The sequence below is a fragment of the Enterobacter cloacae complex sp. genome (genome assembly GCF_900322725.1).
Lineage (GTDB): Bacteria > Pseudomonadota > Gammaproteobacteria > Enterobacterales > Enterobacteriaceae > Enterobacter > Enterobacter quasihormaechei.
Window position 1 is genome coordinate 2,852,219 of record NZ_LT991957.1, and the last position, 230,686, is coordinate 3,082,904.

At 55.1% G+C, this 230,686-nt stretch carries 199 protein-coding genes, 4 tRNA genes, 3 rRNA genes, 1 pseudogene and 1 riboswitch (2 of these 208 cut by a window edge); of the genes and pseudogenes, 127 read left to right on the forward strand and 80 right to left on the reverse strand.

Annotated elements, in window-relative coordinates:
• The 6 genes from carA to folA all read left to right on the forward strand — a co-directional run.
• Positions 1-105, forward strand: the 3' end of a protein-coding gene (carA, locus tag DBR02_RS14185) for a glutamine-hydrolyzing carbamoyl-phosphate synthase small subunit (RefSeq protein WP_107534670.1). It extends 1,044 nt beyond the left edge of the window; 105 of the gene's 1,149 nt are visible here — the last part of the coding sequence; its start codon lies off the left edge, out of view; it ends in the stop codon at positions 103-105.
• An 18-nt stretch (positions 106-123) separates the two neighbouring features.
• The gene (carB, locus tag DBR02_RS14190) at positions 124-3,348 is read left to right on the forward strand and encodes a carbamoyl-phosphate synthase large subunit (protein WP_023315370.1); all 3,225 of its coding nucleotides are present in this window, start codon (positions 124-126) and stop codon (positions 3,346-3,348) included.
• Positions 3,349-3,530: 182 nt separating this feature from the next.
• The gene (locus tag DBR02_RS14195) at positions 3,531-3,764 is read left to right on the forward strand and encodes a YgdI/YgdR family lipoprotein (protein ID WP_003856439.1); all 234 of its coding nucleotides are present in this window, start codon (positions 3,531-3,533) and stop codon (positions 3,762-3,764) included.
• Between the two features lie 105 nt (positions 3,765-3,869).
• Positions 3,870-4,400 (forward strand): glutathione-regulated potassium-efflux system oxidoreductase KefF, encoded by a 531-nt coding sequence (kefF, locus tag DBR02_RS14200; RefSeq protein ID WP_107534671.1) that lies wholly within the window; start codon positions 3,870-3,872, stop codon positions 4,398-4,400.
• A complete protein-coding gene (gene kefC / locus DBR02_RS14205) occupies positions 4,393-6,258 on the forward strand; it encodes a glutathione-regulated potassium-efflux system protein KefC (protein ID WP_107534672.1) in 1,866 nt (621 codons plus the stop codon). Before kefF ends, kefC begins: the two co-directional genes overlap by 8 nt.
• Positions 6,259-6,372: 114 nt before the next feature.
• On the forward strand, positions 6,373-6,852 hold the full coding sequence (gene folA / locus DBR02_RS14215; protein ID WP_003856431.1) for a type 3 dihydrofolate reductase: 480 nt from the start codon (positions 6,373-6,375) through the stop codon (positions 6,850-6,852).
• 38 nt (positions 6,853-6,890) lie between these two features.
• Here the strand turns inward: folA and apaH are convergent, their stop codons facing one another.
• Genes apaH through lptD form a run of 6 tightly spaced genes read right to left on the reverse strand, consistent with a single transcriptional unit; the run spans position 6,891 to position 13,620 of the window.
• The gene (gene apaH, locus DBR02_RS14220) at positions 6,891-7,739 is read right to left on the reverse strand and encodes a bis(5'-nucleosyl)-tetraphosphatase (symmetrical) ApaH (RefSeq protein ID WP_107534673.1); all 849 of its coding nucleotides are present in this window, start codon (positions 7,737-7,739) and stop codon (positions 6,891-6,893) included.
• A gap of 4 nt (positions 7,740-7,743) precedes the next feature.
• A complete protein-coding gene (gene apaG / locus DBR02_RS14225; protein WP_003856425.1) occupies positions 7,744-8,121 on the reverse strand; it encodes a Co2+/Mg2+ efflux protein ApaG in 378 nt (125 codons plus the stop codon).
• A 3-nt stretch (positions 8,122-8,124) separates the two neighbouring features.
• Positions 8,125-8,946 carry a 16S rRNA (adenine(1518)-N(6)/adenine(1519)-N(6))-dimethyltransferase RsmA gene (gene rsmA, locus DBR02_RS14230; RefSeq protein WP_107534674.1) on the reverse strand — a complete coding sequence of 274 codons (822 nt, stop codon included), beginning with the start codon at positions 8,944-8,946 and terminating at the stop codon, positions 8,125-8,127.
• Entirely contained in the window at positions 8,943-9,929 is a 987-nt protein-coding gene (gene pdxA, locus DBR02_RS14235; RefSeq protein ID WP_063450687.1) for a 4-hydroxythreonine-4-phosphate dehydrogenase PdxA, read from the reverse strand. The genes rsmA and pdxA overlap by 4 nt, the downstream gene beginning before the upstream one ends.
• Complete coding sequence (gene surA / locus DBR02_RS14240; protein WP_063867433.1) at positions 9,929-11,215, reverse strand: peptidylprolyl isomerase SurA; 1,287 nt, start codon at positions 11,213-11,215, stop codon at positions 9,929-9,931. The genes pdxA and surA overlap by 1 nt, the downstream gene beginning before the upstream one ends.
• Positions 11,216-11,268: 53 nt before the next feature.
• Positions 11,269-13,620: an LPS assembly protein LptD gene (lptD, locus tag DBR02_RS14245; RefSeq protein ID WP_107534675.1), complete on the reverse strand. Its 2,352-nt coding sequence runs from the start codon at positions 13,618-13,620 to the stop codon at positions 11,269-11,271.
• Between the two features lie 239 nt (positions 13,621-13,859).
• On the opposite strand from lptD, the gene djlA reads away from it, so the two are divergent.
• Positions 13,860-14,675 (forward strand): co-chaperone DjlA, encoded by an 816-nt coding sequence (gene djlA / locus DBR02_RS14250; RefSeq protein WP_102750036.1) that lies wholly within the window; start codon positions 13,860-13,862, stop codon positions 14,673-14,675.
• Between the two features lie 32 nt (positions 14,676-14,707).
• On the opposite strand, the gene rluA is transcribed toward djlA, so the two are convergent.
• From rluA to araB, 8 genes are all read right to left on the reverse strand, one after another.
• Positions 14,708-15,367 carry a bifunctional tRNA pseudouridine(32) synthase/23S rRNA pseudouridine(746) synthase RluA gene (rluA, locus tag DBR02_RS14255; RefSeq protein ID WP_107534676.1) on the reverse strand — a complete coding sequence of 220 codons (660 nt, stop codon included), beginning with the start codon at positions 15,365-15,367 and terminating at the stop codon, positions 14,708-14,710.
• Between the two features lie 12 nt (positions 15,368-15,379).
• Positions 15,380-18,286, reverse strand: coding sequence for an RNA polymerase-associated protein RapA (rapA, locus tag DBR02_RS14260; protein WP_107534677.1), 2,907 nt, complete (start codon positions 18,284-18,286; stop codon positions 15,380-15,382).
• Between the two features lie 128 nt (positions 18,287-18,414).
• The gene (polB, locus tag DBR02_RS14265; RefSeq protein WP_107535651.1) at positions 18,415-20,772 is read right to left on the reverse strand and encodes a DNA polymerase II; all 2,358 of its coding nucleotides are present in this window, start codon (positions 20,770-20,772) and stop codon (positions 18,415-18,417) included.
• 66 nt (positions 20,773-20,838) lie between these two features.
• Complete coding sequence (locus DBR02_RS14270) at positions 20,839-21,249, reverse strand: hypothetical protein (protein ID WP_233157687.1); 411 nt, start codon at positions 21,247-21,249, stop codon at positions 20,839-20,841.
• Positions 21,250-21,264: 15 nt separating this feature from the next.
• A complete protein-coding gene (locus tag DBR02_RS14275; protein WP_107534679.1) occupies positions 21,265-22,116 on the reverse strand; it encodes a hypothetical protein in 852 nt (283 codons plus the stop codon).
• 137 nt (positions 22,117-22,253) lie between these two features.
• Entirely contained in the window at positions 22,254-22,949 is a 696-nt protein-coding gene (gene araD / locus DBR02_RS14280; RefSeq protein WP_107534680.1) for an L-ribulose-5-phosphate 4-epimerase, read from the reverse strand.
• Between the two features lie 47 nt (positions 22,950-22,996).
• The gene (gene araA, locus DBR02_RS14285; RefSeq protein WP_063450678.1) at positions 22,997-24,499 is read right to left on the reverse strand and encodes an L-arabinose isomerase; all 1,503 of its coding nucleotides are present in this window, start codon (positions 24,497-24,499) and stop codon (positions 22,997-22,999) included.
• Between the two features lie 10 nt (positions 24,500-24,509).
• Positions 24,510-26,219 (reverse strand): ribulokinase, encoded by a 1,710-nt coding sequence (araB, locus tag DBR02_RS14290; protein ID WP_107534681.1) that lies wholly within the window; start codon positions 26,217-26,219, stop codon positions 24,510-24,512.
• A 335-nt stretch (positions 26,220-26,554) separates the two neighbouring features.
• Here araB and araC point away from each other — a divergent pair, with 335 nt between their 5' ends.
• The 3 genes from araC (at position 26,555) to DBR02_RS14305 (ending at position 29,553) form a co-directional block, all read left to right on the forward strand.
• Positions 26,555-27,400 (forward strand): arabinose operon transcriptional regulator AraC, encoded by an 846-nt coding sequence (gene araC / locus DBR02_RS14295; RefSeq protein ID WP_107534682.1) that lies wholly within the window; start codon positions 26,555-26,557, stop codon positions 27,398-27,400.
• Between the two features lie 128 nt (positions 27,401-27,528).
• Positions 27,529-28,296, forward strand: a complete 768-nt coding sequence (locus tag DBR02_RS14300) for a DedA family protein (RefSeq protein ID WP_017383796.1) — start codon at positions 27,529-27,531, stop codon at positions 28,294-28,296.
• Between the two features lie 99 nt (positions 28,297-28,395).
• Positions 28,396-29,553 (forward strand): DDE-type integrase/transposase/recombinase, encoded by a 1,158-nt coding sequence (locus DBR02_RS14305; RefSeq protein WP_107533827.1) that lies wholly within the window; start codon positions 28,396-28,398, stop codon positions 29,551-29,553.
• 69 nt (positions 29,554-29,622) lie between these two features.
• Here DBR02_RS14305 and thiQ read toward each other — a convergent pair whose 3' ends face one another.
• From thiQ to sgrR, 4 genes are all read right to left on the reverse strand, one after another.
• Positions 29,623-30,321, reverse strand: a complete 699-nt coding sequence (thiQ, locus tag DBR02_RS14310) for a thiamine ABC transporter ATP-binding protein ThiQ (protein WP_107534683.1) — start codon at positions 30,319-30,321, stop codon at positions 29,623-29,625.
• Positions 30,305-31,915: a thiamine/thiamine pyrophosphate ABC transporter permease ThiP gene (thiP, locus tag DBR02_RS14315; RefSeq protein ID WP_107534684.1), complete on the reverse strand. Its 1,611-nt coding sequence runs from the start codon at positions 31,913-31,915 to the stop codon at positions 30,305-30,307. The genes thiQ and thiP overlap by 17 nt, the downstream gene beginning before the upstream one ends.
• Positions 31,891-32,874: a thiamine ABC transporter substrate binding subunit gene (gene thiB / locus DBR02_RS14320; RefSeq protein ID WP_107534685.1), complete on the reverse strand. Its 984-nt coding sequence runs from the start codon at positions 32,872-32,874 to the stop codon at positions 31,891-31,893. The genes thiP and thiB overlap by 25 nt, the downstream gene beginning before the upstream one ends.
• A gap of 31 nt (positions 32,875-32,905) precedes the next feature.
• A riboswitch (TPP riboswitch) is annotated at positions 32,906-33,006 on the reverse strand.
• A 36-nt stretch (positions 33,007-33,042) separates the two neighbouring features.
• Positions 33,043-34,698, reverse strand: a complete 1,656-nt coding sequence (gene sgrR / locus DBR02_RS14325) for an HTH-type transcriptional regulator SgrR (protein WP_063867445.1) — start codon at positions 34,696-34,698, stop codon at positions 33,043-33,045.
• An 88-nt stretch (positions 34,699-34,786) separates the two neighbouring features.
• Between sgrR and sgrT the strand changes: the two genes are divergently transcribed.
• The 3 genes from sgrT to DBR02_RS14340 all read left to right on the forward strand — a co-directional run bounded on the left by sgrT (position 34,787) and on the right by DBR02_RS14340 (position 36,607).
• Complete coding sequence (gene sgrT / locus DBR02_RS14330) at positions 34,787-34,939, forward strand: glucose uptake inhibitor SgrT (RefSeq protein WP_003856388.1); 153 nt, start codon at positions 34,787-34,789, stop codon at positions 34,937-34,939.
• Positions 34,940-35,059: 120 nt separating this feature from the next.
• Positions 35,060-36,238: a sugar efflux transporter gene (locus DBR02_RS14335; protein WP_107534686.1), complete on the forward strand. Its 1,179-nt coding sequence runs from the start codon at positions 35,060-35,062 to the stop codon at positions 36,236-36,238.
• 216 nt (positions 36,239-36,454) lie between these two features.
• Positions 36,455-36,607, forward strand: a complete 153-nt coding sequence (locus tag DBR02_RS14340) for a Hok/Gef family protein (protein ID WP_063867447.1) — start codon at positions 36,455-36,457, stop codon at positions 36,605-36,607.
• A 93-nt stretch (positions 36,608-36,700) separates the two neighbouring features.
• On the opposite strand, the gene leuD is transcribed toward DBR02_RS14340, so the two are convergent.
• From leuD to leuL, 5 genes are all read right to left on the reverse strand, one after another.
• A complete protein-coding gene (gene leuD, locus DBR02_RS14345) occupies positions 36,701-37,306 on the reverse strand; it encodes a 3-isopropylmalate dehydratase small subunit (protein ID WP_045141617.1) in 606 nt (201 codons plus the stop codon).
• A gap of 10 nt (positions 37,307-37,316) precedes the next feature.
• Positions 37,317-38,717 carry a 3-isopropylmalate dehydratase large subunit gene (leuC, locus tag DBR02_RS14350; protein WP_063450670.1) on the reverse strand — a complete coding sequence of 467 codons (1,401 nt, stop codon included), beginning with the start codon at positions 38,715-38,717 and terminating at the stop codon, positions 37,317-37,319.
• A 2-nt stretch (positions 38,718-38,719) separates the two neighbouring features.
• Positions 38,720-39,811, reverse strand: a complete 1,092-nt coding sequence (gene leuB, locus DBR02_RS14355; protein WP_107534687.1) for a 3-isopropylmalate dehydrogenase — start codon at positions 39,809-39,811, stop codon at positions 38,720-38,722.
• Positions 39,811-41,382, reverse strand: coding sequence for a 2-isopropylmalate synthase (gene leuA / locus DBR02_RS14360; RefSeq protein ID WP_063867449.1), 1,572 nt, complete (start codon positions 41,380-41,382; stop codon positions 39,811-39,813). Before leuA ends, leuB begins: the two co-directional genes overlap by 1 nt.
• Positions 41,383-41,473: 91 nt before the next feature.
• Entirely contained in the window at positions 41,474-41,560 is an 87-nt protein-coding gene (gene leuL, locus DBR02_RS27160) for a leu operon leader peptide (protein ID WP_057979999.1), read from the reverse strand.
• A 627-nt stretch (positions 41,561-42,187) separates the two neighbouring features.
• Between leuL and leuO the strand changes: the two genes are divergently transcribed.
• The 23 genes from leuO to mutT all read left to right on the forward strand — a co-directional run bounded on the left by leuO (position 42,188) and on the right by mutT (position 69,347).
• A complete protein-coding gene (gene leuO / locus DBR02_RS14370) occupies positions 42,188-43,132 on the forward strand; it encodes a transcriptional regulator LeuO (RefSeq protein WP_063867450.1) in 945 nt (314 codons plus the stop codon).
• Between the two features lie 377 nt (positions 43,133-43,509).
• The gene (ilvI, locus tag DBR02_RS14375; protein ID WP_107534688.1) at positions 43,510-45,234 is read left to right on the forward strand and encodes an acetolactate synthase 3 large subunit; all 1,725 of its coding nucleotides are present in this window, start codon (positions 43,510-43,512) and stop codon (positions 45,232-45,234) included.
• Between the two features lies 1 nt (position 45,235).
• A complete protein-coding gene (gene ilvN / locus DBR02_RS14380; RefSeq protein ID WP_001252742.1) occupies positions 45,236-45,730 on the forward strand; it encodes an acetolactate synthase small subunit in 495 nt (164 codons plus the stop codon).
• 175 nt (positions 45,731-45,905) lie between these two features.
• Complete coding sequence (gene cra, locus DBR02_RS14385; RefSeq protein ID WP_003856369.1) at positions 45,906-46,910, forward strand: catabolite repressor/activator; 1,005 nt, start codon at positions 45,906-45,908, stop codon at positions 46,908-46,910.
• A gap of 590 nt (positions 46,911-47,500) precedes the next feature.
• The gene (gene mraZ, locus DBR02_RS14390; RefSeq protein WP_014830641.1) at positions 47,501-47,959 is read left to right on the forward strand and encodes a division/cell wall cluster transcriptional repressor MraZ; all 459 of its coding nucleotides are present in this window, start codon (positions 47,501-47,503) and stop codon (positions 47,957-47,959) included.
• A gap of 2 nt (positions 47,960-47,961) precedes the next feature.
• Positions 47,962-48,903, forward strand: a complete 942-nt coding sequence (gene rsmH, locus DBR02_RS14395) for a 16S rRNA (cytosine(1402)-N(4))-methyltransferase RsmH (protein WP_107534689.1) — start codon at positions 47,962-47,964, stop codon at positions 48,901-48,903.
• Positions 48,900-49,265, forward strand: a complete 366-nt coding sequence (ftsL, locus tag DBR02_RS14400; protein WP_063450662.1) for a cell division protein FtsL — start codon at positions 48,900-48,902, stop codon at positions 49,263-49,265. Before rsmH ends, ftsL begins: the two co-directional genes overlap by 4 nt.
• Before the next feature lie 15 nt (positions 49,266-49,280).
• Positions 49,281-51,047 (forward strand): peptidoglycan glycosyltransferase FtsI, encoded by a 1,767-nt coding sequence (gene ftsI / locus DBR02_RS14405; RefSeq protein ID WP_063450661.1) that lies wholly within the window; start codon positions 49,281-49,283, stop codon positions 51,045-51,047.
• Positions 51,034-52,521: a UDP-N-acetylmuramoyl-L-alanyl-D-glutamate--2,6-diaminopimelate ligase gene (murE, locus tag DBR02_RS14410; RefSeq protein WP_107534690.1), complete on the forward strand. Its 1,488-nt coding sequence runs from the start codon at positions 51,034-51,036 to the stop codon at positions 52,519-52,521. Before ftsI ends, murE begins: the two co-directional genes overlap by 14 nt.
• The gene (gene murF, locus DBR02_RS14415) at positions 52,518-53,876 is read left to right on the forward strand and encodes a UDP-N-acetylmuramoyl-tripeptide--D-alanyl-D-alanine ligase (RefSeq protein ID WP_107534691.1); all 1,359 of its coding nucleotides are present in this window, start codon (positions 52,518-52,520) and stop codon (positions 53,874-53,876) included. Before murE ends, murF begins: the two co-directional genes overlap by 4 nt.
• Positions 53,870-54,952, forward strand: a complete 1,083-nt coding sequence (gene mraY / locus DBR02_RS14420) for a phospho-N-acetylmuramoyl-pentapeptide-transferase (RefSeq protein ID WP_003856353.1) — start codon at positions 53,870-53,872, stop codon at positions 54,950-54,952. Before murF ends, mraY begins: the two co-directional genes overlap by 7 nt.
• 2 nt (positions 54,953-54,954) lie before the next feature.
• Positions 54,955-56,271 (forward strand): UDP-N-acetylmuramoyl-L-alanine--D-glutamate ligase, encoded by a 1,317-nt coding sequence (gene murD, locus DBR02_RS14425; protein WP_107534692.1) that lies wholly within the window; start codon positions 54,955-54,957, stop codon positions 56,269-56,271.
• Entirely contained in the window at positions 56,271-57,515 is a 1,245-nt protein-coding gene (gene ftsW, locus DBR02_RS14430) for a cell division protein FtsW (RefSeq protein ID WP_063450657.1), read from the forward strand. Before murD ends, ftsW begins: the two co-directional genes overlap by 1 nt.
• Positions 57,512-58,576, forward strand: coding sequence for an undecaprenyldiphospho-muramoylpentapeptide beta-N-acetylglucosaminyltransferase (gene murG, locus DBR02_RS14435; protein ID WP_107534693.1), 1,065 nt, complete (start codon positions 57,512-57,514; stop codon positions 58,574-58,576). The genes ftsW and murG overlap by 4 nt, the downstream gene beginning before the upstream one ends.
• 59 nt (positions 58,577-58,635) lie before the next feature.
• Positions 58,636-60,111 carry a UDP-N-acetylmuramate--L-alanine ligase gene (gene murC / locus DBR02_RS14440; protein WP_107534694.1) on the forward strand — a complete coding sequence of 492 codons (1,476 nt, stop codon included), beginning with the start codon at positions 58,636-58,638 and terminating at the stop codon, positions 60,109-60,111.
• Positions 60,104-61,024, forward strand: coding sequence for a D-alanine--D-alanine ligase (locus DBR02_RS14445; RefSeq protein ID WP_107534695.1), 921 nt, complete (start codon positions 60,104-60,106; stop codon positions 61,022-61,024). The genes murC and DBR02_RS14445 overlap by 8 nt, the downstream gene beginning before the upstream one ends.
• 1 nt (position 61,025) lies before the next feature.
• A complete protein-coding gene (gene ftsQ / locus DBR02_RS14450) occupies positions 61,026-61,865 on the forward strand; it encodes a cell division protein FtsQ (RefSeq protein ID WP_063450653.1) in 840 nt (279 codons plus the stop codon).
• Positions 61,862-63,118: a cell division protein FtsA gene (gene ftsA, locus DBR02_RS14455; RefSeq protein WP_003856340.1), complete on the forward strand. Its 1,257-nt coding sequence runs from the start codon at positions 61,862-61,864 to the stop codon at positions 63,116-63,118. The genes ftsQ and ftsA overlap by 4 nt, the downstream gene beginning before the upstream one ends.
• A gap of 60 nt (positions 63,119-63,178) precedes the next feature.
• Positions 63,179-64,330, forward strand: coding sequence for a cell division protein FtsZ (ftsZ, locus tag DBR02_RS14460; RefSeq protein ID WP_003856338.1), 1,152 nt, complete (start codon positions 63,179-63,181; stop codon positions 64,328-64,330).
• A 101-nt stretch (positions 64,331-64,431) separates the two neighbouring features.
• Positions 64,432-65,349: a UDP-3-O-acyl-N-acetylglucosamine deacetylase gene (lpxC, locus tag DBR02_RS14465; RefSeq protein ID WP_006810110.1), complete on the forward strand. Its 918-nt coding sequence runs from the start codon at positions 64,432-64,434 to the stop codon at positions 65,347-65,349.
• Positions 65,350-65,630: 281 nt separating this feature from the next.
• Entirely contained in the window at positions 65,631-66,134 is a 504-nt protein-coding gene (gene secM / locus DBR02_RS14470; protein WP_107535652.1) for a secA translation cis-regulator SecM, read from the forward strand.
• A 58-nt stretch (positions 66,135-66,192) separates the two neighbouring features.
• Positions 66,193-68,898 (forward strand): preprotein translocase subunit SecA, encoded by a 2,706-nt coding sequence (gene secA / locus DBR02_RS14475; RefSeq protein WP_063450652.1) that lies wholly within the window; start codon positions 66,193-66,195, stop codon positions 68,896-68,898.
• Between the two features lie 56 nt (positions 68,899-68,954).
• Complete coding sequence (gene mutT / locus DBR02_RS14480; RefSeq protein WP_063450651.1) at positions 68,955-69,347, forward strand: 8-oxo-dGTP diphosphatase MutT; 393 nt, start codon at positions 68,955-68,957, stop codon at positions 69,345-69,347.
• A 34-nt stretch (positions 69,348-69,381) separates the two neighbouring features.
• Here mutT and yacG read toward each other — a convergent pair whose 3' ends face one another.
• The 3 genes from yacG to coaE are packed head-to-tail and all read right to left on the reverse strand — an operon-like array spanning position 69,382 to position 70,949.
• Positions 69,382-69,576 (reverse strand): DNA gyrase inhibitor YacG, encoded by a 195-nt coding sequence (yacG, locus tag DBR02_RS14485; protein ID WP_003856332.1) that lies wholly within the window; start codon positions 69,574-69,576, stop codon positions 69,382-69,384.
• Positions 69,577-69,585: 9 nt separating this feature from the next.
• Positions 69,586-70,329 carry a cell division protein ZapD gene (gene zapD / locus DBR02_RS14490; RefSeq protein WP_063450650.1) on the reverse strand — a complete coding sequence of 248 codons (744 nt, stop codon included), beginning with the start codon at positions 70,327-70,329 and terminating at the stop codon, positions 69,586-69,588.
• Positions 70,329-70,949, reverse strand: coding sequence for a dephospho-CoA kinase (gene coaE / locus DBR02_RS14495; protein ID WP_107534696.1), 621 nt, complete (start codon positions 70,947-70,949; stop codon positions 70,329-70,331). The genes zapD and coaE overlap by 1 nt, the downstream gene beginning before the upstream one ends.
• Before the next feature lie 228 nt (positions 70,950-71,177).
• Here coaE and DBR02_RS14500 point away from each other — a divergent pair, with 228 nt between their 5' ends.
• A complete protein-coding gene (locus tag DBR02_RS14500) occupies positions 71,178-72,221 on the forward strand; it encodes a GMP reductase (RefSeq protein WP_022647054.1) in 1,044 nt (347 codons plus the stop codon).
• A 33-nt stretch (positions 72,222-72,254) separates the two neighbouring features.
• Here DBR02_RS14500 and hofC read toward each other — a convergent pair whose 3' ends face one another.
• The 4 genes from hofC to nadC form a co-directional block, all read right to left on the reverse strand.
• Complete coding sequence (hofC, locus tag DBR02_RS14505) at positions 72,255-73,439, reverse strand: protein transport protein HofC (RefSeq protein WP_107534697.1); 1,185 nt, start codon at positions 73,437-73,439, stop codon at positions 72,255-72,257.
• Positions 73,429-74,808, reverse strand: coding sequence for a type II secretion system protein GspE (gspE, locus tag DBR02_RS14510; RefSeq protein ID WP_107534698.1), 1,380 nt, complete (start codon positions 74,806-74,808; stop codon positions 73,429-73,431). The genes hofC and gspE overlap by 11 nt, the downstream gene beginning before the upstream one ends.
• Positions 74,809-74,820: 12 nt before the next feature.
• Positions 74,821-75,258, reverse strand: coding sequence for a prepilin peptidase-dependent pilin (gene ppdD, locus DBR02_RS14515; RefSeq protein WP_107534699.1), 438 nt, complete (start codon positions 75,256-75,258; stop codon positions 74,821-74,823).
• A 175-nt stretch (positions 75,259-75,433) separates the two neighbouring features.
• Positions 75,434-76,327, reverse strand: a complete 894-nt coding sequence (gene nadC / locus DBR02_RS14520; protein ID WP_107534700.1) for a carboxylating nicotinate-nucleotide diphosphorylase — start codon at positions 76,325-76,327, stop codon at positions 75,434-75,436.
• Between the two features lie 87 nt (positions 76,328-76,414).
• Here nadC and ampD point away from each other — a divergent pair, with 87 nt between their 5' ends.
• On the forward strand, positions 76,415-76,978 hold the full coding sequence (ampD, locus tag DBR02_RS14525) for a 1,6-anhydro-N-acetylmuramyl-L-alanine amidase AmpD (RefSeq protein ID WP_107534701.1): 564 nt from the start codon (positions 76,415-76,417) through the stop codon (positions 76,976-76,978).
• Positions 76,975-77,829, forward strand: coding sequence for a beta-lactamase regulator AmpE (gene ampE / locus DBR02_RS14530; protein ID WP_064910129.1), 855 nt, complete (start codon positions 76,975-76,977; stop codon positions 77,827-77,829). Before ampD ends, ampE begins: the two co-directional genes overlap by 4 nt.
• Before the next feature lie 18 nt (positions 77,830-77,847).
• Here the strand turns inward: ampE and DBR02_RS14535 are convergent, their stop codons facing one another.
• The 3 genes from DBR02_RS14535 to aroP all read right to left on the reverse strand — a co-directional run bounded on the left by DBR02_RS14535 (position 77,848) and on the right by aroP (position 81,741).
• Positions 77,848-78,798 carry a glycoside hydrolase family 43 protein gene (locus DBR02_RS14535; RefSeq protein WP_107534702.1) on the reverse strand — a complete coding sequence of 317 codons (951 nt, stop codon included), beginning with the start codon at positions 78,796-78,798 and terminating at the stop codon, positions 77,848-77,850.
• Between the two features lie 10 nt (positions 78,799-78,808).
• Positions 78,809-80,206 (reverse strand): glycoside-pentoside-hexuronide (GPH):cation symporter, encoded by a 1,398-nt coding sequence (locus tag DBR02_RS14540; protein ID WP_107534703.1) that lies wholly within the window; start codon positions 80,204-80,206, stop codon positions 78,809-78,811.
• Positions 80,207-80,370: 164 nt separating this feature from the next.
• On the reverse strand, positions 80,371-81,741 hold the full coding sequence (gene aroP, locus DBR02_RS14545) for an aromatic amino acid transporter AroP (protein ID WP_063450640.1): 1,371 nt from the start codon (positions 81,739-81,741) through the stop codon (positions 80,371-80,373).
• A gap of 536 nt (positions 81,742-82,277) precedes the next feature.
• On the opposite strand from aroP, the gene pdhR reads away from it, so the two are divergent.
• The 4 genes from pdhR (at position 82,278) to lpdA (ending at position 89,345) form a co-directional block, all read left to right on the forward strand.
• Positions 82,278-83,042, forward strand: coding sequence for a pyruvate dehydrogenase complex transcriptional repressor PdhR (gene pdhR, locus DBR02_RS14550; protein ID WP_006173806.1), 765 nt, complete (start codon positions 82,278-82,280; stop codon positions 83,040-83,042).
• Positions 83,043-83,165: 123 nt separating this feature from the next.
• Positions 83,166-85,829 carry a pyruvate dehydrogenase (acetyl-transferring), homodimeric type gene (gene aceE / locus DBR02_RS14555; RefSeq protein WP_063867468.1) on the forward strand — a complete coding sequence of 888 codons (2,664 nt, stop codon included), beginning with the start codon at positions 83,166-83,168 and terminating at the stop codon, positions 85,827-85,829.
• A gap of 14 nt (positions 85,830-85,843) precedes the next feature.
• On the forward strand, positions 85,844-87,745 hold the full coding sequence (gene aceF, locus DBR02_RS14560; RefSeq protein ID WP_107534704.1) for a pyruvate dehydrogenase complex dihydrolipoyllysine-residue acetyltransferase: 1,902 nt from the start codon (positions 85,844-85,846) through the stop codon (positions 87,743-87,745).
• A 175-nt stretch (positions 87,746-87,920) separates the two neighbouring features.
• Positions 87,921-89,345 carry a dihydrolipoyl dehydrogenase gene (gene lpdA / locus DBR02_RS14565; RefSeq protein WP_063450636.1) on the forward strand — a complete coding sequence of 475 codons (1,425 nt, stop codon included), beginning with the start codon at positions 87,921-87,923 and terminating at the stop codon, positions 89,343-89,345.
• 51 nt (positions 89,346-89,396) lie between these two features.
• On the opposite strand, the gene DBR02_RS14570 is transcribed toward lpdA, so the two are convergent.
• Together DBR02_RS14570 and DBR02_RS14575 are read right to left on the reverse strand one after the other, a co-directional pair.
• Positions 89,397-90,188 (reverse strand): DUF2950 family protein, encoded by a 792-nt coding sequence (locus DBR02_RS14570; protein ID WP_107534705.1) that lies wholly within the window; start codon positions 90,186-90,188, stop codon positions 89,397-89,399.
• Positions 90,189-90,198: 10 nt separating this feature from the next.
• Entirely contained in the window at positions 90,199-91,692 is a 1,494-nt protein-coding gene (locus tag DBR02_RS14575; protein ID WP_107534706.1) for a DUF3300 domain-containing protein, read from the reverse strand.
• A gap of 388 nt (positions 91,693-92,080) precedes the next feature.
• On the opposite strand from DBR02_RS14575, the gene acnB reads away from it, so the two are divergent.
• Both acnB and yacL read left to right on the forward strand, forming a co-directional pair.
• Positions 92,081-94,678, forward strand: coding sequence for a bifunctional aconitate hydratase 2/2-methylisocitrate dehydratase (gene acnB / locus DBR02_RS14590; protein WP_107534707.1), 2,598 nt, complete (start codon positions 92,081-92,083; stop codon positions 94,676-94,678).
• Positions 94,679-94,885: 207 nt separating this feature from the next.
• Positions 94,886-95,248 carry a protein YacL gene (yacL, locus tag DBR02_RS14595; RefSeq protein ID WP_022647069.1) on the forward strand — a complete coding sequence of 121 codons (363 nt, stop codon included), beginning with the start codon at positions 94,886-94,888 and terminating at the stop codon, positions 95,246-95,248.
• Positions 95,249-95,279: 31 nt separating this feature from the next.
• On the opposite strand, the gene speD is transcribed toward yacL, so the two are convergent.
• The 3 genes from speD to DBR02_RS14610 form a co-directional block, all read right to left on the reverse strand.
• Positions 95,280-96,074, reverse strand: a complete 795-nt coding sequence (gene speD / locus DBR02_RS14600; RefSeq protein WP_107534708.1) for an adenosylmethionine decarboxylase — start codon at positions 96,072-96,074, stop codon at positions 95,280-95,282.
• Positions 96,075-96,944 (reverse strand): polyamine aminopropyltransferase, encoded by an 870-nt coding sequence (gene speE / locus DBR02_RS14605; protein WP_063867472.1) that lies wholly within the window; start codon positions 96,942-96,944, stop codon positions 96,075-96,077. It abuts the gene before it with no gap.
• Positions 96,945-97,045: 101 nt separating this feature from the next.
• Positions 97,046-97,393 carry a YacC family pilotin-like protein gene (locus DBR02_RS14610; protein ID WP_003856306.1) on the reverse strand — a complete coding sequence of 116 codons (348 nt, stop codon included), beginning with the start codon at positions 97,391-97,393 and terminating at the stop codon, positions 97,046-97,048.
• Positions 97,394-97,538: 145 nt separating this feature from the next.
• Here DBR02_RS14610 and cueO point away from each other — a divergent pair, with 145 nt between their 5' ends.
• The gene (gene cueO / locus DBR02_RS14615; RefSeq protein WP_107534709.1) at positions 97,539-99,098 is read left to right on the forward strand and encodes a multicopper oxidase CueO; all 1,560 of its coding nucleotides are present in this window, start codon (positions 97,539-97,541) and stop codon (positions 99,096-99,098) included.
• Between the two features lie 86 nt (positions 99,099-99,184).
• On the opposite strand, the gene DBR02_RS14620 is transcribed toward cueO, so the two are convergent.
• Positions 99,185-101,575 carry a glucose/quinate/shikimate family membrane-bound PQQ-dependent dehydrogenase gene (locus DBR02_RS14620; RefSeq protein WP_063450629.1) on the reverse strand — a complete coding sequence of 797 codons (2,391 nt, stop codon included), beginning with the start codon at positions 101,573-101,575 and terminating at the stop codon, positions 99,185-99,187.
• A gap of 205 nt (positions 101,576-101,780) precedes the next feature.
• Between DBR02_RS14620 and hpt the strand changes: the two genes are divergently transcribed.
• Complete coding sequence (gene hpt, locus DBR02_RS14625) at positions 101,781-102,317, forward strand: hypoxanthine phosphoribosyltransferase (RefSeq protein WP_063450628.1); 537 nt, start codon at positions 101,781-101,783, stop codon at positions 102,315-102,317.
• Positions 102,318-102,407: 90 nt separating this feature from the next.
• On the opposite strand, the gene can is transcribed toward hpt, so the two are convergent.
• Positions 102,408-103,070, reverse strand: a complete 663-nt coding sequence (can, locus tag DBR02_RS14630; protein ID WP_003856301.1) for a carbonate dehydratase — start codon at positions 103,068-103,070, stop codon at positions 102,408-102,410.
• Positions 103,071-103,177: 107 nt separating this feature from the next.
• On the opposite strand from can, the gene DBR02_RS14635 reads away from it, so the two are divergent.
• The 4 genes from DBR02_RS14635 (at position 103,178) to DBR02_RS14650 (ending at position 106,735) form a co-directional block, all read left to right on the forward strand.
• On the forward strand, positions 103,178-104,104 hold the full coding sequence (locus tag DBR02_RS14635; RefSeq protein ID WP_003856300.1) for an ABC transporter ATP-binding protein: 927 nt from the start codon (positions 103,178-103,180) through the stop codon (positions 104,102-104,104).
• On the forward strand, positions 104,101-104,871 hold the full coding sequence (locus DBR02_RS14640; RefSeq protein WP_006810078.1) for an ABC transporter permease: 771 nt from the start codon (positions 104,101-104,103) through the stop codon (positions 104,869-104,871). The genes DBR02_RS14635 and DBR02_RS14640 overlap by 4 nt, the downstream gene beginning before the upstream one ends.
• Before the next feature lie 112 nt (positions 104,872-104,983).
• Positions 104,984-105,424: a PTS sugar transporter subunit IIA gene (locus DBR02_RS14645; RefSeq protein ID WP_063867474.1), complete on the forward strand. Its 441-nt coding sequence runs from the start codon at positions 104,984-104,986 to the stop codon at positions 105,422-105,424.
• Between the two features lie 63 nt (positions 105,425-105,487).
• Complete coding sequence (locus DBR02_RS14650; RefSeq protein ID WP_107534710.1) at positions 105,488-106,735, forward strand: polysaccharide deacetylase family protein; 1,248 nt, start codon at positions 105,488-105,490, stop codon at positions 106,733-106,735.
• 3 nt (positions 106,736-106,738) lie between these two features.
• On the opposite strand, the gene DBR02_RS14655 is transcribed toward DBR02_RS14650, so the two are convergent.
• The 16 genes from DBR02_RS14655 to thpR form a co-directional block, all read right to left on the reverse strand.
• Entirely contained in the window at positions 106,739-107,494 is a 756-nt protein-coding gene (locus DBR02_RS14655) for a fimbrial protein (RefSeq protein WP_107534711.1), read from the reverse strand.
• A gap of 352 nt (positions 107,495-107,846) precedes the next feature.
• Positions 107,847-108,449 (reverse strand): fimbrial-like protein, encoded by a 603-nt coding sequence (locus DBR02_RS14660; RefSeq protein ID WP_107534712.1) that lies wholly within the window; start codon positions 108,447-108,449, stop codon positions 107,847-107,849.
• Positions 108,450-108,463: 14 nt separating this feature from the next.
• Positions 108,464-109,027, reverse strand: a complete 564-nt coding sequence (locus DBR02_RS14665) for a fimbrial protein (protein WP_107534713.1) — start codon at positions 109,025-109,027, stop codon at positions 108,464-108,466.
• Positions 109,028-109,053: 26 nt separating this feature from the next.
• Positions 109,054-109,620, reverse strand: a complete 567-nt coding sequence (locus tag DBR02_RS14670; RefSeq protein ID WP_107535653.1) for a fimbrial protein — start codon at positions 109,618-109,620, stop codon at positions 109,054-109,056.
• A gap of 36 nt (positions 109,621-109,656) precedes the next feature.
• Positions 109,657-112,251, reverse strand: a complete 2,595-nt coding sequence (locus DBR02_RS14675) for an outer membrane usher protein (RefSeq protein ID WP_107534714.1) — start codon at positions 112,249-112,251, stop codon at positions 109,657-109,659.
• 76 nt (positions 112,252-112,327) lie between these two features.
• Entirely contained in the window at positions 112,328-113,071 is a 744-nt protein-coding gene (locus DBR02_RS14680) for a fimbrial chaperone (protein WP_107534715.1), read from the reverse strand.
• Positions 113,072-113,156: 85 nt separating this feature from the next.
• Positions 113,157-113,771, reverse strand: a complete 615-nt coding sequence (locus tag DBR02_RS14685; protein ID WP_107534716.1) for a fimbrial protein — start codon at positions 113,769-113,771, stop codon at positions 113,157-113,159.
• Positions 113,772-114,085: 314 nt separating this feature from the next.
• A complete protein-coding gene (panD, locus tag DBR02_RS14690; protein WP_006810068.1) occupies positions 114,086-114,466 on the reverse strand; it encodes an aspartate 1-decarboxylase in 381 nt (126 codons plus the stop codon).
• Between the two features lie 33 nt (positions 114,467-114,499).
• A complete protein-coding gene (panC, locus tag DBR02_RS14695) occupies positions 114,500-115,351 on the reverse strand; it encodes a pantoate--beta-alanine ligase (RefSeq protein ID WP_107534717.1) in 852 nt (283 codons plus the stop codon).
• An 11-nt stretch (positions 115,352-115,362) separates the two neighbouring features.
• Positions 115,363-116,154 (reverse strand): 3-methyl-2-oxobutanoate hydroxymethyltransferase, encoded by a 792-nt coding sequence (gene panB, locus DBR02_RS14700; RefSeq protein ID WP_107534718.1) that lies wholly within the window; start codon positions 116,152-116,154, stop codon positions 115,363-115,365.
• Between the two features lie 123 nt (positions 116,155-116,277).
• Positions 116,278-116,757 carry a 2-amino-4-hydroxy-6-hydroxymethyldihydropteridine diphosphokinase gene (gene folK, locus DBR02_RS14705; protein WP_107534719.1) on the reverse strand — a complete coding sequence of 160 codons (480 nt, stop codon included), beginning with the start codon at positions 116,755-116,757 and terminating at the stop codon, positions 116,278-116,280.
• Positions 116,754-118,151 carry a polynucleotide adenylyltransferase PcnB gene (gene pcnB / locus DBR02_RS14710; RefSeq protein WP_074177770.1) on the reverse strand — a complete coding sequence of 466 codons (1,398 nt, stop codon included), beginning with the start codon at positions 118,149-118,151 and terminating at the stop codon, positions 116,754-116,756. Before pcnB ends, folK begins: the two co-directional genes overlap by 4 nt.
• 42 nt (positions 118,152-118,193) lie before the next feature.
• The gene (gene gluQRS, locus DBR02_RS14715; RefSeq protein WP_107534720.1) at positions 118,194-119,084 is read right to left on the reverse strand and encodes a tRNA glutamyl-Q(34) synthetase GluQRS; all 891 of its coding nucleotides are present in this window, start codon (positions 119,082-119,084) and stop codon (positions 118,194-118,196) included.
• Between the two features lie 57 nt (positions 119,085-119,141).
• A complete protein-coding gene (gene dksA, locus DBR02_RS14720; protein ID WP_001155232.1) occupies positions 119,142-119,597 on the reverse strand; it encodes an RNA polymerase-binding protein DksA in 456 nt (151 codons plus the stop codon).
• A 176-nt stretch (positions 119,598-119,773) separates the two neighbouring features.
• Entirely contained in the window at positions 119,774-120,478 is a 705-nt protein-coding gene (gene sfsA, locus DBR02_RS14725) for a DNA/RNA nuclease SfsA (protein ID WP_102750376.1), read from the reverse strand.
• Positions 120,468-121,022 (reverse strand): RNA 2',3'-cyclic phosphodiesterase, encoded by a 555-nt coding sequence (gene thpR / locus DBR02_RS14730; RefSeq protein ID WP_107534721.1) that lies wholly within the window; start codon positions 121,020-121,022, stop codon positions 120,468-120,470. Before thpR ends, sfsA begins: the two co-directional genes overlap by 11 nt.
• Positions 121,023-121,095: 73 nt before the next feature.
• Here thpR and hrpB point away from each other — a divergent pair, with 73 nt between their 5' ends.
• The 10 genes from hrpB (at position 121,096) to fhuB (ending at position 137,525) form a co-directional block, all read left to right on the forward strand.
• Complete coding sequence (gene hrpB, locus DBR02_RS14735) at positions 121,096-123,525, forward strand: ATP-dependent helicase HrpB (RefSeq protein WP_107534722.1); 2,430 nt, start codon at positions 121,096-121,098, stop codon at positions 123,523-123,525.
• Between the two features lie 153 nt (positions 123,526-123,678).
• A complete protein-coding gene (mrcB, locus tag DBR02_RS14740; RefSeq protein ID WP_063450612.1) occupies positions 123,679-126,204 on the forward strand; it encodes a bifunctional glycosyl transferase/transpeptidase in 2,526 nt (841 codons plus the stop codon).
• Positions 126,205-126,547: 343 nt separating this feature from the next.
• The gene (locus DBR02_RS14745; protein WP_200447418.1) at positions 126,548-127,120 is read left to right on the forward strand and encodes a fimbrial protein; all 573 of its coding nucleotides are present in this window, start codon (positions 126,548-126,550) and stop codon (positions 127,118-127,120) included.
• Between the two features lie 42 nt (positions 127,121-127,162).
• Entirely contained in the window at positions 127,163-127,876 is a 714-nt protein-coding gene (locus tag DBR02_RS14750; protein WP_107534724.1) for a fimbrial biogenesis chaperone, read from the forward strand.
• A 20-nt stretch (positions 127,877-127,896) separates the two neighbouring features.
• Positions 127,897-130,374, forward strand: coding sequence for a fimbria/pilus outer membrane usher protein (locus DBR02_RS14755; protein WP_107534725.1), 2,478 nt, complete (start codon positions 127,897-127,899; stop codon positions 130,372-130,374).
• Positions 130,375-130,387: 13 nt separating this feature from the next.
• Entirely contained in the window at positions 130,388-131,395 is a 1,008-nt protein-coding gene (locus DBR02_RS14760) for a fimbrial protein (protein WP_107535654.1), read from the forward strand.
• A gap of 202 nt (positions 131,396-131,597) precedes the next feature.
• A complete protein-coding gene (gene fhuA / locus DBR02_RS14765) occupies positions 131,598-133,808 on the forward strand; it encodes a ferrichrome porin FhuA (protein WP_107534726.1) in 2,211 nt (736 codons plus the stop codon).
• A 50-nt stretch (positions 133,809-133,858) separates the two neighbouring features.
• Positions 133,859-134,656: a Fe3+-hydroxamate ABC transporter ATP-binding protein FhuC gene (gene fhuC / locus DBR02_RS14770; RefSeq protein ID WP_064910115.1), complete on the forward strand. Its 798-nt coding sequence runs from the start codon at positions 133,859-133,861 to the stop codon at positions 134,654-134,656.
• A complete protein-coding gene (gene fhuD / locus DBR02_RS14775; RefSeq protein ID WP_107534727.1) occupies positions 134,656-135,546 on the forward strand; it encodes a Fe(3+)-hydroxamate ABC transporter substrate-binding protein FhuD in 891 nt (296 codons plus the stop codon). Before fhuC ends, fhuD begins: the two co-directional genes overlap by 1 nt.
• The gene (gene fhuB, locus DBR02_RS14780; RefSeq protein ID WP_107534728.1) at positions 135,543-137,525 is read left to right on the forward strand and encodes a Fe(3+)-hydroxamate ABC transporter permease FhuB; all 1,983 of its coding nucleotides are present in this window, start codon (positions 135,543-135,545) and stop codon (positions 137,523-137,525) included. The genes fhuD and fhuB overlap by 4 nt, the downstream gene beginning before the upstream one ends.
• Positions 137,526-137,621: 96 nt before the next feature.
• On the opposite strand, the gene hemL is transcribed toward fhuB, so the two are convergent.
• On the reverse strand, positions 137,622-138,902 hold the full coding sequence (gene hemL, locus DBR02_RS14785) for a glutamate-1-semialdehyde 2,1-aminomutase (RefSeq protein ID WP_063450605.1): 1,281 nt from the start codon (positions 138,900-138,902) through the stop codon (positions 137,622-137,624).
• A gap of 177 nt (positions 138,903-139,079) precedes the next feature.
• Between hemL and clcA the strand changes: the two genes are divergently transcribed.
• Together clcA and erpA are read left to right on the forward strand one after the other, a co-directional pair.
• The gene (clcA, locus tag DBR02_RS14790; protein ID WP_063450604.1) at positions 139,080-140,480 is read left to right on the forward strand and encodes a H(+)/Cl(-) exchange transporter ClcA; all 1,401 of its coding nucleotides are present in this window, start codon (positions 139,080-139,082) and stop codon (positions 140,478-140,480) included.
• Positions 140,481-140,565: 85 nt separating this feature from the next.
• The gene (gene erpA / locus DBR02_RS14795) at positions 140,566-140,910 is read left to right on the forward strand and encodes an iron-sulfur cluster insertion protein ErpA (protein ID WP_003856230.1); all 345 of its coding nucleotides are present in this window, start codon (positions 140,566-140,568) and stop codon (positions 140,908-140,910) included.
• Between the two features lie 58 nt (positions 140,911-140,968).
• Here the strand turns inward: erpA and DBR02_RS14800 are convergent, their stop codons facing one another.
• The 3 genes from DBR02_RS14800 to mtnN are packed head-to-tail and all read right to left on the reverse strand — an operon-like array spanning position 140,969 to position 143,116.
• Positions 140,969-141,592, reverse strand: coding sequence for a TRIC cation channel family protein (locus DBR02_RS14800; protein ID WP_063450603.1), 624 nt, complete (start codon positions 141,590-141,592; stop codon positions 140,969-140,971).
• A 23-nt stretch (positions 141,593-141,615) separates the two neighbouring features.
• Entirely contained in the window at positions 141,616-142,425 is an 810-nt protein-coding gene (gene btuF, locus DBR02_RS14805) for a vitamin B12 ABC transporter substrate-binding protein BtuF (protein WP_107534729.1), read from the reverse strand.
• Positions 142,418-143,116: a 5'-methylthioadenosine/S-adenosylhomocysteine nucleosidase gene (gene mtnN, locus DBR02_RS14810; protein WP_107534730.1), complete on the reverse strand. Its 699-nt coding sequence runs from the start codon at positions 143,114-143,116 to the stop codon at positions 142,418-142,420. The genes btuF and mtnN overlap by 8 nt, the downstream gene beginning before the upstream one ends.
• Before the next feature lie 82 nt (positions 143,117-143,198).
• Between mtnN and dgt the strand changes: the two genes are divergently transcribed.
• From dgt to DBR02_RS14825, 3 genes are all read left to right on the forward strand, one after another.
• Positions 143,199-144,713, forward strand: a complete 1,515-nt coding sequence (dgt, locus tag DBR02_RS14815; protein WP_107534731.1) for a dGTPase — start codon at positions 143,199-143,201, stop codon at positions 144,711-144,713.
• Between the two features lie 132 nt (positions 144,714-144,845).
• Positions 144,846-146,282 (forward strand): serine endoprotease DegP, encoded by a 1,437-nt coding sequence (degP, locus tag DBR02_RS14820; RefSeq protein WP_063867496.1) that lies wholly within the window; start codon positions 144,846-144,848, stop codon positions 146,280-146,282.
• A 146-nt stretch (positions 146,283-146,428) separates the two neighbouring features.
• Complete coding sequence (locus DBR02_RS14825) at positions 146,429-147,586, forward strand: CdaR family transcriptional regulator (protein ID WP_003856217.1); 1,158 nt, start codon at positions 146,429-146,431, stop codon at positions 147,584-147,586.
• Positions 147,587-147,675: 89 nt separating this feature from the next.
• On the opposite strand, the gene DBR02_RS14830 is transcribed toward DBR02_RS14825, so the two are convergent.
• The 4 genes from DBR02_RS14830 to map form a co-directional block, all read right to left on the reverse strand.
• Positions 147,676-148,065: a DUF3461 family protein gene (locus DBR02_RS14830; protein WP_063867497.1), complete on the reverse strand. Its 390-nt coding sequence runs from the start codon at positions 148,063-148,065 to the stop codon at positions 147,676-147,678.
• A 111-nt stretch (positions 148,066-148,176) separates the two neighbouring features.
• Positions 148,177-149,001 carry a 2,3,4,5-tetrahydropyridine-2,6-dicarboxylate N-succinyltransferase gene (gene dapD, locus DBR02_RS14835; RefSeq protein WP_003856214.1) on the reverse strand — a complete coding sequence of 275 codons (825 nt, stop codon included), beginning with the start codon at positions 148,999-149,001 and terminating at the stop codon, positions 148,177-148,179.
• 32 nt (positions 149,002-149,033) lie between these two features.
• The gene (glnD, locus tag DBR02_RS14840; protein ID WP_063450597.1) at positions 149,034-151,709 is read right to left on the reverse strand and encodes a bifunctional uridylyltransferase/uridylyl-removing protein GlnD; all 2,676 of its coding nucleotides are present in this window, start codon (positions 151,707-151,709) and stop codon (positions 149,034-149,036) included.
• 62 nt (positions 151,710-151,771) lie between these two features.
• Positions 151,772-152,566: a type I methionyl aminopeptidase gene (gene map / locus DBR02_RS14845; protein WP_022647104.1), complete on the reverse strand. Its 795-nt coding sequence runs from the start codon at positions 152,564-152,566 to the stop codon at positions 151,772-151,774.
• Positions 152,567-152,887: 321 nt separating this feature from the next.
• Here map and rpsB point away from each other — a divergent pair, with 321 nt between their 5' ends.
• The 20 genes from rpsB to tilS all read left to right on the forward strand — a co-directional run bounded on the left by rpsB (position 152,888) and on the right by tilS (position 176,368).
• Positions 152,888-153,613, forward strand: coding sequence for a 30S ribosomal protein S2 (gene rpsB, locus DBR02_RS14850; RefSeq protein WP_003856207.1), 726 nt, complete (start codon positions 152,888-152,890; stop codon positions 153,611-153,613).
• 117 nt (positions 153,614-153,730) lie between these two features.
• Positions 153,731-154,582, forward strand: coding sequence for a translation elongation factor Ts (gene tsf / locus DBR02_RS14855; protein WP_006810044.1), 852 nt, complete (start codon positions 153,731-153,733; stop codon positions 154,580-154,582).
• A gap of 149 nt (positions 154,583-154,731) precedes the next feature.
• Complete coding sequence (gene pyrH, locus DBR02_RS14860; RefSeq protein ID WP_008501910.1) at positions 154,732-155,457, forward strand: UMP kinase; 726 nt, start codon at positions 154,732-154,734, stop codon at positions 155,455-155,457.
• Positions 155,458-155,624: 167 nt separating this feature from the next.
• Positions 155,625-156,182: a ribosome recycling factor gene (frr, locus tag DBR02_RS14865; RefSeq protein ID WP_003856180.1), complete on the forward strand. Its 558-nt coding sequence runs from the start codon at positions 155,625-155,627 to the stop codon at positions 156,180-156,182.
• A gap of 92 nt (positions 156,183-156,274) precedes the next feature.
• Positions 156,275-157,474 carry a 1-deoxy-D-xylulose-5-phosphate reductoisomerase gene (gene ispC / locus DBR02_RS14870; RefSeq protein WP_107534732.1) on the forward strand — a complete coding sequence of 400 codons (1,200 nt, stop codon included), beginning with the start codon at positions 156,275-156,277 and terminating at the stop codon, positions 157,472-157,474.
• 185 nt (positions 157,475-157,659) lie between these two features.
• Entirely contained in the window at positions 157,660-158,418 is a 759-nt protein-coding gene (gene ispU, locus DBR02_RS14875) for a (2E,6E)-farnesyl-diphosphate-specific ditrans,polycis-undecaprenyl-diphosphate synthase (RefSeq protein ID WP_003856176.1), read from the forward strand.
• Positions 158,419-158,430: 12 nt separating this feature from the next.
• A complete protein-coding gene (gene cdsA, locus DBR02_RS14880; protein ID WP_023299368.1) occupies positions 158,431-159,288 on the forward strand; it encodes a phosphatidate cytidylyltransferase in 858 nt (285 codons plus the stop codon).
• Between the two features lie 11 nt (positions 159,289-159,299).
• Complete coding sequence (gene rseP, locus DBR02_RS14885) at positions 159,300-160,652, forward strand: sigma E protease regulator RseP (protein ID WP_063450594.1); 1,353 nt, start codon at positions 159,300-159,302, stop codon at positions 160,650-160,652.
• Between the two features lie 31 nt (positions 160,653-160,683).
• The gene (gene bamA, locus DBR02_RS14890; protein ID WP_063450593.1) at positions 160,684-163,101 is read left to right on the forward strand and encodes an outer membrane protein assembly factor BamA; all 2,418 of its coding nucleotides are present in this window, start codon (positions 160,684-160,686) and stop codon (positions 163,099-163,101) included.
• 123 nt (positions 163,102-163,224) lie between these two features.
• Positions 163,225-163,719: a molecular chaperone Skp gene (gene skp / locus DBR02_RS14895; protein ID WP_006810039.1), complete on the forward strand. Its 495-nt coding sequence runs from the start codon at positions 163,225-163,227 to the stop codon at positions 163,717-163,719.
• Between the two features lie 3 nt (positions 163,720-163,722).
• A complete protein-coding gene (gene lpxD / locus DBR02_RS14900) occupies positions 163,723-164,748 on the forward strand; it encodes a UDP-3-O-(3-hydroxymyristoyl)glucosamine N-acyltransferase (protein WP_107534733.1) in 1,026 nt (341 codons plus the stop codon).
• A gap of 104 nt (positions 164,749-164,852) precedes the next feature.
• On the forward strand, positions 164,853-165,308 hold the full coding sequence (gene fabZ, locus DBR02_RS14905) for a 3-hydroxyacyl-ACP dehydratase FabZ (protein ID WP_003856165.1): 456 nt from the start codon (positions 164,853-164,855) through the stop codon (positions 165,306-165,308).
• Between the two features lie 3 nt (positions 165,309-165,311).
• Entirely contained in the window at positions 165,312-166,100 is a 789-nt protein-coding gene (gene lpxA / locus DBR02_RS14910) for an acyl-ACP--UDP-N-acetylglucosamine O-acyltransferase (RefSeq protein ID WP_102750363.1), read from the forward strand.
• Positions 166,100-167,248 carry a lipid-A-disaccharide synthase gene (gene lpxB / locus DBR02_RS14915; protein WP_063867503.1) on the forward strand — a complete coding sequence of 383 codons (1,149 nt, stop codon included), beginning with the start codon at positions 166,100-166,102 and terminating at the stop codon, positions 167,246-167,248. Before lpxA ends, lpxB begins: the two co-directional genes overlap by 1 nt.
• Positions 167,245-167,841: a ribonuclease HII gene (gene rnhB / locus DBR02_RS14920; RefSeq protein ID WP_006810035.1), complete on the forward strand. Its 597-nt coding sequence runs from the start codon at positions 167,245-167,247 to the stop codon at positions 167,839-167,841. Before lpxB ends, rnhB begins: the two co-directional genes overlap by 4 nt.
• Positions 167,842-167,879: 38 nt before the next feature.
• Positions 167,880-171,362, forward strand: coding sequence for a DNA polymerase III subunit alpha (dnaE, locus tag DBR02_RS14925; RefSeq protein ID WP_107534734.1), 3,483 nt, complete (start codon positions 167,880-167,882; stop codon positions 171,360-171,362).
• 12 nt (positions 171,363-171,374) lie between these two features.
• Entirely contained in the window at positions 171,375-172,334 is a 960-nt protein-coding gene (gene accA, locus DBR02_RS14930; RefSeq protein WP_006810033.1) for an acetyl-CoA carboxylase carboxyl transferase subunit alpha, read from the forward strand.
• A gap of 100 nt (positions 172,335-172,434) precedes the next feature.
• Positions 172,435-174,567, forward strand: a complete 2,133-nt coding sequence (locus tag DBR02_RS14935) for a lysine decarboxylase LdcC (RefSeq protein ID WP_107534735.1) — start codon at positions 172,435-172,437, stop codon at positions 174,565-174,567.
• A 66-nt stretch (positions 174,568-174,633) separates the two neighbouring features.
• The gene (locus tag DBR02_RS14940; protein WP_003856151.1) at positions 174,634-175,023 is read left to right on the forward strand and encodes a VOC family protein; all 390 of its coding nucleotides are present in this window, start codon (positions 174,634-174,636) and stop codon (positions 175,021-175,023) included.
• Positions 175,024-175,081: 58 nt separating this feature from the next.
• Complete coding sequence (gene tilS, locus DBR02_RS14945; RefSeq protein ID WP_107534736.1) at positions 175,082-176,368, forward strand: tRNA lysidine(34) synthetase TilS; 1,287 nt, start codon at positions 175,082-175,084, stop codon at positions 176,366-176,368.
• A gap of 26 nt (positions 176,369-176,394) precedes the next feature.
• On the opposite strand, the gene rof is transcribed toward tilS, so the two are convergent.
• Entirely contained in the window at positions 176,395-176,655 is a 261-nt protein-coding gene (gene rof / locus DBR02_RS14950; protein ID WP_063450586.1) for a Rho-binding antiterminator, read from the reverse strand.
• Entirely contained in the window at positions 176,642-176,842 is a 201-nt protein-coding gene (locus DBR02_RS14955) for a YaeP family protein (protein WP_003856146.1), read from the reverse strand. Before DBR02_RS14955 ends, rof begins: the two co-directional genes overlap by 14 nt.
• A gap of 196 nt (positions 176,843-177,038) precedes the next feature.
• Between DBR02_RS14955 and DBR02_RS14960 the strand changes: the two genes are divergently transcribed.
• From DBR02_RS14960 to nlpE, 3 genes are read left to right on the forward strand one after another with little or no spacing between them, the layout of a single operon-like run.
• Positions 177,039-177,584 (forward strand): YaeQ family protein, encoded by a 546-nt coding sequence (locus DBR02_RS14960; RefSeq protein ID WP_063867507.1) that lies wholly within the window; start codon positions 177,039-177,041, stop codon positions 177,582-177,584.
• Complete coding sequence (arfB, locus tag DBR02_RS14965) at positions 177,581-177,997, forward strand: alternative ribosome rescue aminoacyl-tRNA hydrolase ArfB (RefSeq protein WP_064910107.1); 417 nt, start codon at positions 177,581-177,583, stop codon at positions 177,995-177,997. Before DBR02_RS14960 ends, arfB begins: the two co-directional genes overlap by 4 nt.
• A gap of 39 nt (positions 177,998-178,036) precedes the next feature.
• On the forward strand, positions 178,037-178,735 hold the full coding sequence (gene nlpE, locus DBR02_RS14970) for an envelope stress response activation lipoprotein NlpE (RefSeq protein ID WP_063867509.1): 699 nt from the start codon (positions 178,037-178,039) through the stop codon (positions 178,733-178,735).
• Positions 178,736-178,780: 45 nt separating this feature from the next.
• Here nlpE and proS read toward each other — a convergent pair whose 3' ends face one another.
• From proS to metN, 6 genes are all read right to left on the reverse strand, one after another.
• The gene (gene proS, locus DBR02_RS14975; protein ID WP_107534737.1) at positions 178,781-180,499 is read right to left on the reverse strand and encodes a proline--tRNA ligase; all 1,719 of its coding nucleotides are present in this window, start codon (positions 180,497-180,499) and stop codon (positions 178,781-178,783) included.
• A gap of 112 nt (positions 180,500-180,611) precedes the next feature.
• Entirely contained in the window at positions 180,612-181,319 is a 708-nt protein-coding gene (tsaA, locus tag DBR02_RS14980; protein ID WP_107534738.1) for a tRNA (N6-threonylcarbamoyladenosine(37)-N6)-methyltransferase TrmO, read from the reverse strand.
• Positions 181,316-181,720 (reverse strand): Rcs stress response system protein RcsF, encoded by a 405-nt coding sequence (rcsF, locus tag DBR02_RS14985; RefSeq protein WP_003856133.1) that lies wholly within the window; start codon positions 181,718-181,720, stop codon positions 181,316-181,318. The genes tsaA and rcsF overlap by 4 nt, the downstream gene beginning before the upstream one ends.
• Before the next feature lie 106 nt (positions 181,721-181,826).
• The gene (gene metQ, locus DBR02_RS14990) at positions 181,827-182,642 is read right to left on the reverse strand and encodes a methionine ABC transporter substrate-binding lipoprotein MetQ (protein ID WP_006810023.1); all 816 of its coding nucleotides are present in this window, start codon (positions 182,640-182,642) and stop codon (positions 181,827-181,829) included.
• A gap of 40 nt (positions 182,643-182,682) precedes the next feature.
• Complete coding sequence (locus DBR02_RS14995) at positions 182,683-183,336, reverse strand: methionine ABC transporter permease MetI (RefSeq protein ID WP_003856130.1); 654 nt, start codon at positions 183,334-183,336, stop codon at positions 182,683-182,685.
• Complete coding sequence (gene metN, locus DBR02_RS15000; RefSeq protein ID WP_107534739.1) at positions 183,329-184,360, reverse strand: methionine ABC transporter ATP-binding protein MetN; 1,032 nt, start codon at positions 184,358-184,360, stop codon at positions 183,329-183,331. Before metN ends, DBR02_RS14995 begins: the two co-directional genes overlap by 8 nt.
• A gap of 188 nt (positions 184,361-184,548) precedes the next feature.
• Here metN and gmhB point away from each other — a divergent pair, with 188 nt between their 5' ends.
• From gmhB to dkgB, 8 genes are all read left to right on the forward strand, one after another.
• Entirely contained in the window at positions 184,549-185,115 is a 567-nt protein-coding gene (gmhB, locus tag DBR02_RS15005; RefSeq protein WP_102750352.1) for a D-glycero-beta-D-manno-heptose 1,7-bisphosphate 7-phosphatase, read from the forward strand.
• Positions 185,116-185,486: 371 nt separating this feature from the next.
• Positions 185,487-187,028, forward strand: a 16S ribosomal RNA gene (locus tag DBR02_RS15015).
• A 70-nt stretch (positions 187,029-187,098) separates the two neighbouring features.
• Positions 187,099-187,175 (forward strand) — tRNA-Ile (locus tag DBR02_RS15020).
• Positions 187,176-187,280: 105 nt separating this feature from the next.
• Positions 187,281-187,356 (forward strand) — tRNA-Ala (locus DBR02_RS15025).
• A gap of 170 nt (positions 187,357-187,526) precedes the next feature.
• Positions 187,527-190,430, forward strand: a 23S ribosomal RNA gene (locus DBR02_RS15030).
• A gap of 63 nt (positions 190,431-190,493) precedes the next feature.
• A 5S ribosomal RNA gene (gene rrf, locus DBR02_RS15035) occupies positions 190,494-190,609 on the forward strand.
• Together the 16S, 23S and 5S rRNA genes with 3 tRNA genes alongside form the textbook arrangement of a ribosomal RNA operon.
• Positions 190,610-190,664: 55 nt before the next feature.
• Positions 190,665-190,741: transfer RNA gene (locus DBR02_RS15040), tRNA-Asp, on the forward strand.
• A gap of 160 nt (positions 190,742-190,901) precedes the next feature.
• Entirely contained in the window at positions 190,902-191,705 is an 804-nt protein-coding gene (dkgB, locus tag DBR02_RS15045) for a 2,5-didehydrogluconate reductase DkgB (RefSeq protein WP_107534740.1), read from the forward strand.
• Between the two features lie 28 nt (positions 191,706-191,733).
• Here the strand turns inward: dkgB and yafC are convergent, their stop codons facing one another.
• Positions 191,734-192,639 (reverse strand): DNA-binding transcriptional regulator YafC, encoded by a 906-nt coding sequence (gene yafC, locus DBR02_RS15050; RefSeq protein WP_107534741.1) that lies wholly within the window; start codon positions 192,637-192,639, stop codon positions 191,734-191,736.
• Positions 192,640-192,743: 104 nt separating this feature from the next.
• Between yafC and DBR02_RS15055 the strand changes: the two genes are divergently transcribed.
• The 3 genes from DBR02_RS15055 (at position 192,744) to DBR02_RS15065 (ending at position 195,708) form a co-directional block, all read left to right on the forward strand.
• Complete coding sequence (locus DBR02_RS15055; RefSeq protein WP_107534742.1) at positions 192,744-193,919, forward strand: MFS transporter; 1,176 nt, start codon at positions 192,744-192,746, stop codon at positions 193,917-193,919.
• 137 nt (positions 193,920-194,056) lie between these two features.
• Entirely contained in the window at positions 194,057-194,857 is an 801-nt protein-coding gene (locus DBR02_RS15060; RefSeq protein WP_107534743.1) for an endonuclease/exonuclease/phosphatase family protein, read from the forward strand.
• A 77-nt stretch (positions 194,858-194,934) separates the two neighbouring features.
• Positions 194,935-195,708: a class I SAM-dependent methyltransferase gene (locus DBR02_RS15065; protein WP_107534744.1), complete on the forward strand. Its 774-nt coding sequence runs from the start codon at positions 194,935-194,937 to the stop codon at positions 195,706-195,708.
• A 52-nt stretch (positions 195,709-195,760) separates the two neighbouring features.
• Here the strand turns inward: DBR02_RS15065 and mltD are convergent, their stop codons facing one another.
• The gene (mltD, locus tag DBR02_RS15070) at positions 195,761-197,125 is read right to left on the reverse strand and encodes a murein transglycosylase D (protein WP_107534745.1); all 1,365 of its coding nucleotides are present in this window, start codon (positions 197,123-197,125) and stop codon (positions 195,761-195,763) included.
• Between the two features lie 68 nt (positions 197,126-197,193).
• Positions 197,194-197,952, reverse strand: a complete 759-nt coding sequence (gloB, locus tag DBR02_RS15075; RefSeq protein ID WP_107534746.1) for a hydroxyacylglutathione hydrolase — start codon at positions 197,950-197,952, stop codon at positions 197,194-197,196.
• A 32-nt stretch (positions 197,953-197,984) separates the two neighbouring features.
• Between gloB and DBR02_RS15080 the strand changes: the two genes are divergently transcribed.
• Complete coding sequence (locus DBR02_RS15080; protein ID WP_107534747.1) at positions 197,985-198,701, forward strand: class I SAM-dependent methyltransferase; 717 nt, start codon at positions 197,985-197,987, stop codon at positions 198,699-198,701.
• Here the strand turns inward: DBR02_RS15080 and rnhA are convergent, their stop codons facing one another.
• Positions 198,702-199,280: a ribonuclease HI gene (gene rnhA, locus DBR02_RS15085; protein WP_162196835.1), complete on the reverse strand. Its 579-nt coding sequence runs from the start codon at positions 199,278-199,280 to the stop codon at positions 198,702-198,704.
• Between rnhA and dnaQ the strand changes: the two genes are divergently transcribed.
• The 17 genes and pseudogenes from dnaQ (at position 199,234) to DBR02_RS15170 (ending at position 218,245) form a co-directional block, all read left to right on the forward strand.
• Positions 199,234-199,965: a DNA polymerase III subunit epsilon gene (gene dnaQ, locus DBR02_RS15090; protein WP_197711250.1), complete on the forward strand. Its 732-nt coding sequence runs from the start codon at positions 199,234-199,236 to the stop codon at positions 199,963-199,965. The two genes, rnhA and dnaQ, sit on opposite strands and share 47 nt — an antisense overlap.
• Before the next feature lie 132 nt (positions 199,966-200,097).
• Positions 200,098-200,174, forward strand: a tRNA-Asp gene (locus DBR02_RS15095).
• A 1,339-nt stretch (positions 200,175-201,513) separates the two neighbouring features.
• Positions 201,514-203,529 (forward strand): type VI secretion system tip protein TssI/VgrG, encoded by a 2,016-nt coding sequence (tssI, locus tag DBR02_RS15100; protein ID WP_107534749.1) that lies wholly within the window; start codon positions 201,514-201,516, stop codon positions 203,527-203,529.
• Between the two features lie 11 nt (positions 203,530-203,540).
• Positions 203,541-204,764 (forward strand): DUF2169 family type VI secretion system accessory protein, encoded by a 1,224-nt coding sequence (locus DBR02_RS15105; protein ID WP_107534750.1) that lies wholly within the window; start codon positions 203,541-203,543, stop codon positions 204,762-204,764.
• A gap of 2 nt (positions 204,765-204,766) precedes the next feature.
• On the forward strand, positions 204,767-205,123 hold the full coding sequence (locus DBR02_RS15110) for a DUF4150 domain-containing protein (protein ID WP_107534751.1): 357 nt from the start codon (positions 204,767-204,769) through the stop codon (positions 205,121-205,123).
• A gap of 4 nt (positions 205,124-205,127) precedes the next feature.
• Positions 205,128-206,147: a hypothetical protein gene (locus DBR02_RS15115; RefSeq protein ID WP_107534752.1), complete on the forward strand. Its 1,020-nt coding sequence runs from the start codon at positions 205,128-205,130 to the stop codon at positions 206,145-206,147.
• A 23-nt stretch (positions 206,148-206,170) separates the two neighbouring features.
• Positions 206,171-207,271 (forward strand): hypothetical protein, encoded by a 1,101-nt coding sequence (locus DBR02_RS15120; protein WP_107534753.1) that lies wholly within the window; start codon positions 206,171-206,173, stop codon positions 207,269-207,271.
• Entirely contained in the window at positions 207,261-207,800 is a 540-nt protein-coding gene (locus DBR02_RS15125) for a hypothetical protein (RefSeq protein ID WP_129741687.1), read from the forward strand. Before DBR02_RS15120 ends, DBR02_RS15125 begins: the two co-directional genes overlap by 11 nt.
• Before the next feature lie 49 nt (positions 207,801-207,849).
• Positions 207,850-208,743, forward strand: coding sequence for a hypothetical protein (locus DBR02_RS15130; RefSeq protein ID WP_107534755.1), 894 nt, complete (start codon positions 207,850-207,852; stop codon positions 208,741-208,743).
• An 8-nt stretch (positions 208,744-208,751) separates the two neighbouring features.
• On the forward strand, positions 208,752-209,330 hold the full coding sequence (locus DBR02_RS15135) for a hypothetical protein (protein ID WP_107534756.1): 579 nt from the start codon (positions 208,752-208,754) through the stop codon (positions 209,328-209,330).
• 1,141 nt (positions 209,331-210,471) lie between these two features.
• Positions 210,472-211,191 carry a FadR/GntR family transcriptional regulator gene (locus tag DBR02_RS15140; RefSeq protein WP_063451779.1) on the forward strand — a complete coding sequence of 240 codons (720 nt, stop codon included), beginning with the start codon at positions 210,472-210,474 and terminating at the stop codon, positions 211,189-211,191.
• Positions 211,188-212,201: an ABC transporter ATP-binding protein gene (locus tag DBR02_RS15145; protein WP_107534757.1), complete on the forward strand. Its 1,014-nt coding sequence runs from the start codon at positions 211,188-211,190 to the stop codon at positions 212,199-212,201. The genes DBR02_RS15140 and DBR02_RS15145 overlap by 4 nt, the downstream gene beginning before the upstream one ends.
• Positions 212,198-213,280, forward strand: coding sequence for an ABC transporter ATP-binding protein (locus DBR02_RS15150; RefSeq protein WP_107534758.1), 1,083 nt, complete (start codon positions 212,198-212,200; stop codon positions 213,278-213,280). Before DBR02_RS15145 ends, DBR02_RS15150 begins: the two co-directional genes overlap by 4 nt.
• Positions 213,281-213,282: 2 nt before the next feature.
• Positions 213,283-214,797 carry an ABC transporter substrate-binding protein gene (locus DBR02_RS15155; RefSeq protein WP_173937197.1) on the forward strand — a complete coding sequence of 505 codons (1,515 nt, stop codon included), beginning with the start codon at positions 213,283-213,285 and terminating at the stop codon, positions 214,795-214,797.
• Between the two features lie 18 nt (positions 214,798-214,815).
• Positions 214,816-215,756 (forward strand): annotated as a pseudogene (locus tag DBR02_RS15160) (ABC transporter permease).
• A 2-nt stretch (positions 215,757-215,758) separates the two neighbouring features.
• On the forward strand, positions 215,759-216,634 hold the full coding sequence (locus tag DBR02_RS15165; protein WP_063869176.1) for an ABC transporter permease: 876 nt from the start codon (positions 215,759-215,761) through the stop codon (positions 216,632-216,634).
• Between the two features lie 9 nt (positions 216,635-216,643).
• The gene (locus DBR02_RS15170) at positions 216,644-218,245 is read left to right on the forward strand and encodes a gamma-glutamyltransferase family protein (RefSeq protein ID WP_107534760.1); all 1,602 of its coding nucleotides are present in this window, start codon (positions 216,644-216,646) and stop codon (positions 218,243-218,245) included.
• 41 nt (positions 218,246-218,286) lie between these two features.
• Here the strand turns inward: DBR02_RS15170 and DBR02_RS15175 are convergent, their stop codons facing one another.
• Positions 218,287-219,057 (reverse strand): amidohydrolase, encoded by a 771-nt coding sequence (locus DBR02_RS15175; RefSeq protein ID WP_063869208.1) that lies wholly within the window; start codon positions 219,055-219,057, stop codon positions 218,287-218,289.
• Between the two features lie 107 nt (positions 219,058-219,164).
• Positions 219,165-221,609 carry an acyl-CoA dehydrogenase FadE gene (gene fadE, locus DBR02_RS15180; RefSeq protein WP_107534761.1) on the reverse strand — a complete coding sequence of 815 codons (2,445 nt, stop codon included), beginning with the start codon at positions 221,607-221,609 and terminating at the stop codon, positions 219,165-219,167.
• 239 nt (positions 221,610-221,848) lie between these two features.
• Here fadE and lpcA point away from each other — a divergent pair, with 239 nt between their 5' ends.
• Positions 221,849-222,427: a D-sedoheptulose 7-phosphate isomerase gene (lpcA, locus tag DBR02_RS15185; protein ID WP_063869169.1), complete on the forward strand. Its 579-nt coding sequence runs from the start codon at positions 221,849-221,851 to the stop codon at positions 222,425-222,427.
• A 48-nt stretch (positions 222,428-222,475) separates the two neighbouring features.
• A complete protein-coding gene (locus DBR02_RS15190) occupies positions 222,476-223,243 on the forward strand; it encodes a class II glutamine amidotransferase (protein WP_107534762.1) in 768 nt (255 codons plus the stop codon).
• Here the strand turns inward: DBR02_RS15190 and dpaA are convergent.
• Positions 223,214-223,954 carry a peptidoglycan meso-diaminopimelic acid protein amidase gene (gene dpaA, locus DBR02_RS15195; RefSeq protein ID WP_063869167.1) on the reverse strand — a complete coding sequence of 247 codons (741 nt, stop codon included), beginning with the start codon at positions 223,952-223,954 and terminating at the stop codon, positions 223,214-223,216. The two genes, DBR02_RS15190 and dpaA, sit on opposite strands and share 30 nt — an antisense overlap.
• A gap of 300 nt (positions 223,955-224,254) precedes the next feature.
• On the opposite strand from dpaA, the gene DBR02_RS15200 reads away from it, so the two are divergent.
• The 7 genes from DBR02_RS15200 to nqrM are packed head-to-tail and all read left to right on the forward strand — an operon-like array spanning position 224,255 to position 230,294.
• Complete coding sequence (locus DBR02_RS15200) at positions 224,255-225,598, forward strand: Na(+)-translocating NADH-quinone reductase subunit A (protein WP_107534763.1); 1,344 nt, start codon at positions 224,255-224,257, stop codon at positions 225,596-225,598.
• Positions 225,599-225,600: 2 nt separating this feature from the next.
• The gene (locus tag DBR02_RS15205; protein ID WP_107534764.1) at positions 225,601-226,836 is read left to right on the forward strand and encodes an NADH:ubiquinone reductase (Na(+)-transporting) subunit B; all 1,236 of its coding nucleotides are present in this window, start codon (positions 225,601-225,603) and stop codon (positions 226,834-226,836) included.
• Positions 226,829-227,623: a Na(+)-translocating NADH-quinone reductase subunit C gene (locus DBR02_RS15210; protein ID WP_063869161.1), complete on the forward strand. Its 795-nt coding sequence runs from the start codon at positions 226,829-226,831 to the stop codon at positions 227,621-227,623. Before DBR02_RS15205 ends, DBR02_RS15210 begins: the two co-directional genes overlap by 8 nt.
• A complete protein-coding gene (locus tag DBR02_RS15215) occupies positions 227,616-228,254 on the forward strand; it encodes an NADH:ubiquinone reductase (Na(+)-transporting) subunit D (RefSeq protein WP_003863219.1) in 639 nt (212 codons plus the stop codon). The genes DBR02_RS15210 and DBR02_RS15215 overlap by 8 nt, the downstream gene beginning before the upstream one ends.
• A 6-nt stretch (positions 228,255-228,260) precedes the next feature.
• On the forward strand, positions 228,261-228,857 hold the full coding sequence (gene nqrE / locus DBR02_RS15220) for an NADH:ubiquinone reductase (Na(+)-transporting) subunit E (RefSeq protein ID WP_003863217.1): 597 nt from the start codon (positions 228,261-228,263) through the stop codon (positions 228,855-228,857).
• Positions 228,858-228,867: 10 nt separating this feature from the next.
• Positions 228,868-230,091 carry an NADH:ubiquinone reductase (Na(+)-transporting) subunit F gene (gene nqrF, locus DBR02_RS15225; protein ID WP_063869159.1) on the forward strand — a complete coding sequence of 408 codons (1,224 nt, stop codon included), beginning with the start codon at positions 228,868-228,870 and terminating at the stop codon, positions 230,089-230,091.
• Between the two features lie 2 nt (positions 230,092-230,093).
• Positions 230,094-230,294 carry a (Na+)-NQR maturation NqrM gene (nqrM, locus tag DBR02_RS15230; RefSeq protein WP_107534765.1) on the forward strand — a complete coding sequence of 67 codons (201 nt, stop codon included), beginning with the start codon at positions 230,094-230,096 and terminating at the stop codon, positions 230,292-230,294.
• Positions 230,295-230,324: 30 nt separating this feature from the next.
• Here nqrM and DBR02_RS15235 read toward each other — a convergent pair whose 3' ends face one another.
• Positions 230,325-230,686 carry the end of a glycerophosphodiester phosphodiesterase family protein gene (locus tag DBR02_RS15235; RefSeq protein WP_107534766.1) on the reverse strand. It continues 502 nt past the right edge of the window, so 362 of the gene's 864 nt are visible here — the last part of the coding sequence; its start codon lies off the right edge, out of view; its stop codon occupies positions 230,325-230,327.

Sequence of the window (230,686 nt, forward strand, 5' to 3'; positions counted from 1 at the left end):
AGCTTCCAGGGCCACCCTGAAGCCAGCCCGGGCCCGCACGATGCCGCGCCGCTGTTCGATCACTTCATCGAACTTATCGAGCAATACCGTAAGACCGCTAAATAATCAGGAGCTGAGAAGACCATGCCAAAACGTACAGACATAAAAAGCATCCTGATCCTTGGCGCTGGCCCGATCGTGATCGGCCAGGCCTGTGAATTTGACTACTCCGGCGCGCAGGCGTGTAAAGCCCTGCGCGAAGAGGGTTACCGCGTCATCCTGGTGAACTCTAACCCGGCCACCATCATGACCGACCCGGAAATGGCAGATGCGACCTACATCGAGCCAATTCACTGGGAAGTGGTACGCAAAATCATCGAGAAAGAGCGTCCGGACGCGGTGCTGCCAACCATGGGCGGCCAGACGGCGCTGAACTGCGCGCTGGAGCTGGAGCGTCAGGGTGTGCTGGAAGAGTTCGGCGTGACCATGATCGGTGCAACCGCCGACGCGATTGATAAAGCTGAAGACCGTCGCCGCTTCGACGTGGCGATGAAAAAAATCGGCCTCGACACCGCGCGTTCCGGTATTGCGCATAACATGGAAGAAGCGCTGGCCGTTGCGGCTGAAGTAGGTTATCCGTGCATCATCCGTCCTTCCTTCACCATGGGCGGCACCGGCGGCGGTATTGCCTACAACCGCGAAGAGTTCGAAGAGATTTGCGAGCGCGGCCTGGATCTCTCCCCAACCAAAGAACTGCTGATTGATGAATCGCTGATTGGCTGGAAAGAGTACGAGATGGAAGTGGTGCGTGATAAAAACGACAACTGCATCATCGTCTGCTCCATCGAAAACTTCGATGCGATGGGGATCCACACCGGCGACTCCATCACCGTTGCGCCAGCCCAGACGCTGACCGACAAAGAGTATCAAATCATGCGTAACGCCTCGATGGCGGTACTGCGTGAAATCGGCGTGGAAACCGGCGGCTCTAACGTGCAGTTCTCGGTGAACCCGAAAACCGGTCGTCTGATCGTTATCGAAATGAACCCGCGCGTGTCCCGTTCCTCCGCGCTGGCCTCTAAAGCCACCGGCTTCCCGATTGCGAAAGTGGCGGCGAAGCTGGCGGTGGGTTATACCCTCGACGAGCTGATGAACGACATCACCGGTGGCCGCACGCCAGCCTCCTTCGAGCCGTCTATCGACTACGTTGTGACCAAAATCCCACGCTTCAACTTCGAGAAATTCGCCGGCGCTAACGACCGTCTGACGACCCAGATGAAATCTGTGGGTGAAGTGATGGCGATTGGCCGCACGCAGCAGGAATCCCTGCAAAAAGCGCTGCGCGGCCTGGAAGTGGGCGCGACCGGCTTTGACCCGAAAGTGAGCCTGGACGACCCTGAAGCATTGACCAAAATTCGCCGCGAGCTGAAAGACGCGGGTGCAGAGCGTATCTGGTACATCGCCGATGCCTTCCGCGCGGGCCTGTCCGTTGACGGCGTATTTAACCTGACTAACATCGACCGCTGGTTCCTGGTGCAGATTGAAGAGCTGGTGCGTCTGGAAGAGAAAGTGGCGGAGCTGGGCATCAACGGCCTGGACGCAGACTTCCTGCGCATGCTGAAGCGTAAAGGCTTCGCCGATGCGCGTCTGGCTAAACTGGCGGGCGTGCGTGAAGCGGAAATCCGCAAGCTGCGCGACCAGTATGACCTGCACCCGGTTTACAAGCGCGTGGACACCTGTGCGGCAGAGTTCTCGACCGATACCGCGTACATGTACTCCACTTATGAAGACGAGTGCGAGGCGAACCCGTCCGTCGACCGCGACAAGATCATGGTGCTGGGCGGCGGTCCAAACCGTATCGGCCAGGGCATCGAGTTCGATTACTGCTGCGTACACGCCTCGCTGGCGCTGCGCGAAGACGGGTACGAGACCATCATGGTCAACTGTAACCCGGAAACCGTTTCTACCGACTACGACACCTCCGACCGCCTCTACTTCGAGCCGGTAACCCTGGAAGACGTGCTGGAAATCGTGCGCATCGAGAAGCCAAAAGGCGTGATCGTGCAGTACGGCGGCCAGACTCCGCTGAAGCTGGCGCGCGCGCTGGAAGCCGCAGGCGTGCCGGTTATCGGCACCAGCCCGGACGCGATTGACCGCGCGGAAGACCGTGAACGTTTCCAGCAGGCGGTTGACCGTCTGAAGCTGAAACAGCCGGCGAACGCCACCGTAACCGCCATTGAAATGGCCGTTGAGAAGGCGAAAGAGATTGGCTACCCGCTGGTGGTGCGCCCGTCCTACGTGCTGGGCGGCCGCGCGATGGAAATCGTCTACGACGAAGCCGACCTGCGCCGCTACTTCCAGACGGCGGTGAGCGTTTCCAACGATGCGCCAGTGCTGCTTGACCGCTTCCTCGACGACGCGGTTGAGGTGGACGTGGATGCTATCTGCGACGGCGAAATGGTGCTGATTGGCGGCATCATGGAGCATATCGAGCAGGCAGGCGTGCACTCCGGTGACTCCGCCTGTTCTCTGCCGGCCTACACGCTGAGCCAGGAAATTCAGGACGTGATGCGCCAGCAGGTGCAGAAGCTGGCCTTTGAGTTGCAGGTTCGTGGCCTGATGAACGTTCAGTTCGCGGTGAAAGACAACGAAGTTTACCTGATTGAAGTCAACCCGCGTGCGGCGCGTACCGTACCGTTCGTCTCTAAAGCAACCGGTATTCCGCTGGCGAAAGTGGCGGCGCGCGTGATGGCTGGCCAGACGCTGGCGCAGCAGGGCGTCACCAAAGAAATCATCCCGCCGTATTACTCGGTGAAAGAGGTGGTGCTGCCGTTTAACAAATTCCCAGGCGTTGACCCGCTGTTAGGGCCAGAGATGCGCTCTACCGGGGAAGTGATGGGCGTGGGCCGTACCTTCGCAGAAGCGTTTGCCAAGGCGCAGCTGGGCAGCAGCTCTACCATGAGAAAATCGGGCCGTGCGCTGCTCTCCGTTCGCGAAGGCGATAAAGAGCGCGTGGTTGACCTGGCCGCCAAGCTGCTGAAACAGGGCTTCGAGCTGGACGCAACCCACGGTACGGCGATTGTGCTGGGTGAAGCGGGTATCAACCCGCGTCTGGTGAACAAAGTGCATGAAGGTCGTCCGCACATTCAGGACCGCATCAAGAATGGCGAGTACACCTACATCATTAACACCACCGCAGGTCGCCAGGCGATTGAAGACTCCAAGCTGATTCGCCGCAGCGCGCTCCAGTACAAAGTGCACTACGACACCACCCTGAACGGCGGTTTCGCGACGGCCATGGCGCTGAATGCGGACGCCACCGAGAAGGTGATTTCGGTGCAGGAAATGCACGCTCAGATTAGCAAATAATCTGCGTAGGCCCGGCAAGCGGTAGCGCCGCCGGGCATATGGCGGGTGGCGCTTCGCTTACCCGCCCTACGGTTTTCTTTACCCATCTTAAGAACCTTCTGGTTTTTCATCCGCTTTCAGTCAGTTAGCCTAAAATAGTTAGGTCGATAACGAAAATTCAACTGAGAGCAGGGGAAAACACCATGCAAAATAAACTACTGATCGCTTCCGTTCTGGCTGCCACCGCAATGTTCACCGTAGCGGGCTGTTCGTCCAATCAGGCCGTAAAAACCACCGATGGCAAAACAATTGTCACCGACGGGAAACCGCAGGTGGATGACGATACCGGGCTGGTGTCGTACAAAAACGCCGAAACCGGTCAGACTGAACAAATTAACCGCGACCAGGTGAAATCCATGGGCGAACTGGATAACTAATTCAGTTTTCTGACGTTAGCCCGTCAATAATATTCACTATTAGCCTGTTGAATTACTGTCTACACTCTTCTGGTAAAAGAAGGCAGTAAAACAACAGGCTACTCAATGATTCTGATAATTTATGCGCACCCTTATCCGCAGCACTCGCACGCGAATAAGCGGATGCTTGAGCAGGCAAGGACGCTCGAAAACGTAGAGATACGTTCCCTCTATCAACTCTATCCCGATTTTAATATCGATATCGCCGCCGAACAGGAGGCGCTCTCTCGTGCCGATCTGATCGTCTGGCAGCATCCGATGCAGTGGTACAGTACGCCACCGCTGCTGAAACTGTGGATCGACAAAGTCTTCTCGCACGGTTGGGCATACGGACACAACGGCAAAGCGCTTCAGGGCAAAAGCCTGATGTGGGCCGTAACCACCGGCGGCGGTGAAAGCCACTTTGAAATTGGCGCTTTCCCGGGTTTTGAGGTGCTGGCGCAGCCGCTTCAGGCTACCGCCCTTTACTGTGGCCTGACCTGGCTTCCGCCTTTTGCAATGCACTGTACCTTTATCTGCGACGATGAAACCTTGCAGGCGCAGGCTCGTCACTACAAACAACGTTTACTCGAGTGGCAGGAGGCGCACAATGGATAGCCATACGCTGATACAGGCGCTGATTTACCTCGGCGCGGCGGCATTAATTGTGCCGGTAGCGGTGCGTCTGGGGCTGGGCTCGGTCCTCGGCTATCTGATTGCCGGATGTGTCATTGGCCCCTGGGGCTTCCGCCTGGTGACGGATGCCGAGTCGATCCTGCATTTTGCAGAGATCGGCGTGGTGCTGATGCTGTTTGTGATTGGTCTGGAGCTGGATCCGCAGCGGCTGTGGAAGCTGCGCGCCTCGGTATTTGGCGGAGGCGCTCTGCAAATGCTGGCCTGCGGCCTGCTGTTAGGCGGATTCTGCATTTTGTTAGGCATGGAGTGGAAAGTCGCGGAGCTGATCGGCATGACGCTGGCGCTCTCCTCGACGGCGATTGCCATGCAGGCAATGAACGAGCGTAACCTGACTGTCTCGCAAATGGGTCGCAGCGCCTTTTCCGTTCTGCTGTTCCAGGATATTGCTGCGATCCCGCTGGTGGCGATGATCCCGCTGCTGGCAACCAGCGGTGCGTCAACGACGCTGGGAGCATTTGCCCTCTCGGCGCTGAAGGTTGTCGGCGCGCTGGCGCTGGTGATCCTGCTGGGCCGCTACGTAACGCGTCCGCTGCTGCGCTTTGTTGCGCGCTCTGGCCTGCGCGAAGTGTTCAGCGCCGTTGCGTTATTCCTGGTGTTTGGTTTTGGATTGCTGCTGGAAGAGGCCGGGCTGTCGATGGCGATGGGTGCCTTCCTCGCGGGCGTTTTACTGGCAAGCTCCGAATACCGGCACGCGCTGGAAAGCGATATCGAGCCGTTTAAAGGGCTGCTGCTGGGGCTGTTTTTCATCGGCGTCGGGATGTCTATCGACTTCGGAACGCTGGTCACCCATCCGCTGCGCATCATCATTCTGCTGGTGGGCTTCCTGGTTATTAAAATGACCATGCTGTGGCTGATTGCCCGTCCGTTAAACGTGCCAAAACCGCAGCGCCGCTGGTTTGCCGTGCTGCTGGGGCAGGGGAGTGAGTTTGCATTCGTGGTCTTTGGCGCGGCGCAAATGGCCAACGTGCTCGATCCGGAATGGGCAAAAGCCCTGACGCTGGCGGTCGCGCTGTCGATGGCCGCAACGCCGATCCTGCTGGTGCTGCTGACGCGTCTGGAAAAAGCGGGAAGCGAACAGGAACGAGAAGCCGACGAGATCGACGAAGAGCAGCCGCGCGTAATCATCGCTGGGTTTGGCCGCTTCGGGCAAATCACTGGCCGTTTACTGCTCTCCAGCGGTGTGAAAATGGTTATCCTCGATCACGATCCCGACCATGTCGATACGCTGCGTAAGTTCGATATGAAGGTGTTTTACGGCGATGCGACCCGGGTTGACCTGCTGGAATCCGCCGGCGCGGCGAAGGCCGAGGTGCTGATTAACGCCATCGACGATCCTGAGACCAGCATGCAGATGGTTGAGCTGGTCAAAGAGCACTTCCCGAACCTGACGATTATCTCGCGTGCGCGCGATGTGGATCACTACATCCAGCTGCGTCAGGCGGGAGTGGCGGCACCGGAGCGTGAAACCTTCGAAGGGGCGCTCAAATCGGGCCGTATGGCGCTGGAAAGCCTGGGGCTTGGCGCGTATGAAGCGCGTGAGCGTGCCGATCTGTTCCGCCGTTTTAATCATGAGATGGTGGAAGAGATGGTGGCGATGGCGAGCAGTACGGCAACCGAACGCGCAGCGGTGTTTAAACGCACCAGCACCATGCTGACGGAGATCATTAACGAGGATCGTAATCACCTGTCGCTGGTTCAGCGCCACGGCTGGCAAGGAACGGAAGAGGGCAAGCATACCGGTAATCCGGAAGATGAACCGGAGAGTAAACCCTCCGCGTGAAGTGGAGTTGCCAGCAATATTAAAAAATTTCTAATTCTTTACCCTGCCGCCAGTCGACGAAAGATTAAGCTTTCCGTATAGTGGCGGCAATTTTTTGCATCCGGGAAATTTTCAATGATCAGTCTGATTGCAGCGCTGGCGGTAGACCGCGTTATCGGCATGGAAAACGCCATGCCGTGGAACCTGCCTGCCGATCTCGCATGGTTTAAACGTACGACGTTAAACAAGCCGGTAGTGATGGGCCGCCTGACCTGGGAGTCGATTGGTCGTCCATTGCCAGGGCGTAAGAATATTGTGATCAGTAGCCAGCCGGGCACAGACGATCGCGTTCAGTGGGTTAAGTCCGTTGATGAAGCGATTGCCGCCTGCGGTGATGCCGAAGAGATCATGGTGATCGGCGGCGGTCGTGTTTATGAGCAGTTCCTGCCAAAAGCGCAGAAGCTGTATCTGACCCACATTGATGCGGAAGTGGAAGGGGATACGCATTTCCCGGATTACGATCCGGATGAGTGGGAGTCCGTGTTCAGCGAGTTTCACGATGCGGATGCGCAAAACTCACACAGCTACTGCTTCGAAATTCTGGAACGTCGTTAACGGTTTTATCCTCTCCCGGTGGGAGAGGATAAACGTCCTCAGGAAGCGACCGCTTCACCCTCACCTAAGTCCAGCTGTCGGTTGGATGGCTGCACAAAGTAAGTTTTATCTTCCCAGCGTAAGCAGGTTAAATCCCCACCCCAGCAGCATCCGGTATCCAGCGCATAGATATTTTCCGGCGTACCTTTCCCTTCCAGCGAGGCCCAGTGGCCAAATACCACGCTGTATTCATTCGTCACGGGGCCCGGAATGGCAAACCACGGCTTAAGCGGCGCAGGGGCATTTTCCGGCGTATCTTTGCAATACATATCCAACTGCCCGTTAGGGAAGCAGTAGCGCATCCGCGTAAACGCATTGGTGATAAAACGCAGTCGCGCCAGGCCGCTGAGGTCATCACTCCAGTTGTTCGGCATGTCGCCGTACATCGCATCGAGGAAGAACGGATAGGAATCGCTCGCCAGCACCGCTTCCGCGTCGCGCGCGCAGGTTTTTGCCGTCTCAAGATCCCACTGAGGCGTGATGCCGGCATGGGCCATCACCAGTTTTTTCTCTTCGTCAATCTGGAGCAGCGGCTGGCGACGCAGCCAGTTGAGCAACTCGTCGGCGTCCGGTGCTTCCAGCAGAGGGGTAATACGATCTTTCGGCTTATTACGGCTGATCCCGGCGTATACGGCCAGTAAATGCAGATCGTGGTTGCCCAGCACCAGCCGCACGCTGTCGCCCAGAGATTTGACATAGCGGAGGACGTCCAGCGAGCCTGGACCGCGCGCCACTAAGTCGCCTGTGAGCCAGAGCGTGTCCTGCTCGGGAATAAAGTCGACCTGTTTTAATAATGCGATCAGTTCATCGTAGCAACCGTGAACGTCGCCAATCAGATATGTAGACATTAGATTAATGAATAAGTGTAGGTACGGCGAGACGGAATACGGGAATGGCAATGCGGAAGGCATTACCGTCGGCATCGACCATTTCGTAATGGCCCTGCATGGTGCCCAGCGGCGTTTCAATTACCGCGCCGCTGGTGTACTGATACTCTTCGCCAGGGGCGATATGAGGTTGTTCACCGACCACACCTTCACCCTGGACTTCAATTTCGCGGCCATTGCCGTTGGTGATAAGCCAGTAGCGCCCGAGCAGCTGCACGGGCATCCGCCCCAGATTGCGAATGGTTACGGTATAAGCAAAGACAAAACGTTCTTCATCCGGTGTGGATTGGGACTCAATGTAGACGCTTTGAACCTGAACACAGACGCGGGGCGAATCAATCATGGCTTAGCTCTCCTTCGGCGGCGCATTGTCGCTGATGTAATTAGCCAGCTTGCAGTACTGCTCAACGGAAATATTTTCCGCACGCATTACCGGGTCGATACCCAACTCAGCTAACACGTCAACGGTAAACAGATTGCCAAGGCTGTTACGAATCGTTTTACGACGCTGGTTAAAGGCTTCAGTGGTAATACGGCTCAGCACGCGCAGGTCTTTGACCGGGTACGGCATCGTTTTATGCGGCACCAGGCGTACCACCGCAGAATCCACTTTTGGCGGCGGCGTGAACGCGGTAGGCGGTACTTCTAAAACCGGGATCACGTTGCAATAATATTGCGCCATCACGCTTAAACGACCATACGCCTTACTGTTCGGCCCTGCAACCAGACGGTTAACGACCTCTTTTTGTAGCATGAAGTGCATGTCGGCAATGGCATCAGTATAGCTAAACAGATGGAACATCAGCGGGGTGGAGATGTTGTACGGCAGGTTACCGAACACGCGCAGCGGCTGGCCCATTTTTTCTGACAGTTCGCCGAAGTTCATGGTCATCGCATCTTGCTGATAAATCGTCAGCTTCGGCCCGAGGAACGGATGCGTTTGCAGACGCGCGGCCAGATCGCGGTCAAGTTCGATAACGGTCAGTTCGTCAAGGCGTTCGCCTACCGGCTCGGTCAGCGCGGCAAGACCCGGGCCGATTTCGACCATGGCCTGGCCTTTCTGCGGATTAATGGCAGAGACGATGCTGTCGATCACGAACTGATCGTTGAGAAAGTTTTGCCCGAAGCGTTTACGGGCTAAGTGGCCCTGATGGACTCGATTAGTCATTGAGTATTAACAATCATTTTGATGGCGAGATTAAGCGCCGTAATAAAACTGCCGACATCCGCTTTTCCCTGGCCTGCCAGATCAAGCGCAGTACCGTGGTCAACGGACGTTCGAATAAAGGGTAAACCGAGGGTGATATTCACCCCGCGGCCAAAGCCCTGGTATTTTAGCACGGGCAGACCCTGATCGTGGTACATCGCGAGCACGGCGTCAGCATTATCCAGGTATTTGGGCTGGAAAAGGGTGTCGGCAGGCAATGGCCCGCTGAGGTTCATCCCCTTCGCCCGCATCTCCTCAAGTACCGGAATGATGGTGTCGATCTCTTCGGTGCCCATATGTCCGCCCTCACCCGCGTGCGGATTCAGGCCACAAACCAGCACATGCGGCTGCGGAATGCCGAATTTGGTTTGCAGATCGTGATGCAAAATGCCGATGATCTCACGCAGGAGTTCAGGCGTAATGGCATCCGGAATGGCTTTGATGGGCAGGTGAGTCGTAACCAGCGCAACGCGCATTTCTTCGGTTGCCAGCATCATGACCACTTTCGGGCTGTGCGAACGCTCTTCGAAAAATTCGGTATGCCCGGTAAACGGAATGCCCGCGTCGTTGATGACCCCTTTATGCACCGGACCGGTGATCAGGGCGGCAAATTCGCCCTTCAGACACCCGTCACAGGCGCGCGCCAGCGTCTCGACAACGTAGTGGCCGTTTTCGGTGTGTAACTCACCGGGGACAACAGGTGCACGAAGCGGAACAGAGAGCAGGGTGAGGGTGCCAGCCTGCTGCGGTGCGGGCTGTTGGCCTTCAACGTATGGGATGAGCGTTAAAGGCAGACCGAGCAAGGCTGCCCGGTCTTGTAACAGTGTTGCATCAGCGCAGACAACCAGCTCGACTGGCCAGCTACGCTGGGCGAGCTGAACCACAAGGTCAGGCCCAATCCCGGCGGGTTCGCCGGGAGTGATCGCAACACGATGCGGCTTCATCAGTTGCTCAGGACCTTCACGTAAGCGCTGGCGCGTTGTTCCTGCATCCAGGTTGCGGCTTCTTCAGAGAACTTACGGTTGAACAGCATACGATACGCTCGGTCTTTCTGTGCCGCGTCGGTTTTATCCACGTTGCGGGTGTCCATCAGCTGGATCAGATGCCAGCCGAAGGAGGAGTGCACTGGTGCGCTCATCTGGCCTTTGTTCAGCTTCATTAACGCATCGCGGAAAGCCGGATCGTAAATATCGGCTGCCGCCCAACCCAGGTCGCCGCCCTGGTTAGCAGAGCCAGGATCCTGAGAGAACTCTTTTGCCGCTTTATCAAAGGTGGTTTTACCGCTCTTGATGTCTGCCGCGATCTGTTCCAGCTTCGCACGGGCCTGATCGTCAGTCATGATCGGAGACGGTTTAAGCAGGATATGACGCGCGTGAACTTCGGTGACGGAAATGTTCTGGCTCTGACCGCGCAGATCGTTCACTTTCAGAATGTGGAAGCCCACACCGGAACGGATAGGACCGACGATGTCGCCTTTCTTCGCCGTGCTCAGCGCCTGTGCAAACAGGGATGGCAGCTCCTGAATACGTCCCCAGCCCATCTGGCCGCCTTTCAGCGCCTGCTGATCAGCAGAGTACGTGATGGCCAGCTTGCCGAAGTCATCGCCATTCCGCGCCTGCTCAACGATAGCGCGCGCCTGGCTTTCTGCCTCAGCCGCCTGATCGGAGGTTGGGTTTTCCGGCAGTGGGATCAGGATGTGGCTCAGGTTAAGCTCGGTGCTGGCATCATTCTGATTACCCACCTGTTTTGCCAGAGCTTCCACTTCCTGAGGCAGGATGGTGACGCGGCGACGGACTTCATTATTACGCACTTCTGAAATCAGCATCTCTTTACGGATCTGATTACGGTAGGTGGCATAGCTGATGCCGTCATAGGCCAGGCGGCTACGCATCTGATCCGGGGTAATGTTGTTCTGCTTTGCGATGTTGGCGATCGCCTGATCGAGCTGCTCGTCAGAGATCGTCACGCCCATTTTCTGGCCCATTTGCAGGACAATCTGATCCATGATCAGACGTTCCAGGATCTGGTGGCGCAGCGTGGCGTCATCCGGAAGTTGTTGACCTGCTTCGCCCGAATTGAGCTTTACAGATTTCATCAAACCGTCAACGTCACTTTCAAGCACGACGCCGTTGTTAACCACAGCCGCGACTTTATCGACAACCTGTGGGGCCGCGAAGCTGGTATTCGCAACCATAGCGACACCGAGTAGCAGCGTTTTCCAGTTCTTCATACTTTTTCCATTTCAATTAACCGCAAAGCGGATTACGTTGTAAATCAAGCACATTACAATGAACTACGATACGGCAGAATGTTCGAGCGCAGCATCTGCTGCGTGCCCAGACCGTAGTTAGAACTCAGGCCGCGCAACTCGATATTAAAGCCAATCACGTTATCGTATTTGCCCTGACTGTTTTGCGTATCCCAGCCGTTAAGTTTGCGTTCGTAACCGACACGTATTGCGTAACAGCAGGAGTTATATTGCAGACCTAACATCTGGTCGGCAGGTTTTTGGGCATTCGTGTCATAGTAGTAGGCCCCGACGACTGACCAGCGATCGGCGATCGGCCAGCTCGCGGCAGTACCTACCTGTGAAATACCGTCTTTGTATTGGTCCGTATTCGCATAGTTAGGCAGCGTCGCCTGGATATACTCCGGGCTGGCGTAACGATACGTCAACTGCAACATGCGGTCTTCATCACGACGATACTCAATGGCAGCGCTGCCCGTCGCGATATTGTCCAGTCGTGTATCGTACTGAACGCCACCGCGCAGACCCCAACGATCCGTCATGCGCCAGTAGGTGTCGCCTGCCCATACCAGTGAGCCCGTTTTGTTGTCTTTCTCCCAGTTAATGTCGTCATCACCGGTACGAGACTCGGTGAAATAGTAGATTTGACCAACAGAAACGTTAAAACGTTCAACGGCAGCATCATCATAAACGCGCGTTGTGACGCCGGTCGTTAACTGGTTAGCAGACGCAATACGGTCAAGGCCGCCGTAGGTACGGTCACGGAACAGGCCGCTGTAGTCTGATTGCAGGAAAGACGAGTCGTAGTTTTGAATTTTGCTCTGATCGCGATAAGGCACGTAGAGATACTGCATACGCGGCTCAAGCGTCTGGGTGTATCCATCGGCGAGAAGGCCCATATCACGTTCGAAGATCAGCTTCCCGTCCATTTTGAACTGCGGAAGCGTACGGTTTACCGACTCTTCAAGATCGGTGCCATAGCGTTTGTTATACCAGTCCAGATTCTTCTGCTGGTAGTGGGTGGCCATCAACTTGGCTTCGGTGTTCAGGCTCGCCCAGTCGTTTGACCATGGCAGATTGATCGTCGGCTCGATATGCAGACGCGTTGATTCCGGCATATCAGAGTTGGTGTTGACGAAATGAACCGCCTGAGCATAAACGCGCGTGTCGAAAGGACCCACATCGTTCTGATACCAGTTCACGTCCAGCTGCGGCTCTGCACCGTAGGTACTGCGCGATTGCGTATCAAATACCTGGAACTGCTTGGTCGACACGGTGGCGTCGAAGTTCTCAATGGCGTAGCCCACGCTAAATTTCTGCGTGGCGTAACCGTCGGTACTGGACCCGTATTTAGAGTCAAAGTCGTTGAAGTAATACGGATCGCTGACCTTGGTATAGTCGACGTTGAAGCGCCATACCTGATCCAATACCCCGGCGTGCTTCCAGTAGTACATCCAACGGTGCTTATCGCCTTCGGAAGGATGCTCGTCCTGGAACACTTTATCTGATGGCAGATAATCAAATTCCATCAGACCCGCGCCCGCCTTGGTCAGATAGCGGAACTCGTTCTCCCACATGATGTTACCGCGCTTGTGGATATAGTGCGGCGTGATCGTGGCGTCCATGTTGGGCGCAATGTTCCAGTAGTACGGCAGGTAGAACTCAAAGTAGTTCGACGTGCTGTACTTGGCGTTCGGGATCAGGAAGCCCGAACGACGCTTGTCGCCCACCGGCAGTTGCAGGTAAGGACTATAGAAAATCGGCACCGGGCCAAGCTTGAAGCGGGCGTTCCAGATCTCGGCGACCTGTTCTTCACGGTCGTGGATCACTTCACTGCCCACGACGCTCCAGGTATTTGACCCAGGCAAACAGGACGTAAACGTGCCGTTTTCGAGAATGGTGTAGCGGTTTTCGCCGCGCTGCTTCATCAGGTCTGCGGTTCCGCGACCCTGACGGCCCACCATCTGGTAATCACCTTCCCAGACGTTGGTATCTTTCGTATTCAGATTGGACCAGGCTTTCGGACCTTTCAGGATGACCTGATTGTCGTCATAGTGCACATTACCCAGCGCATCCACCGTACGGACAGGCGCCTGGGCACCTTCCGGTTGCTTCTGGTGCAATTGCACTTCGTCAGCCAGCAGACGGCTGTTTCCCTGGTTAATATCGACATTGCCCGTAAAGGTCGCGTTGTCAGGATAATTACCTTTTGCGCTGTCGGCATTAATGGTGACGGGTAAGTCATTCGTATCGCCTTTCACCAGTGGGCGATTGTAACTTGGGACGCCAAGCATACACTGCGAGGCGAGATCGGCTGCGAGCCCCTGTTGGCTATACAGGGCGGTGCCAATCATTGTGGCCAGAAGGGTGGGGATACGTTTTTTCATACGTTGTATTTTATTGTTCCGTCATCAGTGGCTACGGCTTACAAACGCTCAGAGACTATCTTACTCATCAGCGCAGTACCAGCGTTAATCCTGCCCGTTTGCGCGCCAGAGTGTTAGGCTCGCTATCGAATGACGAGTATGATAATGCAAATTATAGGCGATGTCCCTCAATTGACCGTGGCGCGACCACTGTAATGATGGCGTTGCGTCGGCCAGGAACATGACCATTCGGGGAGTATATGCAGTATTGGGGTAAAATAATCGGCGTTGCGTTCGCAATTATTATGGGTGCCGGATTCTGGGGCGTCGTTCTTGGCCTCATTATCGGCCATATGTTTGATAAGGCACGCAGCCGCAAAATGGCCTGGTTTGCCAACCAGCGCGAGCGCCAGTCACTCTTTTTCTCCACCACCTTCGAGGTGATGGGGCATTTAACCAAATCAAAAGGGCGCGTAACGGAAGCCGACATTCAGGTCGCCAGCGTCTTTATGGATCGCATGAATCTGCACGGTGAATCACGCATCGCGGCGCAGAATGCGTTCCGGATTGGTAAATCAGATAACTACCCGCTGCGAGAAAAAATGCGGCAGTTCCGTAGCATCTGTTTCGGGCGCTTTGATTTAATTCGGATGTTTCTGGAAATTCAAATCCAGGCCGCTTTCGCGGATGGCTCTCTGCATCCGAATGAACGGGACGTCTTATACGTGATTGCCGAAGAGCTGGGCATTTCCCGCATGCAGTTCGACCAGTTCCTGCGCATGATGCAGGGTGGTGCGCACTTTGGCGGCGGTTATCAGCAGCAATCGTCCGGCGGCGGCTGGCAGCAGGCGCAGCGTGGCCCTACGCTTGAAGATGCCTGTAACGTCCTCGGCGTGAAGCCGTCTGACGATGTCACGACCATCAAACGCGCGTATCGTAAGCTGATGAGCGAGCACCATCCGGATAAGCTGGTGGCGAAAGGCCTGCCGCCAGAGATGATGGAGATGGCGAAACAGAAAGCGCAGGAAATCCAGAAAGCCTACGAGCTGATTAAAGAGCAGAAAGGTTTTAAATAAAAAAAGGCCCGACACAGCGTCGGGCTTTTTTTTCAGAAGTCCACCGGGGCTTTAAACGTCATGGTGTTGCCGAAAGCAGGGTGGGTGATGGTGAGCGTCTGCGCATGCAGTTGCAGGCGCGGCGCTAACGCCAGCGCTTCCGGCGGCGCATAAAATCTGTCTCCCAGAATGGGGTGACCCATCGCCAGCATATGCACGCGCAGCTGGTGGGAGCGCCCGGTAATCGGCTTCAGCAGGACGCGGGCGGTGTTATCCGGCGCGTACTCCAGCACTTCATACTCGGTTTGCGCGGCCTTGCCGGTTTCATAACACACCTTCTGCTTTGGCCGGTTCGGCCAGTCGCAAATCAGCGGTAAATCCACCAGCCCTTCCGCCTGCGCCGGATGGCCCCACACGCGGGCGACATACTGCTTCTTCGGCTCGCGCTCGCGGAACTGACGTTTAAGCTCGCGCTCAGCCGCTTTATTCAGCGCCACCACAATCACGCCGCTGGTGGCCATATCCAGACGATGGACAGACTCGGCCTGCGGATAATCGCGCTGAATGCGCGTCATCACGCTGTCCTTGTGCTCATCCAGACGGCCCGGCACGGACAACAAGCCGCTTGGCTTGTTGACCACCATAATGTGCTCATCCTGATACAGAATGACCAGCCACGGTTCCATCGGGGGATTGTAGGGCTCCATTACCATCTTGTGCTCCGCTTACTGATGCGTCACAACGATAAGGCGCAGGGCGTCGAGACGCCATCCCGCCTGATTCAGGCTTTCCAGCACCTGCTGACGGTTGCTCTCAATCGCGGCCAGTTCATCGTCACGAATGTTCGGGTTCACCGCTTTCAACGCTTCCAGACGCGACAGTTCAGCTGACAGCTTCTCGTCAGCTTCGCTGCGGGCCGCATCGATCAGCTCTCTGGCCGCTTTTTCGGCCTGGGCTTCACCCAGTTGCAGGATGGCATGCACGTCCTGCTGCACCGCATTCACCAGCTTGCTGCCGGTATGGCGGTTGACCGCGCTCAGCTGGCGGTTGAAGCTTTCAAACTCCACCTGGCCGGCCAGGTTCGTACCGTTTTTATCCAGCAGCAGACGCACCGGCGTTGGCGGCAGGAAGCGGTTAAGCTGAAGCTGTTTCGGTGCCTGCGCTTCCACAACGTAGATCAGCTCCACCAGCAGCGTGCCCACGGGCAACGCTTTGTTCTTCAACAGGGAGATGGTGCTGCTGCCGGTATCGCCGGAGAGGATCAGATCCAGACCGTTGCGGATCAGCGGGTGCTCCCAGGTGATGAACTGTGCGTCTTCGCGAGACAGCGCCACATCACGCTCAAAGGTGATGGTGCAGCCATCTTCCGGCAGGCCCGGGAAATCCGGCACCAGCATGTGATCGGACGGGGTCAGCACGATCATGTTCTCGCCGCGATCGTCCTGGTTAATGCCGACGATGTCGAACAGGTTCATGGAGAAGCTGATCAGGCTGGTGTCGTCGTCCTGTTCTTCAATACTTTCGGCAAGCTGCTGCGCTTTTTCACCGCCGTTGGAGTGGATCTCCAGCAGGCGGTCGCGCCCCTGCTCCAGCTGGGCTTTCAGCGCGTCGTGCTTCTCGCGGCAGGATTTGATCAGCTCATCAAAGCCGTCGGTATTTTCCGGCGCCGCGAGATAACCGATCAGATCGCTATGCACCTGGTCATAAATGGTGCGGCCCGTCGGGCAGGTATGTTCAAACGCATCCAGCCCTTCGTGATACCAGCGAACCAGAACGGACTGAGCGGTTTTCTCCAGATACGGAACATGGATCTGAATGTCGTGCGCCTGACCGATACGATCCAGACGGCCGATACGCTGCTCCAGCAGATCCGGGTTAAACGGCAGATCAAACATCACCAGATTGCTGGCAAACTGGAAGTTACGGCCTTCAGAACCGATTTCGGAGCACAGCAGAACCTGTGCGCCGCTGTCCTCTTCACCAAACCAGGCCGCAGCGCGGTCGCGCTCAACAATGGACATGCCTTCGTGGAACACGGCGGCGCGAATACCTTCGCGCTCGCGCAGAACCTGTTCCAGCTGAAGCGCGGTGGCGGCTTTGGCGCAGATCACCAGCACCTTCTGGGAACGGTGCGCGGTCAGGTAGCCCATCAGCCACTCCACGCGCGGATCGAAGTTCCACCAGGTGCCGGTGTCGCCTTCAAATTCTTGATAAATCTGCTCCGGGTAGAGCATGTCGCGCGCGCGATCTTCCGCCGATTTACGGGTGCCCATGATGCCGGAGACTTTAATTGCGGTCTGATACTGGGTCGGCAGCGGCAGCTTGATGGTGTGCAGCTCGCGTTTCGGGAACCCCTTCACGCCGTTACGGGTGTTGCGGAACAGCACGCGGCTGGTGCCGTGACGGTCCATCAACATGTCGATCAGCTCTTTGCGCGCGGATCCGGCGTTATCGCTGTCGCTGTTCGCGGCCTGAAGCAGCGGCTCGATGTCCTGCTCGCCAATCAGATCGCTCAGAGTGTTGAGTTCATCATTAGAGAGGCGATTACCTGCCAGCAGCAGCGCGACGGCATCCGCTACCGGACGGTAGTTTTTCTGCTCTTCAACAAACTGCTCGAAATCGTGGAAACGGTTTGGGTCGAGCAGGCGCAGACGGGCGAAGTGGCTCTCAAGACCCAGCTGCTCCGGCGTTGCGGTCAGGAGCAGAACCCCCGGTACGCGCTCCGCAAGCTGCTCGATCGCCATGTATTCACGGCTTGGCGCATCTTCGCTCCAGACGAGGTGGTGGGCTTCGTCGACGACCATCAGATCCCATTCAGCATCGCACAGATGCTCCAGGCGCTGCTTGCTGCGGCGCACGAAGTCCAGGGAGCAAATGACCAGCTGTTCGGTTTCAAACGGGTTGTCCGCGTCGTGCTGGGCTTCGGCATAACGCTCGTCGTCGAACAGGGAGAAGCGCAGGTTAAAGCGGCGCAGCATCTCGACCAGCCACTGGTGTTGCAGCGTTTCCGGCACCACAATCAGCACGCGCTCGGCAGCGCCAGAGAGCAGCTGCTGGTGCAGGATCATGCCGGCTTCGATGGTTTTACCCAGGCCCACTTCGTCAGCCAGCAGCACGCGAGGTGCATGGCGACGGCCCACGTCATGGGCGATGTTCAGCTGATGGGGGATCAGGCTGGTACGCTGACCGCGCAGGCCGCTCCACGGCATGCGGTACTGTTCACTCTGGAACTTACGCGCGCGGTAGCGCTGGGAGAAGCGATCCATTCGGTCGATTTGCCCGGCAAACAGACGGTCCTGCGGCTTGCTGAACACCAGTTTGCTGTCGAGCAGCACTTCACGCAGGATGACGTTCGTCTCGTCGGTATCAAGGCGCGTTCCGATGTAGGCGAGCAGTCCATTCTCTTCTTTTACGTCTTCAACCTTTAGCTGCCAGCCGTCATGGCTGGTCACGGTATCACCCGGATTGAACATTACGCGGGTAACAGGGGAGTCATTGCGAGCGTACAGGCGGTTTTCACCGGTAGCAGGGAAAAGGAGGGTAACCATGCGCGCATCGACGGCAACGACGGTTCCTAATCCAAGTTCGCTTTCTGTATCGCTGATCCAGCGTTGACCAAGTGTAAAAGGCATAGTTGTTCGGCTCTAATCTTTAATTGCAGGCAATAGTTCGACCCCCGTCAAAAAAGACGGTCATCGAAAAATGGGTCCGGGAATGGAAAGGGCGCTATGGTACTGGATGGCAACGGTTTCGTCACGCGTCAAAATAGCCCAAGTTGTCCTGTCACTAGTGTAGCAAAGTCGTCGTCGATGAACGGTAAAATTCCCTCCGCAACCGGCTGAAGCTGGCGGGTGAGGTAGTGATCGTAATCGAGAGGCGACTGTTGATAATCAACGGGTTCCGGTCCGTTCGTCGTCCAGACGTATTTTATCGTCCCCCGGTTCTGATACTGCGGCGCGCGTCCCCGACGAACGTTCTCTTCGTCCGCCAGCCGCGCGGCGCGCACGTGAGGGGGAACGTTACGCTGGTACTCCACCAGCGGGCGGCGCAGGCGTTTGCGATACACCAGCTGGTCATCCAGTTCACCCGCCATCAGGCTGGCGATGGTGTCGCGCACGTAATCCTGATAAGGCTCATTGCGGAATATTCGCAGGTAGAGCGACTGCTGGAACCGCTGCGCCAGCGGCGTCCAGTCAGTGCGCACCGTCTCCAGCCCCTTAAACACCATCCGCTGCGCTTCACCTTCCTGAATCAGCCCGGCGTAGCGCTTCTTGCTGCCCTGGTCGGTTCCGCGAATGGTTGGCATTAGAAAGCGGGTAAAATGGGTTTCAAACTCCAGCTCTAATGCGCTGGTTAACCGCTCTTTTTGCAAACTTTCGCGCCACCAGTCGTTCACAAAGGCGACCAGATCTTTGCCGATTTGCGCGGCGTCGTCTTCCGAATGGGCGGCTTTCAGCCAGACAAAGGTGGAGTCGGTATCGCCATAAATGACGTCATAGCCCCGGGATTCAATCAGCGCTTTGGTCTGGCGCATAATCTCGTGCCCGCGCATGGTGATGGACGACGCCAGACGCGGATCAAAGAAGCGGCAGGCGCTGGTACCCAGCACGCCGTAAAAGGCGTTCATAATGATTTTCAGCGCCTGCGAGAGCGGTTTGTTGCCGTGGCGTTTCGCCTCGTCGCGGCCGTGCCAGATGTTTCCCACGATTTCCGGCAGGCAGTGTTTTTCGCGCGAGAAGCGTGCCCCGAGAAAACCTTCGGTGCTGTGTTCATCATCTGGCTGTGCCATCCCCTCCACCAGCCCTACCGGGTCAATGAGGAAGGTGCGGATAATCGATGGGTACAGGCTTTTGTAGTCCAGCACCAGCACCGAGTCATACAGCCCGGGCCGAGAATCCATCACGTAGCCGCCGGGGCTGGCCTGTGGAGGTACGTCGCCAAGGTTGGGTGCGACGTAGCCCGCGCGGTGCATTCGTGGGAAATAGAGGTGGCTAAAGGCCGCTACCGAGCCGCCGTGCCTGTCGACCGCCAGGCCGTTCACCGTCGCGCGCTCCAGCAGGAACGGCATGATCTCGGTTTTGTGGAAAATCTGCGTCACCAGCTTGCAGTCTTTCAGGTTATAGGTGGCGAGCGCCGGCTTATCCTGGTTAAAGCGCCGGTCAATCTCGTCCATTCTGTCCCAGGGATTGTCGATGGATTTCCCTTCGCCGAGCAGCTCCCGGGCGACCGCTTCGAGGGAGAATGACGAGAAGTTCCAGAAGGCGGATTTTAGCGCCTCGATGCCGTCGAGAATCAGGCGACCATTGGCCTGGGCAAAGAAAACGCCGTTCTTGAAACCGTGCTCACGCCACTCCAGCTCGCTGTTGCCGCGTCCCAGTATTAAGGGAATGCGATAACGTTCGGCATGTTTTTGCAGCACGCGCAGGTCAAACTGGACGACATTCCAGCCTATCAGCACGTCCGGATCGTGCTCGGCAAACCATTGGTTAAGTTTCTCCAGCAGCTGCGGGCGGCTGCTGACGTACTCAAGCTGAAAATCCAGCGCGGACGCATCGCCGTTCGGCGGCCCGAGCATATAGACAACCCGCTGCCCGCAGCCTTCCAGGCCAATGCAGTACAGTTCGCCGTGACGGGTGGTTTCGATGTCCAGCGAGACCCACTTGAGCGGCGGGCGATAATTCGGGTTAGGCTTGAGGCGCGCATTCACGAGACTGCCATTCTGTTCCGCGCCGTCCACCCAGACGGGCGCGGTGATAAACCGCTCCATCAGAAAGCGTTCCGGCGGGCGGATATCCGCTTCGTAGAGCGTCACGCCCGCTTCGCGCAGCAGTTTTTCGTAGCGCATCAGCTGGCGATGGGCGCGGCAGTAAAGGCCATACACCGGCTGAAGGTGGAAATCTTTTAGCTCAAGAGGCGTGAGACGCCAGCCGTTTTCACCGCGCAGCAGCTGCTTTACCTTCTCGACGTGGCCTTCAGGGATAAACGCCACGGACTCCTGAGGCGGCAGGGTAACGTGCAGCGGGCCGTTATCCGTCGCCAGCCAGAACGCGACCTCGGTGCCCTGAGGAGTATCCCGCCAGTGTCGGGTCAGTAAAAAGCCTTCTTGCGCCTGTGCCACGCTGCGATCCCACAAAACAAAACCAGGCCTGATTATAGCCTGGTTTGCTGTGTTTTTATACAGCGTTTATTTTGCGATTTCAAAAAACTCAAGTTCCAGAGTATTGCCTTTTTTATATACACAATAGCGTTGATAATCATTGCTGTAATCGTTATGGTTTTTATAAACCCATGAACAGTTATATTTGCTAATCCCATTGAATTTATTAATGAAGTTAAATATTTTTTGTTCCTGCTTAGTAATGTCTTTTATGTTTTTATATTGGATGCTTACTATTGTTTCTTGATGATCAATATCATAGCTATAGCTAAATATCATATCTGTTGATAATTGTGGCGCGTCTTTTAGCGCATCAGGGGTATAGAGCCACCATGAGAATAAATCATCACGTTTGTAATGATGGTCTCCAGCTTTAAATGCAAAAGCACTAAAGAAAAGCAAAAAAGGAGCCAGGAGCAAGATTGCGAGTATAAACATGTATCTTTTCATAATTCACCAACGACTTACTGGTGTATGAGGATTTAGTAGAAAAAATAATGGCCTTTCAAAAGGGGAGGTTGAGTAAGTTTTACTGTTTTTTATTGATATGGTTCCGTAAAGTTCATGATTTAGTTGATTGTCTTTGCGAAAGTAGCTTTTTATGGGGCTGTTCTTATATTCATTATAGAGTAATCCTGAGTTTGCGTGGTCTAATGGATTTATATAATTCATCCATTTAGGCAGTTCTCTTTTTATAGGCTTGCCATATTTAAAGGGCACCTTTTTTTGAAATAAATAAGGAGAAAATTTTCTGTTCTTAAACTTTCCGGGTGAACCACTTGCATCCCATATCTGAATTGCTGTCTGATATGACACAGGTTTTGCTAGCCAGAGTGGATCGGAGCCTGAACCAAAAACACGGTAAAAACCAACTAAATCTGAAAGTAAGTCTTCCGCACTAAAACCGCTGTCAGTATACCAGCGAAAGAGGAAGGAATTTTGCCATGCTTCGAATCTTTTTGCCGTCCCATACATCAATGTCAAGGCGACTCTTGCTTTCATAAATGGGGAAAGGCATGAGCGAACCATAATTTTTGTAAAGACGCCTGTATGAAAGGATAGATCCATGCCTAAAATAGTTTTACGTGCTATCATTTCCTGATTATAGGAAACCGGGAAATACCAATCATTAAATTCTTTATAGTATGTCGAGTGCCATTCTTGATCTAGTTTGCTTTTTAACCTTCTCGCATCATTCCCTTGGGCATGACCTAAATCTACCCATCCTAATTCTTCGGTGTAAATAAGGCCATTTTTTTTTGTGGTTGCGAATGCCCCGTCAGTAATATCTTTCCTGTTGCTCATCTATCAATCTCCTTTTCGATACGTTGTTGTAACAAAAGAAATGTTGATGAGCAAATATCATGTTTTTATCTTTCAATTATTAATAATTAATTTGATGAATGGTAAAGATGCCTGATGTTCAGACATCTTTACCATAATTACTGCCCGTAGTACGCCTTCGCGCCGTGCTTGCGCAAATAATGCTTATCCAGCAGGGTTTGCTGCATATCCGGCAGTTGCGGCGCCAGCTGGCGGCAGAAGATCCCCATGTAAGCGACTTCCTCCAGCACGATCGCGTTATGCACCGCGTCTTCCGCATTTTTCCCCCAGGCAAACGGGCCGTGGGAGTGCACCAGCACGCCGGGCATCTGCGCCGCGTCGATCCCCTGTTTTTCAAAGGTTTCGACGATGACGTTCGCGGTTTCCCATTCGTACTCACCGTTGATCTCCGCATCGGTCATCAGACGCGTGCAGGGAATGGTGCCGTAAAAGTAGTCCGCGTGGGTGGTGCCGGTGGCCGGAATGGGCTGGCCCGCCTGCGCCCAGATGGTCGCGTGACGCGAATGGGTATGCACGATGCCGCCGATGGTCGGGAAGGACTGATACAGCAGGCGATGAGTCGGCGTATCGGATGAGGGCTTTTTGTTGCCTTCGACCACTTCACCCGTTTCGATGCTGACCACGACCATATCTTCTGCGGTCATCACCGTGTAATCCACGCCCGAAGGCTTGATCACGAATACCCCTTTTTCCCGGTCAACGGCGCTGACGTTGCCCCAGGTCAGGGTCACCAGGTTATGTTTTGGCAGCGCCAGGTTAGCTTCAAGTACCTGACGTTTGAGATCTTCTAACATGGTTGTCTCCCTGCCCGGCGAGCGCAGCGCCACCGGGCATTGCGTACTTAGCGTTTTGAACCGTAATAGACTTCGTTCCAGCGCAGCGCGTCTTTAAAGGCTGGCAGACGGGTGTCGTTATCAATCACGGTCAGCTCGATGTCGTGCAGCTCGGCAAACTGACGCATATCGTTCAGGTCAAGCGCATGGCTGAAGACGGTGTGGTGCGCGCCACCCGCCAGGATCCACGCCTCTGACGCGGTTGGCAGGTCCGGCTGCGCTTTCCACAAGGCATTGGCGACCGGCAGCTTCGGCAGAGAGTGCGGGGTTTCAACCGCATCGACGCAGTTCACCAGCAGGCGGAAGCGGTCGCCGAGGTCGATCAGGCTGGCGTTGATGGCCGGACCGGTACGGGTGTTGAAGATAAGACGGGCCGGATCCGCTTTGCCGCCAATGCCGAGGTACTGCACGTCAAGGATCGGTTTCTCTTCAACCGCGATGGAGGGACACACTTCCAGCATGTGCGAGCCGAGCACCAGATCGTTGCCGTTCTCGAAGTGGTAGGTGTAGTCCTCCATAAAGGAGGTGCCGCCCTGTAGACCGGTCGACATCACCTTCATGATGCGAAGCAGAGCGGCAGTTTTCCAGTCGCCTTCGCCTGCAAAGCCGTAGCCCTGCTGCATCAGACGTTGTACTGCCAGACCCGGCAGCTGTTTCAGGCCGTGCAGGTCTTCAAATGTAGTGGTAAAGGCGTGGAAGCCGCCCTGTTCCAGAAAACGCTTCATGCCCAGCTCAATGCGTGCGGCATCCAGCACGTTCTGGCGCTTGTCGCCGTTAACTTGCGCCGCAGGCGTCAGGCGGTAGCTGCTTTCATATTCATCTACCAGCGCGTTAACATCACCCTCGCTGATGTCATTCACTACCTGCACCAGGTCGCCCACCGCCCAGGTGTTGACGGAGAAACCAAACTTGATCTGCGCGGCCACTTTGTCACCGTCGGTGACCGCCACTTCGCGCATGTTGTCGCCAAAACGCACCACCTTCAGGTGACGGGTGTCCTGCTTAGAGACCGCCTGACGCATCCAGGAGCCAATGCGTTGTTGTGCCTGGCCGTCCTGCCAGTGGCCGGTCACCACGGCATGCTGCTGGCGCATGCGCGCGCCGATGAAGCCGAACTCGCGACCGCCGTGCGCGGTCTGGTTCAGGTTCATGAAGTCCATGTCGATGCTGTCCCACGGCAGGGAGGCATTGAACTGAGTGTGGAATTGCAGCAGCGGTTTGTTGAGGATTGCCAGGCCGTTGATCCACATTTTGGCCGGTGAGAAGGTGTGCAGCCACACCACCAGGCCGGCGCATTTGTCGTCGTAGTTGGCATCGCGGCAGATGTTGGTGATTTCGTCCGGCGTCGTACCCAGGGGCTTCAGTACCAGTTTGCACGGCAGTTTGGCTTCCGCGTTCAGGGCATTCACAACGTGCTCCGCATGTTTCGTCACCTGCTGCAACGCTTCCGGCCCGTACAAATGCTGGCTGCCAATCACAAACCACACTTCATAATTATTAAAAATGGTCATTATCGTGTCCTTAATGTGTCAGGGTTGCCGTAGTGTCCGCGGTACTTTTGGCCGGGGCGGCGACAGGGAGATAGTGAAGTTCGGCGCTTTTTGCCCATTGCTGGTAGCGCTGATAAAGCTGTTCAAAGCGTTGTGCCTGCTGAGGCTGCGGCTGGAGCGTATTTTCGACGGCGCTCGCCATATGCTGTTGCGCGGTCGGGATATCCGCATGCACGCCTGCGGCCACGGCAGCGAAAATCGCGGCGCCCAGCGCACAGCACTGATCGGAGGCCACTATTTGCAGCGGACGGTTCAGCACGTCGCAGCAGGCCTGCATAATCACCGGGTTTTTACGAGCGATACCGCCCAGCGCCATCACGTTGTTCACGTCGATGCCCTGTTCGGTGAAGCACTCCATAATGGCGCGCGCGCCGAACGCGGTGGCAGCAATCAGGCCGCCGAACAGCGCGGGCGCGTCGGTCGCCAGGTTGAGATCGGTAATCACCCCTTTCAGGCGCTGGTTCGCGAACGGCGTGCGGCGTCCGTTGAACCAGTCCAGCACCACCGGAAGGTGGTCGAGAGACGGATTTTTTGCCCAGGCTTCGGTGAGCTGCGGCAGGAGCTGTTTTTTGCTCGCCATAATCTGTGTTTTCAGCTCAGGATGCGCGGCAGCCAGCTGATCCAGCGGCCAGCCGAGCACGCGGCCAAACCAGGCGTAGATATCGCCAAACGCGGACTGACCCGCTTCAAGGCCGATAAAGTCCGGCACCACGCTGCCGTCAACCTGGCCGCAGATGCCTTTTACCGCGCGGTCTCCGACGCTGGCCTTATCTGCCGTCAGAATGTCGCAGGTGGAGGTGCCAATCACTTTCACCAGCGTGTTAGGCTGCGCACCCGCGCCCACGGCGCCCATGTGGCAGTCGAACGCGCCGCCGGAAATGGTCACGTTTTGCGGCAGGCCGAGACGCGTCGCCCACTCTTCGCAGAGCGTGCCGACCGGAATATCGGCGGTGAAGGTGTCGGTAAAGAGCGGGTATGTCAGGTTTTTGTTGATGATCGGGTCAAGCTCATCGAAGAACGCTGCCGGAGGAAGACCGCCCCAGCCTTCATGCCACAGGGATTTATGTCCGGCGCTACAGCGTCCGCGGCGGATATCCTGCGGGCGAGTGGTGCCGGAGAGCAGGGCGGGCACCCAGTCGCACAGCTCAATCCATGATGCCGCGGCCTGGGCGACCGAAGCGTCCGCGCGGGTAACGTGCAGGATTTTGGCCCAGAACCACTCGCTGGAGTAAATTCCGCCGATATAGCGTGAGTAGTCGGTCTTGCCCGGCTGATGGCATAAGCGGGTGATGGCTTCCGCCTCTTCCACGGCGGTATGGTCTTTCCACAGCACAAACATGGCGTTCGGGTTGTCGGCAAACTCCGGGCGCAGCGCCAGCACGCGGCCTTCGGCATCGACAGGGGCCGGCGTTGAGCCAGTGCTGTCGACGCCAATCCCCACGACGTCGGCCCGCTGGGCGTCCGTCAGTTCAGCCAGCACGGTTTTGATCGCCGCTTCCATCGATTCAATGTAATCGCGCGGGTGGTGACGGAACTGGTTGTTTGGCGCATCGCAGTAGCGCCCCTCTTGCCAGCGCGGATACCACTCAACGCTGGTTGCTATCTCCTGGCCAGTCGTACAGTCCACTGCCAGCGCGCGAACCGAGTCGCTGCCAAAATCGAGGCCAATTGCAATTGCCATGGTGTTGCTCCATCCGAAACAGGTATGGAAGAACATTAGAGACTGGGGACAAAAATCGTCAGGCAGGATCCGCTAATCTTATGGACTAAATTGCTGTAGCAACGGAAAGTGTGACGCCGTGCAAATATTCAATGTGGACATTTCTGCCGCACTTATAGACACTTTTGTTACTGCTTCTCTGCCCGTGTCGGCAGAAAAATCAGGGGAAAAGGCTGAAACATGGCGGACGTAAAAGAGGCGTGATGCTTTTTGGATCTTTTCGCAGGCCATTTTTATACTGCTTTTATCGATATGGACAAATGGTTTCCTTCAGGACCCTTTGGAGAACTGAATCTATGGCCGAACCGCAAAACGATCCCCTGCTGCCGGGATACTCATTTAATGCCCATCTGGTGGCGGGGCTGACGCCAATTGAGGCCGAGGGGTATCTCGATTTTTACGTCGACCGACCGCTCGGCATGAAAGGGTATATTCTGAACCTGACCGTACGCGGGGAAGGGGTGATCAAAAACGGCGATCGGCAGTTTGTTTGCCGCCCGGGCGATATGCTGCTGTTCCCGCCGGGGGAGATCCACCACTACGGGCGTCACCCGGATGCCAAAGAGTGGTATCACCAGTGGGTCTATTTCCGCCCGCGCGCCTACTGGCAGGAGTGGCTCTCATGGCCGGCTATTTTCGCGCAAACCGGTTTTTATCGTCCGGATGAGGCGCATCTGACGCAGTTTCGTGAGCTGTTCGCACAAATTATTGAGGCGGGGCAGGCGGGCGGGCGCTATGCCGAGCTGCTGGCGATCAACCTGCTTGAGCAGGTGCTGCTGCGCCGCATGGAGGCGATCAACGAATCGCTTAACCCGCCGCTGGATAACCGCGTCCGTGATGCCTGCCAGTACATTAGCGACCATCTGGCCGACAGCCAGTTTGATATCGCCAGCGTTGCCCAGCACGTCTGTCTTTCGCCGTCTCGCCTGTCACACCTGTTCCGCCAGCAGCTTGGCGTGAGCGTGCTCAGCTGGCGTGAGGATCAGCGCATCAGCCAGGCGAAACTGCTGCTCAGCACCACCCGAATGCCTATCGCCACCGTCGGACGTAACGTGGGCTTTGAAGATCAGCTCTATTTTTCTCGCGTGTTTAAGAAGTGCACCGGTGCCAGCCCCAGTGAATTTCGCGCGGGATGTGAATAATCGGTAAAAAAAGCTAAACATACAGGTGAACTCAGAAAGCACCCTGTAAACTATTCAGACAATTGTTGCCTTGACGCGGTGCAGGGCGCTAAGCAGAATCGCTGATTCGTTTTCTGACCGGAATAGTTATGCAGGCATTGCTGGAACATTTTATTACCCAGTCCGTTATGTATTCGCTCATCGCCGTAGCGCTGGTGGCGTTTCTGGAATCGCTGGCGCTGGTCGGGCTGATCCTGCCCGGCACCGTGATGATGGCGGGGCTTGGGGCGCTTATCGGCAGCGGTGAGGTCAATTTCTGGCAGGCGTGGATGGCCGGTATTATCGGCTGTTTGCTGGGGGACTGGATCTCCTTCTGGCTGGGTTGGCGCTTTAAGAAGCCGCTGCACCGCTGGTCGTTCATGAAGAAGAACAAAGCGCTGCTGGATAAAACCGAGCATGCGCTGCATCAGCACAGCATGTTCACCATCCTCGTGGGGCGCTTCGTTGGCCCAACGCGTCCGCTGGTGCCGATGGTTGCCGGGATGCTGGACCTGCCCGTCGCGAAATTCGTGGTGCCGAACATCATTGGCTGCGTCTTCTGGCCGCCGTTCTACTTCCTGCCGGGTATTCTGGCAGGCGCGGCCATTGATATTCCTGACGGTATGCAAAGCGGTGAGTTCAAATGGCTGCTGCTGGGAACGGCGGTGCTGCTGTGGCTGGCGGTCTGGCTCTGCTGGCGGCTATGGCGCAGCGCGAAAGCCAGCGTCGATCGCCTGACGCGCTATCTCCCGCGCACGCGCCTGCTCTGGCTTGCCCCGCTGACGCTGGGCGTGGCGGTGGTGGCGCTGGTCGCGCTGATTCGTCACCCGCTGATGCCGGTGTATGGCGAGATCCTGCTGAAGGTGGTGAGCCGTTAAACGCCGGGCGGCACTTCGGTATGAACCGGAAACATGGGTAACACTTTAGACCGGATACATGGGTAACAGTTATAACTGGCATAGAAGAGGAGACTCGCTATGCCCTGGACTGAGACCCGACCTATGCAACGCCTTGATTTTATCCGTGCCTGCCATGCAGGTACGGACTCCTTCTCCGCTCTTTGCCGTCTTTTTGGCATCAGCCGTAAAACAGGCTATAAATGGCTTCAGCGGTTTGACCCTTCTGACCTGTCATCTCTCTCTGACCGGTCGCGTGCGCCACGCTCCCACTCCCGGACGGTTCCCGATTATATCGTCGGACACCTGACTGCCCTGCGTCAAAAACACCCTGACTGGGGCCCCAAAAAACTGCGGATGTGGCTCCTCAACCATCATGTCGATTTTACCGTACCTGCTGCCAGCACTGTCGGCGATATCCTCAAGCGTGAAGGCCTGGTTCCGGATAAAAAGCGAAAACGCAGAACCCCGGGCAATCGCCAGCCCCTGACCATCATCAGTGAAAACAATCAGGTCTGGAGCGCTGATTTTAAAGGTAAGTTCAGGCTGCTGAGCAGAGAGTACTGCCATCCCTTCACCCTGACCGACAATCACAGCCGGTATCTTCTGAGCTGCCGGGGAACGGACCGGGAGAGTGAGCCCTTCGTCAGACAGTGCCTGACAGATGCGTTCCTGGAATACGGTCTGCCGGAAGTGCTCAGAACCGATAACGGTCAGCCCTTCGCGGGAACAGGAATAGCCGGATTAAGTCGCCTTGCCGTCTGGCTAATCAAGCTGGGCATCAGGCCGGAGCGTATCAGAAAGGGTCATCCGGAAGAAAATGGCCGCCATGAGCGAATGCACCGTTCCCTGAAAAGTGCAGTGAAACAGGGCAACACCTTCATGACGATGGAAGAACAACAGCGGTGGTTCAGTGATTACCGGGAAGAATTTAACTACGAAAGGCCGCATGAAGCCCTGGCGGGTGCAACGCCCGGAACGGTATGGCATCCCTCGAACCGGCACTGGGATGGCAGTGTTCCTGACTATGCTTATCCGGAAGGAGGTAAGGTCTACAGGGTGAAATCGAGGGGGACACTCTATATGGGGAAAAAGGGGACGGTGTTCCTGAGTGAAGCGCTGACGGATGAGTACATCATGCTGGAAGAACAAGATGATGGCCTTGAGGCCATCATCTTTAACGGAATAACGCTTGCGTACTATGACCGGAAAACCCAGAGTGTGCTCCGGATAGACTAAAATGTGTTACCTATGTTCCCGGTCTGATCTGTCACCTATGTATCCGGTCATACACTTCGTTTGCCCGGCCTACGGTTTTATACCCAGTAATCCTGACGCGATTTCTTTCCCGCTCATTAAGGCGTCGGTCGTGCCATCCCACAAAATCCGTCCCTCCGCGATCACTACCGATCGCGGCGCGATGCGTGCGGCATCTTCAATGCTGTGCGAAACCATCAGCATCGTGATCTGCTGGCGCTGGCAAACCTCCTCAACCAGCGAGAGCATCTCCTGTCGCAGGGCCGGATCAAGGGCCGAGAAGGGTTCGTCGAGCAGCAGCAGCGGCTGTTCGCGCACCAGACAGCGTGCCAGCGCCACGCGCTGACGCTGGCCGCCGGAAAGCTCACCGGGCAGTCTGGTAATCAACGCGGACAGGCCCATTTGTTCGGCAATCGCCGCCAGCTTCTGACGCTGCGCAGCATTGAGCTTTAACCCCGGATCGATTCCCAGCGCGATGTTCTGCCACACCGTAAGGTGATTAAACAGATTGTTTTCCTGAAACAGCATCGACACCGGGCGCTTAGCCGGCGGAGCGTAGGTATACTCGCCATTATCAATGACTATCGACCCGCTGGCAGGCTGCAAAAAACCGGCAATCAAATTGAGCAGGGTACTTTTTCCGGCCCCGCTTGGGCCAAGCACCGCAATTCGCTCTCCCTGACGAACGGAAAGGGTAAAACGCATGGGCAGGTGCTCGTAAAGCCAGGTTACATCAGTCAGTTTTAACATCACGCCCCGGAAGTTTTTCGATAACGGTAAATAAGGCAAAGCACAGCAGTAACAGGAGCAGCGCCGTGACGGCACCGTCCTGGCTGCGGTAGGAGCCAATTTGCTGATAAAGCCAAAACGGCAGCGTGCGGAAATCCTCGTTGCCAAAGAGGGCCACCACGCCAAAATCCCCAATCGACAGCACGCAGGCGAAGGCCATCGCCTGGGCGAGCGGCCGTTTCAGGGCGCGTAGTTCAACCACTTTCAGCCGCCGCCAGCCCATAATGCCAAGGGACTGGCACAGGGCGCTGTACCGGCTGTTAACATCCCGCATCGGGTTTTCCAGCACCTTCAGCGCATACGGGATGGCCATTAAGGCGTTGGTAAAAATGACGATGCCGTCGGCGCTTTCCGGCAGGCCGATGGTGCTGTTAAACAGTAAAAAGAAGCCGGTCGCCAGCACGATGCCCGGCATCGCCAGGATCAGCATACCCGTCAGCTCCAGCGCGTGTCCGGCTTTGCGGGCATGGCGCGCGTAAAGCTCGCGGCTGCTCCAGAGCAGCATCATGGTCAGGATCACGCACAGGAGCCCGGCTGCCAGCGCGATGCGCAACGAGGTCCACGTGGCCTGCCACAGGACCGGCTGTTGCAGTACCGACACCACATTCCTGTTGAGCCCATCGGCGATCACGGCCAGCAGCGGCGGCAGCAGAAGCAGGAGCGCCAGCGCGATCAGCATCACGTCCGCGATGCGGCTGTGCAGGCTGTCCTGCGGATCGCGCCAGCCGGAAAGGGTATTGCTTCCTGCGGGGATCGCTTTGCTCAGCCGCTGGCTGAGTAACACCAGCGCCAGGCAGCACACCATCTGCACGATCGCCAGCAGCGCGGCGCGCCCCGGATCGTAGTCGTAGCTTAAGGCCTGATAGATCGCCAGCTCGATGGTGGTGGCCTGCGGCCCGCCGCCGAGCGAAAGGACGGTGGCAAAGCTGGCGAAGCAGAGCATAAAGATCAGCGCGGCAACCGGGGCGATCTGACGTCGCAGCCACGGCCATTCGACAAAACGGAAGAACGACCAGCCGCGCATGCCAAGCTGGGCGGCAATCTGGCGCTGCTCGCCGGGAATGTTCTCCAGCGCCTGTAAAAAGAGGCGCGTCGCCATCGGCATATTGAAAAAAATATGCGCCAGCAGAATGCCCTTCAGGCCGTAAGGGGAGAAGGTCCATTCCAGACCAAGCAGGTTGAAGAGGGAGGCCAGCCAGCCCTGGCGACCGTATACGCTCAGAATCCCGAACACCGCCACCAGTACGGGCAGGATCAGCGTCATGGCACACAGGCGCAGCAGGGCCAGCCTGCCGGGGAAACGTCTGCGATAGAGGGCGCGGGCGAGGAAAATGGCCGGGATGACTGACAGCAGCGCGGAGAGAAACGCCTGCCAGAAGGAGAACCGGATAACGTGCCAGAGATAGCTGTCGTGCCAGAGCGCGAGCAGATCGCTCTCTGGCGCGTTAAACCACAGCGCGAGAAACGCGCCCAGACTGACGACCACCATCAGTATGGCGGCAATCAGTCCGGGCACTAACCAGCCGGGGATCAGCGGCTGACGGCGCGTTGCCATTCGCTTATCCATGCGGCGCGCTGAGCGGCAACCTGCTGCGGCGTAAATTCCAGCGCGGTCTGCGGTTTGTTCAGCTTCTCAAAGCCTGCCGGCAGCGCCGCGTCGGTAACCGGGTACATCCAGTTGCCCGTCGGAATGGCGTTCTGGAATGCCGGGGAGACCATAAATTTCAGGAATTTTTCGGCCAGTTCTGGCTGCTTGCTGGCAGCGGTCCGCGCCGCCACTTCCACCTGGAGATAATGCCCTTCGGCAAAGTTCGCGGCGGCGTAGTTATCTTTCTTCTCGGCAATAATGTGGTAGGCCGGAGAGGTGGTGTAGCTCAGCACCAGGTCGCTTTCGCCTTTCAGGAACAGGCCATAGGCTTCGCTCCAGCCTTTCGTGACCGTAACGGTTTTCGCAGCCAGCTTCTGCCACGCCTCCGGCGTTTTGTCGCCGTAGACTTTCTGCATCCACAGCAGCAGGCCCAGACCCGGCGTGCTGGTGCGCGGATCTTCATAAATCACGCGCCATTTCTTGTCGCTTTCGACCAGCTCTTTCAGGCTCTTCGGCGGGTTCTTCAGCTTGTTTTTATCGTAGACGAACGCAAAGTAGCCGTAATCGAAGGGAACGAAGGTGTCGTTTTTCCAGCCGCCCGGCACGTTGACGGCATCTGCCGCTACGCCGCTTTTGGCAAACAGTCTGGTTTGCGTGGCGGCGTCCAGCAGGTTGTTATCCAGCCCGAGCACCACGTCGGCCTTGCTGTTTTTGCCTTCCATACGCAGACGGTTGAGCAGCGACACGCCATCTTCCAGCGCCACGAACTTCAGCTCGCAGTTGCAGTCGGCTTCAAAGGCTTTTTTCACCACCGGGCCGGGGCCCCAGTCGGCGGAGAAGGAGTCGTAGGTATAGACCGTCAAAACAGGTTTAGCAAAAACAGGCAGCGCAAACAGCGCCAGCAGAGGAAGAACGTTTTTTAACACTTTGCACCTCAGGGTTGAGTGGCAAAGGATTTTGAGAAACAGCCTCAAATCCCTTCGCCGGCGTTATCCGGATCAGGTTCGACGGGTATTATCTCAGCGCACATCAGTGATGCAGCACCCCGTTGAGAACGGCGCTATTGTAATGATTTGGTGAATATTACGAAAGCGTTATGGCTCCGGCGGCGCAAACCATGCGGATTTAAAATCAAACCAGCCCAGGGTGTTCATCCGCAGGCCGCGCATGCTGCGCTGCCCCTGGATCAGCAGCCAGTGGTGAATTAACGGTACGATCGTCTGCCCGGCCAGCAGCTCCTGGCACCAGGCGGCCAGATCCATCTCTCCTGCCCGCCACCTTGCGGCGTCCTGCTGCCAGTCCCGGCTGATGCAGTGCTGAATAAGAGGCACTTCATACAGGTGTGAAAAGAGCGAGAAATCCAGCGGCAGCGTGAAGTTCGCGCTGTTGAGCCAGATATCGCTGACCACATCCCCACGGTGCCATTCATCATAGTCCACTTCCTGTATCGCCAGCGTCACCCCCTCGGCTGCCAGCAGCTTACTCATGATCCTTGCGATAAACCGGTGCTCAATGTGATCGCGATAGTAGCTGAGGGTGATGGTCTCCAGTCCGGCAGGTTTCTCGCTGCGGACCGGCTGTGCATGGTGCCAGCGCGGAAGCAGGCCATAGGCCGGGAACCACCAGGTCTGGTATTGCTCTTCAGCGTGATAAATCAGGTTAGCGGGGGCCAGAATATGGCTGATCCACTTGCGGACGTCGTGATTCGCCCCGCGATGGCTGCGGCTGTCAAAAAGCAGATAGTAGCAGCCCTCTTCCAGGCGACTCTCGAACGCCTTTTCGCTGGTTGTTGGCCCTTCCAGGGTGAGGCCTGCGCTCAGCTCTTCGTTGAGATCCGGTAACACCCAGACGTTCACTTCGTCGATCAGCGCCCGATAGCCAAAATAGTCATCAAAGGCGCGGATCTTCAACTGATTGCTGTTATTGCGCGTAACGGAGTAGGGGCCTGTACCAATCGGCTGGCTGGAAAAATTGTTCAGGGATCGCCACTCGGCAGGCAGGATCATCGAGGGCACGTAGCCCAGAAGCCACGGAAGCCAGTTGTCCGGCTGCGATAGCTCAATATCCAGCGTCCAGGCCGTTGGGGAGTGGATCCGCGTGATATGCGAATAGAGCGGCAGCGTGCGGGCGCGCTCTAAAGAGGCGATGACGTCACGCATCTCCAGCTCGCGTCCATGGTGGAAATGAATGCCGGGTCGTAAAAAGAAGCGCCAGTGCAGCGGGGAAAGCTGCTGCCAGTGGTGGGCGATATCCGCTTCCAGTTCCCCGTTTTCCTCATTTATTTTCGTCAGGCCGCTGAATATCTGCCGGGCCATGTGGGTTTCAGAGCGACGCAGCGCCGTACCGGGCAGCAGATTTTTCATTGGGCGGTAGTAAAGCACCCGCAGAATGTGGCGCCCCTGACGAAAGCTGCGTCCCAGGTGCGAGACCAGCATTTGGCGCACGGCGGCTTTGTCGCCCACCAACTGGACCAGCTGATCGATGCGGTCCTGCTCCAGCAAGTCCTCCGCCCGCTGCTGCTGCAACGCCAGGCCGGTATAAAGGAACGTCAGGCGCGAGCGCTTGCCGCGTCCCGCCTCCGCTTCCCAGCTGAGCCAGCCGTGCTGCTGCATGGTGTTGAGGAGGGTGCGCATATGACGCCGGGAGCAGTTAAGCAGCTCGGCCAGTTCGTTCAGCGTGGTCTCCTGCGACTGCCCCTCGCAGCACTGCCACAGGCGGATGAATTGTTGTTGCAGACGACCGGAAGGCATAAAAGGGGAACTCCTGACAAAAAACCAGCAATTTATTTATCCCTATATTAGGCCAATAATTCTTCCCGATGAAGCGAGGAGGTAAATTATGAAGAGGTCTACCGCACGTCAGTTTTATCAGCACTATTTTTCAGCGACAAAGGGAGTGTCCTGGCTGGCCCGCCAGTGCGCAGAGCAGCGGCTGAGAATCCTGGAAGATCTGATGCAGTGGGACGTTACGAAACCGACCTCTTCTCGCTAACTCGCCTCGATCATGTGTGACTGAGTATTGGTGCTAATCACCCGCCAGCAAAATGTTTTTGCTGGCTTTTTTCGTTTACTATTTCACCCAAATTCGATTCGCTTTCACAAGGACTTGCGCATGCTCTGGTTGATGACGATGGGGCGACGCCTGAACGGCGTGTACGCCGCTTTTATGCTGGTGGCCTTTATGATGGGCGTGGCCGGTGCGCTACAGGCACCGACGCTGAGCCTGTTTCTCAGCCGTGAGGTGGGGGCGCAGCCGTTTTGGGTGGGTCTGTTCTATACCGTCAACGCCATTGCCGGGATCCTCGTCAGCCTGTGGCTGGCGAAACGATCCGACAGCCAGGGCGATCGCCGCAAACTGATCCTCTTTTGCTGCGCCGTGGCCGTGGGCAACGCGCTGCTGTTTGCCTTCAACCGCCATTACCTGACCCTCATCACCTGCGGCGTGCTGCTGGCTTCTCTGGCAAACACCGCTATGCCGCAGCTGTTCGCTCTGGCCCGGGAGTACGCCGACAACTCGGCGCGGGAAGTGGTGATGTTCAGTTCGGTGATGCGTGCCCAGCTCTCTCTCGCGTGGGTCATCGGCCCTCCGCTGGCGTTCATGCTGGCGCTGAACTACGGTTTCACCGCCATGTTCTCCATCGCTGCGGGGATTTTTGCCATCAGCCTGGCGCTGATTGCCTTTGCGCTGCCGTCGGTGGCGCGCGTGGAGCAGGCCTCGGACAAACCCATCACGCAGGTAAGCGGCTGGCAGGATAAAAACGTCCGCATGTTGTTTATCGCCTCCACGCTGATGTGGACCTGCAACACCATGTACATCATCGACATGCCGCTGTGGATCAGCAGCGATCTGGGGCTGCCGGACAAGCTTGCGGGGCTCTTAATGGGTACCGCTGCCGGGCTGGAAATTCCGGCAATGATTCTGGCGGGATATTACGTCAAGCGCTTCGGAAAACGCAAAATGATGGTGGTGGCGGTTGCCGCCGGGGTGATGTTCTATATCGGGCTGATCTTCTTCCACTCGCACAACGCACTGCTGGCGCTGCAACTGTTTAATGCCGTGTTTATCGGGATTGTCGCCGGGATAGGCATGCTCTGGTTCCAGGATCTCATGCCTGGACGCGCTGGCTCGGCGACCACGCTGTTTACCAACAGTATTTCGACTGGCGTGATCCTGGCGGGTGTAATTCAGGGTGCGCTGGCGCAAAGCTATGGCCATGCATCCGTATACTGGGTGATTGCGGCGATTTCGATTGTCACGCTGGTGTTGACGTGCCGGGTTAAAGACGTTTGATTCTGGAAGGCGGCTTCACGAAATGAAACGATTTTCTGACAGATACAAAGAAGGCGCATAGAGTGCGTGACGGGTGCTTGAGGCTGTTTGCCTCAGGCTTTCGCAAGAGGCAAACAGTGGAGAGTCCCACATCAAAAAACTGATGGGGAGACCAACTTCACAACGATCATTGCGAGGTTAGTCTCTTCATTGCCGAAAAGCAATAAGGAGGCTGGAATGCCAAAACGTACTCTGCTGTTAGGTTTGTTTCTGATCTGTTCGACGCTGTTGATCTTCACCTGGATGGTGCGCGACTCGCTGTGCGAACTGCATTTCAGACAGGAGAAAACAGAGCTGGCGGCAGTGTTGGCTTACGAAGCAAAACGTTAGCGGTATGGGCGGGGAGAGGTTTCCCCGCCACTCAAAAGTGGTTACGCCTCAACGCACCCTTATCAATGGCCCGCGCCCTGCGGGCCATTGCTTCTACCCCATAAACGCAGGCTGTTTTTTCTCGTAGGCGGAGATAGCCTCTTCGTGTTGCAGCGTCAGGCCAATGCTGTCCAGACCGTTCAGCATGCAGTGGCGACGGAACGCGTCAATGCTGAAGCTATAGGTTTTATCCCCGGCTTTCACCACTTCCGCTTCCAGATCCACCTCAAACGAAATCCCCGGATTCGCCTGCACCAGCGCAAACAGTTCATCGACCTGCTCGTCGCTCAGCGTCACCGGTAGCAGCTGGTTGTTGAAGCTGTTGCCGTAGAAGATATCCGCAAAGCTCGGGGCGATAACCACCTTAAAGCCGTAGTCGGTCAGCGCCCAGGGAGCGTGTTCACGCGACGATCCGCAGCCAAAGTTTTCCCGCGCCAGCAGAATCGACGCGCCTTTGTATTCCGGAAAGTTCAGGACGAACTCCGGGTTGGGCACTTCGCCTTTGTCATCGAGGAAACGCCAGTCGTTGAACAGGTGCGCGCCAAAGCCCGTGCGCGTCACTTTCTGCAAAAACTGCTTAGGAATGATCGCATCCGTATCAACGTTCGCGGCGTCCAGCGGGACAACACGGCCCGTATGTTGGGTAAATTTCTCTGCCATGATTGTCTCCTTATTTCAGGCTGCGAATATCGGCGAAATGACCGGTGACTGCCGCGGCGGCGGCCATTGCCGGACTGACCAGGTGGGTGCGTCCACCCCGGCCCTGACGGCCTTCAAAGTTACGGTTGCTGGTGGATGCGCAACGCTCACCCGGATTCAGGCGGTCATTGTTCATCGCCAGACACATGGAGCAGCCCGGCAGGCGCCACTCAAAGCCTGCATCAATAAAAATCTTATCCAGACCTTCCGCTTCCGCCTGGGCTTTCACCGGACCGGAACCCGGCACAACCAGCGCCTGCACACCGGGCGCCACTTTGCGGCCTTTAGCAATCTCAGCCGCCGCGCGTAAATCTTCGATACGGGAGTTAGTGCAGGAGCCGATGAACACCTTATCAATGCTCACGTCAGTCAGCGGTACGCCGGGTTTCAGCCCCATATAGGCCAGCGCTTTTTCCGCACTGGCGCGTTCGACCGGATCGGCGAAGGAAGCCGGGTCAGGAATGCTGTCATTGACGGAGATGACCTGGCCCGGGTTGGTGCCCCAGGTGACCTGGGGGGCGATCTCTTCCGCCTGCAACGTCACCACGGTATCAAAAACTGCCCCCTCATCCGTTTTGAGGGTTTTCCAGTACGCGACCGCGTCGTCAAAATCCTGTGCTTTCGGAGCATGCAGACGCCCCTTCACATAGTTGAAGGTGGTTTCGTCCGGTGCGACCAGCCCTGCCTTGGCACCCATCTCAATGGCCATATTGCACAAGGTCATACGACCTTCCATGCTCAGCGCCTGGATAGCGTCACCGCAGAATTCAACCACGTGACCGGTGCCGCCTGCGCTGCCGGTTTTGCCGATAATCGCCAGCACGATATCTTTCGCGGTGATACCCGGTGCGGCTTTGCCCTTCACCTCAATCTTCATGGTTTTGGCGCGTCCCTGTTTCAGGGTCTGTGTCGCCAGAACGTGTTCAACTTCAGAGGTGCCTATCCCGAACGCCAGCGCGCCAAACGCGCCGTGCGTCGCGGTATGGGAGTCGCCGCAGACGATGGTCATGCCCGGCAGCGTAATACCCTGCTCAGGTCCCATCACGTGGACGATCCCCTGATACGGGTGGTTCAGATCGTACAGCTCCACGCCAAATTCGTTGCAGTTCTTGATCAGCTCCTGCATCTGGATGCGCGCCATCTCGCCGGAAGCATTAATGTCTTTGGTCTGGGTGGAGACGTTGTGATCCATCGTGGCAAAGGTTTTACCCGGCTGACGCACCGGGCGCTTGTGCGCACGCAGTCCGTCGAAGGCCTGAGGGGAGGTCACTTCGTGCACCAGATGGCGGTCAATGTACAGCAGCGGGGTTTCGTCTGGCGCCTCGTGGACAACGTGCGCATCAAACAACTTCTCATATAACGTTTTAGCCATGATTACACCCCTTCAGCGACATAGCGGGCAATGATGTCGCCCATTTCATCGGTACTGACTGCCGCCGTGCCGCGTGCTAAATCACCGGTACGGACGCCTTCTTCTAACGCGCGGTTAATGGCGTTTTCAATTGCGGTTGCTGCATCGCCTGCATCCAGGCTGTAGCGCAGCAGCAGGGCCAGCGAAAGAATTTGCGCAATCGGGTTGGCAATGTTTTTGCCGGCGATATCTGGCGCGGAACCGCCCGCCGGCTCGTACAGGCCAAAGCCTTCTTCGTTCAGGCTGGCAGAGGGCAGCATGCCCATCGAGCCGGTAATCATTGCGCACTCGTCCGAGAGAATATCGCCGAACAGGTTAGAACACAGCAGGACGTCAAACTGTGACGGGTCCTTAATCAGCTGCATCGTCGCGTTGTCGATGTACATGTGCGACAGCTCAACGTCCGGGTACTGCTTAGCCACTTCGCTGACGATTTCGCGCCACAAAATAGACGACTGGAGTACGTTCGCTTTATCGATGGAGGTCACCTTACGGCGGCGTTTGCGCGCCGACTCAAAGGCGATATGGGCGATACGTTCAATTTCAAAACGGTGATAGACCTCGGTGTCAAACGCTTTTTCATGCTGACCGCTGCCTTCGCGGCCTTTTGGCTGACCGAAGTAGATGCCGCCGGTCAGCTCACGCACGCACAGGATGTCGAAACCGTTGGCCGCGATATCCGCACGCAGCGGACAAAACTCTTCCAGCCCCGGGTACAGCTTCGCCGGACGCAGGTTGCTGAACAGCTTGAAATGTTTACGCAGCGGCAGCAGCGCGCCGCGCTCAGGCTGCCCGGCCGGCGGCAGGTGTTCCCACTTCGGGCCGCCCACGGAGCCAAACAGCACGGCATCGGCATTTTCACAGCCTTCCACCGTTGCATTTGGCAGCGGCGTACCGTGGTTATCAATCGCAATACCGCCGACATCGTAGTGGCTGGTGGTAATTTTCATCGCAAAACGCGAGCGAATGGCTTCCAGTACTTTCAGCCCCTGTGCCATCACTTCCGGGCCAATACCGTCACCCGGCAACACGGCAATATGGTAATTCTTCGACATCACACGGTTTCCTTGTTGTTCTCTTTATTCTGAGCTTTGCGTTGCAACTCTTTTTCGACTTCGGCGGCGCGCCAGATGTTGTTCAGGACATGCACCATCGCTTTTGCGGAGGATTCGACAATATCTGTCGCCAGACCCACACCGTGGAAGCGGCGACCGTTGTAGTTGACGACGATATCAACCTGACCCAGGGCGTCTTTGCCGTGCCCTTTCGCCGTCAGGTCGTATTTCACCAGCTCTACGTCGTACTCGGTAACGCGGTTAATCGCCTGGTAAATGGCATCCACAGGGCCGTTACCGTTGGCGGCTTCCGCTTTAATTTCCTCGCCGCAGGCCAGCTTGACGGAGGCGGTAGCGATATCGCTTGAGCCTGACTGCACGTTGAAGTAGTCCAGACGGAAATGCTCTGGCTCTTCCTGCTGCTTGTTGATGAATGCAAGCGCTTCCAGGTCGTAATCGAATACCTGGCCTTTCTTGTCGGCCAGCTTCAGGAAGGCGTCGTACAGCTGATCCATGTTGTAATCACTGTCCTGATAGCCCATCTCTTCCATACGGTGTTTCACCGCCGCGCGGCCAGAGCGTGAGGTCAGGTTCAGCTGAACCTGGTTCAGACCGATGGATTCCGGGGTCATGATTTCGTAGTTTTCACGGTTCTTCAGCACCCCGTCCTGGTGAATACCGGAGGAGTGGGCGAACGCGCCGGTTCCAACAATCGCCTTGTTGGCCGGGATCGGCATGTTGCAAATCTGGCTCACGGTCTGGCTGGTGCGCCAGATTTCGTTGTGATTAATGCGGGTGTGCACGTTCATGATGTCTTTGCGCACCTTGATCGCCATGATCACTTCTTCCAGCGAGCAGTTGCCGGCACGTTCACCAATGCCGTTCATTGCGCCTTCAACCTGACGCGCACCGGCGTGGACGGCGGCGATGGCATTACCCACCGCCAGGCCCAAATCATCGTGGGTGTGCACGGAGATGATGGCTTTATCAATATTTGGAACGCGGTCGTACAGGCCGGTAATGATGTTGGCGAACTCAAATGGCATGGTGTAGCCGACGGTGTCCGGGATGTTGATGGTTCTGGCACCGGCATTGATGGCGGCTTCCACCACGCGGGCCAGATCGTCAATCGGCGTGCGGCCAGCATCTTCACAGGAAAATTCAACGTCATCAGTGTAGTTACGCGCGCGTTTGACCATGTAAACCGCGCGTTCGATCACGTCATCCAGCGTACTGCGTAACTTGGTCGCAATGTGCATAGGTGAGGTGGCAATGAACGTATGAATACGGAAGGCTTCTGCAACTTTCAGGGATTCCGCGGCCACATCGATATCTTTCTCAACGCAGCGCGCCAGACCGCACACGCGGCTGTTTTTGATGGTGCGGGCGATGGTCTGCACTGACTCAAAATCACCCGGCGAGGAGACAGGAAAACCGACCTCCATTACGTCTACACCCATGCGTTCCAGGGCCAGCGCAATTTGCAGTTTCTCTTTAACACTCAGGCTCGCCTGTAACGCCTGTTCACCGTCACGTAAAGTAGTATCGAAAATAACGACTTGCTGGCTCATGGGTTAGGTCCTTGTCAGTCTTAGGGCGCCTTGCTACGAGCATAAAAAAACCCGCGCAGTGGCGCGGGTTTTTAGTTTTACTGAAGACGATTCAACGCTGAATTTCGCCCGCCAGTCTACCGCGCACAGTGGATGCGTTTAGTAGTAGTAGACCGGTGAAACGAAGGGTGCGAATCATGAATCGTGCTCCAGGTGAATGCGTTATGCTTTTAGTGGTACTGGATACGCTGACGCATGTCAACCCCTCACAGGCAAAACGGCTATTCAGTACAAGGTAAGTACGTTAGCTAATTGTGCTGGTTTTGGCATGGCTAACCGACTTTATTGTCTATTATTGGACTGAAGATTCATCTCTGGAATAATTTGAATATAATTGGTAGCAATTGAACACAGTATTTTTACCGACATGCTGTGAAAAGAAATCTGTTTCATCTTGTTGATTTATAAGTGACGTGAATGAGTTGCGGGTGAGTAAATGATCAATATTGATATCAGTTTGTTAATGAAAAAGCGGCCTATGCCATTAATAGTTTAATAATACTTAAGTCGTTATTCACGAGGGCGGTGATTGTGTATTTGTCTGGTTTATGGTTTCATGCCTGCATTAAAGTTTAAGATATCATTTGAACGTTTTTAGCGCTTCGTTTTTGGGCGGCGTAATGCCACGCCAGAAACGAGGGCTCTTTATATATTCCGAATTTTAAATAATTCTCTTTCGCTTGTTGTATATGCATGGTAAATCATATTTTTCGAACTTATTACTGTACTTTGGCAAAGGGAATTTAGCGTGACGGTGGAGTCAGAAATGCCAGAAAATAATATTAACCAACCACAGTCTTATGATGGGGTTAAGCCTCAGTTACGCACAGTGGATCTTAACTTGTTAACGGTATTTGATGCAGTGATGCAGGAGCAGAATATTACACGAGCAGCGCAATCTCTGGGAATGTCTCAACCTGCCGTGAGTAATGCCGTAGCCAGACTTAAGGTGATGTTTAACGACGAGTTATTTGTACGTTATGGACGGGGGATACAGCCCACGGCGCGTGCATTCCAGCTATTCGGTTCCATTCGTCAGGCGCTACAGCTGGTTCAAAATGAGCTTCCCGGTTCGGGCTTTGAACCCTTAAGCAGCGAGCGAGTTTTCCATCTCTGTGTTTGCAGTCCGTTAGACAATTATTTGACGTCTGTTATATATAATAAAGTTGAACAGATCGCCCCAAATATTCACCTCGTTTTTAAATCATCATTAAATCAAAACACTGAACACCAGCTTCGTTATCAGGAAACAGAGTTTGTTCTGGGCTATGAAGAGTTCCGCCGTCCAGAATTTGCCTGCGTTCCATTGTTCAAAGATGAAATGGTATTAGTTGCCAGTAAAAAACATCCCCGTATGAATTCGCCGCTGCGTGAAAGCGATGTTTACAGCGAGCAGCACGCCGTTGTTGCGCTTGACCGATATGCCTCATTCAGTCAGCCGTGGTATGACACCGCCGATAAACAAGCCAGCGTGGCCTATCAGGGGATGGCCATGGTCAGCGTATTAAACGTCGTTTCTCAGACCCATTTAGTCGCCATCGCACCGCGCTGGCTTGCTGAAGAGTTCTCCGATTCGCTGGACCTGCAAATTTTACCTCTGCCGCTCAAGCTTAATAGCCGTACCTGTTACCTTTCATGGCATGAAGCCGCGGGTCGGGATAAAGGGCATCAGTGGATGGAAGAGCTGCTGATCGCTATTTGTCGTCGCTAAATTCGGGTGAATAAACCGCATGGCACCGTGCGGTTTATTCTGTGATTTTTCATGTGGACAAAATTTTGTTCTGCTTTCATTTTTTTCATTCACTCAGACATGCTCAAAAATAGATGATTTCCTGATCCCTCCTCTTTTTAAGAGATGAATTATTATTGTCTCCATGCATTCCAGACGAATACACCATATTCGTATCTGACACCTGTTTATTCTGCTTTTCTTATCCGTTACCGCCACCGGTTTGCTAATTGCCTGCCTCATAACGAGCGGTTAAGGTAGCAATCACTCTGCAAATTATAAGATGGGTTAACCCTGTCAGAAGACGGCGCGGAAATGAATTCTGTAGACCGTCTATAACAAAAGCCTGGAGGCAAAGCATGGAGATGTTGTCTGGCGCGGAAATGGTCGTCCGATCGCTTATCGATCAGGGCGTGAAGCAGGTGTTCGGCTATCCTGGAGGCGCAGTTCTCGATATCTATGACGCGCTGCACACGGTAGGCGGTATCGATCATGTTCTGGTTCGTCATGAGCAGGCCGCTGTGCATATGGCTGACGGTCTGGCCCGCGCCACGGGCGAAGTGGGTGTTGTGCTGGTCACTTCCGGGCCGGGGGCGACCAATGCCATTACCGGCATCGCGACGGCGTATATGGATTCCATTCCGCTGGTCATTCTTTCCGGACAGGTGGCGACGTCACTGATTGGCTATGATGCGTTTCAGGAGTGCGACATGGTGGGGATCTCACGCCCCGTGGTGAAGCACAGCTTTCTGGTTAAGCAAACTGAAGACATCCCGGGCGTACTGAAAAAAGCCTTCTGGCTGGCCGCCAGCGGTCGTCCCGGGCCCGTAGTTGTCGATCTGCCAAAAGATATTCTCAACCCGGCGAACAAACTGCCTTACCTGTGGCCTGAGTCGGTGAGCATGCGTTCGTATAATCCAACGACGCAAGGGCACAAAGGACAGATTAAGCGTGCGCTGCAAACGCTGCTGGCTGCGAAAAAGCCGGTAGTCTATGTGGGCGGCGGCGCCGTCAATGCGGCCTGTGAAACGCAGCTACGCGAACTGATCGAGAAGCTTAATCTTCCTGTCGCGTCATCACTGATGGGGCTGGGGGCATTCCCGGCTACCCACCGTCAGGCGCTGGGCATGCTGGGTATGCATGGCACCTATGAAGCCAATATGACAATGCACAACGCTGACGTGATTTTTGCCGTCAGCGTGCGTTTTGACGATCGCACCACCAATAACCTGGCGAAATACTGTCCGAATGCGACGGTGCTGCATATTGATATCGATCCTACCTCTATTTCTAAAACGGTGCCGGCAGATGTACCGATCGTGGGTGACGCCCGTCAGGTGCTGGAGCAGATGTTAGATCTGCTGGCGCAGGAATCCGCGTCTCAACCGCTGGACGAGATCCGCGACTGGTGGCAGCAAATCGAGCTATGGCGGAGCCGTCAGTGCCTTAAATACGACACGCACAGTGAGAGCATCAAGCCGCAGGCGGTGATCGAAACGATCTGGCGTCTGACGAACGGCGATGCGTATGTGACGTCTGACGTGGGCCAGCATCAGATGTTCGCTGCGCTGTATTACCCGTTTGATAAACCGCGTCGCTGGATCAACTCAGGCGGGCTGGGCACGATGGGCTTTGGCCTGCCCGCCGCGCTGGGGGTAAAGCTGGCGCTGCCGAACGAAACGGTCATCTGCGTGACGGGTGACGGCAGTATTCAGATGAATATTCAGGAGCTTTCTACCGCGCTGCAATATGAACTGCCAGTGCTGGTGCTGAATCTGAATAACGGTTACCTCGGCATGGTAAAGCAGTGGCAGGATATGATTTATTCCGGCCGTCACTCTCAGTCTTATATGAGGTCACTTCCGGATTTTGTCCGTCTGGCTGAAGCCTATGGCCATATTGGCATGCGGGTAACCGATCCGTCAGAGCTGGAAGCGAAGCTCGGCGAAGCGCTTGAGCACGTTAAAAACAATCGCCTCGTCTTCATGGACGTGATCGTTGACGGCTCAGAACACGTTTATCCGATGCATATTCGCGGCGGTGGTATGGATGAAATGTGGTTAAGCAAAACGGAGAGAACCTGATATGCGCCGGATATTATCTGTATTACTGGAAAATGAGTCGGGCGCACTGTCGCGCGTCATTGGGCTTTTTGCGCAGCGTGGCTACAACATTGAAAGCCTGACCGTTGCACCGACCGACGATCCCACGCTCTCCCGCATGACGATCCAGACCGTCGGCGATGCGAAAGTGCTTGAGCAGATCGAAAAGCAGCTGCATAAGCTGGTGGACGTGTTGCGCGTCAGCGAGCTGGGGCAGGGGGCTTACGTTGAACGTGAAGTGATGCTGGTGAAAATCCAGGCCAGCGGTTACGGCCGTGAAGAGGTCAAACGCAACACGGATATCTTCCGTGGGCAGATCATCGACGTCACGCCTTCTATATATACTGTGCAGCTTGCCGGAACGAGCGATAAGCTGGACGCATTCCTGGCGTCTGTCAGGGATGTGGCAAAAATAGTTGAAGTTGCGCGCTCTGGCGTTGTTGGCCTCTCGCGCGGCGATAAAATCATGCGTGAGTAGCGCAAAAGGTTCGCCTCTTTCAGCCCGGTAGCCAAAGCCGGGCTTTTTTTTGCGTAATCCGCCGACAACGCAGACAAAAGCGGTTGCCGTGAAGGCTATTCTGCGTTTAGATGTTAAAATATTTAACCATAACCTTGACAGGGCCATGGACTTTTTTCTTTTTTGAGAGGCAATTGTGAAACTGGATGAAATCGCCCGGCTCGCCGGCGTGTCGAGAACCACGGCCAGCTATGTGATTAACGGTAAAGCAAAGCAGTATCGTGTCAGCGATAAGACCGTTGAGAAAGTGATGGCAGTCGTTCGTGAGCATAATTACCATCCGAATGCTGTCGCCGCAGGTTTACGTGCCGGGCGCACCCGCTCGATTGGCCTGGTGATCCCGGACCTGGAAAACACCAGCTACACCCGCATCGCCAACTATCTGGAACGCCAGGCTCGCCAGCGTGGCTATCAGTTGCTGATTGCCTGCTCCGAGGATCAGCCCGACAACGAAATGCGTTGCATTGAGCATCTGCTGCAACGTCAGGTTGACGCCATCATCGTGTCGACCTCTTTACCACCAGAGCATCCTTTCTATCAGCGCTGGGCGAACGATCCGTTCCCTATTGTGGCGCTGGATCGTGCGCTTGACCGTGAGCATTTCACAAGCGTAGTGGGTGCCGATCAGGACGATGCAGAAATGCTGGCTGCCGAGCTGCGTACCTTCCCGGCTGAAACGGTACTGTATCTTGGCGCGTTGCCTGAACTCTCTGTGAGCTTCCTGCGTGAACAAGGGTTCCGTACCGCATGGAAAGACGATCCGCGTGACGTTCACTATTTGTATGCCAACAGCTATGAGCGCGAAGCGGCTGCTCAGCTGTTCGAAAAATGGCTGGAAACGCACCCCATGCCGCAGGCCCTGTTTACCACCTCGTTTGCCCTGTTGCAGGGGGTCATGGACGTCACATTACGTCGCGATGGCAAGCTGCCATCCGATCTGGCGATTGCGACCTTCGGCGATAACGAACTGCTCGACTTCCTGCAATGTCCGGTGCTGGCCGTGGCCCAGCGTCACCGCGACGTCGCCGAGCGGGTGCTGGAGATCGTTCTGGCAAGCCTGGATGAACCCCGTAAGCCGAAACCCGGGCTGACGCGCATCAAACGTAATCTCTATCGGCGCGGAATTTTGAGCCGTCATTAATATCTCAGCGGGGGGAGTGAAAACTGCCCCTTAGCTGTACATTTATTACGTAAATTAAAATCCCGATAAAAATTAAGATTATTCCTTATGAAAGATAGCCTGCTATTTTTCTGAATCTTTTTTGGCTTATAAAAGACCTTTTATTGCTCTATAAAAGATTTTGTTTGTATTGTTTTGTTACAAACAGGCGCCAGCCGATGAATATTCAGCCATTTTTTAAAACGTCTCCAGGCCTTACGGCACCTGAAGGGCACCTTATCGCCTTATCGCTCATCTGAGGCTGTCATCACCCGCCAATATGCCTTAAAATGCTGCCCGCGTCGCAAACTGACACTTTATATTTCCCTGCGATGATATTGAGTGAGTCTTAACGCTCGTGTGCATATTCGGTTTTTTTCTTACAAATATTCATAACGTTAATTTTGCCTCGCCAGTTGTGTAGTTATTAGCCAGGTCACTCTTGCTCTGTAAATACGGTGCTTTCGCCCCGGTATAGAGAGAGTCCTGGCTTGACAAGCTTTTCCCTCGCTCCGTAAACTCCTTCAGGTGGGAATTTGTGGGTTAAAGTGGTGAGGAGGGGTGAGGCTGGCATGTTCCGTGGAGCAACGTTAGTCAATCTCGACAGCAAGGGGCGTTTATCGGTACCAACCCGATACCGCGACCAGCTGATTGAGAACGCTTCGGGTCAACTGGTTTGCACCATTGACATCAACTCCCCCTGCCTGCTGCTTTACCCTTTGCCTGAATGGGAAATCATTGAGCAAAAGCTGTCGCGACTGTCGAGCATGAACCCGCAGGAACGCCGCGTGCAGCGGCTGTTATTGGGTCATGCCAGTGAATGTCAGATGGATAGCGCCGGGCGATTATTGATTGCGCCGGTGTTGCGGCAACATGCTGGTCTGACAAAAGAAGTGATGCTGGTCGGGCAGTTCAACAAGTTTGAACTGTGGGACGAAACGACCTGGTATCAACAGGTCAAGGAAGATATCGACGCTGAGCAATCTGATTCCGCAACATTGTCGGAACGGTTGCAGGACTTGTCACTATAAATATGATGGAAAATTATAAACATACAACGGTGCTGCTGGACGAGGCCGTTAACGGCCTGAATATTCGTCCGGACGGCATTTATATCGATGGCACTTTTGGTCGCGGTGGTCACTCGCGTTTGATCCTCTCTCAGCTTGGAGCGGAAGGACGCCTGCTGGCAATTGACCGCGATCCGCAGGCGATTGCCGTTGCGCAAACCATCGATGATCCTCGCTTTTCCATCGTGCATGGACCTTTCTCTGCGCTTGCGGATTATGTTGCCGAGCGCGACCTGACCGGCAAAATCGACGGGATCCTCCTCGATCTTGGCGTCTCTTCACCACAGCTTGATGATGCAGAACGCGGCTTCTCCTTTATGCGCGACGGTCCGCTGGATATGCGCATGGATCCCACCCGCGGTCAGTCTGCCGCCGAGTGGTTACAAACCGCCGACGAAGCGGATATCGCCTGGGTGATTAAAACCTTCGGCGAAGAGCGTTTTGGCAAACGTATCGCGCGCGCCATCGTTGAGCGCAACCGTATTGAGCCTATGACTCGCACCAAAGAGCTGGCAGAAGTCATCGCGGCGGCAACGCCGGTGAAGGATAAGCACAAACATCCTGCGACCCGTACCTTCCAGGCGGTTCGCATCTGGGTAAACAGTGAACTGGAGGAAATAGAGCTGGCGCTAAAAAGCTCGCTCGACGTGCTGGCCCCGGGTGGGCGGTTATCCATCATCAGCTTCCATTCGCTGGAAGATCGCATCGTGAAGCGTTTTATGCGTGAACAGAGCCGCGGTCCACAGGTTCCAGCGGGGCTGCCGATGACGGAAGAACAACTCAGGAAACTGGGCGGCCGTCAGTTGCGAGCATTAGGCAAGTTGATGCCGGGCGAAGAAGAGGTGGCAGAGAATCCACGTGCCCGTAGTTCAGTGCTGCGCATTGCAGAGAGGACGAACGCATGATCGGCAGAGTGACAGAGACCCTAAGCAAAGTTAAGGGATCGTTAGGAAGCAACGAGCGCCATGCCTTGCCTGGCGTGATCGGCGACGATCTTTTGCGGTTTGGGAAGCTGCCACTCTGCTTGTTCATTTGCATCATTGTGACGGCAATCATGGTGGTCACTACCGCGCACCATACCCGTTTATTGACTGCGCAGCGCGAGCAGATGGTGCTGGAACGCGATGCGCTGGATATTGAATGGCGAAACCTGATCCTTGAAGAAAATGCGCTCGGCGATCACAGCCGGGTTGAACGGATCGCAACGGAAAAGCTGCAATTGCAGCATGTTGATCCCTCGCAGGAAAATATCGTAGTACAAAAATAAGGGAAAACGCGACGCATGAAAGCAGCGGCAAAAACGCTAAAACCAAAACGTCAGGAAGAACAGGCCAACTTTGTCAGTTGGCGTTTTGCGTTGCTTTGCGGCTGCATTTTACTGGCGCTGGGTTTCCTGCTGGGCCGCGTGGCGTGGCTGCAAATTATCGCCCCCGACATGCTGGTACGTCAGGGTGATATGCGTTCTCTGCGCGTACAGGAAGTCTCTACCTCTCGTGGGATGATCACCGACCGCTCCGGCCGTCCGCTGGCGGTAAGCGTGCCGGTGAAGGCAATCTGGGCCGATCCGAAGGAACTGCACGACGCCGGCGGGATCTCGCTGGATAACCGCTGGAAGGCGCTCGCAGACGCGTTAAAAATGCCGCTGGACCAGCTGGCTTCCCGCGTGAATGCCAACCCGAAAGGGCGCTTTATCTATCTGGCCCGTCAGGTAAACCCTGATATGGCTGACTATATTAAAAAGCTGAAGCTGCCGGGCATTCATCTTCGTGAAGAATCCCGCCGCTACTATCCTTCCGGCGAAGTAACCGCTCACCTCATTGGCTTCACTAACGTCGACAGCCAGGGGATCGAGGGCGTTGAAAAAAGCTTCGATAAATGGCTGACCGGCCAGCCTGGCGAGCGAATTGTACGTAAAGACCGCTATGGCCGCGTCATTGAAGACATTTCCTCGACAGACAGTCAGGCCGCGCACAACCTTGCTCTGAGTATTGATGAGCGCTTGCAGGCGCTGGTCTACCGCGAGCTGAACAACGCCGTCGCGTTTAACAAGGCGGAATCGGGCAGTGCCGTGCTGGTGGATGTGGCGACAGGTGAAGTGCTGGCGATGGCCAGTAGCCCTTCATACAACCCAAATAATTTTGCCGGTACAGCAAAAGATGCGATGCGTAACCGCTCAATCACCGATGTGTTTGAACCCGGCTCGACCGTAAAACCGATGGTGGTGATGACGGCTCTACAGCGAGGCATCGTCAACGAAAATACCGTTCTGAATACCATCCCTTACCGAATTAACGGTCACGAAATCAAAGACGTGGCGCGGTACAGCGAACTGACCCTGACCGGGGTCTTACAGAAGTCGAGTAACGTCGGTGTGTCAAAGCTGGCGTTAGCGATGCCGTCCTCAGCGTTAGTAGATACTTACTCACGTTTTGGGCTGGGAAAGGCGACCAATTTGGGGTTGGTCGGAGAACGCAGTGGCTTATATCCTCAAAAACAACGGTGGTCTGACATAGAGAGGGCCACCTTCTCTTTCGGCTACGGGCTAATGGTAACCCCGTTACAGTTAGCGCGAGTCTACGCAACGATTGGCAGCTATGGCATTTATCGCCCGCTGTCGATCACCAAAGTTGATCCACCGGTTCCGGGTGAGCGTGTTTTCCCTGAATCTATCGTGCGTACCGTTGTGCATATGATGGAAAGCGTTGCGCTGCCTGGCGGTGGCGGCGTGAAGGCCGCGATTAAGGGCTACCGTATCGCCATTAAAACCGGTACGGCTAAAAAAGTGGGGCCGGACGGCCGCTATATCAACAAATACATTGCCTATACCGCAGGCGTAGCGCCTGCAAGCAATCCGCGTTTTGCGCTGGTGGTTGTCATTAACGATCCGCAGGCGGGTAAGTACTACGGCGGCGCCGTCTCCGCGCCTGTATTCGGGGCTATTATGGGCGGCGTGTTGCGCACCATGAACATTGAACCGGATGCGCTGGCGACGGGCGAAAAAAGTGAATTTGTAATTAATCAAGGCGAGGGAACAGGTGGCAGATCGTAATTTGCGCGACCTTCTTGCTCCGTGGGTGCCAATGCTACCTGCGCGAGCACTGCGAGAGATGGTACTGGACAGCCGCGTAGCGGCTGCTGGCGATCTTTTTGTGGCAGTGGTAGGTCATCAGGCGGACGGGCGTCGTTATATCCCGCAGGCGATTGCGCAAGGTGTTGCTGCCGTTATTGCAGAGGCCAAAGATGAGGCAACAGACGGTGAGATCCGTGAAATGCACGGCGTGCCGGTCATCTATCTCAGCCAGCTGAATGAGCGTCTCTCCGCGCTGGCAGGACGTTTTTACCACGAACCCTCCGAGCAGTTAAAGCTGGTTGGCGTGACAGGAACCAACGGAAAAACCACCACAACCCAGCTGATGGCGCAGTGGGCGCAGCTTCTGGGCGAAACCGGCGCCGTCATGGGCACGGTGGGGAACGGTCTTCTGGGCAAAGTTAGCCCGACGGAAAACACCACCGGCTCGGCGGTTGATGTGCAGCGTGTGCTGGCGGGCCTTGCAGAGCAGGGAGCGACCTTTGCCGCGATGGAAGTCTCTTCCCATGGTCTGGTACAACATCGCGTGGCGGCGCTGAAATTTGCCGCCTCCGTCTTTACCAACCTGAGCCGCGATCACCTTGATTATCACGGTGATATGGAACACTACGAAGCGGCGAAATGGCTGCTCTATTCCACTCACCACCACGGACAGGCGATCATTAACGCCGACGACGAAGTCGGTCGCCGTTGGCTGGAAAAACTGCCGGATGCGGTAGCGGTGTCGATGGAAGATCATATTAACCCGAACTGCCATGGCCGCTGGCTGAAGGCGGTCGAGGTGAACTACCACGATAGCGGGGCGACGATCCGCTTTGCTTCCACCTGGGGCGAAGGTGAGATTGAAAGCCGCCTGATGGGGGCCTTCAACGTCAGCAACCTGCTGCTGGCGCTGGCGACGCTGCTGGCGCTGGGGTACCCGATGGCGGATCTGCTTAAAACGGCTGAGCGTCTGCAACCGGTTTGTGGCCGAATGGAAGTGTTCAGCGCGCCGGGCAAGCCGACGGTGGTGGTGGATTACGCCCACACGCCGGATGCGCTGGAAAAAGCGCTGGAAGCGGCGCGTCTGCACTGCGCAGGCAAGCTCTGGTGCGTATTTGGCTGCGGCGGCGATCGCGACAAGGGCAAACGCCCGCTGATGGGCGCGATCGCCGAGCAGTTCGCGGATATTCCGGTGGTGACCGATGACAACCCGCGTACCGAAGAGCCGCGTGCCATTATCAACGACATTCTGGCCGGCATGCTGGATGCGGGCCGCGCGCGCGTGGTCGAAGGCCGTGCGGAGGCCGTGACTAACGCCATTATGCAGGCGCAGGAGAATGATGTGGTTCTGCTGGCCGGTAAGGGTCATGAAGATTATCAGATAGTCGGCAATCGTCGTCTGGATTACTCGGACCGCGTGACGGCAGCGCGTCTGCTGGGAGTGGTGGCATGATTAGCATTACCTTAAGCCAGGCCGCTGCGGTATTGCAGGGGGCATTGCATGGTCAGGATCTGACCATTGAGGCCGTGACCACGGACACCCGTAAAGTGACTGCGGGCTGCCTGTTTGTGGCGCTGAAGGGCGAACGTTTTGACGCCCACGATTTTGCACAGCAGGCCAAAGATAACGGCGCCGGCGCGCTGCTGGTCAGCCGCAAGCTCGATATCGATCTGCCGCAGATTGTGGTGAAAGATACGCGCCTGGCGTTTGGCGAGCTGGCGGCATGGGTTCGCCAGCAGGTGCCGACCCGCGTAGTGGCGCTGACGGGCTCGTCGGGAAAAACCTCCGTTAAGGAGATGACGGCGGCCATCCTCAGCCAGTGCGGTAACACGCTTTATACGGCGGGCAACCTTAATAACGACGTCGGCGTGCCGATGACGCTGCTGCGCCTGAGCAAAGAGCATGAATATGCGGTGATTGAGTTAGGGGCTAACCACCGGGGCGAAATCGCCTGGACCGTGAGCCTGACGCGTCCGGAAGCGGCGCTGGTGAATAACCTGGCGGCGGCACATCTTGAAGGTTTTGGTTCGCTGCAAGGCGTGGCGAAAGCGAAAGGTGAAATCTATACCGGTCTGCCGGATGACGGCATCGCCATCATGAATGCCGATAACAACGACTGGCTGAACTGGCAGAACATCATCGGTTCACGCAAGACCTGGCGCTTCTCGCCAAACGCGGCAAACAGCGATTTTTCGGCGACCAACATTCATGTGACGTCACACGGTACTGAGTTCACCCTCTCTACCCCAACGGGCGACATTGACGTGCTGCTTCCGCTGCCGGGGCGTCATAACATCGCTAACGCGCTTGCTGCGGCAGCGCTGTCGATGGCGGTAGGTGCTTCACACGATGCGATCAAAGCAGGTCTGGCAAACTTAAAAGCCGTGCCGGGACGTCTGTTCCCGATTCAGTTGGCTGAAAACAAACTGCTGCTGGATGACTCCTACAACGCCAACGTCGGCTCCATGACGGCGGCCGTACAGGTGCTGTCTGAGATGCCGGGCTATCGGGTGATGGTTGTGGGCGATATGGCCGAGCTGGGTGATGAAAGCGAAGCCTGCCATATTCAGGTTGGCGAAGCGGCGAAAGCGGCAGGACTTGACCGCGTACTGAGCGCCGGCACGCTGAGCAAGGCTATTTCTGATGCCAGTGAAGTTGGCGAACATTTTGCCGATAAATCTGCACTGATTGAACGCCTGAAGGCGCTGATTGCAGAAAAACAAATTGTGACTGTTTTAGTTAAAGGTTCACGTAGTGCCGCCATGGAAGAGGTTGTGCACGCATTACAGGAGAACGGGACATGTTAGTTTGGCTGGCCGAACATTTGGTCAAATATTATTCAGGCTTTAACGTCTTTTCCTATCTGACGTTTCGCGCCATCGTCAGCCTGCTGACTGCGCTGTTCATCTCGCTGTGGATGGGCCCGCGCATGATTGCCCGTCTGCAAAAACTCTCTTTCGGCCAGGTTGTGCGTAACGACGGTCCGGAATCGCATTTCAGCAAGCGCGGTACGCCGACCATGGGCGGGATTATGATCCTGACCGCGATTGTGGTGTCCGTTCTGCTGTGGGCTTATCCGTCTAACCCGTACGTCTGGTGCGTGCTGACGGTTCTGGTTGGCTACGGGATCATCGGCTTTGTGGATGACTACCGCAAAGTCGTGCGCAAAGACACCAAAGGCCTGATCGCCCGCTGGAAGTATTTCTGGATGTCGGTGATTGCGCTGGGCGTGGCGTTCGCGCTGTACCTGGCGGGTAAAGATACCCCGGCCACCGAGCTGGTGGTGCCGTTCTTCAAAGACGTGATGCCGCAGCTGGGGCTGTTCTACATTCTGCTGGCCTATTTTGTCATCGTCGGCACCGGTAACGCCGTCAACCTGACCGATGGTCTGGATGGCCTGGCCATCATGCCAACCGTTTTTGTCGCCGGCGGTTTCGCGCTGGTAGCGTGGGCGACCGGTAACATGAACTTTGCTAATTACCTGCACATTCCATACCTGCGTCACGCGGGTGAGCTGGTGATCGTCTGTACGGCGATTGTCGGGGCGGGTCTCGGCTTCCTGTGGTTCAACACCTATCCGGCGCAGGTCTTTATGGGCGACGTCGGTTCGCTGGCCCTGGGTGGCGCGCTGGGCATTATCGCCGTGCTGCTGCGTCAGGAGTTCCTGCTGGTGATCATGGGGGGTGTGTTTGTGGTTGAGACCCTGTCGGTGATTTTGCAGGTCGGTTCCTTCAAGCTGCGCGGTCAGCGCATCTTCCGTATGGCACCGATTCACCACCACTATGAACTGAAAGGCTGGCCGGAGCCGCGCGTCATTGTGCGCTTCTGGATTATTTCGCTGATGCTGGTGCTGATTGGCCTGGCAACGCTGAAGGTACGTTAATCATGGCAGATTACCAGGGCAAAAAAGTCGTTATCATCGGGTTGGGCCTGACCGGGCTCTCCTGCGTGGACTTTTTCCTTGCGCGTGGCGTGACACCGCGCGTGATGGATACGCGTGTCTCTCCGCCGGGTCTGGACAAGCTGCCGGAGCAGGTTGAACGCCACCTGGGTGGTCTGAATGATGAGTGGCTGCTGGCCGCGGATCTGATTGTTGCCAGCCCGGGCATGGCGCTGGCGCATCCTTCGCTGAGCGCCGCGGCGGATGCCGGGGTTGAGATCGTTGGCGATATCGAACTGTTCTGCCGGGAGGCGCAGGCCCCGATCGTTGCCATTACCGGTTCAAACGGTAAAAGCACCGTCACCACGCTGGTGGGTGAGATGGCGAAAGCGGCGGGTAAAAATGTCGGCGTGGGCGGTAACATTGGTCTGCCCGCGTTGATGCTGCTCGATAAAGGGTGTGAGCTGTTTGTACTGGAGCTTTCCAGTTTCCAGCTGGAAACTACCTCAAGTCTGCATGCGGCGGCGGCGACGATCCTTAACGTCACCGAAGATCATATGGACCGCTACCCGTTCGGCTTGCAGCAGTACCGCGCGGCCAAGCTGCGCGTCTATGAAAATGCCAACGTTTGCGTGGTGAACGCCGATGATGCGCTCACCATGCCGGTGCGCGGCGCGGACGATCGCTGCATTAGCTTCGGTATTAACATGGGTGACTATCACCTCAACCGTCAGCAGGGCGAAACCTGGCTGCGGGTGAAAGGTGAGAAGGTGCTGAACGTGAAAGAGATGATACTTTCCGGCCAGCATAACTACACCAATGCCCTGGCGGCGCTGGCGCTTGCGGATGCCGTTGGCCTGCCGCGATCGTCCAGCCTGAAAGCGCTGACCACCTTTACCGGCCTGGCGCACCGTTTCCAGCTGGCGCTGGAGCACAACGGCGTGCGCTGGATTAATGATTCAAAAGCCACCAACGTGGGCAGCACTGAGGCCGCGCTGAACGGCCTGCACGTTGACGGCACGCTGCACCTGCTGCTGGGCGGCGACGGTAAATCGGCCGACTTCTCCTCGCTGAAGCCGTATCTCGGCGGCGATAACGTGCGCCTGTACTGCTTTGGCCGCGACGGTGGCGAGCTGGCGGCGCTGCGTCCTGAGGTTGCCGAGCAAACCGAGACCATGGAGCAGGCGATGCGCCTTATTGCCCCGCGCGTGAAGCCCGGCGATATGGTGCTGCTGTCGCCTGCCTGCGCCAGCCTCGACCAATTTAAGAATTTCGAACAGCGGGGCGATCTCTTTACCCGCCTGGCGAAGGAGTTAGGCTGATGCGTTTTTCACTCCCTCGCCTGAGAATGCCGCGCCTGCCAGGATTTGGCATCCTGGTGTGGCTGTTTGAGGCGCTGAAAGGCTGGGTGATGGCTTCCCGGGATAAAGATTCCGACAGCCTGATCATGTATGACCGTATGCTGTTCTGGCTCACGCTGGGTCTGGCAGCAATCGGCTTTATCATGGTCACCTCGGCGTCAATGCCCGTTGGACAACGTCTGGCAAACGATCCGTTCCTGTTTGCCAAGCGTGACGGGCTGTACATCATTCTGGCGTTCTGCCTGGCGATGATCACCTTACGCCTGCCGATGACGTTCTGGCAGCGGCACAGTACGGCCATGCTGATTGCGTCGATTATTATGCTGCTGATTGTACTGGTGGTCGGGAGCTCCGTTAACGGGGCATCGCGCTGGATCGCCTTTGGTCCACTGCGTATTCAGCCTGCGGAGTTCACCAAGCTCTCTCTGTTCTGCTACCTGGCGAACTACCTGGTGCGTAAAGTTGACGAGGTTCGTAACAACCTGCGCGGCTTCTTAAAACCGATGGGCGTGATTCTGGTGCTCGCGATCCTGCTGCTGGCGCAGCCCGACCTCGGTACGGTAGTCGTACTGTTTGTCACAACGCTGGCGATGCTGTTCCTGGCGGGCGCAAAGCTGTGGCAGTTCATCGCCATTATCGGAATGGGGATCTCGGCGGTTGTGCTGCTGATTCTGGCCGAGCCATACCGTATCCGCCGCGTAACCTCGTTCTGGAACCCGTGGGAAGATCCGTTCGGCAGCGGCTATCAGCTGACGCAGTCGCTGATGGCGTTTGGTCGCGGCGAAGTCTGGGGGCAAGGCCTGGGCAACTCGGTGCAAAAACTGGAGTATTTACCGGAGGCGCACACCGACTTCATCTTCTCCATCATTGGGGAAGAACTGGGTTATATCGGTGTGGTATTGGCGCTATTAATGGTATTCTTCGTCGCTTTCCGCGCCATGTCGATTGGCCGTAAAGCGCTGGAGATCGATCACCGCTTCTCCGGTTTTCTGGCCTGCTCAATTGGTATCTGGTTTAGCTTCCAGGCGCTGGTAAACGTTGGGGCCGCAGCGGGTATGCTGCCAACCAAAGGCCTGACGCTGCCGCTGATCAGTTATGGTGGTTCGAGTCTGTTGATCATGTCGACGGCCATCATGTTTTTGTTACGCATAGATTATGAAACGCGTCTGGAGAAAGCCCAGGCGTTTACACGAGGTTCACGATGAATCAACCGAAGCGGTTAATGGTGATGGCAGGCGGTACCGGCGGACACGTGTTCCCGGGGCTGGCGGTTGCGCACCATTTAATGGATCAGGGCTGGCAGGTACGCTGGCTGGGAACCGCAGACCGCATGGAAGCCGACCTGGTACCGAAGCACGGTATCGAGATCGACTTTATTCGTATTTCCGGCCTTCGGGGCAAAGGGATTAAGGCGCTGCTGCTGGCCCCGGTGCGTATTTTCAACGCCTGGCGTCAGGCGCGCGCCATTATGAAGCGTTTTAAGCCTGACGTCGTATTGGGTATGGGCGGTTACGTTTCCGGCCCTGGCGGACTGGCGGCGTGGTCGCTGGGGATCCCCGTTGTTCTGCACGAGCAGAACGGTATTGCCGGTTTGACCAACAAATGGCTGGCGAAAATTGCCACCAAAGTGATGCAGGCCTTCCCTGGGGCATTCCCGAAAGCAGATGTCGTAGGGAACCCGGTGCGCGTAGACGTGCTGGCGCTGGCGCTGCCGGAGGTGCGTCTGGCCGGTCGCGAAGGACCGGTGCGCGTGCTGGTGGTTGGCGGTTCACAGGGCGCACGTATCTTAAACCAGACGATGCCGCAGGTTGCCGCAAAACTGGGTGATACCGTGACCATCTGGCACCAGAGCGGGAAGGGCGCACAGCAGACCGTTGAGCAGGCCTACGCGTCAGAAGGTCAGCCGCAGCATAAGGTCACTGAATTTATTGATGACATGGCCGCAGCCTATGCCTGGGCCGATGTCGTGGTCTGTCGTTCGGGCGCGCTGACGGTGAGCGAAATCGCTGCCGCCGGCCTGCCTGCGCTGTTCGTGCCGTTCCAGCACAAAGACAGACAGCAGTACTGGAATGCGCTGCCGCTGGAGAAAGCGGGCGCGGCGAAAATTTTTGAGCAGCCACAATTTACCGCTGAGGCGGTCGCCACTACCCTGGCGGGCTGGAACCGGGATGTATTACTGGAGATGGCGCAACGCGCGCGCGCGACCGCTATCCCGGATGCAACGGAACGGGTGGCAAAAGAAGTGAGCCTGGCAGCCCAGGCATAATTCTCGCAGCGCGTGTTGCGCTGCACGATTTTTTTGAAGTAGTCGATGGCGTTTAGAGAATGAATACACAACAACTGGCAAAACTGCGTTCTATCGTGCCCGAGATGCGTCGCGTCCGGCACATTCACTTTGTCGGCATCGGTGGTGCTGGCATGGGCGGTATTGCCGAAGTGTTAGCTAACGAAGGCTATCAGATCAGCGGGTCTGACCTGGCGCCAAACCCTGTTACGCAGCAGCTGGCGTCGCTTGGGGCGACTATCTATTTCAATCATCGCCCGGAAAACGTGAGCGATGCGAGCGTGGTGGTGGTATCCAGCGCCATCTCCGCAGATAACCCGGAAATCATTGCGGCGCACGAGGCGCGCATTCCGGTGATCCGTCGCGCGGAAATGCTGGCGGAACTGATGCGTTTTCGTCACGGCATTGCGGTGGCCGGTACGCATGGCAAAACCACTACCACGGCGATGGTTTCCAGCATTTATGCGGAAGCGGGTCTCGATCCGACGTTCGTCAACGGTGGGCTGGTGAAAGCCGCTGGCGTACATGCGCGTCTGGGTCACAGCCGTTATCTGATTGCGGAAGCGGATGAGAGCGACGCGTCTTTCCTGCATCTGCAACCCATGGTGGCGATTGTCACCAATATCGAAGCTGACCATATGGATACCTACCAGGGCGACTTCGAGAACTTAAAGCAAACCTTTATTAATTTCCTGCACAATCTGCCGTTTTATGGCCGTGCGGTAATGTGCGTGGACGATCCGGTGATCCGCGAGCTGCTGCCGCGCGTCGGGCGTCAAATCACCACCTATGGTTTCAGCGAAGACGCTGACGTACGCGTAGAAGATTACAAGCAGATTGGTGCGCAGGGGCATTTCACCCTGGCACGTCAGGACAAAGACCTGCTGCGTGTCACCCTGAACGCGCCGGGACGCCACAACGCCCTGAATGCGGCTGCGGCCGTGGCGGTTGCGACAGAAGAAGGCATTGACGATGAGGCGATCCTGCGCGCGCTGGAAAGCTTCCAGGGAACGGGCCGTCGCTTCGACTTCCTCGGTGAATTCCCACTGGAGCCGGTAAACGGTAAGCCAGGTTCTGCGATGCTGGTAGACGACTACGGTCACCATCCGACCGAAGTGGACGCCACCATCAAAGCGGCACGCGCGGGTTGGCCAGAAAAGAATCTGGTCATGATCTTCCAGCCGCACCGTTACACACGTACCCGCGATCTGTACGACGATTTTGCCAACGTGCTTTCGCAGGTCGATACCCTGTTGATGCTGGACGTTTATGCCGCAGGCGAAAATCCGATTCCAGGTGCGGACAGTCGTTCTTTATGTCGTACCATCCGTGGACGAGGTAAAGTGGATCCTATTCTGGTCCCCGACCCGGCACAGGTAGCAGAAATGCTTGCCCCGGTCCTGACAGGCAACGATCTGATCCTGATTCAGGGTGCGGGAAATATCGGCAAAATCGCCCGTACCTTAGCTGAAATCAAACTGAAGCCGCAAACTCAGGAGGACGAGCGTCATGGCTGATAAGATTGCTGTCCTGTTTGGCGGCACCTCCGCCGAACGCGAGGTTTCTCTGAATTCGGGCGCTGCCGTGCTGGCGGGCCTGCGTGAAGGGGGCGTCGACGCGCACCCGGTTGATCCGAAAGACGTAGACGTTACGCAGCTGAAAGCGATGGGCTTCGATAAAGCCTTCATCGCGTTGCACGGTCGCGGCGGTGAAGACGGCACGTTACAGGGGCTGCTGGAGCTTATCGGTATGCCGTATACCGGCAGCGGCGTGATGGCATCTGCCATCTCTATGGATAAACTGCGCAGCAAACTGCTGTGGCAGGGCGCGGGCCTGCCCGTTGCGCCATGGGTTGCACTGACGCGTCGCGAATATGAATTAGGCCTGTCGGACAACATTAATACACGCATTGCCGCGCTGGGCTTACCGGTTATTGTCAAGCCGAGCCGCGAAGGGTCGAGCGTGGGAATGTCCAAAGTGGATAAAGCTGACGATTTAGCGTCCGCTTTAGCATTGGCATTTCAACATGATGAAGAAGTATTGATTGAAAAATGGCTCAGCGGGCCGGAATTTACCGTCGCGATGCTTGGCGAAGAAATTTTACCGTCAATTCGCATCCAACCTACGGGAGTCTTCTATGATTATGAGGCGAAGTATCTCTCTGATGAGACGCAATATTTCTGTCCTGGTGGCCTTGAAGCAGAACGCGAAGCCGAATTACAGTCTCTGGTGCTTAAAGCCTGGAATGTTCTGGGATGCCGTGGCTGGGGACGCATCGACGTAATGCTCGACGGTGACGGGCAATTTTATCTGCTGGAAGCAAACACGTCTCCGGGTATGACCAGCCATAGCCTTGTGCCAATGGCGGCGCGTCAGGCAGGAATGAGTTTCTCGCAGTTAGTCGTACGTATTCTGGACCAGGCGGGCTGATATGTCTCAGGCTGCATTGAACACGCGCAACCGCGAGGAAGAAGAATACACTTCTTCGCGCCGGAGTAATGGTACGCGTCTTGCAGGTATCATCTTCCTGCTCGGAGTGCTGTGCACCGTGTTTATCAGCGGCTGGATGGTGCTGGGCTGGATGGAAGACGCGCAGCGGTTGCCGCTGTCGAAGCTGGTGGTGACCGGGGAACGTCACTACACGCGTAACGATGACATTCGCCAGTCTATTCTGGCACTGGGGTCGCCTGGCACCTTTATGACGCAGGACGTCAACATTATTCAGAGTCAGATTGAACGTCTGCCCTGGATTAAACAGGCGAGTGTCAGAAAACAATGGCCTGATGAATTGAAGATTCATCTGGTTGAATATGTGCCGATTGCGCGTTGGAATGATCAGCATATGGTTGACGTAGACGGAAATTCGTTCAGCGTCCCGAGCGATCGTGTCAACAAGCAGAATTTACCGATGTTGTATGGCCCGGAAGGCAGCGAAAACGAAGTCTTGCAGGGTTTTCGTGAGATGGGGCAGGTGCTGGCTAAGGATCGTTTTGCGTTAAAAGAAGCTGCGATGACGGCGCGCCGCTCCTGGCAGCTGACGCTTACGAACGGCATTAAGCTTAACCTTGGCCGCGGCGACACAATGAAACGTCTGGCGCGTTTTGTAGAACTTTACCCGGTTTTACAGCAGCAGGCGCAGACGGATGGCAAACGGATAAGCTACGTTGATTTGCGCTATGACTCAGGCGCAGCAGTCGGTTGGGAGCCGGCTCCGGTCGAGGAACCTAATCAGCAACAGAATCAGGCACAGGTACAGGCAGAACAACAATGATCAAGTCGACGGACAGAAAATTGGTAGTAGGACTGGAGATTGGCACCGCGAAGGTTGCCGCTTTAGTAGGGGAAGTTCTGCCCGACGGTATGGTCAATATCATTGGCGTGGGCAGCTGCCCGTCCCGTGGTATGGATAAAGGTGGGGTAAACGACCTTGAGTCGGTGGTGAAATGCGTTCAGCGCGCCATCGACCAGGCTGAATTGATGGCAGATTGCCAGATTTCCTCTGTCTATCTGGCCCTTTCTGGTAAGCACATCAGCTGCCAGAATGAAATCGGTATGGTGCCGATTTCCGAAGAAGAAGTGACGCAGGAAGACGTTGAGAACGTTGTCCACACGGCGAAATCCGTGCGCGTTCGCGACGAGCACCGTGTACTGCATGTGATCCCGCAGGAATACGCGATCGACTACCAGGAAGGCATCAAGAATCCGGTCGGTCTGTCGGGCGTACGTATGCAGGCAAAAGTGCACCTGATCACATGTCACAACGATATGGCGAAGAACATTGTAAAAGCCGTTGAACGTTGTGGCCTGAAAGTTGACCAACTTATTTTCGCCGGTCTTGCCGCGAGCTATTCCGTGCTGACCGAAGACGAACGTGAACTGGGCGTCTGTGTGGTGGATATTGGTGGTGGTACAATGGACATGGCTGTCTATACCGGCGGTGCGTTGCGCCACACCAAAGTGATCCCGTATGCCGGGAATGTGGTGACCAGCGATATCGCTTATGCCTTTGGTACGCCACCGAGCGACGCAGAGGCGATTAAAGTGCGCCATGGTTGCGCGCTGGGCTCTATCGTCGGTAAAGACGAAAGCGTTGAAGTGCCGAGCGTAGGTGGGCGACCGCCGCGCAGCCTGCAACGCCAGACCCTGGCAGAGGTGATTGAGCCGCGCTATACCGAGCTGCTCAACCTGGTCAACGAAGAGATTTTGCAGTTACAGGAACAGCTTCGCCAGCAGGGTGTGAAACATCATCTCGCGGCGGGGATTGTATTAACCGGCGGGGCAGCGCAAATTGAAGGTCTTGCGGCCTGCGCTCAGCGCGTGTTCCATACGCAGGTGCGTATCGGTGCGCCGCTGAATATTACCGGTTTAACGGATTATGCTCAGGAGCCGTACTATTCAACGGCGGTGGGCCTGCTGCACTACGGGAAAGAGTCCCATTTAAGTGGTGAAGCAGAGGTGGAAAAACGCGTCTCGGTGGGGTCGTGGGTCAAACGACTTAACACCTGGTTGCGAAAAGAATTTTAATTTTTTAAGAGACCGGAGAGAATTAGCGGTCTCGGGCGACAGGCACAACGGAGAGAAACTATGTTTGAACCAATGGAATTAACCAACGACGCGGTGATTAAAGTCATCGGCGTCGGTGGCGGCGGCGGTAACGCCGTAGAGCATATGGTGCGCGAGCGCATTGAAGGTGTTGAATTCTTCGCGGTGAACACCGATGCACAGGCACTGCGTAAAACGGCTGTTGGCCAGACCATTCAGATCGGTGGTGGCATCACCAAAGGTCTGGGAGCAGGGGCTAACCCGGAAGTGGGCCGTAACGCGGCTGAAGAAGATCGTGAAGCGCTGCGCGCTGCACTGGATGGTGCTGACATGGTCTTCATCGCAGCGGGTATGGGCGGCGGTACAGGTACCGGTGCAGCACCCGTTGTGGCGGAAGTCGCAAAAGATTTAGGTATTCTGACCGTTGCTGTCGTGACCAAGCCTTTCAACTTTGAAGGCAAGAAACGTATGGCTTTCGCGGAGCAGGGTATCACCGAGCTGTCCAAGCACGTGGACTCTCTGATTACCATCCCGAACGACAAGCTGCTGAAAGTGCTGGGGCGCGGTATTTCTCTGCTGGACGCCTTTGGCGCAGCAAACGACGTGCTGAAAGGCGCGGTTCAGGGTATCGCTGAACTGATTACCCGTCCTGGCCTGATGAACGTTGACTTTGCAGACGTTCGCACCGTGATGTCCGAAATGGGCTACGCGATGATGGGTTCTGGCGTGGCAAGCGGCGAAGACCGTGCGGAAGAAGCGGCTGAAATGGCGATCTCTTCTCCACTGCTGGAAGATATCGACCTGTCCGGTGCGCGCGGCGTGCTGGTCAACATCACCGCTGGCTTTGACCTGCGTCTGGATGAGTTCGAAACCGTGGGTAACACCATCCGTGCGTTCGCCTCTGACAACGCGACCGTGGTAATCGGTACGTCACTTGATCCGGAAATGAACGACGAGCTGCGTGTGACTGTTGTCGCCACCGGTATCGGTATGGACAAGCGTCCTGAGATCACCCTGGTAACCAACAAACAGACTCAGCAGCCGGTGATGGATCGTTACCAGCAGCACGGTATGGCGCCTCTGACTCAGGAGCAAAAACCGGCGGCGAAAGTGGTGAACGACCCGACACCACAAACGGCAAAAGAGCCAGATTATCTGGATATCCCGGCGTTCCTGCGTAAGCAAGCTGACTAAGAATTGGCTGGAATTTGGGGATTTGCGCTCTTTGTGCTAAACTGGCCCACCGTTAGTGATATACACTCTCGGTTGGATAGTTAATTTGGCGAGATTATACGATGATCAAACAAAGGACACTTAAACGTATCGTTCAGGCGACGGGTGTCGGTTTACATACCGGCAAGAAAGTCACACTGACGTTACGCCCTGCGCCGGCCAATACCGGGGTCATCTATCGTCGCACCGACTTGAATCCACCGGTAGATTTTCCGGCCGATGCCAAATCTGTGCGTGATACTATGCTCTGTACTTGTCTGGTGAACGAGCATGACGTGCGGATTTCTACCGTAGAGCACCTGAACGCCGCCCTGGCGGGTCTGGGTATCGACAACATTATTGTTGAAGTCGATGCGCCAGAAATCCCGATCATGGACGGGAGTGCTGCTCCGTTCGTTTATTTGCTGCTGGATGCCGGCATCGAAGAACTGAACTGCGCGAAGAAATTTGTTCGCATTAAAGAGACCGTTCGCGTCGAAGATGGCGACAAATGGGCTGAATTCAAACCGTACAATGGTTTCTCGTTGGACTTCACCATCGATTTTAACCACCCGGCGATTGATTCCAGCACCCAGCGCTACGCGATGAACTTCTCTGCGGATGCGTTTATGCGTCAGATCAGCCGAGCGCGTACTTTCGGCTTCATGCGTGATATCGAATATTTGCAGTCCCGCGGCCTGTGCTTGGGCGGCAGCTTCGATTGTGCCATCGTTGTTGACGATTATCGCGTACTGAACGAAGACGGCCTGCGTTTTGAAGATGAATTTGTTCGTCACAAAATGCTGGATGCGATCGGCGACCTCTTCATGTGTGGTCACAATATCATTGGTGCCTTTACCGCGTTTAAATCCGGTCATGCACTGAACAACAAACTGTTGCAGGCAGTCCTGGCAAAACAGGAAGCCTGGGAATATGTGACCTTCGAAGACGAAGCTGAACTGCCGCTGGCGTTCAAAGCACCGACTATGGTCCTGGCGTAACGGTTAAACCCGTTTCGTAAGAAAAGCGACTGGTTCACCTGGTACTCTCTCCGACCAGGGAAGCCAGTCGTTTTTATTTCTGCCTTTCTTTGATTTGCCCTTCTCACCCCTGGCGCGTGTCAGGTGCCGAATAACGGTGTGTTCGCTGCATTATTGACCGTTTTTACCTGCTGCAAGGTGTCATTCCTGCTGCCGTGTATTGGCTTTAGTGGTAATATCTGGGCGCTAAAAAAAGAATTACTGAATTCAGCCTGCACCGGCGGGCGAACGTGGTGGAGCAAGTGAGCGGAATACTGACGCGCTGGCGACAATTTGGCAGACGTTACTTCTGGCCGCATCTCTTATTAGGGATGGTCGCGGCGAGTCTCGGCTTGCCTGTGCTCAGCAACAGTGCAGACGCGGCAACGCCAGCACGTTCCACGACGACCAAACACGATCTCACCACGCGGGTTAACTTTACTAATCTCGCCTGGCTTGAAGCCAGCCGTCGTCCAAATTTCTCCGTTGATTACTGGCAGCAACACGCCATTCGCACGGTTATCCGCCATCTGTCGTTCGCGATGGCGCCGCAGACGATGCCCGTTGCTGAAGAAACGCTGCCGGTTCAGGCCCAGCATCTTGCCCTGCTCGATACGCTTAATGCGCTGCTGACGCAGGACAATCAGCCGCCTGTGGCCGTAAGCCTGACGGCACAAACCGATTTTGTTCCCCCTTCCTCTTTCTCTGTTTCGACATGGATTAGCCAGGTTCACGGCATCCGTGCCGGGCCTCTGCGCCTCAGCTAAATTAATCTTTTTCAATACCTTAATTTATCTGCCCGTCTGGGGCGTTTGAGAATTTATTATGCTAATCAAATTATTAACCAAAGTTTTTGGTAGTCGTAACGATCGTACCCTGCGCCGTATGCGCAAAGCTGTAAACGTCATCAACGGTATGGAACCGGCGATGGAGAAGCTCTCTGATGATGAGCTGAAGGCGAAAACTGCGGAGTTCCGCGCGCGCCTGGAAAAAGGCGAAACCTTAGAAAGCCTGATCCCGGAAGCCTTTGCCGTCGTTCGTGAGGCGAGTAAGCGTGTGTTTGGCATGCGTCACTTCGACGTACAGCTGCTGGGCGGCATGGTGCTCAACGAGCGCTGCATCGCGGAAATGCGTACCGGTGAAGGTAAAACCCTGACCGCTACGCTGCCGGCCTACCTGAACGCGCTGACCGGGAAAGGCGTTCACGTTGTTACCGTCAACGACTACCTGGCGCAGCGTGACGCCGAAAACAACCGTCCACTGTTCGAATTCCTCGGCATGACCGTCGGCATTAACATGTCCGGCCTGCCGGCACCCGCCAAGCGTGAAGCCTATAACGCGGATATTACTTACGGAACGAACAACGAATACGGCTTCGACTACCTGCGCGACAACATGGCGTTCAGCCCGGAAGAGCGCGTCCAGCGTAAGCTGCACTATGCGCTGGTGGATGAGGTTGACTCCATTCTGATCGATGAAGCGCGTACCCCGCTGATCATCTCCGGCCCGGCCGAAGACAGCTCCGAGATGTACCGTAAAGTCGACAAAATTATTCCACACCTGCTGCGTCAGGAGAAAGAAGACTCCGATACCTTCCAGGGTGAAGGTCACTTCTCCGTGGATGAAAAAGCGCGCCAGGTGAACCTGACCGAACGCGGTCTGGTGAAAATCGAAGAGCTGCTGGTGGCTGAAGGCATTATGGAAGAGGGCGAGTCCCTGTATTCCCCGAGCAACATCATGCTGATGCACCACGTGACCGCCGCACTGCGCGCGCACGCGCTGTTCACCCGCGACGTTGACTATATCGTGAAAGACGGTGAAGTCATCATCGTCGATGAACACACCGGTCGTACCATGCAGGGCCGTCGCTGGTCTGATGGCCTGCACCAGGCCGTGGAAGCGAAAGAAGGCGTGGACATTCAAAACGAAAACCAGACGCTGGCATCCATCACCTTCCAGAACTACTTCCGTCTGTACGAGAAGCTGGCGGGGATGACCGGTACCGCAGATACCGAAGCGTTTGAATTCAGCTCTATCTACAAGCTGGATACCGTGGTGGTGCCAACCAACCGTCCAATGATCCGTAAGGATATGCCGGACCTGGTATACATGACCGAAGCGGAAAAAATTCAGGCGATCATCGAAGATATTCGCGATCGCACTGCGAAGGGGCAGCCAGTACTGGTGGGGACCATCTCCATCGAGAAATCCGAAGTGGTGTCTAACGAGCTGACCAAAGCGGGCATTAAACACAACGTACTGAACGCTAAGTTCCACGCAAAAGAAGCGGATATCGTAGCTCAGGCGGGTTATCCGGCTGCCGTGACCATCGCCACCAACATGGCGGGTCGTGGTACCGATATTATGCTCGGCGGTAGCTGGCAGGCTGAAGTCGCAGAGCTGGAAAACCCAACGCCAGAGCAGATCGCGCAGATCAAAGCCGACTGGCAGGTGCGTCACGACGCGGTGCTGGCATCCGGTGGTCTGCACATCATTGGTACCGAGCGTCACGAATCTCGTCGTATCGATAACCAGCTGCGTGGCCGTGCGGGCCGTCAGGGTGATGCCGGTTCTTCCCGTTTCTACCTGTCTATGGAAGATGCGCTGATGCGTATTTTCGCCTCCGACCGCGTGTCCGGCATGATGCGTAAACTGGGCATGAAGCCTGGTGAAGCCATTGAGCACCCGTGGGTGACTAAAGCGATTGCCAACGCCCAGCGTAAAGTGGAAAGCCGCAACTTCGATATTCGTAAGCAGCTGCTGGAATATGATGACGTGGCCAACGACCAGCGTCGTGCAATCTACACCCAGCGTAACGAACTGCTGGACGTGTCTGACGTGAGCGAAACCATCAACAGCATTCGTGAAGATGTGTTCAAAGCCACTATCGACGCGCACATTCCGCCGCAGTCTCTGGAAGAGATGTGGGATATCGAAGGCTTGCAGGAACGTCTGAAAAATGATTTCGACCTCGAGCTGCCTATCAAAGAGTGGCTGGACAAAGAGCCTGAGCTGCACGAAGAGACGCTGCGCGAGCGTATCTACGAAACCGCGCTGGACGTCTACAAGCGTAAAGAAGAAGTGGTTGGCGCTGAGATGATGCGTCACTTCGAGAAAGGCGTTATGTTGCAGACGCTGGATTCCCTGTGGAAAGAGCACCTGGCGGCAATGGACTACCTGCGTCAGGGTATCCACCTGCGTGGTTATGCGCAGAAAGATCCGAAGCAGGAGTACAAGCGTGAATCCTTCGCCATGTTTGCTGCCATGCTGGAATCGCTGAAGTATGAAGTCATCAGCACCCTGAGCAAGGTTCAGGTGCGTATGCCGGAAGAGGTGGAAGCGATGGAGCAGCAGCGCCGTGAAGAAGCTGAGCGTCTGGCGCAGATGCAGCAGCTGAGCCACCAGACCGATGAAAGCGAAGCCGCAGCGGCAATCGCCGCGCAGACGGGCGATCGTAAGGTCGGTCGTAACGATCCGTGCCCATGCGGTTCCGGCAAAAAATACAAGGCGTGCCACGGCCGCCTGAGCTAAGACATAACCACTCGAAAAGGCGCAGACTTCTGCGCCTTTTTTATGGACGTGACACGATGAAAACACTGCAAATTGCTGTCGGGATCATTCGCAACCCGCAAAATCAGATCTTCATAACCCAACGCGCCGCCGATGCGCACATGGCGAACAAATGGGAATTTCCGGGCGGGAAAATTGAATCCGGTGAAACGCCGGAGCAGGCGCTGGTGCGCGAGCTTCAGGAAGAGGTCGGCATTACTCCGATTGGCGCAACGCTGTTTGATAAGCTGGAATACCAGTTTCCGGACAGGCACATCACGCTGTGGTTCTGGCTGGTGGAAAGCTGGGATGGGGAACCGTGGGGTAAAGAGGGGCAACCGGGTGGCTGGGTTACGCTTCACGCGAGTGATGCCGAAAAATTTCCTCCGGCAAATGCGCCCGTCATATCCCGGCTAACGGGCAACCTGTAGGCCTGCTAAGCGAAGCGCCAGCAGGCTTCAGAGCTTACTGCTGGTTCTCGCTCCAGTCATCGCTATCGGAGAGATCGCCTTCGCTGGGAATGCGTTTCTCTTCCGCCGCCCATTCGCCCAGGTCTATAAGCTGACAGCGCTTGCAGCAGAACGGGCGAAACGGACTCACTTCTCCCCAGACGACAGTTTTCCCACAGGTTGGGCAGTTTACGGTGGTTACGTCAGACATCGGCACTCCTTAACAACAGGCCAGTTCAAAATCGAGGCGTTCCGGCACGGTGCCATGTTCACTGTCCAGCGGCATGAAGCGGATCGCAAAACGGCTTTTATGCCCGGAAATTTGCGGGTAAAGCTGCTCGCCAAGAGCCAGATTCAGACGCAGAAGATCGGCGTCGTCGCCGTTGTCCTGATAGAAACCGTTGAGACTGGTTTGCTTGCGGAACGGGGCAGAGTTACGCACAAGATCGAGGATCAGCGATAACGTCTGATTCATCGGCTCCAGGCTGCCCAGCCAGCTGTTTACCTGACGATCGCGCTGCTCCTGCGGCATGTGCAACCACATATGCAGCGTTGGCAGGTCAAAGCTACAGCACCCGCCCGGTATGCTCAGGCGCTGGCGCACCAGCGCAATGAGACGGTCCTCTCGTAAAAACTGCCCAACGCGCGGCGCAGCCATCAGCGTAGTGCTGCTGTTTTTCAATTGCTGACGTAAGGCGTCAATTCGGCTTTGATCCACGCCCGGCACTTCGGCCCAGGCCTGCAATTTACGCTGCTGGCGCTCCAGCTCTTTCAACAGCTCCGTGCGGACATCGCCGCGTTCAATCACATCCAGCAGATCGCCCACGTTGCGGAAAAAATGCAGCGCGGTAGCGTGATCGTTGACGGGCAGATGTTGTGAAAGCTGTTGAATAAGGAATTCTATGCGTAGCCAGGTACGCATTTTTTCGTTAAGCGGGTGCTCAAAAAGGATATGAGTCGACATTATGGTTTTTCCTGTGCAACGGCCTGCGCGGCGAAGGTCAGATACTGCGCGTGCAGACGAGCAACATCCGATGCAATGGCATCTGGTGCGCCGTTATTATCAATAACATCATCCGCAACGGCGAGGCGCGCTTCGCGCGTGGCCTGTGCGGCAAGAATTTGTTCAGCATGCTCGCGTGAAACGTGGTCACGCGCCATGGTTCTCTGGATTTGCGTTTCGCGGAAAACGTCAATCACCAGCGTTCTGTCTGCTTTATTATGAAGCTGATTTTCAACCAGTAACGGGACCACCCACAACACATAGGGCGAACGGGCTGCGGCAATTTGACGCTGGGTTTCCTGGTGGATAATGGGGTGGAGCAGGGCATTAAGCCAGGCTTTTTCCACTGGATCGGAAAATATGCACTCGCGCAGCTGCCGACGATTCAGGGTGCCGTCAGCCTGTATAACACTGCGACCAAAATGCGCTTCGATGGCGTTTAAGGCGGGTGTATTGGGTTCTACCACCTGACGGGCAATGATGTCGGCGTCGATAATCGTGATGCCGAGACGAGCAAACGCCTGCGCAACGGTGCTTTTACCACTACCGATGCCGCCGGTTAATGCGACGATATACCCCATTAAATCGGATCCTGGGAATTATTCATTTTTAAAATCAGTTGCTTAAAATTCAAACTTATAACAGCCAATGTTTAGCTCTCTTTACCCGCTTTTTACCAGGTAAATTTATAGGATTGTAGCGTAAAAAAAGAGAATTTCGCAGTCTTGCGGAGCAGGTATTAGTGCGTATGATAGTGTCACTGGAGTTGTGCTTTTAATAAATTTGCCTCTAACCCCAGGAATCCGCACATGCGTATCGAAGAAGATCTGAAGTTAGGTTTTAAAGACGTTCTTATCCGCCCTAAACGCTCTACACTGAAAAGTCGCTCAGACGTTGAACTTGAACGTCAATTCACCTTTAAGCATTCCGGTCAGACGTGGTCTGGCGTGCCGATTATCGCGGCCAACATGGACACGGTCGGGACCTTCGAGATGGCGACCGCACTGGCGCAATTCGACATCCTTACTGCGGTACACAAACACTATAGCCCTGAGGAGTGGAATGCGTTTGTCGCCTCCGCCTCCGCTGACGTGGTGAAGCATGTGATGGTCTCGACCGGTACGTCTGATGCCGACTTCGAGAAAACCAAACAGATCCTGAACGCGAATCCTGCGCTGAATTTTGTCTGCATTGACGTGGCAAACGGGTATTCCGAGCATTTCGTCCAGTTCGTCAGCAAGGCGCGTGAAGCCTGGCCAACCAAAACCATCATCGCGGGCAACGTGGTGACCGGGGAAATGTGTGAAGAGCTGATCCTCTCCGGCGCCGACATTGTGAAAGTGGGCATTGGCCCGGGGTCCGTATGCACCACGCGCGTGAAAACCGGTGTGGGTTATCCGCAACTGTCTGCGGTCATTGAATGCGCTGACGCCGCGCACGGTCTGGGCGGCCAAATCATCAGCGACGGTGGCTGCACCATGCCGGGCGATGTCGCGAAAGCCTTTGGCGGCGGCGCAGACTTCGTGATGCTCGGCGGCATGCTGGCAGGCCACGAAGAGAGCGGCGGTACCGTAGTGGAAGAGAACGGCGAGAAATTCATGCTGTTCTACGGCATGAGCTCTGAATCTGCGATGACCCGTCACGTGGGTGGCGTAGCCAAATACCGTGCGGCGGAAGGCAAAACCGTTAAGCTGCCGCTGCGTGGCCCGGTCGAGAACACGGCGCGCGATATTCTCGGCGGTCTGCGCTCCGCCTGTACCTACGTTGGGGCTTCCCGCCTGAAAGAGCTGACTAAACGCACGACGTTTATCCGCGTTCAGGAGCAGGAAAACCGCGTATTTAATAGCCTCTGACGGCTACGGCTGGCGCGCGTCCGTGCGCCAGCGCTACCCCACGCTCATTGCATCCCCCAGATGAAAAATCGGCAGATACATTGCCACCACCAGCGTGCCGATAATCAGTCCCGTCACGACAAGTAACAGAGGCTCAAGCAGCGCCGCCAGATTGTCTGCCTGCTGAAATGTCTGCTCCGTATGGTGACGGGCCAGATTCATCAGCATTACATCAAGCGAACCCGATATTTCGCCTGTGCGAATGAGCTGAATACACAGTGGCGTGAAAACAGAGGCCTTCTGGAAGGAGGACCACACGGGCATGCCCTGTTCGATATCGCTGCGTATCGCGCGGAGTTTTTCCTGCCAGTAGCCACGCTCAACGATCTCCTCCGCGCTTTCCAGCCCTTGTAAAAAGGTAATGCCAGCCTGCTGGGTTAATGACAGCACGGTAAAAATTTGTCCCAGCTTTTGCCCGCGCGTCAGCGTGCCCATTACCGGTACATATAACAAGACATACTGCCAGTGCGGGTGCCGCCGCAGTTTACAGGCGATGATAGCCAATATGATGAGCAGGGCGACAAGGGTAAGAATATGCGTCTGAACAAAGGCCGCCAGCCCCATCACTGCCTGCGTGAGCAAAGGGAGCGGGGTGTTAAACGTTTTGTAGATTGCAGCAAACTCGGGCAACACCAGCGTGACCATGGCCAGCACCACGAAAACGGCCAGCGTCAGAATGATCGTTGGATAGCGCAGCGCTTTCTTCACCTTTGCACTGAGCTGCTGCTGGGATTTCTGCTGCTGCGCAAGCTGACGGCAGCACGCTTCGAGCTTTCCCGTCAGCTCACCCGTTTTCACCATTGAGACATACAGGGGGCTGAACACCTCTGGCCATTTCTTCATGGCCTCTGACAGGGCGCAACCTTCACTGAGGTCATCAGCAAGACTGTGCAGCAGCGCCTGCCACTGTTTCAGAGGATGCTGTTCCGCCAGCATTTGCAGGCTTTGGGACAGCGTGAGTCCGGCCTGTAACAGCGTGGCGAGCTGGCGAAAAATCTCGTAGCAGTGCTGCACCTGCCATCGGTGGCGTCTCTGGCAGCGCTTGAGCGCCAGCGGGTGCAGCTGTTTAAGCACCAGTGCGGTGAAAGCTGCGTCACGGTCGATGGCCCAGAGGGTGCCCGTTTGCACGTCCCCCTCGGGGGTAAGAGCACGCCAGCGCCAGAGCGAATTAGCAGCCATCGGGCATTCCCAGTACGCGCAACAGCTCTTCGAGCGTGGTCAGCCCTTGCTCCACGGCCATGCAGCCATGCTCAAACAAAGAGGCCATTCCCGCCTGTCGTGCGCTGGAGCCAATCACCTCCGTACTTGCTCCGCTGGCAATGGCCTGACGGAGCGCATCGTCGATGACCAGCACTTCAAAAATGGCTACGCGACCGTAAAAACCGTGATAGCAGCGATCGCAGCCGGTGGGTTGCCAGCGAGGAAGCGGACGGGGACACAGCGTGCGCGGCAGTTCGGCGTGGCGGCTGGTTTCCTGCCGGCAGTACGGACATAAACGGCGTACCAGCCGCTGGGCAATTACCATCGAGAGTGCCGAGGAGATCATCCAGCGTGCTACGCCCATCTGTTGCAGCCTGACCAGCGTTTCAGTCGTCGAGTTAGTATGAAGGGTGGACAGCACCAGATGCCCGGTTTGCGCGGCCTTAATCGCAATTTCTGCCGTTTCGCCGTCGCGAATTTCACCCACCATAATGATGTCAGGATCCTGCCTGAGCAGCGCGCGCAGCACGCTCTGAAAGGTCAGCCCCGCGCGCGGATTAATCTGCGTCTGGTTTAAGCCTGCAAGGGGAATTTCCACCGGATCTTCCACGCTGCAAATATTGACGTCAGGGGTATTCCGAGCCTGCAACGCGCTGTACAGCGTCACCGTTTTCCCGCTACCGGTCGGGCCGGTGACCAGAATTAAACCCTGAGGGCTGTTAAGCACTCCGGCAAAACGGGCCTGCTGGTCTGCGCTCATTCCCAGCTGTTCAAGCTCCAGAGCTTGCTGTACCTGATGAAGCAGGCGGAGCACGATTTTTTCTCCACCGCTACAGGGAAGGGTTGCGATACGAAAAGAGACGGGGACGCTTGCCAGCTCCACCGTAAACTGACCGTCCTGCGGCAGCCGACGCTCTGCAATATCCAGCTGGCCCAGCACCTTCAGGCGTGCGGCAAGCGTCGTCCCGAGGGCGGCAGGGATCGGCGGCTGCGGGTAGAGTACGCCGTCAATTCGCAACCGGATCTGGTAGCCGTTGTCCGTCGGTTCAATATGGATATCGGAGGCCCGCTGGTTTACTGCCTGCTGCAACGTTGTGTTGAGCACATCTGCGGCTGAGTTCGGCGCTATGCCCGGCAGATGGGATAATGAGACGGGCTGTAGCCGTTTTTCCATCCGCTCGGCCGTCCAGCACTCGATATCAATACGCTTCTGTGTGGCGAAGCGTAACGCCTCCATCAGCTCAGAGGCAGGGTTACCCACCACCGCAATGCTGATTGTGTCGGTGTCGCTTGCGAGCAGCAGTGCGTGATGGCGCTGACAGAGCGTCATAAGTTGTTCGGTATTCATTGCCCACTCCTGCTAGTTGTTGTCGAAGCGGAAAACATCTTCACAGGCTTGTCTGAGCGCACTGTCGGACGCAATTTTGCAGTCGCGCGTCCAGCCCTTCATACCGTTACCGTCGCTCCAGATCGGCGTCATCAGCACTTCGAGTCCGTTAAGACTTTCCTGCCCTGTTAACGATACGACCCCCTTCGCCACGCTCATCGCCGAAACGTAACGCGTGGTTGTCGGAGAGGGAATTCCATTGGTGCCTGCGTCGCAGCGATCCACACCCCCACGATCCAGGGCGCAAAGCTCAATGGCGGTACGGTAGGGAATGAACGTTTGCAGCATATCGGTGAGCGCCGCTTTTCGCAGGTAGTTCTGGTAGGCCGGGACGCCAATCGCGCTCAGGATGGCAATAATGCCAATGACGACCATTAGCTCAATCAGCGTAAATCCTTGTTGTCTGTTCATGTCTGCTCCTTACGTTAGGTGGCGCTACTCTGGCAGTGCCGGGACGCAGAAACGAGGGGCAAAAGCGTGAACGTGAAGGGGCTTTCAGGGAAATGATTCAGCGTTGCAGAGATGGACAGCGTAATTGCGAGCGGTTTCGTATTTCCCCCCTCCGGGCGGAGAGGGGGAGGGCAAATTATTTGAAGCGCATCGAGAGGTCGAGGGCGCGTACGTGCTTGGTCAGCGCGCCAACGGAGATGTAGTCGACGCCGGTTTCAGCAAATTCGCGGAGGGTGTCGAAGGTCACGTTGCCGGACACCTCCAGCTGCGCCTGGCCGTTTGTGCGTTTGACCGCTTCACGCATCTGCTCCGTGTCGAAGTTATCGAGCATGATGATGTCAGCCCCCGCCTTGATGGCCTCGTCCAGCTCGTCCAGATTTTCCACTTCTACTTCGACCGGCACATCCGGATGCAGCCAGAAGGCTTTTTCTACTGCCTTGCGCACCGAGCCGGAGGCAATAATGTGGTTCTCTTTGATCAGGAAGGCGTCGGATAAGCCCAGACGATGGTTTGCGCCGCCGCCGCAGAGCACGGCGTATTTCAGCGCGGTGCGCAGGCCAGGCAGGGTTTTACGGGTGTCCAGCAGCTGCGTGCGGGTCCCTTCCAGCAGGTCAACGTAGCGGCGCACTTCGCTGGCGACGCCTGAGAGCGTTTGCACAAAGTTGAGCGCGGTGCGTTCGCCGGTCAGCAAGACGCGGGACGGACCGTCCAGCTCGAAAAGGGGCTGATTCGCACTGACCGCATCACCGTCGTCAACGTGCCATGTTACCTGCACCTCGTCGCCCGCCAGCTGGGTAAAGACCTCCTCAACCCAGCGTTTGCCGCAAAATACGCCGTCTTCGCGGGTGATGATGACCGCGTGCGAGCGCGTCTCTTTTGGCAACAATTGGGCGGTAATATCGTTATCGGCGCTGACGTCGCCGCCCAAGTCTTCTTTCAGAGCATGGGCAACGCTTGTCGGAATATCACTATTAATACGTTCCAGAAGCGCGTCACGTCGGTGGTCGGGGTTATAGCGGCGAGGCGGCATGATAAAACTCCAAATTGGTAACGAATCATAATATTGAAACATGCTACTCTGAACCGAGTAACAGCACCATAGATAAGGAGTTCCAGCATGTTGTTAGAAAACGGATGGCTGGTAGACGCGCGACATGTACCGTCGCCGCACCACGATTGCCGCCCGGAGGATGAAAAACCCACACTGCTGGTGGTTCATAATATTAGTCTCCCGCCGGGTGAATTTGGCGGTCCATGGATCGACGCGTTATTCACTGGAACGATAGATCCCGATGCCCACCCTTTCTTTGCTGAGATTGCACACCTGCGCGTATCGGCGCACTGCCTGATCCGTCGTGACGGCGAAGTGGTTCAGTATGTTCCCTTTGATAAGCGAGCCTGGCATGCGGGCGTGTCAATGTACAAAGGACGCGAGCGCTGCAACGATTTTTCCATTGGTATTGAGCTGGAAGGCACCGACACCACGCCTTATACCGATGCGCAATATCAGAAACTGGTTGCTGTGACGAAAACGTTAGTCGGGCTTTATCCCGCCATTGCAGACAATATTACGGGGCACAGCGACATCGCCCCCGAAAGAAAAACTGACCCCGGCCCGGCGTTTGACTGGCCCCGGTTTCACGCCATGCTTACCACGTCGTCAGATAAGGAGATAACATGACGTTGTTTACCATGCTGCTGGTTATGATCGCCGAACGCCTGTTTAAGCTCGGCGAGCACTGGCATCTGGATCACCGGCTGGAAGTGTTATTCCGCCGCATCAGGCATTTTTCCATGCTACGCACGCTGCTGATGACGGCCGGTGTGATGGTCATTACATTCCTGCTGCTGCGCGCGCTTTACGGCCTCTTTTTCAACGTGCCGCTGCTGGTGGTGTGGATCCTGCTGGGCGTGCTGTGCATCGGCGCGGGCAAGGTGCGTATGCACTATCATGCCTACCTGAAAGCCGCCTCACGGGACGATGCCCACGCGCGCGGCGCGATGGCAAGCGAGCTGACGATGATCCACGGCGTGCCGCCGGACTGCGATGAACGTGAGTTCCTGCGCGAGCTGCAAAACGCGCTGCTGTGGATCAACTTCCGTTATTACCTGGCGCCGCTGTTCTGGTTTGTGGTGGGCGGCCCGTGGGGGCCGGTTCTGCTGATGGGCTATGCGTTCCTGCGCGCCTGGCAGACCTGGCTTGCCCGTTATCTGACCCCGCATGAGCGTTTGCTTTCCGGTATTGATGCCATTCTGCACGTGCTCGACTGGATCCCGGTGCGTCTGGTGGGCGTGGTCTATGCCCTTATCGGTCACGGCGAAAAAGCGCTGCCCGCGTGGTTTGCCTCCCTTGCGGACCGCCATACGTCGCAGTATCAGGTGTTAACGCGCCTGGCGCAGTTCTCGCTGGCGCGTGAGCCGCACGCGGACAAAGTCGAAACGCCAAAAGCAGCCGTCTCGATGGCGAAGAAAACGTCGTTTGTGGTGGTGGTGGTGGTGGCGCTGCTGACGATTTACGGCACGCTGGTTTAAGCCAGCGCGCCGAAGCCGTTACAGCGTATCCGCAGGCGGGATGCCGAAATCAGGCATCCCGTTTTCGTCCCAGCGGACGCGCTTCAGGCGAGTGTGGCGATTGGGATCGTACAGCGGATCGCCTTCAATTTCAGTGTAGTTTCGCGCGTGGTAGACCAGCACATCGTCGCCCTCAGGGGTCTGCGTAAAGCTGTTATGGCCTGGCCCATACTGCCGGTTTTCATAGCTGGTGACGAACACCGGGCGCGGGGATTTCTGCCAGTTAGCCGGGTTTTGCAGATCGGCGTTCACGTCTATCCACAGTAATCCCATGCAGTAGTTCTCGTCGGTGGCGCTGGCGGAGTAGCTGATGAACAGCTTATCGCCGTGGAACAGCACTGCCGGGCCTTCGTTAACCCAGAACCCGCGGCACTCCCAGTCATATTCCGGCTTGCTGAGCATCACCGGTTCGCCCTTCAGCGTCCACGGATTTTCCATTTCACACAGGTAAAGATTGGAGTTACCGGAAATATCCGGGTCTTTTTGCGCCCACAGGTACCAGCGTTTGCCCTGATGAACAAAGGTGGTGGCGTCCAGCGCGAAGGTGTCGAAAGGCGTTTTGATTTGCCCTTTTTCCACCCACGACCCGGTAAGCGGATCGCCGTCGGCGCACGCCAGCGCAAACATGCGGTGCTGGAACATCCCCAGCTTGTCGAGCGCCTGCGTATGCGTGGCGGCAAAATAGATGTACCACTTGTTGTCAATGTGGTGCAGTTCGGGTGCCCAGATCAGCTGGCTCATCGGGCCGGCGTCAGGCTTGCGCCAGACCACCACCTCTTCGGCATTGCGTAAACCTTCCAGCGAGTCCGCGCGGCGGATCGCCAGCCTATCGTACTCCGGCACGGAGGCGATAAAGTAATATTGCCCGTCGTGGCGCAGGATGTACGGGTCGGCGCGTTGTTCAATAAACGGGTTTGGCCAGGTTTGCATTCGGCTTTCCTTATTTAGTCTCAGCGGCGCTGATTTCCTGATACTCGTTCAGCTCGCGATAGTTAATGCGGCGCTTCTCCAGGTCTTCCTGGATCCGCTTCATCGTCTCCCGGTCAACTTTCAGCAGACGCACCACGCCAGCGGTTATGAGATACCCGACGCCCGGAATGACGGTAAAGAGCAGCACGATGCCGTTGATGGCATCCGCGCTCTGCGCTTTCGCCCCCGCGTCGTAACCGTACCAGGAGAGCAGGAAGCCCACCATCGCCCCGGCAATCGCCAGGCCCAGCTTGAGGAAGAAGATGTTGCCGGAGAAGCTGATCCCGGTGATGCGCTTCCCGGTTTTCCATTCGCCGTAGTCGTCCACGTCGGCCATCAGGGACCAGTGCAGCGGGGAGGGGATCTGGTGCAGGATGTTGAGCAGGACGTAGAGCACCACGATGGTGACGGTGGCTTTCGGGTCGAAGAAGTAGAAGGCGCAGGAGAAGATCGCCAGCGCGATGTTGGTCCAGAAGAAGACTTTAAGCTTACACCAGCGGTCGGTCAGCACTTTCGCCAGCATGCTGCCAAACATCATGCCGACAACGCCCAGGCTGATAAACAGCGTGGCAAAATGGGTGCTTTGACCCATTACCCAGGTAACGTAATACATGGTTGCCGCCATGCGGATAAAGCCCGGGCAGACGTTGCACAGCGTCAGCAGCAGAATACGCACCCACTGGTCGTTCTTCCACACGTCCTTCAGATCATTTTTCAGCTCGTCATGGGTTTGCACCGCCGGACGTACGCGCTCGCGCACGGTGGCGAAGCAGAACAGGAACATGCAGGTACCCACCAGCGCCAGCACGGTCATCGCCATCTGGTAGCCTTTGGCTTTGTTATCCCCGCCGAACCAGTCGGCCATCGGCAGCAGCGTTAAGGAGAGCAGCAGCGTGGCGATACCGACCATCACAAAACGATAGGACTGGCAGGCAACGCGCTCTTTCGGGTCGTTGGTGATCACGCCCCCGAGCGAGCAGTACGGGATGTTGATGGCGGTATAGGTCAGCGACAGCAGGAAATAGGTGACGAACGCATAGATAACCTTGCTGTTATAGCTCCAGTCTGGCGTGGTAAACATCAGGATGCTGAACAGCGCATAGGGGAAGGCAACCCACAGCAGCCATGGACGAAACCGGCCATATTTGCTGCGGGTACGGTCGGCAATCGCCCCCATGATCGGGTCCGTTACGGCATCGATGACGCGTACAGAAAGCAGCAAAACGCCAACCAGCGCAGGCGCAAGACCAAAAATATCCGTATAAAAATAGTTAACAAATAACATGATGGCGCCAAAGATAATGTTGCATCCGGCGTCACCCATGCCATAGCCGATCTTTTCTTTTACTGACAGTTTGTTGTTATCCATCGACAGCTCTCCGGGTTTCGGTATGGAGAGAATTATTCGCTGGCAAACGAATATATGCGTTGCAGTATAAGGGCGGTGATATGGATGATTTTGCTGTTGGCGTGAATTTGTGAGGAAGGTAACAAGACGCTGCGCCCGGCAGGACGGGCGCAGCGAGAAAACACTTAGTGCGCTTTCACCGTTTTGGCATTTTTCTGCTTCACCAGATAGCCCACGCCGAGGATCGCAATCCAGACCGGGATCAGGTAAACGGAGATTGCCATGCCGGGGGTGATGAGCATGATAACCAGCACGGCCGCCATGAACACCAGGCAAACCCAGTTCCCCAGCGGATAGAGCAGGGCAGGGAAGCGAGTGGTGACGCCCTGCTGCTGCTTGGCGCGGCGGAACTTGATGTGCGCGAGGCTAATCATCGCCCAGTTGATCACCAGCGCGGAAACCACCAGCGCCATCAGCAGGCCGAAGGCCGATTCCGGGGCCAGGTAGTTAATCAGCACGCACAGCGCCGTCACGACCGCCGACACGATAATGGTGTTAACCGGTACGCCACGTTTATCAACGGTAAGCAGCGCTTTCGGCGCGTTGCCCTGCTGTGCCAGGCCGAACAGCATACGGCTGTTGCAGTAAACGCAGCTGTTATAAACAGAGAGCGCGGCGGTCAGCACCACGACGTTAAGCGCGTTCGCTACGAAGGTGTCGCCCAGCTCGTGGAAGATCAGCACGAACGGGCTGGTATCCGCCGTGACGCGCGTCCATGGCAGCAGGGAGAGCAGTACCGCCAGGGAGCCCACATAGAAGATCAGAATACGGTAGATCACCTGGTTAGTCGCTTTCGGGATGCTCTGCTCCGGGTTGTCGGCTTCCGCAGCGGTGATGCCCACCAGCTCAAGACCGCCGAAGGAGAACATAATGATCGCCATCATCATCACCAGGCCGGTCATGCCGTGCGGCAGGAAGCCACCCTGTTCCCAGAGGTTGCGTACGGTGGCCTGCGGGCCGCCGTTGCCGCTGAAGAGCAGCCAGCCGCCGAAGATGATCATCGCCACCACGGCAATGACTTTGATAATCGCAAACCAGAACTCCATCTCGCCGAACACTTTTACGTTGGTCAGGTTAATGGCGTTGATGATAACGAAGAAGGCCGCGGCTGACGCCCAGGTGGGGATCTCCGGATACCAGAACTGAATGTACTTCCCGACCGCGGTTAGCTCGGCCATGGCAACCAGAACGTACAGAACCCAGTAGTTCCAGCCGGAGGCGAAGCCCGCAAAGCTACCCCAGTATTTGTAGGCAAAGTGGCTGAACGAGCCTGCGACCGGCTCCTCAACGACCATTTCACCCAGCTGGCGCATAATCAGAAAAGCAATGAAACCCGCAATCGCGTAACCCAAAATAATGCCTGGACCGGCAGACTGGATTACGGATGCGCTGCCCAGAAACAGGCCAGTACCAATAGCACCGCCCAGGGCGATGAGCTGAATATGGCGGTTTTTAAGGCCGCGCTTTAGCTGATCGCCATGCTGTTGAGCTTCCATTTGAAACCTCGTGTGTGGTTGTTATGTTCACGCTGTGCGTGTGTAATTATGAAAGTCCATATTCTGTATTTATTTCTTTACGGTTAACGATACCGAAAAAAGCGGAGATGGCTTCCGTTAGCGCCAGAATAGTGGTAAGCGCAGCCGAATGCACCTGCTTTATGAAGGGATGAAGACGACTTGAATAAAAAGAAACCAATTGTAAATCGGTACGTTAACCCCTCATACCCAACCTATAGAATAGAAATGCGTCAAAAGCGGGCGAATTTTCATATTTTGCCCTGTTGAATCGCTTCAGATTGCAATAACCCTCGTTTAATTATGGTTAAAACTGCCTCTTTGGGAGTAACCATTTCATTTGTGCAAAGTTACATTCCTGAAACGTTAGTTCTGTAAGGTTGTTAAAATCTGCCGGGTTTACTGATTTCAATCAAAACCAATATGGACAGAAGGTGAATACTTTGTTACTTTAGCGATACGAACATGAAATTGGTAAGACCAATTGACTCCGGGCAAAAAGGCGTAAGACAGGGAATATGGCCTACAGCAAAATTCGCCAACCAAAACTTTCCGATGTGATTGAGCAGCAGCTGGAGTTTTTAATTCTCGAAGGGACACTGCGCCCGGGCGAGAAGCTCCCGCCAGAACGCGAGCTGGCCAAACAGTTCGACGTTTCACGTCCCTCTCTGCGTGAGGCGATTCAACGTCTCGAAGCAAAGGGTCTGTTGCTCCGTCGCCAGGGTGGCGGAACATTTGTGCAAAACAGCCTGTGGCAGAGCTTCAGCGATCCGCTGGTCGAACTTCTCTCTGACCACCCAGAATCCCAGTTTGATCTGCTTGAGACCCGTCACGCGCTGGAAGGTATTGCGGCCTATTACGCCGCCCTTCGCAGCACTGATGAAGATCGCGTGCGTATTCGCGAGCTGCATCAGGCCATTGAACGGGCACAGCAGTCCGGCGATTTAGACGCCGAGTCCAGCGCCGTCGTCCAGTATCAAATTGCCGTCACCGAAGCAGCACACAACGTGGTGCTCCTCCATCTGCTACGCTGCATGGAGCCGATGCTGGCCCAGAACGTTCGTCAGAATTTTGAATTGTTGTATGCCCGTCGGGAGATGCTCCCGCTGGTAAGCAACCATCGCACCCGAGTATTCGAGGCGATAATGGCCGGGGAACCGGAGCAGGCGCGTGAAGCGTCGCACCGCCATCTGGCTTTCATTGAGGAAATCTTGCTGGATCGCAGCCGTGAACAATCGCGTCGCGAACGTTCATTACGCCGCATACAGCAACGAAAGGATTAAGCGCCAGGTACTTTTAGAGCGCGGCAACTAAACGCAGAACCTGTCTTATTGTGTTTTCTGGGGAAAATACAATGGGACAGGTTCCAGACAAATCAACGTATTAGATAGATAAGGAATACCCCCATGTCAGAACGTCTCCAAAATGACGTGGATCCGATCGAAACTCGCGACTGGCTACAGGCGATCGAATCGGTCATCCGTGAAGAAGGTGTTGAGCGCGCTCAGTATCTGATTGATCAGCTGCTTTCAGAAGCGCGCAAAGGCGGCGTGAAAGTAGCTTCAGGTGCAGGGGCTAACAACTACGTAAACACGATTGCCGTCGAAGACGAACCGGAATACCCGGGCAATCTGGATCTGGAACGCCGTATCCGTTCTGCTATCCGCTGGAACGCCATCATGACCGTTCTGCGCGCATCCAAGAAAGACCTGGAGCTGGGTGGCCACATGGCGTCCTTCCAGTCTTCAGCGACCGTTTACGAAGTGTGCTTCAACCACTTCTTCCGTGCAGCTAACGAGAAAGATGGCGGCGATCTGGTGTACTTCCAGGGCCACATCTCTCCGGGCATCTATGCGCGTGCCTTCCTGGAAGGTCGTCTGACTGAAGAGCAGATGAACAACTTCCGTCAGGAAGTTCACGGTAAAGGTCTGTCTTCTTACCCGCACCCTAAACTGATGCCTGAGTTCTGGCAGTTCCCGACCGTTTCTATGGGTCTGGGCCCAATCGGTGCGATCTACCAGGCTAAATTCCTGAAGTATCTGGAACACCGTGGTCTGAAAGACACCTCTGAGCAGACCGTTTACGCCTTCCTGGGCGACGGTGAAATGGATGAGCCAGAATCTAAAGGTGCGATCACCATCGCAACCCGTGAGAAGCTGGACAACCTGTGCTTCATCATCAACTGTAACCTGCAACGTCTGGATGGTCCGGTAACCGGTAACGGCAAAATCATCAACGAGCTGGAAGGCATCTTCGCGGGTGCTGGCTGGAACGTGATCAAAGTCATGTGGGGCGGTCGTTGGGATGAGCTGCTGCGTAAAGACACCAGCGGTAAGCTGATCCAGCTGATGAACGAAACCGTTGACGGCGACTACCAGACCTTCAAATCCAAAGACGGTGCGTACGTACGTGAGCACTTCTTCGGTAAATACCCTGAAACCGCAGCACTGGTTGCAGACTGGACTGATGAGCAGATCTGGGCCCTGAACCGTGGCGGTCACGATCCGAAGAAAGTCTACGCTGCACTGAAAAAAGCGCAGGAAACCAAAGGTAAAGCGACCGTAATCCTGGCCCACACCATCAAAGGTTACGGCATGGGTGATACCGCAGAAGGTAAAAACATCGCTCACCAGGTTAAGAAAATGAACATGGACGGCGTGCGTTACATCCGCGACCGTTTCAACGTTCCAGTGACCGATGAGCAGGTAGAAAACCTGTCTTACATCACCTTCCCGGAAGGTTCTGAAGAGCACAAGTACCTGCACGAACGTCGTCAGGCGCTGAAAGGCTACCTGCCTGCTCGTCAGCCTAACTTCACCGAGAAGCTGGAACTGCCGGCGCTGGAAGACTTCTCTCAGCTGCTGGAAGAGCAGAACAAAGAGATCTCCACCACCATCGCTTTCGTTCGTGCCCTGAACGTGATGCTGAAGAACAAGTCGATCAAAGATCGTCTGGTTCCAATCATCGCCGACGAAGCACGTACTTTCGGTATGGAAGGTCTGTTCCGTCAGATCGGTATCTACAGCCCGAACGGCCAGCAGTACACCCCGCAGGACCGTGAGCAGGTTGCCTACTACAAAGAAGACGAGAAAGGTCAGATCCTTCAGGAAGGTATCAACGAGCTGGGCGCAGGCGCATCCTGGCTGGCTGCTGCGACCTCTTACAGCACCAACAACCTGCCGATGATCCCGTTCTATATCTACTACTCCATGTTCGGGTTCCAGCGTATCGGTGATCTGTGCTGGCAGGCAGGCGACCAGCAGGCTCGCGGCTTCCTGATCGGTGGTACTTCTGGTCGTACGACCCTGAACGGTGAAGGTCTCCAGCACGAAGATGGCCACAGCCATATTCAGTCTCTGACTATCCCGAACTGTATCTCTTACGATCCGTCCTACGCGTACGAAGTGGCAGTCATCATGCATGACGGCTTGCAGCGCATGTACGGCGAAGCGCAAGAGAACATTTACTACTACATCACCACCCTGAACGAAAACTACCACATGCCGGCAATGCCAGCAGGTGCCGAGGAAGGTATCCGTAAAGGTATCTACAAACTCGAAACCATTGAAGGTAGCAAAGGTAAAGTTCAGCTGCTGGGCTCCGGCTCTATCCTGCGTCACGTTCGTGAAGCAGCGCAGATCCTGGCGAAAGACTACGGCGTCGGTTCCGACGTGTACAGCGTTACCTCCTTCACTGAACTGGCGCGTGATGGCCAGGATTGTGAGCGCTGGAACATGCTGCACCCACTGGAAACCCCACGCGTTCCGTACATCGCTCAGGTGATGAACGACGCGCCAGCGGTGGCGTCTACTGACTATATGAAACTGTTCGCTGAGCAGGTTCGTACTTACGTTCCAGCTGATGATTATCGCGTACTGGGTACTGACGGCTTCGGTCGTTCTGACAGCCGCGAAAACCTGCGTCATCACTTCGAAGTTGATGCTTCCTACGTGGTGGTAGCAGCACTGGGCGAACTGGCTAAACGTGGCGAAATCGATAAGAAAGTGGTTGCGGACGCAATTACCAAATTCAACATCGATGCAGATAAAGTTAACCCGCGTCTGGCGTAAGAGGTAAAAGAATAATGGCTATCGAAATCAATGTACCGGACATCGGGGCTGATGAAGTTGAAATCACCGAGATCCTGGTCAAAGTGGGCGACAAAGTTGAAGCTGAACAGTCGCTGATCACCGTAGAAGGCGACAAAGCCTCTATGGAAGTCCCGTCTCCTCAGGCTGGCATCGTTAAGGAGATCAAAGTCTCCGTTGGCGATAAAACCGAGACCGGCAAACTGATCATGATTTTCGATTCCGCCGACGGTGCAGCAGCTGCTGCACCTGCGCAGGAAGAGAAGAAAGAAGCCGCTCCGGCCGCCGCTGCTCCAGCAGCTGCCGCGAGCGCGAAAGACGTTAACGTGCCTGACATCGGCGGTGACGAAGTTGAAGTCACCGAAATCCTGGTGAAAGTGGGCGACAAAGTTGAAGCTGAGCAGTCACTGATCACCGTAGAAGGCGACAAAGCCTCTATGGAAGTACCGGCGCCGTTCGCGGGTACCGTGAAAGAGATCAAGATCAACACCGGTGACAAAGTGTCTACTGGCTCCCTGATTATGGTCTTCGAAGTGGCGGGCGCTGAAGGCGCTGCGGCTCCAGCGAAAGCGGAAGCTGCTCCGGCTCAGGCGGCTGCACCAGCGGCTGCTGGCGGTGCGAAAGACGTTAACGTACCGGACATCGGCGGTGACGAAGTTGAAGTTACCGAAATGCTGGTGAAAGTGGGCGATAAAGTTGCCGCTGAACAGTCACTGATCACCGTAGAAGGCGACAAAGCCTCTATGGAAGTACCTGCGCCGTTCGCCGGTACCGTTAAAGAGATCAAAATCAGCACCGGCGACAAAGTGTCTACCGGGTCGCTTATCATGGTCTTCGAAGTGGAAGGCGCTGCGCCTGCCGCAGCTCCGGCTGCCGCGGCTGCTCCAGCCCCTGCTGCTGCACCGGCTCAGGCTGCTAAACCAGCCGCTGCCCCTGCTGCAAAAGCAGAAAAATCTGAGTTTGCTGAAAACGACGCATACGTCCACGCGACTCCGCTGATCCGTCGCCTGGCGCGCGAGTTCGGCGTGAATCTGGCGAAAGTGAAAGGCACCGGCCGTAAGGGTCGTATCCTGCGCGAAGACGTTCAGGCCTACGTGAAAGACGCGGTGAAACGCGCCGAAGCTGCACCAGCTGCAGCCGCTGGCGGCGGTATCCCGGGCATGCTGCCATGGCCGAAAGTGGACTTCAGCAAGTTCGGCGAAATCGAAGAAGTGGAGCTGGGCCGTATCCAGAAAATCTCTGGTGCGAACCTGAGCCGTAACTGGGTGATGATCCCGCACGTTACCCACTTCGACAAAACCGATATCACCGATCTGGAAGCGTTCCGTAAACAGCAGAACGCCGAAGCCGAGAAGCGTAAGCTGGACGTGAAATTCACCCCAGTGGTCTTCATCATGAAAGCCGTTGCCGCTGCTCTGGAGCAGATGCCACGCTTCAACAGCTCCCTGTCCGAAGACGGCCAGAAGCTGACGCTGAAGAAATACATCAACATCGGTGTTGCGGTAGATACGCCAAATGGTCTGGTTGTTCCGGTCTTCAAGGACGTGAATAAGAAGAGCATTACCGAGCTGTCCCGTGAACTGACCACCATCTCCAAGAAAGCGCGTGATGGTAAGCTGACTGCCGGCGAAATGCAGGGCGGCTGCTTCACTATCTCCAGCATCGGCGGCCTGGGTACCACCCACTTCGCGCCGATTGTTAACGCGCCAGAAGTGGCTATCCTCGGTGTGTCCAAGTCCGCGATGGAGCCGGTGTGGAATGGCAAAGAGTTCGTGCCGCGTCTGATGATGCCAATCTCTCTGTCCTTCGACCACCGCGTGATCGACGGGGCTGATGGTGCGCGTTTCATCACCATCATCAACAACACCCTGAGCGACATTCGCCGCCTGGTGATGTAATCGAAAAGCCGGCCAATCGGCCGGCTTTTTTCTGATAATCTCATGGGGCTTTTGAGGTTATTGGTGAAAGCGATAATTCGTGAGCCGTTTGTTGTTTCAAAATTGTTAACAATTTTGTAAAATACGGGCGGATAGAACGACCCGGTGGACGACGGGTATACATTAAGAGGTCATGATGAGCACAGAAATCAAAACTCAGGTCGTAGTACTTGGGGCAGGCCCGGCAGGTTACTCCGCAGCATTTCGCGCAGCGGATTTAGGTCTGGAAACCGTCATCGTAGAACGTTACAGCACCCTCGGCGGTGTTTGTCTGAACGTCGGCTGTATCCCTTCTAAAGCGCTGCTGCACGTAGCGAAAGTTATCGAAGAAGCCAAAGCGCTGGCTGAACACGGTATCGTCTTCGGCGAGCCAAAAACCGACATCGACAAAATCCGTACCTGGAAAGAGAAAGTTATCACTCAGCTGACCGGTGGTCTGGCTGGCATGGCGAAAGGCCGTAAGGTAAAAGTGGTTAACGGTCTGGGTAAATTCACCGGTGCGAACACCCTGGAAGTGGAAGGCGAAAACGGCAAAACCGTGATCAACTTCGACAACGCGATCATCGCGGCAGGCTCTCGCCCAATCGAACTGCCATTCATTCCACATGAAGATCCGCGCGTGTGGGATTCCACCGATGCCCTGGAGCTGAAAACCGTTCCTAAGCGCCTGCTGGTGATGGGCGGCGGTATCATCGGTCTGGAAATGGGTACCGTGTACCATGCGCTGGGTTCAGAGATCGACGTGGTTGAAATGTTCGACCAGGTGATCCCGGCTGCTGACAAAGACATCGTTAAAGTCTTCACCAAGCGCATCAGCAAGAAATTCAACCTGATGCTGGAAACCAAAGTGACTGCCGTTGAAGCGAAAGAAGACGGTATTTACGTTTCCATGGAAGGCAAAAAAGCCCCTGCTGAACCACAGCGTTACGACGCCGTGCTGGTGGCTATCGGCCGCGTGCCGAACGGTAAAAACCTCGACGCCGGTAAAGCGGGCGTGGAAGTGGACGACCGTGGCTTCATCCGCGTTGATAAACAGCTGCGCACCAACGTGCCGCACATCTTTGCTATCGGCGACATCGTCGGTCAGCCAATGCTGGCGCACAAAGGCGTTCACGAAGGTCACGTTGCCGCTGAAGTTATCGCCGGCATGAAGCACTACTTCGATCCGAAAGTGATCCCATCTATCGCGTACACCGAGCCAGAAGTGGCATGGGTCGGTCTGACCGAGAAAGAAGCGAAAGAGAAAGGCATCAGCTACGAAACCGCCACCTTCCCGTGGGCTGCTTCTGGCCGTGCTATCGCGTCCGACTGTGCAGACGGTATGACCAAGCTGATCTTCGACAAAGAGACTCACCGCGTGATCGGTGGTGCGATTGTCGGCACCAACGGCGGCGAGCTGCTGGGTGAAATCGGTCTGGCTATCGAAATGGGCTGTGACGCGGAAGACATCGCGCTGACCATCCACGCGCACCCGACTCTGCACGAGTCCGTGGGCCTGGCGGCAGAAGTGTTTGAAGGTAGCATCACCGACCTGCCAAACGCGAAAGCGAAGAAGAAATAAGTTTCTTCAGATGAAAAAGCGGCCTCAGGCCGCTTTTTTTATGCGCTGCGTTCAGGGGGCGACAGGCTGCCAGGTTTTATCCGGGTGATATTCAGACAGAGCCTGCGCTTTCTGCGCTGAGTCATTACCGAGATCAGCCTGATAGACCTGATCATCCTGGTTTACAACAAAGCTCATTATCCCCGTCTGACCGTAGCTCACGGGCCAGGCAACCATGGCAAAGCCATTCTTATCCGACAGGATGCGGAAGCGATAGCCATGGTAACCCGCCCCCGGCTGTGGTGGACTAAACGCCGGACCAAGCGGACTTGGCGCATCGCCTGGCGAGACGGGCCAGTACAGCCCATCCTTTTTCCCTTCAGAACTGACAATTTTCTGCGCGTATTTCTGGTTCAGTGCAAAGTACCGCTGCTGCGCATCGACGTAGGCGTGAAGCGCTTCGATGGCCGCGAGCTCGTTGCGACCGATTTCGCGGGTCTGGATCTCTTCAGCGGCTTTCTGCATGTCGAACTGCCAGCCTGAGGCGGTTTTGATTACCGGTATCGGCAGCTGCCAGCCGTTCTCGCCCACCGCCAGGTGCGCCACGTCGCCATTGACGACGGTTTCATGGCGAACTTTCCAGTCTCTCAGAAAACGATCCACGGCATCGGGATCCACCCCTTCGGGCGGCAGAACGTCGCGCCATTTTTCGCCGAGCAGCGCGCTCATCGCGCTTTCGTTGTGCTCGCTGATGGCGGTTGCCAGCGCGCGGGTCGCCCGATCCGGCGAGCTGAAGGATTGCTGCGCCATAACCGCTGCCGACACCATGAACAACACCATTCCACTGAGTAGTTTACTTTTCATGTCGGTTCCCTTAACGATGACGGAATTCGCGGTGTTCGGTACGGTCGGCGGTGCGCTGTCGGGGATGCTGCTGCGCCGACAGGTGGCGGCTTTGCGCCCCGCGCTGCTGCTGGGCCTGCCAGGAGGCCGAGCGGCTGTCGTTGCCGCTCAGGGCATTGGCGCGGTGTGCGCTGGCAGGGTGCCGCGCCGTCTGCGTAATACGCTTCTCAGGAGCCTGATGATTTTCATGCTGCGGCGCGCTGGTCCGCTGTACGGCTTGCGGCCTGGCGTCATACCCGCGGAAATTATTGCTCTGTGATATCTGCTTAAGCTGCTGCGTTGAGGCCAGACGCTGAGCATCTCGCGTGCCCGTATGTGTCGATTGTGGGAACGTTTTTCCCGTCGCTTTTTCCATCTGGCTGAGAGCAGCCTGGCGCTGGCTGTCGCGATTGACCGGCCTTTGCAGGGTCGCACTTAATCCCGTCGCCGCGTTCGTGGAGTGAAAACGGTTAGCCAGTTGGTTATTCGGATAAGCCACGCCTTCACGATAAGCAGGGTTGTGCTGCCAGGTGCGGTCATTGCCGTTCAGGTGCTGCCCGCTGATTCTGTTGAAGTTATCCACGTTAATATTGATATTGTTATCACCGTTACGGTTATAGCCGCCGTGATTGTCCCAGTCATCATCGTGATGATGGTTATCCCAGTCGTCGTCATCCCAGTCGATATTGCTGAAGATGGCGTAGGTTGTCGCGACCCCGAGGCTGAAGCCTAACCCTTTAACGAGGCTGTCGGTAAACTGTTCGCCGGGTGAGGGCGGGAGATAGACCGGCGGGTACGCGGGTTCAGGCCAGGTGCCGTAAACCGTATTCGGGTTATAGGTAGGGACATACACCACCTGCGGATCGGCGGATTCAATCTTGATCACCGTTGGGCTGGAGGGGGTTGCGGTTGTCGCAGTTTTTGTCGGTACAGCCTTCGTGACGGTGGTGACCGTCTGCTGCGGCGTAGATTGTAGCGCACCCGTTTGTTGAGCCAGCAGGCGTAACCGCTGTACTGAATCCATCACATCTTTCGGCTGCGCGAGAAACGCATCCCCCAGGTTTTGTACCCACGGCGGATTTTCACCCATCAGCGACATCAGCTGAGGAAAGGCGACCAGCGATTTTACGCTGGGATCCCATGGCTGGTTTGCGACCGCCTGAATGGCGGCATCCCCCTGCATTTTGGGGTTATCCTTTGACCACTGCGCGGCCTGTATAACGTTAGACGGGTAGGTCGACGCCATCAGGATTTGCGACAGCAAGGCATCCGGGTAAAGCGCGACAGGAGCAACCCACTGGTCGATTTGCGCAGCAGTGTAGGCCGGGGTAGCGACGGCAGCAGGTTGGGCTGCCGGTGGGGCAGAGGGCTGTGCAACCGGAGCAGGCTCCGTTACGCGGCTTTTAACAAACATGACGCCCGAGGCGGCAAACAGTCCCGCACTGCAAAGCAGAACAAGAAGATGGGGTTTAAAAGGCAACTTCATAAAATGGCTCCAACGAGACGAGTGCAGTGCCGGGAGGCGTTGCTGTTGCCGCGAGTATCATTCACCCGTGTTTTACCGTTTTGACTTTTCTTGGGAAACCACCCGGCGCGTCCGGATAAAGAGTGTGTGCATTTATTACACAATTATATCTGGTGGCTAAAAAAGACGCAGGGAAAGAGAGCGAAAGTCGACGTGTCTCCCCGCTACACCATGCTTAACGATTCAGCAAATAATTTAATGTTGCTTTTTTGTAAACAGATTAACACTGTGCAGAAATCCTGCTATGCTGCCCGACGCGGTATCGGGCATTTACCCTACAAACTGCTGTCTCACAGGAGCGTGAAGAGAACGCCCGCCGCATATGACAATGAGAGCGAGGAGAACCGTCGTGCTAGAAGAATACCGTAAGCACGTAGCAGAACGTGCCGCCGAGGGAATTGTACCCAAACCTTTAGATGCAACCCAAATGGCCGCGCTCGTCGAGCTGCTGAAGAACCCGCCTAAGGGCGAAGAAGAATTCCTGTTAGATCTGTTGATCAACCGTGTACCGCCTGGCGTAGATGAAGCTGCCTACGTAAAAGCCGGATTCCTTGCCGCCGTTGCCAAAGGCGAAGCCACCTCCCCACTGGTTACTCCTGAAAAAGCGATTGAACTGCTCGGCACCATGCAGGGCGGCTACAACATTCATCCGCTGATTGATGCGCTGGATAACGACACGCTGGCACCGATTGCCGCCAAAGCGCTCTCTTCAACGCTGCTGATGTTCGATAACTTCTACGATGTGGAAGAAAAAGCCAAAGCGGGCAACGTTTACGCGAAGCAGGTCATGCAGTCCTGGGCCGATGCCGAATGGTTCCTGAGCCGCCCTGCGCTGGCTGAAAAAATTACCGTGACCGTCTTTAAGGTGACCGGTGAAACCAACACCGATGACCTGTCTCCGGCACCGGACGCGTGGTCTCGTCCTGATATCCCGCTGCACGCTCTGGCGATGCTGAAAAACGCCCGTGAAGGGATCGAGCCGGATCAGCCGGGCGTAGTGGGCCCGATCAAACAGATCGAAGCGCTGCAACAAAAAGGTTTCCCGCTGGCCTACGTCGGCGACGTTGTGGGTACTGGTTCTTCCCGTAAGTCCGCAACCAACTCCGTGCTGTGGTTCATGGGCGACGATATTCCGCACGTGCCGAACAAGCGCGGCGGCGGCCTGTGCCTCGGCGGCAAAATTGCACCGATCTTCTTCAACACTATGGAAGATGCGGGCGCGCTGCCGATCGAAGTGGATGTTTCTAACCTGAACATGGGCGACGTGATTGACGTTTACCCGTTCAAGGGCGAAGTGCGCAACCACGAAACCAACGAACTGCTGGCAAGCTTCGAGCTGAAAACCGACGTGCTGATCGACGAAGTGCGTGCCGGTGGCCGTATCCCGCTGATCATCGGTCGTGGCCTGACCACCAAAGCGCGTGAAGCGCTGGGTCTGCCGCACAGTGACGTATTCCGTCAGGCGAAAGACGTGGCGGAAAGCAACCGCGGCTTCTCGCTGGCACAGAAAATGGTGGGTCGCGCCTGCGGCGTTGCCGGTATCCGTCCTGGCGCCTACTGCGAGCCGAAGATGACCTCCGTGGGGTCTCAGGACACCACTGGCCCAATGACCCGTGATGAACTGAAAGACCTGGCGTGCCTGGGCTTCTCTTCTGACCTGGTGATGCAGTCCTTCTGCCACACGGCGGCGTATCCTAAGCCGGTTGACGTGACCACGCACCACACGCTGCCGGACTTCATCATGAACCGCGGCGGTGTCTCCCTGCGCCCGGGTGATGGCGTCATCCACTCCTGGCTGAACCGCATGCTGCTGCCGGATACCGTGGGCACCGGCGGTGATTCCCATACCCGTTTCCCAATCGGGATCTCCTTCCCGGCGGGCTCCGGCCTGGTGGCGTTTGCAGCGGCGACCGGCGTAATGCCGCTCGACATGCCTGAATCCGTGCTGGTGCGCTTCAAGGGCAAAATGCAGCCGGGCATCACGCTGCGCGACCTGGTTCACGCGATCCCGCTGTACGCCATCAAACAGGGGCTGCTGACCGTTGAGAAGAAAGGGAAGAAAAACATCTTCTCTGGTCGCATTCTGGAAATTGAAGGGCTGCCGGATCTGAAAGTTGAGCAGGCGTTCGAGCTGACCGACGCCTCCGCCGAGCGTTCTGCGGCAGGCTGTACCATCAAGCTGAACAAAGAGCCGATTATCGAGTATCTGACCTCCAACATCGTGCTGCTGAAGTGGATGATTGCAGAAGGCTACGGCGACCGTCGTACGCTGGAGCGTCGTATTCAGGGCATGGAGAAATGGCTGGCGGATCCGCAGCTGCTGGAAGCCGACGCTGACGCAGAGTACGCGGCGGTGATCGACATCGATCTGGCGGATATCAAAGAGCCGATCCTGTGCGCACCAAACGATCCTGACGATGCGCGTCTGCTTTCAGACGTACAGGGCGATAAGATCGACGAAGTGTTCATCGGCTCCTGCATGACCAACATCGGCCACTTCCGCGCCGCCGGTAAGCTTCTGGATACCCATAAGGGCCAGCTGCCGACCCGCCTGTGGGTGGCGCCGCCAACCCGTATGGACGCGGCACAGCTGACGGAAGAAGGTTACTACAGCGTGTTCGGTAAGAGCGGGGCGCGTATCGAAATCCCTGGCTGCTCCCTGTGCATGGGCAACCAGGCGCGCGTGGCCGACGGTGCGACGGTGGTTTCCACCTCTACCCGTAACTTCCCGAACCGTTTAGGTACCGGTGCGAACGTCTACCTGGCCTCTGCGGAGCTGGCGGCGGTTGCGGCGCTGATTGGCAAACTGCCAACGCCGGAAGAGTACCAGACCTTTGTGGCGCAGGTGGATAAGACGGCGGTGGATACCTATCGCTATCTGAACTTCGACCAGCTCTCTCAGTACACCGAGAAGGCTGACGGGGTGATCTTCCAGACGGCGGTATAAATGCTACCCTCTCCCGTGGGAGAGGGGCTGGGGGTGAGGGCACCAGACCGCACCTGACCCATTGCCCGGTGGCGCTACGCTTACCGGGCCTACAAAACCCATCGCAACGTCGGTGGGTTTTTTATTTTCATTCCTCCCACCTCTCCCGCTTTTTTTCTTCCTCTCTGCTGCGATAATTACCCTAATGGCTTTGCAGAGGAAAACGCTATGGATTACGAATTTTTGCGCGACATCACCGGCGTGGTGAAAGTGCGAATGTCGATGGGGCACGAAGCCGTTGGGCACTGGTTTAACGAAGAGGTGAAAGAGAACCTCGCGCTGCTGGATGAAGTCGAACAGGCGGCGGAAACGGTGAAAGGCAGTGAACGCTCCTGGCAACGTGCCGGGCATGAGTACACCCTGTGGATGGATGGCGAAGAGGTGATGGTGCGCGCCAACCAGCTTGAGTTTTCGGGGGATGAGATGGAAGAGGGGATGAGCTACTACGACGAAGAGAGCCTGTCGCTGTGCGGTGTGGAAGACTTCCTGAAAGTGGTGAACGCCTACCGCGACTTTATGAAACAGAAGTAACTCCCCGAAGCATCCCTGCTTCGGGTCACGTTTACACGGTCGGAATATTGCGGCCGTAGTAGATCTCGCGCATCTCTTTCCAGAGCAGGTCGGTAATGACCTTACGCTCTTCTTCACTCAAATCTTCCGGCCTGGTGTGGAACATATAGTGCTTAAGGTCGAATTCTTTAAGCATCATCTTGGTATGGAAGATATTTTCCTGATAGACGTTCACATCCATCGTGTCGTACAGCGACTTCATATCATCGGACATGAAGTTCTGAATGGAGTTGATCTCATGATCGATGAAGTGCTTCATGCCGTTGATATCACGGGTAAAACCGCGCACGCGATAATCAATGGTGACGATGTCTGATTCCAGCTGGTGGATTAAGTAATTCAACGCATTCAGCGGTGAAATCACCCCGCAGGTCGACACTTCAATATCCGCGCGGAACGTACACAGTCCGCCTTCAGGGTGGCTTTCCGGGTAGGTGTGAACGCAGATATGGCTTTTATCGAGGTGCGCCACCACCACTTCGGGCAGCGGGCCGGGATGTTCGGTTTTGTCGATCAGCTGCGGGTCAACCGGCTCTTCACTGACCAGGATGGTGACGCTCGCACCCTGAGGCTCATAATCCTGGCGCGCAATGTTCAGGATGTTCGCGCCGATAATCGAGCAGGTCTCTGACAGGATCTCGGTCAGACGGTTGGCGTTGTAGAGTTCATCGATATAGGCGATATAACCATCGCGCTCTTCTGCCGTTTTGGCGTAGCAGATATCGTAAATACAAAAACTCAGGCTTTTGGTCAGATTGTTAAAGCCATGCAGTTTAAGCTTTTTCAATTAGTTCACCTCCTTTGAGGACAGCGCGTCTTGCAGGTATTGAGGCAACGCAAAGGCTGCGGTGTGGATCGCCGGATTGTAGTATCGGCACGTGAGTCCGGCCTGGTGGAAGCGGGCCTGAATGATTTCGGTGGAGAGATGGCGCAGGACGTCGTTATCCGTCGCCCAGGCAAAGGTCATAATCCCGCCGTAGTAGGTCGGGATCGCCGCCTGATAGAAGCTGACGTCGCTAAAATAGGTGCTCAGCTTACGGTGGCTATCCAGCGCTTCATCCTGTTGCAGGAAGCAGACGCCGTTTTGCGCCACAAAAATCCCGCCAGGTTTCAGGCAGCGCTTGCAGCCTTCGTAAAACGAAGAGGTAAACAGCGACGCGCCGGGGCCGATAGGGTCGGTACAGTCAGAGATAATGACATCAAACGTTTGCGTGGTCTGATTAACAAAATTGACGCCATCGTCGATAACCAGCTGAAAGCGCGGATCGTCATAGCTGCCGGCATTGTGGTTTGGCAGATACTGGCGGCAAAACGACACCACCCCGGCGTCGATTTCCACCATGGTGATGGTTTCGACATTCTGGTGGCGAGAGACTTCACGCAGCATGGCGCCGTCACCGCCCCCAATAATCAGCACGTGCTTCGCGTGGCCGTGGGCCAGCAGCGGGACGTGGGTCATCATTTCGTGATAGATAAACTCGTCGCGCTCGGTGGTCTGCACCACGCCATCCAGCGCCATGACGCGGCCAAAGGCAGCGTTCTCGAAGATTATCAGATCCTGATGATCGGTTTTCTCATGATAGAGCACGTTATCCACGGCAAAATATTGACCAAACTGGTCATGCAGCGTTTCTTGCCATACCGTTTTATCGGTCATGGGGAGCACCTCCTTCGTTAACATCCATTACATCCGGCAGATGGGCGCAACACAAAACCGCCGTGAGGCGGTTAGCGGGTCAACAAGGGGCGTCGGGAAGGTTACTTCACGTAGGCGAGCAGGCTGAGTGAATCGCGTGCCAGCGCTTTGCATTTTTTAGCAGTGGGAATACCGATACCGCTTAAATCACGGTAGCTGTCTTCACCGAGCGCCTTCATGTCGAAGCTGTCGTAGTTGCTGAGGTCCCATTGGTTCTGCTGGGCAAAAAAGACCAGTGCGCGACGAATTTGCCCATTGGGTAAATTCTGGTAACCACAATCGTTCTTCAGAAAAACAAAAACTGCCGTCAGATCGGCCATATCTTCTGCTTCGTTTTCACTAAGCGCGTAACTGTTCGCACACATCGCCATCAGGCTGGCGAACAAAATTGTTCTGAAAAACGTCTTCATTGCCTTTACCACTGCATCACGGAAAATTAACGTTAGCATACTTGATGCCAGGCCGACGATCTTTATTATTGCCGCCGTGCTTGACCTTCCGGTAAGGGGAGGGTTTATGCTCAAAAGATCGCCGCCTGGAAATAAGGAAATGCACATGCAACGTCGTGATTTTTTAAAATATTCTGCCGCGCTGGGGGTTGCCAGCGCGTTACCGCTCTGGAGCCGCGCTGTTTTTGCCGCCGACAGACCTGCTTTACCGATCCCTGAGTTACTCAGCGCAGATGCCCGCAGCCGCATCCAGCTTGTGGTGCAGGCAGGCAAAACCACGTTCGGGCAACACGCCGCGACGACGTGGGGTTATAACGGCAATCTGCTCGGCCCGGCGTTGCAGCTACGAAAAGGGAAAGCGGTGACGGTAGACATTCATAACTCGCTTTCTGAAGAGACCACGCTGCACTGGCACGGGCTGGAAGTCCCGGGCGAAGTGGATGGTGGTCCTCAGGGGGTTATCAAGCCTGGGGGTAAACGCAGCGTAACCTTTACCCCTGACCAGCGGGCGGCAACCTGCTGGTTCCATCCGCATCAGCATGGCAAAACGGGCCATCAGGTGGCGATGGGGCTGGCCGGACTGGTGTTGATTGAGGATGACGAAAGCCGTCTCCTGCGCCTGCCAAAACAGTGGGGTATCGACGATGTGCCGGTGATTGTGCAGGACAAAAAATTCAGCGCTGACGGGCAAATTGACTATCAGCTGGATGTGATGAGCGCGGCGGTGGGCTGGTTTGGCGATACGTTGCTGACCAACGGGGCAATCTACCCACAGCATGCCGCCCCGAAAGGCTGGCTGCGCTTACGCCTGCTTAACGGCTGTAACGCCCGCTCGCTGAACTTCGCCACCAGCGATAAGCGCCCGCTTTACGTGGTGGCAAGCGACGGCGGCCTGCTGCCGGAACCGGTAAAAGTGAGCGAGCTGCCGATGCTGATGGGCGAACGCTTCGAGGTGCTGGTGGATATCAGCGATGGCAAAGCGTTTGATCTCGTGACCCTGCCGGTCAGCCAGATGGGGATGGCCGTCGCGCCGTTTAATAAACCACACCCGGTGTTGCGCATTCAGCCACTACAGATCACCGCCTCCGGCACGCTGCCGGACACCCTGACCACGCTGCCTGCGCTCCCGTCGCTGGATGGGTTGACGCAGCGTAAGCTTCAGCTCTCTATGGATCCGATGCTCGACATGATGGGCATGCAGGCGCTGATGAAGAAGTATGGCAATCAGGCCATGGCGGGAATGCACCACGGCCAGATGATGGGCCACATGAATATGGACCACGGCAAAATGGGCGGCATGGATCACGGCGGTCATGGTTTCGATTTCCACAACGCCAACCGTATCAACGGCCAGGCGTTCGATATGAACACACCGATGTTCGCCGCAACGAAAGGGCAGTTTGAGCGCTGGGTCATTTCAGGCGAAGGCGACATGATGCTGCACCCGTTCCATATCCACGGCACGCAGTTCCGCATTCTCTCCGAGAACGGTAAAGCGCCGGACGCGCATCGCGCGGGCTGGAAAGATACGGTGAGGGTGGAAGGCGGCGTCAGCGAGGTGCTGGTGAAGTTCGACCACGAGGCGCCGAAAGAGTTTGCTTATATGGCGCACTGTCACCTGCTGGAGCATGAAGATACGGGGATGATGCTGGGCTTTACCGTATAAAAAAAGCCGGGTGGCGGCTTCGCCTTACCCGGCCTACATAGGACACCCGAAAGCCCGGTATGCGTTAGCGCCACCGGGCTTTTTCATTACTTAGCGTCGTCAGGCAGTGCATACGCGACAATATAGTCGCCCATCTTCGTACCAAACGAACCGTGACCACCCGCAGAGATGACAACGTACTGCTTGCCATTCACTTCATAGGTCATCGGCGTTGCCTGGCCACCGGCCGGCAGACGGCCCTGCCACAGTTTTTCACCGTTGGTCATGTTGTACGCGCGCAGGTAGTTATCTGCGGTCGCCGCGATGAACAGCACGTTACCGGCGGTGGAGATTGGGCCACCCAGCATTGGCATACCCATATTGAATGGCACCGGAACCGGCATTGGGAACGGCATGCTGTCCTGCGGCGTACCAATACGTTTCTTCCAGACAATCTTGTTGGTCTTCAGATCCAGGCCGGAGATATAACCCCAGGCAGGCTGTTTACACGGCAGACCGAACGGAGAGAGGAACGGATTCAGAGTCACACCGTAAGGAACGCCATACTGCGGCTGGATACCGGCTTCGGTACCGCTGCCTTTCGCATCCTTCGGCTGCTCCATTGGGTTACCCGGACCGCGTGGGATCAGACGGGACACGAACGGCAGCGCCATTGGGTTAGCGATAGCGACCTGACGGTTCGGGTCAACGGAGATCCCGCCCCATTCGAACATCCCCAGGTTACCCGGGAAGACCAGCGTACCCTGCTCTGACGGTGGGGTGAAAATCCCTTCGTAGCGCAGCTGATGGAACATCACGCGGCATACCAGCTGGTCAAACATGGTAGCACCCCACATGTCCGCACCGCTGAGGTTTTTCTCCGGACGGAAGCTCAGGTCAGAGAACGGCTGCGTTTTGGTGACGTAGTCGCCTTTGGCAGCGCCCTGTGGAACCGGTTTTTCCGGCGCAGGCACAACCAGCTTACCGTTGCTGCGATCCAGCACGAAGATGTTGCCGGTTTTCGCCGGGGCGTAAATCACCGGAACGGTTTTGCCGTTAACGGTAATGTCCGCCAGCGTCGGCTGGGATGGCATATCCATATCCCACAGATCGTGGTGAACGGTCTGATAGCTCCACGCCAGTTTACCGGTCGTTGCGTTCAGCGCCACGATGGAGCTGGCGTAACGTTCCTGCTCCGGCGTGCGGTTACCGCCCCAGATATCCGGCGTGGTCACGCCCATTGGCAGGTAAACCAGGTCCAGCTTCGCGTCATACGCGGCCGGTGCCCAGGAGTTCGGCGAGTTAAAGGTAAAGGTGTGTTCGTCAGACGGGATTGCGTTTGGATCTTTCGCGCCCGGGTCGAAGGCCCACAGCAGTTTACCGGTGTTCACGTCGAAACCACGGATAACGCCGGAGGTTTCACGGGTAGAGAAGTTATCCGTTACCGAACCGGCAATCACGATGGTTTTATCGGTGATAATTGGCGGGGAGGTTGGCTCATACAGACCCGGCGTGGTGTCCGGCATATTGGTCTGAAGATTCAGGATACCTTTGTTGGCGAAGGTTTCGCACAGCTTGCCGGTCTCAGCGTTAATGGCAAACAGGCGGCCATCGTTAACCGGCAGCATAATGCGGCGAGGACAGTCGGCAATGACTTCCGGGCTGGCATTATCCGCGCGCGCTTCGTGGTAAGAGACGCCGCGGCAGGTAATGTGCTGGAACGACGGGTTGGAGTTCAGCTGTGGATCGAAGTGCCATTTCTCTTTACCGGTGGCCGCGTCGAGCGCGAACAGACGCTGGTGCGCCGTACACAGGTAGAGCATGTTGCCCACTTTAATCGGGGTCACTTCGTTGGTCAGCTCACCCGGATCGTTCGGCATTTTCAGGTCGCCGGTGCGGAATACCCAGGCTTCCTTCAGGTTTTTCACGTTGTCCGCGTTGATCTGCTTCAGCGGGGAGTAGCGTTGACCTTCCTGATTACGGCCATAGGCGGGCCAGTCGCCGTCAGCCACCTGCGAAATAGCCGCGGCTGGCGTAGATTCTGTGTTCAGCGTACCGTGGATCTCCTGCGGGTCGTTGAAACCGGCCCAGGTCAGGATACCGCCGCTAATCAGCAGGGCAACGAGCAGGCCGGCTACGGCACCGCTGGACGGGACGATCAGACGACGCCAGACAAACGGCAGGATCAGCCAGATACCGAAGAAGACCAGAATGTCGCTGCGCGGCGTCAGCGCCCAGAAGTCGAACCCGACTTCCCACACGCCCCAGATCATGGTGGCAAGGAGCAGGGCGGCATACAGCCACAGAGCAGAACGTTTTCTCCGCAACAGCAGGACGGTTACGCCAACCATAACCAGACCCGCAATCGGGTAGTACCAGGAGCCGCCAATAGCGACCAGCCAGACGCCACCGATCAACAAATACAGCGCGCAGAATGCGGCAAACGCGGCTGTTAATGTTACCAGTAGACGCGGCTGCTTAGTTTTTGTTTCAGCCATAGAAAAGTACTCGTCAGTTTTGTTAATTATTTGCTAGCAATTAATTATAGGTATTAACAACTGTGATCGGAATCACAAATATTGCTTTTATAACTCATACGCCAGGCTTATCCATTTACTGATATAATGGCTGGCTTGCGTATCGATGCCGGAGCAAGAATCATCCGCATTGAGAGATTTTCATTAAAATCATTTGGTTAGTAATATGAAACATACTGTTGAAGTGATGATCCCGGAAGCCGAGATCAAAGCGCGTATCGCCGAACTGGGTCGTCAAATCACCGAGCATTACAAGGACAGCGGCAGCGAAATGGTGCTGGTTGGTCTGCTGCGCGGTTCTTTCATGTTCATGGCAGACCTGTGCCGTGAAGTGCAGGTACCGCACGAGGTCGATTTTATGACCGCTTCCAGCTACGGCAGCGGCATGTCCACAACCCGTGATGTGAAAATCCTGAAAGATCTGGATGAAGATATTCGTGGCAAAGATGTGTTGATCGTTGAGGACATCATCGACTCCGGCAACACGCTCTCTAAAGTGCGGGAGATCCTGAGCCTGCGCGGACCAAAATCGCTGGCGATTTGTACCCTGCTGGATAAGCCTGAGCGCCGTGAAGTACAGGTGCCGGTGGAGTTCGTTGGCTTCTCCATCCCGGACGAATTCGTCGTGGGTTACGGCATTGATTACGCCCAGCGTTATCGTCATTTGCCGTATGTTGGCAAGGTCGTGATGCTGGACGAGTAATCGTGGCGTGTTGCCCGGTGGCGCTCCGCTTACCGGGCCTACGAAGGGCACGTGTAGGCCGGGTAAGGCGCAGCCGCCACCCGGCTTTGTTTATTTGTGGTTAACGTGCTTAAGCTTGAGGTTGGCAATCCCCGAGCGGTAACGCTGCTCCAGCGTTTCGCGGTTGGTGGCGGTCACTTCCAGATTGCGCAGCAGGCCGTCGTGAATACCGTACGCCCAGCCGTGAATAGAGACCTTCTGCCCGCGTTTCCACGCCGACTGCATAATGGTAGAGTGGCCCAGATTGTATACCTGCTCCATCACGTTCAGCTCGCACAGGGTGTCGAGACGGCGTTCCTGCGGCATTTCGCCCAGCAGTGAGCTATGTTTGAACCAGATATCACGAATGTGCAGCAGCCAGTTATCGATTAACCCCAGCTCTGTATTTTCGACCGCCGCCTGCACGCCGCCGCAGCCGTAGTGGCCGCAGATAATAATGTGCTCGACCTCCAGAACATCAACGGCATACTGAACAACCGAAAGGCAGTTGAGATCGGTATGAATAACCAGATTAGCAACGTTGCGGTGAACAAACAGTTCGCCAGGCTCAAGACCGGTCAGACGTTCGGCAGGGACGCGGCTGTCGGAACATCCAATCCAGAGAAAGCGCGGGTTCTGCGCTTGTGCAAGTTTTCCAAAAAATCCGGGGTCTTCCTCCACCAGCATTTTTGACCATAGTGCATTGTTGCTGATGAGTGTATCTATGTCGTTCATGGAGGTTAGCGACCTGTAACCAAGTGATTGCGTTGCGCTACTATAGGGTAACCCGACTTTTAATGAAACCACACAACGTGTGTCAGAACTTAAGGTAAGTTGAATTCATGGCGATTGCACTGGAGCTGGAACAGCTCAAAAAAACCTACCCGGGAGGCGTTCAGGCGCTGCGCGGGATAGATCTTAAAGTCGAAGCGGGAGATTTCTACGCGCTTCTGGGGCCGAACGGGGCGGGGAAATCCACCACCATCGGGATCATCAGCTCGCTGGTCAATAAAACTTCCGGACGCGTCAGCGTGTTTGGCTACGATCTGCAAAAAGACGTGGTCAACGCCAAGCGTCAGCTTGGGCTGGTGCCGCAGGAGTTTAACTTCAACCCGTTTGAAACGGTGCAGCAGATTGTGGTTAACCAGGCGGGCTACTACGGCGTCGAGCGTAAAGAGGCGCTGGAGCGCAGCGAAAAGTACCTGAAACAGCTCGATCTGTGGGAAAAGCGTAACGAACGCGCGCGAATGTTGTCCGGAGGAATGAAGCGCCGCCTGATGATTGCCCGCGCGCTGATGCATGAGCCAAAGCTGCTTATTCTCGATGAGCCGACCGCCGGGGTGGATATTGAACTGCGTCGATCCATGTGGGGCTTCCTGAAGGATCTGAACGATAAAGGCACCACCATCATTCTGACCACGCACTATCTGGAAGAGGCGGAAATGCTGTGCCGCAATATCGGCATTATCCAGCACGGCGAGCTGGTGGAAAACACCTCGATGAAGAATCTGCTCTCCAAACTGAAATCAGAGACCTTTATCCTCGATCTGGCGGCGAAAAGCGCGCTGCCGAAGCTGGAGGGGTATAACTACCGTCTGGTCGATACCTCGACGCTGGAAGTGGAAGTGCTGCGCGAGCAGGGGATCAACAGCGTGTTTTCACAGCTGAGCGCGCAGGGCATTCAGGTATTAAGTATGCGTAACAAAGCGAACCGACTGGAAGAGCTGTTTGTCTCTCTGGTGCACGATAAACAAGGAGACAAGGCATGACGCATCTTTACTGGGTCGCGCTGAAAAGCATCTGGGCGAAAGAGATCAACCGCTTTATGCGTATCTGGGTGCAAACCCTGGTGCCGCCGGTTATCACCATGACGCTCTACTTCATCATTTTCGGTAACCTGATTGGTTCCCGCATCGGTGAGATGCACGGTTTCACCTATATGCAGTTCATCGTGCCGGGCCTGATCATGATGGCGGTGATCACCAACGCTTATGCGAACGTGGCGTCGTCGTTCTTCAGCGCCAAGTTCCAGCGCAACATTGAAGAGCTGCTGGTGGCGCCGGTGCCAACGCACGTCATCATCGCCGGTTACGTGGGCGGCGGCGTGGCGCGCGGGCTGTGCGTGGGGATCCTGGTAACGGCCATTTCTCTGTTCTTCGTGCCGTTCCAGGTTCACTCCTGGCTGTTCGTGGCGCTGACGCTGCTGCTGACGGCAATCCTGTTCTCGCTGGCCGGCTTGCTGAATGCGGTGTTCGCGAAAACGTTTGACGACATCAGCCTGATCCCGACCTTTGTGCTGACGCCGCTGACCTACCTCGGCGGGGTGTTCTACTCCCTGACGCTGCTGCCGCCGTTCTGGCAGGCGCTCTCGCACCTGAACCCGATTGTCTATATGATCAGCGGTTTCCGCTTCGGTTTCCTCGGCATTACCGACGTGCCGCTGTTCACCACCGTTGTCGTGCTGGCGGTGTTTATCGTGGCGTTCTACCTGCTGTGCTGGTATCTGATCCAGCGTGGTCGCGGCCTGCGTAGCTAAACCTCTGCCTTCTGCCCGGCGACGTACCGTCTGCCGGGCACTTTCTTTGACAGTTATCACCATAAACTAACCTTCACTCCGGTAAACTACTCGCCTGCTAAGGAGAGACGTTATGCTGGGATGGGTGATCACCTGCCACGATGAAGTGGCGCAGGAAATGCTGCTGAAGCTGGAGGCCCGATTTGGTCCCCTGGCGCAATGCCGCGCGGTAAACTACTGGCGAGGGCTAAGCACCAACATGCTCAGCCGAATGATGTGCGACGCGCTGCATGAAACCGACACCGGTGATGGGGTGATTTTTCTCACCGACAGATCGGGCGCGGCGCCTTATCGTTCAGCGGCGTTAATGAGCCACAAGCACGATAATTGTGAAGTGATCTCCGGTATCAGCCTGCCATTACTCGAAGTCATGTACCCGCTACGCGCAACGTTGAGCAGCGCTGAGTTTCGCCACGCCATTGTGGCGCAGGGCTTGCCGGGCGTGAGTAGCTTATGGCACCAGCAGCAGAAAAACCCGCCTTTCGTTCTGCTTCACGATCTGTATAAGCATTAAACATTGGTATTGATGACGCTTTTGCTACAATGGCGGCTGATTTTCCGTGTCGATTTATATCCCATGCTCATGCGCGTTATCTTTATCCTTCTGCTACTGGTATCCGGTGGGGCGTCTGCCAGCCTGACCAGTCAGCAAGGCCTGCCTGCTCAATATATGCAAACCACTGAAGATGCGGCCATATGGGCGCAGGTGGGTAACGCCGTGGTGAACGTGGGTAACGTCCGCGCCGGGCAGATCCTCGCCGTTTTTCCGGCGGCAGCTGATTACTACGAATTTCGTTTTGGATTTGGCACGGGCTTTATTGATAAAGACCACCTTGAGAAAGTGCAGGGTAAACAACGCGTTGAGGATAGCCTGGGCGACCTCAATAAGCCGCTCAGTAATCAAAACCTCATCACCTGGAAAGACACGCCTGTCTACAATGCTCCCAGCAGCGGAAGCGCGCCGTTTGGCACCTTAAGCGCCAATCTTCGCTATCCGATCCTGAATAAGCTGAAAGACCGCCTGAACCAGACCTGGTTCCAGATCCGTATCGGCAATCGTCTGGCGTGGATCAGTAGCCTGGACGCGCAGGAAGATAACGGGCTGCCGGTTCTGACCTACCATCATATTCTGCGTGATGAAGAGAACACCCGTTTTCGCCACACCTCCACGACGACCAGCGTACGCGCGTTTAATAACCAGATGGCCTGGCTACGCGATCAAGGCTATACCACGCTGACGATGTACCAGCTGGAAGGGTACGTGCGTAACAAAATGAATCTGCCCGCGAAAGCGGTGGTGATCACCTTTGACGACGGCCTCAAATCGGTGAGCCGCTACGCGTATCCGGTGCTGAAAAAGTATGGCTTCAACGCGACGGCGTTTATTATTTCATCCCGTATCAAGGGCCATCCGCAAAAGTGGGACCCAAAATCGCTACAGTTCATGAGCGTTCAGGAAATTAAGAGCATCCAGGACGTGTTCGACATCCAGTCTCACACCCATTTTCTGCATCGCGTGGATGGGTATAAACATCCCATCTTACTGAGCCGCAGCTATCATGTGATCCTGTTTGATTTTGAACGCTCGCGGCGTGCGCTGGCGCAGTTCAATCCGCGCGTGCTGTATCTGTCGTATCCGTTTGGCGGCTATGACAAAAAAGCGATAAAGGCGGCGAATGATGCCGGTTTCCATCTGGCCGTGACGACGATGAAGGGGAAGGTGAAGCCGGGGGATAATCCGTTCTTACTGAAACGCCTGTATATCTTAAGAACGGATTCGCTGGAGACGATGTCGCGGCTGATCAGTAATCAGCCGCAGGGGTAGGGATTAGTCGTAGGAGAGGGTGAACACGCCTGTAGCCTTAAACGCGCCGGGCTTGACCGTACTGCCATTCGCGACCAACTGAGCCACGTAGTTAATCTGCGTCGAGCCGGGAACGGTGGTATCCGTCATGATGTACGACGAGTTCGCGTTATTTGGAATAAGCTGCGAATTTCCGTTATACATGATCCGCACGCCTGCGCCTTCCGCCCCCGATGTAAGGGTGTTGCCCAGCAAATCGTTGCCTGTGCCCGTCAGCTTTGTGGTCGTAAGCTTGGTGGTAAACTTCGTCGTGCTGGTGCAGCTATTTAAATGTATGGAGAAGGGCACGTCTTTGACGTTGTTATTTTTGATATCGGAAACAAAATAATCCCCCAGATTCACCGTGTCCGTGCCGTCTGACAGCATGGCGATATCGCAGGTTGGCAGCACGATGGGGATCTGGAATGAGTCCTCAGTGACCATAAACGTGTAGGGTTTGTTATTGCTATCATTTGGATCAGTGCCAAGTGCCATTTTTCCGAGTGTGCCAGCCTTAGGCTTTATTACGGTTGTTTTATTTGGATTGCCAACATAGCCATCACTAATAAAGACGTCCACCTGTGTGTTAAGCCATTTCTCATCCCAAGGGTCACTTCTGTCGGACCCGGCGACGGTGGCCCAACCTGTGGTGTTCGTCGCAAAATATCCTCCCGCACCTCCGCCTTCCGAAACGCGAACCCTAACGAGATAATAGATGCCGGGGATATTTGTTTCGAACATGGCACTACCGTTCCACCCACCCTTCAACAACTCAGGGTTTGTTTGTGACAGAAGATTATAATCATCGTCTCCTGGACCACATTTACCCTGAATTCCTGGTGTCAGATTAACTATAAATGAGGCGATTGCGGTAAAAGCGACTGGTGGAGGGAGTCGCACCGTAGCACCAGAGTATTGGGAATTGACAAGCGTAGTTGTTCCGCCATGTCCATTATTTATTCGACACTCCCCTGCCCAGCTAATTGGACTGAGAGATAATAATAAACATGTAGAGACAAAAGCCATCGTTCTTTTAAAAATATTTTTATGTATTATATAGTTGAACATTCTCATCCGTATCCTGTTCTGGTTATTACTCGTAAGTGACATCAACCAGCACTTTGCTCGTGACAATACCGCCAGTTACAACCCCGACATTCTGATATCTGACGTAGAACTGATAATCCCTTAAAAATGCGGTACCTTGACCACTCACGTCATAGACGACTTTTGACGTACCATCGCTGTTTAAAACGTTGGTTTTATTTTTCTCCGAGAAAAGGACGACGCCAACATTTTTGGCTGCCCCTGCAACAGTCTCTTCACTTTTAAATACCTGGTTTTGTCCCGGCCAAAATCCTGATTGTGGCGAGAAGCTAAAATTCAGCTTTTTAGCCGTGCTGCTGTCTCCGTAGCAATCATCAACATGGATCTTAAAAGGGGTTCCGCTTGCATCATCGGTAGCCGTATACCGATCGCTACCATCAGCGTTATAAAACCAATTCCGCATTACGTTGGGGAGATAAATTTCTCCGCCATTCTCGACGCTTAACTTGCAGGTGCTATTAACAATATTGGCTGTAAGATTTACGTCGAGCCCAGCACCTGCCTGGCTTACGCCAGGCAGACTCCCGCCAGCCAGAGCCATAAGCAACACAAGACCGGGCTGGTATAATATAAACGGTGATTGTGGCATAAGGGTTCCTGGGATTACGGATAAGCGATAGTAAAGGTCACTGGCGCGGTTACTGTGCCTGCCGTTACGTCAGCGATGGTTTTGTCTTTCGCAATGACGATACGGGATTTCATTGGGAATTCACCTGCACCATCAGTGATGGTGACTTCCTGAGCCGCCGGTGGTGTGCCGCAGCTCAGCAGCTTGCCGCTATCCACTTCGCCTGACCAGACTTCAAAACCCGTTGAAGAACCGCCAGAGAACGAGTCGCCGTTCGCGGCGTTACCGGTACAAGCGCCGCCGGCACCTTTTGTTGCGGTGACCGTTGCTTTCGTTACGCCTGAACAATTGCTGAGGCTAATTTTCAGCGGCTCCACGCGGGTTTTGTTAACCAGGTCGGACTTGAATACGTCCCCAAAGCCGATTTCTGTTGCTGTCGTGCCTGCTCCGTTAACCATATTTGCTGCGCAGGTGCCAGAGGTGATCGTGCTCTTAAAGGTCATTTCTACACTGCCGGTACCCGTAATGGCCGCGTTTGTCATGCCAGAGAATAAAACGGCAGAAACGGACAGGGCGATAAAAGCTGAGTTAAATTTCATGATAGTGCTCCGTATTCCTGCTCAGATCATTCGTAAGTAAATTCAAAGGTACCGACAGTCTGAAATTGACCAATTGTCAATTCATTAGCAGAGGTTTCACGCAGGGTGGCTATCAGCGGAACTTCTTTATTTGTGATTTCCTCCTGCGTCCAGACCAGACGTTTGGAATCATCGGTGGAGTTAACGGTGAATGGTGCTGTTGGTGCGGATTCGCGCGCAATTTCTACCGCAGAATAGTTAGCGAAACCCGCCCCTTTAAGCTGGTTAACAAGCCCTGTTTTTAAATAAGATGCCGGCGAGCCTTTAACGGTTGTTTTCAGAGTACGTAAGGATGATGGGCAATCAATAATGGCAATTTTGAACTTTGCCGTGACGTTACCCGCACGAATATCATCAATACGCGCCTGACCGTTGTTACCCAGCGTCAGCGTTTGTGCTGTATTTGAACCATCGCCCCCCACCAGCTTCATATCACAGGTGGTTTCGCGAATATTGGCGGTAAAGTTAACGTTCAGCTCGGTGGCCGCAGCTGCACCCGACATCGCTAACAGACTTAATGCGATTAACGAATAACCGCAATGTTGTTTCTTCATATTATTTCCCATGGATGTTATTCCCTGTTTAAAGCTTTACATTTGACACTGCTGATTATTCAGAAGGGTGGTGAGGCCAACCTTCTTCGCATCGGCCGGGATTTGATAGCGCACGGTGCAGGTACTGGTACCGTCACTGCCCCATACCACGCGAAGGACGCCTTTATCTTCTACGCCGCGCACGTAGGCCTGACCTGCCTGACCGACCGTACCGATAGGCTCGTTTTTCTCGTTCAGCACGTCGGCGCCTAACGGAATGAAGCCTTTATCAGAACGATGCAGATCCAGTACCAGCGAACGTCCCTCGTCCGTTTCAAAATTAACTAACACGACGGAACCGTTTCGCGGCACGGTGACGGCGCTGGTGTTTTTGATTTCAACATCCGCTTCGAGGGTGCTGATATCCAGGTAAACCCGGTTTTCCCGGTAGGCGGACATCGACGGCATGATTCCATAGCCCGAGCTGTTAATGCGGCCCTGGCCGTAGCCCAGACGCGCATTTTTGGCGCCGCTGGCTTTTACCAGTGCCAGCGAATCCGTTTCGCCGATGCTGCCCGGTGCAAGGACCACGCCGCCCGAGTGAACCACCATGCCACCGCTGTAGCTCGCCGAGTATTGTTTGCTGTTGTCATCACCAAAGGAGGCTGACAGGCCGAGCGGCCCGTACGGGCTATTCCAGGAGCTAAAGCCGCTGATCTGGTTCAGGTTGCCGAAGTTGCCCCCGCTTGACGATTCGCTGACCGAGTAGCTCAGGTCGTTATTTTGGGTGCTGCCGCTCGCCGTCGAGTTGAAGCTGGTGCCACCCTTTAAATCTGAGCGCAGGCTCATGTTGATGTTGTTAAAGCCGCCCGTCTGGGAACTCTCTTTGCTGAATACGCTGAACGGAACACTGACGTTGAGATACACGCTATCGTCTTTCTCGCCCGAATCGTCATAGGTGCGCTGGACCGACACGCTGTAGCTACCGTATGCAAAGCTGTTGTTATAGCCCAGGCTGTAGTCAGACGTAGAGCTGGTGTTGTTCCAGTAATCCTGCCAGGTACCGCTGACGTAGAGCGATCCATAGTCTTCGCCATTCCTGTTCAGGGGCTGGTTAAGGCTGATCTGCACCTGATTTTTCGTACGCTGATAGTCAGCGTAAAGCTCGGCGTTGCTGTCGTAGGTGCGGTTGCCGTACTCCTCGTTATGAATACCGTCCTGTAGAGAGGCGGCATCATTCAGACTGAGGTAATCTTCCGTGGAGAAGCGATACGCGGCCACGTTGAACGAGGTATTGGTTGTTTCCAGCATTTTGCTGTAGGTCAGCCGGTAACTTTGTCCTTTGAGCGTACCGAGGCCGTCGATATCCGCATGTGACTGGGTGACGTCGAACGCAAATGCACCGATGCTGGTGTTCATGGCCAGACCCAGCAGCCCGGCGTAGAAATCCATATCCGTGTACTGTGCACCCACGTAGCCGGTAAACGTGTTGTTCAGACCATAGGCGTAGGTGGCGTAACCCACGTTGGGTTTGTCGCGCAGTGAATCATCGCTCAGCTCTCCTAAGCCCACGTCCCAACGGCTTGAGCCTGGACGAAGCATTTGGGTGACAGAGGAGAACGGCACGGTAAACGTACGTTTGCTTCCGTCCGCTTCCTCAACGGTGACAATCAAATCGTTGCCATAGCCCGTTGTGCTGAGGTCGTTAATCTCAAATGCGCCCGGCGGGACGGTGGTTTCATAAATCTTGTTGCCGCTCTGGACCACGCTGACTTTGGCGTTACTGTTAGCCACGCCGCGGATGACGGGCGCGTAGCCAGATGCCCCCTGAGGGAGCATGCGATCGTCGTTATACATGCGCGCACCGCGCAGGTTTACAGAATCAAAAGCGTCGCCGCGGGTGAAGGAATCACCCAAAACCAGCTGTGCATTCAGGGGCGTGATATCGCGCTGAAGATAAATGTCCTGACTCGAATAGTGGGAACCGTTGTCGCTTTCCCAGTTCAGGCTGCCGCGAGAGCGCAAGCGCCACGGTCCCATGTTCAGGCCATAGCGCAACCCCGCATAGGCGGTATCCGAACTCGTCCCGCTCGTTTCGCTATGCCATGCGTTGAGATCGTAAGAGAGCAGCCCCGCCGGCACGCCGTCTTCCCAAAGCGAGGGGTCGACATAGCCTGCGGGCTGCTTAAGCACGTAGATCTGCGGGAAATTAAGGTCTATCTCCTGTTTGCCGCTGTCAAAGTTTGCAGACGCGCCGGGATAGTTTTCCTTGATGTTTACGCAGGCCGTTTCGTCATCCTGTTCGTCATTTTTCAAGACGCTGGTATCAATGCCTGATTGGGACAGGATAAGTTTCGTCAGACACGCCGAGGCGCGCGGCGTTTTATTATCAACAAAGTTTATCTCAAGCGTGGATTTTGACTTGCCATTCAAATTGACCTTGACGCGGTAGGTTCCCGGCAGAACCGGGTTACCGTAAGCATAACGATCGACGTTGATACTCCCACTATTATCGATAAGAAACTGGTCGTTAAATTCAACGGCTGAATCTGATTCGGAAATGTTGTCGACAGCGTTATTTTCATTTTCGCTGGCATACAGCGGCAGTGCAGCGCAAATAGCGAGACATAAAAGTGATCGTTGAAATAACATGATTTTACCAATCAGGTCACGTTTGAATACCCGAAGTATTCAAACAACTTATATTTATAATGGGGCTGTGAGTTGCTTATTTAATGCTGGCGTCGAAAGTGTCTGAGCCGCCATTGTCATTAATGGCTTCGTAAGACACAGAGCCCGCAACGGTATTGGTTAATCCCTTAACCTGCATTGCCTGCGTGCTAAATGGCAAAACAGATTTGTGTTCAACCTGATACGTTTTAGTGCCTGTTTTCAACGTGACGTTTGCAATGGAAACGTTGTAAGGCGAATTGTTATGTGCGACCAAATTTACAGCATTCCCTTGCTTCTGCTGCGACCAGGTGACGTGGGCTGCGGCATCGCCTGGCGTACCCTTCAGGCCATCAGGACGGAAGAAGAGTTTAATGCGCGTACGGAACGCCAGCTGGAGCAGGTTTGGGCTCTCACCCTCTTTCACTTTTGATTTCGGTGGGATCTCAAGCACGTTGAACCAGAACAGGGATTCTCTGTCCTGCGGCAGCGATCCACCTAAATAGGCGATACGAACAGATTGACCTTTTTGCGGATCGATTCGGGAAACCGGTGGCGTAATGATAAACGGTAATTTTAGTTCCTGCGGGTTGGTATCATCGCGACCATCATCGAGCCATGATTGTACCAGCAGCGGTTTTTTACCGCGGTTGTCTAACGTGACAATGACATCTTTCTGCGATTGCGGATAGACGATTCGCGTGCCAGAAATCACGATATCGGCACTTGCTTGGAATGATGCGAAAACGGCTGCCGACAGGCAGACGACTTTTAATCCCTTAATGATTGCTTTGACTAACATTTTTCCACTTCCCTTGGAATGCTATTAAATAAACCCCCGACGGATGTCAGGGGGTAAGACGTACTTTTAAACTATGTTCTGGACATTATTCGTAGATCATAGTGAAGGCAGCTTGTGCCTGAACAACACCAGCAGAAACCGGGTTGCTTGCTGCATCCCAGCCCTGACCCTGGGTGTAGGCTACGCGGTAGTACAGTGCGCCTGCACCGTTGGCATCGATGGTGGCTTTCTGAGTGTTGTTAGCCTGATCCAGTTTGACTTGTTCAGTTACGGAGTTACCGTCGTTCGACAGTACCAGGTTAACGTTCTTCGCTGCGCCCTGGGTGTTGCCTGGTGGAACCAGCAGGCCGCCGTCGGTTGATGCAGAACCTGCCCATGAATCAAATTGTGCTGAGGCTTTGGCCACTGTTGCGGAATCACAGCCAGTCAGCGTCAGAGCGAATTTCTTTTCGCCCAGTGTGCTGGTGGTACCCAGTGCAGTACCGAAGTCTTTTACAAATACGGTATCCAGGTTAACGTCGAAATCATTGCCTTCCTGGTTAATCTTCTGGTCCAGAGAGACTTTACAGGTATTGTTGGAAACCATACCGTGGAAAGTTACGGTGCCGGTATCAGAAGGGATACCTTCATCAGCCATTGCAGAACCTGCGCTCAGAACCAGTGCTACTACTGTAGCCAAACCTAATTTATTTAAAGACATCATTATATCCATATTAAATTTTTGAGAGTTAAACATATGAAAAGAATATGTTTTTGCCGAATTAATATTTCGCGACGAAAATGGTAATGGAAGCGCGGGAGGGAAGATAGGGCGGGTGCATTAGAATTACTTAAAAATAAGTTAAGGTGATTTTATGGTATAAGTCTTAATAAAGGCTCTTGTATTATTTATGGTGGTGATGGGTAGTTAATTCAGTATTTGAAAGAAATTATATTTATGAGGGGCATATTTACGATTAATACATTACCCGAAATGATATTCGGGTAATGTAAATAAAAGAACAAGGATTATAACTAGGCAACCTGAACCGGAATCGCCTTAGCGGTGCGCTTCATGTCGTTATCGCCTTCAAAGTAAGCGACCTTTGGCTGCCAGCGGCGCGCTTCTTCATCAGACATCATGACGAAGCTGGCGATGATCACAATATCACCCACGTCCGCGCAGTGTGCCGCCGCGCCGTTCACGGAGATGATTTTAGAGCCGCGCTCGGCGGCGATCGCGTACGTGGAGAAGCGTTTGCCGTTATTCACGTTCCAGATATCAATCGCTTCGTTTTCGAGAATACCCGCCGCGTCGAGAAAATCCTGGTCGATCGCGCAGGAGCCTTCATAGTGCAGGTCGGCCTGAGTGACTTTCACACGGTGAAGCTTACCTTGCAGCATTTTGCGAATCATTACGTTTACCTTTCATCTTCCGGGTAGAAAAAACTACGCCAGCTCAACCACTTTGTTGTCGATAAGGCGGGCCTGGCCGAGCCATGCCGCCACCAGAATTACCGCACGTTTGCTGGTCTCTGACAGCGCCAGAAGCGTGTCGGCATCCCGAATTTGCACGTCGTCAGCGCGAAGACCTTTGTCGTTCAGCGCTTGTTCAGCCAGAGCAACAATCTCTTCTGCGGTTAACTCTTTCGCCAGCAGCTGCTCTGCCATGGTATTCATGACTTTGCTTAAGCCCGGCGCAATTTTACGCTGTTCGGCGGTCAGGTAGCCGTTACGGGAACTGAGCGCCAGGCCGTCTTTTGCACGCACAATCGGCACGCCGACAATCTCTATGTCGTAGCCCATGTCGGCAACCATTTTGCGGATCAGCGCCAGCTGCTGGAAATCTTTCTCACCGAAGCAGGCGATGTCCGGCTGCACTAGGTTAAACAGCTTGCTGACGATGGTGGAGACGCCGCGGAAATGGCCCGGGCGGCTGGCGCCTTCCAGCATGGTGGAAATGCCCGGTACGTCCACGTAGGTCGCTTCACCGGTTCCCTGTGGATAAACGTCTGCCGGAGCCGGCGCGAAGACGATATCCGCATGACGTTTTTTGAGCTTCTCGCAATCTTCCTGCAAGGTGCGCGGGTAGCGCGCCAGATCGTCTTCACGATCGAACTGCATCGGGTTAACGAAGATACTGACTACCACGATATCTGCACGGGCTCTCGCTTCATCGACCAGCTTCATATGGCCGTCGTGCAGGTTGCCCATGGTTGGGACCAGTGCGATACGTTTACCTTCCTGACGCGCCCGGCGGATATGCTGGCGCAGCAGCGGCAGGGTTTCTATGATTAGCACACCATGACTCCTTAATGGAAACTGTGTTCTTCGCCCGGATACACGCCGGACTCAACCTCGGCAATATACTGCCGCACCGCAGCGCGCATGTCGCCTGCTTCTGTCAGGAAATTTTTGGCGAATTTTGGAATATGTCCGCCGGTGATCCCGAAGGCATCATGCATCACCAGAATCTGGCCGTCGGTGACGTTGCCCGCGCCGATGCCGATAACCGGAATCGACAGCGCCTCGGTGATGCGTTTAGCCAGCTCAACCGGCACGCACTCCAGCACCAGCAGCTGCGCGCCGGCGGCTTCCAGCGCCACGGCGTCATCGAACAGCGTCTGCGCCGCATCGCCGCGCCCCTGAACCTTATAGCCACCAAAAATGTTTACTGACTGCGGCGTCAGCCCTAAGTGCCCGCAAACCGGCACGGCGCGTTCGGTGAGCATTTTCACCGTGTCCACCAGCCAGGCGCCGCCTTCAATTTTGACCATATTGGCGCCGGCGCGCATCACGGCTGCCGCATTTTCAAAGGCCTGTTCCGGGGTGGCGTACGCCATAAACGGCAGATCGGAAAGCAGCAGGCAGGCGGGGGCACCCCGGCGCACGGCGCGGGTATGGTATGCAATATCGTCGACCGTGACCGGCAGAGTGGAATCATGCCCTTGTACCGTCATCCCTAACGAATCTCCGACCAGCATGACGTTGATCCCCTCTTCGGCAAACAGTTTTGCGAAGCTGTAGTCATACGCGGTGATGGTGGCGAAGCGTTTTTTTTCCTGTTTGCATTTCTGCAATAAGGAGATGGTGGTTGGTTTCATACTGTTTCCTGATGGCCCAAAAGCGAATCTTTGCGCATTCTAACAGTAACATTCGAGGGAACAATGATTTTAGGCAATCGATTAACCACAATTAACAAATGGCTAATCGACGGTGACGCGGGATTACCAGCGGGCCGGTTTTTCCACGTTGAGGTTTTGCAGAACGGTCTTCAGCGAGATGCCGTCAGGGAAGGTGAGATCGGGGGCGATTTCATACAGCGGCCAGAGCATAAACCCACGGTTTTTCATGTCGTAATGCGGAACGGTGAGGCGTTCGGTGTTAATCACCTCGTGGCCGAAAAGCATCATATCCAGGTCGAGCGTGCGCGGCCCCCAGCGTTCGGCTTTGCGGACGCGGCCCTGCTGTAGCTCAATGCGCTGGGTGTTATCCAGCAGCGTTTCAGGATCCAAGGCCGTTTCCAGCGCCACGGCGGCGTTCAGATAGTCAGGCTGATCCTGCGGGCCGAGCGGTGGCGTACGGTAAAACGAAGAGGCAGCAACGATGCGGCTTTGCGGGATCTCCCCCAGCGCCTGCACGGCAGCGTTAACCTGCTCCAGCGGAGAGGCCAGATTGCTGCCGATGGCGATATACGCGAGGGTCATGCCGTGCCTTCACGACGCGGTGCGCGCTTGCGCGGACGACGGTGACGACGGCGCGGTGCCGGCTCATCATCCAGATCCGTAAGCATATCTTTTTGCTCCGGTGGTGCAGAAACCTGAAACTCGCCCCACCACTGCGCCAGGCGCTGTAGCTCCGGGTTTCTTTCCACTTCAGCACGCAGAGAGAGCAGGTCGAACGCGGCGCGGAACTTCGGATGCTCCATCAGCTTCCAGGCGCGTTTACCCTGACGGCGGGACATGCGCAGCTGAAGCTGCCAGATATCACGCACCAGCGTGGTAATACGTTTCGGGATCGCCAGCGTGCGACAGCCTTCGTCCAGCACGTCGTTTGCCGCCAGCGCGAACGCATCATAATAGGCGAGACCGCTCTCCTGCGTGATGCGCTGCGCCGTTTCCAGCAGCGGATACCAGAACATGGCCGCGAACAGGAATGCCGGGTTAACGCGCATATCGTTATGAATGCGGGTGTCAGTGTTCTTCAGCACCTGCGCAATCATCCGCTCCATTGCGCTGTCACCGTTTTCGGTGAAGTAGCGGGTAATGGTCGGGAACAGCGGCTGGAACAGGTTGTATTCACGCAGCAGATTGTAGGTTTCAAACCCGTAGCCTGCCTGGAGCAGCTTTAATGACTCTTCGAACAGACGGGCAGGGGGCACGTCGTTAATCAGCGTTGCCAGGCGTGGAATAGGTTCTGCGGTTTCCGGGCTGATACGCATGTTCAGCTTGGCGGCGAAACGCACGGCGCGCAGCATCCTGACCGGATCTTCGCGATAGCGCGTTTCTGGCGTGCCGATCAGACGAATCAGGCCGTCTTTCAGATCCTGCATGCCGCCGACGTAGTCACGCACGGTGAAATCCGCCACGCTGTAGTAAAGGCTGTTGATGGTGAAATCGCGACGCTGAGCATCTTCTTCAATAGAGCCGAAGATGTTGTCGCGCAGCAGCATGCCGTTTTGACCGCGCTGGGAAGTGGTGCGATCGTTGACGCCCGCTTCGTGGTGACCGCGGAAGGTCGCCACTTCAATAATTTCCGGGCCAAACATCACGTGCGCCAGACGGAAACGGCGGCCAACCAGACGGCAGTTGCGGAATAATTTACGCACCTGCTCAGGCGTGGCGCTGGTCGTCACGTCGAAATCTTTTGGTTTTTTGCCCAGCAGTAAATCGCGAACCCCGCCGCCGACGAGATAGGCCTCGTAGCCTGCTTTATTCAGACGATAGAGCACCTTGAGGGCATTTTCACTGATATCTTTGCGGGAAATGTTGTGCTGCTCACGCGGAACGACCGACATGTGTGGCTGTGCAATAGCGTCGTTCGCCATGCTCTCTTCGCGGCTCAGCACTTTACGGCAAAAATTAGCGACTCGGGTAAAAATAGTACACCTCGTAGTGTGTTTTGTTATCAAAAAAGCGGCTAATCATAGCTCAGCGCAACGCATTTGAGAATGCTGGATTTTTGGCACGGCCATTAGCGTCCAGCCAGCAACCGCTCTTTTCAGCAATTCATCCAGACTCAGATCCTGCCATTCCTGCGTTACATTCTGGTTGAGAAATCGCAGCGCGTCGATCAAAACCGGGCGCGGATCGCCGTCAGGCAGCGCCGGGGCATGATTCTGTTTTGACAGCTTATTCCCCTGTTCATTGACCGCCAGCGGCAGATGGATGTAATCCGGCACCGTCCAGCCAAACTGCTGGTAAAGCGATATCTGCCGCACGGTAGGTTCGACGAGATCCGCTCCACGCACGATTTCCGTGACGCCCTGAAAATGGTCATCGACGACGACTGCCAGGTTATAGGCAAACAGACCATCACGACGGTGAATAATAAAATCCTCACGCGCCAGGCGTTCATCCGCCTGAAGGGTGCCTGAGAGCACGTCGGTAAACTGCGTCACCGGAGAGCGCTGTATCAGCCGTACGGCGGCATTTTCAGGGCCGTTTTGCAGCGTACGGCAGTGGCCGTCGTAAACGCCACCCACGCTCTGAATACGCGCGCGCGTGCAGGTGCAGTTATAGGAAAGACCCTGTTCAGCAAGCCATGCCAGGCGTTCACGGTAGGCATCATGGCGTTGAGACTGCCAGAGCACTTCGCCGTCCCAGTGAAGACCGTAATGTTCCAGCTGACGCAGAATGGTTTCTGCTGCACCGGGAACTTCACGCGGAGGATCGATATCTTCAATGCGGACCAGCCATTTACCCTGACGGGCGCGAGCCTGTAGGTAGCTGCCGAGCGCGGCAATTAATGAGCCGAAGTGTAATTCACCGGAGGGAGATGGCGCAAAGCGCCCGATATAGTGAGATTCAGACATATCAACGGTAACAAGGCGGGAGAGACTCCCGCCTTTGCAGTAGTGAGAGGGCAGGCGTTAACCGGCCATCTGTTTTTCGCGGATTTCTGCCAGCGTTTTACAATCGATGCACAGATCGGCTGTTGGACGCGCTTCCAGGCGACGAATACCGATTTCAACACCGCAGGATTCGCAGTAGCCAAAATCTTCGTCCTCGACCTTCTTCAGCGTTTTTTCGATCTTTTTGATCAGTTTGCGCTCGCGATCACGGTTACGCAGTTCGAGGCTGAACTCTTCTTCCTGAGCGGCACGGTCGACCGGATCCGGGAAGTTAGCAGCTTCATCCTGCATATGTGTAACGGTGCGATCGACTTCATCCCTGAGTTGATTACGCCATGCTTCAAGAATACGCTTGAAGTGCGACAGCTGGGCTTCGTTCATATACTCTTCGCCCGGCTTCTCTTGATACGGCTCCACCCCAGCGATGGCGAGAATACTCAGGGACGATGTTTTACGGTTTTGCCCTTCTTGCATGTTGCTTCTCCTTAACACGCACTATCGATCCCCATGTTGGGGGAAAAATCAGGTCGCTATAAATAGCAGATGCTTTTCCGTATGGCAATTATCTAAACGTAACACTTGACAACCCTGTGAGGAAAAGCGTATTTGCGCACGCGGCCAGAACACTTATTAGTCAATCGTCTAATCCCTTATAAGACAATGGGAAGAGAGGATCTCAGAGTCATATTATCGGCAGAAAGTTCCGCTTTATAAGCCAAAATCTCTACCCCCTGCTTTTGTGCCTCATTCAACAATTGCGCGTATTTAGGATCAATATGACGGGCCGGGGAAAACCGTTCAATGGCTGAATGCAGAACCGCAAACAGCAACACGGCGCGCTTGCCCGCCGCCGCCACACTCATTAGCTCTCGCAGATGCTTCTGGCCACGTAGCGTTACCGCATCCGGAAAGAAGCCGTTTTCCTGTTCTGCTAACGTCACTGATTTCACTTCAATATAGCACTCAGGCCGGTCTTCCGCCTGGAGCATAAAATCAATTCTGCTGCCTTCATCGCCATATTTCACTTCGCTTTTTTGCGTGCCGTAACCCACAAGTTCAGGAAGGGTTCCATGGGTCAGGGATTCCTTAACCAGCTGATTGGCGCGCAGGGTATTAACGCAAATAAATGCCCCGTTTTGCGTTTCGGTCATTTCCCAGGTATGGGGATATTTGCGTTTAGTATTTTCTGAAGTGGAATACCAGACCGTATCGCCCGGCGTGGCGCAACCGGTCATGGCGCCGGTGTTAGGGCAGTGCAGCGTGAGCGTTTCGCCCTCAGGCGTGATTACGTCAGCGAGAAAGCGTTTGTAACGCTGGATCAGCGTGGCGGGCTGGAGTGCAGGGCTAAACTTCATCAGGATTCCTTAGCGTGTCGCCCAGCGTCCAGCGCTGGAGCGGAGTATAGCGGGTGCGTCCTTGTACAAAGGCAGATTCATAAAGCGCAAATTCCTTCACCTCAAAGGACCAGTGAAAGCCCGGTGGCGGGATGGCAACGGCATGACCCGCATCGCGCAGCAGGGTAATGTGGGGATGAAACGGCTGCGGGCTCTGGTAACAGCCGCTGCGCGCGGCCTGCGCTCGCAGCATGCTGGCGAGCTGGAGCAGCCCGCGAGGGGGCTGACGCGTCCCCAGCCAGACCACCCGAGAGCGCAGCCATTGCCCGGCATCGTCAAGATGCAGCGTAAACCCCGGCTGGGAAATGCGTCCGGCCAGTGCGCTTAAGGCGCGCTGCTTTTCAGCGCTTACATCGCCGAGAAACGCTAACGTCAGGTGCATATTGGCGGCGGCGACAGGGCGGCCCGCTTCTGCCGGGAAGTGGCTGGCGCGCCAGCGAACAATTTGCCGTTGAAGCGAGGCGGGTAATTCAATGGCGAAGAACAGCCGTTTTGACTCAGACATGCGCAAGACTCGGTAATGATATGCGCCGATGCTACAATGTACGCCGATTAATGTTAACCCTCTGGAGCCGTAAGTGTCTTCTTTGCCCGTTGCCGTCGTCCTTCCTGAGCTTCTTGCCGCCTTAGAACATGCGCCACAGGTTTTGCTCAGCGCGCCCACGGGAGCGGGTAAATCCACCTGGCTGCCCCTGCAAATCCTGCGTGAGGGGAACATCAGCGGGAAAATTATTCTGCTGGAGCCGCGCAGGCTGGCCGCGCGCAACGTGGCGCAGCGCCTCGCGGAACTGCTGAATGAAAAACCGGGCGAGACGGTAGGGTACAGGATGCGCGCCGAAACCTGCGTTGGCGCGTCCACGCGGCTGGAGGTGGTCACCGAAGGCATTCTCACCCGCATGCTGCAAAACGATCCGGAGCTGACCGGCGTCGGGCTGGTGATCCTTGATGAATTTCACGAGCGCAGCCTACAGGCCGATCTGGCCCTTGCGCTGCTGCTTGACGTACAGCAGGGGCTGCGCGACGACCTTCGCCTGCTGATTATGTCGGCGACGCTGGATAACGAGCGGCTCCGGCAGACGCTCCCCGACGCGCCGATGATTGCCTCCGAAGGACGAGCCTTTCCGGTTGAGCGCCGCTATCAGCCGCTGCCTGCGCATCAGCGCGTTGACGAAGCCGTTGCCATCGCCACCGCCGAACTGCTCCGCCAGGAGCCCGGCTCGCTGCTGTTGTTTTTACCCGGCGTAGGTGAAATCCAGCGCGTACAGGAACAGCTGGCGTCACGGGTGAGCAGCGATGTTGCGCTTTGTCCGCTGTATGGCGCCCTGTCGTTAAGCGACCAGCGCAAAGCAATCCTTCCCGCCCCGGCGGGGCAGCGCAAAGTGGTGCTGGCGACCAATATTGCCGAAACCAGTTTGACCATCGAAGGCATTCGCCTTGTGGTGGACAGTACGCAGGAGAGGGTCGCCAGCTTTGATCCGCGCACCGGGCTGACCAGGCTGCTGACGCAGCGCATTAGCCAGGCCTCGATGGTGCAGCGCGCAGGGCGAGCCGGGCGTCTTGAGCCGGGTATTTGTCTGCATTTAACGAGCGCCGAGCAGGCGGAGCGTGCGGCACTACAAAGCACGCCTGAAATTTTACAAAGCGATCTCTCCGGGCTGGTGATGGATCTGATGCAGTGGGGCTGCCCGGACCCTGACCAGCTCACCTGGCTTAATCCTCCGCCTGTCGTGAACCTCACCGCCGCGCGCAGCCTGCTGACCCAGCTTGGCGCGCTGGAAGGTGAACGTCTGACGGCGCGCGGCCAGAAAATGGCGGAACTGGGCAACGATCCGCGACTGGCAGCGATGCTGGTGGCCGCGCAGGGCGAAGATGAAATTGCCACGGCGGCAAAACTGGCGGCTATTCTTGAGGAGCCGCCGCGCGCCGGCAGCAGCGATCTGGGGCAGGCCTTTTCACGCAATCAGGGAAACTGGCAGCAGCGGGCACAGCAGCTATGTCATCGTCTGAAGAGCCGGGGAGGATCGCCTGACAGCGATAAAATGACTTCTCTGCTGGCACAGGCCTTTCCGGACAGGATTGCGCGCCGCCGCGGGCTTGACGGCCGCTATCAGCTGGCAAACGGGATGGGCGCGATGCTCGATAGCGATGATGCCCTGACGCGTCATGAATGGCTCATTGCCCCTCTGCTGCTACAGGGCAGCCATTCCCCGGATGCGCGCATCTTGCAGGCGCTTGCGGTGGATATTGACGCCCTGACGCGTGCCTGCCCGCAGCTGCTTCAGCAATCTGACATCGTGGAATGGGATGACGCTCAGGGAACGCTGAAGGCGTTCCGTCGTAGTCAGATTGGTAAACTGACGCTCGGGACGACACCGCTGGCGAAGCCGTCGGAAGAAGAGTTACACCAGGCGATGCTGAACGGCATCCGGGAAAAAGGGCTGAGCGTTCTGAACTGGACGCCGGAAGCTGAACAGTATCGCATTCGCCTGCACTGCGCCGCGAAGTGGCTGCCGGAATACGCCTGGCCGGCGGTGGATGACGATACCCTGCTCGCGACGCTTGAACAGTGGCTGCTGCCGCAGATGAGCGGCGTGCACTCGCTGCGCGCCCTTAAGGCGCTTGATGTTAAGGCAGCGTTACAGAATTTACTGGACTGGTCGTTACGTCAACGTCTGGATAGTGAACTGCCTGGGCATTACACTGTGCCAACCGGGAGCCGGATTGCTATTCGTTATCATGAGGATAATCCTCCGGCGCTGGCGGTTCGGATGCAGGAGATGTTTGGTGAGGCCACCACGCCGTCGATCGCTGAAGGGCGCGTGCCGTTAGTGCTTGAGCTGCTTTCGCCCGCGCATCGTCCCTTGCAGATCACCCGCGATCTGGGCGCGTTCTGGGCGGGGAGCTATCGTGACGTGCAGAAAGAGATGAAAGGGCGGTACCCCAAACACGTCTGGCCGGACGATCCGGCGAATACCGCGCCGACGCGGCGCACGAAGAAATATTCGTGATGAGTCGAAAAGGGGAGTGCGGCCTGATGCCCTCACCCCCGGCTCTCTCCCACGGGGAGAGTGACAAACAAACTTTGAGAGATTTCTTCTTTCACTGACCTGTGCAAGATAAGAAAATCTGGCCTTTGCGCCTGAATGTTGCGGAGAAAAAGCATGGCGGGGAATGACCGCGAGCCAATAGGACGTAAGGGAAAGCCAGCGCGTCCGGCGAAAGAAAAGGTAAGCCGTCGTCGCCTCAGAGATGAGGAGTATGACGATGACTATGAAGACGATTATGAGGATGAAGAACCGATGCCGCGTAAAGGGAAAGGCAAAGGGCGTAAGCCTCGTGGGAAGCGCGGCTGGTTCTGGCTGCTGCTGAAGCTGTTCATTGTTTTTGTTGTTCTGATCGCGATTTACGGCGTGTATCTGGATCAGAAGATCCGCAGCCGTATCGACGGGAAAGTCTGGCAATTGCCGGCGGCAGTGTATGGTCGCATGGTGAACCTTGAGCCGGACATGTCTATCAGCAAAAACGAGATGGTGAAACTGCTGCAAGCTACGCAGTATCGTCAGGTCACGAAAATGACCCGTCCGGGCGAATTTACCGTCCAGGCGAAAAGCATTGAGATGATCCGCCGTCCGTTCGACTTCCCGGACAGCAAAGAGGGCCAGGTGCGCGCGCGTCTGACCTTTGACGGCGATCGCCTGGAAACCATTGAGAACATGGATAACGACCGCCAGTTCGGTTTCTTCCGTCTCGATCCGCGCCTGATCACCATGCTGTCGTCCGCAAACGGCGAACAGCGCCTGTTCGTGGCGCGTAACGGCTTCCCGGATCTGCTGGTGGATACCCTGCTGGCAACCGAAGACCGTCACTTCTACGAGCACGACGGTATCAGCCTCTACTCCATTGGCCGTGCGGTGCTGGCGAACCTGACCGCCGGGCGTACGGTGCAGGGGGCGAGTACGCTTACCCAGCAGCTGGTGAAAAACCTGTTCCTCTCCAGCGAACGCTCTTACTGGCGTAAAGCCAACGAAGCGTACATGGCCGTGCTGATGGATGCGCGCTACAGCAAGGATCGTATCCTTGAGCTGTACATGAACGAGGTGTACCTCGGCCAGAGCGGCGATAACGAAATCCGCGGCTTCCCGCTGGCGAGCCTGTACTACTTTGGCCGTCCGGTGGAAGAGCTGAGCCTTGATCAGCAGGCGCTGCTGGTGGGCATGGTCAAAGGGGCGTCAATCTATAACCCGTGGCGCAACCCGAAACTGGCGCTGGAGCGTCGTAATCTGGTGCTGCGTCTGCTGCAACAGCAGCAGGTGATTGACCAAGAGCTGTACGACATGCTGAGCGCGCGTCCGCTGGGCGTTCAGCCGCGCGGTGGCGTGATCTCCCCGCAGCCTGCCTTTATGCAGATGGTGCGTCAGGAGCTGCAATCTAAGCTCGGAGATAAAGTAAAAGATCTCTCCGGAGTGAAGATCTTTACCACCTTTGACTCCGTGGCGCAGGATGCGGCAGAAAAAGCGGCGGTGGAAGGTATTCCGGTTCTGAAGAAGCAGCGTAAGCTGAGCGATCTGGAAACCGCGATGGTGGTGGTTGACCGCAACACCGGCGAAGTTCGCGCCATGGTGGGCGGCGCCGAGCCGCAGTATGCGGGCTATAACCGTGCGATGCAGGCGCGTCGTTCGATTGGTTCTCTGGCAAAACCGGCGACCTATCTGACCGCGCTGAGCCAGCCGAACCTCTATCGCCTGAACACCTGGATTGCCGATGCGCCTATCTCCCTGCGCCAGCCTAACGGTCAGGTATGGTCTCCACAGAACGACGATAAGCAGTTCAGCGGTCAGGTGATGCTGGTGGATGCGTTAACCCGCTCAATGAACGTGCCGACGGTTAACCTCGGCATGGCGCTGGGCCTGCCGGCCATCACCGATACCTGGCAGAAGCTGGGCGTGCCGAAAGATCAGCTGCACCCTGTTCCGGCCATGATCCTGGGGGCGCTTAACCTGACGCCAATCGAAGTGGCCCAGGCGTTCCAGACCATCGCCAGCGGCGGTAATCGTGCTCCGCTTTCCGCCCTGCGTTCGGTGATAGCGGAAGATGGCTCCGTGCTGTATCAAAGCTTCCCGCAGGCTGAGCGCGCGGTTCCGGCGCAGGCAGCCTATATGACGTTATGGACGATGCAGCAGGTTGTACAGCGCGGTACCGGGCGTCAGCTGGGGGCGAAGTATCCGGGTCTGCATCTGGCAGGTAAAACCGGGACCACCAACAACAACGTTGATACCTGGTTTGCCGGTATTGACGGTCGTGAAGTGGTGATCACCTGGGTGGGTCGCGACAACAACCAGCCGACCAAACTGTATGGTGCAAGCGGTGCAATGTCGATTTACCAGCGCTATCTGGCAAATCAGTCTCCGGTGCCGCTGAACCTCGTTGCGCCGGAAGATATCGTCGATATGGGCGTGGACAGCTCAGGTAACTTCATCTGCGGCGGCGGCGTGCGTTCGCTGCCGGTCTGGACGACCAATCCGGATGCGCTGTGCCAGCAAAGCCAGCCTGAGCAGCCAACGGGCAATCCGTTTGATCAGTCTTCTCAGCCTCAGCAGCCGCAGCAGCAACAGCCGCAGCAGCAGGACGAGAAGAAAGACAGCGACGGCGTCGCCGGCTGGATCAAGGACATGTTCGGCGGAAATTAATTAATTCCCTGAATTTAAAAGCCGCTTTCTCGTAAAGCGGCTTTTTTTATTTCTCTCCGTTGCTTTATTATAATTATTAAATACTGATTGTAGAATTATTAATCTTTTAGCCTGGTTTTATAAATCAGGAGGTTGTAATAATCGTGACCGATTTTACCCTTTTGCACGCTGGACATGATAAAGAATAATCTGATGTAATCCCGCCATGAAATTCATCATTCGTCAGGACATTCTTATTTGGATGGGGTGAAAAATGAATGATGTCTCGCTTTACCTGACATTCTGATGCAAATTCGCTTTGCCGGGAATGGATACCTTCATCAGCAAATATAAGGATATTGTTATGCGTAAATATATTATTACTTCTTTACTGGGCGGAAGCATTTTGGCGGCGCTGTCGCTTCCGGTTTTGGCATCGAATGATTCCGGCACGGTGAACTTTGCCGGGAAAATTGTTGCGGATACCTGCGAAATTAACGTTGATGGCACCGGTACGAATGCATCGACCATAACGTTTGCCGATACCTATCCTTCGGATTATAGCGGCGACGGCTCGGTGGGAACGTCAAAAGCGTTCAAAATTGAGGTGAAGAAATGTGACCCGCTGGTCGCAAAACTGAACCTGAAGTTCAGCGGCTCCACCACGGACGCCGCTTACAAACGTCTTCAGAACGATCTGACCGGTGAAGGTAATGCCACCAACGTCGGTATTATCGTCAGCAATGAGAATGGCACGAAAGGGGACGTGATTTTTGACGGATCTACCCCTGACGCGGGCACTGACGTTGCGAACGATGCGACGGGACAGGCTGCTTCCGTCTTTAACTACACCGCGAAGGTTATTCAGGTTGGAGAAGACGCGCCAACGGCGGGTCATTATGCCTCCTCTGCCACGTTCGAGGTTGTTTATCGCTAAAAAAATCAGGCAGCCTGAAAAGGCTGCCTTCTGGAACGCAGGATGAAACATTTAATTAAAGTGTTATGCGGCTGCCTGGTTATTTCCTGCTGTACAGCGCAGGCCAGCGTGGTTCTCGGTGGAACGCGAATCGTTTATCCATCGAATAAGTCTGAAGTGCAAATTGCCCTCAAAAATAAAGATCCTCATACGCGTTATCTGGTACAGAGCTGGATGAGCTATCCCGATAATGCGAAAGCCCCCTTTGTTATCACGCCTCCCGTGTATAAATTACAGGAAAATCGCCAGACGCTTTTACATATTATTTTTACCGGCGATAAAAAAAGCCTGCCTGCGGATCGGGAGTCGCTATTTCTGGCTAACGTTAAATCCGTTTCGGCCTTATCGCCGGAATTAAAAGATAAGAATACCCTTCAGTTTGCGATGAAGACGCGTCTGAAGCTGTTCTGGCGCCCTGCGCAGCTGAAAGAAACGGACGCGCTGCACGCCTTCGAAAAAATCACGTTTCGCCGTCAGGGTGACACTCTGATTGCAAAAAATTCAACGCCTTTTTACGTCTCATTTGGCGAGCTGGCCGTTGGCGGCAAAAGCGTGCCGGTGGTGGATAACAAAGCCACGCCGGGAGCGATTTCCATGATGGTTGCGCCATTCAGCGAGCAGCGTTTCGCCCTGCCCGGTTCGGCAAAAGGTGCCGTGACGTGGACGGCAATCAACGATTTCGGCGCGCAAACCCCTCAACGCAGTCAGGCACTGTAAACCGATCATGCTGGTATCGTATGTCATCATCGTCACGGCTCAAACAGGTTCTGAAGGGGATCGCGCTGGCATTGCTGGCCGCGATCCAGCCTGCCGCGGCTGATGACGACTTCAATCTGCGGATTCTGGAGCTGGATACGCCGCTTGAAAATACCGCGACGCTGAAAAATTTCATCAATGATAACGGCCTGCTGCCCGGCAGTTATCAGACCACGATCCTCTGGGACGGGGATGTTCTGGATAAGCGCCCCGTAACGTATGTTCTCTCGGCGGACAAACAGCGCCTGCTGCCTGAGCTGACCAAAGCCGAGCTGCGCGCGCTGGGGGTAAAGGTGGATGCCATTGCCGATATGGCCGGGCTGGACGACGCGGCGCACATCGACGATATCTCCCGTTTTATAAAAAATGCCCGCTACGAATTTAATCAGGATAATCAGACGCTGACGCTGGTTATCCCCCAGATGTACCGCGATCGGGCAACGGCGGGGGCCATCAGCCCTAAGCTGTGGGATGACGGTACTCCGGCGGCCTGGACCAGCTACCAGCTTAGCGGTTCGCAGCAGCGCTATAGCGGGGGCAAAACCTCGTCAACCTGGCTGGGCCTGGACTCCGGTATTAACGTGGGCGCATGGCGCCTGCGCAACAACAGTACCTGGAGCGATACTGCCGGCTGGGACGCTATCGCCACCACGCTACAGCGCGACGTTAAGCCGCTGCAAAGCCAGATGGAGATTGGCCAGACCTATACCAACGGTGAACTTTTCGACAGCATTCAAATGACCGGGATGAAACTCGAGACCGACACATCCATGCTTCCCACCGGCCAGCAGGGTTTTGCTCCGGCCATACGCGGCATTGCGAACAGCGACGCGAAGGTCACCGTGAAGCAAAACGGCTACACGATTTACCAGAGCAACGTCTCGCCGGGGCCGTTCGCGATCCGTGATTTGAGCCAGGTGGCATCGGGCACCGATCTGGAAGTGACCGTTGAAGAGGCGGATGGCAGCGAGCACAGCTTTATCCAGGCCAGCGCGTCGGTGCCGGTGCTCCAGCGCGAAGGAAACCTGAAATATTCTCTGGCGATGGGGCGCTATCGCGGCAGCGAGGGCGAGGATGCGCCTGCGTTTGCCCAGGGAACGGCGATCTATGGCTTTCCGTATGGCATAACGGCCTATACCGGCGTGCTGGGTGCGTCGCTGTATCACGCGGCGCTGGTCGGGGCGGGGGCGGATTTGGGGCGCTTCGGTTCGGCATCGGTGGATGTCACGGGTGCCCGCACCGCTTTTGATGACGGCCGTGATGACGCGAGCGGATTATCCTGGCGCGCGCAATATGCGAAAGATATTCCGGATACGAATACCACCGTCACGCTTGCCAGCTACCGCTACTCCACGGCCGGTTTTTACACCTTTCAGGAGGCGATCGACCAGCGCGACGGTGAGATTGACGACGGGATTTATACCTATCGCCTGACCAACAACCGGCGAAGCCGTATGCAGCTTAATCTTTCTCAGCGCCTTTCGGACTGGGGGTCGGCTTACCTGAACACCTATCAGCAGGATTACTGGGACATGGATGGCCGCGAGCGCAGCGTCAGCGCCGGGCTGAGCTCCAGCTGGCGAGACATCTCCTGGTCATTAAGCTACAGCCTTACCCGGACGCCCGATGCGGATGCTGACCGGCAGATGGCCCTGACGCTGAATATTCCCTTCTCCCACTGGCTACCCAACGCCTGGGCGAGCTACAGCGTCAACACCGCCAGCGGAGGTTTTGTTTCGCATCAGGTGGGGCTCGGCGGCACCGCGCTTGAGGATAATAAGCTCAGCTACAGCCTTCAGCAGACGTACGCAAATCATGACACCGGCTACGGCGGCAGCCTGTCCGGCCGTTATCGGGGAGCCTCCGGCGATCTGGGGCTGGGGTACAGCTATAGCGGCGATAACCGGCAGTGGAACTACAGCGCGCAGGGCTCCGTCGTGGCGCATGGACATGGCGTGACCTTAGGGCAGCCAGTCCGCGACGCGTTCGCCGTTGTGCATATCGAGGGCGGCGACAACGTTAAGGTTCAGAACGGTCGGGGGATTTCAACCGATCGCTTTGGCAACGCCGTTGTCCCGTCGCTGACGGCCTACCGGCATAACGTCATCACGGTAAATACCCAGGATCGGGACGATATCGATATTGAGGCAGCGACGCAGGATCTTGTCCCGACGAAAGGGGCGGCGCTGGCCGCAACGTTCGACGCGCGCGTCGGGCGGCGGGCGCTGGTCACGTTGCTTCATCGGGGCAAGGCCGTGCCGTTCGGGGCCGTGCTCGCCCTGCAAAACGCGACCGCCATCGTGGGAGACGAAGGGGAAGTATATTTAACCGGGCTGCGCGGCAGCACAGCGTTTAACGTGCAGTGGGGAGAAGAGGGGGACGCGCAGTGCCGCGGCACGCTCGACGTGCCCGCCGACGGCGCGACAGGCATTTTTAAAACAACGGTAAACTGCCAATAAAATGGGTCAAACAATGCGTCTACGCTTTTCATTTTCCTCGCTTATCGCCTGCGCGCTGGCGCTGGGCGCGGTTATCTTTATTCACCCGGCGAGTGCCAGCTGTAGCTTTAGCGGCGGCGAGGGCAACGGCGGGGTCGTCACGTTCCAGCTGCCTGCGGTCATCGCCGTCGCGCCCGACGCGCCGGTGGGCACCGTGATTTATGACGGTAGCGTTGAAAGTAATGAAATTACCGTGGATTGCGGTGGCGCCGACGCCCAGATCCGCCGCGGCTATTTGTCCATCACCAGCGCCGACGCGCGCGAAGACGTCATGCCCGGCGTGTACAGAACCAACGTGCCGGGAATCGGGATCCGCGCTGCCTCATCCACGGAAAAGCACCCCAGCTATACGTCAGGCGATCTCGTGCGCCCATGGGACTTTCTGGGAACCATGCATGGCTATTCGCATCAGGTACTGGCCTTCCGCGCCGCCGCGCAGCTGCTGGTGATCGGGAATGTTGAAGAGGGGAACCTCGATACCGGACGATTAACCGCGCAGGATACGCTGGGCGGCGCGGTTATCGGCGAAATGCGCTTCTCGCCCACCAGCGTGCGCATTACGACCAATACCTGTAACCTGGTCGACCGGAATATTTACGTCCCGCTGAAGACCGTTAATACGCAGGATTTCACCGGCCAGTACACCGACGTGCTGACCGACAACAGCTTTAAAATTGAGATAAGCGAGTGTGCGGCAGGCACAAAGGTGGATTATCAGTTTACGAGCACAGGATCGACGGGCGTTACAAACGGGAATACGTTAGGCATTGCCGCCGGGGATCATGCCGCCGCGGGAGTCGGGATCCAGATTCTGGACGGCAATAATACGGTGCTGCAATTCGACCATAGCTATACGGCGATAACCAGCACGCAGGATAACGTGCCCGTGGAAATTCCGCTGAAAGCGCGCTACGTCAAAACGGGAGAGGTGAAAGCGGGCAAGGTTGATGCGGTTGCTACTTTTGAACTTTTTTATCGCTAATCGCCGCCCGCCCGCGCGGGTTTTTGCGATCATTTCGCCACACTTTTTAACCCTCTCTTTTCATCTGGTTATTTCTTAAACCCTCAATTCTTGTAGGGCCGCATATCGCTTGCTATGCCGCCAGCGTTTCGCATATTATTCTGCGGTCATAATAATAATTCTCGTTTACGTTATCATTCACCTTTTTCATCAGAGATCCATCATGGCGCTTTCCAATACTGCTCAGCCAATTAACACGTCGCTGCGTAAAATCGCAGCCGTCGTAGCCACAGCGGTTGCCGGCATGTCTGCTTACGCACAGGCCGCTGAAACCCCCAAGAAAGAAGAAACCATCACCGTGACTGCCGCACCGGCTGCACAGGAAAGTGCCTGGGGTCCTGCACCGACGATTGCGGCAAAACGTACCGCAACGGCGACGAAAACCGATACACCGATTGAGAAAACCCCGCAGTCTATTTCCGTGGTTACACGCGAAGAGATGGACATGAAACAGCCGGGGACGGTTAAACAGGCGTTGGCCTATACCCCAAGCGTTTTCGCAACGCGCGGCTCATCCACAACTTACGATGTGGTTTCGATTCGTGGTTTCACTACCTCCAGCACCGTGAATACCAACCAGTATCTGGATGGTATGAAGTTGCAGGGGGACAACTACTCTGAAGCGTCCATGGATCCGTACTTCCTTGAGCGCGTAGAGCTGCTGCGTGGCCCGACGTCCGTACTGTATGGTAAAAGCCATCCGGGCGGCGTGGTAAGCATGGTCAGCAAGCGTCCGACTACTGAACCGTTGAAAGAAATTCAGTTCAAAATGGGGACGGATAACCTCTGGCAGACCGGGTTTGATTTCAGCGACGCGATTGACGATAACGGCGTGTGGTCATACCGTCTGACCGGCCTGGGACGCAGCGAGAACGCGCAGCAGGATATGGTGAAGTCTACTCGTTACGCGATCGCGCCGTCTTTCAGCTGGCGCCCCGATGATAAAACCGACTTCACTTTCCTGAGCAACTTCCAGAGCGATCCGGATGCAGGTTACTACGGCTGGCTGCCGCGTGAAGGTACGGTCGTGCCTTACTATGATGCAGCCGGAAAGGCGCATAAGCTGCCGACCAACTTCAACGAAGGCGATGAAGACAACAAGATCTCCCGCCGTCAGAAAATGGTGGGGTATAGCTTCGCGCATGAATTTAACGACACCTTCACCGTGCGCCAGAACCTGCGTTATACCAAAATCAACACGCTTTACCGTTCAGTTTACGGTAACGGCTATATCGCCCCGGCCCAGATCAGCCGTGCGTATGTACGTTCCGATGAAGACCTGAACTCGTTTACGGTTGATACCCAACTCCAGTCAAAATTCGCGACCGGCGCCGTTGACCATACGCTGCTGACGGGTGTGGATTACCTTCGCATGCGCAATGACATTGATGCTGACTACGGCACTGCCGATCCCATCAGCATGAATAATCCGCAGCACGGCAACGCGAACGTCAATGTGAACTTCCCGTATGCCATGCTCAATCGCCAGGAGCAGACCGGACTCTATGCGCAGGATCAGGCGGAATGGGATAAGTGGGTACTCACCATGGGTGGCCGCTATGACTTTGCGAAAACGTCTGCCTTTAACCGTAATAACGGGACCACTGCGGAAATCAACGATCGGGCATTCACCTGGCGCGGGGGGATTAACTACCTGTTCGACAACGGGATCACCCCATACTTCAGCTACAGCGAATCCTTCGAGCCTATTTCGGGTACCACCCAGGGCGGCAAACCGTTCGATCCGGCTCGCGGCAAGCAGTATGAAGCGGGCGTGAAGTATGTGCCGAAAGATCTGCCTGTTGTAGTGACGGCAGCGGTATACCAGCTGACCAAAAACAACAACCTGACCGCCGATCCGGCGAACCCGACCAGCGGCTTTAGCGTGCAGGGCGGTGAAATTCGCTCCCGTGGCTTTGAGCTGGAAGCGAAAGCGGCGGTGTCGGCTAACGTGAACGTGACGGCGGCCTACAGCTATACCGATGCGGAATATACCCACGATACTTGGTATGAAGGACGTCGTCCGGCGGAAGTGCCGCGCAACATGGCGTCCCTGTGGGCAGATTACACCTTCCACGAGACCGCACTGAGCGGTCTGACCGTCGGCGCGGGCGCGCGTTATATCGGTGACACCGTTTCCTACTACTCTTCGGCGTCGCCTAAAGCCTATGAGTCCTTTAACGTTGCGGGCTATGCTCTGGCGGATGCGACGGTGAAATACGATCTGGCACGCTTTGGTCTGCCGGGCTCTTCCGTCGGCGTCAACGTGAACAACATCTTTGACCGCGAGTACGTCTCCAGCTGCTACAGCGAGTATGCATGCTACTGGGGAGCAGGACGCCAGGTTGTCGCCACCGCGACCTTCCGCTTCTAACCTCTTTATGGGCACGGTTCGCCGTGCCCTTTTTATTTAAGTTGGCTGACATGCAGGATAATAAAACGCAATCCGACTCCACCTTCACGCTCAACAATCTCTCCTTTCGCGTACCCGGGCGTACCTTGTTGCATCCGCTCTCTTTGACCTTTCCCGCAGGTAAAGTTACCGGCTTAATCGGCCACAATGGTTCTGGCAAATCGACCCTGCTCAAGATGCTGGGCCGCCATCAGCCGCCGTCCGAGGGCGACATTCTGCTGGATGACCATCCGCTGGCAAGCTGGAGCAGTAAGGCCTTTGCCCGCAAGGTGGCCTATCTGCCGCAGCAGCTGCCGCAGGCGGAGGGGATGACGGTGCGCGAGCTGGTGGCGATTGGACGTTATCCGTGGCACGGTGCGCTCGGGCGTTTTGGCGTCGCTGACAGAGAGAAAGTGGAAGAGGCGATTGCGCTGGTCGGGCTCAAACCGCTGGCGCACCGTCTGGTGGATAGCCTGTCCGGCGGCGAGCGTCAGCGCGCGTGGATCGCGATGCTGGTGGCGCAGGACAGCCGCTGCCTGCTGCTCGACGAACCTACCTCGGCGCTGGATATTGCCCATCAGGTTGACGTGCTGGCGCTGGTGCATCGCTTAAGCCAGCAGCGCGGCCTGACGGTGATTGCCGTTCTGCACGACATCAATATGGCGGCACGTTATTGCGACTATCTGGTGGCGCTGCGCGGCGGTGAAATGATCGCTCAGGGCACGCCTGACGAGCTGATGCGCAGCGAAACGCTGGAGCATATCTACGGTATTCCAATGGGGATCCTGCCTCACCCTGCCGGGGCAGCTCCCGTGAGCTTTGTTTACTGATGCTGGATTCAACATACATTAGCCGCCGTCGCCTGCTGACGGCCATGGCGCTCTCGCCGCTGCTGTTGAAGTTGGCCCCGGCCCGCGCCGCCGCTATCGATCCGCACCGCATCGTGGCGCTGGAGTGGTTACCCGTCGAGCTGATGATGGCCCTGGGTATCACACCCTACGGCGTGGCCGATATTCCCAACTATACCCTGTGGGTGAATGAGCCAAAACTGCCGGACTCCGTCATCGATATCGGTCTGCGCACGGAGCCAAACCTTGAGCTTCTCACGCAGATGAAACCGTCTTATTTGTTCTGGTCTGCGGGGTATGGCCCGTCGGAAGAGATCATGGCGAAGATTGCGCCGGGACGAGGCTTTTCCTTTAGCGACGGTAAAAAGCCGCTGACCATGGCAAAAAAGTCTATCCACGAGATGGCCCAGTTCCTCAACCGGGAAGCGGAAGCAAAACAGCATCTCGATGAGTTTGATGCGCTGATTGAGTCCCTTAAGCCGCGCTTTGCCCGCCGAGGCGATCGGCCTTTGCTGATGGTGACGCTGCTGGACGCCCGCCATATGCTGGTCTTCGGAAAGAACTGCCTGTTCCAGGAGGTGCTCGACAGCTTCGGCATTCGCAACGCCTGGGAAGGCGAGATGACGTTCTGGGGAAGCACCGCCGTGGGCATCGACCGCCTGGCGGTGTTTCGCGACGTCGACGTGCTGTGCTTTGACCACGGCAACGAGCGTGAAATGCAAACCCTGATGGCAACCCCGCTCTGGCAGGCGATGCCGTTCGTTCGCGAGCAGCGCTTCCTGCGCGCTCCTGCGGTATGGTTTTACGGTGCGACGCTGTCGGCAATGCACTTTGCCCGCGTGCTGGACAACGTGATGGGGGGCAGAGCATGAGTACGCGTATTGCCCGTTTCCCGGCGCTGCTGCTGGGGCTGATTTTTCTGGCGGCGCTGGCGCTAACCGGGTTCAACCTCTCCACGGCACTGCCACGCGAACAGTGGGCGGCCGCGTTTGCCGCTCCAGATATCGACAATATTCAGCAGATGCTCTTCCACTACAGCCTGCTGCCGCGTCTTAGTATCTCCCTGCTGGTCGGCGCGGGGCTGGGACTGGTGGGCGTGCTGTTCCAGCAGGTGCTGCGTAACCCGCTGGCGGAGCCCACCACGCTGGGCGTGGCGACGGGCGCACAGCTGGGGATCACCATCACTACCCTCTGGACCCTGCCGGGGGCGTTAACCTCGCAGTTTGCCGCGCTGGCAGGCGCCTGCGTCGTGGGCGCGCTGGTCTTTGGCGTGGCCTGGGGAAAACGTCTCTCGCCGGTCACGCTGATCCTCGCCGGGCTGGTCGTCAGCCTCTACTGCGGCGCAATCAACCAGCTTCTGGTGCTGTTTCACCATGACCAGCTGCAAAGCATGTTTATGTGGAGCACCGGCACGCTCACCCAGACCGACTGGAGTATCGTCCAGCGCCTGTGGCCGCAGCTGTTTGGCGGCGTGGTGCTCACGCTGCTGCTGCTGCGCCCGCTCACGCTGATGGGGCTGGATGACGGCGTGGCGCGCAACCTGGGGCTGGCGCTGTCGCTGGCCCGCCTGGCGGCCCTGACGCTGGCGATTGTGCTGAGCGCGCTGCTGGTTAACGCCGTCGGCATCATCGGGTTTATCGGCCTGTTTGCGCCGCTGCTGGCAAAAATGCTCGGCGCGCGCCGTCTTCTGGCGCGCCTGATGCTGGCGCCGCTGATTGGCGCGCTGATCCTCTGGCTTTCCGATCAGCTCATTCTCTGGCTGGCGCGCGTCTGGATGGAGGTCTCCACGGGGTCGGTGACGGCCCTTATCGGCGCGCCGCTGCTGCTCTGGCTGCTGCCGCGCCTGCGCAGCATTAGCGCGCCGGCGATGGACGCCGGGGATAAGGTCTCGGCAGAACGTCAGTCGATAGTGTTGTTCAGCCTTGCCGGGCTGGCGGTGCTGGCGATCGCTTCGTTCGCCGCGCTCTCGCTGGGGCGCGACGCTACCGGCTGGCACTGGGCTACCGGTGATTTGCTGAATGAACTTATGCAGTGGCGCTGGCCGCGGATCTTCTCCGCGCTGATTGCGGGCGTGATGCTGGCGGTGGCGGGCTGTATTATCCAGCGCCTGACCGGCAACCCGATGGCAAGTCCGGAAGTTCTGGGGATCAGCTCCGGTGCCGCGTTTGGCGTGGTGTTGATGCTGTTCCTCGTGCCGGGAAATGCGTTCGGCTGGCTGATGCCTGCCGGCAGTATCGGTGCGGCGGCGACGCTGATGATTATCCTGATCGCCTCCGGGCGGGGCGGATTCTCGCCTCATCGTATGCTGCTGGCCGGGATGGCGCTCAGCACCGCGTTTACCATGCTGCTGATGATGTTGCAGGCGAGCGGCGATCCGCGCATGGCGCAGATCCTGACCTGGATTTCCGGTTCAACGTACAACGCCACCGGCAGCCAGGTGGTGCATACGGGGATCGTGATGGTCGTGCTGCTGGCGATAGTGCCGCTGTGCCGTCGCTGGATGACCATTCTGCCGCTGGGCGGTGACACCGCGCGCGCGGTCGGGCTGGCGCTGACGCCAACGCGTATCGCCCTGCTGCTGCTGGCCGCGTGCCTGACGGCGACGGCCACCATGACTATCGGCCCGCTCAGTTTTGTTGGATTAATGGCGCCGCACATCGCCCGTATGATGGGCTTTCGCCGGACAATGCCGCATATCGTCATGTCTGCGCTGACGGGCGGGGCGATCCTGGTCTTTGCTGACTGGTGCGGAAGGATGGTGCTGTTCCCGTATCAGATCCCTGCGGGCCTGCTGTCAACATTTATCGGCGCGCCGTATTTTATTTATCTGTTGAGAAAGCAGAGTCGGTAGTCAGGTGCGGCCTGATGCCCTCACCCCGACCCTCTCCCACGGGGAGAGGGAGAACATCGTAGGCCGGGTAAGCGTTAGCGCCACCCGGCAATGCCCTTAAAGCTTCGCAAACGCCTTACGCGCCGCGTCGATGGTGTTATTGATATCTTCTTCGCTGTGCGCCACGGACATAAAGCCCGCTTCAAACGCTGACGGGGCCAGGTACACGCCTTCTTCCAGCATCAGGTGGAAGAAGCGCTTGAAGCGTTCCACGTCGCACTTCACCACGTCCTGATAGCAGGTCACGGTTTTCGCTTCGGTGAAGAAAATCCCGAACATCCCGCCAACGTGGTTCACCACCAGCGGAATGCCCGCTTCTTCTGCGGCTTCCAGCAGGCCATTCGCCAGCTGCGTCGTGCGGGCGGTCAGGGTTTCGTGGATGCCCGGCTGGGCGACTTCGGTCAGACAGGCGAAGCCCGCCGCCATCGCAATCGGGTTACCGGAGAGCGTGCCCGCCTGGTAAACCGGACCGGTTGGCGCCAGCGCGTCCATCACGTCCTTACGGCCACCAAACGCGCCGACAGGCATGCCGCCGCCGATGATTTTGCCGAGGCAGGTCAGATCCGGCTCTACGCCGTAATATGACTGCGCGCCCGCCAGCGCTACGCGGAAGCCGGTCATCACTTCGTCGATGATCAGCAGTGCGCCAAACTCATCGCACAGCGCGCGCAGGCCCGGCAGGAAATCTGGCTGCGGGGGAATGCAGTTCATGTTGCCCGCCACCGGCTCAACGATAATGCAGGCGATCTCCTGCGGATACTGCTCGAACGCCGCACGAACGGTGTTCAGATCGTTATAGGTGCAGGTCAGCGTGTGCTTCGCGAAATCAGCCGGCACGCCCGGGGAGTTCGGCTGGCCGAGGGTCAGCGCGCCTGAACCGGCTTTCACCAGCAGGCAGTCGGCGTGGCCGTGATAACAACCTTCGAACTTGATGATTTTGTCACGGCCGGTAAAACCGCGCGCCAGGCGGATAGCGCTCATGGTGGCTTCGGTCCCGGAGTTCACCATACGTACCATGTCCATCGTTGGCACCAGCTCGGTGACCAGCTCCGCCATTTTAACTTCCATCTCGGTTGGCGCGCCGAAGCTCAGGCCGCGCTGAGCGGCTTCAATCACCGCGTTGCGGATCGCCGGGTGGTTATGCCCCAGCACCATCGGGCCCCAGGAGCCGACGTAATCGACATAGGCTTTGCCATCCACATCATACAGATACGCGCCGTCCGCACGTTCGATAAACAGCGGGGTGCCGCCCACGCCGGTAAAGGCGCGCACCGGAGAGTTCACGCCGCCCGGGATTAGCTCGCGGGCTGCACTGTAGAGGTTTTCAGACTTGCTCATGGCGTCGTTCCTGGTTCGTAGAAATAAGTTAAGAGGACTATTCTAAGTGATCCAGAAGAGGTTATAAAATTTTTGCCCCTCAACGGGCTTAACAATTGTTAAGTATTTTTCAGGGGACGAGGGGATTGTCTCTGGTAGAATCCTTGCGGCCTTTTGTATGACGAAACAGAACAGGTAATGAACGAGAACACGCCTTCTTTTGAACAACAACAATTTACGCGCGCGAAGCACCGGGTCAGCATCCGGCGGCTGCTCAACCGTGACAAAACCCCGTTAGCCATTCTGCTGGCAGCCGCCGTGGTGGGTACGCTGGCCGGGCTGGTGGGCGTCGCGTTTGAAAAGGCCGTCAACGCGGTGCTCAACTGGCGCATCGGTACCGTTGCCAGCTTTGCGGATCGGGAATGGCTGGTCTGGGTGTTGGCATTTGGCCTTTCGGCGCTGTTCGCCATGGTGGGGTATTTCCTGGTGCGTAAATTTGCGCCCGAAGCCGGCGGCTCGGGGATCCCCGAAATTGAAGGGGCGCTGGAAGAGCTGCGTCCGGTTCGCTGGTGGCGCGTGCTTCCCGTGAAATTTATCGGCGGGATGGGGACGCTCGGGGCGGGCATGGTGCTGGGGCGCGAAGGGCCAACGGTACAGCTGGGCGGTAACGTCGGGCGGATGGTCGGCGACCTGTTCCGCATGCGCAGCGCTGAAGCGCGCCATACGCTGCTGGCGACGGGGGCGGCGGCGGGGCTGTCTGCCGCGTTTAACGCACCGCTGGCGGGTATCCTGTTCATCATCGAAGAGATGCGCGCCCAGTTCCGCTACAACCTGATCTCCATTAAAGCGGTGTTTACCGGCGTGATTATGTCGAGCATTGTCTTTCGCCTCTTTAACGGCGAAGGGGCGGTGATTGAGGTTGGCAAGCTGACCAATGCCCCGGTCAATACCCTGTGGCTGTATCTGGTTCTTGGGATGATTTTTGGCATCGTCGGCCCGCTTTTCAATACCCTGATTTTACGTGCGCAGGATATGTTTCAGCGCATCCATGGCGGAAATACCACGAAATGGGTGCTGGTGGGAGGCCTGCTTGGCGGCGTGTGCGGGATCCTCGGCTTTATCGAACCGAACGCGGCGGGCGGCGGTTTCGGGCTGATTCCCATTGCCGCGGCGGGGAATTTCAGCGTGGGGCTGCTGCTGTTTATGTTTATCTCGCGGGTGATCACGACCGTGCTGTGCTTCTCCTCCGGCGCGCCGGGCGGCATTTTTGCCCCGATGCTGGCGCTGGGAACGCTGCTGGGCACGGCGTTTGGCATGGCGGCAGCGGTTGGCTTCCCGGCCTATCATCTGGATGCGGGGACGTTTGCGGTGGCTGGAATGGGGGCGCTGCTGGCGGCCTCCCTGCGCGCGCCGCTGACCGGGATCGTGCTGGTGCTGGAGATGACCGACAATTACCAGCTCATTTTGCCAATGATCATTACCTGCCTTGGCGCGACACTATTAGCCCAATTCCTGGGTGGAAAACCGCTATACTCCACCATTCTTGCCCGTACCCTGGCAAAACAGGAGGCTGAACAGGCCCTGAAGCAGAATACTTGAATGAATTACCAGGGTATTAGATAATGACAAAAAGAATTGGGTGATTTTTACCCAATAGCAGTCGCAGTATTCATGGGAGCATAAGATGAGTGATGACGTAGCGTTGCCGCTGGAATTTACCGAAGCCGCAGCGAAAAAAGTGAAAACCCTGATTGCCGACGAGGACAATCCGGACCTTAAACTGCGTGTTTATATTACCGGCGGCGGCTGTAGTGGCTTCCAGTATGGTTTTACCTTTGACGACCAGGTCAACGATGGTGATATGACTATCGAGAAACAGGGCGTCGCGCTGGTGGTTGACCCGATGAGCCTGCAATATCTTGTGGGCGGTTCAGTGGACTACACTGAAGGTCTGGAAGGTTCGCGCTTTGTGGTGACGAACCCGAACGCAACCAGCACCTGCGGGTGTGGTTCATCGTTCAGCATTTAAGCCTGAATGCGGATTGTAGGCCCGGTAAGCGCAGCGCCACCGGGCTTATCAACAACCCCTACCTTGAATTTTCATCCAGCGCAAACGTCGGCAGCTTCAGGTGCCAGCGTATCGCCGCTAAACGGATCGCCAGTGTGACCACCATCCCCAGCATCGCCGCGTTTTCCAGCGGGACAGCGAAGGTGTAATACGCCGTGGCGTGAACGATTCCCCCAATGATACAGGCCGTCGCGTAGATCTCCGTTCGCAGGATCATCGGGACTTCTCGCGCCAGAATGTCGCGAATAATCCCCCCGCCCACGCCGGTCAGTACGCCCATGCAGATCGCCACCAGCGGCCCTGTCCCGGCAATAAAGGCTTTGTTGACGCCTATGCCCACAAAGACGGCCAGGCCGACGGCGTCCAGCACCGGCAGCACCCATTTGGGGAGCCTGCGCGGCTGACGCACCAGCACGATGGTCAGCAGGCAGGTGACCATTGCCACCACCAGGTCCGTCGGATCTTTTACCCAGAATACCGGGCCGTTTGCCAGCGCCATATCGCGGATCGTTCCGCCGCCTACCGCCGTAACGACGCCGAGCACCAGTACGCCAAAGGGATCCATGCGCAGTTTTCCGGCAAGCAGAACGCCGGAGATAGCAAAAACGGCTGTGCCAAGAATATCCAGCCAATACACGAGCATCGTTAAATCCTCGAATAGGGTATTTATCTGTTTGAGTGACGCTCTGCCAGTTCGGCGCAGAGTTGTTTTGCGGCGAGGATAATACGCGGGCTGGCGCGTTCAAACCAGTCGCTGTTGAGGGCGATCACCGGAATTTTAAGCTGGTGATGCCAGAATTGTTTAATTTTGGGAATGTCGCTCGCATTTCCGACCACCACAATGGCCTGCGGCTGTCGCGTCAGAACCTGCTCACGGCTGACCTGTGGCCACGGCACCCGGCTTTCGGCAAAGATATTTTCACCTCCACAGGTCTCAAGCACCTGATTCTGGATCGAACCTTTCCCGGTAGTGAACAGCGGCTGGCTGCCAAATTGCAGAAAAACGCGTTGTTTCGGCTGCGTGCCGTACCGGGCTTTTAGCGCGGCAAAATCGTTGAGCATCTGCTGTGCTGCCTGCCCGGCGCGTTGTGGGGTCGGGCTGAAGGGCGCGAGGTCACGCAGGGCTTGCGCCACCTGTTCGATGCTCACCGCATCCACCCATTTCACGGTTATTCCCAGCGATGAGAGCTGGTTCACCTGCCGTTCGGCATTACCGCCGCGCCAGGCGAGGACGAGGTCGGGCTTGAGCGCCACAATGCGTTCCAGGTTCATTCCCTGCCAGGTGGCAACCTGTTCGATATGGGCGGCCTGCGGGGGATAATCGGAAAAGCTGCTCACCGCAACGGGCGTGATCCCCGCGGCAAACGCCAGTTCCGTATTGGCAGGGGAGAGGGTAATCACCCGCGGCGCGGCGGTGAGCCAGGCCGGGGCGAGCAGAAGCAGGGCGGCCAGCGCCCTGAAGAACACCTTACCCACGCGCCAGTTTCTGCACCAGGGTTTCCACCATCACGGTGGACTGTTTTGCCGCAACGGCCAGGAATTCGTCGAAGCTGATGTGGGACTGCTGGTCCGCCACGTCAGAGATCGCGCGAACGACCACGAACGGCACGCTGAAGTTATAGCACACGTGCGCGATGGCCGTGGCTTCCATTTCAACGGCGACAGCCTGCGGGAAGTTATGACGGATTTTCGCCAGACCGACAGAGCCGTTGATAAAGGCATCGCCGCTGACGATCAGGCCACGTACCGCGTTGAGGTTCAGCTCGTTGATGCAGCTTTCAGCGGCGGTAATCAGCTTATCATCCGCCTTAAACCCGGCCGGGCAGCCCGGAAGCTGGCCATATTCGTAGCCAAATGCGGTGACGTCTGCATCGTGGTAACGCGCTTCGTCGGAAACCACGATATCACCCACTTTCAGCGTCGGCGCCAGACCGCCCGCAGAGCCTGTGTTAATGATAACGTCAGGCTTGCAGCGCTCAAGCAGCAGGGTCGCGCCCAGGGCCGCTGCAACTTTACCGATGCCTGATTTCAGCAGAGCCACGTCAACGCCGTTCAGCTGGCCGGTGTAGATCTCACAGCCACCGAGGGAGAGGGTCTGACGGTTCTCAATTTTGTCACGCAGCAGCGTAACTTCTTCTTCCATTGCACCAATAATGCCGATTTTCATAGATTTACTCGCGATGTGCCTTGTTAAGATGCATAGTCTATCATGCGGTTAAGGGGAAACGCATTCTCACGCGGGGGAGCACATGGCACCAATCGATTTTCGCACCAAAATTAACTGGCACCGACGTTTCCGTTCGCCGCAGGGCGATAAGAGCGAACATGAGATCCTGCGTATTTTCGAAAGCGATCGCGGACGCATCATCAACTCGCCTGCTATCCGCCGGTTACAGCAAAAAACCCAGGTCTTCCCGCTGGAGCGTAACGCTGCGGTGCGTACGCGGTTAACGCACTCCATGGAAGTGCAGCAGGTGGGGCGCTACATTGCAAAAGAGATCCTCAGCCGTCTCAAAGAGCAACGTCTGCTGGAAACCTACGGGCTGGATGAACTGACCGGGCCGTTCGAAAGCATCGTTGAGATGGCCTGCCTGATGCACGATATCGGCAATCCGCCCTTTGGTCATTTCGGCGAGGCCGCTATAAATGACTGGTTTAAACAGCGGCTTTTTCCCTCTGACGCCATAAGCCAGCCGCTTAGCGATGACCGCTGCGTGGTCCGCGATTTATGCCTGCGCGAGGGCGAAGAGAGCCTGAACGACCTGCGCCGCAAGGTGCGTCAGGATCTGTGTCATTTTGAAGGTAACGCGCAGGGTATTCGCCTGGTGCACTTCCTGATGCGCATGAATCTGACCTGGGCGCAGGTGGGCTGCATTCTGAAATACACGCGTCCCGCGTGGTGGATGGGGGAAACGCCCGCCACCCATAGCTACCTGATGAAAAAACCGGGCTATTACCTGTCGGAAGAAGCGTACGTTGAACGGCTGCGTAAAGAACTTTCGCTGACGCCGAATGGCCGTTTTCCATTGACGTGGATTATGGAAGCCGCCGACGATATTTCCTATTGCGTGGCCGACCTGGAAGACGCGGTTGAAAAAAGAATATTCAGCGTCGAAGAGCTGTATCAGCATCTTCATGATGCCTGGGGGGAGCATGAAAAAGGGTCTCTGTTTGCGCAGGTCGTCGAAAATGCGTGGGAGAAATCGCGTTCAAATACCCTGAGCCGCAGCACCGAAGATCAGTTCTTTATGTATTTGCGGGTCAATACGCTGAATAAACTGGTGCCGTATGCGGCCGCCCGTTTTATTGATAATTTGCCGATGATATTTAGCGGGGAATTTAATCACGCCCTGCTGGAAGATGAGAGCAGTTTTAGTCAGCTTCTTGAATTATATAAAAACGTGGCGGTTCGCCATGTTTTCAGCCACCCGGATGTCGAACAGCTCGAGCTGCAAGGATACCGGGTTATCAGTGGGTTGCTGGAGATCTATGGCCCACTGCTCCAGCTGACGGTCGATGAGTTCAGCGAACTGGTAGAAAACGAGCGTGTTCGCCGTTTGCCAATTGAATCTCGCCTCTATCAGAAGCTTTCAACCCGTCACAGGCTGGCATACATTGAAGCCGTCAGTAAAATAGATCGCCATTCTTCACAATGGCCGGTAATGGAATATTATTATCGCTGCCGGCTTATCCAGGACTATATCAGCGGGATGACCGATTTGTATGCCTGGGATGAATACCGCAAGCTGATGGCCGTTGAATAAGCTATGAGTTTTGTAAAGACGACCAATAAATTTTTACTTTTTCCATAAACTTAATCCCGGAACTAAGCGGTATAAAACGAATCTGAGTTACACAGCAATTTTGCGTTATCTGGTAAATCGAGATTGAGAAACATGAAAAAAACCACATTAGCAATGAGTGCACTGGCTCTGAGTTTAGGTTTAGCGCTGTCTCCTCTGGCAGCGACGGCAGCCGAGACAGCTTCCTCGGCAGCGACTGCGCAGCAGATGCCAAGCCTGGCCCCGATGCTCGAAAAAGTGATGCCATCGGTGGTGAGTATTAACGTTGAGGGCAGCACAACCGTCAATACGCCGCGTATGCCGCGTAATTTCCAGCAGTTCTTCGGCGACAATTCGCCATTCTGCCAGGACGGTTCGCCATTCCAGAGCTCCCCGTTCTGTCAGGGCGGCGGTGCAGGGGATGACGGCATGGGCGGCGGCCAGCAGCAGAAATTCATGGCACTTGGCTCGGGCGTGATCATTGATGCAGCCAAAGGCTACGTGGTGACCAATAACCACGTGGTAGATAATGCGAACGTTATTAAAGTGCAGATGAGCGATGGCCGTAAATTCGATGCCAAAGTGGTCGGTAAAGACCCGCGCTCCGACATCGCGCTGATTCAAATTCAGGATCCGAAGAACCTGACGGCGATTAAGCTTGCCGATTCCGACGCGCTGCGCGTCGGTGACTACACCGTCGCCATCGGTAACCCGTTCGGTCTGGGCGAAACCGTGACCTCGGGTATCGTCTCTGCGCTGGGACGCAGTGGCCTGAACGCAGAAAACTATGAAAACTTCATCCAGACGGATGCGGCCATTAACCGCGGTAACTCCGGTGGTGCGCTGGTGAACCTGAACGGCGAGCTGATCGGTATCAACACCGCTATCCTCGCACCGGACGGTGGCAACATCGGTATCGGCTTCGCTATTCCGAGTAACATGGTGAAAAACCTCACTGCGCAGATGGTCCAGTATGGGCAGGTGAAACGCGGTGAGCTGGGTATCATGGGTACCGAACTGAACTCAGAGCTGGCGAAGGCGATGAAGGTGGACGCTCAGCGCGGCGCGTTTGTAAGCCAGGTCATGCCGAACTCCTCGGCGGCGAAGGCCGGTATCAAAGCGGGTGACGTGATCACCTCTCTGAACGGTAAGCCGATCAGCAGCTTTGCCGCCCTGCGTGCGGAAGTTGGTTCTATGCCAATCGGCAGTAAAGTGACCCTCGGCCTGCTGCGTGAAGGTAAGCCGGTCAACGTGAGCCTGGAACTTCAGCAGAGCAGCCAGAATCAGGTGGATTCCAGCACCATCTTCAGCGGTATTGAAGGTGCCGAGATGAGCAACAAAGGGGCAGATAAAGGCGTGGTGGTGAACAACGTGAAAGCGAACTCACCTGCTGCCCGTATCGGCCTGAAAAAAGGTGATGTGATCATGGGCGCTAACCAGCAGCCGGTGAAAAACATTGCTGAACTGCGCAAAATTCTCGACAGCAAGCCTTCCGTGCTGGCGCTGAATATTCAGCGTGGTGATACTTCTATTTATCTCCTGATGCAGTAATCTTCTTAAGCCCCTGTTCGCAGGGGCTTTCTCGTTTCTGTGACCTTTCCCACAACTCCATACATCTCTCTCTGCCTTTGGGCATCTGCACAATGCAGCCTTAGCTGAACTTCCCTATGCTTGAGCTCTGCTCACGGGAGGGTTATATGGCTGGCTGGCATCTGGATACCAAAATGGCGCAGGATATCGTGGCGCGAACCATGCGCATCATCGATACCAATATCAACGTAATGGATGCCCGCGGGCGCATTATCGGCAGCGGCGATCGTGAGCGTATTGGTGAATTGCACGAAGGGGCGTTGCTGGTGCTCTCTCAGGGGCGCGTGGTCGACATTGACGACGCCGTGGCGAAACATTTGCACGGGGTCCGTCAGGGGATCAACCTGCCGCTGCGTCTGGAAGGGGAAATTGTTGGCGTTATCGGTCTGACCGGCGATCCTGAATCGCTGCGTAAATACGGCGAGCTGGTCTGCATGACGGCGGAGATGATGCTGGAGCAGTCGCGCCTGATGCACCTGCTTGCCCAGGACAGCCGCCTGCGTGAAGAGCTGGTGATGAATTTGATCCAGGCGGAGGAGCATACGCCTGCCCTGAGCGAGTGGGCGCAGCGTCTGGGCATTGACCTGAACCAGCCCCGCGTGGTTGCCGTCATCGAGGTAGATAGCGGTCAGCTTGGCGTAGACAGCGCCATGGTAGAGCTCCAGCAGCTGCAAAACATGCTGGCGACGCCGGAGCGTAACAACCTGGTGGCGATTGTCTCTTTGACGGAAATGGTGGTGCTTAAGCCTGCGCTTAACCAGTTTGGTCGCTGGGACGCGGAAGATCATCGTCGTCGCGTGGAGCTGCTCATCGAGCGCATGAAGGAGAACGGTCAGCTCCGTTTTCGCGTCGCGCTGGGGAATTACTTTACCGGTCCGGGGAGTATCGCCCGTTCATGGCGAACCGCGCGCACCACCATGATGGTAGGTAAACAGCGCATGCCGGAGAGCCGCAGTTATTTCTATCAGGACTTGATGCTGCCGGTCCTGCTCGACAGCCTGCGCGGTGGCTGGCAGGCCAACGAGCTGGCGCGTCCGCTGGTGCGTCTGAAAGCAATGGACAACAACGGTCTGCTGCGCCGCACGTTGCAGGCGTGGTTCCGGCATAACGTTCAGCCGCTGGCAACGTCAAAAGCGCTGTTTATTCATCGTAATACGCTTGAGTATCGGCTAAACCGCATCTCGGAGCTGACGGGGCTGGATTTAGGGAATTTTGACGACCGGCTGCTGCTGTATGTGGCGTTGCAGCTGGATGAACAGAGATGATGCTGTTTGCCGGGTGGCGGCTTCGCTTTACCCGGCCTACATGCGTTCGTAGGCCCGGTAAGCGAAGCGCCACCGGGCAATAAAACGGCTCATTTGTTACGCGTCAATTTCTCAAGATCTGCTTCAATCTCGCTGATCTTATTAGTGACGACGCTTTCAAGGTGACGAAGATCGTCAAGGATCTTACGTTTTAAATCGATTTCGCTGCGATCGCGCTGGCAGATCTGATCGAGTTCGTCGATCACATAGCGCAGGTTAGGGCTGATTTCCTGTACTTCTTTATATCCCTGACCGATACCGTCAGCGACAACGGTCTTACGCTGGCGTGGGTATTTAAACTTCACGCTTTTGGCGAAAAACTCTCCTTTGTCCTTGTGAAAATAGATTTTCAAAATATCGTTATTCGCTTCCTGGCGGAGACTATAACGATCAATTTCATCAGGATTGGTAATGCCCAGACTTTTCAGATTATCGTACATAGCGGTACCCTTGATCTCAACATAACCTATGAATAATTAACGAAAAAATCTATTTCCGCCACCTTCAGATATAAAAAAAGCGGGGTTGCCCCCGCTTTTTGTTATACCTGATTAATCGATGGTGCGCAGCAGTTCGTTGATACCCACCTTACCGCGGGTTTTCGCGTCCACTTTTTTCACGATAACCGCGCAGTACAGGCTGTATTTGCCGTCTTTAGACGGCAGGTTGCCGGAGACCACAACGGAACCGGCTGGTACGCGGCCGTAATGGATTTCACCGGTTTCGCGGTCGTAAATACGGGTGCTCTGACCGATGTAGACGCCCATGGAGATCACTGAACCTTCTTCGACGATCACGCCTTCAACCACTTCGGAACGCGCGCCGATGAAGCAGTTGTCTTCGATGATGGTTGGGTTGGCCTGAAGTGGCTCCAGAACGCCACCGATGCCCACGCCGCCGGACAGGTGAACGTTTTTACCGATCTGCGCGCAGGAACCGACGGTGGCCCAGGTGTCTACCATGGTGCCTTCGTCAACGTAGGCGCCGATGTTCACGTAGGATGGCATCAGCACGGTATTGCGTGCGATGAAGGCACCCTGACGAACCGCCGCCGGTGGCACCACGCGGAAGCCCTCTTTCTGGAAGCGCGCTTCGTCGTAGTCCGCAAATTTCATTGGCACTTTATCGAAGTAGCGGCTTTCTGCTCCGTCGATAACCTGGTTATCGTTGATACGGAAAGAGAGCAGCACAGCTTTCTTCAGCCATTGATGAGTGACCCACTGACCGTCGATTTTTTCTGCCACGCGCAGTGCGCCGGAATCCAGCAGGGAAATAACCTGGTTAACCGCTTCACGGGTCACGGTATCCACATTTGCCGGAGTGATGTCGGCGCGACGCTCAAAAGCGGACTCAATAACGTTCTGTAACTGCTGCATTGTTTACTCTTTCCATTTCACTAAAAAACACGTCACCCTTTATCGTTTGGATTGAGGGCTGCTGTCAACCGTTGTTGCACTTCAAGTTGCAGGTCATTATTAAGGGCACGCCGGTCGGCGGTGGCGATTATAAATAAATCTTCTACTCGCTCGCCAATGGTTGTAATTCGGGCGCCGTGAAGCGAAATTCCCAGATCGGCAAAAACCTGGCCGACGCGGGCGAGCAGACCTGGCTGGTCGAGCGCGATCAGCTCCAGGAACGATTTACGATCGGTATGGGTCGGCAGGAAATTCACCTCGGTATCGACGGTAAAGTGGCGCAGTTTCGCCGGCTGACGGCGCGGCTGCGGCGGCTGCCAGCTGCGCTGGGTAATCGCCTGTTCCAGACCGAAGCGTATTCCTTCATGACGATCGGCTGAGAGCGGGCTGCCGTCCGGCTCCAGCACAATAAAGGTGTCCATGGCCATGCCGTCGCGGGTGGTAAAAATCTGCGCGTCGTGAACGCTCAGGTTACGCCTGTCCAGCTCTGCACAGACCGCAGCAAACAAATAGGGCCGGTCCGGGCTCCAGATAAAGATCTCCGTCCCGCCGCGCGTGGCCTGCGGGCTGAGCAGGATCATCGGTTTCGTCAGGTCATGCTTCAGCAGATGTCGGGCGTGCCATGCAAGCTGGTTTGGGCTGTGGCGCACAAAATAGTTGGCGCGACAGCGCGCCCAAATCTGATGCAGCGCCTCTTCGTTGATGTTATCCATGCGCAGCAGGGCCAGCGCCTGCAACTGGTGGTGACGCACGCGCTCACGCATGTCCGGGGTGTTCTGCATCCCGCGACGCAGCTGTTTTTCGGTGGCGAAGTACAGCTCGCGCAGCAGGCTTTGCTTCCAGCTGTTCCACAGGGTTTCGTTGGTGGCGCAGATATCGGCCACCGTCAGGCAGACCAGATAGCGCAGGCGGTTTTCCGTTTGTACCTCTTCGGCGAACTGCTTGATCACTTCCGGATCCTGAATGTCACGACGCTGAGCGGTAACCGACATCAGCAGATGATGGCGGACCAGCCAGGCCACCAGCTGCGTTTCGCGCGAGTTCAGGCCGTGCAGCTCGGCAAATTTCAGCACGTCCTGGGCACCGAGTACGGAGTGGTCGCCGCCGCGTCCTTTGGCGATGTCGTGGAACAGGGCGGCAATCAGGATCAGTTCCGGGTGCGCCAGACGTGGCCACAAATCAACGCACAGCGGATGGCGGGATCGCGTTTCTTCTTTAGCGAAGCTTTCCAGCTTCAGCATGACGCGGATCGTGTGCTCATCTACCGTGTAGGCGTGAAACAGGTCAAACTGCATCTGCCCGACAATATGCGACCACTGCGGCATATAGGCCCACAGCACGCTGTGGCGGTGCATCGGCAGCAGACCGCGGCTGACGGCGCCCGGATGACGAAGCATGCTCAGGAACAGCGAGCGCGCCTCCGGGATGTAGCACAGCGGTTGCTTCAGATGACGCCGTGCATGGCGCAGGTGGCGCAGGGTGGTGGAGTAGATCCCGGTAATCGTGCTGTTGCGCACCATGGTGTAAAACATTCGCAGGATCGCTTCCGGTTCGCGGATGAACAGCGTTTCGTCGCGCAGATCGATCAGCGTGCCGCGCAGCTGAAACTCGTCATCAATCGGACGCGGTTTTTCATCCGCCGTCAGCGCGAGGATCGCTTCATCGAACAGCTGCAACAGCATCTGGTTGAGTTCAGATACGCGGCGGGTGACGCGGAAGAAATCCTTCATCATCTGCTCGACCGGCTCGTTGCCTTCGCCCTGGTAATTCAGGCGCTGCGCCACGCTGAGCTGGCGGTCAAACAGCAGGCGGTTATCATAGCGGGTGACTTCCAGATGCAGGGCAAAACGGATGCGCCAGAGCAGGTGCAGACACTCATTGAGTTCGTTACGTTCCGCTTCGGTCAGAAAACCGAAACCGACCATTTCGTCCAGCGAAGTTGCCCCAAAATGGCGTCGGGCGACCCATTGCAGCGTGTGGATATCGCGCAGGCCACCGGGGCTGCTTTTGATATCCGGCTCAAGATTATAGCTGGTTCCGTGATAGCGCTGGTGACGCTGGTTTTGTTCTTCGACTTTTGCGGCGAAGAATTTTTCCGAGGGCCAGAAGCCGTCGCTAAATATGTGCTTTTGCAGCTCGAGGAACAGCGCCACGTCGCCAATCAGCAGGCGGGTTTCAATCAGGTTGGTGGCGACGGTCAGGTCAGATAACCCCTCCAGCAGACACTCTTCCAGCGTGCGCACGCTGTGGCCCACCTCCAGTTTTACGTCCCAGAGCAGAGTCAGCAGTTCACCGATTTTTTGCGCCCGATCGTCCGGCAATTTTTTACGGCTTAAGATCAGCAGGTCGATATCAGAGAGCGGATGCAGTTCACCCCGGCCATAACCGCCGACCGCAACCAGCGCGACGTCGCTCACCTGCCCGAAACCGTAGTCGATCCACAGACGTTGCAGGAGCTGGTCGATAAACTCGGTACGCGCTTCAATGAGCTGCTCGGCTGACACGCCTGCGTCAAACGCGCTACCCAGCCAGCGATGGAAAACCGCCATATGGGCTTTGATATGCGCGCAGGTCAGCTCATGCGCCGGCCAGACGCCCGGGTTGTCAGGCTGGTCGGGGAGGGTGGGAAGAGCCGTGTTAGCATACTGTTCGGGTAAAAGATTACTCATCGTGCGCCACCCATAAGAAAAAGCTATCGCCATTAAAAAAGCCGGCATTCGCCGGCTTCTTATCACTCAATGTTCGTCAGTATCGCCGGGATGGTGTCATCCTTGCGCAACGTCATAATTTCGCAGCCGTTGTCTGTTACCACAATAGTATGCTCGTACTGGGCCGACAAGCTTCTGTCCTTGGTTTTTACCGTCCAGCCATCTTTCATGGTGCGGATGCGGTAATCGCCCGCGTTGACCATTGGCTCAATGGTGAAGGTCATGCCTTTTTGCAGGACCACGCCGCCGTCGTCAGCATCGTAATGCAGTACCTGCGGCTCTTCGTGGAACACGCGGCCAATGCCGTGACCGCAGTATTCGCGCACCACGGAGAAACCTTCCGCTTCCACGAACTTCTGAATTGCCGCGCCGATAGTGCGCAGGCGGATGCCCGGCTTCACCATCTTCAGCGCCAGGTAGAGGCTGTCCTGGGTGACCTTGCACAGGCGCTCGCCCAGAATGGTTGGCTTGCCAACGATGAACATCTTAGAGGTGTCACCGTGGTAGTCGTCTTTAATGACGGTCACGTCGATGTTGACGATGTCGCCATCTTTCAGCAATTTCTCGTCATCCGGAATGCCGTGGCAAACCACTTCATTGATAGAGATGCAGACGGATTTCGGGAAACCGTGATAGCCCAGGCAGGCGGAGACCGCGTGCTGCTCGTTGACGATATAGTCGTTACAGATGCGATCCAGTTCGCCAGTGCTGACGCCCGGTTTCACAAACGGTTCGATCATTTCCAGCACGTCCGCGGCCAGACGACCGGCGACGCGCATCTTTTCAATTTCTTCAGGTGTCTTAATAGAGATAGCCATGTAATCTGTCCATCGGTGTCGATTTTTTCGACAATACTAGTGTAAGTGTTGTCAATGGTATCAGTCAGGCGCACCCCGTGCCAAATTGAGAATCATTAACAGCACACTCAGCCAACAACTATTGGTTTCCGACCGTGTTTTATGGTATAAAGCGCGCCGGACTTCCGATCCATCTCAGATACACAGGCTGGACGGGAGCGACAAATCTCACTTTGTGTAACAACACACACGTATCGGCACATATTCCGGGGTGCCCTTCGGGGTCGGTAATATGGGATACGTGGAGGCATAACCCCAACTTTTAATATAGAGGTTTTAAACATGGCAACTGTTTCCATGCGCGACATGCTCAAGGCTGGTGTTCACTTCGGTCACCAGACCCGTTACTGGAACCCGAAAATGAAGCCTTTCATCTTCGGCGCGCGTAACAAAGTTCACATCATCAACCTTGAGAAAACTGTACCAATGTTCAACGAAGCCCTGGCTGAGCTGAACAAGATCTCTTCCCGTAAAGGTAAGATTCTGTTCGTTGGTACTAAGCGCGCTGCAAGCGAAGCTGTGAAAGATGCTGCTAACAGCTGCGACCAGTTCTTCGTGAACCATCGCTGGTTGGGCGGCATGCTGACCAACTGGAAAACTGTTCGTCAGTCCATCAAGCGCCTGAAAGATCTGGAAACCCAGTCTCAGGACGGTACTTTCGATAAGCTGACTAAGAAAGAAGCGCTGATGCGCACTCGTGAGCTGGACAAGCTGGAAAACAGCCTGGGCGGTATCAAAGATATGGGCGGCCTGCCAGACGCGCTGTTCGTAATCGATGCAGACCACGAGCACATCGCAATCAAAGAAGCTAACAACCTGGGTATCCCGGTATTCGCTATCGTTGATACCAACTCCGATCCGGACGGTGTTGACTTCGTTATCCCGGGTAACGACGACGCAATCCGTGCTGTTAGCCTGTACCTGAGCGCTGTAGCTGCTACCGTTCGTGAAGGCCGTTCCCAGGATCTGGCTTCTCAGGCGGAAGAAAGCTTCGTAGAAGCTGAATAATAAGGTTTTACCCCTTATTAGTACCGTGTATGAATAGGGGCCCATTATCGGCCCCTTTTTTCAATTTATACTGTTTGGCTCCCGGCCGGGCAGTTCACATCTCCCGAGGATTTAAGAATGGCTGAAATTACCGCATCCCTGGTAAAAGAGCTGCGTGAGCGTACTGGCGCAGGCATGATGGATTGCAAAAAAGCGCTGACCGAAGCGAACGGCGACATCGAGCTGGCAATCGAAAACATGCGTAAATCCGGTGCGATCAAAGCAGCTAAGAAAGCAGGCAACGTGGCTGCTGACGGCGTGATCATCACCAAAATCGACGGCACCTACGGCATCATTCTGGAAGTTAACTGCCAGACTGACTTCGTTGCTAAAGATGCTGGTTTCCAGGCATTTGCTAACAAAGTTCTGGACGCAGCGGTTGCAGGCAAAATCACTGACGTTGAAGTACTGAAAGCACAGTTCGAAGAAGAGCGTGTTGCGCTGGTTGCTAAGATCGGTGAGAACATCAACATCCGTCGCGTTGCTTCCCTGGAAGGTGACGTTCTGGGCTCTTACCAGCACGGCGCGCGTATCGGTGTTCTGGTTGCGGCTAAAGGCGCTGACGAAGAGCTGGTTAAACAGCTGGCAATGCACATCGCTGCAAGCAAGCCAGAATTCGTTAAGCCAGAAGACGTGTCTGCTGAAGTGGTAGAGAAAGAGTACCAGGTTCAGCTGGACATCGCGATGCAGTCCGGTAAGCCAAAAGAAATCGCAGAGAAAATGGTTGAAGGCCGCATGAAGAAATTCACCGGCGAAGTTTCTCTGACTGGCCAGCCTTTCGTAATGGATCCAAGCAAGTCTGTTGCTCAGCTGCTGAAAGAGCACAACGCTGACGTGACTGGCTTCATCCGCTTCGAAGTGGGCGAAGGCATCGAGAAAGTTGAGACTGACTTCGCAGCAGAAGTTGCTGCAATGTCCAAGCAGTCTTAATGATGCAAAAGGAGCCGCCTGAGGGCGGCTTCTTTTTGTCACCCGTCTCACGAAATCAGACAGGCTCCAGTATCGCTGTGCTGATATGCGACATATCATGTCGCCAGAATTAACCCCATCTTAATCGTTGACAGTCTCAGGAAAGAAACATGGCTACCAATGCAAAACCCGTGTACAAACGCATTCTGCTTAAGCTGAGTGGCGAAGCGCTGCAAGGATCGGAAGGCTTCGGTATTGACGCAAGCATCCTTGATCGCATGGCACAGGAAATCAAAGAACTGGTCGAACTGGGTATTCAGGTTGGCGTGGTCATTGGCGGTGGCAACCTTTTCCGTGGTGCTGGTCTGGCGAAAGCGGGGATGAACCGCGTTGTGGGCGACCACATGGGTATGCTGGCAACCGTGATGAATGGCCTGGCGATGCGTGATGCGCTTCATCGCGCCTATGTGAACGCTCGCCTGATGTCCGCGATTCCTTTGAATGGCGTATGCGATAACTACAGCTGGGCAGAGGCCATCAGCCTGCTGCGCAACAACCGCGTGGTGATCCTCTCCGCCGGTACGGGTAACCCGTTCTTTACCACCGATTCCGCTGCCTGCCTGCGCGGTATCGAAATCGAAGCCGATGTGGTGCTGAAAGCGACCAAAGTGGATGGCGTGTTTACTGCCGATCCGGCAAAAGATCCGTCTGCGACCATGTACGATCAGCTGAGCTACAGCGAAGTTCTGGATAAAGAGCTGAAAGTGATGGATCTTGCCGCCTTTACGCTGGCTCGTGACCACAAACTGCCGATTCGTGTCTTCAACATGAACAAGCCTGGCGCGCTGCGTCGCGTTGTTATGGGCGAAAAAGAAGGCACTTTGATCACGGAATAATTTCCGTCGACGATAAATACAGGTAAGATTCCGCTTTACTTTGTAGTGGTATCTTACCTGGACGCGCCTTTGGCGCTGTCATGATTTAAACGCGACTATACTTAGCACACCTGTAGCGCTGTGCTGGCGGATAGTCTGCCTGAGACAAGTTTTCAAGGATTCGTAACGTGATTAACGACATCAGAAAAGATGCTGAAGTACGCATGGACAAATGCGTAGAAGCGTTCAAAAACCAAATCAGCAAAATCCGTACTGGCCGTGCTTCCCCAAGCCTGCTGGATGGCATCATCGTAGAATACTACGGTACGCCAACGCCACTGCGTCAGCTGGCGAGCGTGACGGTAGAAGATACCCGTACCCTGAAAATCAACGTGTTCGATCGCTCGATGAGCCCGGCCGTTGAAAAAGCCATCATGGCATCTGACCTGGGTCTGAACCCAAGCTCAGCGGGCGCGGACATTCGTGTTCCACTGCCTCCGCTGACGGAAGAGCGTCGTAAAGACCTGATCAAAGTCGTGCGTGGTGAAGCTGAGCAGGGTCGCGTTTCCGTACGTAACGTGCGTCGCGATGCGAACGATAAAGTGAAAGCGCTGCTGAAAGAAAAAGAGATCAGCGAAGACGACGATCGTCGTTCACAGGACGACATTCAGAAAATGACCGACGCGGCGATCAAGAAAATTGATGCGGCGCTGGCAGAAAAAGAAGCGGAACTGATGCAGTTCTGATTTTCGCTGTACACTGATAAACGCCGTTCAGAAGGACATTGAGTCTTGCTGGCGGCGTTTTGCTTTTATCTGGTCTAACTTTTGGGCATCTCATGAAGCATCTCACTCTCCTCGGCTCGACTGGCTCTATCGGTTGCAGCACTCTTGACGTTGTTCGTCATAACCCTGACAGCTATACCGTGACCGCTCTCGTGGCCGGAAAAAACGTGCAGCGAATGGTCGAGCAATGTCTGGAGTTTACCCCCCGTTTTGCGGTGATGGATGATGAAGAGAGCGCCCGGCAGGTGAAAGCGCTGTTACTGGAGAAGGGCAGCCGTACCGAGGTGCTCAGCGGGCAACAGGCGGCCTGCGATATGGCGGCGCTGGATGAGGTTGATCAGGTGATGGCGGCAATTGTCGGGGCGGCGGGTCTTCTGCCGACGCTTGCCGCTATTGATGCGGGAAAAGATGTCCTGCTCGCGAACAAAGAGTCGCTGGTTACCTGCGGACGCCTGTTTATGGAGGCGGTAAAACAGCGTGGGGCGCGTCTATTGCCGGTCGATAGCGAGCACAACGCGATTTTTCAGAGTTTGCCTCAACCTTTTCAGCAGAACCTGGGGTACGCTGACCTCGAGCAGAATGGGGTTGTGTCGATTCTGCTTACCGGGTCTGGTGGCCCGTTCCGTGAAACGCCACTGTCTGAACTGCGCGCAATGACGCCGGATCAGGCGTGTCGCCATCCGAACTGGTCGATGGGGCGTAAGATCTCCGTCGATTCGGCCACCATGATGAATAAAGGTCTGGAATACATTGAAGCTCGCTGGCTGTTTAACGCGTCGGCGAAACAGATGGAAGTGCTGATCCACCCGCAGTCGGTGATTCACTCAATGGTGCGCTATCAGGACGGCAGCGTGCTGGCGCAGTTGGGCGAACCGGATATGCGTACGCCTATTGCTCATTCGATGGCGTGGCCAAACCGCGTGAAATCCGGCGTAAAGCCGCTCGACTTTTGCAAGCTGAGTTCACTGACATTTAGCGAGCCGGATTACGACCGATATCCGTGCCTGAAGCTGGCGATGGCGGCGTTCGATCAGGGGCAGGCGGCGACAACAGCGCTTAATGCAGCCAATGAAGTGACCGTTGAAGCCTTTCTGAATCAGCAGATCCGCTTTACTGATATCGCCGCGTTGAATTTAACCGTGCTGGAGATGATGGATCTGCGTGAGCCACAAAGTGTGGAAGAGGTGCTGGCCGTGGATGCACAGGCACGCATTGTTGCGCGTAAACAGGTGACACGTCTCGCAAGCTGGTGATAAAGCAAGCACTAGTCGTCGTGCTATTTGTTAGCGTTGGGCTTCAGTGATATAGTCTGCGCCACCTGATCGCAGGTATTTGGCTTTAAGTGGTCAGGTAAGCCGTGGTTTGACACGGCTTTTTTATGTATAGGCTTCAGTATTCCTGTGTACCGTTAAATCCTTTCAGGGACTAAAAACGCGTTATGTTGTCTGCGAATCAACCAATAAGCGAAAACTTGCCAGCACATGGCTGTCGCCATGTTGCAATCATCATGGATGGCAATGGCCGCTGGGCGAAAAGACAAGGGAAGATACGAGCCTTTGGGCATAAAGCTGGGGCGAAATCTGTTCGCCGCGCCGTTTCTTTTGCCGCCAATAACGGCATTGATGCGTTAACGCTCTATGCTTTTAGTAGTGAAAACTGGAATCGACCTGCGCAGGAAGTGACTGCGTTGATGGAACTGTTTGTGTGGGCGCTCGATAGCGAAGTAAAAAGCCTGCACCGCCACAACGTCCGCCTGCGTATTATTGGCGAAACCAGTCGTTTTAACTCACGTCTACAGGAACGGATTCGCAAAGCAGAAGCGCTGACGGAAAATAATACCGGCCTGACGCTCAATATCGCGGCGAATTACGGCGGACGCTGGGATATTATCCAGGGGGTTCGGCATTTGGCTGAGCAGGTTCAGGAAGGGCTGCTAAGACCCGACCAGATTGATGAAGAGGCGCTGAGTCAGCAAATCTGCATGAATGAACTGGCACCCGTGGATTTGGTTATAAGGACAGGGGGGGAACATCGCATCAGTAACTTTTTGCTGTGGCAAATTGCCTACGCCGAACTTTACTTTACGGATGTTCTTTGGCCAGATTTTGATGAACAAGACTTTGAAGGTGCGCTGCATGCCTTTGCCAATCGAGAGCGTCGTTTCGGCGGCACCGAGCCTGGTGGCGATAACGCCTGATGGGGGTAGCTTTTGCTGAAGTATCGCCTGATTTCCGCTTTTGTATTAATACCCGTCGTTATCGCAGCGCTGTTTTTACTGCCTCCGGTGGGATTCGCTATTGTTACGCTGGTGGTGTGTATGCTCGCCGCGTGGGAATGGGGGCAGCTTAGCGGCTTTACCTCGCGCACTCAGCGGGTATGGCTGGCGGTACTCTGTGGTTTTTTACTGGCCCTGATGCTGTATACCTTGCCTGAATACCATCACGACGTTCACCAGCCGCTGGTGGCCGGATCTTTATGGATATCGCTGGCGTGGTGGATTGCTGCGCTTGTTTTAGTGCTTTTCTATCCGGGCTCTGCGGCAATCTGGCGTAACTCTAAAGTGTTGCGCCTTATTTTTGGCCTGCTCACCATCGTTCCGTTTTTCTGGGGAATGGTTGCGCTGCGCGCCTGGCACTATGACGAAAACCACTACAGCGGCGCGATATGGCTGCTTTATGTCATGATTCTCGTCTGGGGGGCTGACTCCGGGGCCTATATGTTTGGTAAACTGTTTGGCAAACATAAGCTGGCGCCAAAAGTTTCTCCAGGTAAAACCTGGCAAGGCTTCATCGGCGGCCTGTTTACGGCGGCGATCATCTCCTGGGGCTATGGCGTCTGGGCGAATCTTGAGGTTGCCCCCTCAACGCTGCTGATATGTTCGATTTTCGCGGCGCTGGCATCGGTACTGGGTGATTTAACCGAGAGTATGTTTAAGCGTGAAGCAGGGATTAAGGACAGTGGTCACCTGATTCCAGGACACGGCGGAATACTGGATCGCATTGACAGCCTGACAGCGGCTGTTCCAGTGTTTGCTTGCCTGCTTTTACTGGTGTTTGGGACGATATAACGGAAGGTTTTATGCTGAGCATTCTCTGGAATCTGGCGGCGTTCATTGTTGCACTGGGTGTACTGATTACCGTGCATGAATTTGGCCATTTCTGGGTTGCCCGGCGCTGTGGTGTGCGGGTAGAGCGATTCTCGATTGGCTTTGGCAAATCGCTCTGGAAGCGCACCGATAAGCATGGCACCGAGTTTGTCATTGCTCTGATTCCTCTGGGCGGCTACGTCAAAATGCTCGACGAACGCGTTGAGCCCGTCGCCCCGGAACTTCGACATAGCGCGTTTAACAACAAAACGGTTGGACAACGTGCTGCCATCATCGCTGCCGGCCCGGTAGCCAATTTCATCTTTGCTATCTTCGCCTACTGGCTGGTGTTTATCATCGGCGTGCCTGGCGTGCGCCCGGTTGTGGGCGAAATCACCACGGGTTCCATTGCGGCAACGGCGCAAATTGCACCGGGAATGGAACTTAAAGCGATTGATGGTATCGAAACCCCTGATTGGGATGCCGTGAGGTTACAATTGGTCGCCAAAATCGGTGATGAGCAGACAACCGTCAGCGTATCGCCTTTTGGTTCCGACCAGCGGCAGGAAAAAGTGCTGGATTTACGCCACTGGCGCTTCGAGCCTGATAAAGAAGATCCCGTCGCCGCACTGGGGATTCGCCCGCGCGGCGCGCAGATCGAGCCGGTGTTAGCCGAAGTACAGTCTCATTCGGCGGCAAGTAAAGCAGGTTTACAAGCGGGTGACAGGATCGTTAAAGTCGATGGTCAACCATTAACACAATGGATGACCTTTGTTACTCTGGTGCGCGATAATCCAGGCACGCCGCTCGCGCTGGAAGTGGAAAGGCAGGGGAGTTCGCTCTCGCTGACCCTCACCCCGGATACCAAATCGGGCGGCGGTAAGGCGGAAGGGTTTGCCGGCGTTGTGCCGAAAGTGATCCCACTGCCAGATGAGTACAAGACAATACGCCAGTATGGGCCGTTTAGCGCCATCGTTGAGGCCACGGATAAAACATGGCAGCTGATGAAGCTAACGGTCAACATGTTGGGGAAATTGATAACCGGTGATGTCAAACTGAACAACCTCAGTGGGCCAATTTCGATTGCTCAGGGGGCTGGGATGTCAGCGGAGTTCGGGGTGATTTACTATCTCATGTTCCTTGCGCTGATTAGCGTGAACCTGGGGATAATCAACCTGTTCCCGCTTCCCGTATTAGATGGGGGCCATCTGCTGTTTTTAGCGATTGAAAAGCTAAAAGGCGGACCGGTATCCGAGCGAGTTCAAGACTTTAGTTATCGCATTGGCTCGATTTTGCTGGTGCTGTTAATGGGGCTTGCACTTTTCAATGATTTCTCTCGGTTGTAAGAGAGTTAGTTAGGAAGAACGCATAATAACGATGGCGATGAAAAAGTTGCTCATAGCGTCGCTGCTGTTTAGCAGCGCGACCGTATACGGTGCTGACGGGTTCGTAGTGAAAGATATTCATTTCGAAGGCCTTCAGCGTGTCGCCGTTGGTGCGGCCCTCCTCAGTATGCCTGTGCGCCCCGGCGATACGGTTAATGATGAAGATATCAGTAACACCATCCGTGCTCTGTTTGCCACCGGCAACTTTGAGGACGTCCGCGTCCTGCGCGATGGTGATACGCTGGTGGTTCAGGTAAAAGAACGTCCAACGATTGCCAGCATCACTTTCTCCGGTAACAAGTCGGTGAAAGATGACATGCTCAAGCAGAACCTTGAGGCATCGGGTGTTCGTGTGGGGGAATCACTGGATCGCACAACGCTTGCAGACATTGAAAAAGGTCTGGAAGACTTCTACTACAGCGTCGGTAAGTACAGCGCGAGCGTGAAAGCGGTTGTCACTCCGCTGCCGCGTAACCGTGTTGACCTGAAGCTGGTCTTCCAGGAAGGTGTTTCTGCGAAGATCCAGCAGATCAACATCGTGGGTAACCACGCCTTCAGCACCGACGAACTGATCTCCAACTTCCAGCTGCGTGACGAAGTACCGTGGTGGAACGTGGTGGGCGATCGTAAATACCAGAAACAGAAGCTGGCGGGTGACCTTGAAACCCTGCGCAGCTACTACCTGGATCGCGGTTACGCCCGTTTCAACATCGATTCAACTCAGGTGAGTCTGACTCCGGACAAGAAAGGTATCTACATTACCGTTAACATCACAGAAGGCGATAAGTACACGCTTTCGGGTGTAGAAGTCAGCGGCAACCTGGCAGGGCATTCAGCTGAAATTGAATCTCTGACCAAAATTCAGCCGGGCGATCTGTACAGCGGTTCTAAAGTGACCAAAATGGAAGACAGCATTAAGAAGCTGCTCGGCCGTTATGGTTATGCGTATCCGCGCGTGCAAACGCAGCCGGAAATTAACGACACGGATAAAACCGTTAAGCTTCACGTTAACGTTGATGCGGGCAACCGTTTCTACGTGCGTAAGATCCGCTTCGAAGGTAATGACACCTCCAAAGATTCCGTTCTGCGCCGTGAAATGCGCCAGATGGAAGGGGCATGGCTGGGAAGCGATCTGGTAGACCAGGGTAAAGAGCGTCTGAACCGTCTGGGCTACTTCGAAACGGTTGATACCGATACGCAGCGTGTACCGGGCCGTCCGGATCAGGTTGACGTTGTTTATAAAGTTAAAGAACGTAATACCGGTAGCTTCAACTTTGGTATTGGTTACGGTACTGAAAGTGGCGTGAGCTTCCAGGTTGGCGTTCAGCAGGATAACTGGCTGGGTACAGGCTACTCTGTCGGGATCAACGGGACGAAAAACGACTACCAGACCTATTCTGAGTTCTCCGTAACTAACCCATACTTCACCGTTGACGGTGTAAGCCTGGGCGGTCGTATCTTCTATAACGACTTTAAAGCGGACGACGCGGACCTCTCCTCGTATACCAACAAGAGTTATGGTCTGGATGGTACGCTCGGCTTCCCGGTTAACGAATACAACACCCTGCGTGCAGGTTTAGGGTACGTGCATAACGACCTGTCCAACATGCAACCGCAGGTGGCGATGTGGCGTTATCTGGATTCCATCGGCCAGTCGGCGAGTACGTCCAGCGATGACAACGGTTTCGCCGCGGATGACTTCACCTTCAACTACGGTTGGACCTACAACCGTCTTGACCGTGGTTTCTTCCCAACGGAAGGTTCACGCGTCAACCTGAACGGTAAAGTGACGATCCCGGGCTCCGATAACGAGTTCTATAAGGTCACGCTGGATACGGCGTCCTACTTCCCAATTGATGACGACCACAAGTGGGTCGTGCTGGGTCGTACCCGCTGGGGCTATGGTGACGGTATCGGAAGCAAAGAACTGCCGTTCTATGAGAACTTCTACGCCGGTGGTTCAAGCACCGTTCGTGGCTTCCAGTCCAATAACATTGGTCCGAAAGCGGTTTACTACGGCGGTAATGACGAAGATAACTGCGCAAGCCGCGATCCTAAACAGGTCTGTAGCTCTGATGATGCGGTAGGTGGTAACGCCATGGCCGTGGCGAGCCTCGAGTTCATCACGCCGACGCCGTTTATCAGCGATAAGTACGCGAACTCTGTCCGTACCTCCTTCTTTATGGATGCAGGTACGGTGTGGGATACCAACTGGGAGAACACCGCCCAGATGCGTGCAGCGGGCGTTCCGGACTACAGCGATCCGGGCAACATTCGCATGTCCGCAGGTATCGCATTACAATGGATGTCACCGCTGGGGCCGTTGGTCTTCTCTTACGCCCAGCCGTTTAAGAAATACGATGGAGACAAAGCGGAGCAGTTCCAGTTTAACATTGGTAAAACCTGGTAATAATCCGCTGCAATGGAATGCGTTGGCAGTGTAGCGCTGACAACCGGCGATCGGTAAAACGGTCGCCTTGCCACGCAAAGAACGGCACCCCACGGGTGCCAATGGGATGGTAAGGAGTTAATTGTGAAAAAGTGGTTATTAGCTGCAGGTCTCGGTTTAGCGATGGCAACTTCTGCTCAGGCAGCGGACAAAATTGCAATCGTCAACATGGGTAATTTGTTCCAGCAGGTCGCGCAGAAAACCGGTGTTTCTGCAACGCTGGAAAACGAATTCAAAGGCCGTGCGAGCGAACTGCAACGTATGGAAGGTGATCTTCAGTCCAAGATGCAGCGTTTACAGCGTGATGGTTCTACCATGAAAGCGAGCGAGCGCAGCAAACTGGAAAAAGACGTCATGTCTCAGCGCCAGACCTTCTCTCAGAAAGCGCAGGCTTTCGAGCAGGATCGTCAGCGTCGTTCTAACGAAGAGCGTGGCAAGCTGGTGACTCGCATTCAGTCTGCCGTTAAAGCAGTAGCAGCCGATCAGAGCATCGATCTGGTTGTTGATGCGAACGCCGTTGCATTCAACAGCAGCGATGTTAAAGACATCACCGCTGATGTTCTGAAACAGGTTAAATAAGTAATGCCTTCAATTCGACTGGCTGATTTAGCTCAGCAGTTGGATGCAGAATTACACGGTGATGGCGATATCGTCATCACCGCTGTTGCGTCCATGCAATCAGCTAAAGCAGGCACTATTACCTTCATGGTAAGCCCTAAGTACCGTGAACACCTGGCCCAGTGCCAGGCGTCTGCCGTTGTTCTGACGCAGGACGATCTTCCGTTTGCCGCTTGCGCTGCGCTGGTAGTGAAAAATCCCTACCTGACGTATGCACGTATGGCCCAAATTCTTGATACCACGCCGCAGCCGGCACAGAACATTGCAGCCAGTGCTGCGATTGATCCGACGGCGCAGTTGGGTAACAACGTAGCAGTCGGCGCAAACGCCGTTATCGAGTCCGGCGTTGTGCTGGGCGATAACGTGGTGATTGGCCCTGGCTGCTTTGTTGGAAAAAATACGAAAATTGGCGCAGGGACTCGTCTGTGGGCCAATGTTTCTGTCTACCATGAGGTTGAGATTGGCGAGCATTGTCTCGTTCAGTCCAGCACGGTGATTGGTTCTGACGGATTTGGTTACGCCAACGATCGGGGTAACTGGGTTAAGATCCCTCAGCTGGGTCGCGTGATTATTGGCGATCGCGTTGAGATCGGCGCGTGCACAACCATTGACCGTGGTGCGCTTGACGACACCATTATTGGTAACGGTGTTATCATTGATAACCAGTGCCAGATTGCACATAACGTTGTGATTGGCGACAATACCGCAGTTGCGGGTGGTGTTATCATGGCAGGCAGCCTGAAAATTGGCCGCTACTGCATGATTGGCGGTGCCAGCGTGATCAATGGCCATATGGAAATATGCGACAAAGTCACGGTGACGGGGATGGGCATGGTGATGCGTCCTATCACTGAGCCCGGCGTTTACTCCTCGGGTATTCCGCTGCAACCGAACAAGGTCTGGCGTAAAACAGCTGCTCTGGTGATGAATATTGATGATATGAGCAAGCGACTCAAAGCGATTGAGCGCAAAATCGATCAACAAGACTAAGCGTTCATCCGTTTAACGCTAAATTTCCCGGCCTGTCGGCTTTGTTTATAAACCGGCAGGCCGTGTTATTATTGCTACTTAGTACATTTGACAGGAAGAGTATTTTGACTACTGACACTCATACTCTGCATATTGAAGAGATTTTAGAACTTCTGCCGCACCGCTACCCGTTTTTGCTGGTAGACCGTGTGCTGGATTTTGAAGAAGGTCGTTTTCTGCGCGCAGTGAAAAATGTCTCCGTTAACGAGCCGTTCTTCCAGGGGCACTTCCCTGGTAAGCCTATCTTCCCGGGTGTGTTGATCCTGGAAGCGATGGCACAGGCTACTGGTATTCTGGCGTTTAAAAGCGTAGGTAAACTGGAGCCGGGTGAACTCTATTACTTCGCGGGTATCGATGAAGCGCGCTTTAAGCGTCCGGTCGTGCCTGGTGATCAAATGATCATGGAAGTCACTTTTGAAAAAACGCGTCGCGGCCTGACTCGCTTTAAAGGCGTAGCTATGGTTGACGGCAAAGTTGTTTGCGAAGCGACAATGATGTGTGCGCGTAGCCGGGAGGCCTGATACGTGATTGATAAATCCGCCTTTATTCATCCTACCGCCATTGTGGAAACGGGTGCCATCATTGGCGCAAACGTCCACATTGGCCCGTTTTGTATCGTTGGACCCCAAGTCGAAATTGGTGAGGGTACAGTACTGAAATCTCACGTTGTGGTGAATGGTCATACGACTATTGGCTGCAATAATGAGATCTATCAGTTCGCCTCCATCGGCGAAGTTAACCAGGATCTTAAGTATGCTGGCGAACCGACCCGTGTGGAAATCGGCGATCGTAACCGCATTCGCGAAAGCGTCACCATTCATCGTGGTACAACGCAAGGCGGTGGATTGACGAAGGTGGGCAGCGACAACCTGTTTATGGTTAATGCGCATATTGCACATGACTGTACCGTGGGTGACCGCTGTATTCTCGCCAACAACGCAACGCTGGCGGGACACGTATCGGTTGATGACTTCGCAATTATTGGCGGCATGACCGCAGTCCATCAGTTCTGCATCATTGGTGCACACGTGATGGTTGGCGGATGCTCCGGTGTGGCGCAGGACGTCCCACCGTTTGTGATTGCGCAGGGCAACCATGCCACGCCGTTTGGCGTGAACATCGAAGGCCTCAAGCGTCGTGGCTTCAGCCGCGAAGCGATTACAGCGATCCGCAACGCGTACAAATTGCTGTACCGTAGCGGTAAAACGCTGGAAGAGGCGAAGCCGGAAATTGCCGAACTGGCGAATAAGCACGATGAAGTGAAGGCGTTCATGGAATTCTTTGAACGTTCCACGCGTGGTCTGATTCGTTAATGGTCGACAGTCGTCCGCTTACCATCGCCCTGGTCGCCGGAGAAACCTCCGGCGATATTCTTGGTGCAGGTCTTATCCGTGCGCTGAAAGCCCGCGTACCCAACGCCCGCTTTGTTGGCGTGGCTGGTCCGCTGATGCAGGCCGAGGGCTGTGAAGCCTGGTACGAAATGGAAGAGCTGGCCGTGATGGGCATCGTCGAGGTGCTGGGGCGCCTGCGTCGTCTGCTGCATATCCGCGCCGATCTTACCCGCCGTTTTACCGACCTCAAACCCGATGTGTTTGTCGGTATTGATGCGCCTGATTTCAATATTACCCTTGAAGGGAACCTGAAAAAGCAGGGTATCAAAACTATCCATTACGTCAGTCCGTCCGTCTGGGCGTGGCGACAGAAACGCGTTTTCAAAATCGGACGGTCCACCAATCTGGTGTTGGCTTTTCTGCCTTTCGAAAAAGCGTTTTACGACAGATTTAACGTCCCGTGTCGTTTTATCGGCCATACCATGGCGGATGCCATGCCGCTGGATCCGGATAAAAACGCCGCGCGTGACGAGCTGGGCATCCCGCACGATGTACACTGTCTGGCGCTGCTGCCGGGAAGCCGGGGCGCGGAAGTGGAAATGCTCAGCGCTGATTTCCTGAAAACGGCGCAAATTCTTCGCAAGACTTACCCCGATCTTGAAGTGGTGGTGCCGCTGGTGAATGCCAAACGCCGCGAGCAGTTTGAGCGTATCAAAGCCGACGTTGCTCCGGATCTTCACGTCCGCCTGCTGGACGGGAAAGGGCGTGAGGCCATGTTTGCAAGCGATGCCGCGCTGCTGGCTTCCGGCACGGCTGCGCTGGAGTGTATGCTGGCAAAATGCCCAATGGTGGTCGGTTATCGCATGAAGCCGTTTACCTTCTGGCTGGCAAAACGTCTGGTGAAAACAGATTACGTATCTCTGCCAAACCTGCTTGCGGGTCGCGAGCTGGTGAAAGAGCTGTTGCAGGATGAATGCCAGCCGCAGGCGCTGGCAGATGCATTACTGCCGCTGCTGGCCAACGGTAAAACCAGCCACCAGATGCACGATACGTTCCGTGAGCTGCATCAACTGATCCGCTGTAATGCTGATGAGCAGGCAGCCGATGCGGTGCTGGAGTTAGCACAATGATGGAATTTATCTATCCCCATACCCACCTCGTTGCCGGTGTGGATGAAGTTGGTCGTGGCCCGCTGGTGGGTGCGGTCGTGACCGCGGCGGTGATCCTCGATCCCGCCCGCCCGATCGTGGGCCTGAACGACTCGAAAAAACTGAGCGAAAAGCGTCGCTTGGCGCTGTTCGATGAAATTAAAGAGAAGGCGCTGGCCTGGAGTCTCGGGCGCGCAGAGCCGGAAGAGATCGACGATCTGAACATTCTGCATGCCACCATGCTGGCGATGCAGCGTGCCGTTGCGGGCCTGAAGATTGTGCCCGAGTATGTGCTGATTGACGGTAACCGTTGCCCGGCGCTGCCGATGCCTTCAATGGCTGTTGTTAAAGGCGATAGCCGCGTCGCAGAAATCAGCGCGGCGTCAATCATTGCCAAAGTGACGCGCGACGCCGAAATGGCCGCGCTGGACCTCACCTATCCCGCGTATGGTTTCGCCCAGCATAAGGGATATCCAACGGCTTTCCATCTGGAAAAGCTGGCTGAACATGGCGCAACTGAACATCATCGGCGCAGTTTTGGCCCGGTGAAACGCGCGCTGGGACTGGTGTCCTGAATCAAGACGCAAGCAATTAAGTAACGCGGGATTTGAAGATGGCTGAACCACGTTTCGTACACCTGCGGGTGCATAGCGACTACTCCATGATCGATGGGCTGGCTAAGACCGGGCCGCTGGTAAAAAAGGCGGCCTCGCTTGGCATGCCTGCGCTGGCGATCACCGATTTTACCAACCTGTGTGGCCTGGTGAAGTTCTACGGAACGGCGCATGGCGCAGGATTAAAACCCATCGTCGGCGCGGATTTTCACGTGCAGAGCGACCTGCTCGGCGATGAGATGACGCAAATATCCGTGTTAGCCATGAATAACACGGGTTATCAGAACCTCACTCTGCTGATTTCGAAAGCCTACCAGCGCGGCTACGGTGCGCTGGGTCCGTGGATTGACCGCGACTGGCTGGCGGAGCTGAACGAAGGTTTGCTGCTGATCTCCGGCGGCCGTATGGGCGATGTCGGCAAAAGCCTGCTGCGCGGTAACAGCGCGCTGGTGGATCAGTGCGTCTCGTTCTACGAAGAGTATTTCCCGGATCGCTATTATCTGGAGCTGATCCGCACCGGGCGCGCAGACGAAGAGAGCTATCTGCATGCGGCAGTCGCCCTCGCGGAAGCGCGTGGCCTGCCTGTGGTGGCCACCAACGACGTGCGCTTCCTCGAGGCGGGCGATTTTGACGCGCACGAAATCCGCGTTGCGATCCATGACGGCTTTACCCTCGACGATCCGAAACGCCCGCGCAACTACTCCTCGCAGCAGTACATGCGCAGCGAAGAAGAGATGTGCGAGCTTTTCTCGGACATCCCGGAAGCGCTGGAAAACAGCGTAGAAATTGCCAAGCGCTGTAACGTCACCGTACGTCTCGGCGAATACTTCCTGCCGCAGTTCCCGACGGGCGACATGACCACGGAAGATTTCCTGGTCATGAAATCGAAAGAGGGCCTTGAAGAGCGTCTGGAATTCCTCTTCCCGGATGAAGCGGTCCGTAAAGAGAAGCGTCCTGAATATGACGAGCGCCTGGATATTGAACTCCAGGTGATCAACCAGATGGGGTTCCCGGGCTACTTCCTGATCGTGATGGAGTTCATCCAGTGGTCGAAGGATAACGGCGTGCCGGTAGGCCCGGGCCGTGGTTCCGGTGCCGGCTCGCTGGTGGCGTATGCGCTGAAAATCACCGACCTCGATCCGCTGGAATTTGACCTGCTGTTCGAACGTTTCCTTAACCCGGAACGTGTCTCCATGCCCGACTTCGACGTCGACTTCTGCATGGAAAAACGCGACCAGGTGATTGAGCACGTGGCCGATATGTACGGTCGTGATGCGGTTTCGCAGATCATTACCTTCGGTACGATGGCGGCGAAAGCGGTTATCCGCGACGTGGGCCGCGTGCTGGGCCACCCGTACGGTTTCGTCGATCGTATCTCGAAGCTGGTGCCGCCCGATCCGGGCATGACCCTGGCGAAAGCCTTTGAAGCCGAACCTCAGTTGCCGGAAATCTACGAAGCTGATGAAGAAGTCAAAGCGCTGATCGACATGGCGCGCAAGCTCGAAGGCGTGACGCGAAATGCCGGTAAGCATGCGGGGGGCGTGGTTATCGCCCCGACCAAAATTACTGACTTCGCGCCGCTGTACTGCGACGAAGCGGGCCAGCATCCGGTAACCCAGTTCGACAAGAACGACGTGGAATACGCCGGGCTGGTGAAGTTCGACTTCCTCGGCCTGCGTACGCTCACCATCATCAACTGGGCGCTGGAGATGATCAACGCCCGCCGTGAGAAGAACGGCGAGCCGCCGCTGGATATCGCGGCTATCCCGCTTGATGACAAGAAAAGTTTCGACATGCTGCAACGCTCGGAGACGACAGCCGTCTTCCAGCTTGAATCCCGCGGCATGAAAGATTTGATTAAGCGTCTGCAACCAGACTGCTTCGAAGATATGATCGCGCTGGTGGCCCTGTTCCGTCCGGGCCCGTTGCAGTCGGGGATGGTGGATAACTTCATCGACCGTAAACACGGGCGCGAAGAGATTTCCTACCCGGACGTGCAGTGGCAGCATGAAAGCCTGAAACCGGTACTGGAGCCGACCTACGGCATCATCCTGTATCAGGAACAGGTCATGCAGATCGCCCAGGTGCTTTCTGGTTACACCCTTGGCGGCGCGGACATGCTGCGTCGTGCGATGGGTAAGAAAAAGCCGGAAGAGATGGCCAAGCAGCGTTCCATCTTTGAAGACGGGGCGAAGAAAAACGGCGTCGATGGCGAACTGGCGATGAAAATCTTCGACCTGGTGGAGAAATTCGCCGGGTACGGATTTAACAAATCCCACTCCGCCGCCTATGCTTTGGTGTCGTATCAAACGCTGTGGCTCAAGGCCCACTATCCCGCTGAGTTTATGGCGGCGGTCATGACCGCCGATATGGACAACACCGAGAAGGTGGTTGGCCTGGTGGACGAGTGCTGGCGCATGGGGCTGAAGATCCTGCCGCCGGATATTAACTCGGGTCTGTACCATTTCCACGTTAACGATGACGGGGAAATCGTCTACGGGATCGGCGCGATCAAAGGCGTGGGTGAGGGGCCGATCGAGGCGATCATCGAAGCGCGTAATAACGGCGGCTATTTCCGTGAGCTGTTCGATCTGTGCGCCCGTACCGATACTAAAAAACTGAACCGCCGCGTGCTGGAAAAACTGATCATGTCCGGCGCGTTTGACAGGCTGGGGCCGCACCGCGCCGCGCTGATGAACTCGCTCGGCGATGCGTTGAAGGCGGCCGATCAGCATGCGAAAGCGGAAGCCATTGGCCAGGCGGATATGTTCGGCGTGCTGGCGGAAGAGCCAGAGCAGATCGAGCAGTCCTATTCCAACTGCCAGCCGTGGCCAGAACAGGTAGTGCTGGATGGAGAGCGGGAAACGTTAGGTCTGTATCTGACGGGGCACCCGATCAACCAGTATCTTAAAGAAATTGAGCGCTATGTCGGCGGCCACAGGCTTAAAGACATGCATCCGACAGAACGTGGTAAAATCACCACGGCTGCGGGGCTCGTGATTGCTGCAAGGGTAATGGTCACCAAGCGCGGCAATCGTATCGGCATCTGTACCCTGGATGACCGTTCCGGGCGTCTGGAGGTGATGTTGTTCACCGACGCGCTGGATAAATACCAGCAATTGCTGGAAAAAGACCGCATACTTATCGTCAGCGGACAGGTCAGCTTTGATGACTTCAGCGGGGGGCTTAAAATGACCGCCCGCGAAGTGATGGACATTGACGAAGCCCGGGAAAAATATGCTCGCGGGCTTGCTATCTCGCTGACGGACAGGCAAATTGATGACCAGCTTTTAAACCGACTCCGTCAGTCTCTGGAACCCCACCGCTCGGGGACCATTCCAGTACATCTCTACTATCAGAGGGCGGATGCACGTGCGCGGTTGCGCTTTGGTGCAACGTGGCGTGTCTCTCCGAGCGATCGTTTACTGAACGATCTCCGTGGCCTCATTGGTTCGGAGCAGGTGGAACTGGAGTTTGACTAATACAGGAATACTATGAGTCTGAATTTCCTTGATTTCGAACAGCCGATTGCAGAGCTGGAAGCGAAAATCGATTCTCTGACAGCAGTTAGCCGTCAGGATGAAAAACTGGATATTAACATCGACGAAGAAGTGCATCGTCTGCGCGAAAAAAGCGTAGAGCTGACGCGCAAAATCTTTGCCGATCTCGGCGCATGGCAGATCGCCCAGCTGGCGCGTCATCCACAGCGTCCGTACACCCTGGATTATGTCCGCCTGGCGTTTGACGAATTTGACGAACTGGCAGGCGACCGCGCATACGCTGACGATAAAGCTATCGTTGGCGGTATCGCGCGTCTGGATGGACGTCCGGTGATGATCATTGGTCACCAGAAAGGCCGTGAAACCAAAGAGAAGATCCGTCGTAACTTCGGTATGCCAGCACCAGAAGGCTACCGTAAGGCCCTGCGTCTGATGGAGATGGCTGAGCGTTTCAATATGCCAATCATCACCTTCATCGACACGCCGGGTGCTTACCCGGGTGTTGGCGCGGAAGAGCGCGGTCAGTCTGAAGCCATCGCACGCAACCTGCGTGAGATGTCTCGCCTGAGCGTACCGGTCATCTGTACCGTTATCGGTGAGGGTGGTTCCGGCGGTGCGCTGGCAATTGGCGTGGGCGATAAAGTGAATATGCTTCAGTACAGCACCTATTCCGTTATCTCTCCGGAAGGCTGTGCCTCCATTCTGTGGAAAAGCGCCGACAAAGCGCCGCTGGCTGCGGAAGCGATGGGTATCATTGCCCCGCGTCTGAAAGAGCTGAAGCTGATCGACACCGTCATCCCTGAACCGCTGGGTGGCGCACACCGTAAGCCAGAAGTGATGGCCGCGTCCCTGAAAGCGCAGCTGCTGGCAGACCTGGCGGACCTGGACGTGCTGAGCAAAGAAGATCTGCTCAACCGTCGTTACCAGCGTCTGATGACCTACGGTTACGCATAAGCCTCACAATTATCCTAAAAGCCGCACATTGTTGCGGCTTTTTTTATACCTGCCGTTTACCTTAACTATGCTTATCTGATGTTTTTCAAGGAGGTAAACCATGAACATCATCGCCATCATGGGGCCACACGGCGTCTTTTATAAAGACGAACCCATCAAGGAGCTTGAACAGGCCCTTAAGGCACGCGGTTATCAGCTGATCTGGCCGCAAAACAGCGCCGACCTGCTGAAATTCATCGAACATAATCCGCGCATCTGTGGCGTGATATTCGACTGGGACGAATACGACATGGAGTTGTGCAGCGAGATCAATAAGCTCAACGAATATCTTCCGCTGTACGCCTTTATCAACACCCACTCGACCATGGACGTGAGCGCGCACGATATGCGCATGGCGCTGTGGTTCTTCGAGTACGCGCTCGGCGTGGCTGAGGACATTGCGACCCGCATTCAGCAGTACACCGGAGAATATCTGGATAACATCACGCCGCCGTTTACGCGCGCGTTGTTCACCTATGTGAAAGAAGGAAAGTACACCTTCTGCACGCCAGGCCATATGGCGGGGACGGCCTATCAAAAAAGCCCGGTAGGGTGCCTGTTCTACGATTTCTTTGGCGGCAATACGCTGAAGGCGGATGTGTCGATTTCAGTGACCGAGCTGGGCTCGCTGCTGGATCATACCGGCCCGCATCTGGAAGCTGAAGAGTACATCGCCCGCACCTTTGGCGCCGAGCAAAGCTACATGGTGACCAACGGTACCTCGACGTCGAACAAAATCGTCGGGATGTACGCCGCGCCTGCCGGCAGCACGTTGCTGATTGACCGGAACTGCCACAAGTCGCTGGCGCATTTGCTGATGATGAGTGACGTGGTGCCGCTCTGGCTGTCGCCCACGCGTAACGCGCTGGGAATTCTCGGCGGCATTCCTCGTCGAGAGTTCACCCATGCCGCCATCGAAAATAAGGTCGCGGCGACCCCTGAGGCAAGCTGGCCCGTTCACGCGGTGATCACCAACTCCACCTATGACGGGCTGCTGTATAACACTAACTGGATCAAGCAGACGCTGGACGTGCCGTCGATCCACTTTGATTCCGCGTGGGTGCCTTATACCAACTTCCACCCGATTTACTCGGGCAAAAGCGGGATGAGCGGCGAGCGCGTGCCGGGCAAGGTCTTTTTCGAAACGCAGTCGACGCACAAAATGCTGGCCGCGTTTTCCCAGGCGTCTCTCATTCACATCAAGGGCGAGTACGACGAGGATACCTTCAACGAAGCCTTTATGATGCACACCACCACCTCACCGAGCTATCCGCTGGTAGCGTCCATCGAAACGGCGGCGGCGATGCTGCGCGGAAATCCGGGTAAACGCCTGATCAACCGTTCGGTGGAGCGGGCGCTGCATTTCCGCAAAGAAGTTCAGCGGCTCAAAGATGAAGCGGACGGCTGGTTCTTTGATATCTGGCAGCCGGAAGAGATCGACGAGGCGGAGTGCTGGCCCGTCGCGCCGGGGGAGAGCTGGCACGGCTTCCGGGATGCCGATGCGGGCCATATGTTCCTCGATCCGGTTAAGGTGACGATCCTGACGCCGGGCATGGACGAGCAGGGCGTGATGGGCGATGAGGGGATCCCTGCCGCGCTGGTGGCGAAGTTCCTCGACGAGCGCGGCGTGGTGGTGGAAAAAACCGGCCCTTACAATCTGCTGTTCCTGTTCAGTATTGGGATCGATAAAACCCGCGCGATGGGTCTGCTCCGCGGGCTGATGGAGTTCAAGCGCGCGTACGATCTGAACCTGCGGGTGAAGAACATGCTGCCGGATCTCTACGCGGAAGATCCTGACTTTTACCGCAATATGCGCATTCAGGATCTGGCGCAGGGGATCCACAGACTGATCCGCCAGCACGATCTGCCGCGCCTGATGCTCCAGGCTTTTGACGTGCTGCCGGAAATGAAGCTGACGCCGCACAAGGCGTGGCAGCAGCAGGTGAAAGGGGAGGTGGAAACCATTGAGCTGGAGAACCTGGTGGGACGGGTATCGGCCAATATGATCCTGCCTTATCCGCCGGGCGTGCCGTTGCTGATGCCGGGCGAGATGATCACCGAGAAGAGCCGGTCAGTGCTCGATTTCCTGCTGATGCTCTGTTCGGTGGGGCGCCACTATCCGGGCTTTGAGACGGATATCCACGGCGCGAAACGCGATGATAACGGCGTGTACTGGGTGAGAGTCCTAAAATAAAAGGGGCCGCTTGCCAGGGGCCAGCTGTCGGTTGTAACGTTCAGGGCATCATAAAAAGGAGAAGCTATGCTGGGTTTAAAAGCTGTTCATCATATTGCGATTATCGCCACCGATTACGCGAAAAGTAAGGCATTCTACTGTGACGTACTCGGCTTCACGCTGTTAAGCGAGGCCTACCGTGAGGAGCGCGACTCCTGGAAAGGCGATCTGGCGCTGAACGGGCAATATGTGATTGAGCTGTTCTCTTTTCCTTTCCCGCCCGCTCGTCCTTCGCGCCCGGAAGCCTGCGGCTTGCGCCATCTGGCCTTCAGCGTCGACGATCTGGACAGCGCGGTAAAACATCTGGAAGCCCACGGCGTGGCCTGTGAAGCGATTCGCGTCGATCCCTTTACCGATAAGCGTTTCACCTTTTTCAACGATCCGGACGGCCTGCCGCTGGAGCTTTACCAGCAGTAATCGCCGTCATGTGTGATAATGCCCGTTCATTTCGGGCATTTTTTATGTGTGATTTCCTATGACCTTACCCGCTATCGCGCACGCCGTTTCGCCCTACCGCCAGCTGCTGGTGGGGTTCAGCGGTGGCCTGGATTCCACCGTTTTGCTTCATCGCCTTAAGCTCTGGCGCGACCGCGAGCCTGACGTCCAGCTGCGGGCGATGCATATCCATCACGGCCTGAGTCCCCATGCTGATGACTGGGTGGCGCACTGTGAAGCGGTGTGCGAAGCGTGGGCAATCCCGCTGATCGTGGAACGGGTCACGCTGGAGGAGGAAGGGCTGGGCGTTGAAGCGCAGGCGCGAAAAGCCCGCTACGCTGCGTTTTCCGGCGCATTGCGGTCTGGAGAAGCGTTGGTTACCGCCCAGCATCTGGACGATCAGTGTGAAACTTTCTTACTGGCGCTCAAGCGGGGGAGCGGGCCCGCGGGCTTATCCGCCATGCCTGAGCGCGCTGATTTTGCCGGAACAGAGCTCATCCGCCCGCTGCTGAACGAGACGCGCGCGTCACTGGAGGCCTGGGCCCATCACTATCATCTGCGCTGGATAGAAGACGAAAGCAATCAGGACGACAGTTATGACCGTAACTTCCTGCGTTTGCGCGTTTTACCGCTTCTGACCGAGCGCTGGGCACATTTTTCCGAAGCGGCAGCCAGAAGCGCCATACTGTGTGCTGAACAGGAAAGCTTGCTGGATGAGCTGCTGAGCGAGGAGCTGACTGCGCTGATTACCGCTGACGGCGCGCTGGATATTGCGCCGTTGAAGATGATGAGCCCCGCGCGTCGGGCTGCCCTGATCCGTCGCTGGCTGGCTTTTCACCGTGCGGCTATGCCGTCCCGGGCGATGCTCAACCGTATCTGGGACGAGGTCGCCCAGGCAAGGGAAGATGCCGCGCCGTGTATACACCTGAACGGTTTTGACGTCAGGCGCTACCAGGACCGGCTCTGGTGGGTAAAATCCGCGCCGTCGCTGGCAGACGTTGTGCTCGACTGGCCGTCGCCGGAGAAAGCATTAACGCTACCGTTGAATGCGGGCGTGGTTGCGTTGAGCCGTTCAGGTAACGTGCGTTTACCCGAGCCGGACGAGAAGGTCACCGTTCGCTTCAGGGCCAGCGGCATGCTGCATATCGTCGGGCGTAACGGTGGGCGTAAGCTGAAGAAAATCTGGCAGGAGAATAACGTTCCGCCCTGGAAGCGTGATACCACGCCGCTCCTGTTTTACGGCGATACGCTCGTGGCGGCGGCAGGGGTGTTCATCACGGAAGAGGGGTGGGCTGAAGCGGGTGTGAATTTTGAGTGGAAAGCGTAACGGGCAGCCTGGCTGCCCGTTGGTTATCAGGATTCGCTCACCACGACAGTGCCGATTTCCGGATGGCTGAAACTGGCAATCCTGTCGAGGCGCAGCTCGCGGGTTGCACCTGCATCTTCTACAACCAGATATTCCACGTTTTTACGGGAAACCAGGTCGCTGGCCTTTGCCTTTAGCACTTCGCCATCTTTGAGTTCCAGCGTCAGTATTAAATGATGCTGGCAGGCGAGTTCGAGGTTGTCATAGTCATCACAATTGATGGGTTGATAGGTATCATTCATCGACATAATCGCTCACCAGTAAATTCGCCGCAGCATACGCTGCTTTTTCCCTGACCGATTCAGAAAGGCTCTCATCAGAGGCCACTTCATTTAGCACGTTCAATACACAGCCCAACGCATCCGGGATGTACCCCAGATCTCCGCTGGCGATTTCCGCATACCGTCTGCGAATCAACTCACAATAATTATTCACATCCCCTCCTGCCAGCGCACTGACTTACTGTGAGATATCATTAAGCCTACGAAGTTAAACTCGGTTTAGCAAGGTGACTATACCATACTCATTTAAGCATTATCAGCGCCTTGATAAGGGGGGATTCACCACCTCGTAACAGCCTTTTGCTGCGGTTTTCGCTACAATGTACGCCTGATTCGAAAGGAGTTCTCTCATGGCGCTGAAAGCGACAATTTATAAAGCTGTGGTCAACGTGGCGGATCTTGACCGTAACCAGTTTCTGGATGCGTCATTGACGCTGGCGCGTCACCCCTCTGAAACCCAGGAGCGCATGATGCTGCGCCTGCTGGCGTGGATTAAATATGCCGATGACCGCCTGCAATTTACCCGTGGCTTAAGCGCGGAAGATGAACCGGAAGCCTGGTTACGCAACGATCACCTGGGTATCGACTTATGGATTGAGCTTGGCCTTCCGGATGAACGCCGGATCAAAAAGGCATGCACCCAGTCCGCAGAGGTGGCGCTGTTTGCCTACAACCAGCGCGCCGCGGAGATCTGGTGGCAACAAAACAAAAATAAGTGTGCGCAGTTCAAAAATCTTACCGTCTGGTATCTGGATGATGAACAGCTGGCACAGCTGAGCGCGTTCGCCAGCCGGACAATGGCGCTCCAGGCAACCATTCAGGACGGCGCTATCTGGCTTTCTGATTCTCAGAATAATCTGGAAATTCATCTTACGGCCTGGCAGCCCGCATCATGATTGTGTTGTCCCGAAACGTCAGCATTCCTGATAACGAGCTGGAGATCACTGCCATCCGGGCTCAGGGAGCAGGGGGCCAGCACGTTAACAAGGCCTCAACGGCTATCCATTTGCGCTTTGACATTCGGGCCTCCAGCCTGCCAGAGTATTATAAAGAAAGTCTGCTTGCCGCCAGCCATCACCTGATCACCAGCGAGGGGGTGATCGTGATCAAAGCGCAGGAATATCGCAGCCAGGAAATGAACCGGGAAGCGGCACTTTCCAGACTGGCGGCGGTCATAAAAGAATTAACAACCGTGCAAAAAAGCCGCCGGGCAACGCGTCCAACGCGGGCATCGAAAGAACGTCGATTGTCATCGAAGGCGCAAAAATCCACCGTAAAATCACTGCGTGGCAAAGTCCGTCACCCGTAATGTGACGAAAGGGACACCCTTTTTCATAAGGAATGTATTGTGAAAAAAGCATTATTATCAGCGCTGGCCGTGACGAGCCTGTTCGCGCTTTTTGGCTGTAACAACCGTTCGGAAACACAGGTATTACCGCCAACGCAAAATGAAGAATTAAAGCCGATGCAGCAGAGCTGGCGCGGCGTATTGCCATGTGCAGATTGTGAAGGCATCGAAACTTCCCTGTTCCTGCAAAAAGATGGCACCTGGGTAATGAACCAGCGATATCAGGGAGCGAAAGAGCCGTCATCTTTTGCAACTTACGGAACGTGGGCGCGTACGGCTGAGAAGCTGGTATTGACCGATACCACGGGCGATAAAACCTATTTTCGCGCCAAAGGCGAGGGGATGGAGATGCTCGATCGCGAAGGCAACCCGATTGAATCCCAGTTCAATTACACGCTGGCCCCGGTGAAAGCGTCCCTGCCCGCAACCCCAATGGCGATGCGAGGGATGTATTTCTACATGGCGGATGCGGCGATCTTCACGGATTGCGCAACCGGTAAGAAAGTCAGCGTGGCGAACAATGCCCAGCTGGAGCGTGACTATGCCGTCGCGCGCGGCAATGACAGTAAGCCCGTGTTGCTGACGGTTGAAGGGCACTTTACGCTGGAGCCAAACCCGGATAGCGGCGAGCTGGTGAAAACGCTGGTTGCTGATAAAGACGCGAAGTTTGCTGCGGGTAAAAACTGCGAAAGCAAATAGGTTTTAGCCATTAAAAAACCCCGCGCTTGCGGGGTTTTTTGTTTCTTAACCTTTGATGGCTTTCACCAGGTAATCAAGAATGTCGCCCGTCTTGATCATCTGTTTTTCGCCGTTGCGACGGTATTTGTATTCAATCTCGTCGCTGTCGAGGTTACGGTCGCCGATGACGACGGTGTGCGGAATACCGATCAGTTCCATGTCAGCAAACATTACGCCAGGACGCTCTTTACGGTCATCCATCAGTACGTCGATACCTTTCGCGCTCAGCTCAGCGTAAAGTTTTTCGGCCAGCTCCTGCACGCGGTATGACTTGTGCATGTTCATTGGCAGGATCGCCACCTGGAACGGTGCGATGTTATCCGGCCAGACGATACCGCGCTCGTCATAGTTCTGCTCAATAGCGGCAGCAACCACGCGGGTTACGCCAATGCCGTAGCAGCCCATGGTCAGAACCTGATTACGCCCATCCTCGCCCTGAACCGCAGCGTTCATTGCGCGCGAGTACTTATCGCCCAGCTGGAAGATGTGACCTACTTCGATACCGCGTTTGATCATCAGGGTACCTTTGCCGTCCGGGCTTGGATCGCCTGCGACCACGTTACGGATGTCAGCCACTTCCGGCGTCGCCACGTCACGATCCCAGTTGATGCCGAAGTAGTGTTTCCCGTCAATGTTTGCGCCCGCAGAGAAGTCGCTCATTGCCGCAACGGTGCGGTCAATCACCACAGGAACAGGCATATTCACCGGACCCAGAGAACCTGGGCCTGCGTTCACCACGGCGCGAATTTCGGCTTCCGTCGCGAAGGTCAGCGGGCTGGCAACCTGCGGCAGCTTCTCGGCCTTCACTTCGTTCAGCTCGTGATCGCCACGGACCAGCAGGGCAACCAGCGGGTAAGCGCTGCCTTCAGCAGATTTCACCAGCAGCGTTTTGACCGTTTTTTCGATAGGCAGAGTAAACTGCTCAACCAGCTCGGCGATGGTTTTCGCGTTTGGGGTATCAACCAGCGTCATCTCTTGGGTTGCTGCCGCACGAGGTTCTTTTGGTGCCAGCGCCTCTGCGAACTCAATGTTGGCGGCGTAATCAGAGGAGTCAGAGAAAATGACATCGTCTTCGCCGCTCTGCGCCAGAACCTGGAATTCATGAGAGGCGCTGCCGCCGATTGAACCGGTATCAGCCTGTACAGCACGGAAATCCAGCCCCATGCGGGAGAAGATTTTGCTGTAAGCCGCGTACATTTTGTCGTAGGTCTCTTGCAGAGATTCCTGAGAGGTATGGAAAGAGTAAGCGTCTTTCATCAGGAATTCGCGAGAGCGCATAACGCCAAAGCGTGGGCGCACTTCGTCACGGAACTTGGTCTGGATCTGGAAGAAGTTCAGCGGCAGCTGTTTGTAAGAGCTCAGCTCGTTACGGATCAGATCGGTGATCACTTCTTCATGCGTTGGGCCGAGAACAAATGGACGATCGCCACGATCGGCAATACGCAGCAGCTCCGGGCCGTACTGCTCCCAGCGACCGCTCTCCTGCCACAGTTCAGAAGGCTGAACCACCGGCATTAACACCTCGATTGCACCGGCGTTGTTCATCTCTTCACGCACGATGTTTTCGACTTTTTTCAGGACGCGCACGCCGGTCGGCAGCCAGGTGTATAACCCGGAGGCCAGCTTGCGGATCATCCCGGCGCGCAGCATCAGCTGGTGGCTGATCACCTCGGCGTCGGCAGGTGTCTCCTTCAGAGTGGAGAGCAGATATTGGCTAGTACGCATGTTGTTACGGTTCCATTTCGACGATTGGAACAGGCTGAAACGCCAGCCTGACACAAAAAAAGTGGTTTAGTTTACCAGTGTGGCAAAGATGCCAAAAGAGAGGAGAACAAAATTACCTGGGTTCCAGGGCAAACACTTCAAAACCCGCATCAGTCACGCGCCAGCGCACGTTAAAGTCCAGCAGCCAGACGGCGTACGTTTTTCCGGCGTCTTCCTCTTTGCGGTAGGCGGGACGAGGGTCCTGCGCCAACACTTCAACGATAAAGTCACGCAGACGAGGATAGCGTTTTTCCAGCTGGCCGATTTGCGTCGCTATTTCAGACGTAAAGTAAACAGGCATATCTGCCTGCGGCGCGTCCTGAGCATAGCTTGCATGCGCATTCGGCAGCGCTTCGGCAAAGGGCAGGTAAGGCTTAATATCAATGACCGGCGTGCCGTCTACCAGGTCAAGGCTGCCTAACTCCAGGATCACCCGATCTTTCTGACAGCGTATCCCTTTCAGTTCGACCAGCGACATCCCAACTGGATTCGGTCGGAACGTTGAGCGGGTGGCAAAAACCCCCATTCTGGCATTACCGCCCAGACGAGGCGGGCGCACGGTCGGACGCCAGCCGCCTTCCATGGTCTGGTGAAATACAAAAACCACCCATAAATGGCTGAACGCCTCAAGCCCGCGCACCGCATCGGCCTGATTGTAGGGCGCGACGAGATGCAGCTCGCCGCCGCCGTTAATGACCAGACCCGGCTGACGCGGCACGGCGAACTTTTCTTTATAAGGAGAGCGGATAACGCCTATCTGCTCGAACTGAAATGCACTCATTTCGCCGTGATGTTAAGCGCAGAACCGATGCATACCGCCTGACGGTAGCAGCCTGGCGTACCGCTGGTGACTTCACAGCTGTGCAACAGCACCGCGTTGGCTTTCATTTTCGACGCGTTGATTTGCATACGCTTGCGGGCTGTTGGGATATTTGGAGGGGAGTCCTGATTCGTTGCCTGACAGGATTCGCCGCTCACTTCGCCCAGTTCACGGAATGGCTTACCGACCAGCTCGTCGGCTTTGGTAATAATACGTACCGGCGCAGCGCGAGGCGCTTTCGGTTTTGCTGGCTCCGCTTTTGGCGGGGTTGCAGTGCTTTGAACGGGTTCAACAGGAGATCTGCTTAGCATAGAACAGCCGCTCAGCATCAGTGCTAAAAGACAGATCGGTAAAGCACGCATAATAATTCCTCAGTGGATAATCAAAACGTCAGATATTGAAGCAGTTGACCGCACAAATGACAAGACGGGCAAATGCCCGTCTTGATGATATTACACTGAGGTGAGATTACCAGCCTTTAACAGCGCCGCCGTTAAACACCTTATTGGCTTCCTGGTAAACTTCTTCAGACTGATATGCCTGAAGGAATTTCTTCACGTTTTCCGCGTCTTTGTTGTCTTCGCGAGTCACGATCAGGTTGACGTACGGGGAATCTTTGTCTTCAACGAAGATGCCATCTTTCGCAGGGGTCAGACCGATCTGGCTGGCGTAAGTGGTGTTGATAACGGCCAGCGCGATCTGTGCATCGTCCAGAGAACGTGGCAGCTGAGGGGCTTCCAGTTCAACAATTTTCAGATTTTTCGGGTTTTCGGTGACGTCCAGAACGGTCGGCAACAGGCCAACACCTTCTTTCAGTTTAATCAGGCCCACTTTCTGGAGCAGAAGCAGCGAACGGCCAAGGTTGGTTGGGTCGTTAGGGACGGCAACCTGTGAACCCGGCTGGAGTTCATCCAGAGATTTAATTTTCTTGGAATAACCGGCAATCGGGTAAACGAAGGTGTTACCGACAGCAACCAGCTTGTAGCCGCGATCCTTGATCTGCTGATCCAGGTACGGTTTATGCTGGAAGGCGTTAGCGTCAATGTCGCCTTTGCTCAGCGCTTCGTTCGGCAGAACGTAATCGTTGAAGGTCACCAGCTCAACGTCCAGGCCGTATTTTTCTTTCGCGATTTTCTGCGCGGCCTCAGCAACCTGCTGCTCTGCACCGACAATAACGCCTACCTTGATGTGGTTTGGATCTTTTTCGTCCTGACCGCAACCCACCAGTGCCAGCGAACCAATCAGTGCGCCTACTGCTGCAAAGGTCTTAAATTTAAACGCCATGTTATATCCTTAACTCGTCGAGTTTGTGTTGTTTGTAACGTTATTTATGCGTAACAGCCCGGACGATACGATCGCCAGAGAATTGGATTAAGTAAACCAGCACAACCAGCAATACCAGAACGGTATTCATTACGGTAGCGTTATAGCCAATATAGCCGTACTGATACCCAATCTGGCCTAAACCACCGGCACCCACGGCACCGCCCATTGCGGAGTAACCGACCAGCGTGATAAGCGTGATGGTTGCTGCATTCACCAGCCCAGGTAACGCCTCGGGCAGCAGAACTTTACGAACGATCTGCATTGGCGTTGCACCCATGGCGCGGGAAGCTTCAATCAGGCCCGTTGGGATTTCCAGCAGGGCGTTTTCCACCATGCGGGCAATAAACGGCGCGGCGCCTACGGTTAGCGGGACAATTGCCGCCTGCAAACCAATCGACGTCCCGACAATCACGCGAGTAAACGGAATCATCCACACCAGCAGAATAATGAACGGTATAGAACGGAAAATGTTGACCAGCGCAGAAAGCGTGCGATACAGCTTCGCGTTTTCAATAATTTGACCCGGGCGTGTGACGTACAGCAGCACGCCGACCGGCAGCCCAATCACAAAACCAAAAAAGCCCGATACGAAGGTCATTGCCAGCGTTTCCCAAACGCCGCGAACCAGTAGCCACATCATCGGCTCAGACATAACCCAGTACCTCTACTTTTACATGATGTTCTTGCAGCCAGGCAATTGCCGCCTGGGTTTCTTCCTGCGTGCCGTGCATTTCCGTCAGCATGATGCCGAACTTCACGCCGCCGGCGTAATCCATTTGCGCGCTAATAATGTTGTTGTTCACGTTAAAGCGACGCGCGGTTTCGGAAAGCAGCGGGGCGTCTACGGACTGGCCCGTAAATTCCATGCGCAGCATTGGGACGCTGTCCGCCGCAGCGTCTGTTTTCAGACGTTCCAGATAATCTTCCGGAATATCCAGATGCAGCGTGGACTGAATGAACTGCTGAGCCAGCGGCGTCTTAGGATGTGAAAACACTTCGCTGACCGTGTCCTGCTCGATCAGCTCACCATTGCTGATGACGGCGACACAGTCGCAGATTCGCTTCACCACGTCCATCTCGTGCGTAATAAGGAGGATAGTCAGGCCCAGACGACGGTTAATGTCCTTCAGCAGTTCCAGGATAGAACGCGTAGTGGCCGGATCCAGTGCGCTGGTGGCTTCATCACACAGCAGCACTTTTGGGTTACTTGCCAGCGCGCGCGCAATCGCCACGCGCTGCTTTTGACCGCCGGAGAGATTAGCCGGGTAGCTGTCATGCTTATCACCCAGCCCAACCAGATCCAGCAGCTCGGTGACGCGACGCGTAACTTCTTCCTTCGGCGTGTTGTCCAGCTCCAGCGGCAACGCCACGTTGCCGAAAACGGTGCGTGAGGCCAGCAGGTTAAAGTGCTGGAAAATCATGCCGATCTGACGACGTGCTTTCGTGAGTTCTTTTTCGGAGAGCGCTGTAAGCTCCTGGCCGCCAACTTCTACGCTGCCCTGGGTTGGGCGCTCAAGCAGGTTAACACACCGGATCAGCGTACTTTTACCTGCACCCGATGCGCCAATGACGCCATAAATTTGACCAGCAGGCACATGCAGGCTGACGTTGTTCAGTGCCTGAATGGTAAGGTTCCCCTGCTGGAACACTTTGGTGATATTGGAAAGTTTAATCATTAGATTATTTTTATCGTAAGTAAGTTAGCCGTGGCATTTTCTTCTGCCAGATACGGGGTATGACCGTAAACAAAATGGATGTTAAGGCATCCAGACGTCTAAATCAATCCAACTCTGTGCGATGAGCACTTTATTGCGCTGCGATTCATGAGATACTAGCTGAACAAGCCTTTTTCAGGAGCAAACCGGTGGCAAAATCTGTACCCGCAATTTTTCTCGATCGTGATGGCACTATTAATGTGGATCACGGTTACGTCCATGAGATTGATGAGTTCGAATTTATTGAGGGCGTAATAGATGCCATGCGCCAGCTGAAAGAGATGGGTTACGCGCTGGTGGTGGTAACTAATCAATCCGGTATCGCCCGGGGGAAATTCACCGAAGCACAGTTTGAAACGCTGACGGAATGGATGGATTGGTCTCTGGCCGATCGCGGCGTCGATCTTGATGGCATCTATTATTGTCCGCATCATCCACAGGGAACCGTAGAAGCGTATCGTCAGACCTGTGATTGCCGTAAGCCACACCCGGGCATGTTTATCTCTGCCCAGGAATTCCTGCACATTGATATGGCCGCGTCTTATATGGTGGGCGATAAACTGGAAGATATGCAGGCAGCGGCGGCGGCAGGTGTGGGAACCAAAGTATTAGTGCGGACCGGTAAACCAGTCACGCCAGAAGCAGAAAATGCAGCCGACTGGGTGATAAATAGTCTGGCAGATCTGCCAAAAGAGATTAAAAAGCACCAAAAATAGACGTTTTGGTGAAAAGGTGAGCGGTTGAAATAAAAATGCATTTTTCCGCTTGTCATTCCTCGGCGGCTCCCTATAATGCGCCTCCATCGACACGGCGGATGTGAATCACTTCACGGACAACCCGGTCGGCTGAAGAGAAAAAATCCTGAAATAACGGGTTGACTCTGAAAGAGGAAAGCGTAATATACCCCACCTCGCAACGGTGAGCGAAAGCCGCGTTGCACTGCTCTTTAACAATTTATCAGACAATCTGTGTGGGCACTCAAAGTGACATGGATTCTTAATGTCCTCGGACACTAAATGAATACCAAGTCTCAACGAGTGAACACGTAATTCATTACGAAGTTTAATTCATTGAGCATCAAACTTTTAAATTGAAGAGTTTGATCATGGCTCAGATTGAACGCTGGCGGCAGGCCTAACACATGCAAGTCGAACGGTAACAGGAAGCAGCTTGCTGCTTCGCTGACGAGTGGCGGACGGGTGAGTAATGTCTGGGAAACTGCCTGATGGAGGGGGATAACTACTGGAAACGGTAGCTAATACCGCATAACGTCGCAAGACCAAAGAGGGGGACCTTCGGGCCTCTTGCCATCGGATGTGCCCAGATGGGATTAGCTAGTAGGTGGGGTAACGGCTCACCTAGGCGACGATCCCTAGCTGGTCTGAGAGGATGACCAGCCACACTGGAACTGAGACACGGTCCAGACTCCTACGGGAGGCAGCAGTGGGGAATATTGCACAATGGGCGCAAGCCTGATGCAGCCATGCCGCGTGTATGAAGAAGGCCTTCGGGTTGTAAAGTACTTTCAGCGGGGAGGAAGGTGTTGAGGTTAATAACCTCAGCAATTGACGTTACCCGCAGAAGAAGCACCGGCTAACTCCGTGCCAGCAGCCGCGGTAATACGGAGGGTGCAAGCGTTAATCGGAATTACTGGGCGTAAAGCGCACGCAGGCGGTCTGTCAAGTCGGATGTGAAATCCCCGGGCTCAACCTGGGAACTGCATTCGAAACTGGCAGGCTAGAGTCTTGTAGAGGGGGGTAGAATTCCAGGTGTAGCGGTGAAATGCGTAGAGATCTGGAGGAATACCGGTGGCGAAGGCGGCCCCCTGGACAAAGACTGACGCTCAGGTGCGAAAGCGTGGGGAGCAAACAGGATTAGATACCCTGGTAGTCCACGCCGTAAACGATGTCGACTTGGAGGTTGTGCCCTTGAGGCGTGGCTTCCGGAGCTAACGCGTTAAGTCGACCGCCTGGGGAGTACGGCCGCAAGGTTAAAACTCAAATGAATTGACGGGGGCCCGCACAAGCGGTGGAGCATGTGGTTTAATTCGATGCAACGCGAAGAACCTTACCTACTCTTGACATCCAGAGAACTTAGCAGAGATGCTTTGGTGCCTTCGGGAACTCTGAGACAGGTGCTGCATGGCTGTCGTCAGCTCGTGTTGTGAAATGTTGGGTTAAGTCCCGCAACGAGCGCAACCCTTATCCTTTGTTGCCAGCGGTTAGGCCGGGAACTCAAAGGAGACTGCCAGTGATAAACTGGAGGAAGGTGGGGATGACGTCAAGTCATCATGGCCCTTACGAGTAGGGCTACACACGTGCTACAATGGCGCATACAAAGAGAAGCGACCTCGCGAGAGCAAGCGGACCTCATAAAGTGCGTCGTAGTCCGGATTGGAGTCTGCAACTCGACTCCATGAAGTCGGAATCGCTAGTAATCGTGGATCAGAATGCCACGGTGAATACGTTCCCGGGCCTTGTACACACCGCCCGTCACACCATGGGAGTGGGTTGCAAAAGAAGTAGGTAGCTTAACCTTCGGGAGGGCGCTTACCACTTTGTGATTCATGACTGGGGTGAAGTCGTAACAAGGTAACCGTAGGGGAACCTGCGGTTGGATCACCTCCTTACCTTAAAGAACCTGCCTTTGTAGTGTCCACACAGATTGTCTGATGAAAAACAGCAGTAAAAAACCTCTACAGGCTTGTAGCTCAGGTGGTTAGAGCGCACCCCTGATAAGGGTGAGGTCGGTGGTTCAAGTCCACTCAGGCCTACCAAATTTTTGCTGATGCTGCGTTGCGGCGACACTCACATACATAAGTATGCTTCGTGTCACCACGCCTTGCCTCAACAAAAATTACCGGTACAGAGGTGACTACGATGGGGCTATAGCTCAGCTGGGAGAGCGCCTGCCTTGCACGCAGGAGGTCTGCGGTTCGATCCCGCATAGCTCCACCATCTTTTACTGCGAACACAAGAAAACTTCAGAGTGAACCTGAAAAGGTGCACTGCGAAGTTTTGCTCTTTAAAAATCTGGATCAAGCTGAAAATTGAAACGACACACAGCTCATGTGTGTTCGAGTCTCTCAAATTTTCGCAATCAGAAGTGAAACATCTTCGGGTTGTGAGGTTAAGCGACTAAGCGTACACGGTGGATGCCCTGGCAGTCAGAGGCGATGAAGGACGTGCTAATCTGCGAAAAGCGACGGCGAGGTGATATGAACCTTTGACCCGTCGATGTCCGAATGGGGAAACCCAGTGCAATCCGTTGCACTATCGTTAACTGAATACATAGGTTAACGAGGCGAACCGGGGGAACTGAAACATCTAAGTACCCCGAGGAAAAGAAATCAACCGAGATTCCCCCAGTAGCGGCGAGCGAACGGGGAGCAGCCCGGAGTCTGAATCAGCTTGTGTGTTAGTGGAACGGTCTGGAAAGTCCGACGGTACAGGGTGATAGTCCCGTACACGAAAACACACTTGTTGTGAACTCGAAGAGTAGGGCGGGACACGTGGTATCCTGTCTGAATATGGGGGGACCATCCTCCAAGGCTAAATACTCCTGACTGACCGATAGTGAACCAGTACCGTGAGGGAAAGGCGAAAAGAACCCCGGCGAGGGGAGTGAAAAAGAACCTGAAACCGTGTACGTACAAGCAGTGGGAGCCTCTTTATGGGGTGACTGCGTACCTTTTGTATAATGGGTCAGCGACTTATATTCTGTAGCAAGGTTAACCGTATAGGGGAGCCGAAGGGAAACCGAGTCTTAACTGGGCGTTAAGTTGCAGGGTATAGACCCGAAACCCGGTGATCTAGCCATGGGCAGGTTGAAGGTTGGGTAACACTAACTGGAGGACCGAACCGACTAATGTTGAAAAATTAGCGGATGACCTGTGGCTGGGGGTGAAAGGCCAATCAAACCGGGAGATAGCTGGTTCTCCCCGAAAGCTATTTAGGTAGCGCCTCGTGAATTCATCTTCGGGGGTAGAGCACTGTTTCGGCTAGGGGGCCATCCCGGCTTACCAACCCGATGCAAACTACGAATACCGAAGAATGTTATCACGGGAGACACACGGCGGGTGCTAACGTCCGTCGTGAAGAGGGAAACAACCCAGACCGCCAGCTAAGGTCCCAAAGTCATGGTTAAGTGGGAAACGATGTGGGAAGGCACAGACAGCCAGGATGTTGGCTTAGAAGCAGCCATCATTTAAAGAAAGCGTAATAGCTCACTGGTCGAGTCGGCCTGCGCGGAAGATGTAACGGGGCTAAACCATGCACCGAAGCTGCGGCAGCGACACTATGTGTTGTTGGGTAGGGGAGCGTTCTGTAAGCCGTTGAAGGTGGCCTGTGAGGGTTGCTGGAGGTATCAGAAGTGCGAATGCTGACATAAGTAACGATAAAGCGGGTGAAAAGCCCGCTCGCCGGAAGACCAAGGGTTCCTGTCCAACGTTAATCGGGGCAGGGTGAGTCGACCCCTAAGGCGAGGCCGAAAGGCGTAGTCGATGGGAAACAGGTTAATATTCCTGTACTTGGTGTTACTGCGAAGGGGGGACGGAGAAGGCTATGTCAGCCGGGCGACGGTTGTCCCGGTTTAAGCATGTAGGCGGAGGTTCCAGGTAAATCCGGTACCTTTTAACGCTGAGGTGTGATGACGAGGCACTACGGTGCTGAAGTGATAAATGCCCTGCTTCCAGGAAAAGCCTCTAAGCATCAGGTAACACGAAATCGTACCCCAAACCGACACAGGTGGTCAGGTAGAGAATACCAAGGCGCTTGAGAGAACTCGGGTGAAGGAACTAGGCAAAATGGTGCCGTAACTTCGGGAGAAGGCACGCTGATATGTAGGTGAAGTCCCTGCGGACGGAGCTGAAATCAGTCGAAGATACCAGCTGGCTGCAACTGTTTATTAAAAACACAGCACTGTGCAAACACGAAAGTGGACGTATACGGTGTGACGCCTGCCCGGTGCCGGAAGGTTAATTGATGGGGTTAGCGGCAACGCGAAGCTCTTGATCGAAGCCCCGGTAAACGGCGGCCGTAACTATAACGGTCCTAAGGTAGCGAAATTCCTTGTCGGGTAAGTTCCGACCTGCACGAATGGCGTAATGATGGCCAGGCTGTCTCCACCCGAGACTCAGTGAAATTGAACTCGCTGTGAAGATGCAGTGTACCCGCGGCAAGACGGAAAGACCCCGTGAACCTTTACTATAGCTTGACACTGAACACTGGTCCTTGATGTGTAGGATAGGTGGGAGGCTTTGAAGCGTGGACGCCAGTCTGCGTGGAGCCAACCTTGAAATACCACCCTTTAATGGCTGGTGTTCTAACGTAGACCCGTAATCCGGGTTGCGGACAGTGTCTGGTGGGTAGTTTGACTGGGGCGGTCTCCTCCCAAAGAGTAACGGAGGAGCACGAAGGTTGGCTAATCCTGGTCGGACATCAGGAGGTTAGTGCAATGGCATAAGCCAGCTTGACTGCGAGCGTGACGGCGCGAGCAGGTGCGAAAGCAGGTCATAGTGATCCGGTGGTTCTGAATGGAAGGGCCATCGCTCAACGGATAAAAGGTACTCCGGGGATAACAGGCTGATACCGCCCAAGAGTTCATATCGACGGCGGTGTTTGGCACCTCGATGTCGGCTCATCACATCCTGGGGCTGAAGTAGGTCCCAAGGGTATGGCTGTTCGCCATTTAAAGTGGTACGCGAGCTGGGTTTAGAACGTCGTGAGACAGTTCGGTCCCTATCTGCCGTGGGCGCTGGAGAATTGAGGGGGGCTGCTCCTAGTACGAGAGGACCGGAGTGGACGCATCACTGGTGTTCGGGTTGTCATGCCAATGGCACTGCCCGGTAGCTAAATGCGGAAGAGATAAGTGCTGAAAGCATCTAAGCACGAAACTTGCCCCGAGATGAGTTCTCCCTGAGACTTTAAGTCTCCTGAAGGAACGTTGAAGACGACGACGTTGATAGGTCGGGTGTGTAAGCGCAGCGATGCGTTGAGCTAACCGATACTAATGAACCGTGAGGCTTAACCTTACAACGCCGAAGATGTTTTGGCGAAGAGACAGATTTTCAGCCTGATACAGATAACAGAATTTGCCTGGCGGCTTTAGCGCGGTGGTCCCACCTGACCCCATGCCGAACTCAGAAGTGAAACGCCGTAGCGCCGATGGTAGTGTGGGGTCTCCCCATGTGAGAGTAGGGAACTGCCAGGCATCAAATTAAGTAGTGAGCCGGTGCATTAATCCGGTGGTTACAGAAGTATTCGGTGGAGCGGTAGTTCAGTCGGTTAGAATACCTGCCTGTCACGCAGGGGGTCGCGGGTTCGAGTCCCGTCCGTTCCGCCACTTATTAAAAGCCCTGAGCTAACGCTCAGGGCTTTTTTCTTATCTGTCGTTTAACTATTGCGAAATTAGCAAAAATCCTCTGCGTTTTACGATCTTTTTCGACATAACAACCACAGCGATAATCCTCCTCAGTTTACGAACATAACGATTGAGGAATCATATGACTATCCCTGCACTGGGTCTCGGCACTTTTCGCCTGAAGGACGACGTTGTTATCGCATCTGTTAAAACCGCTCTGGAACTGGGCTATCGCGCCGTTGATACGGCGCAGATTTATGACAACGAAGCTGCCGTAGGCCTGGCCATCGAAGAGAGCGGCGTACCGCGCCACGAGCTTTTCATCACCACCAAAATCTGGATTGAGAACCTCAGCAAAGACAAGCTGATCCCAAGCCTGAAGGAAAGTCTGAAAAAGCTGCGTACTGATTATGTTGATCTGACGTTGATCCACTGGCCATCACCTGGCGATGCCGTCTCCGTAGAAGAGTTTATGCAGGCGCTGCTGGAAGCAAAAGAGCAGGGCTTAACGCGTGAAATTGGTATCTCGAATTTCACTATCCCATTGATGGAAAAAGCCATTGCCGCAGTGGGTAAAGAGAATATTGCTACTAACCAGATTGAACTCTCTCCCTACCTGCAAAACCGCAACGTAGTGGACTGGGCGAAACAGCATGGTATTCATATCACCTCGTACATGACGCTGGCTTATGGTAAGGCCCTGAAAGATGAAGTCATAGCGCGCATCGCTGAAAAACACAATGCGACAGCTGCACAGGTGATCCTGGCATGGGCGATGGGTGAAGGTTATGCTGTGATCCCGTCTTCAACCAAACGTGAAAACCTGGCAAGTAACCTGTTAGCGTGGGATCTCCAGCTTGATGATGAAGATAAAAAAGCGATCGCAGCACTGGAATGCAACGATCGTCTGGTCAGCCCGGAAGGGTTAGCACCAGACTGGGATTAATAAAACCCTCCCTCTGTGCCCTTAACCCTCACACAGCTCCTCCGGGAGCTGTTTTTATATGCTCACTCAGGAAGTCGATAAATGCGCGTATGCGCGTACTTACCGCTCGGTCACTGTAATACACCGCGCTAAAAGGCATCTCTACAGGCAAGCGTTTATCAGCCATCAGCTCAACTAGCTGGCCAGCTGCAATTTCCTTATCAATCATATAGTCGGATAAGCAGGCGATCCCATTCCCTTGCAGACACAGCTGCTTCAGCGTTTCCCCGCTGTTAGAAGAGATGCCGCAGGTAATTTCATGAAGCTGCCCGTCATGGCAGGCGACAGGCCAGGTATTCAGGCTTACAGGCTCCGTAAAACCCAGACAGAGATGCTGCTTCAGCTCTTCAACCGTCTCCGGTCTGCCATGCTCGGCAATATATTGCGGTGACGCGATAATTTTGCGGTAGCTGGCGAACAGGGGGCGCGCGCGTAAGCTTGAGTCCGTCAGAGTGCCCGCGCGGATCGCCACGTCAACTTTACGCTCAATCAGGTTAATGAATGTCTCAGAAGAGACCAGCGACAGGGTCATCTCCGGGTAACGCTCCCGGAAGGGCTTGATTAACGGCATCAGGAAATGCAGTACGACCGGCGTCGCCGCATCTATGCGCAGCAGCCCACGCGGCGTGCTGCGTGATTCTATGATTTCCGTTTCTGCCGCCGCCATCTCCTGCAAAACGGACTGCACGCGTCGAAAATAACGCTCACCTTCTTCCGTCAGGCTGAGCTGGCGCGTTGTTCTGTTAAGCAGGCTTACCCCGAGCTTCATTTCCAGCTTTTTCACCGAGCGGCTGATGGCTGAGTTCGCCTGCCCGAGCTGTTCGGCGGCGCGGCTAAAGCTCCCGCTTTCGACCACGGCGACAAAGATAGTCAGTTCTTCCGATGTTGCCTTCATTATTGCACCACCTGCAAAATTCTATTGAGATTCTAACCATTTTTGTTATTTAAACACTGGCGCATACTGCCTGTCATCTTAATCCTGTAGAGACGGAGTATTTTATGCCACTGGCGCTTCTTGCCCTGACGATCAGTGCCTTTGCAATTGGCACGACCGAATTTGTTATTGTAGGACTGGTCCCTACCATTGCTCATCAACTTGCCATTTCGCTGCCCTCTGCCGGGCTGCTGGTATCTATTTATGCGTTAGGTGTCGCTGTTGGGGCGCCTGTGCTGACGGCGCTGACCGGCCGATTCCCGCGTAAACAACTGTTAGTCGCCCTGATGGTGCTCTTTACCGCCGGCAATATTCTGGCCTGGCAGGCACCGGATTACGCCACGCTGGTCATTGCTCGCCTGCTGACAGGCCTCGCGCACGGAGTCTTCTTCTCTATCGGTTCCACGATTGCAACCAGCCTGGTGCCAAAAGAGAAAGCGGCGTCAGCCATTGCGATTATGTTTGGTGGCTTAACCGTCGCGCTGGTTACTGGCGTGCCGTTAGGCACGTTTATCGGACAACATTTTGGCTGGCGTGAAACCTTCCTCGCGGTATCGCTGTTGGGCGTCATTGCTCTGGTGGCCAGCCTGCTGTTGGTCCCGTCGAATATCCCGGGGCGCGCGAGTGCCAGCCTGAGCGATCAGGTTAAGGTTCTAACACACCCGCGCCTGCTGCTTATCTATGCCGTAACGGCGCTGGGCTATGGTGGCGTGTTCACTGCGTTCACCTTCCTTGCGCCGATGATGCAGGAGCTGGCTGGTTTCTCCCCGGGGGCAGTGAGCTGGATTTTACTGGGCTACGGTATCTCCGTCGCAATCGGCAATATCTGGGGCGGCAAGCTTGCGGATAAGCATGGTGCGGTACCGGCGCTGAAGTTCATCTTCGCCGCACTGGTTGTTCTGCTGATGATTTTCCAGTTCACCGCATCGATGCAATACGCCGCGCTGGTAACGGTATTGGTTATGGGGGTATTCGCGTTTGGTAACGTACCGGGATTGCAGGTCTATGTTGTGCAGAAAGCGGAACGCTATACCCCCAATGCGGTGGATGTCGCATCCGGCCTGAATATTGCCGCATTCAATATCGGTATCGCACTCGGCTCGGTTATCGGTGGGCAGACGGTTGAACACGTTGGATTAACCCAGACGCCGTGGATTGGCGCAGTGATTGTGCTTGTCGCTTTCTTCCTGATTGCTCTGAGTGGACGTCTTGATAAACCTGCTCGCGTCGCGCTGGGATGAGTATCAGTAAGTGCTTGCTTACAAAACTGGAAAGCGGTTTCTCAGTAATTGCGTTGAAAGTGTGACCTAAAATCCCTATAACATTAGAACCAGTCCGTTTTCCGGGCTGGTTCATGTTATAGAGGCCGTTTCCAAAAGTGCGAAAAAATACCTATGCCATGCGTTATGTTGCCGGAATGCCTGCGGAGAGGATCTTGCCTCCGGGGTCGTTTGCGAGCCTCAGCCAGGCATTACCTGCGGGCACTCCCTTAAGCAGTGACGATAAAATTCGCGTGCTGGTGTGGAACATCTTCAAGCAACAGCGTGCGGAGTGGTTATCCGTACTTCAAAATTTCGGCAAAGATGCGCACCTGGTTCTGTTACAGGAGGCGCAAACCACGCCTGATCTGGTAAGGTTTGCAACAACAAACTATCTTGCAGCCGATCAGGTGCCTGCCTTTGTTCTGCCACAGCATCCATCTGGGGTAATGACCCTTTCAGCCGCACATCCGGTCTATTGCTGCCCGCTGCGTGAACGTGAGCCAATCCTGCGTCTGGCAAAATCGGCGCTAGTCACGGTCTATCCGTTGCCTGATACCCGTCTGCTGATGGTGGTAAACATTCATGCGGTAAACTTCAGCCTGGGCGTTGATGTGTATAGTAAGCAGTTACTTCCCATTGGCGATCAGATTGCTCATCACAGTGGGCCAATCATTATGGCCGGGGACTTTAATGCCTGGAGCCGTCCGCGCATGAACGCGTTGTACCGCTTTGCGCGTGAAATGTCGCTGCGTGAAGTGCGTTTTGGCGATGACCAGCGCAAGAAAGCGTTTGGCCGTCCTCTCGATTTCGTTTTCTATCGTGGTTTAAGCGTGCACGACGCCTCCGTACTGGTGACGCGCGCCTCCGATCATAATCCTCTACTCGTTGAATTCAGTCCCGGCAAACCTGATAAATAATGGTGCGTCAGGTCTGCCGTGGGGCAGGCCTGTGCGGGTGCTGCCCTTTATTATTTAACCCATAAAAGGACAGCAACATGACAACAACACACTCCCATCATGACAACGTCGAAAAACAGTTTGGTTCTCAGGCAAGTGCCTATCTGAGCAGCGCCGTGCACGCTTCTGGCCGCGATCTGGTGCGTCTTGGCGAACGGCTCGCCGCCTTTCCTGACGCGCACGTGCTGGACTTAGGCTGCGGGGCGGGGCACGCCAGTTTTACCGCCGCACAGCATGTCGGCCAGGTAACGGCGTATGATTTATCGAGCCAGATGTTGGACGTGGTTGCTGAGGCGGCGAAAGCAAAAGGGCTGAATAACGTCACGACACGCCAGGGCTACGCTGAATCTTTACCCTTTGAGGATGCGTCGTTTGAGGTTGTGATTAGCCGTTACTCTGCACACCACTGGCATGATGTGGGTCAGGCATTACGGGAAGTGAAACGCGTGCTCAAACCGGGCGGGATCTTCATCATCATGGACGTGATGTCTCCCGGACATCCGGTGCGGAATATCTGGCTTCAGACGGTTGAAGCGCTGCGTGATACCTCGCACGTGCAAAACTACTCCAGTGGAGAGTGGCTTACGTTTATCACCGAAGCCGGCCTGATTTCACGCTCGTTGATAACCGACCGTTTGCCGCTGGAGTTTACGTCATGGATTGCGCGGATGCGCACACCGGAGGCATTAACGCAGGCGATCCGATTGTATCAGGAGAGCGCCTCTGCTGACGTGAAGGCGTACTTTGAATTGCATGGGGATGGTTCGTTTACCAGCGACACCATCATGGCCGAAGCGCATAAAGCGAGATAAACAAAAAAGGCACCGAGGGGAATCGGTGCCTTTTTAACAAGCGATCGTACTATCAGGAATCTGGCGTAGCGCTGTTTTTCACAAACAGCGTCAGCTGGTCGCCAGGTTGCAGGTTGGCCGTATCGTTGTTCCAGCGCATCACATCTTTGATGTTTACGCCGTGACGCTTAGCAATACTGGACAGCGAGTCGCCTTTACGCACGCGATAGGTAATGCTATCGCTGTTTTTAGCGAGACGCTGTGCGCTGCTACCTGCACCTACGGTCAGCGTTTGACCCACTTTCAGACCCGACCCGCGCAGATTATTCCACTGCTGGAGATCTTTCGTATTCACGCCAAGACGTGATGCAATACCTGAAAGCGTATCACCTGAACGCACCTTATAGCTGCGGCTGCTTACAGGCGACGTATCAGCGATCAGCGTGGACTGAACGGCTGCAATTTCCCCCGAAGCTAAAGACTCACGTAACTGTTCTGCGTGTTTCTGCGGAACCATCACATAGCGCGGGCCACTTGCACCCAGCGTAGAGCCTTTAACACCTGCATTAAAGGTTTTCAATTTACTTACCGACATACCCGTCATATCGGCAACCTGTTGAATATCAACCGGGCTGCTGAGGCGGACACGCGCCAGTGCACGACTTTCGTCTGGTGTTGGCAGTTGTACACCGTAACGTTTGCTGTTCTTGAGAATATCGCTCAGGGCCAGCATTTTCGGTACGTAAATCTTTGTTTCCTGTGGCAGTGAGAGCGACCAGAAGTCTGTGGATTTACCACGCGCTTTATTCGCTTTCATTGCCTTCAGTACACGACCTTCACCACTGTTATACGCTGCGACAGTCAATAACCAGTCGCCATCAAACATCTTATTCAGACGTTGCATCATGTCGAGAGCGGCTGTCGTTGAAGCGACAACATCACGACGCGCATCGTAGTTGCGGGTCTGCTTTAAACCATAATTTCGCCCTGTGCTCGGAATGATCTGCCAAATGCCTGCGGCATTGGCGCCAGACGTCGCGTGCGGGTCAAAAGCGCTCTCCACTATGGGTAGTAGTACCAGTTCCATAGGCATGTTACGTTTTTTAACTTGCCCGGCTATCCAGTACATATACGGCTCTGCCCGTAATGTTACATCGTGGAGATAGCTCTTATTTCTTAAATACTTCTGCTTCTGTTCGCGAATCCGGGTGTTCTCCGGAATTCCCATCTTTAGCTCGTCGCCAATAGAGGCCCACAAGTCTTGTTCCTGCGCGAAGGATGTCCCATCGTCCAACCATCGCGCCTGACTCGTAAACTTCCCTGCTTCCCCTTGACCAGCCGCAGAAAGGCTCTGTGCGTGCTGCTGTACGTTGCCGCCGTTCTGTGACTGGCAACCAACAAGCAGGACAGAGGCGAGTAATATCGCTTTTGCCTTCATGTGTGTGTCAATAGTTGCTTAAAAGACGAGCGATGATAACGGCGAAATTTTGAAAAGGCAACCCGCATTTATCTGAAGTTATCTTTCTTTGACCTTAACCATGCAAAACGCGCTTCTGGTTGTTGCAAATTTGTTTCTTGGTTAATTTTATTAATTAAATCAACATCATTCGTTCTTAAAAATAAATTTATTTGGCGCTCATTTTTCAGAATTACGGGAAGTGTTTTTTGGTTTTTTGCACGTAACTCCTTCACTTTCTGGTAATAATCCTGAATCGCCCGATCCTCGGGTAAGATGCTCGCAGCAAACTTCATATTTCCTAATGTATACTCGTGGGCACAGCAAATTACGGTGTCGGCAGGCAATGCATTAATTTTTTGTAAAGATTGATACATTTGTTCTGGCGTGCCTTCAAAAAGCCTTCCGCACCCCCCTGAAAACAGCGTGTCGCCGCAAAACAGATAAGGTTTACTGTAGAAACAAAGATGTCCAGAAGTGTGACCTGGTGTAGCAAATACGGAAAACTCCCACCCAAGAATCTGGACACTTTCGCCCTCGCTAACGACTTGCGTTGTGCCCTTGTTTTGTGTCTCAGCCGGCCCATACACGGCAAGACCAGGATATTGCGCAAGCAGATCGGGAACGCCGCCCACGTGGTCATTGTGGTGGTGGGTGAGGAGAATCGCCTCCGGCTGCCAGCCGTTTTCATTTATTGCGTCCAGGATCGGAGTGGATTCGCCGGGATCCACAATGATGCATCTGCGATCGTCGTCGACTAAAACCCAGATGTAATTGTCCTGAAAGGCGGAAATACTGATAAGATTCATGCATTACCTCTTATAGCGTGGCGGGTGTTTTGATGAAACCGGCAAGGATACCTCAGACTGTCGCACCACCGGATCGTTGGGCAGAGTTGCCCTGGGGTGAATATTATCGCGAAGCTTTAGAACTTCAACTTAAACCCTGGCTCGCGAAAATGTATGGTTTTCACCTGCTTAAGATTGGCAATCTCAGCGCAGAAATCAATACCGAAAGCTGCGCTATCTCGCATCAGGTTAACGTATCGCTTAAGGGTTCCCCGGTTCAGGTGAAAGCAGATCCGCTGCATTTGCCGTTTGCGGAAAAATCCATCGATGCCTGTCTGCTCGCCCACGCGCTGCCCTGGTGTAGCGATCCCCATCGTCTGCTGCGGGAAGCCGACCGCGTGTTGATTGACGACGGCTGGCTGATCCTGAGCGGTTTTAATCCGCTGAGTCTGATGGGGCTACGCAAGCTAACACCCGTACTTCGCCGCACGCCGCCGTATAACAGCCGGATGTTTACTATGATGCGCCAGCTGGACTGGCTTTCACTGCTGAATTTTGAAGTGCTGAGCTACGGCGGTTTTCAGGTCATTCCCTGGACGCGAAAAGGCGGTGTTTTACTCAGCACCCATTTACCCGCGCTGGGCTGCATGCAGTATATTGTCGCGCGTAAGAGGACGATCCCCCTTACGCTCAACCCGATGAAGCAAAGCAAATCAAAAACGCGGATCCGCCAGACTGTGGGTGCCACGCGACAGTACAAAAAGCCGTGATCAGGATTCAGGCTGATAACCTGCGTCCTCATGGGTCGGGTTGGATGCCGCCGCGCGAGCCAGTTCGTCACAGCGTTCGTTCTCAGGGTGCCCGGCGTGGCCCTTAACCCATTCCCATTTGATTTCGTGCTGACCGAGGGCGGCATCAAGACGCTTCCAGAGGTCGACATTCTTGACCGGCTTTTTCTCTGCCGTTTTCCAGCCGCGTTTTTTCCAGTTGTGGATCCACTGGGTGATGCCCTGGCGAACATACTGGCTGTCGGTACTCAGCACCACGTCACAATGTTCTTTTAACGCTTCCAGCGCCACGATGGCCGCCATCAGCTCCATGCGGTTGTTGGTGGTGAGAAAATAGCCTTCACTAAAGGTTTTTTCATGCTCACGATAACGCATAATGGCGCCATAACCGCCGGGTCCTGGGTTACCGAGACAAGATCCATCGGTGAAAATTTCTACCTGTTTACGCATCTCTGGTAGACTTCCTGTATTTGAAACGTTCAGTAAAACGATAAGTCTGACATAAATGACCGCTATGAGCACTGCAATTACTCGCCAGATTGTTCTTGATACCGAAACCACCGGTATGAACCAGATTGGCGCCCACTACGAAGGGCACAAAATCATTGAGATTGGTGCCGTTGAAGTGGTGAACCGTCGTCTTACGGGCAACAACTTCCACGTTTACCTCAAACCCGATCGGCTGGTGGATCCGGAAGCGTTCGGCGTTCACGGGATTGCCGATGAGTTTTTGCTGGATAAGCCCTCCTTCGCCGATGTCGCGGATGAATTTCTCGACTACATCAGAGGTGCGGAACTTGTCATTCATAACGCATCGTTCGATATCGGCTTTATGGACTATGAGTTCAGCAAGCTCAACCGCGATATTCCAAAGACCAATACGTTCTGTAAAGTTACGGATAGCCTGGCGCTGGCAAGGAAGATGTTTCCCGGCAAGCGTAACAGCCTTGATGCCCTGTGCTCTCGCTATGAGATAGACAACACCAAGCGAACCCTGCACGGCGCATTGCTCGATGCCCAGATCCTGGCCGATGTTTACCTGACCATGACCGGCGGGCAAACATCGATAAAATTCAGTATGGAAAATGAATCCCAGCAGACGCGGGACGAAGGCGGTATTCAGCGGGTCGTGCGTCAGGCGAATCGCCTGCGGGTTGTTTTAGCCAGTGATGAAGAGCTGATGAACCACGAATCTCGCCTCGATTTAGTTCAGAAGAAGGGCGGAAGCTGTCTGTGGCGTGGGTGAAAAAAGGCGGAAACGTTTGTTAAATCACCGTTTGGGTGATTTTTGCAGCAAACGATTCAAAACCTGAGAAAAAGCGTTGACGAGTTACGAGGCAGACCGTAATATTCGCCTCGTTCCCCAAACGGGAACAGTGGAGCGGTAGTTCAGTCGGTTAGAATACCTGCCTGTCACGCAGGGGGTCGCGGGTTCGAGTCCCGTCCGTTCCGCCACTATTCAGTTTTCGGGTGTTTCATAACATCCGATATAGTAAAGAAAACCGTATCGCTGTTTACAGGATACGGTTTTTTTTCGTCTGTACTCTTCTCTCCCCGATACCGGGGAAGCCAAAGCCTACAGTCCTGCGCTCAAAAGACATAAATTTCGCAGGCCCATATCAGGCTTTATGCGGAGAAAATTCAATAAAAACAGAATATTGCTTACTTCTTCACAGAGATTGAAGGAGTGCGTTTTATGGCTGTTCTTACCCGTCCGTTATCGACTTTCTAAGTTCAGAAAGTAAAACCCGCAGAAAAGTCAGTTGAACAGGAATATTCGGTGAGATCCCAGGCATGGCTGGAATGCCATAAGAATCATTAGATAAAGCTGTCCGGTCTTTTTCTTCAGTTTTGTCACAGGCTGAATACTTCCAAGAGGAACTTACGAAAGAGGGGGAACTATCAGTCTGGTTTTTTTCTTTATGCGGTGCGAATGGCGAAAACGCGAAATCAGCAGTTGCAGCAGTGTGGCAACGGGCAGCCGGCGTCCGGTTGCTGTCGGTGCCACGGAGGCCAAATCTATTTATTAACGATCATAACCTCGATATCGGTGGCGCTTTCACCCACCTCGTCCAGCATCGAGCCGTAAATAATACCGACAGTCCATGTTTCGGCTTTCTGACGTTAAAATTCAGACTGGTTCTTGTCTTTGCTATAACTAAGTTGAATTTGTTATTGTTTACAAACGCTACATGCCTTTCGTCCAGAGATGTGTTGTCTGCCTTACCTGGGTCACCCGTGACTAAATGTTGAGAGGAAGAGCAACTTCTGACGCTAGTCCTCTGTATTGGGATATGACAGTTATTAATTTATTCTTTGTGATGGGGGGCGTCATTTTCTTGCTCCCATATACATAATCCTCTTGAATAATATATTAATGATATAGTTGTATAATTTATATTACTGCTTCGATTCATTTTTTTAAATAAAAAAATAGGGTCGTACAGTTATTTGCGTTGTGCTTTATGTAAAAAATCCGCTATCTATCAGACTATTGGGCCTCTTGTGGGGAGGAACTAGCTTTATAAATTTAAAAGTATAATGCTGCAAATAAGTTTGCATGATCTTGGTCAAGTATATTAAGTGGGCGTTATTGGATACTTAAATTAATTTTTGAGTAAACGATTGAATGGTTTGTCTTATATTTATGCGATGAATGTATGTTGTTCAATGATGTAGGGTATGGTTTTTTCTCGATTCTCTCATAATGGGTGGCTGGTTTCAAAAGTCTGTTTTTTGTCATGCCGTGAAGTTACGGTATACCTCAGTTATTTGCGGGATCAGGAAGGTTGTTATGTCATCACAAGGATTACGTTTTACTCTGGATGTTGAAGGGCTCCCGCCGAATATGTTTCCGGTGGTCGAATTTAACCTGAACGAGTCGCTCTCTACACTTTTTCGTCTTGATGTGAGCGTTTCTAGTGAATATTTCACCTCCCTCAGCCACGAGATGGTGACGGAGAAAACGGCAATTCTGAAAATATGGGAAGGGGAAACAATCCTTCGCCATGTAAAAGGTATTGTCACCGCTTTCAGCCGGGGTGAGTTCGATGGTCAGCGGACGGATTACTGGCTGGAAATCCGTCCCCCGTTCTGGCGCAGCGCCCTGCGGCAGAATTTTCGCAGTTTTCAGAATCAGGATATCGAAACCATCATCACCACGCTGCTGGAAGAGAATGGCGTCACTGAATACAGCCCCCTGCTGGGAGACGAGCATCCGCCGCGCGAGTTCTGCGTCCAGTATGGTGAAACGGATTATGACTTCCTGCTTCGTCTGATGGCGGAGGAGGGTATCTTCTTTTATGAAGAATACGCTGACGATGGCGAAAATCAGTGGCTCATCCTGGCTGATAATGTGTCATATCTCCCTGGCCCCCTCGAAATACAGTACAACCCCGATAAGTCTTCCGGCACGACCACCGACCATATTGACCAGTTCAGCCACAGTTTCCAGGTCAGCCCTTCGTCTGTGGTATCGCAGGATTACACCTTTAAACGCCCCGGATGGCGTGGGCAGTTTAAGCACGTGGGGGAAAATACCGACTGGCAGAGTGACCAGTACGAGATTTTTGACTATCCGGGACGGTTCAAAAATGAGCAGCACGGGATGGAATTTACCCGCAGGCAGGTGGAAGGTCTGCGCAATGGTGCCGAGACGGCGCTGTGCAACACCGGTTCACCGAAGCTGTGGCCGGGAATGCGCTTTACGATGTCGGAGCATCCGCTGGACAGCCTGAACAGGACATGGCAGGTGGTGAATTGTTATATGCACGGCGAACAACCACAGGCGGTTCCTGGCTCTGCGGGAGAAGGTACCACGCTCACAAATCAGGTTCACGTGATGCCGGCAGACAGAACATGGCATTCGGCACCGCTGCCCAAACCGCGAGTGGACGGCCCGCAGTCGGCAACAGTAACGGGACCGGAGGGAGAAGAAATCTTCTGCGATGAATACGGACGCGTGCGGGTGAAGTTCGTCTGGGACCGCTACAACAAAGCGAACCAGGACAGTTCCTGCTGGGTGCGGGTGTCTCAGGCATGGGCCGGAACGGGGTTCGGTAATCTTGCCATTCCCCGAGTGGGCCAGGAAGTGATTGTTGATTTTCTCAACGGTGACCCGGATCAGCCCATCATCATGGGACGGACCTATCGTGAGGATAACAAGCCGCAGGGTGGCCTTCCGGGCAGTAAAACCCAGATGAGTATCCGCTCGAAGACGTATAAGGGCGGTGGATTTAATGAAATCCGCTTTGAGGATGCGACATCGAATGAACAGGTGTATATCCATGCCCAGAAAAACATGGACACCGAGGTGCTGAATAACCGTACCACCGATGTGAAGATGGATCACACCGAAACGATTGGTAATAACCAGAGTATTACGGTGGGGGTTGGACAGACGGTAAAGGTGGGCGGAAAAAAAGAGGGTGGTCACGACCAGAGTGTTAGCGTCGCCAACGATCAAAAGATCACCGTTAATAACGATCAGACTGTCACCGTTAAGAACGATCAGAAGCTGGATGTCACGAATAACCGCCGTAAGGATGTGGGTAATGATCAGAATAGTCAGGTGGTGGGCAATGATACTGAGGATGTACTGAAGTCGCAGACCATTACCGTGGGAGAAAATTTTTCCCTGACAGTGACAAACAGTTCATCTATTGATTCAGGTGATGTTATTGAGCTGAAGTGTGGCGCCAGTCTGCTGAGAATGGATAGCGCAGGGAGAGTCACCATCAAAGGAACAAATTTCCTGTTTGATGCCACTGGCCCGGTACAAATCAACGGCAAAGACATTGATTTGAACTGAGGATAGTGAAAATGGAATTCAGAAACCTGACCCCTTTTTCTGCCCTGAACTACTTTATGCTGGATAAAGAACAGCGCGAATATCACGTTGTTGCAATGAAGGTGGGGTATCAGCTTCAGCAGTGCAGCGGTAGTGAATATCGCATGTCTGTTATAGATAAAGACGTTATTCCGTTATGTCTGGAAGATAAGTACAGAGGTGCAGTTAATGCCTCTCAGGTCCTGCGGGAAAGCGATCTCGCGCCGCTGAAACCGCGTTGTGATGTCATCATTAACGGTATTGCCTGTGCTCCAGGGGGGATTGCCTGTGAGCAATTTCCTGTTTCAGTTCGTCTGGTCACTCCCAACGGCAATTTGCTGCTGGACAAGACATTATTGATACGTGGTGAAAGCGAATTCGAACGGGTAAATCCATACACACCTTTTATGCACTGGCGGCAGACCCCTCTTAGGCCTTTCACGGAGCTGGAGCTGGATTACTGCCATGCGTTTGGCGGTGAATGCCGTATTGATGAAGGGGATGAATCGATTGACAGAATTATCCGCGAAAAGCGGTTAACGGAGGAACAGCGGCGGGAACATCCGGATCATATTACTCCTCCGGTTGCACACACCGTCCATATGGGAAATCCGCTGGGGTGTGGATATACCGAGCACTGGTACCAGAATGCCACTGACAGGAAAAGCTATGCAGCCCCGCGCATAGTGGATGCTCACCATCCCTTTACTGACGATCATTTTACTCAACTGGTCAATGGAAGTGCTGACCTGTCTCAATTGCCTTTTCAGCCAGCCGGACTCGGGATTATCGGCAGAGCCTGGAAACCCCGCCTGAGCCTCGCCGGAACTTATGATCAACAGTGGCTCGAAGAACGGCATCCTTATCTGCCGGATGACTTTGATTTTGGTTACTGGAATGCAGCTCCGATCGATCAACAGATTGCTTTTCCTGCACCAGAAAGTCGCTTTGAACTGATGAACCTGACACATGATGGGTTGGTTACTTTTTCATTGCCGAACCATTTCTCTTTTATTCTCCTCCGAATGAGTGACGGAGAATTGCTTCCTCAGCCTATGCAGGCAGACACCCTAGTGATAGATACGCAACTTATGCAGATGTGGATGACATATCGCTATGTTCTGCCTGTGGAATCCAGCGTCAGAGTGATGGAGCTGCGTTACGAAACACAGCCCGGACTGTTGCAGAAAAAATTGTATCCACAGTGGGAGGTGTAGCGGTGGCTGATAATTTTATAGCCAGAAAAGACGGGTTGTGGAAAGTAATCAGCACAGTACCCGATGTATGTAAAACCCCGATTGGGCCATCAACGCCGCCGGTGCCTTACCCCGTAATAGCAGAACTAAATGAAGCGGTACAGGTAGTGTCTTCTGTCAGGGTAAATGGTATGCCGCTGGTCGTACTAAATCAAAGTCTTGTACCGACAACAAAGGGTGACGCCGCAGGTCAGGCAAAAGGGGTGAAAAGCGGGACAGTGGGTGGGAAATGTTATCCGCAGGAACACAGTAAAACGGTGCGGGCAGGGAAAAAACAGATTTTGCGTCATGGTGACGATTTCTGGATGAACGGGAAGTAGTATAATGGGAACAGGGAATACGACAGGTAAAATCGTGGGGCAACCCCCCGTACCAGAGAAAACGGCGGAAGAAGCGAATCCGGTAGTATCGGCTGAGACTGAGGAAGAGAAAGGATTTATTGATTCGTCTGACTTGAACACTGAATTTCGTGGGCAATGGTTGGCTGTAAGTGCCTTACATCATGATCAGTATGAGTCATTCCGGGCGATAGCTGAAGGGTATGGCGATAAGGCACTGGCCGGGTTTGATGTTGCATATAACAGTGCCGATGTGCAATTCGCGTCAGTCATGGTAAGGACCATGGGAGTGGGGCGTTCTGGAGGGGCATCGGGAGCCGGAAGAAAAAGTTCGGCTGCGGGGGGGCGATTTCGCGGAACGGAATTTGGAATGCCGACGCCAGCACTTGCTGGAGCGGGAGGCATGCCCTATGGACAAGGGCTACAGATACGTAATGCTGAGAGGAAAACTGCGGCGAGTTCGGTAAAAAACTCGGTGACGGGAAAAAAGAAAGCAGAAATTGGAAGTGGTGGAAAAGCCAAAGGGAAGAAGAAAAAAGATGGTCCGTGTATGGTAGGGCCATATAATGCCATAAGGAAAAAGTGCCCCACAGGAAGTGAAGCCCACCATATTGTACCGGATTATACGTTACGGTATGGTAGGCGGGATGAAAAAGAGAAGCGAATTAAAACTAAACCAGCGTTACCGACTTTAGATAGTGGTGTGTCTATATGTCTTACGGGAAAGGAAAGAAAAGGATTTAATGAACACAGAGAGGTTCATAAAGCAGATAAGGATATAACTAGGGATGGAAAAACTTCAAAAATACCAGGGACCCTTACCTTGGCGTATATCAAGAATCTAAGCATTTCTACTGTTGCTAGAGTCAAGCCTGAGTGTTCGGCTCAAATCGTTGCTGCGGTAAACCTACAGTTTATGGGAATTGATCATAATTTGTTGTTACGAGCAACGAAGAAGCCACCTTCATCACCTAATGTTCTTAATGTTCTAGGTAAAATATATTAAATATTATTTGGATAATTAAATATATGGTTATAGATAAGTATATTAAGTTGTATGGTGGATGTATCTTAGATGATAATAACATTATATTATTATCACGTGATGGCGATCTTGAGTATGGTGATAAACATATCGAAATAAATTTATGGCGCGATGATGGGGAAAAAGCATCATTTGATTCTATTACCATAAAAATATCTGTAGAAGCTTTTGTTAGATATAAAAATGACGTTGAGGATTTTGATGGTGTTTGTTTGTTATCTTCAGAGTCCGAAATATATTTTGTCCAAAAAAATGGTTTTTTTAGAGAGAAAATAAATAATTCTCATGAAGTGAATATCAATAAACTGTCTGTGATCGATGGTACGTTGTATGGTTGTGGCGATGATGGAGTTGTTTGTAAGAGGATAAAGAAAAATAAATGGATGTTCATTGATGAAGGTTTGAGAAATGGTATCTCTTCCCATGATATTGTTTGCAAAATGATAGAGTATCAAGAGAATAGATATTTACGAGATGGCATTGATTCTGTGACTGCGACACTGGAGTGGTTGAATAATGAGCAGTTCAAATATACAGATATGAGATGCTTATGGGATATAAAAGGTACAGGTGATAATACCATTTATGTATGCGGAAGTGTCAATACTCCGAAATCTAAAAATGGAGTTATCTTTCATTATGATGGAAATAAATGGGATAGCATTAACATACCAGAGACTGGAACATTAAGTTCAATATTTATTGATCATGATGGTTCTATTATTATGGGAGGTTTAGAGGGACATCTGCTCGTAAGTAAGGATGGATGTAGTTTCTATGAAAGAAGTAAATCTACTGATTTGATGTCTATAAATTGCATCTCGAAACATGATGGGGTTTTTTATTTTGGAACGAGTGAGGGTTTATTTCAGTATAAAGAAAATTTAGTTCGACCAGATATACAAAATGCTATATTAGCTACAGACCCTGATATAATCGTAGATGATTTGTTAATAGACATCTCAGGTGATTATATGCTCCTTGTTGGCACATATTCTGTGTGCCGTTATTGCTTTTTGACAGGGAAATGTGAGCAACTTCTGAAATTTACTGGTCGTGGAGATAAGGAGATTAATGATGAGTAATGCATTAAATCTATCCTCCTTGAACGGAGGATATGTCACTCTTGCTGATGCTATTTGTGCAAGAGTTAGTAAATCTAATATTGCTGACTGGTGTAATTCCCTCGAAAAACATTTCAATCTAGAACCTTATGCATTATTACCTCGTAAGTTAACAAAGGAACATATTATTAATGTTGATAGTTTTGGTGTGGTTTTTATTTTTAGCCATCCCCATGCATTATACGATATTACAGGTGATGTTTCGCGTTGGTTTCTTCATGAGGTTGAGTTTGTTCTCTCTGGTGATAATAATGTGTGGACTGATACTCCTCCATATTCATTAGATGTTATTAATGAAACACAAGATACTGTTATTGGAAAATTAAGTGATGATTTTACTGATGTCAGGGAGAGTGATTTTATGCAATCCTTTTTCCTTGATGACGGGAAAGTGGTAGCAGTTCAATGGAATCGTAGCAAAAAAGGAATTCAAAGAATTATAGTCACCCACTTGGGGAGTGAGAGTGACTATAAATGCGCTGTCATTTAAGTTCACGCCTTAAACCTGGTTGATTTTATTCATATGGGAGAATTTTAATATGGCAAACAATGATATTTTTATTAGTACACGAGCCAACAAAAACCCACTGGCTAACTATCATTTTGATCTGACACCAAAAGAATCGCTCTATTTAAAAATAAATGGATTTGGCAGCGATGGGCAGCATCTCGTTTTAGGAGCGTCCGTTCAGGGAATCGTTTCAATCACACAGTCTTCCCGCCAAAATCAACGGGAGCAAAGCATTCAGATTACTGCGATAAAAGAAGGTTTCGTCATAATCCATGCTCGTGAGTCGTCTGCTAAATCAAGCAAATATATGAATAGTTGTATTCCTGCTAATGGACATTTTAATGGTTGTTTTCCAAATTTAACAATAGAGGTAATGAGTACAATCTCAATGCCAAAAGACTTAAATCCTGAACAAAAGGCTATGTTACTGGTATTATTAGCAGAAACCAAAAGACCAAGTGGTTCAGGATATAACGAAACAGATGCTATTAAGGCTATGCAATATATGAGGCAGGCATTATATAATCGTTTTAAATTCTCCCATCCCTATTTGCTTGATGTTCCAAAAAATAATCCAACCCTGATCGGATTAATCAAGTCTGGAAGAGTTATTGAAGGCTTTCGGAATTACCCAGTTCTGAAACCAAGTGTCCAGAAAAATATTGACGCATTCTTCAATGAACGTAATAAGGGTAATAGTAAAAATTTTACAAAGTATCGTAATCTAATTCAGGCTGCAATCAAGATTGCTAGCGGGGAAAATTCAGGTGTTACCACTGGTGAAAAGGTTTATAGCTGGCGAACTCAGGGGAGTTCCAGCCCAGGGAGAAATTTTAAGCACTTATTTGATCTGTCAGGTCAGAGTTTCTATGGGCTACAAAAGAAATTTATCGATAACCCTAATAAACCCAACAATGATTGAGAGCTGTTATGAGATCTGTTCTTATCGTTATTTTCCTGTTTAGCTCTTTTGTGTCAAAGGCTGATGACTGGGGTATCTTTAATTCAAAGCCAGTTGCCAGATACAAAATAACTGCGACAACACCCTATAAAGAGGTCTATAAGGATGCTCTCGAATATTTTATATTAAAGGAAGGTAAAAGTCAGAATGATAATCATTTTTGCATGCTAGGTTATGACTGGCCTGATGGTCGCCGAAGTGCAGTCGTTTTCTGGAAAGAGAATAATTATATATTTTCTAATTGGACTCTGGGCCGTAATCCTGGTGAAAATGATTATATGTCTTTAAATGATGCCAATATTATTGATCAAGAAACGTCTGTCTTTACAATGGAAAAACTTCGAAAAATTTATACCGAAGAAGAAATTCGTCGCAATCCTGATATCCTCCCGATGTATGGATATCGCCAGAAAGATGTTGATTTACAACGTAATGATTGTGATGAATATGGTGAAAAAATAGTTATTCAGGCTTTTGCTCGGCCAAAAGATTGTAGGGATGCAGATGATCCTGAAGTGGCGCATCTTTGTGAAGCCGTTGGCGAATAAAGTCATATATGTAGATTAAAATCCAGCTAGCAAAGGGATAAAGCGTCAGGTTGATATATGATCAGAGACAAAATCATAATAACAGGGAAAAGCGGATATATCGGAAAACGGACAGAAGACAAAGTATCAAAGCTGGATAAAAAAAGTGGCCCGAAATCACTGTATGGCTGGAGTAAGCAGGAACAGTGATACCTTGAGGTAGGAATGGTTGTGGCTGACCAATTTTTTGAAAACAATAAAAATGGCGGTAAGGCAAAGAGAGTATGCGATGGGGCTCAATTTAGCGGATAATGAAGTAAATTAGTTCAAAAGTGGAGCTGAAAAACAGCTGATGTTGGAAACGGTAAAGGTGAGTTACTGTATAGTAAAAAGTTTTCACATATCGAATGAGACGTGGCGAAAGTCATATTATCGGTTTCAAAGGTATCTTTGATGAAAAACGGCGTCAAGAATTATAGAGCGCGTTTTTGGCGGTTACCCACAGAACTGAAACGTAAGACAAGTTGTTTCATGGTAAATAATTTCCATTCTGATGTTCAATTTTCTGGCAGTCATATCTGTACACATGGAAGAGAGCTTCCTGTATAGAAATGTTGCTACACACTGTAGAATGGTGATATCAGGATAACTGGTCTCGTCTAAAAAAACGCCCGCTTTTCAGTTTTTGAAAATGAGCCTAAAGTGAAGATGAGATGAACTTTATCTATATTTTTCATATGGTTCAATACAGGGTTCGAGTCCCGTCCGTTCCGCCACTATTCAGAAAGCCTGAATCAGAAATGATTCAGGTTTTCGTCGTTTTATACTCCCTACACTTGCTTATCTCTCTTCTTATTTTCGTTAACAAAAAGTTAATATAGGCCATGCAATTTATTAACATATGCACGGTATTAGTGCGTTATTTGCACTACCTTTGTGCATTGTTTGCCCATCCCCTCTCCTAATCCCACTTTGCTATGTAATAATTGTGTAAAAATAATTCATAAAAAATCATTCATTTACCGATCATTTTTAAGAAAACCTCTGAACCAATACGCTATTGGTTCGCTTATTGCTTAATCATTAGCACGATAAGTAGTGCTTCATATCAATAACTTATCGTTGATAAAAATAAAGTGATGATGAAAGCGAGCGAACCAATATGGAAAAGCCTTCACGGTTTTTAGCAAATTCCAGCACCGCGCTTGAGCAGTTGCGCGGGCTTATCAACCAGCACGAGTCAACACCAGGCATTCCGCTGCCCACTGAACGTGAGCTGTCGGACACGCTCGGCGTAGGGCGACGTGAAGTGCGTCGCGCGCTGGACGTGCTGGAAGAGGAAGGGCGTATCTGGCGCAAGCAGGGCAAGGGCACCTTCATTGGTCCGGCTGCCCCTGTTGAGCCGTTGGCGCTTCAGGGATTGGTTCAGCAAACCAACCTGCTTGAAGTCATGGAAGCTCGACTACAGCTCGAACCCGGCTTAGCCCGACTTGCGGCACTGCGTGCCACCAGGGAAAACCTCGCGCTCATGCAGCGCATGCTGGAACGCATTGATAAGGTCAGCCCGGATGACCGCGATCTCAACGAACTGTGGGATAGCGCTTTTCACCGCGCCATTGCGGAAGCAGCAGGCAACCGCCTGATGCTGGGGCTTTTCGATGCGATAGATGCCGTCCGCCGGGAGCCCGGCTGGCAGCATTTACGCGAACTTGCCCGCACCCCTGAACGTGTCGATAGCTACAACGACCACCATCACAACATCATGTCAGCGATTATTCATCGCCAGCCTAATGAAGCAGCCGCCGCCATGCGCGAACACCTGCTCAGCCTGCAAACCGCCCTGATTCAGGCTATCCACCTTGAGGACGATTCCACGCTATGACGACGATACCCTTTAAGGACTCCACGCCCGTACTGCGGCTGCAAAACCTCAACGTTAAATTCGCGGGCTCGCCGGTAAGCGTGCTCGAAGACATCTCGCTGACGGTCAGGGCGGGAGAGACGCTGGCGCTGGTGGGCGAGTCCGGCTGCGGCAAAAGCATCACTTCCCTGGCGCTGATGGGGTTATTGCCTGCCAGCGCCCGGATCGTTAGCGGGGAGATGCATTTCCGCCGCCACGATCTGCGCAAGCTCTCGCCGCGCGAGTATGCCGATCTGCGCGGCAGCGAGCTGGCGATGATATTCCAGGAGCCCATGACCTCGCTCAACCCGGCCTTCACGCTTGGCGATCAGCTCAGTGAAGCGGTGATGCGCCATCAAACGCTCTCCCGGGCTGAGGCGATGACGATTGCGCTACAGATCCTGGAGAAGGTGCAGATCCCGGCCGCAGAGATGCGCCTCAAGGCTTACCCGCATCAGCTTTCCGGCGGTATGCGCCAGCGCGTGATGATTGCGATGGCCCTGATAAACCATCCCAAATTACTGATTGCTGACGAACCCACTACCGCCCTGGACGTGACCATTCAGGCGCAAATTCTCGCCCTGCTCAATACCCTAAAAGAAGAAACGGGCACGGCGGTGCTGATGATCACTCACGATTTAGGCGTGGTGGCCGAAGTCGCGCAGCAGGTGGCGGTAATGTACGCCGGACAGGTGGTGGAACAGGGGAGCGTCGAGGCGATATTTGCCGACCCGCAGCACCCGTACACAATTGGCTTGATGGGCTCGATCCCCTCCCTTGGCGCACGCAAGGGCCAGCTTTCCACCATTCCCGGATCGGTCCCGCTGCCGGAATCCATGCCTCAAGGCTGCCGCTTTGCCACCCGATGTCCCTTCGCGCAGACGCGCTGTCATGCTGATAAACCACCGCTCACTACGCTCGGCGCGGGCCATCAGGTTGCCTGCATCCGCGTGCCGCTGGAACAACACATTGCCCTGGGAGAAATTGCATGACCACGCCCATTCTTGAAGCCCGCGATCTGAGCAAGCTTTTCCCCGGCCCGAAAAAACTGTTTACGCCGGCCCGTTTTGTTACGGCTGTCGACCGCGTTTCGCTGTCGGTGATGCCTGGCGAAACGCTGGCCATTGTCGGCGAATCCGGTTCCGGAAAATCCACCCTCGGTCGTCTGCTGCTGCGCCTGCTGAGTGCCAGCGAAGGGCGCGTATTTTATCAGGGTGAGGAGATCACCCACGCCTCAGGTACTCGTCTGAACCAGCTTCGGCGTGAGCTACAGATCATCTTTCAGGATCCCTTCGCCTCGCTGAACCCGCGCATGACGGTAGAGCAGATTGTCGGTGAGCCGCTGTGGCTGCATCAGAACATGAAAAAAGCGGATCGCCAGTACCGCGTTGCCGAGCTGCTCAGGACGGTCGGCTTGCCCGCGGCCTGGGCCGGGCGTTATCCGCACGAATTTTCCGGCGGGCAGCGCCAGCGTATCGGCATTGCGCGCGCGCTGGCGTCGGGCCCAACGCTGCTGCTGGGCGATGAACCGGTCTCTGCGCTGGACGTTTCCGTTCAGGCACAGGTGGTGAATTTACTGGAAAGCCTGAAGCACCAGCTGGGGCTAACGATGGTGATCGTCGCCCACGGGCTGGCGGTTATCCGTCATATGAGCGACCGCGTGGCGGTGATGTATCTTGGGCAAATCGTCGAGCTGGCCACCGTCGACGACATCTTCGACGCGCCGCTGCATCCCTATACTCAGGCGTTAATTGCCTCAGCACCGCAAATGCAGCCAGGCGTAGCGCGGGATGCGCCGCTGTTGCAGGGTGATTTACCGAACCCGGCTAATCCGCCCTCCGGCTGCCGTTTCCACACCCGTTGCCCCTACGTTACCGATGAATGCCGTCAGGTCGAGCCGATTAATCAGGTCATCGACGGCGGGCGTCAGGTCGCCTGCCACCGCTGGCAGGAGATTAACCGCGATCGCAGCGTTATCCAGATCGTACCGCCATCCGCCGCATTTTTGCGCCGCCGCGCGCTGTTTGAACACGCGGCCACTCACTCCTCCCTTCCTTCAAGGAACTCATGATAATGACAATGCGTAATTCTCTTTTGACCGTACTGGGAAGTGTTATGTTGCTTGGCGCGGCGCTGCCCGCCCATTCTGAAAGCGTGCTGCGAATCGGCCTGGGCGCAGACCCGGACATGCTCGACCCGCATCTGGCGCGTACCTATTATGGCCGCTTCGTGTTTGCCTCCCTGTGTGACCGGCTGGTGGACGTGGACGAACATCTCAAGGTGGTGCCGGGACTGGCAAAATCCTGGGCGTGGAGCAATGACGGTAAAACGCTGACCCTGGATCTCCGTGATGGCGTGACCTTCCACGACGGTGAAAAATTTGATGCCGCCGCCGCGAAATATAACCTCGACCGTGCCCTGACGTTAAAAGGTTCCCTGCGTAAAAGTGAACTCTCTTCCGTTGAGTCAGTGGAGGTCACCGGCCCGATGCAGATAGCCCTGCACCTGAAAACGCCGGATGCCGCACTTCTGATGCAGCTCACCGATCGCGCAGGCGCAATGATGGCGCCAGAAGCCGCGAAAAAAGCCGATTTTGCCGCGCATCCGGTCTGTTCTGGCCCGTATAAGTTCGACAGCCGCGTGTCGCAGGATCGCATTGTGCTGACCCGCTTCGACAACTACTGGAACAAAGACGCCTACCACTTCGATAAAATAATCTATCTGCCGATCCCGGATGCTTCCGTGCGCCTGGCGAACCTGCGCGCGGGCGATCTCGATCTAACCGAAGGCATTGCCGCCAGCGACGTCAAAACCGTCGAGGCCGACAGCAAACTGGCGCTGGCGAAGGTAACGGGCCTCGGATACCAGGGCATCACTTTCAACATTAACAATGGCAAAGTCCCGGCGAACGATCCCTTCAAAGATGCCCGCGTGCGTGAAGCATTTTCTCAGGCCATCGATCGCGATGCTTTAAACCAGGTGGTGTTCGAGGGGCTCTACACTCCGGCAAACCAGGCGTTTTCGCCGGTAAGCCCGTATCACGTCAATCTTCCGGTTCCCCCGCGTGACGTCGACAAAGCCAAAGCGCTGCTGAAAGCCGCAGGCATCACCGCGCCGCTGACCGTTAATCTGCTGGTGCCGAACAACCCAACCTCACAGCAGGTGGGCCAGGTATTGCAGGCGATGGTGGCAGAGGCGGGCTTTAACCTGAACCTGCAAATGACCGAGTTCGCCACGCTGCTGGATCGCCAGCAGAGCGGTGACTACCAGTTGAGCTTCTCCGGCTGGTCGGGTCGCCCGGATCCAGATGGCAGCATCTACGGCTTTATCAACAGCAAAGGCACGCTTAACGATGGCCGCTACAGCAATGCTCAGGTGGATGAATGGCTAACGCAGGCGCGCCAGAGTACCGATCAGGCCGCCCGCCAGCCGCTGTACGACAAGGTGGTGAAGCAACTGCAAACCGACATGCCGATTGCCTACCTCTACTTCGAACCGCGCATTTTTGGCCTGAACAAGCGCGTGCAGGGCTTCAAAGCGTACCCGGACGGCATTGTGCGTCTGGCTGGCTTAACGCTGGCGAAATAAACCTCCTGAGGAGAACCCATGCTGGAACTGATTTGCAAACGTCTGCTGCTGGCTATTCCCACTCTGCTGCTGGTAAGCATGATGGTATTCGGCCTGCAAAAGCTGCTGCCCGGCGACCCGCTGATCGCCATGGCCGGGGAGGAGCGCGATCCGGCGGTGATCGCCCAGCTGCGTGCTGAGCTGAATCTGGACGCGCCGATCCCCGTGCAGTATTTCACTGGCTGACGCGCGCGCTGCAAGGCGATCTGGGTGTCTCCTTACGCACTCATGAGCCGGTCACGCAGCTGATTGCCAGCAAGCTGCCGGTCACGCTGGAGCTGTCGCTGCTGGCGATGATTATCGCGCTGGTGTTTGGTATCAGCATGGGGATCCTCGCGGCGGTGAACAAAAACAGCTGGGTCGATCACGGGGCGAATTTTGTGGCGATCTCGGGGATCTCAATACCGCACTTCTGGCTGGGGATCCTGCTGATTCTGGTCTTTTCAGTAAACCTGCAATGGCTGCCTGCGTCCGGTTATGTGCCGTTCAGTGAAGATCCGATCCAGAACCTGCGGACATTGCTGCTGCCCGCGTCCGTGCTCGGGACCGGCCTGGCGGCAACGCTGATGCGCCATACCCGTGCGTCGATGATTGCGGTGCTGAAAGCGGATTACATCCGCACCGCGCGCGCTAAGGGGTTGCTGCCGAAAGCGGTGGTCCTGAAGCACGCCTTTCGCAACGCGCTGGTGCCGGTGATCACCCTCACCACGCTGCTGTTCGGCGAGCTGCTGGGCGGGGCGGTGCTGACCGAGCAGGTCTTCACCATTCCGGGCTTCGGCAAAATGATCGTCGACTCGGTGTTCAACCGCGATTACGCGGTGGTGCAGGGCGTGGTGCTGATCGTGGCGATCGGTTTCCTGATGCTCAACCTGCTGGCTGACGTGCTCTACGTCCTTATCAACCCGAAAATGCGAGGTTAATCATGGCGGAACTGACGACGCAAACCGTAGCGCCCGCGCTGCCGCGCGCGCAAAACCGGGTGCTGAAAAAATTCCTCGCCAATAAAAGTGCGGTGGTTGGCGCGATTGTGGTGGGCTTTTTTGTGCTGGTGGCGCTGCTGGCACCGTGGATCGCGCCGTTTGACCCGGTAAAGGCTAACTTCCTCGCGGTGCGCAAGGCGCCCTCGGCGATGTACTGGTTCGGCACCGACGAGCTGGGGCGCGATATCGTGTCCCGCATTATCTGGGGAGCGAGAACCTCGCTGATGGCAGGCTGTATGTCGGTGGCGATCGCGGTGGTCATCGGCGTGCCGCTGGGGCTGGTGGCGGGGTATTTCCAGAAGATGTGGGACGGGGTGATCTCCCGCTTTATCGAGGCACTGCTGGCCTGTCCATTCCTGATCATGGCGATCGCGCTGGGGGCGTTTTTAGGCCCAAGCCTGACGAATGCCATGATTGCCATTGGGCTCTCGGCGATGCCGATCTTCGCCCGCCTGACGCGCGGCCAGGTGATCGCCATTCGCAACGAAGAGTATATCGACGGCGCGCGGGCGATTGGCCTGCCGGACCGCTGGATCATTATCAGATACGTTCTGCCTAACGTGATGTCACCGATTCTGGTACAGGCCACGCTGGCCATTGCCTCGGCGATTATCGCCGAAGCCAGCCTCTCGTTTTTAGGGTTAGGGCAACAGCCGCCGAACCCATCCTGGGGCTCCATGCTCAACACCGCCAAAGGGTTTCTGGAGCAGGCGCCGTGGATGTCCGTTTTCCCCGGCGTGGCGATTTTCCTTGCCGTTCAGGGCTTTAATTTACTCGGCGACGGGCTGCGCGATGCGCTCGATCCGCGCCACGACTAAGGAGTCATGATGACCAAAGCGCTCGATTTTACAACCGGTTACGATTCACGACGCCCGCCGATGATGGGCCACAACGCCGTTGCCACCTCGCAGCCGCTGGCGGCACAGGCGGGAATGAAGATGCTACAGCTGGGCGGAAACGCCGTTGATGCGGCGGTTGCCACCGCCATGGCGCTGACCGTTGTCGAGCCGACCGGCAACGGCATCGGCAGCGATGCTTTTGCGATTGTCTGGGACGGTGAAAAACTTCACGGCCTGAATGCGTCCGGTCGTTCGCCGGCCAGCTGGCATGCGGATCTGTTTGTCGGAAAAACCGCCGTACCGGAAATCGGCTGGGACGCGGTAACCGTACCGGGGGCGGTATCGGGCTGGGTAGCGCTGGCTGAACGTTTTGGCACATTGCCGCTCACCACCCTGGCGCAGCCGGCCATTGAGTATGCGCGTAACGGTTTTCCCGTCTCCCCGCTCATCGGGCATCTGTGGCAGCGCGGTTACAACAAGCTGAAAGATCAGCCGGGCTTTAGCGCCTGCTTCGCGCCGGAAGGCCGCGCGCCGCGCGTGGGCGAGATCTTCCGTAATCCGGCGCAGGCGAACACGCTGGAGCTGATCGCCAAAACCAACGGCGACGCGTTTTACCGTGGCGAACTGGCGCAGAAAATTGCCGCCTTTGCCAAAGCACACGGTGCACACCTGACGGCTGAAGATCTGGCAAACCATCGCGTGGACTGGGTGGAACTGCTGTCGCGCGACTTCGCGGGCGGGTCGGTGCAGGAGTTGCCGCCAAACGGTCAGGGGATCGCCACCCTGATTGCGCTCGGCATTCTGGAGCAGTGCGGCATCGAGAAACATCACCCGGACTCCGTGCAGGGGCTGCACCTCTCCATTGAGGCAATGAAGCTGGCGCTGGCTGATCTCGATCGCTACGTTGCGGATGAAGAGCATATGGAGTTCGCCGCCAAAGCGCTGCTGAGCGACCATTATCTGAAGTCGCGCGCCGCGCTTATCGACCACGATAAAGCCTCTGATTTCGTGTACGGATCGCCGACGCAGAGCGGCACGGTCTATATCAGTACCGCGGACGCCAGCGGGCTGATGGTTTCGTTTATTCAGTCCAACTTTATGGGCTTCGGTTCAGGCATTGTGGTGCCGGATACGGGTATCAGCCTGCAAAACCGCGGCTGCGGCTTTGTGCTCGATCCCAAACACCCGAACGCGCTGGCGGGCAGCAAGCGTCCTTTCCACACCATCATCCCGGGTTTTGCGATGGACGGTAACGGCAAGCCGCTGATGTCCTTCGGCGTGATGGGTGGCCCGATGCAGGCGCAGGGGCACATGCAGATGGCGTTGCGCATTATGCTGCACGGGCAAAACCCGCAGGCGGCGATTGATGCCCCGCGCTGGCGCGTGGTGCAGGGAAGGGAAGTGATTGTTGAATCGACCTTCGATCGCAATACCATCGCGGCGCTGCGCGAGCGCGGACACCAGATCGTGGTGGAAGATCCGCTCCAGGATTACAATTTTGGCGGCGCGCAGGTGATTTACCGTATGCCGGAAGGGCACTACGTGGCTGCGACGGAGAGCCGCAAAGACGGGCAGGCGTTGGTGAGCTGATTTGTAGGCCGGGTAAGGCGCAGCCGCCACCCGGCTTTTATTCAGCCAATGCTAAACGGATCCGCATCCTGCCACGCCGGAAACTTCTCCCGATACTCCCTTAACGCCGTTAACGAAATCTCAGCATCAATTCGTGTCGCCTGATGCGGCTCGGCGGTGGCAATAATCTCGCCCTGTGGACTGATCACCCGGCTGTCACCGCGATAGTGATGCCCGTTGCCGTCCGTTCCTACGCGGTTACAGCCAACGACGTACGCCTGGTTTTCAATCGCGCGCGCTGTCAGTAGAGCCTGCCAGTGCAGGGAGCGTGGGGCGGGCCAGTTGGCGACATACAGCGCCAGATCGTAATCGTTGCGGTTGCGTGACCACACCGGGAAGCGCAGGTCATAGCAGACCAGCGGCAGAATACGCCAGCCGCGCCATTCAAATACCACGCGTTCGTTGCCGGCTTCATAATGCTGATGTTCATCCGCCATGCGGAACAGGTGGCGCTTATCGTAGAAGTGGACGTTCCCTTCCGGCTCGACGAGCAGGAAGCGGTTAACCGCTCCGCGCCCGGTCTGGAGCGCGACGCTTCCGGCAATCAGCGCGTTGGTATCCTGCGCCCTGGCGTGCATCCAGGACACCACCTCGTCCTGCGGCATAGACTGTGTTGCCGCCTCCATCGCGAAACCTGTGGTGAACATCTCCGGCAGAACAATCACGTCGCGTCCGGTTATCTCTTCCAGCTGGCGATCAAAATGGCGAAGGTTGGCGGGGCCGTCCATCCACACTAAAGGTTGCTGCAAAACAGAAATCTTTAAACCAGGCACGATACAGGCTCCTAAAAAAATACCTTTTGACACTGTAGCACGTCATTACGAGAAAATGTGGCAATAAAAAACCCCGCACGGGGCGGGGTTTGTGGGAGCGGGATGCCTTATGCCGCTTCAGGTTTGCGGTGCTTCTCCGGCAGCTTTACCGGCTGCGTCGCCAGCTCTTCTGGTTCGAAATCATCCACATTAATACTGCGCAGACGGCTCTCTTCGGCTTTCACCAGAAGCGCGGCTTCGCTGTTGTCGATGATGCCACCCGCCAGCGCCTGTTTTGCAAGCTCGTCCAGTCGTGTAAACGGCAGGTTTTTGCCCAGCTGTTTACAGATTTTCTGATGAATCGGGTCGGCGGCCATGACGTCCAGCAGCGCCTCTTCCAGCAAACCTACCGGGTTATGCGGGGTAGGCGCCAGGTATTGACCGCGGCCGATACGGGAACGGGTTGCGCTCGGTACCTGGAGGATCTTCGCCACTTTGTGATCCAGCTTGTCGGACGGCGCCAGATAATGACGTCCGGTCGGGAAGATCGCCACGCGCAGGGCGCCGGCCACAAAGCGGTTCGGGAAGTTTGCCAGCAGATCGTCAATCGCCTGTTCGGCCTGATACAGCGCATCCTGTACGCCCCAGTGCACCAGCGGCAGATCCGCTTCCTGACGGCCTTCATCGTCGTAGCGTTTCAGCACCGCAGAGGCCAGGAAAATCTGGCTCAGCACATCACCCAGACGGGCGGAGATGCGCTCGCGACGCTTCAGGCTTCCGCCCAGAACGGCCATGGAGACGTCAGACAGCAGCGCCAGGTTAGCGCTCAGACGGTTCAGGTGCTGGTAGTAACGTTTGGTTGCATCGCGGGTCGGCGTCGCGCTGGTCAGCCCGCGCGTCAGGCCGAGCCAGAAGCTGCGAACTTCATTGCTGCCGACGTGACCGATATGTTTGAACAGCAGTTTGTCGAAGGCATCCACGTCGTTATTCTGCGCGGCGGCCATCTCTTCCAGCACGTAAGGATGGCAGCGGATCGCCCCCTGGCCGAAGATCATCATGCTGCGGGTCAGGATGTTTGCCCCTTCCACGGTGATGGCAATCGGTGCGCCCTGATAACCGCGCGCCAGGAAGTTGCCTTCGCCCAGCATAATGCCTTTACCACCAGCGATATCCATTGCATCAATAATTGACTGCTGTGCGCGGTGGGTACAGTGGTACTTCACAATCGCCGACAGCACGGCAGGTTTTTCGCCCAGCATAATGCCGTAAGTAATCAGCGAGGCTGCGGCGTCCATGACGTAAGCGTTGCCCGCGATACGCGCCAGCGGCTCTTCGATGCCTTCCATCTTGCCGATAGAAATTTTGAACTGGCGGCGGATATGAGCGTACGCGCCAATCCCCATCGCCACGGACTTCAGACCGCCTGTCGAGTTCGACGGCAGGGTAATGCCGCGGCCCACAGACAGACATTCCACCAGCATACGCCAGCCCTGGCCGGCCATTTTCGGACCACCGATGATGTAATCAATCGGGACAAAGATATCCTGACCGCGGGTTGGGCCGTTCTGGAACGGCACGTTCAGCGGGAAGTGACGACGACCAATTTCCACGCCCGGCGTTGAGGTTGGGATCAGCGCACAGGTAATGCCCAGGTCTTCTTCGCCGCCCAGCAGTTTTTCCGGGTCGGAGAGCTTAAAGGCCAGGCCCAGCACGGTGGCGATAGGCGCCAGGGTGATATAGCGTTTGTTCCAGGTCAGGCGCATGCCCAGCACCTGCTGGCCCTGCCATTCGCCCATGCAGACCACGCCGGTATCCGGGATTGCGCCAGCATCAGAACCGGCTTCCGGGCTGGTCAGCGCGAAGCACGGGATTTCCTGACCGCGCGCCAGACGCGGCAGGTAGTGATCTTTCTGCTCTTCCGTACCGTAATGCTGCAACAGCTCACCCGGGCCTAAGGAGTTTGGTACGCCAACGGTGATCGCCAGGATCCCGGAAACGCCCGCCAGCTTTTGCAGGACGCGAGCCTGAGCGTAAGCGGAGAACTCCAGGCCGCCGTACTCTTTTTTGATGATCATCGCGAAGAAGCGATGCTCTTTCAGGTACGCCCACAGCTCCGGCGGCAGGTCGGCCATTTCATGGGTGATCGCAAAGTCATTGGCCATGCGGCACGCTTCTTCCACCGGGCCATCAATAAAGGCCTGTTCTTCGGCGGTCAGACGCGGCTGCGGATAGTTGTGCAGCTTTTTCCAGTCCGGGTTGCCCTGAAACAGATCGCCTTCCCACCAGGTGGTGCCGGCATCAATCGCTTCTTTCTCCGTACGCGACATCGGCGGCATCACTTTACGGAAGCCCTTAAACACCGGCGCGGAGATCATCGACTTACGCATCGGCGTCAGGTTGAACGGCAGCAATATAATTGCCAGCGGGACGAGGACCCAGATATTCCACAGGCCAGCGACGCCAAGTGCAGCCGTCCAGGCCAGAAGAATCAGGCTGCTCAGGAATAAACTGACGCGGTGATAGAACAACACGCCGAGCAGAACAACGGTTGCGAGAATGCTCAAAATCATCATAAAGAAAAGCTCCCTTGCTTGTAGGAGGTCTGACCACTTGTGATGATATGGTTGTAGTTGATGTCATTTCCTTTAGCAATGTGTTTACAAAATAATTACAACCTGGTTCACATTGTTCGCGTTTTAGCCGGCACAAAAAATCAAAACGCCGGACGATTCGCATGGCTTTAGCTTCTCGCTTTTAGCGCTATCCGGTACACTCCACTGTGTTATTTCATCAATACTGAAGGATTATCCTCATGTACCAGGATCTTATTCGTAACGAACTGAACGAAGCGGCGGAAACGCTGGCGAACTTTCTGAAAGATGATGCCAATATTCACGCTATTCAGCGCGCGGCGGTCTTGCTGGCCGACAGCTTCAAAGCCGGTGGCAAAGTGCTTTCGTGCGGTAACGGCGGCTCCCACTGCGACGCCATGCACTTTGCTGAAGAGCTGACCGGACGCTATCGCGAAAACCGTCCGGGCTACCCGGCGATTGCGATTTCCGACGTCAGCCACATCTCCTGCGTAGGCAATGACTTCGGTTACGACCACATCTTCTCCCGCTACGTTGAAGCGGTAGGCCGCGAAGGCGACGTGCTGCTGGGGATCTCCACGTCCGGTAACTCCGCTAACGTGATCAAAGCGATTGACGCGGCGCGTGAGAAAGGCATGAAGGTGATCACCCTGACCGGGAAAGATGGCGGTAAGATGGACGGTACGGCGGACGTTGAAATCCGTGTTCCACACTTCGGTTATGCCGACCGCATTCAGGAAATTCACATCAAAGTGATCCACATCCTGATTCAGTTAATCGAAAAAGAGATGGTTAAGTAAGGCTTCGCTGGGGGGCGCCGGTGCCCCCTGCTGTTGTGGAGGTAATCTATGTGCGAACTGCTCGGGATGAGCGCCAATGTGCCAACCGATATCTGCTTTAGCTTCACCGGGCTAGTTCAGCGCGGTGGAGGAACCGGGCCGCATAAAGACGGCTGGGGCATTACCTTCTACGAAGGCAAAGGATGTCGCACGTTCAAAGACCCACAGCCCAGCTTTAACTCACCGATTGCCAAACTGGTGCAGGACTATCCCATTAAATCCTGTTCGGTGATCGCGCATATTCGTCAGGCCAACCGCGGTGAAGTGACGCTGGAAAATACCCATCCGTTTACCCGTGAACTGTGGGGCCGGAACTGGACCTACGCGCACAACGGCCAGCTTACGGGCTATAAATCGCTGGAAACCGGGAATTTTCGACCGGTTGGCGAAACCGACAGTGAAAAAGCGTTTTGCTGGCTGCTGCACAAGCTGACCGAGCGCTACCCGCGCACGCCCGGCAACATGGCCGCCGTTTTTAAATACATTGCGTCGCTGGCGTCGGAATTACGCGAGAAGGGCGTTTTCAATATGCTGCTGTCAGACGGGCGTTACGTGATGGCGTTTTGCTCCACGAATCTTTTCTGGATCACGCGCCGCGCGCCGTTTGGCGTCGCCACGTTGCTCGATCAGGATGTGGAAATTGATTTTCAGAAGGAGACCACACCGAACGATGTGGTCACCGTCATTGCAACGCAGCCGCTGACGGGCAACGAAACCTGGCAAAAGATCATGCCAGGCGAGTGGGTGCTATTTTGCCTCGGGGACCGCGTAGTTTGACGCAAGCTGCGGCTGAACCACTTCGTGGCTGAGCGGTTTACTCACCACGTAACGGCCATTGACGATGGATACCACCGGCGGCTTATGGGTCTGCTCGAAGTAGTCATAGCCCGGTTTTAGCTGTTTCCAGAAATCCGTGTACACAGAGTACTTATGGCGTGCCATGTTGGCATCCGTCATACGGAACGGATAAATGCTGACCTGAACATTCGGCTGACCAAAGACCAGAGCGCCGGTGACAAACTGGAAAATCTCATCAATGCCGGAATCCGTCATCGCATAACAGCCGACAGACACGCAGGCGCCGTGGATCATCAGGTATTTACCCTCGTAACCGTGAGCGCGGTCGAAGGCGTTGGGGAAACCGATGTTAATCGCTTTATAGAAGCGGCTGTCCGGTTTTAGCTGATTACGCTGAACGTTATAAAACCCTTCCGGACTTTTAAAGTCGCCCTGACGCTGTTTTGGCCCCAGTCCGCCAGAGTAGTTACAAATTTTGTAGCTATCGAGCAGCTGATACGTCTCGCCCATTTTGACAAACAGATCGAGTGTGCGCTCTTCCTTGAAGATTTGAATATAAACCGGGGATCCCATCAACTGCTGTTTATATTCTTTGCTGACCGGCGTCGTTGAACTGTTACTGCTGAGCAGCCCGGCAAACGACATGCACGGTATCAGAAGCATCGCAATGAACAATGCGATTTTACGCATACTACTGGTTCCTTGATAAAACTATGACCAACTTGCCAGAACGGCAAAAGACACCCGAAATCAGACTAATCTGGACAGGAGCGCTCACATTAGCACCGATGGAGATTTTCGCAAGAGCCAACCTTTGCGTTTACAAATTAGTTTTACTTTATAACCCATTCAAATTGCCGTGACTCCAGGAACTTTGCGCAATAGCTCGCATTTCAGCGCGCCAGACGGCGGATTTGCTGCCCTTGCAGGGGCGGGAAATGGTACACTCCGGCCACTCTGGATTGTTGTTCATGGATACCTGCTAACCACATGTTTAGAATCAGAAAAGGACTCGATCTGCCAATCTCTGGCGTGCCTGAACAGCACGTAACAACCGGCGCCAGTATTCACCATGTCGCTCTTGTGGGTGATGATTACGTGGGCATGCGTCCTGCGATGCTGGTACAGGAAGGCGATCGCGTAATAAAAGGACAGGCGCTTTTCGAGGATAAAAAAAATCCTGGCGTTATGTTTACAGCCCCTGCCAGCGGCACCGTCGTGGCCATCCATCGTGGTGAGCGTCGCGTCCTGCAATCGGTCGTTATTCAAATTGAAGGTGACGAAAAACGCGAGTTTGCGCGTTTTGACGCCGCCGATCTCGCTACCCTCAGCCACGACGCGGTGCAGACGCAACTGCTGGAGTCCGGTCTGTGGACGGCGCTTCGCACGCGTCCCTATAGCAAAACGCCCGTGCCAGGCACCGTACCCGCCGCTATCTTCGTCACGGCCATCGACACCAACCCGCTCAGCGCGGATCCGCAGCCTATTATCCTGGCCGAACGAAAAGCTTTCGATGCCGGTCTCACCGTGTTAACGCGCCTGACGCCGGGCAAAGTGCATGTCTGCCAGGCCAGCGGCGGCAAGCTGGGCGGGCATCCGCAGGGGCAGGTCGCTTTTAATGAATTTGCCGGCCCGCACCCGGCCGGGCTGGTGGGAACGCATATTCACTTCCTGGAGCCGGTGAGCCTGACGAAACAGGTCTGGCATCTCAATTACCAGGACGTTATTGCTATCGGTAAGCTGTTCACCACGGGTGAGCTGTGCGCGGAACGCATCATTGCCATCGGTGGCCCTCAGGCAACCCAGCCGCGTCTGGTTCGTACGCTGCTTGGATCAGATTTAACTGCGCTGCTGGCTGGCGAAACGAAAGAGGGCGAAAACCGCATTATTTCCGGTTCGGTGCTAAGCGGCAGGCACGCGACAGGCCCGAAGGCCTGGCTGGGCCGCTTCCATCTTCAGGTGAGCGTAGTGCTTGAAGGGCGCGAGAAAGAGCTGTTCGGCTGGGTGCTGCCTGGCGCGGAAAAATTCTCCGTGACCCGCACCACGCTGGGTCACTTCCTGCGTCATAAGCTGTTTAACTTCTCCACCAGCACGAACGGCGGCGAGCGCGCCATGGTCCCGATTGGCAACTACGAACGCGTTATGCCGCTGGATATTCTGCCTACCGTGCTGCTGCGCGATCTCCTGGCCGGCGATACCGACGGTGCCCAGGCGCTGGGCTGCCTGGAGCTGGACGAAGAAGATCTGGCGCTGTGTACCTATGTGTGTCCAGGTAAATACGAATACGGACCCGTATTGCGCGAGGTGTTAACCCGCATTGAGCAGGAAGGATAACCATGGGCTTAAAACACCTCTTCGAAAAAATTGAGCCGCATTTTACCGAGGGTAAGCTGAAGAAGTACTACCCGCTGTATGAAGCGACAACGACCATTTTCTATACCCCTGGGCTGGTGACGAAAGGCGCGGCGCACGTTCGCGACGCCATCGACCTCAAGCGAATGATGATTCTGGTCTGGTTTGCGGTCTTTCCGGCGATGTTCTGGGGGATGTATAACGTTGGATTGCAGACGATCCCGGCGCTGCACCATATGTACGATGCAGAGCAGCTGGCGCAGGTGATTCAGTCTGACTGGCACTACCGTCTGGCGCAGTCTCTTGGCGTAAGCTTTGCGGCAGATGCCGGCTGGGTCAGCATGATGACCCTGGGCGCCGTCTTCTTCCTGCCGATCTATATGACCGTCTTTATCGTGGGCGGTTTCTGGGAAGTGCTGTTCGCCATAATCCGCAAGCATGAGATCAACGAAGGTTTCTTTGTTACCTCTATTCTGTTTGCGCTGATTGTTCCGCCCACGCTACCGCTCTGGCAGGCGGCGATGGGGATCAGCTTTGGCGTGGTCATTGCCAAGGAGATCTTCGGCGGGACCGGACGTAACTTCCTCAACCCGGCGCTGGCGGGGCGCGCGTTCCTGTTCTTTGCCTACCCGGCGCAAATCTCTGGCGACCTGGTGTGGACGGCTGCGGACGGATTCTCGGGCGCTACGCCACTTTCACAGTGGGCGGCAGGCGGCGGCGAAACGCTGGTCAATAATGCCACCGGCCAGCCTGTCACCTGGTTAGATGCGTTTCTTGGCAATATTCCAGGTTCTATCGGTGAAGTGTCTACCCTGATGATCGTGATAGGCGGGGCCATCATCCTCTTTGGCCGCGTGGCCTCCTGGCGCATTGTCGCAGGCGTCATGCTCGGGATGGTACTCACCGCCACGCTGTTCAATTTCATTGGTTCAGACACTAACCCAATGTTCTCCATGCCGTGGTACTGGCACCTCGTGCTGGGAGGCTTTGCGTTTGGCATGATGTTCATGGCCACCGATCCCGTCTCGGCTTCGTTTACCGACAGTGGGAAATGGTGTTACGGCGCGCTCATTGGGGTGATGTGCGTACTGATTCGCGTGGTCAACCCGGCCTATCCGGAAGGGATGATGTTGGCCATTCTGTTTGCCAATCTGTTTGCGCCGCTGTTTGACTACCTGGTCGTGCGCGCCAACATTAAGCGGAGGAAGGCGCGTGGCTGAAATCAAAAATAACGACAGCATCAGCAAAACGCTGCTGGTGGTGCTGGTACTGTGCCTGGTCTGCTCCATTGTCGTGGCGGGCTCTGCCGTAGGGTTAAAGCCGCTCCAGCAGGAACAGCGCGCGCTGGATAAACAGCGCAACATCCTGGCCGTTGCCGGGCTGATGCAGGAAGGCATGACGAAGGATGACGTCGCGGCCGTGTTTGCAGAACGCATTACCGCCCGGCTGGTGGATTTAAAAACCGGCGAACTGATGGATAAAGACCCGGCGAAATATAACCAGGCGCTGGCGTTAAAGGATCCGCAGATGAGCACCGTGCTTGACGCCTCGCAGGATCCGGCTGGCATCAAGCGCCGCAGCAATGTCGCGGAGATTTACCTCGTCCGTGACGAGCAAAAGCGCATACAGGAAATCGTGTTGCCCATCTACGGCAACGGCTTGTGGTCAATGATGTACGCCTTTGTGGCACTGGATACGGATGGCCGCACGGTCAAAGGCATTACTTATTACGATCAGGGCGAAACGCCGGGGCTGGGGGGCGAAGTTGAGAATCCTAACTGGCGCGCACAGTTTGTCGGTAAAAAAGTGCTCGACGACAACGGCCAGCCTGCGCTCAAGGTGGTGAAAGGGGGCGCACGTCCCGGCGATGAGTTCGCCGTTGACGGTCTTTCCGGCGCCACGCTCACCTCTAACGGGGTGCAGCACAGCTTTGATTTCTGGATGGGTGAACTGGGCTTTGGTCCCTTCCTGAAGAACGTACGTGAAGGAGCGCTGAACAATGGCTGATACGGGTGAACTGAAAGAAGTTAAAAAGGTGCTGATTGGCCCACTGTTAGCCAATAACCCGATAACGCTTCAGGTGCTGGGCGTGTGCTCGGCTCTGGCGGTGACCACCAAGCTGGAAACGGCGGTGGTGATGACGCTGGCGGTAACGCTGGTGACGGCGTTCTCCAGCATGTTTATCTCAATGATTCGCCACCATATTCCCAATAGCGTGAGGATCATCGTCCAGATGGCGATCATTGCCTCGCTGGTGATTGTGGTCGATCAGCTCCTGCGCGCCTTTGCTTATGAAACCTCGAAGCAGCTTTCGGTGTTTGTCGGCCTGATTATCACCAACTGCATCGTGATGGGGCGTGCTGAAGCCTATGCGATGAAAATGCCGCCGCTGGCAAGCTTTATGGACGGTATCGGCAACGGGCTGGGTTACGGCGTGATCCTGCTGACGGTCGGTTTCCTGCGCGAGCTTATTGGCAGCGGCAAGCTGTTTGGCATTCCGGTGCTGGATACGGTACAGAACGGCGGCTGGTATCTGCCGAACGGCCTGTTCCTGCTGGCCCCAAGCGCATTTTTCATTATCGGTTTGCTGATCTGGCTGATTCGTACGCTGAAGCCTGAACAGCAGGAAAAGGAGTAACCGACAATGGCTCATTACCTGAGTTTATTTGTGCGCGCGGTGTTTGTTGAAAACATGGCGCTCGCGTTCTTCCTGGGCATGTGTACGTTCCTTGCCGTTTCTAAAAAGGTCTCGACGGCATTTGGCCTGGGCGTGGCGGTCACCGTTGTGCTGGGGCTTTCCGTTCCGATTAACAACCTGGTGTTCAACTTCGTGCTGCGCGATGGCGCGCTGGTGGAGGGCGTTGATCTCAGCTTCCTGAACTTCATCACCTTTATCGGAGTGATTGCGGCGCTGGTGCAAATCCTCGAGATGATCCTCGATAAGTATTTCCCGTCGCTGTACAACGCGCTGGGGATCTTCCTGCCGCTGATCGCCGTGAACTGCGCCATTTTTGGCGGTGTTTCATTTATGGTTCAGCGCGATTACAACTTCAGTGAATCGGTTGTGTATGGCTTCGGCTCCGGTATCGGCTGGATGCTGGCGATTGTCACCATGGCGGGGATCCGTGAAAAAATGAAATATGCCAACGTGCCTGCGGGGCTTCGTGGCTTAGGGATCACCTTTATCACCACCGGCCTGATGGCGCTGGGCTTTATGTCCTTCTCCGGTGTGCAGCTATAAGGGCTAACAGATGGAAATTATTCTTGGCGTGGTGATGTTCACGCTGATAGTACTGGTGCTGTCAGGGCTGATTCTGGCGGCGCGCGCAAAGCTGGTTAATTCCGGGGATGTGATCATTGATATCAATGACGATCCGCAGAACCAGATCCGCACTCCGGCAGGGGACAAGCTGCTTAATACGCTCTCCGGGAACGGGATTTTTGTCTCGTCAGCCTGCGGTGGAGGCGGCTCATGCGGGCAGTGCCGCGTGACGGTGAAAGAGGGTGGCGGCGATATTCTGCCAACGGAACTGTCGCATATCACGAAGCGTGAAGCGAAAGAGGGCTGCCGTCTGGCGTGTCAGGTCGCGGTGCGCCAGAACATGAAGATTGAGCTGCCGGAGGAGATCTTCGGCGTGAAAAAATGGGAGTGCGAAGTTATCTCAAACGATAACAAAGCCACGTTCATTAAAGAGCTCAAGCTGCGCGTTCCCGAAGGGGAGAGCGTCCCGTTCCGTGCGGGTGGTTATATCCAGATTGAGTGTCCGGCACACACCGTAGCGTACGCTGACTTCGACGTGCCGGATGAGTACCGGGCCGACTGGGATAAATTTAATCTCTTCCGCTTTGTTTCCGAGGTAAAAGAGCCCGCGCTGCGCGCCTATTCCATGGCTAACTATCCGGAAGAGAAGGGGATCATTATGCTCAACGTGCGTATCGCCACGCCGCCGCCGAATGTGCCCGATGCCCCGCCGGGCGTGATGTCGTCGTATATCTGGTCCCTCAAGCCTGGCGATAAGGTGACGATTTCCGGTCCGTTTGGGGAGTTTTTCGCTAAAGATACTGATGCGGAAATGGTCTTTATCGGCGGTGGCGCGGGTATGGCGCCGATGCGTTCGCATATCTTTGACCAGCTCAAGCGTCTCGGCAGCAAGCGTAAAATCAGCTTCTGGTACGGTGCGCGCTCGCTGCGCGAAATGTTCTACGACGATGAGTTTGAACAGCTGGCGCGTGATAACCCTAACTTTACCTTCCACGTGGCGCTATCCGATCCGCAGCCGGAAGATAACTGGACAGGCTACACGGGCTTCATCCACAACGTGCTGTATGAAAACTACCTCAAACAGCATCCGGCACCGGAAGACTGCGAGTTCTATATGTGTGGTCCGCCAATGATGAACGCCGCCGTGATTAAGATGCTCAAAGATCTGGGCGTGGAAGATGAGAACATCATGCTCGATGATTTCGGAGGCTGATTATGTTGACCTTTCTGGCGACCTTTGCAGTGTTTGTGCTGGTGATATTCGGGATGTCTTTAGGCTGGATCATCAAGCGTAAAAGCATTCAGGGCAGCTGTGGAGGCATCTCTTCCATCGGAATAGAGAAAGTTTGCGACTGTCCGGAACCGTGCGATGCGCGGAAAAAACGAATGGCCCGGGACCAGCAGAGGATCATTTAGAAAAAGGCCGCTTCGTGCGGCCTTTATCATTTATTCTGCCCAGCTTTTGGCTTTAGCTGGTGAGTCTACAAGAACCCCTTCGGCACCCAGTGTTTTCGCCTTCTGGTAATCCTCTTCAGAGTTAACGCCGATAAAAATCAGATGGGCATTGCCCTGAGAGCGGAAGCAGTCAACGGCCTCTTTGTCCCACGTTAATGTTGCAGGAGAGACGCCTTCGCCTAAAGTGAATTTCTCGACCACCTCTACTTTTCGGTTTAACTCAAGCCCATACCAGTAATCGTCCATTTTTTGGGAAGGCGGCAGGCATTCGTGGCTCAATGACACCGTGGCCAGTCGTGTACGGGTTTCGCTGCGCGTGACAAAGCGGGGGATTTCGACAGGCAATGCTGCCA

Excerpts from the sequence above, each read along its gene's own strand:
- thiP (WP_107534684.1), bottom strand. The coding sequence starts at position 31,915 with ATGGCAACGCGCCGTCAGCCGCTGATCCCCGGCTGGTTAGTGCCCGGA.
- nqrE (WP_003863217.1), top strand. The coding sequence starts at position 228,261 with ATGGCTCATTACCTGAGTTTATTTGTGCGCGCGGTGTTTGTTGAAAAC.
- ppdD (WP_107534699.1), bottom strand. The coding sequence starts at position 75,258 with ATGAACAGACAACAAGGATTTACGCTGATTGAGCTAATGGTCGTCATT.
- surA (WP_063867433.1), bottom strand. The coding sequence starts at position 11,215 with ATGAAGAACTGGAAAACGCTGCTACTCGGTGTCGCTATGGTTGCGAAT.
- DBR02_RS15080 (WP_107534747.1), top strand. The coding sequence starts at position 197,985 with ATGAAACCGGCAAGGATACCTCAGACTGTCGCACCACCGGATCGTTGG.
- pdhR (WP_006173806.1), top strand. The coding sequence starts at position 82,278 with ATGGCCTACAGCAAAATTCGCCAACCAAAACTTTCCGATGTGATTGAG.
- rof (WP_063450586.1), bottom strand. The coding sequence starts at position 176,655 with ATGTCGATGAATGATACCTATCAACCCATCAATTGTGATGACTATGAC.
- DBR02_RS15065 (WP_107534744.1), top strand. The coding sequence starts at position 194,935 with ATGACAACAACACACTCCCATCATGACAACGTCGAAAAACAGTTTGGT.
- dksA (WP_001155232.1), bottom strand. The coding sequence starts at position 119,597 with ATGCAAGAAGGGCAAAACCGTAAAACATCGTCCCTGAGTATTCTCGCC.
- apaH (WP_107534673.1), bottom strand. The coding sequence starts at position 7,739 with ATGTCTACATATCTGATTGGCGACGTTCACGGTTGCTACGATGAACTG.
- ispC (WP_107534732.1), top strand. The coding sequence starts at position 156,275 with ATGAAGCATCTCACTCTCCTCGGCTCGACTGGCTCTATCGGTTGCAGC.
- apaG (WP_003856425.1), bottom strand. The coding sequence starts at position 8,121 with ATGATTGATTCGCCCCGCGTCTGTGTTCAGGTTCAAAGCGTCTACATT.
- DBR02_RS15055 (WP_107534742.1), top strand. The coding sequence starts at position 192,744 with ATGCCACTGGCGCTTCTTGCCCTGACGATCAGTGCCTTTGCAATTGGC.
- DBR02_RS15205 (WP_107534764.1), top strand. The coding sequence starts at position 225,601 with ATGGGCTTAAAACACCTCTTCGAAAAAATTGAGCCGCATTTTACCGAG.
- DBR02_RS14960 (WP_063867507.1), top strand. The coding sequence starts at position 177,039 with ATGGCGCTGAAAGCGACAATTTATAAAGCTGTGGTCAACGTGGCGGAT.
- DBR02_RS14685 (WP_107534716.1), bottom strand. The coding sequence starts at position 113,771 with ATGTCTTTAAATAAATTAGGTTTGGCTACAGTAGTAGCACTGGTTCTG.
- folA (WP_003856431.1), top strand. The coding sequence starts at position 6,373 with ATGATCAGTCTGATTGCAGCGCTGGCGGTAGACCGCGTTATCGGCATG.
- mraY (WP_003856353.1), top strand. The coding sequence starts at position 53,870 with ATGTTAGTTTGGCTGGCCGAACATTTGGTCAAATATTATTCAGGCTTT.
- rsmH (WP_107534689.1), top strand. The coding sequence starts at position 47,962 with ATGATGGAAAATTATAAACATACAACGGTGCTGCTGGACGAGGCCGTT.
- ampD (WP_107534701.1), top strand. The coding sequence starts at position 76,415 with ATGTTGTTAGAAAACGGATGGCTGGTAGACGCGCGACATGTACCGTCG.
- degP (WP_063867496.1), top strand. The coding sequence starts at position 144,846 with ATGAAAAAAACCACATTAGCAATGAGTGCACTGGCTCTGAGTTTAGGT.
- ilvI (WP_107534688.1), top strand. The coding sequence starts at position 43,510 with ATGGAGATGTTGTCTGGCGCGGAAATGGTCGTCCGATCGCTTATCGAT.
- DBR02_RS14635 (WP_003856300.1), top strand. The coding sequence starts at position 103,178 with ATGGCGATTGCACTGGAGCTGGAACAGCTCAAAAAAACCTACCCGGGA.
- tsf (WP_006810044.1), top strand. The coding sequence starts at position 153,731 with ATGGCTGAAATTACCGCATCCCTGGTAAAAGAGCTGCGTGAGCGTACT.
- DBR02_RS14500 (WP_022647054.1), top strand. The coding sequence starts at position 71,178 with ATGCGTATCGAAGAAGATCTGAAGTTAGGTTTTAAAGACGTTCTTATC.
- mutT (WP_063450651.1), top strand. The coding sequence starts at position 68,955 with ATGAAAACACTGCAAATTGCTGTCGGGATCATTCGCAACCCGCAAAAT.
- leuD (WP_045141617.1), bottom strand. The coding sequence starts at position 37,306 with ATGGCAGAGAAATTTACCCAACATACGGGCCGTGTTGTCCCGCTGGAC.
- leuB (WP_107534687.1), bottom strand. The coding sequence starts at position 39,811 with ATGTCGAAGAATTACCATATTGCCGTGTTGCCGGGTGACGGTATTGGC.
- metN (WP_107534739.1), bottom strand. The coding sequence starts at position 184,360 with ATGATTAAACTTTCCAATATCACCAAAGTGTTCCAGCAGGGGAACCTT.
- DBR02_RS14575 (WP_107534706.1), bottom strand. The coding sequence starts at position 91,692 with ATGAAGTTGCCTTTTAAACCCCATCTTCTTGTTCTGCTTTGCAGTGCG.
- dnaQ (WP_197711250.1), top strand. The coding sequence starts at position 199,234 with ATGAGCACTGCAATTACTCGCCAGATTGTTCTTGATACCGAAACCACC.
- thiQ (WP_107534683.1), bottom strand. The coding sequence starts at position 30,321 with ATGTTAAAACTGACTGATGTAACCTGGCTTTACGAGCACCTGCCCATG.
- bamA (WP_063450593.1), top strand. The coding sequence starts at position 160,684 with ATGGCGATGAAAAAGTTGCTCATAGCGTCGCTGCTGTTTAGCAGCGCG.
- nqrF (WP_063869159.1), top strand. The coding sequence starts at position 228,868 with ATGGAAATTATTCTTGGCGTGGTGATGTTCACGCTGATAGTACTGGTG.
- DBR02_RS14935 (WP_107534735.1), top strand. The coding sequence starts at position 172,435 with ATGAACATCATCGCCATCATGGGGCCACACGGCGTCTTTTATAAAGAC.
- DBR02_RS14650 (WP_107534710.1), top strand. The coding sequence starts at position 105,488 with ATGCTCATGCGCGTTATCTTTATCCTTCTGCTACTGGTATCCGGTGGG.
- gloB (WP_107534746.1), bottom strand. The coding sequence starts at position 197,952 with ATGAATCTTATCAGTATTTCCGCCTTTCAGGACAATTACATCTGGGTT.
- DBR02_RS15150 (WP_107534758.1), top strand. The coding sequence starts at position 212,198 with ATGACCACGCCCATTCTTGAAGCCCGCGATCTGAGCAAGCTTTTCCCC.
- hpt (WP_063450628.1), top strand. The coding sequence starts at position 101,781 with ATGAAACATACTGTTGAAGTGATGATCCCGGAAGCCGAGATCAAAGCG.
- lpdA (WP_063450636.1), top strand. The coding sequence starts at position 87,921 with ATGAGCACAGAAATCAAAACTCAGGTCGTAGTACTTGGGGCAGGCCCG.
- rluA (WP_107534676.1), bottom strand. The coding sequence starts at position 15,367 with ATGGTAATGGAGCCCTACAATCCCCCGATGGAACCGTGGCTGGTCATT.
- yacG (WP_003856332.1), bottom strand. The coding sequence starts at position 69,576 with ATGTCTGACGTAACCACCGTAAACTGCCCAACCTGTGGGAAAACTGTC.
- DBR02_RS14195 (WP_003856439.1), top strand. The coding sequence starts at position 3,531 with ATGCAAAATAAACTACTGATCGCTTCCGTTCTGGCTGCCACCGCAATG.
- nqrM (WP_107534765.1), top strand. The coding sequence starts at position 230,094 with ATGTTGACCTTTCTGGCGACCTTTGCAGTGTTTGTGCTGGTGATATTC.
- murG (WP_107534693.1), top strand. The coding sequence starts at position 57,512 with ATGAATCAACCGAAGCGGTTAATGGTGATGGCAGGCGGTACCGGCGGA.
- mltD (WP_107534745.1), bottom strand. The coding sequence starts at position 197,125 with ATGAAGGCAAAAGCGATATTACTCGCCTCTGTCCTGCTTGTTGGTTGC.
- DBR02_RS14535 (WP_107534702.1), bottom strand. The coding sequence starts at position 78,798 with ATGCAAACCTGGCCAAACCCGTTTATTGAACAACGCGCCGACCCGTAC.
- zapD (WP_063450650.1), bottom strand. The coding sequence starts at position 70,329 with ATGTCGACTCATATCCTTTTTGAGCACCCGCTTAACGAAAAAATGCGT.
- metQ (WP_006810023.1), bottom strand. The coding sequence starts at position 182,642 with ATGGCGTTTAAATTTAAGACCTTTGCAGCAGTAGGCGCACTGATTGGT.
- DBR02_RS15125 (WP_129741687.1), top strand. The coding sequence starts at position 207,261 with ATGATGAGTAATGCATTAAATCTATCCTCCTTGAACGGAGGATATGTC.
- sgrR (WP_063867445.1), bottom strand. The coding sequence starts at position 34,698 with ATGCCTTCCGGTCGTCTGCAACAACAATTCATCCGCCTGTGGCAGTGC.
- DBR02_RS14665 (WP_107534713.1), bottom strand. The coding sequence starts at position 109,027 with ATGAAATTTAACTCAGCTTTTATCGCCCTGTCCGTTTCTGCCGTTTTA.
- DBR02_RS14825 (WP_003856217.1), top strand. The coding sequence starts at position 146,429 with ATGGCTGGCTGGCATCTGGATACCAAAATGGCGCAGGATATCGTGGCG.
- DBR02_RS15190 (WP_107534762.1), top strand. The coding sequence starts at position 222,476 with ATGTGCGAACTGCTCGGGATGAGCGCCAATGTGCCAACCGATATCTGC.
- nadC (WP_107534700.1), bottom strand. The coding sequence starts at position 76,327 with ATGCCGCCTCGCCGCTATAACCCCGACCACCGACGTGACGCGCTTCTG.
- mrcB (WP_063450612.1), top strand. The coding sequence starts at position 123,679 with ATGGCGGGGAATGACCGCGAGCCAATAGGACGTAAGGGAAAGCCAGCG.
- gspE (WP_107534698.1), bottom strand. The coding sequence starts at position 74,808 with ATGAATACCGAACAACTTATGACGCTCTGTCAGCGCCATCACGCACTG.
- DBR02_RS15155 (WP_173937197.1), top strand. The coding sequence starts at position 213,283 with ATGACAATGCGTAATTCTCTTTTGACCGTACTGGGAAGTGTTATGTTG.
- ftsL (WP_063450662.1), top strand. The coding sequence starts at position 48,900 with ATGATCGGCAGAGTGACAGAGACCCTAAGCAAAGTTAAGGGATCGTTA.
- panD (WP_006810068.1), bottom strand. The coding sequence starts at position 114,466 with ATGATTCGCAAAATGCTGCAAGGTAAGCTTCACCGTGTGAAAGTCACT.
- lpxC (WP_006810110.1), top strand. The coding sequence starts at position 64,432 with ATGATCAAACAAAGGACACTTAAACGTATCGTTCAGGCGACGGGTGTC.
- DBR02_RS14800 (WP_063450603.1), bottom strand. The coding sequence starts at position 141,592 with ATGCTCGTGTATTGGCTGGATATTCTTGGCACAGCCGTTTTTGCTATC.
- dkgB (WP_107534740.1), top strand. The coding sequence starts at position 190,902 with ATGACTATCCCTGCACTGGGTCTCGGCACTTTTCGCCTGAAGGACGAC.
- DBR02_RS14300 (WP_017383796.1), top strand. The coding sequence starts at position 27,529 with ATGCAGGCATTGCTGGAACATTTTATTACCCAGTCCGTTATGTATTCG.
- fadE (WP_107534761.1), bottom strand. The coding sequence starts at position 221,609 with ATGATGATTTTGAGCATTCTCGCAACCGTTGTTCTGCTCGGCGTGTTG.
- DBR02_RS15105 (WP_107534750.1), top strand. The coding sequence starts at position 203,541 with ATGGAATTCAGAAACCTGACCCCTTTTTCTGCCCTGAACTACTTTATG.
- accA (WP_006810033.1), top strand. The coding sequence starts at position 171,375 with ATGAGTCTGAATTTCCTTGATTTCGAACAGCCGATTGCAGAGCTGGAA.
- tsaA (WP_107534738.1), bottom strand. The coding sequence starts at position 181,319 with ATGAGTGCATTTCAGTTCGAGCAGATAGGCGTTATCCGCTCTCCTTAT.
- murC (WP_107534694.1), top strand. The coding sequence starts at position 58,636 with ATGAATACACAACAACTGGCAAAACTGCGTTCTATCGTGCCCGAGATG.
- dapD (WP_003856214.1), bottom strand. The coding sequence starts at position 149,001 with ATGCAGCAGTTACAGAACGTTATTGAGTCCGCTTTTGAGCGTCGCGCC.
- DBR02_RS15200 (WP_107534763.1), top strand. The coding sequence starts at position 224,255 with ATGTTTAGAATCAGAAAAGGACTCGATCTGCCAATCTCTGGCGTGCCT.
- dgt (WP_107534731.1), top strand. The coding sequence starts at position 143,199 with ATGGCACCAATCGATTTTCGCACCAAAATTAACTGGCACCGACGTTTC.
- fhuB (WP_107534728.1), top strand. The coding sequence starts at position 135,543 with ATGAGTACGCGTATTGCCCGTTTCCCGGCGCTGCTGCTGGGGCTGATT.
- murF (WP_107534691.1), top strand. The coding sequence starts at position 52,518 with ATGATTAGCATTACCTTAAGCCAGGCCGCTGCGGTATTGCAGGGGGCA.
- lptD (WP_107534675.1), bottom strand. The coding sequence starts at position 13,620 with ATGAAAAAACGTATCCCCACCCTTCTGGCCACAATGATTGGCACCGCC.
- pyrH (WP_008501910.1), top strand. The coding sequence starts at position 154,732 with ATGGCTACCAATGCAAAACCCGTGTACAAACGCATTCTGCTTAAGCTG.
- ispU (WP_003856176.1), top strand. The coding sequence starts at position 157,660 with ATGTTGTCTGCGAATCAACCAATAAGCGAAAACTTGCCAGCACATGGC.
- rpsB (WP_003856207.1), top strand. The coding sequence starts at position 152,888 with ATGGCAACTGTTTCCATGCGCGACATGCTCAAGGCTGGTGTTCACTTC.
- DBR02_RS15170 (WP_107534760.1), top strand. The coding sequence starts at position 216,644 with ATGACCAAAGCGCTCGATTTTACAACCGGTTACGATTCACGACGCCCG.
- aceF (WP_107534704.1), top strand. The coding sequence starts at position 85,844 with ATGGCTATCGAAATCAATGTACCGGACATCGGGGCTGATGAAGTTGAA.
- can (WP_003856301.1), bottom strand. The coding sequence starts at position 103,070 with ATGAACGACATAGATACACTCATCAGCAACAATGCACTATGGTCAAAA.
- ftsZ (WP_003856338.1), top strand. The coding sequence starts at position 63,179 with ATGTTTGAACCAATGGAATTAACCAACGACGCGGTGATTAAAGTCATC.
- DBR02_RS14340 (WP_063867447.1), top strand. The coding sequence starts at position 36,455 with ATGCCAAAACGTACTCTGCTGTTAGGTTTGTTTCTGATCTGTTCGACG.
- DBR02_RS14305 (WP_107533827.1), top strand. The coding sequence starts at position 28,396 with ATGCCCTGGACTGAGACCCGACCTATGCAACGCCTTGATTTTATCCGT.
- ilvN (WP_001252742.1), top strand. The coding sequence starts at position 45,236 with ATGCGCCGGATATTATCTGTATTACTGGAAAATGAGTCGGGCGCACTG.
- yacL (WP_022647069.1), top strand. The coding sequence starts at position 94,886 with ATGGATTACGAATTTTTGCGCGACATCACCGGCGTGGTGAAAGTGCGA.
- DBR02_RS14620 (WP_063450629.1), bottom strand. The coding sequence starts at position 101,575 with ATGGCTGAAACAAAAACTAAGCAGCCGCGTCTACTGGTAACATTAACA.
- DBR02_RS14670 (WP_107535653.1), bottom strand. The coding sequence starts at position 109,620 with ATGAAGAAACAACATTGCGGTTATTCGTTAATCGCATTAAGTCTGTTA.
- proS (WP_107534737.1), bottom strand. The coding sequence starts at position 180,499 with ATGCGTACTAGCCAATATCTGCTCTCCACTCTGAAGGAGACACCTGCC.
- leuO (WP_063867450.1), top strand. The coding sequence starts at position 42,188 with ATGCCAGAAAATAATATTAACCAACCACAGTCTTATGATGGGGTTAAG.
- DBR02_RS15140 (WP_063451779.1), top strand. The coding sequence starts at position 210,472 with ATGGAAAAGCCTTCACGGTTTTTAGCAAATTCCAGCACCGCGCTTGAG.
- folK (WP_107534719.1), bottom strand. The coding sequence starts at position 116,757 with ATGACCCTCGCGTATATCGCCATCGGCAGCAATCTGGCCTCTCCGCTG.
- cueO (WP_107534709.1), top strand. The coding sequence starts at position 97,539 with ATGCAACGTCGTGATTTTTTAAAATATTCTGCCGCGCTGGGGGTTGCC.
- araC (WP_107534682.1), top strand. The coding sequence starts at position 26,555 with ATGGCCGAACCGCAAAACGATCCCCTGCTGCCGGGATACTCATTTAAT.
- DBR02_RS14995 (WP_003856130.1), bottom strand. The coding sequence starts at position 183,336 with ATGTCTGAGCCGATGATGTGGCTACTGGTTCGCGGCGTTTGGGAAACG.
- gluQRS (WP_107534720.1), bottom strand. The coding sequence starts at position 119,084 with ATGTCTGAATCTCACTATATCGGGCGCTTTGCGCCATCTCCCTCCGGT.
- ftsW (WP_063450657.1), top strand. The coding sequence starts at position 56,271 with ATGCGTTTTTCACTCCCTCGCCTGAGAATGCCGCGCCTGCCAGGATTT.
- ftsQ (WP_063450653.1), top strand. The coding sequence starts at position 61,026 with ATGTCTCAGGCTGCATTGAACACGCGCAACCGCGAGGAAGAAGAATAC.
- panB (WP_107534718.1), bottom strand. The coding sequence starts at position 116,154 with ATGAAACCAACCACCATCTCCTTATTGCAGAAATGCAAACAGGAAAAA.
- thpR (WP_107534721.1), bottom strand. The coding sequence starts at position 121,022 with ATGTCTGAGTCAAAACGGCTGTTCTTCGCCATTGAATTACCCGCCTCG.
- speE (WP_063867472.1), bottom strand. The coding sequence starts at position 96,944 with ATGACCGATAAAACGGTATGGCAAGAAACGCTGCATGACCAGTTTGGT.
- leuA (WP_063867449.1), bottom strand. The coding sequence starts at position 41,382 with ATGAGCCAGCAAGTCGTTATTTTCGATACTACTTTACGTGACGGTGAA.
- rcsF (WP_003856133.1), bottom strand. The coding sequence starts at position 181,720 with ATGCGTGCTTTACCGATCTGTCTTTTAGCACTGATGCTGAGCGGCTGT.
- lpxB (WP_063867503.1), top strand. The coding sequence starts at position 166,100 with ATGGTCGACAGTCGTCCGCTTACCATCGCCCTGGTCGCCGGAGAAACC.
- DBR02_RS14940 (WP_003856151.1), top strand. The coding sequence starts at position 174,634 with ATGCTGGGTTTAAAAGCTGTTCATCATATTGCGATTATCGCCACCGAT.
- DBR02_RS15120 (WP_107534753.1), top strand. The coding sequence starts at position 206,171 with ATGGTTATAGATAAGTATATTAAGTTGTATGGTGGATGTATCTTAGAT.
- ftsI (WP_063450661.1), top strand. The coding sequence starts at position 49,281 with ATGAAAGCAGCGGCAAAAACGCTAAAACCAAAACGTCAGGAAGAACAG.
- ftsA (WP_003856340.1), top strand. The coding sequence starts at position 61,862 with ATGATCAAGTCGACGGACAGAAAATTGGTAGTAGGACTGGAGATTGGC.
- rnhB (WP_006810035.1), top strand. The coding sequence starts at position 167,245 with ATGATGGAATTTATCTATCCCCATACCCACCTCGTTGCCGGTGTGGAT.
- carB (WP_023315370.1), top strand. The coding sequence starts at position 124 with ATGCCAAAACGTACAGACATAAAAAGCATCCTGATCCTTGGCGCTGGC.
- ampE (WP_064910129.1), top strand. The coding sequence starts at position 76,975 with ATGACGTTGTTTACCATGCTGCTGGTTATGATCGCCGAACGCCTGTTT.
- erpA (WP_003856230.1), top strand. The coding sequence starts at position 140,566 with ATGAGTGATGACGTAGCGTTGCCGCTGGAATTTACCGAAGCCGCAGCG.
- kefC (WP_107534672.1), top strand. The coding sequence starts at position 4,393 with ATGGATAGCCATACGCTGATACAGGCGCTGATTTACCTCGGCGCGGCG.
- sfsA (WP_102750376.1), bottom strand. The coding sequence starts at position 120,478 with ATGAAGTTTAGCCCTGCACTCCAGCCCGCCACGCTGATCCAGCGTTAC.
- DBR02_RS14755 (WP_107534725.1), top strand. The coding sequence starts at position 127,897 with ATGTCATCATCGTCACGGCTCAAACAGGTTCTGAAGGGGATCGCGCTG.
- aceE (WP_063867468.1), top strand. The coding sequence starts at position 83,166 with ATGTCAGAACGTCTCCAAAATGACGTGGATCCGATCGAAACTCGCGAC.
- DBR02_RS15145 (WP_107534757.1), top strand. The coding sequence starts at position 211,188 with ATGACGACGATACCCTTTAAGGACTCCACGCCCGTACTGCGGCTGCAA.
- glnD (WP_063450597.1), bottom strand. The coding sequence starts at position 151,709 with ATGAGTAATCTTTTACCCGAACAGTATGCTAACACGGCTCTTCCCACC.
- lpxD (WP_107534733.1), top strand. The coding sequence starts at position 163,723 with ATGCCTTCAATTCGACTGGCTGATTTAGCTCAGCAGTTGGATGCAGAA.
- dpaA (WP_063869167.1), bottom strand. The coding sequence starts at position 223,954 with ATGCGTAAAATCGCATTGTTCATTGCGATGCTTCTGATACCGTGCATG.
- leuL (WP_057979999.1), bottom strand. The coding sequence starts at position 41,560 with ATGATTCGCACCCTTCGTTTCACCGGTCTACTACTACTAAACGCATCC.
- tilS (WP_107534736.1), top strand. The coding sequence starts at position 175,082 with ATGACCTTACCCGCTATCGCGCACGCCGTTTCGCCCTACCGCCAGCTG.
- DBR02_RS14680 (WP_107534715.1), bottom strand. The coding sequence starts at position 113,071 with ATGTTAGTCAAAGCAATCATTAAGGGATTAAAAGTCGTCTGCCTGTCG.
- secA (WP_063450652.1), top strand. The coding sequence starts at position 66,193 with ATGCTAATCAAATTATTAACCAAAGTTTTTGGTAGTCGTAACGATCGT.
- DBR02_RS15215 (WP_003863219.1), top strand. The coding sequence starts at position 227,616 with ATGGCTGATACGGGTGAACTGAAAGAAGTTAAAAAGGTGCTGATTGGC.
- sgrT (WP_003856388.1), top strand. The coding sequence starts at position 34,787 with ATGAAGAGGTCTACCGCACGTCAGTTTTATCAGCACTATTTTTCAGCG.
- DBR02_RS14270 (WP_233157687.1), bottom strand. The coding sequence starts at position 21,249 with ATGTTTATACTCGCAATCTTGCTCCTGGCTCCTTTTTTGCTTTTCTTT.
- djlA (WP_102750036.1), top strand. The coding sequence starts at position 13,860 with ATGCAGTATTGGGGTAAAATAATCGGCGTTGCGTTCGCAATTATTATG.
- mtnN (WP_107534730.1), bottom strand. The coding sequence starts at position 143,116 with ATGAAAATCGGCATTATTGGTGCAATGGAAGAAGAAGTTACGCTGCTG.
- DBR02_RS14570 (WP_107534705.1), bottom strand. The coding sequence starts at position 90,188 with ATGAAAAGTAAACTACTCAGTGGAATGGTGTTGTTCATGGTGTCGGCA.
- yafC (WP_107534741.1), bottom strand. The coding sequence starts at position 192,639 with ATGAAGGCAACATCGGAAGAACTGACTATCTTTGTCGCCGTGGTCGAA.
- DBR02_RS15115 (WP_107534752.1), top strand. The coding sequence starts at position 205,128 with ATGGGAACAGGGAATACGACAGGTAAAATCGTGGGGCAACCCCCCGTA.
- DBR02_RS14830 (WP_063867497.1), bottom strand. The coding sequence starts at position 148,065 with ATGTACGATAATCTGAAAAGTCTGGGCATTACCAATCCTGATGAAATT.
- DBR02_RS14675 (WP_107534714.1), bottom strand. The coding sequence starts at position 112,251 with ATGTTATTTCAACGATCACTTTTATGTCTCGCTATTTGCGCTGCACTG.
- lpcA (WP_063869169.1), top strand. The coding sequence starts at position 221,849 with ATGTACCAGGATCTTATTCGTAACGAACTGAACGAAGCGGCGGAAACG.
- araB (WP_107534681.1), bottom strand. The coding sequence starts at position 26,219 with ATGGCAATTGCAATTGGCCTCGATTTTGGCAGCGACTCGGTTCGCGCG.
- hofC (WP_107534697.1), bottom strand. The coding sequence starts at position 73,439 with ATGGCTGCTAATTCGCTCTGGCGCTGGCGTGCTCTTACCCCCGAGGGG.
- hemL (WP_063450605.1), bottom strand. The coding sequence starts at position 138,902 with ATGAGCAAGTCTGAAAACCTCTACAGTGCAGCCCGCGAGCTAATCCCG.
- DBR02_RS14645 (WP_063867474.1), top strand. The coding sequence starts at position 104,984 with ATGCTGGGATGGGTGATCACCTGCCACGATGAAGTGGCGCAGGAAATG.
- murD (WP_107534692.1), top strand. The coding sequence starts at position 54,955 with ATGGCAGATTACCAGGGCAAAAAAGTCGTTATCATCGGGTTGGGCCTG.
- fhuA (WP_107534726.1), top strand. The coding sequence starts at position 131,598 with ATGGCGCTTTCCAATACTGCTCAGCCAATTAACACGTCGCTGCGTAAA.
- DBR02_RS14335 (WP_107534686.1), top strand. The coding sequence starts at position 35,060 with ATGCTCTGGTTGATGACGATGGGGCGACGCCTGAACGGCGTGTACGCC.
- DBR02_RS14445 (WP_107534695.1), top strand. The coding sequence starts at position 60,104 with ATGGCTGATAAGATTGCTGTCCTGTTTGGCGGCACCTCCGCCGAACGC.
- rapA (WP_107534677.1), bottom strand. The coding sequence starts at position 18,286 with ATGCCTTTTACACTTGGTCAACGCTGGATCAGCGATACAGAAAGCGAA.
- DBR02_RS15130 (WP_107534755.1), top strand. The coding sequence starts at position 207,850 with ATGGCAAACAATGATATTTTTATTAGTACACGAGCCAACAAAAACCCA.
- dnaE (WP_107534734.1), top strand. The coding sequence starts at position 167,880 with ATGGCTGAACCACGTTTCGTACACCTGCGGGTGCATAGCGACTACTCC.
- DBR02_RS14760 (WP_107535654.1), top strand. The coding sequence starts at position 130,388 with ATGCGTCTACGCTTTTCATTTTCCTCGCTTATCGCCTGCGCGCTGGCG.
- tssI (WP_107534749.1), top strand. The coding sequence starts at position 201,514 with ATGTCATCACAAGGATTACGTTTTACTCTGGATGTTGAAGGGCTCCCG.
- DBR02_RS15135 (WP_107534756.1), top strand. The coding sequence starts at position 208,752 with ATGAGATCTGTTCTTATCGTTATTTTCCTGTTTAGCTCTTTTGTGTCA.
- rseP (WP_063450594.1), top strand. The coding sequence starts at position 159,300 with ATGCTGAGCATTCTCTGGAATCTGGCGGCGTTCATTGTTGCACTGGGT.
- DBR02_RS14640 (WP_006810078.1), top strand. The coding sequence starts at position 104,101 with ATGACGCATCTTTACTGGGTCGCGCTGAAAAGCATCTGGGCGAAAGAG.
- coaE (WP_107534696.1), bottom strand. The coding sequence starts at position 70,949 with ATGGGGTATATCGTCGCATTAACCGGCGGCATCGGTAGTGGTAAAAGC.
- leuC (WP_063450670.1), bottom strand. The coding sequence starts at position 38,717 with ATGGCTAAAACGTTATATGAGAAGTTGTTTGATGCGCACGTTGTCCAC.
- aroP (WP_063450640.1), bottom strand. The coding sequence starts at position 81,741 with ATGGAAGCTCAACAGCATGGCGATCAGCTAAAGCGCGGCCTTAAAAAC.
- fhuD (WP_107534727.1), top strand. The coding sequence starts at position 134,656 with ATGCTGGATTCAACATACATTAGCCGCCGTCGCCTGCTGACGGCCATG.
- DBR02_RS14655 (WP_107534711.1), bottom strand. The coding sequence starts at position 107,494 with ATGTTCGAAACAAATATCCCCGGCATCTATTATCTCGTTAGGGTTCGC.
- map (WP_022647104.1), bottom strand. The coding sequence starts at position 152,566 with ATGGCTATCTCTATTAAGACACCTGAAGAAATTGAAAAGATGCGCGTC.
- DBR02_RS14750 (WP_107534724.1), top strand. The coding sequence starts at position 127,163 with ATGAAACATTTAATTAAAGTGTTATGCGGCTGCCTGGTTATTTCCTGC.
- DBR02_RS14540 (WP_107534703.1), bottom strand. The coding sequence starts at position 80,206 with ATGGATAACAACAAACTGTCAGTAAAAGAAAAGATCGGCTATGGCATG.
- rsmA (WP_107534674.1), bottom strand. The coding sequence starts at position 8,946 with ATGACTAATCGAGTCCATCAGGGCCACTTAGCCCGTAAACGCTTCGGG.
- DBR02_RS14745 (WP_200447418.1), top strand. The coding sequence starts at position 126,548 with ATGCGTAAATATATTATTACTTCTTTACTGGGCGGAAGCATTTTGGCG.
- fhuC (WP_064910115.1), top strand. The coding sequence starts at position 133,859 with ATGCAGGATAATAAAACGCAATCCGACTCCACCTTCACGCTCAACAAT.
- araA (WP_063450678.1), bottom strand. The coding sequence starts at position 24,499 with ATGACCATTTTTAATAATTATGAAGTGTGGTTTGTGATTGGCAGCCAG.
- DBR02_RS14610 (WP_003856306.1), bottom strand. The coding sequence starts at position 97,393 with ATGAAGACGTTTTTCAGAACAATTTTGTTCGCCAGCCTGATGGCGATG.
- mraZ (WP_014830641.1), top strand. The coding sequence starts at position 47,501 with ATGTTCCGTGGAGCAACGTTAGTCAATCTCGACAGCAAGGGGCGTTTA.
- pdxA (WP_063450687.1), bottom strand. The coding sequence starts at position 9,929 with ATGAAGCCGCATCGTGTTGCGATCACTCCCGGCGAACCCGCCGGGATT.
- DBR02_RS14275 (WP_107534679.1), bottom strand. The coding sequence starts at position 22,116 with ATGAGCAACAGGAAAGATATTACTGACGGGGCATTCGCAACCACAAAA.
- kefF (WP_107534671.1), top strand. The coding sequence starts at position 3,870 with ATGATTCTGATAATTTATGCGCACCCTTATCCGCAGCACTCGCACGCG.
- arfB (WP_064910107.1), top strand. The coding sequence starts at position 177,581 with ATGATTGTGTTGTCCCGAAACGTCAGCATTCCTGATAACGAGCTGGAG.
- DBR02_RS15165 (WP_063869176.1), top strand. The coding sequence starts at position 215,759 with ATGGCGGAACTGACGACGCAAACCGTAGCGCCCGCGCTGCCGCGCGCG.
- clcA (WP_063450604.1), top strand. The coding sequence starts at position 139,080 with ATGAACGAGAACACGCCTTCTTTTGAACAACAACAATTTACGCGCGCG.
- DBR02_RS14660 (WP_107534712.1), bottom strand. The coding sequence starts at position 108,449 with ATGCCACAATCACCGTTTATATTATACCAGCCCGGTCTTGTGTTGCTT.
- araD (WP_107534680.1), bottom strand. The coding sequence starts at position 22,949 with ATGTTAGAAGATCTCAAACGTCAGGTACTTGAAGCTAACCTGGCGCTG.